Origin of the sequence: Paractinoplanes aksuensis, from assembly GCF_024137025.1 — a bacterium.
Taxonomy (GTDB): domain Bacteria; phylum Actinomycetota; class Actinomycetes; order Mycobacteriales; family Micromonosporaceae; genus Actinoplanes; species Actinoplanes aksuensis.
Window position 1 is genome coordinate 56,498 of sequence record NZ_JAMYJR010000010.1, and the last position, 230,686, is coordinate 287,183.

Below are 230,686 nucleotides of genomic sequence, written 5' to 3' on the forward strand. Positions count from 1 at the left end.
GCCGAACGCCTCGACTTGGCTCGGGAGTACGAACAATCGTCCAGCAGATCGCCGGGCCGAAACTCCAAGGCTCGGCGAGACTGGCGCCGCCGCCGAGAAGCGGTCGAGACCGAGCTGCTGGCACGCGGATTCATGTAGTCCACGGCCGGCGTTGAAGTCGCCTGTCGGCCGCAGCGATGCTTCATGGCGACAACCTGCGCGATCGACGGCCGGCTGACCGTGATCAGCGTTGACCGAATCTTGGGACCACCAAAATGCGAGCGGAGCCACAACGGATTCGATCCGATATCAGCGCCCCTTTCGTTGGAAGTTCTTTCGAGAATTGTCTTGATCGTTTATTGGGGTTCGGTGGGGCGGGTGCGGGATAATGGTTCATGGCTCAGCTGAGTCTGTTTTCCAGGTCGGAGATCGCCGCGATGCGGGATCGGACCCGGTCGCGTCGTTATTCGCCGGGGAACGAGGAGTTCCGGCGTGATCAAGCGCGTCGGCGGAAATGGGGACTTGTGCGGCGGCATGCGATGAAGTTGTGTCGGGCGCACGGTTGTTCGTTGGAGTGCAGCGCTCTCGGATTGCACGATGACACCGGAAGCAGGCCGCCGTTCGTCTGGGACGGCGAGGTGAGCCGCACGCGGCCTGCCCGTCCGGCCCCGAGTGAGCATGCGCCGCGCGACGCGGACCGGCCGGTCGTCGCAGCTGGTTCGGCGGTTCACCGCGGGCAGACTGGTAGGGTCGCGCCCGCTGCCGACGAACCGGGCCCCGGCCAGGCGACTACCGCGAAGCTTGCCGGAAGCACTTCATTCCCCGTTCACGTCGCGGTAGACGGGTCGGCCGAGCGGCTACGCCGGAGCCGTCGGCGGGCCGGGCCGAGGTAGCGGTCCCGGACGAAGCGCCGACTGTGTCCGATGCGGCAGGCCACGTGGCGGCGGCCGCGGCAGCGGAAGCGGAGACCCGGTCAGGGCCTGACGTCGACCGGCCCGCGCCGGCCAACTCGCCGGAAGCAGCCGCATCTGCCGATGCCATCACACTGGCATCATCGCAGGCTGGGCGTCGGTGTTCCCGCAGCCGCCGCACCCGAAATTCGGGCCGCTGCGGTAGCCCTTGGTCGGTGCCGGGCCGGCAAAATCGATACCCGCGAAATCGGGCCGGCCGCGAGACCGTAGGTGCAGGCGCAGCTTGACCGCGGTCATAAATTCCTCCACCACCACCCCAAGAAATGGTTCCGCTCGCGGGCAGGGCAGCCGTTCTGACAACGCAATCGGACGATTTCTCAGCGTGGGATCGGCCAGTGATGATCGAGGGCGTTGTCGCCGATACAAGACAGCTCAGGACGGTCCGGGAGGACAGGCAGGGGCGACTATGCAATCCAGCGCGGCCGACCCGAAGTCTCTTGGCGTGTGCGGCGCGGTCGTGGAAGACCGGGCCTCCGCTCGTCAACAGACCGATGCGTCGACGACCGCGGAGTGTTCGTGATCGCTTGAGGTCGAGGGGAAATGGTCGAGGGGTCTGCGCCGTAGGGAAGAGGAATTAAGGTCCATCGGCGTACCTGGTCCACCAGCACCCGGCCGCGCACAAGGTCGAACCTGACGAGGAGGGAGAGGTCGCCAACCTCCGTTGGCGGTCGTGGTCGGCCTCGGGGTGGGAAGGCCGGGCTGGATCGTCCGGCCAGTCCGGCTGCTCGAGTGATCGTGGGGAGGCATGATGCCGGGGTGAGCCTCGTGCGGGCGTCCGGTCGAAGGCCCCGTGGGAGCCTCATATCGGCCTTCAGGAGCGTTATGCCGTAAATATCCGGAAGCAGGTAGCCCAATCCCCAGCGTGACCGGCGTCCGTCTTGCTGAAATTGAGGCATGTGGCCGGATCATGAAGCGGATTCAAGCGAGCTCCCCGGTGCCGACGTCCGGTCGGCTCTGGAGAGCTGGCGCTCCGGCCTGGTCGATCTGACCGGCACCAACCCCCTGCTGAACTTCGCTCGCGCCTCCTCGGGCTCGATCGAGATCACCGGGCCCTCGCCCAAGGCGATCGTCAAAGTGCTGCAGGAGGGCGGCGGTTACGCCTTCCACGACGAGGGCGAAGCCACGACCCACGTCCTGCGCACCGAGCTGCCCGAGGAGCAGCTGGGCGCCCTGCTGCACCACTTCTGGCGGCGCAGCCGGCTCGAGTTGCTCGACCGGGGGGTGTCACCGCTCTATCTCGGGGTGGGGATGCTGCATTGGTCGGACGACGACGGGACCCCGTACGAAAGCCCGATCCTGCTCGTCCCGGTGCAGATCGAGGCGGCCGGTCCGCGGCTGGTCGCCCGCCCGGAGGATCCGATCGTCAACCCGGCGCTGGTCGTGCGCATGGGTGAGCTCGACATCGACATCCCCGAGATCAATTCGCTGGCCGAGCTCGACGTGACCGTGCTCTGGGCCAAGGTCGACGTGGCCATCGGCGAGCGGCGCGGGTGGTACGCCGACGAGACCGTCACCCTGAGCTGTCTCAGCGTGCATCGCGAGGCCATGTACTACGACCTGTACGAGAACGAGCCGCACATCGTCGAGCACCCGGTGGTGCGGGCGCTGGCCACCCGGGACGCCGAGCGCGCGTTCGCCTTCGAGCCGACGCCGGTCGAGCGGATCGACGTGGTCGCGCCGCCCGAGGACGTGCCGCTGATCCTGGACGCCGACGCCTCGCAGCGGGTGGCGGTCGCGGCCGCGGTGGCCGGGCGCAGTTTCGTGCTCGACGGGCCGCCCGGCACCGGCAAGTCGCAGACCATCGCCAACATGGTGGGCGGGCTGATGCACGCGGGCAAGCGGGTGCTCGTGGTGTCCGAGAAGGCGGCCGCGCTCGACACGGTGCAGCAGCGGCTCACCGAGGCCGGGCTCGGCAACTATCTGCTCGCCCTGCACAGTGATCTGGTCGGGCGGCGCGAGGTGGCCAACGCGCTGGCCTCGGCCCTGGACACCGATCCGGTGCCGCTGGCGACCATGGATCCGATCGACCGGCGGGCGGTCCGGGAGAGGCGGGAAACCCTCACCGCGTACGCCGAAGCTCTCAATCGCGTGCGGCAGCCGCTCGGCCGTAGTTTGTTCGAGGTGCTCGGCCTCAGTGCCCGGCTGCTCGACGTCCCGGCCGCTCCGGTCGCCACCATCGCGCCGCAGGAGCTCACCGGGGAGGCGCTGTACCGGCTGCGGGACGCGGTGGCCCGGCTCGGGCGGGTGCGCAGTGAGACGTACGTGTGGAAACACGCCACCGACCGCGAGCCGCTCGACGCCCGCCTGCGCCAGGCCATGACCGCGCTGGGCAAGCTGGCCGAGACGGTCATCGCCAACTCGACCCTGGCCGACGCGTTCGACCTGCACGAGCCGTCGGGCGCGCCGCTGCTGGCCGCGTTGTCGGCGCACGCGGGCAAGCGCCCGCCGAAGGTCGAGGAGGACTGGATGACTGTCGACAGCATCCAGCCCGTGCAGAAGGCGGCCACCGACCTCACCCACCACCTGGCCGCGCTGCGCTACGGCGGCATCCCGTGGGCCGAGCTGCCGTCGGCCGACGACCTCGCGGCCGTGCCCGACCTGTCGCACCTGGTGCCCGAGGCGATCGATCTCGCCCCGCTCAACGCCGCCCAGGCCGACCACCTGGCCAACAAGTTCGCCGAGGAGGCCGACCGGCTCGAGGGGCGCCAGGAGAGCCTGGACCGGGTCACGGCCCGGCTCGGCCTGCCCAACGTGGTCACGTTCGCCGACTCGGCCCGGGTCATCACCGTGGCCGACCTGATCAACCGGGAGCACAAGCCCGAGCCGGCCTGGTTCGAGACCGGCGGGATGCCGGCGGCCCACGCCGCGGTCCGGGCGCTGCGGCTGGCGATCGAGCGCGTACGCGAGACCGAGTCCCAGGCCCGCCGCCATTTCGACGAGGCCGTGCTCGAGGAGCCGATCACCGAGGTGGCCGACCGGCTCAGTCGCAACCGGGGACCGCGCAAGCTGCTGCGGCCATACCGGCGGGACAAGCAGAAGGCCGTCGAGTCGGCGCTGCCCGACGTCAAGCCGGCCGCGGCGGTGGCCAACGTCGAGGACGCGGCGGCCTGGAAGCTGGCCGTCGAGGAGCTCAAAGAGGTCGAGGCCGAGCACGCCGAGCAGCTGGGCCGGCACTGGAACGGGCTCGACACCGACTTCCACGCCATCCAGGAGGCCATGCACACCGCGGACGAGGTGATCCGCGAGGTGCCGGCCGACGCGCTGCCCGCGGTGACCGTGCACGTCTGCGCGCCCCGGCCCAACAGCGCCCTGCTGCGCATCGTCAGCGAGGCCCGGGACGAGTTCACCCGTTTCCGCACCACGCTGCGCGCCGCCCCGGCCCGCGCGCCCCGCCCGGAACTGGGGGAGGGGGCCATCGCCGACGCGGTGACCTGGCTGCGCGCGCACATCGCCCCGCTGCACGCGGCGGCCGAGATGATCCGGTCGTACAGCGCGCCCACCGGCCGCGACCTCACGCTGGCCGAGACCAAGGAGATCGCCGAGCAGCGGCGGGCCGCGACCGAGGCCGAGGAGGCGATCTGGGCCGAGGCCGCCGCGCATGCGGGCGTGCTGGGCTCGGTCTACCGGGGGGCCAAGACCGACGACGAGGCGATGAACGAGGTCGTCGCGTGGACGGTGCACGCCCGGCGGCTGGTCAGCGGCGAGGACGCGTCGATGACGGCCGAGCAGGCCCACGCGCTGATGACCGCCCAGCCCACCGAGGGGCTGGGGGCGGCCGTGGCGGGCTGGGAGTCGGCGCGGGCCCAGGTGCTGGACGCGTTCGGCCCGGCCCGGCACGACGAGCTGACCGAGCGGCTGGGCGACTACGACAACGCCCGCGACCTGCTGGTCGAGCTGCTGCACGACCCGGAGGGCCAGCACGAGTGGTTCCGGCACGAGGACGCGCGGCGGGTGCTGGTCGAGCACGGCCTCGACGACGCCCTCGAGTTCTGTGCCGATGAACAGATCCCGATCGAGCAGGTGTGGCCGGTGCTCGAGCGGGCGCTGCTGCGCGGCTGGGCCGACGCGGTCATCCGCGATGATCCCGGCCTGCAGCCGACCGCGGCCGAGGATCGTACGCACCTGGTTGATGTCTATCGGTTGCTGGACCGCGAGTTGAGCGGGGCGGCGTTGGCCGACATCGTCTATGCGGTCGAGGCGCGGCGTCCGTCGGCCTCGGCCAGCGGCGAGCCCGGCGTGATCCGGCGCGAGGGCAACAAGCAGTCCGGTCACCTGCCCGTGCAGGAGCTGCTGGCCCAGGCCCGGCACGCGGCCCAGGGACTGAAGCCGTGCCTGCTGATGTCGCCGCTGGCGGTCAGCCGCTACCTGCCGCCCGAGATGGAGTTCGACACCGTCATCTTCGACGAGGCGTCCCAGGTGACCACGGCCGACGCGATCAACTGCATCTACCGCGGCGAGGCGCTGGTGGTGGTGGGCGACGACCGGCAGCTGCCGCCGACCTCGTTCTACGACCGGGTCGAGGACGACGTCACCGACCTGCCGTCGATTCTCGACCTGGCCCGCGAGACGTTCCCGATCCTGCACCTGGGCTGGCACCACCGCAGCCGGCACGAGGCGCTGTTCGCCTTCGCCGACCTCGCCTACTACCACGGCCGGCTGGTCGGGCTGACCCGCAGCTATCCCCAGGAGCCCGACCACGGCGTCGAGATGTTCCAGGTCGACGGCGTGTACCGGCGGCAGACGACCTCGGACAACCCGATCGAGGCCGACGCGGTGGCCGAGCGCGTGCTGCACCACTACGCGACCCGGCCCGGCCTGACACTGGGCGTGGTCACACTGTCGGTGGCCCAGGCCGACGCGGTCGACGAGGCGGTGCGCCGGGCCATGGCCGAGCGCCCCGACCTCGAGCACTTCCTCGAGGACGGCGACCGGCTCACCGGTTTCTTCGTCAAGAGCCTGGAGGCCGTGCAGGGCGATGTGCGCGACGTGATCATCCTGTCCATCGGGTACGGCTACGACGAGAACGACAAGATCAGTACGAACTTCGGGGCGCTCAACCGGCCGCAGGGCTGGCGCCGCCTCAACGTCGCCATCACCCGGGCCCGTCAGCGCGTCGAGGTGGTCGCCTCGATCCGTTCCGGTGACGTCCCCGACATGGGCAACGAGAGCGTCCGGCACCTCAAGGCCTATTTGGAGTACGCCGAGAGGGCCGCGGCCACCCTGGGCCGGGAGATCAGCGACCGCGACGACGTCACCCCCTTCGAGGACGCCGTGCTCACGGCCTTGTCGTCGTGGGGGTATTCCGTACGCCGGAGGGTCGGCGCCGCCGGGCACTGGATCGACCTCGCCGTGCTGCACCCCGACCAGGACGACGACGTGTTCGCCATCGGCATCGAGTTCGACGGCCCCGACTACCAGGCCATCCCGTCCACCCGCGACCGCGACCGGCTGCGCGACGAGGAGCTGCGCGACCTGGGCTGGCACATGCACCGGATCTGGTCGGTGGCCTGGTACCAGAACCCGGCCGAGGAGCAGAACCGGCTGCGGGCGGCGATCGACCGCGCGCTGGCCGACCCGGTCGGGGTCGACCAGCTGGGTGTGCCCGAGTGGCCGCCCTACCGGGCCATCTCGGGTGAACTACTGCCCCCGGAGTCCAGCAACACTATTGGGTGAAACGCCGATATTCGCGCATGGTGATCTCTTCGTCGGGTAGCCGTGGCCGTCCATGGAGACTCTTCGTTGGCCGGACATGGGATCGCGCCATTCGTCCGGCGGCAGTGTGGTGGTGACAGCGGACGCCGACAACGCTGTCACGATTGTCACCGTGCGCGGCATCTGGGGAACCGCGCTGCGCAGTGATGCATTTATTGCGGTACGCAAGGTGCTCGGCGAGCATCCGGCCGCGCTCATCCTCGACCTGTGCGAGTGCAACGACCGCCACGCGGCCGGCGCGTCGACGTGGCTGACCGTCTGCCGGGTGGCCGCCGCGATGATGCCCCCGGTCCGGGTCGCGGCCTGCCTGCAACCGCGCAGCGCGCTCAACGGCCGGCTCGTCCGGATGGGTGGGTCGTACTTCCTGCCCTTGTTCAGCGACCTGGCCGGCGCGGCCGCCGCTGTGCGCGCGGGCGGACCGGTCACCGACCGGTTGCGACTCTCGTTGCCACCCCACCCCGACACCCCGGCGCTGGCCCGCAACCTGGTCACCGACGCCTGCAGCGCGTGGGGGCTGCCCGAAGTGCTCTACCCGGCCCGGCTCGTCATGAGCGAACTGGCCGGGAACGCCGTCGAGCACGCGCGGACGCCGATCGCCGTGATCGTGGTGCGCCGCGGCGTCGGCCTGCACCTGATGGTGTGTGACGGCGACCCTCGGCTGCCCCGGGTGATCGACCAGACCAAAGAGCCGCCGGGCAGTCTGTGGGACCTCCGCGGCCAGGGGCTGCGGATAGTCCGGACTGCCGCGGCGGCCTGGGGTGCGCTACCGACCCGCGACGGGAAGATGGTCTGGGCGACCATCCACCCTTAGACGTTGGCCTTTTCGGCGGCCGCCGGGTGCTTCTCGGTCGGCACCGGGGTCAGCGCCGCGGCCTCCTCGGCCGCGCGGACCCGCTGGTACGGGTCGCCGTAGTCTTTCATGGCCCGGCGGGCGAAGGCCTGCTGCTCGGTCGCGACCCGCTCGGAACGGCCGCGGCCCAGGAAGCTGACCGCCCAGTGCACCACCGTGGTGAACCTGTTCTTGAAGCCGACCAGGTAGAAGACGTGCACGACCAGCCACATGACCCAGGCGAAGAAGCCCGACAGGCGGAGCTTGCCCACGCTGGCCACCGCGGAGAACCGCGAGATCGTGGCCATGCTGCCCTTGTCGAAGTACTTGAACGGACCCGGCGCGGGCTTGTTGCGGAGCCGCTTCTCGATCACCTTGGCCGCGTAGTTGCCGCCCTGGATGGCGACCTGGGCGACACCCGGCAGCGGGTGCCCGTCGGGGCCGGCCAGGTTCATCATGTCGCCCAGCGCGAAGATCTCGGGGTGACCCGGGATCGTCAGGTCCGGGTTGACCAGGATGCGGCCCGCGCGGTCGGTCTCGGCCCCGGCCGCCTCGGCCACCTGCCGGGCCAGCGGGGGCGCCTGGACGCCGGCCGCCCACACCTTCGTCATCGACGGGATGCGCTCGTGCCCGCGCTCGGACTCGACCTCGATGCCGGTCAGGTCGACGTCGACCACCTTGGTGTTGAGCTCGACCTCGACCCCCATCAGGTGCAGCTGGCGCAGCGCCCGGGTCGAGAGGTGGTCGCCGAAGGTGTTGAGCACCGCGCCGACCGCGTCGACCAGGATGATGCGGGCCTTGCGCGGGTCGATGTGCTTGTACTGCCCGGGCAGGTTGCGGTGGGCCAGCTCGGCGATCTGACCGGCCATCTCGACCCCGGTCGGGCCGGCCCCGACCACCACGAAGGTGAGCCAGCGCTCCTGCGCCTCGGGATCGGTCTGCAGGTCGGCGATCTCGAACGCGCCGAAGATCTTGGCCCGCAGCTCGAGCGCGTCGTCGATGCTCTTCATGCCGGGCGCGAAGTCGTTGAAGTGGTCGTTGCCGAAGTAGGACTGCGAAGCCCCGGCGGCGACGATCAGCGAGTCGTATTCGACCGTGTAGTCGATGCCCGGCCCCGACACGTAGACGATCTTCTTGTCGGTGTCGACTCGCTGGGCCCAGCCGAGCTTGACGTCGACGTTGTCCTGCCGCTTCAGCACCTCACGGATCGGCGGGGCGATCTCGCCCTCGGAGAGCACGCCGGTGGCCACCTGGTAGAGCAGAGGCTGGAACAAGTGGTAGGCCGTGCCGTTGATGAGTGTGATGTCGACCGGTGCGTTGCGCAGCGCCCTGATCGCGAACAGGCCCCCGAAACCGGCCCCGATCACTGCCACCCGATGCCGCTGCATTACCACTCCCTCGGTGCTCGGTGTCTCACTCAGTAGAGCACCCTGACCAGGCCGATTATGCCGTGAGTATCAACACTGTGGAGGTCGCACAGGGCCTCCGGCAGGCTACTTTCCCCACCCGGCCAGGGGAAAACGCGGATACGACCATCATGCCGTAGATCACCGGGTTACCGTGAGAGATCGCTTCATGAGCATCACCACTGCCCAGACGCCCAGGGCGAGCGCGGCGAGCAGATAGATGTTGCCGGGAACGTGGTCGAGGGGGTCCCAGCCGTACTCGCGGCCGTAACCCCAGGGCACCCACACGAACATGCGGGACGCGAACACCGCGGTCCACAGAACGGCTGCCCACCGGCTGTACGTCCACAGCACCAGCCCGATGGGCACCGCCCACACCCAGTGGTGGGACCACGACATCGGCGAGGCCACCAGCGAGGCCAACGCGGCGAACCCGACGCCCAGCACCCGGTCGCCGCGGCGCCACCACACGGCGCCGAGGAAAACGAGCCCCAGGGCGATCGGCCCGGCGACAGCGACCCACAGCAGGGTCGGGGGCACGCCGTCCAGCAGCCGGGTGAGAGCGCCGGACACCGACTGGTTATGAGCCAGTTCCGGCGGACCGACCCGGCCCGCCGTGATCAGGTCCTCGGTCCAGTAGGTCAGGGCCGAGCCCGGGGTGACGGCGAAACCGACGGCGATCGTGCCGGCGAAGGCCAGCAGGGCCCGCCCCGCCGCCGCCCGGCGACCGATCAGCACCAGCAGCACGACGAAGACCAGCGGGGTCAGCTTGATCCCGGCGGCGATCCCGACGAGCACACCGGACCAGCGGCGCTCCGGATGGACCAGGTCGACGAGCAAGGCCGCCATCAGCAACAGGTTGATCTGGCCGAAGGTGAGGTTCTGCCACACCGGCTCCAGCGCGAGCGCGCCGACGGCCAGCAGCGCGACCTGCCACCCGGCCAGGCCCCGGCCGGCCAGCTTGATGACTCCGGCGAGGGCGCCGACCGACGCCCCGGTCCACAACGCGGTGACGAGCCAGCCCGGCAACGCCGCCAGCGGCGCCATCATCACGGCAGCGAACGGCGGATAGGTGAACCGCAGATTGGTCGCCGGATCCCGGGCGTCGTAGAGGGGCAGGCCGTCGAGCACCATCCGCCCGCCATACTGATAAACGGAAAGGTCGACGAACTTCCCGTGCACGTGGAACACCGGCGGCAACGCCGCCCAGGCCACCACCCCGGCCGCGACAGCCGCCACGAAGACCACAACCAGAACCGGACCGAAACCCTCGAGAACGCGCTGCCGCCTCACTTCGGCACAGGCCGGCTATAGATCGCCACCATTGCACTCTAGCCTGGGTGCCGGCCGCTGATAGAAGCGCCGAGCGCGGCCGACGAGAGCGTGACTGACCAGCGAAGGCGCACCCCCGCTCAAATCTCCAGCCGCAGTCCAGCCCATCGGTCGAGCCACCCCTTGGCCTCCACCCGGCGCTGTACCTTCGCGCGGCCCGCCGCGTTGCGGAAAGATGGAGAGGGGCGCACCACCAATCCCACGAGGTCAGCCAGCCCATGGGCGGACACCAGGCGAACAGAGCCGCCCCGCAAAGTCACCGCGACGCACGTCGCCGTTTCGGGCCAGCGCGATATCGCGTCCTGAGCGGACGTGTAGGGCTCGTCGCCGTTGCGCAGGTGCATTCGTGCCTGGTTACGAATCTCCCACGGCACCCCGGGCAGGACCGTCGCGGCTCGGGCTTCGGCGCGTGCATCCTCGCCCGGATCCAACTTCTCCGGGTCGAAGTAGGCGACATCCACATCCCGCTCCGGTGAGACCGGAAGGTTGCTGATCGCGTCCCAGACGCGGTTGCGGACGAAGCCGGCACCGATCCACCAGTCCGGTAATCCGAGGTCGGCCGCAGCTCGAAGGACTCTCATCGCTCCGGGGTCCGACTCGATGACGCCCACAACGTCCTGTGCGCTCATGACCACCTGAGGAACCCTAGACCCTGCGAACGTACGCACCGCTCTGCCCGGTAATGCTGCCGGGGAAGCCGGACACCTTCTCTGTTGAGGGCCGCACGGGAGCAGGGAGGAGCCGTGGTGCCGGCACCGGAAGAACACTTCAACAGACTGTGGCTGGAGCACGCGCCGGCAGTGCTGCGATACGCCCGGCGGAGGGTCGACGACGAGCAGGCGGACGAGGTGGTCGCCGAGACCTTCGTCGTTGCCTGGCGGCGGCTCGCCGAGATCCCGGCGGCCGAACTGCCGTGGTTGTTCGGCGTGGCCAGGCGGGTGAGCGCCAACGTCCGCCGGTCGCGCTCGGCTGCTCCCGAGGCGCCCTCGCGGTCCGCCTGCATCGGGCCCGGCGTCGTCTGAGAGCCGCTATGACCAAGTCGGGTCCCGAACCATCCGTTGTCGACCACCGGCCCGTAGTAATCGCTCCCGGAGGTGCCCCATGACGCGAACCGAGCTCCCGGTCGAACTCCTTGACGCCGACCCGATCCAAACGGTAGCCCCGAACGAAGTGGCTCGCTTGACCGCCCTGCGTATCGATGTCGACGCACGTCGACACGCCACGGCGTTCTCTCAAAAGGCCCGGCCGCGCCGCCGCCTGCTGGCTTTCGGTGGTCTGGCTGTGGGTGTGGTGGCCACTTCGCTCGTCGCGGCGGTCCCCGTACCAGCACTGTGGCCGTGGGACAACGGCAGTGCGCCGTTCATCGATGCCGCGATCGCCGCCGACGGGTCGCTCCAGTGCGGCAACGGCGGCTCCGCCCAACCCATTCGTCCGGATCGGTCGGACTTGCGGTTGTGGCCCACGAAGCTGCCCGAGGGATGGAAGGTCGTCAAGATCGCGGCAACCTCGAACAGTTCGATCAGCGGGTGCTTCACCCGTCGCTGGTGGTCACGGCGATGGCCGGCAACGGCATGGTGACCCGTCGGCTTACCGTCACCGGCCCGGCCCGGCCCGGGGCATCGTGACCCACGGCGACGCAGTGCGCGCCGACGACGTCGTGAACGGACGCCCGGCCACAAGGTTCGCCGGTGCCTGGACGGACACCTACTCGTGGTTGTGGTCCGACAAGGCCGGACGGCAGTGGTACGCAGAGGTGACCGGCTATCCCCTCGCAGAGGCGAAGGCTGCGGTGGCTGGGATCGGTACGAAGCGCGACGAAGTCACGTGGCGGGCGAGCGCAGCACCCGACATGAAGGTGCTGCATAGGCGAACTGGAGTGCCTTACCCGCGGCAGAGCCGAGGCGAGAGCTGGATGCTCATGTTGACCGACGGTCAGCGGAGCCGGTCCATCTCCTTCGGCAACAATAATCGGGCACTGGTTTCCGCGGCCCACGTCAAAGATCGGGTCAGTCAGTTCGCCGGTCATACCGAGGTGGTCGGCAACAACGGAGGCGAACAGACGTTTCTCAGCTACGAGCCGTTGCCGGGTGTCTGGGCCGACCCGACCGAGGTGTACGGCGACCTCGCTGATGTGCGAACCGTCATGGCCGGTCTACGGGTCCTGCCGGTCGATGATGAGCGGCTGGACAAGTACGCCGGGAACGATTGACCCGCCGTTGCATGAAGTCGCACTCCGAATCCTGAACTCGCTGCCAGGAGCAGATCAGATGCGAGCATCTGAGGGGTGATGCGCGCTTTCCCAAGCTTCGGTCCGGGCAAGGCGTCCGGATCCGAATCGGGGGCGTGTCTGCAGGACACTTATCGTCCACGTCATGCGCTGCTGCCCGGTGTCATTCCATGGGGCTCGCGGCGTTGAGGAAGCCAACGCGGTTGAGGCCGGGGACCAGATGTCACAGGTCCGACGGCGGCTCGACGAAACTAGAAAACTCCAGTTCTCACTAGTTGGGAGGGGCGCAAGCACAGCGAACGTCTTGACGACTCAGCCGACGCCAGCACATAAATGATCGACTACAAGTGTGATACTTCGGCGAGAGGCGTCCGGACTTGCCGAGAGGTGGATGCCCGATCAATGCGATACCGACACCGGGGCGGTAGTGGCGCCATCCTCGAACCACGCACAACTGAACTGACTCGCCAAAGGCAGTTCGACACAATCGTGCGAGACGCCGGGATCGTTCATCCATCTCCCGGCCGGCGGTGGAATTCCCGAATGCGGCAGGCTGCCGGTCCTGCCTGTTTCGGTGGGCGAGGCGCTGCGACATTTCGTGGCGCGCGGCTTGTCACCGGCGCGTTTCGGGCGACGGTACGACCGTCGTCGCTGGATCCGCGATGGCTTCGATGGTGACCTGCGGCCCGGCGGCCGGGTCGTCCCGTCAGCCGCCGACCGGACGGCAGGTGCGGCTCGGCCAGCCGATGGTGGCGGATCACCCGGTGTCGGCCGGACGGCGGGCGTGGCTCGGTCAGCTGACGGTGGCGGATCAGCTGGCGCCGGACGGACAGTGGGTGCGCGCGTGGCCGTCGGCGTCGACCTGTCAGCAGTCGGCATCATCCGCCGGGCTGCTGCCACTGGAATTGCCGGCTTTTCCGACCCGTCGGCGTCGCGCGCCGTGCCCGTCGTGTGTGCCGCCCCCGCTCGAGCTGGGTCGGTGCGGTCGGTCGGCCCGGCCGCATGAACACGACCGGCAGACAGCTCATGATCAACCGGTGGGGCCGGGCTCGCTGGATCCGCGGTGGCGGGCGGCTGGTCTGATCCGGCCGCGGCCTCACCGCCGGACGCCGGAGGTGCCGAGCAGGTCTGCTCGTCGTCCCAGATCAGCGGCGGCAGTTGCACTACCGGATCGTGCAGACCGACCGCCCCGCACCGCCACGAACACCCCTGCGACCGGCACAACTTCGCCGCATGCCGCCTTTTCAAACCCCAACTGCGCCGACGCGCGTGATCACGCCGGAACTCCTCCATGTCCGGCGAATAGCGACGCGACTTCGTTCGATCCCGCCAAGCAGCAACCTCCAGCCGGGAGAACAAACTCAGTTGCGCCATGAACCATTATCCCGCACCTGAAACACGACACGCCAAACGAGAAACGCGCCAATCCCAGGAAATGCGAAGTGGGTGATCCGGCAACGAAAATCAGTGAAGTTCCACCCCGGGACCGGACACCGGAGTTTCATGCCGCGAGGGCGGTAGGTGGACGGTAGCAGACACGTGCTTCGCGTGGTGTCTGGTGGTTCACGGTGGAATGTAGCCTTTTGTTGTTGTAGTAGTTGATGTAGGCGAATACCTCACGGCGTGCCTCGGCGCGGGACGCGAAGACCCGGGTGCCAATCTCGGCCTTGAGGCTGCCAGGGTGGTCTTGCCTGAGCCGGGCAGCCCGTTGACGAGGATCAGATCTAGCACGCAGCGATGATGCCAGCCCGCCAAGACGACCGTTGGTCGGCGCACTGATCTGCCGCCGACCGTGCGGGCGGTGGAGGGTTTAACGGGGTCACGTAGCGTGGCGTCGGCTAGAGCTGGCTCGACGTACGCTACCGCCGAGGGTGGGGTGGGGCGCACCGCGAGGGGTTCCAGTTGTTGCCCGGCGCTGCCAATATGAGGCATGCGCAACGGCTTGCGCTGTGACCGCCACGTCGGAGGAGTTAGACTTGGACCGCTCGCTGGACAGGCTTCGTCACCAGCTTGAGCTGCTCCTGGCAAAAGAAGATGACCTTCTTCGCCTACACGCCCGAAAGTTGCATCAGCCCGAACCCCCGATGATTCAGCTGAACCCAGAACTGCTGCGGCGAGAAGTAGTACTACCGAGCCGCGGCCGCCGCACGCCTCTCCAAACTGGTAGCAGTCCTGACTGGATTCATGCCGAGATTCTTCGCGTACGTAAGCGGCGGGACGACGCGGAGCGACGTTTTCTCACCGCAGCACGAAGGGCGGATGGGCGATCGACCGTGAGCGCTCCACTGACCACGGCTTCGCAGCCCACTATTTCGAGGGAGCGGGCCGGTGTTCCTGCCTGGGTGGTGGGTGTTATCGTTGTGCTCTTTGTACTGGTCAATGCTGGCAGCAGTGACAGCGGTTCCAGCCTACTTCCTATTCTTGGACTAATCGTAGCCGTCATCGGCCTCGTGCCCACCGCCATGTCCGCGTATTTTGACTTCCGAGCACATCAACGTCGAAATCAAGAAAGAAGCGGGACCGACCCTGAGAAGTCATAGGGTAATTTTTCGACCCGGCCACAACAGGTCAGGCGTCGAGCAGCCTGCTGCACGACACAATTGGCGATTCCCGGCTGCTTACCAACTCGAATCGGTCGAGACCTTGCGAGTTGCTGCACACCAGTCAGCATGCAATTTCTGTTACCCGTGGCGACGCACGTGTCTCACCGCTGAGCAGCAGCGACCGAGTGCACTGATCTGCCGCTGAGTCCACGCAGGACCAAAGTCAGCTGGCCGGCGCCCCCTCGGCGACGAGCGCCTGCTCTTGCCGGGCTGCGCCGAGCCCTGAATCGCGCGACGGTAGCGGCACCTCCCTCGCTGCGACCGTCCGGTACCACTGGGTAGACGTCCACTAGGTCATCCCTGGACCGACGATGGCCTCCGAACAGGCTGAGCAACCCCAGGTCTCACTACTTGGGAGATTCGCAACTCGGTGAACGTTGTGGCGGTCCAGCCGACGTCGGCACATCAATGATTGACTACAAGCCTGATATTTCGGCGGGAGGCGTACGGATGTGCTGAGTTGAGTGAACGTTGGGCAGTCGTTCGCTGTGGCTCTCTAATCGACCTGCCCGAGCGAACCCGTACGCGCGTACCGCTTGGCGTGGACTGCCCCTGGTAGCTGACGCATCAGAAGGGCGCGGTAGATGTACTCCGTGATCTACCACGTTAGCTATATCATGTTGCGGCCGATGCAGTAGATCGAAGTGTCCGGCTCAGTTGTTCGGCAGCAGAAGCGAAATTTACGGAGGATCCGTTGACGGACTTGATGCCGTTCTCATACGAAGAGTTCAGGGAGTGGTTCGACGACTACACCGAGCGCTTCCTCGAGCCGGCGCGAGACTCCGCATACAAGGCCTTGAACTCCCACCTTAGATCTGCCAGTGGCAGCAGCGGATCAGTGCCGGCGATTTGCCGGTCGGTGCCGGTGGTCTCGCGTAGCCAGCGCACCCGGTCGTCGGGCCCGAGCGCGAGGACCAGTTGGGCGAGGCCGATCGGTGCGGCCGCATGGGGTTGGCGCAGGAAGGCGAGGATGCGGTCGTAGAAGGCGAGTTGGCCGCCGGTGTCGCGTTTACGGAGGACCAGTGCCGGCGCGAGGCGCAGGGATGGCTGAGATGTCTCTTTGTCGGCCGGTGCCCACAGCGCGGGTTTCCCCTCGAGGGGACCGTTCCAACAGTTTCTGCGCCATCGGTCGAGCCAGGCGGCCACCTGATCGGAGAAGGGGTCGAGGTCTTCGAGTGCGGAGTCGAAGTACTGGGCCGATGCGCGTTCGCTTCGGAACGGACCGATGTTGGACAAGAAGTCCAGGTCTTCGCGAGTGAGGTGCGTCTGGGTAGGCAGCTCGACACGTATCGCGTCGGTCTCAGGGTCTAGGTCGATGGTGACGTCGACGGTCAGCAGATGGCGGTAGATGGTGGGGTTGTCGGTGATGGGGGCGGTGAGAAGGCCCAGGCCGAGGACAAGTTCGTGGGTGTCGGCCAGTTGGGTGGCCTGTCTGCGTAGTTCTTCGAGCTTGTTGTAGCACTCACGTGTGCTGTCGGCCTGTTGCTCTGCGTCAGCCCACGTTCGCCAAGTGTGCGCCCATCGCCTGAATGCGGCCTTGACTCCAGCGGGAATGGCGCCAGCTTCGCCGATGTCGTCGAGCATCGGTTCGGGTTCTTTCGGATCGTCCCAGCTGCGTTCGGTCCAGTCGTCGAGTTCGGGTGGCATCGGTGGTGGTCCGGTGACGGGCAAATGTTCTACCGCCAGCAGGGTGCCGTCGTCTGACGGCGGCTGAATGAAGGCCTGGTAGGAGTAGAGCCAGGCGTGTGGGTTGGGGGTGAGGGCGTCTCGGGTCTGCTGCTGAGGTGACCTGCTCACCAACGTTCTTAGGTAGGTGATGAGGCCGGTGGTCAGCTTGATGACCTCGGGATCTGTCGGCGAACTCAGCTCCGGCACCGTATGTCCTCCACACTCGACAGCACTACAGGATGCGTTCGACGTAGCACTAAGCGCAATGTCTTGTGCGTGAGTGAATCGAGACCCGCGGAGACTCCTGTGTAGCGCCGCTTCTGGGCGGTTCGGGATCTGCGGAGCACTCTCGTGGCTGCGATCCGCGCGCGTCCGGATCGCCGTCGCCATGTCCGGGACACGACTGCAACCGGCTCGGCTTTCCCTTAGACGAACAGCGCCTTGCTATTTGCGCGCCTCGCTGAGCCCTGACCTAAGCGTCGGTAGCTGCACCCCTCACTACGACGGTCGAGCCTTGTCAGACAGACGCCCACGTCATCCCTGCAACAACTCCGGCCCCGACCAGCCTGTACAACCCCAGGTCTCACTAGTTGGGAGTTTCGCAAAGTCAGTGAACGTCTGGGCGGCCCAGCCGAAACCGACACATCGGCTATCGGCTTGATGTTTCGGCCAGAGCCGTCGGGATCTGCCGCGTTGAGTAACCCGGCATTCATTCGCCCCTGCGGAAATATACTCAGGCCGTGCCGTTATTAAGATAATGTCAAGAAGCGTCGAGGCAGGTGTTTGGATCAGAAGTAAACCTGCGGTCCGACCAATGATGATGGGCTGTGTTTTGGGCGCTCCCAACCTGATCAGCGGGTGCAGCAGCAGTCAGCAGATTCACGGCGATGCTGGAAATCACGGAGGCTCCTGAGATAGCGATGAAGACCAGCAGGGGCGTGGTCGGGCCGCACATTGCGGCAATTGAAGAAAAGATTGCCTGGACGAATGCCGCAGAGACGCACACCAGGCCCAACTTGATCTTCTGGCTGCGCCGCATCCGACGGGACTCGAACCCGCCAGAACGCCCACAACGCAACCCATCATCATGGTTCTATTGTACTGCGTGGATACGACAAGATCGGGGCCGCTCATAGCGCTCGGATCCGCCGCGATCCGGTGTGAGGTCGCATCCGCCGATTGCTCATCATAAGGAGCGGTCGTCGCGGACTTTGGCGTAGCCGTCCAGTCACGGGCGGCGTGGCTCGCTAATTCGTTCGCATGGTCGTCGCAGCGCCGTCAATCGTGCCACGGTCGCGGGATATTGAGGTCCTCGACCTGAATCCAAGGCGACTTGTACTGCTCAGATACGGATGTGATGAGGAGTCGAACCCTGCTGTAGGCGATATCATCAATTTGCCTTAATGGCAGTTGCCGGGTTTCGCCAATGGAAAGCTTGCCTAAGTGCGCTTCGCGCACGGGGTGAGTGTCACCGGGTTTGCGACCATAGATCTCTACTTCTGCCGGCGACAAGACTTCTACCAGCAGGTCTTGCACCGGACCATGCTCGACGAGCGTCAACCGTACGAAATACTCGAAGATCGGATCGTCGCCGGAGAGGATCTCGATCTTGTAGCGCGGTCTAGTTTCTGCATGTCGTCTCTGGCTTTCCACGTCCGCCACTCTCATGGCCGCATCGGCCGATCGGTCAGCTGCGTGCTGTGACCCTTCCGCCGCGTCGGCGGAGCGGCGGGCGGAGCTGCCGTTCCACCACGCGACGGCCAAGGCGACGAGGCTGATGACGATGGCAATCGCGGCCAGGATTTCGGACATGGGCGGAAGCGTAAGACATAGCCGAGCGCCATCCTCATCTAGCCGCGGATAAGGCGTGTACTACCTCCACCTCGGGGCCACCGGCCTCGATGTCCGCACTGCGACAACCGTGAGCAGTGTCGGCTACTTTGGCGTCCAGGCTTGGAAAACTCGACGGACTTCCTGCGGCCAGTCTCGAGTCCCGTTGGACCAGCCGGCTCCCGGCTCGCCTGACTCCTTATTGACTACGAGAGCCGCGAGCGAGCAGTCCTCGCCTCTGGTGCGGCAATCCTCGGAGACGTCGTCCAAAACATGTCGTAGGTGGTTTCGGAGGCTGACGCCTTCCATGCCCAACGCCATACCAAGTTCACCGTAGGTAAGAAGGGTCCGCCGAGTCGCGGCGATGATCAAGGCGGCACGGGCTTGGTGAACCCATTGGGCCCGGTTCTCTGATGGCATTCAGCGAAAATCTCCCATCGCATGACGGGAACGCATCGGCGTTGTGGACAACGTAAGCGACCGATCGTCCGAGGTGCTCACTCTCAGGCCGTCGATCGTGCGAGCCGACAACGACGTGCCACGCTCGGTAGCCACCCACGCTGACCTCCGGATCTACCGCTGAGTTTGCGCAGGAACGAAGTCGGCCGGCTGGCGCTCCTTTCGATGACCAGCGCCTGCTGCTGCTGGTCTGCGCCGACCCAAGCTCGCGCGGCGGCAGCTGTGCATCTCTCAGTGCGACTGTCCAGCCTCGCTGGATGGACGCCCACGACGTCAACCCTGGACCGACGGCGGCCGTGACTAGCCTGGACAAACTGGTGCTGTTCTGCCGCCGGCGCCGGCGCCGGCGCTCGATCTACTGCGCCAGGGTCGGGCTGAGCTAGGTTCCGGAGTCCTCCAGGAAGCTTTGCCGGGCGTCTACCCGGACCGACCTGAGATCGAGTAGTTGGCCGTCGGCGGCTAGTAGGTGGTCGCGGGCCTCGGCCGGTAGGGACACGGGGGAGCCGGCGGCCAGGGGTAGTAGGTGCAGGGTCAGCTTGGCGCCCGGGTGCCAGCCGGCGTCGCGCAGGTTGACCGTCCAGGGGGAGCCGTCCCAGAAGCGGTCGGTTGCCGTTCGGCCGTCGACCCGTAGTTCGGCCACGTCGCCTGCCCAGTCGATGTGCAGGAAGGCGTCGTGGGCGGTCGGGGGGATGTCGATGCGGTACACGGCCGCTAATTCGTCGAATGCCTCTGGCGAGGGGGCTGACTGACGGCCGTCGAATTTGCCGTAGGCCACGGGGACCGTTGCGCCGGGTGGGCGGATCTGCTCGAACTGGGCCGGCGCGGTAAGGCCCTCAGCTGCGTCGAGCAGCGGCAACGAGACGAAACGGCCCGTCTCGTAGACCTGGACCGATGGTGCTCTCGTGGCCAGTGCTTCGATTCGGCCGTCGGGACCCCACCGTAATTCGTCGTCGGAGAGCAGGAGACGCTGCCGGGAATCGACCCAGACGGAATCGGCGGCGGCGGCCGGTAGCACCAGCAGGTCGAGGCCGGACAGGTGGACGGGTTCGAATCCGGGGGTGAGGGCCGAGATCACGCCGTCTACCGAGTAGGTGACGTCGATTCCGTCCGCGGCGGTCAGTACGAGCGTCGGGATGTCGCCGGGCAGCACGGTCAGTGCGGTTGCCGTGATCCAGTCGAGCGTGACGCCGCCCAGCGAAAGGCGTAGCGGCCAGCAGGCGAGTGTGCCCGGAGCCACGTCCACCGGTGGCAATTTCAGCGACACCGACGACAACTCGATGTGGAATTGCGCCTGGCGATAGGTGGGCAGCGGGAAGTGCGGCTGGTGCCAGGCGATGAACAGGAAACCGCTGTCGCCGTCGCTGCGCAGGGCGTAGCGGAGCGTGGCTGTGTCGTCGACGCCGTCGGGGCGTACGGCGGGAAGGGTTGACGGCATTTCGGCCAGCCGGTCGCCGAACGCGGCCAGAAAGGCGTGCTGCCGCCGTAGTGGCGCGTGGCTTTCGCCGAGCAGGCCGGCCTCGCCGATGGGGGCGTGGAAGTCGTAGCCGAGGCGCTGCATGTCGTTCGGGTAACCCGTCGCATGCGATTCCTGCGCACCGACAGGATTCGTTCCGCCGGCGTACATGTAATAGCCCTGCCAGGCCGATCCGTTGCCGATTTTGCAGTGGGCGATCGTGGCCACGTCCAGTCCCCGGGGCCACGGCCGCCGGTGATACGCCGTGCCCATGCCGCCGCTCAATTCACACGTGGCCGGCGGAAAGAACGGTGACGGCGTACGCGATTGGGGCGCACTGATCCGGGCCTCGTGCAGCCGCCGCACGTCGGCGCCGATACCCGGGTCGTCCCACACGTGCGAGAAGAAATAGTGGTCGCGGAACGTCGGATCCCAGGGCGCGTCGGCGTCGACCCAGAACCCGTCGCCGTAACCGCCGTAAAGCGGCAGCACCTCCTCCGGCGGCAGGTCGGCACCGCCCCACGCGGTCGCCGTCCACAACGGTGCCGACATTCCGGCCGCCCGGGCCAGCCGTTTGAGCGTCAGCAGGTGGCCGGGCTGGTCGTAGAGCTCGTTCTCGAGCTGGATGCCCAGGAGGCCGGGGCGGCCGATCGCGTCGGCGAGCTGCCCGAACCATTCCTCCACCAATTCGAGATAGGCCGGGTCGTCGGTGCGGTGGGCGACGGGGGCCCGCTGCACCCAGTCCGGGAAGCCGCCGTTGCGGCTCTCGCCGTGACACCACGGGCCGATGCGCAGCACCATTTCGAGCCCGGCCGCCCGCACTTCGTCGAGGAACGCGCCGACGTCGAGGTTGCCGTCGAAGCGAGGCTCGCCGCGTACGGGCACGTGGTGCAGCCAGAACACGTAGCTGGCGACCACGGTGACGCCGCCGGCCCGCATCTGGCGCAGCCGTTCGGCCCAGCGGTGCCGCGGCACCCGGCTGTAGTGCAGCTCGCCCGACACCGGGATGACGGCCCGGCCGCCGAGCGTGAGGTGCCGGCTGGACAGGGCGAGCCCCGGCCGCACGTCCTCGTCGTTGCTCATCCGGGGCCGGCGCGGTGGCTCGGACCACGGATGGTGCGCGACAAAAAGCACGAGGCCTCCCCGAACTGTAACCGGTCACAGCTGACTGAGCCCGCACGATACCGCGCTGTAACGGGCCAGAAGCAAGACCTTGACAATCATGAAGACGCGCAGCACTGTAACCGGTCACAGGCCTAATCGAGTGACGTGCGACACCAGGGAGCAACGATGAAGAGGACTTTCGCCGGGGTGCTCGCCGCGGCGCTGATACTGACGACCGCCGCCTGCAGCGGCGACGATTCCCCTCAAGAAGACCCCGACGAAAAGGTCGCGCTCACCTACTGGAGCTGGGCCCCGAACATGGACAAGGTCGTCGAGGGCTGGAACGCGTCCCACCCGAACATCCAGGTCACCGTGAACAAGCAGGACGGCGGCGACCCGGCCGTGGCCAAGCTGCTGACCGCGATCAAGGCCGGCAGCGGCGCCCCCGACGTCATGCAGGCCGAGTACCAGAAGATCCCGACGCTGGTCGCCGCGGACGCCGTGGCCGACATCGCGAAGGAGGCCGGCGACCTCAAGAGCAAGTTCCCCGAGTCGGCCTGGAACGCGGTCACGTTGGGCGGCGAGGCCCTCTACGGCGTACCGCAGGATTCGGGTCCGATGATGTTCTTCTACCGCTCCGACGTGTTCGACAAGGCCGGTGTCCAGGCCCCGAAGACCTGGGACGAGTACGCCGAGGCCGCCCGGAAGATCCACAAGGCGAACCCGAAGCAGTACCTGGGCACGTTCTCGTCCAACGACCCGGGCTGGTTCGCCGGGCTGTCGCAGCAGGCCGGCGCGTCGTGGTGGGGCGTGCAGGGCGAGTCGTGGACGGTGGCCGTCAACGACGCCAACACGAAGAAAGTCGCCGACTACTGGGGCGGCCTGGTGCAGGAAGGCGTGATCGACAACAAGCCGATGTACACGCCCGAGTGGAACGCCGCCCTCAACGACGGCACCCAGGTCGGCTGGCTCGGGGCGGTCTGGGGTCCGGGCGTACTCGAAGGAAACGCGGCCTCGACCAAGGGCAAGTGGAAGACCGCGCTGCTGCCCAACTGGGATGCCGCGGCCCCGGCCAACGGCAACTGGGGCGGCTCGGCCACCAGCGTCACCTCGCAGTCCAAGCACAAGGCGCAGGCCACCGAGTTCGTGAAGTGGCTCAACACCGACCCGGCGGCGATCAAGGCGCTGGCCGGCACGGCCAACGTCTATCCCGCCGCCAACGACGCCACCAGCATCGCGCTGACCGCGCCGCCCGCGTTCTTCAGCAATCAGACCGACTTCTACGCCATCGCGGCCGAGGCCGGCAAGATCACCAAACCCTTCACGTACGGGCCCAATGTCAACGTCGCCTACAGCGCTTACAACGATGCCTTCGGCAAGGCGGCCGAGGCCAAGCAGGCGGCCGGTTTCGGGGCCGCGCTCGACACCATTCAGCAGGCCACGGTGGGTGACCTGAAGAACGCCGGATTCAGCGTCGCCGGATGAGGACCAAGAGCGCGCCGTATCTCTTCCTGACCCCGGCGCTGGTGCTGTTCGCGCTGTTCCTGGCCGCGCCGATCGGCTACGCGGGCTACCTGAGCCTGCGCCGGGTCAAGGTCAGCGGCCTGGGTCTGGGCGCCGGCTCGCGCAGTGAGGTGTGGGCCGGGCTGAGCAACTACGGCCGCTCGCTGACCGACCCCGAATTCGTGCCGAGCGTCCTGCGCGTGGGGGCGTACGGGTTGATCGTGGTGCCCTGCATGCTCGGTCTGGCCCTGGTGCTGGCCCTGCTGCTCGACGCCGGGCGGACCCGGGTCGGCACCTTCACCCGGACCGCGATCTTCCTGCCGTACGCCGTGCCGGCCGTGATCGCCTCGCTGCTGTGGGGCTTCCTCTACCTGCCGCGGGTGAGCCCGATCGTGGACGCGCTGTCGAGTGTGGGGATCACCGCGCCCGACGCGCTGAGCTCGGGCTGGGTGCTGTACGCGGTGGCCAACATCGCGATCTGGGGCGGCACCGGCTTCAACATGATCGTGCTCTACACGGCGCTGCGGGCCATCCCGACCGACCTGTTCGAGGCGGCCCGCATCGATGGCGCCTCGGACATCCAGATCGCGTGGCGCATCAAGATCCCGGTCATCGGCCCGTCCCTGGTCATGACGTTCCTGTTCTCGTTGATCGCCACGCTGCAGGTCTTCGCCGAGCCGATGACGTTGCGGCCGCTCAGCAACACGATCTCGACCACATGGACACCGCTCATGAAGGTCTACCGCGATGCTTTCGTACGCAATGACATCTACTCCGCGGCGGCCACCTCGGTGATCATCGCGGTCGCCACGTTCGTCATCTCCTACGGATTCCTCAAGTTCGTCGGCTCGCGGGCCTTCAGTCAGGAGAACTGATCATGGCCGTCTTGACCGTGCCTCCGCCGGTGCGGGAGGAAACGCCGCCGCCTCGCTTCAAGAGGACCAGCCCCACCGCCACCGTGCTCCTGCTGCTCGGAGCCGCGTACTGCCTGCTGCCGGTGTTGTGGGTGCTGGTGGCCTCGACCAAGAGCGCGAGCGAGCTGTTCAACACGTTCACGTTCCTGCCGAGCACCCACCTGTTCGACAACATCGCGTTCCTCAGCGGCTACCGCGACGGCCTGTACTGGCGCTGGATGGTCAACTCGGCCATCTTCGCCGGTGGCGGCGCGGCCGTGTCGACCCTGGTCAGCGCCATGGCCGGGTTCGCCCTGGCCAAGTACGAGTTCCGCGGCAAGTCGGTGGCGTTCAACCTGGTGCTGGCCGGGGTGCTGGTGCCCGCGGTCATCCTGGCCGTGCCGCAGTATCTGCTGCTGGCCAAGGTCGGGCTGACCAACACGTACTGGGCGGTGCTGCTGCCGAGCTTCATCAGCCCGTACGGGATCTATCTGTGCCGGATCTTCGCGGCCGCCACCGTGCCCGACGAGGTGCTCGAGGCGGCCCGGATGGACGGCGCGTCCGACGGGCGGGCGTTCTGGCGGGTGGCGCTGCCGATGATGCGCTCGGGACTGGTGACCGTGTTGCTGTTCCAGTTCGTGGCCATCTGGAACAACTACATGCTGCCGTTCATCATGCTCGGCGACGACAAGCTGTTCCCGGTCACGGTCGGGCTGAGCGGGCTGCTCAACCAGGGCGCGACCCAGCCCGCCATGTACACCTCGGTCGTCACGGGCTCGCTGCTGTCGGTCGTACCCCTGGTGGTGTTGTTCCTGACCCTGCAGCGGTACTGGCGGGTGGACCTCGGTGCGGGGGCGGTCAAGGCATGACTCCTTTCAGCGGGGGCGGCGTCGCACCCCGAGGGCTCGCCCACCGGGGCCGGGCATGACGACTATGCTTCCCAACGTGCCGACCCCGCCCTCACCAGGGCGTAAGCGGCCCACCATCCGCGACGTCGCGCGCGAGGCCGGGGTCTCTTACGCCACCGTCTCCCGCGTCCTCAACGGCCGCGAATGGGTCAGCCCCGAGGCGGTCCGGGCCGTGCGGGACGCCATTTCCCGTACGGGATACACAGCCAACCCGCACGCGCGGTCTCTCGCCACCGGCAGGTCGGGGTCGATCGCGTTTCTGCTCACCGAGCCGCAGCACCTGCTGTTCGAGGACCCCAACTTCTCGGTGCTGCTGCGCGGCGTGGCCCAGGCGCTCTCCGACCGGGAGCTGACGCTGATCCTCATGATCGCGTCGACCCCGGAGGAGCGGGCGCGCACGATCTCGTACCTGTCGGGCGGGCACGTCGACGGCGTGCTGCTGTTCTCGCCCCACTCGGGCGACCCGTTGCTGGGCCAGCTCGTGCAGGCCGAGGTGCCGATCGTGGCCTGCGGGCGGGTGCTCGGCTACGAGCAGTTGATCAGCTCGGTGATGGCCGACGACCGCAACGGCGGCCGCTCGGCGGTCGAACACCTGATCGCGGCCGGCTGCACGCGGATCGCCACGATCACCGGCCCTCAGGACACCGGCGGCGGCGTCGACCGGCTCCAGGGCTACCACGACGCGCTGATCGCCCACGGCGACACGATCGAGCCCGGGCGCGTCGCCCACGGTGACTGGAGCCGGGCGTCCGGGGCGGCCGCCATGCGTACTTTGTTGGAACACGACCCGGAGCTGGACGCCGTCTTTGCCGCGTCGGACGCGATGGCCGAAGGTGCCCTGCGTGTGCTGCGCGAGGCCGCGCGGGCCGTGCCGGGCGACGTCCGGGTGGTCGGCTTCGACGACTCCGGCCTGGCCGCCACCACCGAACCACCGCTGACCACCGTGCGGCACCCGCTCGATCGGGTCGCCGAGGAAATGGTCCGGCTGCTCACCGATGTGATCGCCGGGCGTACCCCGCTCTCCATCACCGTGCCGACCTCCCTGGTCGTCCGCGAATCCTCCCCTGCATAAGGCTCCACACCGGCGTCTCCACCGTCGCCGGGCCATCCCCCTTTCTTGGAGGGAGCCATATGAAACTGTCCCTGCGTGCCGCCGCGGTCGTCGCCGTCCTGACGATCTCGGCCGCGCTCACCCCCGCCCCCGCCTCGGCGGCCAACACGCTGACCATGCGCGGCGCCGACGTCTCGTCGTTGCAGCGCACGCTCGACCTCGGCGGCAAGTACTACAACGCGTCCGGCAACGCCGCCGACCCGTACGACATCCTCAAGTCGGCCGGTGTCAATTACGCCCGCCTACGCATCTGGAACAGCCCGGCCAGCGGCTACAACAACAAAGCCAAGGTCCTCCAGCAGGCCCGCGCGATCAAAGCCAAGGGCCTCAAGCTGCTGATCGACTTCCACTACTCCGACACGTGGGCCGACCCCGGCAAGCAGTACCCGCCGGCCGCCTGGGCCTCCCATTCGCTCACCCAGCTGCAAAGCGATGTCTACAACTACACGTACGACGTCTGCACCGCGCTGAAAGGGCAGGGCACCACGCCCGACAGCGTCCAGATCGGCAACGAGATCAACGTAGGCATGCTCTGGCCCCGCGGCCAGGTCACCAACAACAACTTCGCGCCGCTGGCCTCCCTGCTCAAGCAGGGCTACAACGCGACGAAGGCCTGCAACAACGCGACCCAGGTGTGGGTCCACGTGGCCGACGCCGACAGCATGGCCAACATGCGCTGGTTCTACGACGGTATCAAGGGTCAAGGCGTGCCCTGGGACGTGACGGCGCTGTCCTACTACTGCATGTGGCACGGCACCCTGGCCAACCTCTACAACGTCATCACCGACGCCCGCACCCGCTACGGCAAACCGGTGGTGATCGCCGAGACGGCCTACCAGTTCACCACGGCCGACGCCGACAACGAACCCAACTCCATCCCCGGTACGGTCCTGTGCGACAACATCCCGGCCACGTGGGCCGGCCAGGCCCAGCAGTTCACCTGGACCCAGAACACAGCCCGCAACGCCGGCGCCGTCGGCGTCTTCTACTGGGAACCCACCTGGTACGCCATCAAGGGCAACGGCTGGGACCCCGCCAACATCAACGGTACCGGCGACGGCTGGGACAACATGGCCACCTTCGACTGGAACGGCCGCATCAACCCGAACATCCGCTGGACCCCCTGACCCGACCGTGAGGGCCGAGCCGGTCTCGGCCCTCACCAACCCTTCGTCCCCTCGCCCCTTCGTCGCCTCGCCCCTTCGTCGCTTCGTCGCTTCGCCGGTTCGCCGGTTCGTCGGTTCGTCGGTTCGTCGGTTCGCGTCAGGAGGAAGCTTGTGGATCCACGTGAGATCGCCGCCGAGGGACCGCTGACCGGTGGCTTCGTCAGCGACGCGGTGCGGGTCGGTTCGACGGTACGGAAATCACCACCGCGCGACCCGGTCTTCGTCCGCCGCCTGTTGAACCACTTCGAGCAGCACGGGTGGACGGGCGCGCCGGCGAATCCACGACGTCGCCCATGTGTGCTGGCAGTACGTAGGCCTGGGCCCCGGTGTCGAGAACGCCGCCGAGGCCGCGAGCCTGATCCACGTGATCGCCGACGCCTACGAACTGGCGAACCGATCCGCCCTCATCGACACCATCCTGTGGTGGCAGGACCGCTGCTGGCGCGGCATCGAATCCGCAGCCGACACCGGCGACCCCGCCATGGTCCGACTCCGCGATTCAGGAACAGTCGAATCCGTACGCGCAGCCCACGACTGGACCCGAGATCACCACGACCTGCTCACCCGAGGTACACGCTAGGCTGCGGCCGTGGACGAGCCCAGCCCGACATTGCTCGTCGCGCTCATGCGGAGCATCGCCATCCTGGCCATGGAAGCCGAAGAACAAACGGCGTACGTGCGAAACCTGGGCACCCACCCTTCCCTCGACGAACTGGCACTGGAGTTCGACGACGGCTTCCCATTGGCACCGACCTTCGTGGAACACGGATGGCTCAACCACTTCGCCGTGCTCGCATTGCAAGAGCTCAACCACCAATTGGCCACGATGAGCGAGGAGCGTAAGGCCGGCCTCTGGCATGCCGACGCTTTGACCACCGCATCGGAATGGGCTCGAGTCCGAGCGCTGGCCCGAGCAGCGATCCTCGCCGTCTGAACCACGCACTGCCGACTCCCCTCACGCTGACGACGGTGCCCGCTCGACATCAGCCTCGGGCAGTCGCCCAAATGTCGTGGCGAGAACGCCGATGCGGATCGCCATCGGATGGCGGAATGAAGACGAGCCGCCAGTCGTAGCCGACCCGAATCTTCAGCCGACGGTCAGGTGACGCATCAAACACTGATGCCGGCGGCAGAGCAGGACGAGGTTGTCGAGGCTGGTCAGGGCCGCCGTCGGTCCAGGGTTGGCGTTGTGGGCGTCCGTCCAGCGAGGCTGCACAGTCGTAGTGAGAGATGTGCGGCTACCGTCGCGCGAGCTCGGGGCTCGGCGCAGCCCAGCGACAGCAGGCGCTGGTCATCGAAAGGAGCGTCAGCCGGCCGGCTTCGCTTCTGCGCCAACCCAGTGGCATGTCCGGATGGTCACCCCTCTCCCACAGGGTTGTGCAAGTGATGTTGTTGAGGCGCGAGCCATTTGCGCATGATCCATGTTGGCGCCGTGCCGGTTGCCGTTACCGCGCCGGTACGAGGATCGAGTGAGCGCCAGCGGTGCTCATGACCGCAGATCATCCGGTAGCCCAGGTGCTGGTAGAACGCGACGGTGGATAGAGCGTCGACGTCCGTGTCGAGGCTCATGGCGGCGGCGCTGCGGGCTGCGGCTGCGGCTTCAGCCGCACGAACGAGGGATCGGCCGATGCCCTGACCGCGAGCGTGTTCTGCCACCGCCAGGCCATAGAGCCAGGGGTGCGGTGGATCGCATCCGTCAGCCCATCGAATGCTGGTCGTGCCGAGCAGAACTCCAGAAGCTACGGCGACCAACATGCTGTCCTCGCCTCGTCCGGCGGCTTGCAGTCGCACCAGGGCTCTGTCCTTCGAGCCTGCGAGCTCCGCGATGTCGTCGAGGTCCGCCGGTTGCGCGGTTCGGATCTGCGGGTTGTCTTTCACATACCAACCATGGCCGGCGGATCGCGGGTCGGCCATCCGATATTCGGAAGATCCGGACGCCTCTGGCTGAACATCATGCTTGTAGTCGATAGCGGATGTGTCGGCAGCGGTTGCGCCACCAAAACCAGACCTGTTCCGGTCGGTGAAACGTTGTCATCGACATGCTGGCGGAGACCGGCCCGGCGCTCGGTCGCTCCAGGTATGCGCGAGCGCTGGGGGCCCGAATGCGGATCATCTTCGACTACAGCAACGACCTCCGCCAGATCGTCTGACGGATGCACTCCCCTGAGTGATTGAGAAAGCTCGTGAGGCTGGTACGTGGGCGGTGAACTCCCAATTAGTGAGACCTGGGGTTGTCCAGGATGGTCGGGAACCGCGCTGTTCACGGCGATGATGCCCGCGTTGCTACCCGCCTTCACCGCGCTCGAACAATGTGAGAAGGAAACCGGCCGGCTGCGTGGCTGACCCACGATTCCGGTGTTCGGGTCACGCCAGCCGGTCGAGGACCAACTCGTGTATCACATCGAGCAGGTCGAACTCGCGTTCGGAGTGGGCGGTGACGGTGACGGTGGCCCGCAACCGGGGGCAGACGATGGCGTACTGCCCGTAGCGGCCGTCCATCCGATACGTACCGGACCGGTCGATCCAGACACCCAGCCCGTATCCGTAGGTCAGCCGCTCGCTTTCGGTGATGGCGCTGGTGTCGACGCGTTCGGTGACCATTCGTCGCACGTACGTCGCTGGAAGGATCTGGCGGCCGTCCCATTGGCCTTCCTGCAGCAGCAGTTGCGCGAAGCGGGCGAGCTCATGAGTACGCAGGAAAAGGTCACTTCCGGCGAAGGGAAACCCACGGGGACACGTGTGCCACGCCGGGTTGTGCAGGTCCAGCGGCGCGAACAGGCGGGGAATGAGGTAGGAACGCAGGTCCGCGCCGGTGGCCCGGGCGATGACACGCCCGATCGCGTACGGACCGGAGTCGGTGTAGGCGAAACGTGGTGCGGACGCAGCCGCCGGCGGAGCGGCGACGATCTCATGAAGCAGGTCCGCCGCGTCTATCCGCTCGTCGGCGAACCACTGATGACTGGTACCGCTGGTCATTGTCACCAGCTGGCGCAGCGTGATCTCCTCGACTCCGTCGGCGGCCGCCATCCGCAGTTCGGGAAGATGGTCCAGGAGCCGATCGTCGAGGGTAAGACGTCCCTCGGCCTCGGCCAGGCCGAGCGCCACCGAGGTGAATGTCTTCGCGACGGAGTACACGTTCACCCGGTCGTCGGAGCGGACCCGCCGCTCGATCGGCGCGCGACCCTCCCGGTGCAGGTGGATCCCGTAGACGCCGAGGCCCCGCTCGCTGTTCGCACGGATGAAGTCGTCGAGGAGATCGTCGCCCATCGGCGAACTCTACCGAGTGCAGGCACATCGCGTTGCTTGGCCGAATTCAATGCCATCGTCTCGTCGACCGTGCCACCTCTCCGTTCGCTCCACATGCCGCCGGGAGTGTGGCCAGGCCGGACGGTGGCCGTCCTCGTCGGCGGGGCGCAAGTGGAGACCGGTCTTTGTCAGTCCGCGTAGTGCCGTACGGCCAGGGTGCGGGCGACGGTCGCGCTGAGCAGGCGTACGCCGAGAGTGGAGCCGGGATCGGCGCCGGTGACATCGCGGACGCGGCGCAGCCGGTAGGAGACCCACGCCAGGGGGTCATTGCTCTTGTCCGGCTGGTTAGCCGGGCTGCCGGACGACGCGCGGACGACACCGCCCCGGACCCGATCGATCGCGAGCCGTGCGTCATCGAACGGCAACGCGTACCGCTCGGTCAAGACGGCCAGCACGTCGCGCCGTTCCGCCCCTCGTTCGTCCACAGCGCGCAGGTACGAGACCAGATCGAGGACCGAAGTTCCCCGGGCAAGCCGCACAGTCAAGTCATCCGTCCACTCCACCGACGAAGGATGATCGCGCCGTCCACCGTTGGCAAGCGGGCCAGGGCCATGCTCGGATGTCCGCTCATCGAAACAGGCGCGACCCACCGATGATCTGCCAAGACGTTCCCGTCTTCCGCACCGACACGCTCGAAGTCGTCGTGTCCGACATGTGCGCCCTGTCTGCGGCATAAGTTCGTTGAACTGCTTCTGGAGGTTGTCCCTATAGTGGGTCCTCGTGATCGTGGCTGAACTCATGGAATGGCTGTCCAGGCAGGACCCGAGATCGCCAGTGCGCATCATGGGGATCAGTAGGTCCGGCGACTCGGTGATGGAGTCGGACGTGAGCCTGGGTACCGGGCAGGGTCCGTCTGACGACGTCGACGAAGTGGTCATCTCGTGGGTCCATACGCCCCAGGCTGAAGATCTCTACGAGAAGCGGTGACATCCGTTGTTGATCGGCGGCTTGGTCGGCGGCACTGTGGGTGGTGTGCGGGACGAGACGGTTGATGGCGGGGAACTCGAGCAGTTGCTGCAGGGTGATCAGCACGCGCGTCGGCGGTGGCTTGATCGGCGGCCGCAGGATGCCAACTGGTGGTTGTATCTGCTTCTGCTGATCGAGGCGGAAGAGGCGCAGCATCCGGAGTGGGCTGAGCTCACGGTCTGGGTGCTGGCCGAGGCCGGGCGACGTTCTGTTCTGGATCGGGCCGAGATCGCGGAGCGGACGGCGTACTACGTGGCCCGGCTGCGCGAAGCCGGAACACCGCCGATGGGCCTGCCCTCGGCCGACGCGGTGGTCCGGGCGTGCCTCGATGCCATTCCCGTGGCCCTCGACGAGGTCGCGCTGCTGAGCGATCGGCGGGATCTGCGCCGGCTGGAACGCCGGCAGATGCTCGATTCGCGGCGTGCGCGGCTTCTGCTCAACGCGGCCGAACGACACCGGGCACACCTGGTGGACTCGGAACTGGCCGATCGGCTCGGGGTGTGGCTGGCCGTCAAACCGCGCCTGGTGTGAACGCGCCACGTAGCCGCGTTGCTGCCGATCGTTACCGTGGTTAGGCATGCCGGGTGAGAAGAGTGTCCGAGTTCCGCCGCGGTGGGTGGAGCGTGTGGCGTGGGCCGTGCATCGGGGGATCCTTCGGGTCAGTGGTGGGCGTCTGGGGTTGCGGCGGCCGCGGGGCGGCAAGTGGGGCGCGCTGCGGCTGACGACCGTGGGGCGGCGCAGCGGGCAACCGCGCCAGGTGATTCTGGCGTACTTCGAAGACGGGGCCGACCTCGTCCTGATGTCCATGAACGGGTGGCACGAGGGGCATCCGGCCTGGTGGCTCAATCTGCGGGACGCGCCCGAGGCGACCGTTGAACTCGGTCGGGAAAGGCGGGCCGTGCGGGCGCGGGTGGCCGAGGGGGAGGAGCGGGCGCGGCTCTGGGAGCGGTGGCGCACGTTCGACAAAGACCTTGACGCGTACGCGGCGTTGCGGTCGACCGAAGCGGTGGTCGTGGTGCTGGAGGCCCGGTCCTAGCGGGTGCCGGCGGGAGCCCACGCCGGCACCCGGCTCCTGCAATCTCCACCGGCAATCGACAAATGTCAATGCTTACGGCCGGCGGGCCGAGTGGCAGTGGGGGCAGGGCCCCTCCGAGGAGGCGGCCGCCGGTTCGGGGGTCTCGAGGCCGGGCTGCCAGGCGTGCCGGCCGTCGCCGCGGCGTTTCATGTCGTACATGGCCAGGTCGGCGCGGTGCAGCAGTTCGTCGGCGTCGACGGTGCCGGCCTTGCTGACGGCGATACCGATGCTGGCCGAGGCGCTCAGCGGGCGATGGCCGCGCCGATCCGCTGGGCCACGGCGCCGGCCGCGGACTCGTCGCCGGCCGTGCGCAGCAGCACCGCGAACTCGTCGCCGCCGAGCCGGCCGACCAGGTCGTCCTGGCGTACCGAATGGCGCATCGCCTCGGCCACGGCGACCAGCAGGCCGTCGCCCGCCCGGTGGCCCAGGGTGTCGTTGATCTGTTTGAAGCCGTTGAGGTCGATGAGCAGCACGGCCACGGTGTCCCCGGTGCGGCTCGCGCGCTGCAGGGCATGGGCCAGCTCGTCGTGCAGCCGGGACCGGTTGGCCAGGCCGGTCAGACCGTCGGTCTCGGCCGCCTCGGCCGTCTCCGACTGCACCAGCAGTTGCCTCAGCACCACCAGGCTGGTGAGCCCGATGCTGCCCAGCACCAGCCCGTCCCACGGATAAAAACCCTTTTCCCGTACGGCGGCCAGGGCCAGCAGGGCATAGCCGACCCGCGCATCAGCACCCGGGCCAGGCCGAACAGCACCATCAGGTCGACCAGCGGGTAGCAGGCGGCCGCGAGGATCAGCCGCCACGACCGGTGGTGGCCCTCGAGCGCGGGCCCGATCACGAAGTACCAGAGCAGCATCGAGGCGCCGACGGCCACGATGCCCGCGTCGAGCAGGGTCTTCCAGCGTTCGCGCTTGGTGGCCCGGTTCACCGGCACGAGCATGAGCGCGGCGAACAGGACGATCGTGACGATCAGGTGCAGGGCGTCACCGAGCTGCGGGAAGGCCTTGGTGCCGGTGAGCATGAAGATCAGCGTGATGGCCGTCGTCATCGCCAGGGCGGCGGTGAGGGCCCATGAGAAGCGGCGGGCCGGCGCGGCCAGACCGGGGTGGCGGCTCGCCCGTACGCCATAAGTGACCATGACCAGGTCGAACCAGAGCATGGCCGGGCCCGCGACCTGTTCGGCCGAGGCGAAACCCAACAGGGCCGCGGCGGCCACGCCGGTCAGGGTCACGGCGTAGATCGCGTACTGCGCCACCAGCACTCTGGGTTTCCTCTCGGCCCGGCCTCCACTCTGCTGTTCGGCGTTTCGCCGCAGATATGAAGGCCGGGCCGGGAGGCGGCGGTCAGATCCCGCTGCTGATGTCGATCATCTCGTGGCGCGGGACGACCTTGATCCGCTTGCGGCCGTGCGGGTGGCCCAGGCCGACCTCGTGCTCGTCGAGACGCTTCCAGCCCGACCAGGTGGTGAACGCGAGACCACGGCGGCCCAGGTGACCGAGCACGTCGGCCGGGTCGCGGTGGATGGCGGCCGGCAGCGAGTCGACGTCGGCCAGCAGGCTGGTGATCGTCTCGTTGGCGTCCTTCTTCGTGTGCCCGATCAGGCCGACCGGGCCGCGCTTGATCCAGCCGGTCGCGTACAGGCCGGGGACCTGGTCGCCGTCGAGGTCGAGCACGCGGCCGGCGTCGTGCGGGACGGTGCCGGTGGCGTGGTCGAACGGCAGGTCGGCGATCGGGCGGCTCAGGTAGCCGATGGCCCGGTAGACGGCCTGCACGTCCCAGTCGGTGAACTCGCCGGTGCCGCGGACCGAGCCGTCGCCGGTGAGCTCCTGCGTCTCGGTGCGCAGTCCCTGCGTACTCGTGGAACCGAGAACTTCGACCGGCGCCTGCAGGAAGTGCAGGTGCAGGCGGCGCGGCCGGTCGCGGGGGTCGCGGGCGCACCAGTTCTGCAGGGTGTCGACGCACATCTTGAGCGAGCGCTTGGCCCGGATGGCGGCCAGGCTGCCCTCGTCGAACTCCATGCCCTCGGGGTGCACGATCACCTCGACGTTGGGTGACTCGTCGAGCTCGCGCAACTCCATCGGGGTGAACTTGACCTGGCCCGGGCCGCGCCGCGAGAACAGGTGGACGTCGGTGACCGGGCTGGCCAGCAGGCCGCGGTGCACATTGTCGGGGATCTCGGTCTCGAGCAACTCGTCCGCGGTCTTGGCCAGGATGCGGGCGACGTCGACGGCGACGTTGCCGGCCCCGATCACGGCCACCTTGGTCGCGGTCAAAGGCCATTCCCGGGGTACGTCGGGATGGCCGTCGTACCAGGAGACGAAGTCGGCCGCCCCGTAGCTGCCGGGCAGGTCGATCCCGGGGATGTCGAGGTCCCGGTCCTTGTCGGCGCCGGTGGCGAGCACGATGGCGTCGTAGAACGGGGCCAGTTCCTCGGGCTTGATATCGACGCCGTAGTCGACGTTCCCGATGAACCGGATCCGCGGGCTCTCCAGCACGTGGTGGAGCGCGGTGATGATTTCTTTGATCCGCGGGTGGTCCGGCGCGACGCCGTACCGGATCAGGCCGTACGGCGTGGGCAGCCGGTCGAAGATGTCGACGGTGGCGTCCGGGGCCGCCTTGGTCAGGATGTCGGACGCGTAGATGCCGGCCGGTCCGGCCCCGATGACCGCGACGCGAAGGGCGGTCACTTCTTCGTCGCCCAGAAGATCGTGGAGATCTCCTCGATCTTGGCGAGCAGGCGGCCGGCGACCTCGGGGTCGGCCGAGCCCTTGGACCCGCCGGCGCCGGCCAGCTTGGTCGCCTCGTTGAAGAGCGTGTGCAACTCGGGGTACTGCTCGAAGTGCGGGGCCTTGAAGTAGTCGGTCCACAGCACCCACAGGTGGTGCTTGACCAGCTCGGCCCGCTGCTCCTTGATGATCAGGGCACGCGTACGGAACTCCGGGTCTTCGTTGGCCTGGTATTTCTCGCAGATGGCCTTGACCGACTCAGCCTCGATCCGGGCCTGCGCGGGGTCGTAGACGCCGCAGGGCAGGTCGCAGTGGGCACTCACCGTGATACGCGGTGTGAAGAGCCGGGGCAGTCGCATCGGGGTCCTCTCTCGTGACTGGCCCCCAAGGCTAAAACCTCAACCTCACTTCAGGTCAACGCAAGATCACGAGACTCCTGTCACAGTGGCCCCGCGGGTCCGACCGGCCGGGGCCGGCCGGACCCCCATGGATCAGCTGGTGGCGACGCCGAAGGAGTAGGTCTGCTCCTCCGTCGGGGCGTCCTCGGCCGTGCGGCCGGTGACGGTTAGCGTGTACCGAATGGCGTCGGCCGGGGTGAAGGTGACCGCCGCGGCGCCGGAGGGGTCGGCCGGGGCGGTGCCCTGGGCGACCTGGTCGCCGCTGCTCTCCTCGGCGATGCGGTATTCGAACGCCACGATGCCCGGCCTGCCCCCGCTGAACAGAAACGTTCCGGGCACGCCGGGGCCACCCTGCCAGTCGCCGGCCGGGTAGTCGGGCGACTGCACCAGCGGCCGGGTGCCGACCAGGAACCGGTACTCGAGCACCGGCGAGAGCAGGCCGTCGGTGAACTGCCGCTGGACGGACACGACGTTCTCGCCGGTGCGCTCGGGCGTGTACGGCGCCTCGGTGACGAGCGCCTCCTTGTCCCGGGCGAGCTCGTGGACCGGGCCGTCGTTGACGCGCCACAGGTACTTCACGGTCGCGTCGTGCAGGCCGGCCCGCAGGCCGGAGAAGCCGACCCGGCCGGGCACACCCACCCCGCCCCGCGGCGTCGAGTCGTCCCACGTGCCGCTGTACTCCGCACCCTGGTCGTAGGCCGAGATGTTGATGCGGCGGACGTCCGACTCGCCGCCGTCCGCCGCGAGGGCGACGACGCTCAGGGTCGCGTGATCCGCGTACTCCGGGGTCCACTCGACCGTCGCCGAGCCGTCGGCCCCGGCGTCGACCGTCACCGGCGACTCCGGGTAGTAGCCCCAGTAGTACTGGTAGCTCGCCACGTTCGGCGTCGCCGGTTCGAAGGTGAGCACGGACTTTCGCCCGACGACCCCGTCGGCCCCGTACGGCCCGGCGTGGGTGACGAGCGGCGCGTCGGTGATCTTGATCGTGATGGTGGTGGGCGGGGACAGCGTCCCGTCGGCCCGGACGGCGCGCGCGGTGAACGGGCTGTCCCCGGCGTGGGTCGGGGTGACCTTGACCCGGCTGTTCTGACCCTCGCTGACCGTCTGCTCGGCCCCGCCGTCGTAGCTGTAGACGAAGCCGGTCACCCCGGCCAGCTCGCTGTTCATGTTCACGGTGACCGGGCGGCCCACGCCGTCGGTGTTCGGGCAGCAGGAGCCGGCGTCCGACCAGACCGCCGGATGGGTGTCGATCACCCGGAACTGGTCGAACCAGGCGGCCGACTCGGTGCCGTCGGCCGTGACCGAGACCGCGGTCATGAAGTGGTACCCCGGGTTCCCGGCCGTCCACTCCAGCGTGGCCGTGCCGTCGGCGGCCGCCTCCACCCGCTTGCGATCGCCGTCACCGAAGTCGTACAGGTAGGCGACGACCCCGGTGGTACGCGGCTTGAAGGTGAAGGTGCCCCGGTCGCCCACCACGGGCTCGGCCGGGAACAGGAACTCGGCCGAGGCGACCGCGGGTGCGTCGTCGACGTAGATCTGCTTCGTGTCCGTCCCGATCATCTTCGTGCCCACGTAGCTGCGGCTGGTGATTTCCCGGTAGCCACTGCTCGCGAAGACGACCGGGCCCGACCCGTGGCGATCGGTCGCGGGGACCCTGGTCTCCGGCCCGCCGTCGATGCTGTAGCCGAAGGAGGTGACCCGGCCGACCTGCGAGAAAAGCTTGATGGTGCTCGGCCGGCCGACCCCGGCCACGTCGACCTCGATGCTCGGCGCGGTGTCGCGGACGTAGAAGTCGTACGTCTGCCACGGCCCGCGGTTGCCGGCCCGGTCGACCGCCCTGACCTGCAACTGGTCGGAGCCCCAGCGGCTCGGCGTCACGGTGATCCGGGCCCGCCCGCCCGGGCGGTTGGCGTCGACCGAGCCGAAGGACGGGCTCTGTTGCTCGGTGTACTCGAAGCCGACCGTGTCGGTGTCGCCCCGCGCGTCCAGGATGAACGTGCCGGCCACACCAGGGCCGCCCGTGCCGGGGTACTCGGGCTTGTTGTACTTACGCGGGATGATCGCCGGGGCCGTGGCCGGCGCGGTGTTGTCGACCGTCAGATAACAGGTGGGGCCCCACTCGCCCTCGTCGTGGTTGTCGCGCGCCTGAGCGCTCCAGGCCAGCACCGTGCCGTCCGCGTGGGTCCGCAGATCGGTGCTGACGACCGGATCGGCGCCGTCCCGCTGAGCGAACCGGGTGCGCTCCTCGGGCCGGTCGACCGGCCACAGCTCGAACGCCGTGGTCGGGAGGTAGACCGGGTCTTTGTCGGCGGCGGACGCCGTGAAGTACGTGAGACCACCGGCCGTGGGGTGCCGGTCCGGGGTGCCGCAGGGCCGGTCGGGGCGTGTCAGCCGCAGATTGCTGACCGTCGGCGCGTAATTGGTCGACATGCTCAGGTTCAGCGGCTCGAACGACCGCGCGGCCTCGGGGTCGGTCTCGGTGCCGGCCGCGAGGCGCAGGCCGAAGGTGATGGTCTTCTCGTTGCGGGCCAGCGCGGCGGTGACGGCCGCGCCCGCCTCGGCGCCGAGAATCGCGCGCGGACAGATCGTGCCCAGCCCGAGATTGCGCCGGGCGACGAGTTCGAGATCCTGGGGCGGCTTGCTCCAGGTCGACTTCGCGGTGACCGGGCCGGTGCGCCACACCTCGACCGGCGCGGCCGTGCCGCAGTCGGCGACCCGGGTCTCCCTCGTCCACAGGTCGGCCGCGTGGACGACCTGGCCGCGGAACGGGGTGATGTCGAAGGTGTAGTAGGCGCGACGCGTGTGGGTCACACCATCGCTGTCGACGGTGGAGCCGACCGGGGCGTCACCCGTGGGCTCGACCGACCGGGTGGTGGGGGCGGCCGAGTCGGTGAACGTCCAGGTGGTCGGGGCGGGGGCGGAGTAGTTCATCGCTCGGGCGGGCTCGGCCAGGGCGACCGCCGAGGCCGCGGCGAGGGTAAGGGTGACGGCGCAGCGCAGAGCGCGGCTCAAGGAATTGTGCACAGTGGTTCTCCCGTTTCTCGCCGGCGGTCCGCCAGGCGAGCGACGGGATGTTAACACCATCGATATCTGATCGGCGTCCCGATTCCGTTGCGGGACAACGGCATCAGGCGCCGCGGCGGCTGGCGATCGCCTCCAGGAAGATCTCGCCGATCTTGGCGGGGTCGGTGGCGACGAAGACGCCGCCGGAGCCGGCTGCCTTGACGATGGCGTTCAGCTCGTTGCGGTCGATCGCGGTGCCCATGCCGATGATGATCATGCGGACGGGCTTGGCCGGGTCGCGGAGCTCGGTCATCCTGGCCACCAGCTCCTCGATCTTCAGGCCGCCCGGGTTGTCGTTCGCGCCGTCGGTGTAGATGACCACCGAATTGGAGACCCCGGGCTTCCAGCCCTTCTTCACCGCGGCGTACGCGGCCAGGGCGGTATCGAAGAGGCCGGTGTCCCCGTCGTCCTTGGGCGTGATCCGGCTGATCCCGGCCCGCAGCTCGGGCAGGCTGGTCGCCACCGAACTGATCGGCACGTTCTCTTTCCACGGGCGGGTGCCGACCATGTTCGTCGAGAACGTCCAGTTGCCGACCGACCAGCGGCCGTCGAGCAGGGCCAGACCCTGCTGAGCCGTGCGCTGGGTGACCTCGGCCCGGGTCAGGCCGCCCGCCGTGGGGACCTTGGCCTTCATCGAGCCCGACACGTCGAACACGGCGAGCATGCGGCCGGGCTGGGTGATCGCCGTCCAGCTGCCGAGCAGCGGGGTGAGGGCGGCCGCCGCGGGGGCGGGCGGCGGTGCGATCCTGGCCGGCGCGGCCTGCGGGGCCGGGAAGCCGGGGCCGGTCGTGCCGTCAGGCCCACGCAGTCCGGCCTGGGCCAGGCCGGCCGTGATGCCGCCGAGCGCGCCCCGCAGCTTGGTCGCGGCGGCGGCCTTCTCCGGGTCGACGCCGGGCATGATCGCGAACGGGTAGTCGAGCGCGGCCGTGGCCGGGCTCGGATACAGCGCGGCCAGGCGATTGCCGGGGGTCCGGGCGTTGTGGGCGATCACGTCAGCCTCGGACAGCAAGGCCAGGCCGACCGAGTCGCCGACCTTCAGCAGCAGGTCTTTGCGCAGGGTGGAACTGTGGGCGGCGAGCGCGCGCATGACGCCGACCCGCAGCGCGGCCGAGTCCGTCGCGCCGGCCATGGTGAGCAGGCCGGCCAGCCCGGTCGCGTCGCGCGACGGTTCGACCAGGCCGGGTTTGAAGGAGTCCAGCTTCTTGACGAGGTCGGCCATTTTCGGCGTACGGGCGGGTCCGCTCAGGGCCGCGGCCGAGGCCTCCGGCACGGCCAGCACGGCCGGGCTCAGGGCGATCGAACCGAGCACGGCCGGCCGGAAACCGGGTGCCTCCGACGAGATCCGGACCAGCCAGGTGCCCGAGTCGGGGATCCAGGCGTCGATGCCGGACGCGTCGGACCGGGCGCCGGTGCCGACGCCGGCCAGATTTACGCCGTGTTCGCCACCCACTGCGGCGGCGACGCCGGCCGGGTCGGCGGCGTTCACGGTCACCCGGGCGCAGGTGCCCTCGGCGCGGCTCCAGGCTTCGGCCGCGGAGCGTACGGCGGGGGCGATCTCGGGGGCAGCGGCGACGTCGAGCTGCACTGTGGCGGCGCAGCCGCTGTCGGACCACTGCTGGTAACCGGCCCAGGCGCCGCCGGCGACCACGACGACGGCTACGGCGGCGGCGGTGACGATGAGTCCGGTGCGCTGCAGCGGACGGTGACGGCCAGGCATCGAGCCATAATGGACGCGTCACCGACATTTGTCACTAGGACTGCAAGTTACTCTTCGGTATCAGTGGCGCCGGGTCGCGAGGCGGGCGGCGCCGCCGGCCACGAGCAGCGTGAGGCCGATCAGCGCGACCACTGCGGTGTTGCTGCCCGTGATCGGGAGACTGCCGCCACCGCCCTCGCCGCCACCATCGTCGCCGGCGCCCGCGGCGGTCGCGGTGATGACGATGGGGGCCTGCTGGCGCTTCACGTCCACGCTGTGCAGCTCGGTGCGGATCTCGCCCCGCAACGTGCCCGGCTTGTCGACGCGGAAAGTGAAGTCGAAGGTCTCCGTCCGGCCGGGCAGGTACGGATTGCCCCGCCAGAAGTCGGTGAAGCAGTAGTAGTTGCCGTCGTTGGGCAGCACGCCCGGCGGCCAGGGCGCGTCCGGACCCGGGTAGCCGCTGACGAACGGCTCGCACCGGTCGGGGTGCTTGACCACAGTGGTGCCGGCGGGCGGCCGCACCGTGACGGTCAGATAGCCGCCGGCCGGGTGGCCCCAGCTCTCGAGGCGCGCCGGGCCCTCGTTGCGCACGCTGAGGCGGGCGGTGACCGTCCGGCCGACCGTTCCGGTGGCCGTCGTGCCCTTCACCGTGAACGGGGAACGGTTGTCGCCGGTGACCGACAGGGACCAGTCGTCGGCGTTGTCGAGGGTGTCGGGTTCGGTCTGCGGAACAGCGCGGGCGGCGGCCACGGGGGCCAGTTCGAGTTCGGGGCCGCTGCCGCCGGCCGGGAGCGGACGGCCCAGGTCTTGGTAGTCCTGCGCGGTGTACCAGGTGAACGACGAGATCCACTCGCTGGGCGCCCAGACGGCGTCGGTGGCGGTGACCTGCCACGGCGTGGCCAGCCGGTAGGTCTGGCCGGGGGCCAGCTCGGCGTCGAACAGGCAGGCCGCGCCGGCCTGGGGCTGCAGGATCGTGGGCGCGGCAGTGATCGGGACGCAGTTGCTGTGGCCGGCCGACCGGATGCCGATGGCCGTGCGCAGCTGCAGGACCACGCCGGTGACCGGGCGGTCGCCGGTGTTGCGGACCGCGGCCGACAACCCGGTCGTCCCGCCGGTCGCCACCGAAAGGTCGTCCTGGGCGTCGACCGCGGTCAGCGCGGCCTGCTCGGCGACGGTCACGGTGGCGGTCGTGGTCGCCAGCGTCCGCGTACCGAGGACGCCCCGGACGGTGACCTTCGCGCTCGCGCCCAGCTCGGCGCCGGGCGCGGCCGTCACGACCAGCTGCGCCTCGTAGACGGCCGGACAGTCCAGCGTCGTGGCTGTGGTGGTGCACCGGGCCGACGGCCACGGGGTGAGGGTGGCGATGCCGCTCAGCGCCGAGAAGTCGAAGACCAACCGGTAGTCGCGCGGTGGATTGGTGGTTGGCGGGTTGAAGTGCACCCGCATGGACTTGGCGGTGCCCGGCGCCAGGCTGGTGTGAGCCAGCGACAGCTCGTAGTCCCAGGCGGGAGCGGCCTGGGCGGCCGCGGCGGGCGCGAGCGCGGCGAGCAAGGTGATCAGGGCGGCGCCGACAAGCCTGCGCATCGGGTGGCTTCTTTCGTCCTGGCGGTCACGGGGTGGACCGCAGCGTACTGCCTCCGGGTCAGCGGCGGGTGGCAATGACGCGGGCCGCCGCCCCGGCGATGACCAGGGCCAGGCCGATAAGGGCGATTGCTGTCGAGTTGGTGCCGGTGATCGGGAGGCCGCCGCCCTCGCCGCCGCCGGGGGTGGCGGTGGCGGCGTTGATGACGATGGGCGCGATGTCGTCGGACGGGTCGGGATCGCCGGCCGGGGGCGGGCCGCCACGGGTGATCTTGATCGAGCCGCGGAGGGTGCCGGGCTGGTCGACGCGCAGGACGAAGTCGAACAGGACTGTTCGGCCAGGGGCGTAGGGGACGCCCTCGGCCGCCGGGGTGTAGCAGTAGTACTTGCCGTCGTCGGGGTGGCCGTCGCCGGGGAAGGGCGGGATGGGGTCGGGAATGATGGTGGGGAAGGGCCCGCAGAAGGGGGAATCGTTGACCACTGTGGTGCCCGTGGGCGGTACGACCGTGACGATCAGATAGGAGCCCTGCGGGGAACCCCAGCCTTCGATGCGGGCCGGGCCGTTGTTGCGCACGCCCACGCGTACGGTGACGGTCTTTCCGACCGCGGCACGGCCGGTGGCGCCCAGCGCGGTGAAGTTGGCCTGGTTGACGCCGGTGACGGTCAGGCTCCAGTTGTCGGAGTTGTCGCTGCGGTCGGTCTCGGTCTGCGAATCGTCCAGGGTGGACACCGCAGCGGCCGGCTTCAGCTCGGGGCCGGTACCGGACGGCAGCGTACGACCGAGGTCGAGTCAGTCCTGGGCGGTGTGCCAGACGAAGGAGCTGGCCCACTGGCTGGGCGCCCACACGGCCGGGCTCGCGGTGATCTGCCACGGGGTGGCCAGGCGGTAGGTGGCGCCGGGGGCCAGTTCAGTGTCGAAGAAGCAGGCGGCACCGAGTTCGGTGGGAACGCAGGTGCTGTGCCGGGCGCTGGTGATGCCGCGGACCGTGCGGAGTTCGAGCACAACACCGTTGATCGCGGCGTCGCCGGAGTTGCGGACGGCCGCTGACAAGGCGGTGCTCGCGCCGGTAGCCAACGAGACGTCGCCTTGAGTGTCGACGGCCGTGAGCGCGACCGGCTCGGCGATGGTGACGCGGCCGGTGCTGGTGGCCCGGGCGGTGCCGTCGAGCACCACTCGTACGGGGAGAGGGACGTCGGCCCCGATCTCGGCGCCGGCCTTGGCGGTGACCGAGAACGTGAGCGCGCCGAGGTCGGCGGTGGGACAAGTGATCGTAGTGGCCGCGGCGACGCACCGTGGATTGAAGCGCACGGTGACCGTGGCGATCGCGTTGACCGCGGCAAGGTTGCAAGACCTTGGTCGCGCCGCTGAAGCGCAACCACTGCGCGCACGGGCCGATGCCATTCGGGCCCAGGCACGTGGGGAGGCCTGAACCTTGGTCCTGGCGGTAGTTGCCGCCCAGCGCAACCGGTTTTCGGATCGGGTGCACGGGTGTCCTGCACCGAGCCGACCGGTCCCGCGGCCGAGGTCGGCCAGTTCGGGCGTCGCCAAGTTTGGCTGGAATTCAGACCGCAGGTGCCAGCGATCTCACGCATTGGTGAGTTTGCCGTCTGGCTGTTAGCGGTGGCGGGTGACGAAGCGGGTGCTGGCGCCGACGAGGAGCAGGGCGAGGCCGATCAGGGCCAGCGTGGCCGTGTTGGTGCCGGTGATCGGTAGGCCGCCGCCCTCGCCGCCGTCGTCCTTGCCGTCGCCGTCGTCGGGGGTAGCTGCGGCGGTGCCGTTGATGACGATTGGTTGTTCCTGGGGGATGGGGGTGGCGCCGCTGGGGGCCAGGACTGTGCGGATTTTGCCTCGTAGGGTGCCGGGCTTGGTTACGCGCAGGGTGAAGTCGAAGTTGACGGTCTCACCCGGGAGGTAGGGGAGGCCTTCGAACATGCCTGTCCAGCAGTAGTAGTTGCCGTCGTTGAAGTCGGCTCCGTCGGGCCAGGGGACGCCGGGGGTGGGGTAGTCGACGTTGAAGGGCTGGCACAGCTTGGAGTGGGAGACGACCTTGGTGCCGGCGGGGGGCGTGATCGTGACCGTCAGGTAGGCGGCGCTGTCGTTGCCCCAACCCTCGAGGCGGGCCGGGCCGTTGTTGCGGACGCTCGTGCGTACCTTGACCGTCTGGCCCACCTTGGCGTTGGCGGTGTCGCCCTTGACGGTGAAAGTGGAGTTGTTGCGGCCGGTCACGGCGAGTTGCCACTCGTCGGCGTTGTTGTCGGGATTGGGGTCGATCTCGGTCTGCGGCGCCGGGTCGGTCACGGGGACGGGGGCCGGGCTCAGCGTGAGCTCAGCGCCGCTGCCGCCGCCGGGTAGGGCGAAGCCCTGGTCGACCCAGTCCTGGGCGGTGTACCAGGTCAGCGAGGACAGCCAGTTGCTCGGTGCCCACACGGCGTCGGAGGCGGTGACCGGCCACGGTGTCGCCAGACGGTATTCCTCGCCGGGGGCCAGAGCGCCCTCGAACAGGCAGGCGGCGCCGGCGGTCGGCCGGATCGGGCCCCGGCCGGGGACGGCGGTGCAGTTGGCGAAGTCGGGGGTGCGCATGCCGACGGCCGTCTGCAGCCTGAGTACGACGCCGGTGATCGGGCGGTCGCCGGCGTTGCGCAGGCCGGCGGCCAGGTTCGCCGTGGCGCCGGTGGCGACCGAGACGTCGTCCTGGGCCTGGACGGGGGTCAGCGAGACCTGTTCGGCCACGGTGACGGTGCCGGTCGCGGTGGCCACCGTCTTGCCGTCGGCGACGATGCGGGCCGGCAGGGTCACTGCGGTGCCGACCGGGGCGCCGGCCGCCGCGGTCACCCGCAAGCCGCCGCCCGAGAAGCCGCGGCTGGTGTGCGTGCAGGTCAGGGCCGTGGCCGTGGTGGTGCAGTTGGTGGCGGAGAAGAGGGGCTGCAGAGTGATCACACCCTGCGCGGCGGTGGTGTCGAAGATCAGGTCGAACTGGACGAGGGCCGCGTTCGCCGTGTCGACGCTCAGCTGCAGGACGGTCTGGTTACCGGGCACGACGCTGTCGCGGCCGACCGTCAGCTTCCACGGGGTGGCCGCGGCCTGGGCCGGCGCCGGCGCGATGAACGCGGCCAGCAGGGCGATCAGGGCGGCACTGGTGAGTCTGCGCATCGGTGGGCCTCTACCGTCGACGGGTGGCTAGGCGGGTGGCGGCGCCGGCGACGAGCAGCGCGAGGCCGAGAAGAGCGACCACGGTGGTGTTGGTGCCGGTGATCGGCAGACTACCGCCACCGCCCTCGCCGCCGTCGTCACCGGAGGCGGGCGCGCCGGTCGCCTGCACGACGAGCGGGCCCCGCTGCAGCACCGGGCCGTCGGGCACGCCGATGCCGCCGAGCCGGCTGAGGAACTCGCCCTTCAGCGTGCCCGGCTTCTTGATGCGCAGCGTGACGTCGAAGGTGTACGTCTTTCCGGGCTCGTAGCTCGGGAACAGATCGTTCGGGGACCAGCAGTAGAGCTTGCCGTCACCGATCTCGGCGTCCACCGGGTACGGCGGCGAGGGCGTCGGGTGGCCGATGCTGAACGGCCGGCACAGCTTCGTGTGCTTGACGATCTCGGTGCCGGGCGGCGGGGTCAGCACGGCGATCAGGTAGGAGCCCCACTCCTGCTCGTATCCCTCGAGCCGGGCCGGGCCGTTGTTGCGGATGCTGGCGGTGAGGGTCACTGTCTCGCCGACCTTGCCCGCCGCCTCGTCGCCCGTGACGGTGAACGTCGAGGCGTTGCGGCCGGTGACGAAGATCTGGAAGTCGGCGAAACCGGTGTTGCCGGTCTGCGGGACGGCCCGGGCCTCGGCCGCGGGCGCCAGCTCGAGCGCGGGGCCGCTGCCACCGCTCGGCAGCGTGCCGCCCTGGTCGACGTAGTCCTGCGCGGTCGTCCAGGTCATCGTCGCGTACCAGGCGCTCGGGGCCCAGACCTCGTCGGTCGCGGTGATCCCCAGCGGCGTCGCCAGCCGGTAGGCCTGGCCGGGGGCCAGCTCCTGGTCGAACAGGCAGACGACGCCCGACGTCACGTCGTAGACGAACTTCGACACGATCCGCTCGCAGTTGGCGTGCTCGGCCGGGGCCAGGCCGATGCCCGTCCGCAGCCGCAGGACCACGCCGGTCAGCGGCCGGGTGCCGGTGTTGCGCACACCGGCCGCGAGCCCGCCGGTCGCGCCCGTCGCGATGTCGATCCTGCCCTGCGCGTCGATCGCTTCCAGCGACACCTGTTCGGCGATGGTGATCGTGCCGGTGGCCTCGGCCACTGTCGCGCCGTCGAGGACGACCCGGCCCGGCACCAGCACCACGGTGCCGACCGGGGCGTCGGGGGCGGCGATGGCGAGCAGCGAGCTGGACCCCAGCCCGGTGGTCGGGCAGGTCAGCGCGGTTTCGGTGGCGACACAACCGGTGGCGAAGGCGAGCTTGAGCGTGACCAGGCCCTGGGCCGCGGTGAGATCGAAGACGACCTGGGAGCCGCCGGGGCGAGGGGAGGGCGCGCTGATGGACAGCGACAGTCCGCGCTCGGGGCCGCCGGGTGCGACGCTGATCTGGCCCATCGTCAATTTCCAAGGCGCGGCGGCCTGAGCCGCGGGTGGCGCCATGAGGGCGGCCAGAAGGGCGATCAGGGCGACACTGGCCAGCCTGCGCATCGAGCTTCTCTCGTCCGGAGCAGCGGAAAGAGCAGCAGGATACCGTCGAAACAGAATGCATTCTGTCCGTTGGTGTGCACCATCAGTACGGACGGTCGCCGGGCCGGTCCCAGCCGTCGCACGAGTCCTCCTCGTCGAGGGAACGCAGGACATCGAGCAGGTCAGGCCCCTCGTGGCCGGTGTCGACCGAGCGCCCGATCAGCCCCAGCTGGGCGGCACAGTCGCGGCCGAAGCCCTTCACCATGCGGTCGGCGCGCGTCTGATGCCCGCAACGGGGGCATTTGCGCATCGGCACGGGACGCTTCATGAACCCAGTATCCAGACCTGCGAGTGGGGCGGCACTGGGTTAGGGTCGTGATCGTGGGAGTCAAGACGTGGATCGAGGGGTGGCCGGTCTACCGGCAGCTCACCGGCTCCGATCCGCTCGGCCGGGGCGCCGCCGCGCAGTCTCCCAAGAGCAAGGCGCTCACCGCCCGCACCGAGACCGCCGACCGGGTCGCCAAGTCGGTCTGCCCCTACTGCGCGGTCGGCTGCGGGCAGCGCATCTTCGTCAAGGACGAGAAGATCGTCCAGATCGAGGGCGACCCCGACAGCCCGGTCTCCCGCGGGCGCCTGTGCCCCAAGGGCTCGGCCAGCCTGAGCCTGGTCACCAGCGATCGCCGGCAGCAGAAAGTGCTCTACCGCAGGCCGTACGGGAAAGATTGGGAAGAACTCGATCTCGACACGGCGATGGAGATGATCGCCGACCGGGTGCTGGCCGCACGCGACGCCACCTGGCAGGACGCTGACGCGGACGGCAAGCCCCTGAACCGTACGCTGGGAATCTCCAGCCTCGGCGGGGCCACGCTCGACAACGAAGAGAACTACCTGATCAAGAAGCTCTTCACCGCGATCGGCGCCATCCAGATCGAGAACCAGGCCCGTATTTGACACTCCGCCACGGTTCCCGGTCTGGGAACCTCCTTCGGCCGGGGCGGGGCCACCGGATTCCTCCAGGATCTGGCTAACGCGGACTGCATCATCATCCAGGGCTCGAACATGGCCGAGGCGCACCCGGTGGGTTTCCAGTGGGTGGTCGAGGCCAAGAACCGCGGGGCCAAGGTCATTCACGTCGACCCCCGGTTCACGCGTACGAGCGCACTGGCTCACACGTATCTGCCGGTGCGGGCCGGTGCTGACATCGCGTTCCTGGGTGGCGTGGTCAACTACATCCTGAGCAACGAGAAGGACTTCCGGGAGTACGTGCTCGCGTATACCAACGCGTCCACGCTCGTCAGCGAGGAGTTCCAGGACACTGAAGACCTGGACGGCCTGTTCTCCGGCTACGACCCCGAGACCAACACGTACGACCAGAAGAGCTGGCAGTACGCCGGTCAGCAGGACGAGGGCCAGGAGGAAGAGGAGTCGCACGTCGACCGTGAGACGGCGTCGGGCCTCGAGCAGGAGTCGCACGGCCCGCCGGTCCCGGCCGACGTGCCCCGCGACCCGACGCTGCAAGATCCGCGGTGTGTGTATCAGGTGCTCAAGCGGCACTACGCGCGCTACACACCGGAGGTCGTGGAGCGGCTGTGCGGCGTACCGCAAGAGAAATTCCTCGAGGTGTGCGAGGCCTGGACCGCGAACTCGGGGCGCGAGCGGACGACCGCCCTGGTCTACAGCGTGGGCTGGACGCAGCACAGCGTGGGCGTGCAGTACATCCGCACCGGCGCGATCATCCAGCTGCTGCTGGGGAACATGGGCCGCCCCGGCGGTGGCGTGATGGCGCTGCGCGGGCACGCCAGCATCCAGGGCTCGACCGACATCCCGACGCTGTTCAACCTGCTGCCGGGCTACCTGCCGATGCCGCACTTCCAGCAGCACGAGACGTTCGACCAGTGGGTCGACGCCATCCGGCACCCGGAGCAGAAGGGCTTCTGGTCCAACGCCAAGTCGTACGCGGTCAGCCTGCTCAAGTCGTACTGGGGGGACGCGGCGACCGAGCAGAACGACTACGGGTACGGCTGGATGCCCCGGCTGACCGGCGACCACGGTACGTACCAGCAGGTCCTGGACATGATCGACGGCAAGATCAAGGGGTACTTCCTGCTCGGGCAGAACCCCGCCGTCGGCTCCGCCCACGGCAAGGCGCAGCGGCTGGGCATGGCCAACCTCGACTGGCTCGTGGTCCGCGATCTCTACATGATCGAGAGCGCCACGTTCTGGAAGAACGGGCCCGAGATCGCGACCGGCGAGATCGTGCCCGAGGAGTGCAAGACCGAGGTCTTCTTCATGCCGGCCGCCTCGCACGCCGAGAAGTCGGGCACCTTCACCCAGACCCAGCGCATGTTGCAGTGGCGCGAACAGGCCGTCGAGCCGCCGGGCGACGCGCGTAGCGAACTGTGGTTCTTCTACCACCTGGGCCGGATCATCCGCGAGCGGCTGGCCGGGTCGTCGTTGCCGCGTGACGAGGGTGTGCGCAGGCTGACCTGGGATTACGCGCTGCACGGCCCGCATCAGGAACCGAGCGGCGAGGACGTGCTGAAAGAGATCAACGGGTACGACCTGAGCACCGGGAAGCTGCTGTCGTCGTTCACGCAGATGAAGCCGGACGGGTCGACCTCGGGCGGCTGCTGGATCTACACCGGCGTCTACCAGGACGGGGTCAACCAGGCCGCCCGGCGCAAGCCCGGTAAGGAGCAGAACTACGTCGCGCCCGAGTGGGGCTGGGCCTGGCCGGCCAACCGGCGCACGCTCTACAACCGGGCCTCGGCCGACCCCGAGGGCAACCCGTGGTCGGAACGCAAGAAGTACGTGTGGTGGGACGCCGAGCAGGGCGAATGGGTCGGCGACGACGTGCCCGACTTCGAGAAGACCAAGCCGCCCTCGTACCGGCCGCCGGAGGGGGCGTCGGGGGTCGAGGCCATCGCCGGTGACGACGCGTTCATCATGCAGGGCGACGGCAAGGGCTGGCTGTACGCGCCGAGCGGGCTGATCGACGGGCCGATGCCGACCCACTACGAGCCGGCCGAGTCGAGCGTGCGCAACCCGCTCTACGGCCAGCAGGCGAATCCGACGCGCAAGGTGTATCAGCGCTCCGACAACCTGACCAATCCGAGCCCGCCCGAAAAACATGCCGAGATCTATCCGTACGTGTTCAGCACCAGCCGCCTCACCGAGCACCACACGGCCGGGGGCATGAGCCGGCAGTTGGCGTACCTGTCGGAACTGCAACCCGAGATGTTCGTCGAGGTGTCGCCGGAGCTGGCGGCCGAGCGCGGGCTGGAACACCTGGGGTGGGCGCACATCGTGACGGCGCGCGCAGCGATCGAGGCCCGGGTGATGGTGACCGACCGGCTGGCCCCGCTGCGGATCGACGGGCGAATCGTGCACCAGCTCTGGATGCCGTACCACTGGGGCAGCGAGGGCCTGGTCACGGGCGACTCGGCCAACGACCTGATCGGGATCACGCTCGACCCCAACGTGCTCATCCAGGAGAGCAAGGTCGGCACGTGCGACATCCAGCCCGGGCGGCGGCCGACGGGGCCTTCGCTGCTGGCGTACGTGCAGGGCTACCGTGATCGGGCGGGGCTCACGCCCGGGCACCGGACGCCGATCGAGACGCCGAAGGACGCTGATGGGGAGCAATAGCCTGTACGGGCCGCTCGACCCGGCGCCCGACGCCGGGTACACGGACGCGCCGCCGCGGATGGGGTTCTTCACCGACACGTCGGTGTGCATCGGGTGCAAGGCGTGCGAGGTGGCCTGCAAGACGTGGAACGCGGTGCCGGACGACGGGTTCGACCTGCTCGGGCAGTCGTACGACAACACGGGTGGGCTGACGGCCAACTCGTGGCGGCATGTGGCGTTCATCGAGCAGCCGCGGTCGTCCTCGGGCGCGGCCACTGATACGCCGGGGGCGTTCGCGGGGCTGCCGGTCGGGCCGTCGTCGGTGCCGGCGACCAATGTGGTGGGCGCTCGGACGTCGGTGGACACCGGCACCGCGCCAGGGATTCCGCCGGCCGTCGACGCGCTGGCCGCGGCGGCTACCGCGGGGTCGGAGTTCCTTGGGGCCGCTCCGAGCGGTGGATGTGGTTCTGGATCTTCCGGCGGGTGCGCGTGCTCTTCCGGGGCCGGGGCTTCCGCTTCTTCCGGGGCCGGCGCTTCTGCGGCGGGCATATCGGGGGCCGGCGTTCCGGCGGGCGGCGTTTCTCAGGGCAGTCAGTTCCTGGGGATGCCCATGTCGGATTTGCCGGGGCGAACCACCGCGGCGCCGCGGAGCGATTTCCGCTGGCTGATGATGTCGAATGTGTGCAAGCACTGCACGCATGCTGGGTGCCTGGATGTGTGCCCGACGGGGGCGCTGTTCCGCACCGAGTTCGGCACGGTCGTGGTGCAGGACGACATCTGCAACGGCTGCGGCTACTGCATTTCGGGCTGCCCGTACGGCGTGATCGACCGGCGCGAGGACGACGGGCGGGCCTGGAAGTGCACGCTCTGCTACGACCGGATCGGGGACGGGCTGATGCCGGCCTGCGCCACGGCCTGCCCGACCGAGTCGATTCAGTACGGTGAGCTGGACGAACTGCGCGAGCGGGCGGCGCTGCGGCTCGAGTCACTGCAGTCGCAGGGGGTAGCCGAGGCCCGGCTCTACGGCCACGACCCTTCCGACGGTGTTGGCGGGGACGGGGCGTTCTTCCTATTGCTGGATGAGCCCGAGGTGTACGGCCTCCCGCCGGACCCGCACGTGCCGACGCGCGACGTGGTGTCGATGTGGAAGAAGGCCGGGCTGGCCGCCCTGACCATGGCCGCCACGGCGGTTGTCGCGTTCGCCGGGAGGCGCGGATGAGTCCGGCCCACCCCACCCGTGGCGACTCCTCGGACGGCCGCTCCCGGGCTGAACGCTCCTCGGACGGACACGGCGGCTCGGATGGACACGGCGGCTCGGATGGACACGGCGGCTCGGACGCCCGCTCGTCGGATGGCCGCTCCCAGGATGGGCGGTCCTCGGACGGGCGGTCGGTGGATCGGCGGTCGCGTGGAAAGCGGGGCGGTGGTGGGGACCGGCCCATGGTGCCCAAGGCCGACTTCCAGTCGTACTACGGGCGGCCGATTGTGCGGCCGCCGGTGTGGACGCATGACATCGCGATCTATCTGTTCACCGGTGGGCTGGCTGCGGGGTCGGCGCTGGTCGCGGCGGGTGGGCAGGCCACCGGCGACCCGGTGCTGCGGGTCGCGGGCCGGGCCACGGCCCTGGGGGCGCTGGGTGCGAGCACGTTCTTCCTGATCAAGGACCTGGGGCGGCCCGACCGGTTCCACCACATGCTGCGGGTGGCCAAGCCGACCTCGCCGATGTCCATGGGCACGTGGTTGCTGAGCGTGTTCGGGGGCGCGGCGGGGGTGGCGGCTGCGGCTGAGTTGGCGCCGTTCTTGCCTGAGCGCGGTGTCCTCGGGTTGGCGCGGAAGGTGTTGCCGCCGGTGGGGGCGGCCGCTGGGTATGGGGCGGCTGCGCTGGCTCCGGGGCTGGCCACGTACACCGCGGTGCTTTTCGCCGACACGGCCGTGCCGAGCTGGAATGCGGCGTACCCGGACCTGCCCTTCATGTTTGCCGGAAGTGCCCTGGCCAGTGGCGCGGGCGTGGGGCTGATCGCGGCGCCGGGACGGCCGATGCGGCGGATGGCGGTGGCCGGGGCGGCGATCGAACTCGCGGCCGGGCATCGGGTCGAGCACGGGCACGGGCTGCTCAGCGAGCCCTACCGCAACGGGCGGCCGGGCAAGATGCTGCGCGCGGCCCGCATCCTGACCGCGGTGGGTGCCGTCGGGGCGGTGGTCGGGCGGCGCAGCCGGGTCGTGTCGGCGCTGGCCGGGGCCTCGCTGCTGGCCGGCTCGGTGCTGACCCGCTTCGGCGTGTTCGAGGGCGGCGTCGACTCGGCGAAGGATCCGCGCTACACGGTCGTGCCGCAGCGCGAAGGCCTCAACAAAGCCGGCGGCCAGAAGGTCAGCCGCGCTACGGGACCAGCTCCCGACGCGCCGACCTCAGCGTGAGGTGCTGACCGCCGAGCTGTTGCTTCAGAGGCCGCGCGCTGTTGCTGTGGCTTCGGTGTCGAACAGGTCTAGGCCCAGCACCTCGCGGGCGTGCTGCGCGTCCTCGGCGCGCTGGGCGCGCTCCATCTCGCCGTACAGTGCGATCTTGATGTCGAGCATCGCCACGTCCTGCTGGAGCTCTTCGATGCGGGCCAGCACGCGCTCGCGGTGCTCGACGAACAACCGCAGACGGTCGCCGACGGTGTGGTCGCCGGCCCGCACCATTTCGGCATAGCGGCGCATGTCGCGCACGGGCATGCCGGTGCCGCGCAGGCGGATCAGCAGCCGCAGCCAGTCCAGGTCGCGGTCGCAGTAGCGGCGGCGGCCCGCGGTGTCGCGCTCGACCGGCTCGACCAGGCCCTCCTGCTCGTACCAGCGCAGGGTGTGCACGGAGAGCCCGACCGTTTCCGCCGCCGCGCCGACGCTGATCCCGTTCACCATGGGGTCAGCCTCGCAGTTCGAGTGCACTCGAAGTCAAGGGCGGACCTCCAGCGTCATGCCGTCGGCCCGGGCCGGCAGCAGCTCGCCGACGATCGGGAAACCGGGCACCTCGCCCGCCACCAGCAGCCCGCCCGAGGTCTGGGCGTCGGCCAGCAGCAGCAGTTCGTCCTCGCTGACGCCGCTGTCGAGGTGCGGCCGCACCCAGTCCAGGTTGCGGCGGGTGCCACCACTGACGTACCCGTCGCGCAGGGCTTCCCGGGCGCCTTCCAGGTACGGGACCGCGCGCGCGTCGATCCGGGCCGTGACCCCGCTGGCCCGGGCCAGCTTGTGCAGGTGCCCGAGCAGCCCGAACCCGGTGACGTCGGTGGCGCAGACGGCGCCCGCCTTCAACGCCTCGACCGAGGCGGCCAGGTTGAGCGTGGTCATGGCGTCGACGGCGTTCGCGAACACCTCGCCGGTGGCCTTGTGCCGGCTGTTGAGCACGCCCACCCCGAGCGGCTTGGTCAGGGTCAGCGGCACCCCGGCCACCCCCGCGTCGTTGCGCATGAGCCGGTGCGGGTCGGCGATGCCGGTGACGGCCATGCCGTACTTGGGTTCGGGGTCGTCGACGCTGTGCCCGCCGGCCAGGTGGCAGCCGGCGTCCCGGGCGATGGCCAGCCCGCCGGCCAGCACCTCGCCCGCCAGTTCCATCGGCAGCAGATCACGCGGCCAGGCCAGCAGGTTCACGGCGACGACGGGGGTGCCACCCATGGCGTACACGTCGGACAGCGCATTGGCGGCGGCGATGCGCCCCCAGTCGTACGCGTCGTCGACCACGGGGGTGAAGAAGTCGGCCGTGGCCACCACGGCCGTGCCGTTGGCCAGGCTGACCACGGCCGCGTCGTCCCCGTCGTCGAGCCCGACGAGCAACTCGCCCGGCCCCTTGGGCAGACCCGTGCCGACCAGACCGGCCACCACGGATTCGAGCTCCCCGGGCGGGATCTTGCAGGCGCAGCCTCCGCCGTGGGCGTACTGGGTCAGACGCGGTGCATCAACGGCAGTCACAACGCCCACTCTGGCACGTCGGTGATCGATCCGCCCATCGCGGCGTCTAGAGTTCGTCCCGGAGGCGTTCAGGTGGCTGGTGCCCCTCCCGGTCTTCAAAACCGGTGTGGCCCGGCATCCGGGCCAGGCGGGTTCGATTCCCGTCCGCCTCCGCCAAGCGCTGTTACGAATTCGTGACGGAATAGCGGGCAGGAGAACACTTCGAGCCCGGACGGCGCGGAGGGGATCAATTCCCAGTCCCTTTTCGCCGACGCCATTCCCGTTCGACCGATTCCGCGGCTTCCAGCGGAAACGAGTACAAGATCAGCGCGAGGGCCTGTGCGAATGTGGTCGCGGGCTCAGGGCGGGCCTTGTCGATCAGGGAGTACGTCATGATGGAACTGGCCGATCTGCGGGTCTTCTCGGATATCGAATACAACTTCCCCGACCGGTACCGCGGCCTTCTGCTGGTGGGTGGCGACGAGGAGACCGCCGAGGTCGTCTACTGCACACCGCCGGTGTCCGAGCAGGAAGCCGAGCGACTGCTCGACGTCCGGTACCAGGCGCTGGTCGCGGACTCGTCGACGCCGGACACCAGCCGGGCCGAAGGGTTGATGGAGCTCGACCGGCTGCGGGGTCTGTGTGCCGAGCGGAACAGGCTGCTCGACGAACTGGCCGAGAACGAGGCGTATCCCGAACTGGTCGGGGCCGAGGATGTTCTGCTCGGCGAGGCGTTCGGCGATGCCCAACTGAGCCTGCTGACGATGCAGATCGAGCAGAGCAAGCAGCGGCTGTTCGCCGTCGTCGAGGCTTGAGCGCCGGGCTTCGCCGGCGCCGAATTCGGACGCTCGATGCGGCGCGTGCATCAACCGGACCGGCCGCACCAGAAATACAGGGCTGTAGTTCTTTCGGTCGCCTTGCCCGTGACCAGCCGGAACGGCACGGTTGAGGGTGATGGGTAGCCCGGCGGTTCGGAAGCCATGAGTCACTGAAGGTCATTACTCACCCGGCCGGCCGGGCACCCTCATTCAGGCGCGGCGCCAGCGGGCCCGGTCTTCGCCGGCTTTGCGGATGCACCGGTATGCCTTGCCGGTCTTCGATACGCCGCGAGCGCCCTCGGGTGAGCAGAATGCGCCGGGCGTCACGGTCTTTTTCGGTGGGGCCTGCGTCTTTGTCGGTCGTGGCTTCGGCTTGGTGGTGGTGGGCCGTGGCTTGGGCTTCTTCGTCGTCGGCTGCACGGTCGGCTTGACGGTGGTCCGGGTCGGGGCCGGCCTCGAACTCGGTTTGCGGCTCGGCGTGGCCGGCACTTCGGCCGTTGTGGGCGCGGCCGTTGTCGGCACGGTTTCCACCGGCGCCTGCTCGGTGGTGGGCAGTGCGGCCAGGTTGCGGGGCGCCGCTGTCGTGGGTTTCGGGTCGGGGTTGCCGGTGAAGATCTGACCGACGAAGACGCCGCCGCAGACCAGAACCGAAAGGGCAATCGCGCTCAGGGCGATGACGGCGACGGTGTTGTTCTTCTTGATCGGCGGCTGAGGATAGGGCTCGGTGGGCCGCTGCCAAGGTCTCGGGTCATTCGTCACGCGACCACCCTGCTGTCCGATTCGGATCGCGTCGATCAGCCGTTAGGGCTAAAGGTGATGATGATCGGATGGGTCGCTTTCGGTCACTTTTCTCTGCTTTTATCGCCGCAGTCATTCTGTCTTCGAGCAGCGCGTCGACGTTGCCGCGGGCGGCGTTGGTGAATGGGCCGGCGAGTTCGCCGACCGGTTATCGGGTCCACTGCGGATCGACTGCGGCCGACAACAGCGGCAGGAAAGCGGTCAGGGCGGCCGACGGGGTGCGGCCCGCGAGGGTGGCCGCGAAGATGCGTCGAGTGGGTTCGTCGTCGTGGTGCAGGCGGAGCAGGGAGACGTCGGCCGGTTTGGTGCGCATGGCCAGGGCCGGGATGAGGGCGACGCCGAGGCCGGCGGCGACGCAGCCGAGCTTGGCCGTCCACTCGGCGGCGACGATGTCGATGCGGGGGCGGAAGCCGGTGGGCAGGCTGGCTCGCAGCAGGGTTTCCTCGGCGTCGGCCGAGCCGGCTATGAATGAGTCGTCCTTCAGGTCGGCCAGGCGGACGGTGCGGCGGCGGGCCAACGGGTGAGTTCGGGGGACGGCGACCAGCAGGCGTTCGTCGAGCAGGTGGTGCAGGGTGAAGCGGGCGGGGTCGATCGGGCCCGCGGGGGACTCGCTGACCACCGCAACGTCGGCGTCGCCGGTGGTCAGGCGGTTCAGCAGTCGGGGAGTCAGGCCTTCGACCAAGTTCAAGGTCACTTCGGGGTACGCCGTGCGGAAGCTGGCCAGAGCCCGCGGGACCAGGGCGGCCACGGCGGTGGGGAAGGCGCCCACCCGCAAGCGGCCGGTGGCGAGTGAGTGCAGGTCGTCGACGGCGCGGCGGGCGGTCGACAAGCGCGTGAGGATGGCCTCCGCGTGGGGGAGCAGGGCGCGGCCCTCTTCGGTCAGGGCCACGCCGCGGGGCAGGCGGTCGAAGACGGGGGTGCCCAGGTCGGATTCGAGGGCGGCGATCTGACGGGAGACCGCGGACTGGGTGAACTGCAGGCGCTGGGCGGCGGCGGTGATCGAGCCGAGACGGGCGACGGTGCGGAAGACCTCCAGCAGGGCGGTGTCCATGACTAGTGAGCATGGCAGGCATGCGCGACATTCGCTGGTGGCATGGGAAGGGCGGGCCTAGCGTCGTCGGTATGGTGAAGGTGACGCTCGACAACCCGGCTTCGGTGGCCGCGCCGTTCGGGGACCGGTTCGCGCATGTGGCCCGCATCGACCTGCCCGGCGGGGGTGCGCTGCTGCAGTTGGCGGGGCAGGTGGCGGTGGACGACACCGGTGAAGTGGTGGCGCCGGGCGACGCGGCGGCCCAGGCCGAGCGGATCTTCGAGATCGTGAGCGGGTTGCTGGCAGCTCATGGTGCCTCGCTGGCCGACGTGACGTTCATCCGGACGTTCATGACTGATCTGGGTGATTTGCCGGGCTACGGCGCGGTGCGGCGGCGTCTGTTCCCGGTGCCGGGGAAGAAGCCGCCGGCCAGCACGACGGTGGAGGTGAGCCGGCTCTTTCTACCGGGGGCGGTGCTCGAGGTCGAGGTCACCGCGGTCGCGAGCTGACCGTCCGAGGTCGAGCTACCGCGGGCCGAGCCGTCACGGGGGTGGGCTCGGTGCCGCTCAGCGCAGTCGGCGGCGGTCGTCGGGGAGGCGCTCGGTGACTGCGCGGCGGTCGAGGAGCTCCAGCAGGGGGACGGCTACGCGGCGGCTGGTGGTCAGGGACTGGCGGGCCTCGCTCAGGGTGAAGGGCTGGGGGAGGGTGGCCAGGGTTCGGGCGGCCTCGTCGACGGCGTCGGCGTGCAGGATCACCTGGGGGGCCAGTTGGATCACCAGGCCGGTGCGGGCGGCGGCGGCCAGTTGGCGGGGGCCCAGGCCCAGGGCGGTCAGGGTGTTGGCCTCGGGGGCGGTGAACGGGCCCAGGCCGTCGAAGGCCTTCTTGATCTGGGTTACCAATTCGTCCGGGGCGCCTGCGACCACTGCCGCCACCCGGCCGTTCCGCATGGTCAGAGGGGGGTGGATCAGCGCTGAGACCAGAGCGCGGTCGGGCAGGCCGAGGCGGTGGCGCAGGGCGTCGAGAGGCATGCCGGGTTCGAGCGGGTGCTCTTTCAGATAGGTCGTGACCTCGATGGGCAGACGTTCTCGCAGGGACGACCAGTAGGGCGGGTCCACATACCAATCGCCGGCCACGGGAGTGATGAGGGCTGCCTCCGCCGCGGGAAGGGAATTGGTGGAGGCTGCCTGCGCCGCGGGAGGGGAATCGACGGGGGGTGCCTGCGCCGCGGGAAGGGAATCGACGGGGGTCGGCGGCGGCAGGGGGACACCCATCTCGGACAGCGCGGAGGCGCGGATGAGGTGGCGGCGGGACAGTTCGCTCGTAAGGTCGGGGTGGCCGTCCATCGTGGCCAGCACCTGGGCCCGCGCGGCGGCCGCGCCTCGGCGTTGCAGGCCGGGTGGGAGGACGTCGAGGACTGTCACGCCGCCGGCCACGTGGTGCCGGCCGGGGTCACGGAGCAGGGCGCGGTCGCCGATGCGCAACGGCAGGGGGTGGGCCAGGCGCAGGCGGGCGGTGTCGGGGCCCAGGGGGCGCACGCGGACGGGGACAGCGGCCGCGCCGACGTGCAGTGTCATGGTGGCCGGCAGGTCGGCGGCGGGGTCGCCATGGACGCGGACGTCGATCAGGTCGGTCGGGCGGAAGCGGCCGGGGGTCAGCAGGGCGTCGCCGCGGCTCACGTCGTCGCGCGGGGTGCCGCGCAGGTTCACGGCGACTCGGGCCACGGCCGGGACGGTGTCGGCGGGGTGGCCCAGCGTTTGCAGGCCGCGTACTCGGACCAGCGTGTCGCCCAGGGCCAACTCGTCGCCGACGTGCAGCGTGCCGGCGCCGAGGGTTCCGGTGACCACTGTGCCGGCGCCCTTGACGGTGAAGGCGCGGTCGATCCAGAGGCGTACGGGTTCGGTCAGCGACGCCGCGGGCAGGGCGGCCACCAGCGAGTCGAGGGCGGCGCGCAGGTCGTCGAGGCCGGCGCCGGTCACGCCGCTCACGGAGACGGCGGGGACGGGGCCGAGCGGAGTCCGGGCGATCTCGGCCAAGGCCTGGGCTGTCGCGGGAGCGGGGTCGGCGAGGTCGCTGCGGGTCACGACGAGCAGACCATGGCGTACGTCGAGAGCGGCCAGCGCGGCCAGGTGCTCGGCCGACTGGGGTTTCCAGCCCTCGTCGGCGGCCACCACGATCAGCGCGGCCGGGACGGGGCCGATGCCGGCCAGCATGTTGGGGACGAAGCGCTCGTGACCGGGGACGTCGACGAACGCGACCGTCTCGCCCGAGGGCAGCTCGGTCCAGGCGAAGCCGAGGTCGATGGTCATGCCGCGGCGGCGTTCCTCGGCCCAGCGGTCCGGTTCCATCCCGGTGAGCGCCCGGACCAGCGTCGACTTGCCGTGATCGACGTGTCCAGCGGTGGCCAGCACGTGCACGGTCAGCCCTCCCCGGCCGGCTCAGCCGGGCGACGACCGCGCGGGGCGGGGTGCCGTGCGGCGGGGGGCGACCCGGCCGAGTCCGCCGACCCCCGGCCGGGCGGGGTGGCGGCGTGCGGGTCGGCTGGGTCTGGTGTGGGCCGGGCGGCGACCGCGATGACCATGTCGACCAGCAGGTGGTCGGAGGACGGGGGTACGCAGCGCAGGTCGAGCAGCAGGCGATCGCGTTCCACCCGGCCGACCACCGGTGTGGAGGCGGTGCGCAGCCGGGTCGCGTAGGCGGGCGGCAGGGACAGCGACCACGACGGCAGCGTCAGCTCCGGGGCGCCGCCGCCGCCGACCACCGCGTCGGAGGCGATCACCTCGGCGTCGACGCCGGCCTTGGCCAGCAGGGTCTGGGCGTGCTGGGTGCGGGCGAGCAGCGCCTCCGGGGAGAGCCGCAGCGCCTCCCAGGTGGGCGTGGCCGGGCCGGTCAGGGTGGCCTGGAGGGCGGCCAGCGTCAGTTTGTCGACGCGTAGGGCGCGGGCCAGCGGGTGGCGCCGCAGGCGTTCGATCAGGTCGGCCGCGCCCAGCAGCAGGCCCGCCTGAGGGCCGCCCAGCAGCTTGTCGCCGCTGGCGATGACCAGGGCGGCGCCGTCGGCGAGGGTCGTGGCCGCGTCGGGCTCGTCGGGCAGCAACGGGTCGGGGGCGAGCAGGCCGGAGCCTGTGTCGGCGACCACCGGCACGGGGAGGGTCGCGAGCGCGGACACTGTCGCGGCGCTGGTGAAACCGCGTACGACGAAGTTGGAGGGGTGGACCTTGAGGATGAAACCGGTCTGCGGCGTGATGGCTCGTTCGTAGTCGGCCACCGTCGTGCGGTTGGTGGTGCCGACCTCGCGCAGGCGGGCGCCCGTGGACTCGAGGAGGTCGGGCAGGCGGAAGCCGTCGCCGATCTCCACCATCTCGCCGCGGCTGACGATGATCTCGCCGCCCGCGGCCAGGGCCGTCGCGGCCAGCACGAGGGCGGCGGCGCCGTTGTTGACGACGTGGACGTCGCCCGCGGTGGGAACGGCTCGCTGCAGGGCGGCCAGCGCGGTGCGGCCGCGCTTGGCTCGGCGGCCGGTGGTCAGGTCGAGTTCGACGTCGGTCGGGCCGGAGGCGGCCACCACGGCCTCGCGGGCGGCGGGGGAGAGCGCGGCCCGTCCCAGGTTGGTGTGCAGCACGACTCCGGTCGCGTTCAGCACCGGGCGCAGACCGCCGGGCAGGGTGGCCAGGACGGCGTCGATCACGGCTTCCGGCTCGAGCTCCCCATCCCGTACGCGCTGAAGCGTGGCCACGACGGCGGCCTTCACAGCGGCCCGGCCCTCCGTGGCGGTCGCCGCGGTCAGGCGGGGATCGGCCAGGATCGTGTCGGTCCGCGGCACCCGCCGCCGAGGGTCCACCATGGCCGCACCCGTCCTCTCCCGTTCGGCGTCACCGGTCATGCGCGATGATCCGGCGTCACCGGCCGGCCTCACGATGGCCCGCGTCACCGGCCTGCCCCGAAAGCTACCCGTCAGGCGGACTGATTCGGCGAGCCGGGCGGTCGTTGCGCGGCACTTCGATCATGGAGTGTGATGCGGGCGGAGGTTCCATGGGGTTGGAGATCGACTTCCACGACAACGACGCGCTGATGTGGGGCCGGCGGCTGTCGCTGGTCGTGGGCGTGGTGGGTGTGCTGCTGGTGCTGGCGGCGGTCCTGGTGTCGTGGGCGGCCCCGGTCGGGATCTTCGGGGGCGTGGCAGTCTTCGTCGCGGTGAGCGGGCGGATCGGGACCGCTCTGGAGCTCAAGTACGGGCGCTTGCCGCTGGCCCAGCCCGTCGCCGTGGCTCACCACGGGAACGCCCGGCGGCGGTCGATGCGGCGCAGCAGCGGCGTGCCGTGGGCGACCGTCGCGCTCGGCGGCGTGACCCTGCTGGCGGCGTTCGGGGGTGGGGACGCGGGCGGGCTGGAGTACCTCTTCGTGGCCGCCGGTCTCGCCTTCGTGCTGTTCGGGCTGCTGGTAGGGCCGTTCGCGGGTTTCACGGTCACGCCCGAGCACCTGCACGTCGACACGGCCTTCCGGCGTACGAGCGTGCCGCGCCACCTGATCGGCGAGTTCGAGAGCGACGAGCTCGACGTCCGCCTGCGGCTGCGCAACCGTGACTTCCTGGACATCCGCGTCGACTCGCCGATCATGGAATACACCTCGAACGGCTACTGGATGAACGCGCGCTGCCGCTTCCGGACGGTGGCCAAGCTGGTCCGCATGCTGCACGAGGTACGCGAGGAACCCGGTTCGGACCAGGCCGTGACCCATCACCGGCGGCCGGTGGTGATGGCCCTGACCGGGCTGGCCGCGGCCGGCATCCTGGTGACGGCCGTGATCGGGCTGATGGGCGACTGGGGTGCGGCCGGATAAGGGCTGGCCCCGATCGATGCGCGGCGCCGAGAATGGGGCGTGCACGTCATCGGGCTGCTGGGGCCGGTCGAGCTGCGGGTCGACGGGCAGCCGGTCGCGCTCGGCGGGGCGCCGCAACGGGTGGTGCTGGCCCGGTTGGCCCTGGCCGAGGGACGCGTGGTCCCGGTCGGTGAGCTGGTCGAGGCGCTGTGGGGTGACGACCCGCCGGGTAACGCGGTCGGCAACCTGCACAGTTACGTGTCGCGGCTGCGGCGGCACATCGACGTCGTCCGCGAGCCCGGCGGATACCGGCTCGAGCGGCCCGAATCAGATCTCGGCGAGGCGGAACGCCTGGTCGCGGCCGGTCAGTTGGACGAGGCGCTCGGTCTGTGGCGCGGGGACGCGCTGGCCGATGTGGCCGACCGGCTGGCCTTCGCGCCCGACGTGGCCCGCCTGGCCGAGTGGCGGCGGCATCTGCGCGAGGAGTGGTTCGAGCAGCGGCTCGCCTCGGGCGACGCGGCGGGGGCGTTGCCCGAGATCGAGGCGTACGCGACCGCGGAACCGATGCGGGAGCGGGCCTGCCTGTTGCACATGCGGGCGCTGCACCAGACCGGGCGCACGGCCGAGGCGCTGGCGGCCGGGCGGGCGTACCGGGAAAGGGTGGTCGACGGGCACGGCGTCGACCCGTCGCCGGCGCTGGACGACCTGCAGCGACGCATTCTGGCCGAGGACCCGGTACTACGGCCGGGCCGGCCTCGAGCGCCGCGGCGGCGGGCCGATCGGTTCTTCGGGCGGCGCGACGAACTGGCTGCCCTGCGCGCGGCTCTCGCCGACGGGCGGGTGACGACGCTGGTCGGGCCGGGCGGCGTGGGCAAGACGCGGCTGATGACCGAGGCCCTGACCGGCGACGAGCTGGTCGTCGAGCTGGCCGAGCGGTCGGTCCCGGGCGATGTCGCGGTGGCGGTGGCCGGGGCGCTGGGGCTGCGGGCGGCGCCGCGCGGCGGGACGGTGGCCATCGCGGACCGGTTGGGCGCGGCGCCGGCCCTGCTCGTGCTGGACAACTGCGAGCATCTGCTGGACGCCGTGCGCGAGCTGGTCAACGAGATCCTGGTGCGGTGTCCGCGGGTGCGGGTGCTGGCCACCTCGCGGCAGCGGCTCGGGGTGGCGGGGGAGCGGGTGCTGCGGCTGGGGCCGCTGCCCGAGGCCGATCGGGTGGCGCTGTTCTGCGACCGGGCGGCGCTGTTGCGGGCCGATTTTCCGCAGGACGAGCGCAGCCGGGAGCTGGCGGCCGAGGTGTGCGGGCTGGTCGACGGGCTGCCGCTGGCGGTCGAGCTGGCGGCCCGGCGCGAGGCGGTGTTCGGGCTGGCCCACCTGCGGGACACGCTGGGGGCGGGTTTGCAGGTGCTCGACCCGGCCCGGGGCGGGGACCGGGCGACCGCGGTGAGCGCGACCGTCGAGTGGTCGTACCGGCTGCTCGACCCGTCTGCGCAGGCGCTGCTCGACCGGCTCGCGGTGTGCCGGGGCGGCTTCGACATCAGCATTCTGCCCTATTTGTCCCAGGAAGCCGCCGTGCTGGCCGAGCTCGTCGACGCCTCCCTGGTGGTGTGCGACGTCAATCAAGATCCGCCGCGCTACCGCCTGTTGGAGACCGTGCGGCACGTCGCGCTGACCCACGGGAACGAGGACCGGGACGCGCACGCCCGCTGGATGCTCGACTTCATCACCGACCTGCGACGGCGCCAGCGCGTCCGCAACCCGGACACGACCCCGGCCCTGCGCCGCGAGCGCGGCAACCTGCAGGCGGCGCTGGCCTGGTGGGAGCACCGGGACGAGGGCGCGCGACTGGCCGCGTGGACCGCGGTCGCCGGGTCCGACGCGCCCGACCCGGGGCTCACCGCGCAACTCGCCCGGTTCCGGCCCGGTCGGGTCGAGACCGAGAGCGATGCGTTGCGGGCGCTCGCGGCGGGCACCAGCGAATGGCTCGAAGGGCGGCTGAGCGAGGCGGATCGGCTGCTCAGCGCCGCGATCGGCCGGCTGCCGGAGCGGCACGCGCTGACCGGGGCGGCGCTGCTGCTGCGCATCTCGAACTCGATGTTCGTCGGGCGGGCCGACCTGGTGCGGGCCGACGCGCAGCGGCTGCGCGAGAACGCGTGGGCGCCGGCCTGGACGCGGACGACCGGGATGTGTTGCGCGGCCCTCATGGACGCCTACGGCGGGGACGCGGCGGCGGGATTGCGCCGCTTGGAGGCGTACGGGAAGGAACTGGTCTCGGACCGGCTCGACGGGTTCGTGCCGTTCACCCGGGGCGAGCTGCTGGCCGGCACGGACCCGGAGGCCGCGCTGAGCTGCTACGACGAGTCGCTGCGGCGGACTGAGCAGGCGGGACTGGGCTACACGGCGAACATCGCGCGGGTGGCCCGCGCGGCGGTGCTGATCCGGCTCGGCCGGCCCGCCGAGGCGGTCGAGGCCTGCCGCCGGACGATCGGGCAGGTGCGCGCGGCGGGCATGACGGCCCAGCTCTGGACCATGCTGCGGCTGACCGCCGAGCTACTGGGATCGCTGGGGTGCGACGAACCGGCGGCCGTGCTGGTGGCAGCGGCCGACGACGACCCGTACGCGCCGGCGGTGATGGGCCCGGACGTCGAGCGCCTGGCCCGGCTGCGAGCGCCGGTCACCGGGCCGCCGCCGGAGGACATCGCGGAGTACGCGCTGTTCTGGCTGGAGCAGCAAGGCGCGAGCAAGGACGTGGCAAGCGGCGGCGCGCATCGTTCGGGGCATGACTGACACCCAGATCGATGAGGCCCGCGTCGAAGCGTTCGCCGGGCAACTGCTGACCGACTTCGCCGGGGCCGGCACGACCGCCCTGACCGTGCTCGGCGACCGGCTCGGGCTCTACCGCGCGCTCACCGGCGCCGGACCGACCACGGCGGCCAAACTCGCCGCCACCACCGGGCTGCAGCCGCGCCTGGTGACCGAATGGCTGACCGCCCAGACCGTTTCCGGCCACCTGATCGGCGACGGGGAGACGTTCGAGCTCCCGCTCGAGCACGCGCTCGCGCTGTCCGTCGTCGATTCCCCGGCGTACGTGATCGGGGGCGCCGACATCATCGCCGGGTACTTCCTGACGCTGGACAAGCTCGAGCGGGCCTTCCGCGGCGACGGCGGCGTGGCCTACGGCGAGATGCCGGGTTGCCTGCACGAGGGGATCGAGCGGTTCTTCCGTACGGCCTACGTGAACCACCTCGCCCAGAGCTGGTTCCCGGCCGTGCCCGGACTGGTCGACAAGCTCACGGCCGGCGCCCGCGTGGCCGACATCGGGTGCGGGCACGGGGTGGCCACGCTGCTCGTCGGGCAGACCTGGCCCGCGTCGACGGTGACCGGTTTCGACAACCACGCGCCCTCGATCACGGCCGCGCGGGCCAACGCCGTCGCGGCCGGCAGCCCGGGCAACGTGTCGTTCGAGGTCGGCGACTCCGGGGCGCTGACCGGGGAGTACGACGTGGTCGTGTACTTCGACTCGCTGCACGACCTCGGGGACCCGCGGGCGTCGTTGCGGGCCGCGTACGACGCGCTGGCCGAGGGCGGGCTGCTGGTGGCGGTCGAGCCCTGGTCGGCCGACGACTTCACCACCGTGATCGGGAACCCGCTGGTGCGGGCGAACTACAACGCGTCGACGGCGCTGTGCACGCCGGGGTCGCTGTCGCAGCCGGGGGCGTACGGGCTGGGCACGCAGGGCGGTCCGGCGCGGCGACTCGCCCTGCTGGCCGAGGCGGGCCTCGCGGACCCGGTCGTGGCCGCCGATACCGGCTTCAACCTGGTGCTGGCCGCCCGACGCTGACAAGTCGGGACGTATGGGACGTGTCCTTGGGGGTACGTCCCCTACGTGGCCCTCTTTGTTGATCGGGACGACGCGGGACGGCAATTGGCCGAGGCGGTCGCGGCCCAGGTGCCCAAGCATCCGGGGCCGGCGCCGCTGGTGCTCGCCCTGCCGCGGGGCGGTGTGCCGGTCGCCGTGCGGGTGGCGGCCCGGATCGGGGCCGAGCTCGACATCGTGCTGGTCCGCAAGATCGGGGCGCCGGGGCACGAGGAGTACGGGGTGGGGGCGATGGCCGAGGACGGGCCGCCCGTATTCGATGAGCCGAGCCTGTTGAGGCTTGGTTTGACGACAGAGGGACTGGCCGAGGCGGTAGACCGCCAACGTGTCGAGCTGGGTCGCCGCGTACGAAAATATCGGGGCACCCAGCCGCCGCCGGATCCGGCAGGCCGGGAAGTCGTGGTTGTGGATGACGGCTTGGCGACGGGGGTGACGGCTCGGGCCGCGCTGCAGTGGTTGCGGGGGCATCATCCGGTGCGGCTGGTCCTGGCGACGCCCGTGTGTGCGCCGGGGGCGGGATTGTCGGTGGGGGCGGATACCGTGATCTGTCTGAGCGAACCGCCGGGGTTCCGCTCGGTCGGGCAGTGGTACGAGAACTTCGAGCAGCTCACCGACGCCGATGTCGAGCGGTGGCTTCGCTCACATGTGAGCGATGATATGTACGAGCGTACATAGCGTCTGTACGCTCGTACGCATGACGACTCTGGCTGCCGCGCCCACGCGGCAGGCTCGCCTGGCGCGCGCCGCGGTCGCCGCGCTGTTCCTCACCAACGGCGCGGTGTTCTTCAACGTCGTGCCCCGCTACCCCCAGATCAAGGCCGACCTGGGCGTCTCCAACGCGCTGTTCGGCACGGCCATCGCGGCCATGCCGGTCGGCGCGCTGCTGGCCGGCCTGCTCGCGGGCGCGGTGATCCGGCGGCTCGGCTCGGCCCGCACGGCGTCGTTCGGCATCGTCCTGCTGACGCTGGCCACGCTGCTGATCCCGATCGCGCCCCACTGGACGGTGTTCGCGGGCGCGCTCTTTGTCGTCGGCGCGCTCGACTCGATCATCGACGTCGCACAGAACGCCCACGGCCTGCGGGTCCAGCGCCTCTACGGGCGCTCGATCCTCAACTCGCTGCACGGCGTGTGGAGCATCGGGGCCGTGCTCGGCGGTCTGATGGGCGCGGCCGCGGCCGGTCTGTCGACGCCGCTCTGGCTGCACCTGACGATCTCGGCCGTGCTGTTCAGCGCGGTGGCCCTGGTCGCCTTCCGCTTCCTGCTGCCGGGGGCCGAGGACGCCGAGCGCACCGACGTCGTTGTGGAAAAGCGCCCGTTCACCGGCGTCGCGGTGAAGATGCTGGCCGCGCTCGGTCTGCTCGCGGCCGCGGGTGCCCTGGTCGAGGATGCTGGCGCCTCGTGGGGCGCGCTTTTCCTGAGCGAAGACCTCAACGCGGGCGCGGCCACCGCCGGCCTGGCCGTGGTGGCGATGCAGGTGGCGATGACCGTCGGCCGTCTCACCGGCGACCGGGTGGTCGACCGCTTCGGGCAGCGCACGGTCGTCCGCGCCGGTGGCCTGCTGGCCGCGGTCGGCATGGGCGCGGCGCTGGCCTTCCCGTCGGTGCCGTCCGCGCTGGCCGGGTTCGCGCTGGCCGGGCTGGGCGTGGCGACGCTGGTGCCGGCGGCCATGCACACGGCCGACGAGCTCCCCGGGTTGTCACCGGGCACGGGCCTGACCATCGTGAGCTGGCTGCTGCGGGGCGGCTTCCTGCTGTCGCCGCCACTGGTGGGCCTGATCGCCGACCAGTCCAGCCTGCGGGTGGGCCTGCTCAGCGTGGTGCTGGCCGGCGTGGTCACGCTGGTCCTGGGCCGGGTGCTGGTCAACCGGGCCTAGGCTCGCCGGCATGGCACTCAAGCTCAACCCCGACACGGTGATCGCGGTCGAACCGCTGTGGACGCTGTCGGTCAACTGGAACCAGAACCTGATCGGCAAGACCATGCTCGTGGCCAACCGCCCCGTCGAATCGGTGACCGCGCTCAGCCCCGATGAATGGACCGATCTGCGTACGCAGATCGCGCGTCTCACCGCGGCCGTGTCCAGCCTGTTCGCGCCCGACCAGTTCAACCACGCGTTCCTCATGAACGCCAACGCCCAGGTCCACCTGCACGTGGTGCCACGGTATCGCTCACCCCGGAACTGGCAGGGGCACACGTTCGTCGACCCGCACTTCGGCGAGCTCTACGGCAAGGAGCAACAGATCCTCGACGGCCCGGACCTGGCCCTCTTGACCCGCCAGATCCGGGAGCGCCTGACTCGAGGAGGACTTCACCCCGTTGAGAAGAGGTCTTCGAGTAGCGCCGCGGCGCAGAAGGCGGTCTCCGAGGGCTCCGAAAGCCCTCTCCAGCTCTGCCCGCCCCAGAAGCGCGTCGTCGCTCACGCTGCTTCCAGATCGCGGGCGGAAAGGTAGACGCCGTGCTTACGGAAAGCGGCCGGAGCGGTGACCAGCGCCTCCATACGCTTGGAAGGAAGCGAGGAGGTGAACCAGGGGGTGGCGAGGTGCCGCGACCTCGTCCACTCGGGCGGAGCCAAATCCATCTGGGCGGCTAGATGCTCAGCCAGAGCCGCCAGCAGGACATCCCATTTGTCAGTGCCGATGGGTGCGGGCTCGTCGCGGATCAGCTCGACCTGCCGCTCGGCGGGTTCCCACCGGTACTCCTCGAGGAATTCCCAGACGTACTTCCACTGGGTCTCCTCGTCCCTCTCGCGCACCAGAAACAGAGCGAGGGCAGCCATGGTCATGGGTTGATAAGACATGGCCGCCTGCCCTTCTTCATCTGCCACACGGTATTACCGATCCTACGTGCGACGGGTCAGGCGCCACCACACCGAGGGGTCGGACGTCGTGGCGTCGGCGCGCAGGTCCACCCGTACGCCCGAAGCTTGAACTGTGCCGACCGGCTGGCCCGCGGTCACCGAAGCGCCCGGAGCGGTCGTACTGACCTTGAGCGGGACGGTCAGGCCGGGCCAGCCGACCACCTTGAGCGGCGTGGCCGGGCGGACCGGGGTGGTGTCGCCCCAAGCCGTACGGATCTCACCCACCGGATCGGCCGGAAGCAGCGTGTACTGCTTGACCGTCTGACGGACCGCGCGCAGCAGGGTCTTGATCTCTTTGTTGACGTTGGCCAGCTGCTCCGGTGTGTTGAGTCCGGGCTGGTTGAACACGGCCCCGACGATGGTCAGCTTGCGCCCGCCGACGGTGAGACGCGCGGCGAACAGCAGACAGCCGCCGGCCTCATCGGTCGACCCGGTCTTGATTCCGAACACGCCCTGCACGCCGAGCAGGTCGTTGTAGTTCCGGATCTTGCCGGCGACCGGGATGGTGGCGCTGGGCAGCGCGACGATCTCGGCGAAGACCTCCGACTTGAGCGCGGCCCGGGCCAGCTTGACCTGATCGGGGGCGGTGCTGATGGTCGTGGGCAGGTAGCCGCTGGGGTCGGTGTACTTGGTGTCGGCCATGCCCAGGTCGTCGGCGGCGGCGTTCATCTTGTCGACGAAGGCGCTCTCCGAGCCGGCGTCCCAGATCGCCAGCTGGTGGGCGATGTTGTTGGCCGAGGGCAGCATGAGGGCCTCGATGGCGTCGCGCTCGGTCAGCTTCTCCCCGACCCGCACGGGTACGAGGGACTGGTTGCTGGCGATCCGGGCCTGGTAGTCGGCGACGTCGGCGGCGGTCACGGTGAGGGACGGGCCCTCTTCGTCCCCGCTGAGGGGGTGGTCGCGCAGGATTACGTACGCGGTCATGACCTTGGCGACGCTGCCGATGGGGGCGGCTTCGTCGGGGCCTGAGCCGCCCAGCCGGCCGAGGCCCTCGATCATGAGCTCGGCTGAGCCCTGGTCGGGCCATGGCAGGTCAGGCGCCTTGCCGGGGACCTTCATGGTGGCGGCGACCGTGGTGGCCAGGGTGGCCGCCGGCAAGGATCGGGTGAGCTGCGCGGTGGCGCCGGCGCCCAGCAGGGCTACCAGCAGCACTGCGGTGATCAGTACGGCCAGGAGGCGCTTCCGGCGGCGGGGAGTGGTGGTGCCGCCGCCGTACTGGGTGGGCCCGCGGCCGTACTGGGCCGGCTGCGGGGCGGGCTGGGATGCGCCGCCGTAGACGTTGCCCGGGGCGGGTCTCGGTGGTGTGAGCGGGTTCTGCTCGGGCCGGGGTGCCGGGATCGCGGCTGAGTTCGGGCGTTCGCGGGGTGGGCTCGCGAGCGGCGTCATCGGCGCAGTGCGGTCGGGGTCGTTCGGAGACTTCACCGGGCGGACCCCGGGCGTGATGGGCACCGCCAACGAACTGGCGGCACGTGGCTCGTCCCGGGAGGGTTTCTGCTCAGGCGGCGGCGCTGGGACGGCTCGCATCGCCGTCGTACGGTCCGGGTCCGTGGCGGCAGGGATCGTCGTCGTGCGGTCGGGGTCTTGGCCGGCCGGGCGAGCCGTTGGGCGGGCGGGGTCTACGTCGGCGGGGGCCGGGGTCGTGCGGTCGTGGTCTTCGGCGGCGGGGGCAGCCGTTGTGTCACCCCCGACAGACCCGGCTCCTCCTCGGCGGTCCGCAGCGTGTCCGGGAGTTGTCGCGGCCGGAAACACGGTCGTGCGGTCCGGGTCTGACGCGGTCGAGCGGTCGGGTTGCGGGCCCTCCGCTCGTTTGTCGGGCGGTACTACTCCGAGCGGCGCTGTGAGATCAGGGTCGTGGTGGGCGGGGCTGGCAGCGCCCGGCTCCGACGCTCCCCGGCCGGCCGGCGTCCTCTGCTGAGCCGATTGCGCGCCCGGGACCGCTGACGATGCCGTCGCCTGTGGATAGTTCGACGAGTGACCGACGCCGCCTGTGGACAACCGATTCGGATCGTCTTGATCGGCGTAAAATCGGCCACCACCTCCCCCTCCCACAGTGGGTGGGCTGACGTCTGTGGGCCGGCCGGCGTTCTTGGGCGAGCCGTCTGCCGGTCGGCCCTCTGCGGGCCGGTCAACGTTTGCGGGCGGGCCGGCGTTCGCGGGTTGATCGTCTGTGGGTCGGTCAACGTTTGAGGGGCGGCCGTCTTCGGGCCGGTCGACGTTCGCGGGCGGGCCGGCGTTCGCGGGTCGATCGTCTGCGGGTCGGCCGGCGTTCGTGGGCGACTTGACGTCAATGGGGTGGCCGACGGCTGGGGGCGAATCACCGTTCGCGGGCCGGCTGACATCTGCGGGCGAGCTGACGTCTTCAGGCCGGCCTCGGTTCGTGGCTGAGCCGAAGTCTGCCGGCCGCTTGGCGTTCGCGGTTGACCCGAGGTCTGTGGGTCGGCTGGGGCGCGGGAGCGAGCTGAGGTCCGCGGGCCGACCGCTGTTTGCGGGCGAGCCCAGATCAGTAGGCCGGCCGGGGTACGCGGACGAGCCAAGGTCCGTGGGTCGACTGCTCTTTGCCGGCGTGCCAGAGCCTGTGGGTTGGCCGATGGCTGCGGCCGGGCTGCCAGCTGTAGAGGGCCTGACAAGCGCAGGGGAGCTGGCATCCGCGGATGGCCCGGCAGCTGCCGGCGGGCGTGCAGCCGTGAACGGCTCGGTGGGTGCGGGCGAGTTGGCGTCCCCGGATGGCCCGCCGGCTGACGGCGGGCGCGCAGCCGTGAACGGCCCGGCGGGTGCAGGCGAGCCGGCGTCCGAGGAGGGCCCGCCAGCCGCGGGCGGGCTGATGACCGTTGGTGGCTCGCCAGCCGCGGGCGGGCTGACGACCGTGGGTGGCTCGGCATCACTTGAGGGCAGCGGGCCCGCCGCCGGCTTTTCGGGGTCGGCGGATGCCGCGCCCGTCGCGGGGATGGCCTCGGTGGGTTCATCCTCCGTCGATGGGATCGGCTGGGTCTGGTCCGTCGGCTTGGCCGGCTGCGTCACTACGTGTTGCCCCTCTCCGCCCGTCGGCCGGGCGCCCGGGCCAGTATCGCCGGGCCGCGCCACCCCGGCGCGGCCGCCGCCGCTGAACCCGGGGCGGGCCGGTGTCGTGTGGGTGATTGCGCCGCCGCACGATCACCGCTAGAACACCCCCGGGAGGTTCCGGATGACCACCGCAACCCGGCCGCAGCTGCGGCTCACCGGTCAGGCCCGGGCGGCGTACGTGCTGCTCTGGGCCTTTCTGCTGCTCAACCTCGTCATTGTCGAGCTCATGCTCACCCGCCCGAACACCCCGGCTCACAACACATTGACCACCATAGGCCGGGTTCTCGGCCTGCATCTCGGGTTCGCGCTGGCCCTGCAGCTGCTGCTGATCGCCCGTCTGCCGTTCCTCGACCGGCGCATCGGCCTGGACCGGCTCACCGGCTGGCACCGCTGGACCGGGTTCGCCATTTTCTGGCTGGTGCTGCTGCATCCGACATTCGTGCTGCTCGGCTACTCCCAGCCGGGCAAGATCCCGATCCTGAGCGAGATCCCCACGCTGGCCAAGCAGTTGCCGGTGGCGCTCGGCATGATCGCGGCGATTCTGATCGGCGTCATCGCGGCGACCTCGGTGCGGGCCGTGCGCAAACGTGTTCCGTACGAGGCCTGGCACACGATCCACCTGCTGGTCTATGCGGTGATCGTGCTCGGCGTCGTCCACCAGGTCTACGAGGGCAGCGCCTTCAAGACCAACAACTACACCCAGGCGTACTGGTGGGGGTTGTGGGCCTTCGCGATCGGGGCGCTGCTGACCGGCCGTGTCTTCCTGCCGTTGATCCGCAACCTCCGGCACCGGATGCGGGTGGCGGCGGTGGTGGCCGAGGCGCCCGACGTGGTGTCCGTGCATGTGACCGGGCGTGATCTGCACAAGCTGCACGCGCGGGCCGGGCAATTCTTCCTGTGGCGGTTCCCGGGTCACAACCGGTGGTGGCAGGTCAACCCGTGGTCACTCTCGGCTGCGCCCGATGGTCACTCGCTGCGATTGACAGCCAAAGCCATCGGTACGACCAGTGCCGGCCTGCGCGATCTGCCGGTCGGCACGCGGGTGTTCGCCGAGGGCCCGTACGGCGCTTTCACCGCGACCGGACGCACCCGCACCGACACCCTGCTGATCGCCGGAGGCATCGGCGTGACCCCGATCCGCGCGCTCCTCGAGGACGAGTCGCTCGACGGTGACATCGTGGTTCTCTACCGCGTACGCACTCCGGCCGACGCGGTGCTGCTGGGCGAGCTGCGCAATCTGGCCCGCTTGCGCGGCGCGCGCCTGCACCTGCTGACCGGCCGCACCGTCGAGGGCAACCAGCCGTTCAGCCCCGAGAACCTGCGCGGCCTCGTCCCCGACATCACCGAGCGCGACGTATACGTCTGTGGCCCGGCCGCCATGACCAATGCGGTGCTGCACAGCCTGCGAGCGCTGCGAGTGCCCGCCCGGCAACGCCACGCCGAGGTGTTCCGACTGGCCGCCTGACCGGCAGAAGCGGAGGATCAGGGGCATGACCACTGATACGGCCCACATCGCGGAGCGCATCGACCGCCCGGCCAACGACGTCTACGCGTACGTGTCCAACCCCGCCAACCTGACGGCCTGGGCGCCCGGTCTGGGCGAGTCGGTGGAGCAGGAGGACGGCGACTGGTACGTGCATTCGGCGGCCCTGGGCGGCCGGGTCCGCGTCGAGTTCGCCCCCAAGAACGGCTTCGGCGTCCTCGACCACCTGGTCACCCTCGAGTCGGGCCGGCAGTTCCTGAACCCGGTCCGCGTCGTCCCCTACGGCGACGGCTCCGAGATCGTCTTTTCCGTACGCCGCCCGCCCGGCACGCCCGACGCCGACTTCGCCCGCGACAGCGACAACGTCGCCGCCGACCTGGCCCGTCTGAAGCAGATCCTGGAGAAGTGAGGAACCTCCACCCCGGCACGGGTGTCCATCGGTTGTGACAAGCCGACATCTCCGCGCCGGATGGGCCGCCCTGCTCGCGGTCCTGGTGGCCGCCTGCTCGACCTCACCCACGCCGAGCGGGCCGCCATCCACGCCGACGGGGCCCTCCGCGCCGTCCGCGGCAACCGGGCCGTCCGCGCCGACCGGGTCGCCGTCCGGCGACGCGCGGCCGGACTCGGTCGACTGCGCCCACGACATCGGCGGCCGCCCGCCGGACGACAACTTCCGCCTCGTACTCGACTCGGTGGCCCTACCCACTCGGGTGCTGGAAGCACACGATTCCGGCGAGCCCGGCCGCTTGTTCGCCAAGACCGGCCTGCTCGTACGGGCCGACCGAGCCATCGAAATGACCGTGACCACGCCCGGCGTGACCCTCGGCTGGGGCAGCCCCGGCCCGGAAGGCACAACGATCAGGGTGCCACCCTGCCCGAGCCCGCAGGGCTGGCTGGCCTTCGCCGGCGGCTACGAAGTCACCGCACCCACCTGCGTAGCGCTGACCGTACGGGCCGGCGGCCGCGAGCAACAAGCCGAGGTGAGCGTCGGCGCCGAGTGCTGACCCGCGGCCCCGGCGATCGGTCTCGTCCCGCGCCGCGGAAAGCCTCCGGGCCGCGGGAAGCCTCCGGGCCGCGGGGAGCTCTGCGCCGTGGGAAGGCTCCGGGCGGCCGCGCTCAGTCGTGTTTCGGCAGGAAGTCGATCAGCGCCGCGGCGAACTGCTCCGGGCCCGTGTGGGAGGCGAAATGTGACTGACCACGAAGGATGGTGCGGGCGGCCGACGGCAGCGCGGCGGCCAGAGCCTCCATCGTGTCGGGCATCGGCGGCCAGGTGTCGCTGCCCTGCAACAGCAGCGTCGGCACGGCGATCCCGGCCCAGCGCGCGAGATCAGTCGTATCAGCAGTCATGGCCTCCAGGTCATGCAGGCAGCCGATCGCCTCGGACTCCGGCGGCGCGGCAACGGCCGGCAGGATCGCCGCCGGTACGCGGGCCACCTCTGCCGCCAGCAGCCGTGCCGCCCCGACCAGATCCCCACCGTCGAGCAGCGCGCGGTACCGGCTGAGCACCCCGATCAGAGCCGGCCCGGCCGAGAAGAGCGGTGGCTCGAACGCCACCAGCGACCGGATCCCCGCTGACGCCAGCCCGGCATGTAGGGCAACAGTGGCCCCGTACGACGTGCCAACCACATGCGCCGTGCCACCCGCCGCCTCGATCACAGTCCGCAGATCGCCCACATCATCGGCGAAGGTCTTGGGCCGTGCGCATTCACCACTGGGCGCATAACCCCGCCGCGCGTACGTCCACAGCTCGAACCGCTCCCGCAGGAACGGCACCACCGGTTCCCACGAGTCGAGCCCACCCGCCGACCCGTGCACCAACACCACAGGCGGCCCATCACCGGTCCGATTCGCCGCCAGCCGGGTCCCGTCTTCGGTTGTCAGAAGCACCCGATCAAGGTAGCGCCCGGTCACTCCACCATCGTGCGGTGCCTGAGCGCTCGTCTGAATGTTGCCCAGAGTGCTCTGCTTGCAACTGAAGGTAACTATGGCCGAGTGAAGACGATTCGTGTTTCAGTGCATCGCAGTTGGGTCATGGCAGTCGTTGGTGGGACGGCTGTCGTCGGCTTCTTTGCCATGATCGTGGTTTCGCCCTGGCTGCTGGATTCGACTGTAGGCCGGTCCGAGGACTGGCACAGGCTCTCAGAGGTGGGGCAAGCTTACGGCGGCGTATCCGCGATCCTGGCGGGACTTGCCTTCTGTGGCATCGCCGGTTCGCTGCTGCTTCAATGGCGTCAGGTCCGTCTGACTCAAGTCATGCTGCTGCGCGAACGTCACTTCGAGCTGGCGAGAATCGCCGTGGACGATCCCTCAATGGCCTTTCCGAGAATCACCGGCAAGTCCGACGTGGAGGCGCGCAGGTTAATGGTGCTCAACCTGTGGGTTGCGCATTGGTCGATGCTCTGGAACACAGGGCAACTCAGTCCGCAGGGGCTGGCCGCCCAATTCGATCTTCTCTTTAGTGAGCCCGCAGCCGTCGAATGGTGGTCTCTGGTTGGAGCGAGGTGGTCCGGCGATCCCAGTCTCAACCGGCGGGGAAGAGAATTCCAGACTATGGCGAACGAGGCTCATCAACGCGCCGTTGCCGCACAATCCGCCGCTGATGGGCAAGCTGGGGGAGCGCCTTAAGAACTGGGCGTACCCGACTGGGGGCTTGTGTCGTGAGAAGGCTCGGTGCGGCACGGTTCCGGCGGGCCAAGGTCGACAGCAATGTCGACGCCGCGGACCCCGCCAGGGCAAGCACCAGTTCCCATGTCGCCCCCAACATTACTTCCTTCGGGACGACGACGATGCGCTCGTAGTCGGCCACCCCGGCATCGGTCGGCAGTTGGGATCGGAGCACGTCGGTGTGGTGTGTCCCGACGATCGCGAAATTGCCGTCCGCCAGCCTGAAGATTGCGGGGCACGTGACGTTCGTGGAGCACCTCGGCGGGGGCCCGACGCGGCGGTCGATGCGGGAGGATGGCCGGGCGCCGTCGCCCAGCGGAGTAGATGATACGGCTGCAATTCCTGGAGAGTTCGACATCTGACTCACGCAACCATCCCCCTTGGCGGCACGTGGCCACGGAGGTATCCGAGATTTGAAGATAACTGGTCCTGCTCTCGGGATGGGCTCGGTCATGAGTCGCTGAGTGCCGATGTCGCTCTAGATCACATACGGGTTGGCGCCGTTCCGGTGGACAGCCGTCTGTGCGCGGGGAAGGCTGGGTGGAGCGTTAACGATGGTCAGGAAGAGGGAATCAGGATGCAGTACCGGCAGCTAGGCCGTACGGGTCTGCGGGTTTCGACGTTCACGCTGGGCACGATGGGCTTCGGCGGCACGGGGTGGGCGTCGCCGGTTGGCAAGATTGATGTGGCGGGGGCCCGGGAGCAGATCGCGATCGCGCGGGATGCGGGGGTCAACCTCATCGACACCGCCGACGTGTACTCGGATGGTCTCAGTGAGGAGATCCTGGGCGAGGCGCTCGGGGACAGCCGCGACGATGTGTTGATCGCGACCAAGGTGCGGATGCCGATGGGGGACGGGCCCAACGACGCCGGGCTCTCGCGGCACCACATCATTCGCGGGGCCGAGGCCAGCCTGCGGCGGCTCGGGACCGACTACATCGACCTCTACCAGGTGCACGAGTGGGACGGGCAGACGCCGCTCGAAGAGACGCTGACCGCGCTGGACGACCTGGTGCGCAGCGGCAAGGTTCGCTATGTCGGGTGCTCCAACTACTCGGCCTGGCACATGGTCAAGGCGCTCGGCATCTCGGACGCGCGGCAGCTCGAGCGGTTCGCGAGCACCCAGGTGTTCTACTCGCTGGCCAACCGGGACATCGAGGCGGAGATCGTGCCGGCCGCGCTCGACCAGGGCGTCGGCATCCTCGTGTGGAGCCCGCTGGCCGGTGGGCTGGTGTCCGGCAAGTACCGGCGTGGGGTCACGGCGCCCGAGGGCAGCCGGCACCTGTCCGAGTGGAGCGAGCCGCCGATCTACGACGAGGACAAGCTGTACGACTCGATCGAGGTCGCAGTCAAGATCGGTGAGTCGCACAACGTGTCGGCGGCGCAGGTGTCGCTGGCCTACATCGCTCAGAAGCCGGGCATCACGTCGCTGATCGTCGGGGCCCGCACCACCGAGCAGCTCAGCGACAACCTGGCCGCGGCCAACCTCGAGCTGACGGCGGACGAGGTCAAGGCGCTGGACGACGCCAGCAGCGACAACCTGCGCTACCCGTACTGGCACCAGCGCAACACCAGCACCGATCGCCTCAGCGCGGCCGACCTGTCCCACATCTCGAACTACCTCTGACCTCCGGCTACCACATGTGGTGATCGCCCGCTGGTGAGGAGGGGCTCGGTTTTTCGACGGCCGCGGGGTTTGCGGACGGCGGAAAATCGCGCCCCTCCTCACCAGCTCAAAGGGCGATCACCCGCGGAGCGAAGCGGAGCCGTCAAGCACAGCGGTGATCTCGACCGAAGGGAGGCCCAGCGCGGTCCCGACCTCGGCGTTGGTCAGGGCGCCGTCGTGGGTGCTCAGGCCCAGGGCCAGCGCGGGGTCGGCCTTCAGGGCGTCGCGCCAGCCCAGGTCGGCCAGCTTGAGCGCGTACGGCAGGGTGGCGTTGGTCAGGGCGTACGTCGAAGTGTTGGGCACCGCGCCGGGCATGTTGGCCACGCAGTAGAACACCGACTCGTGCACCTTGTAGACCGGGTTCTCGTGGGTGGTCGGCCGCGAGTCGGAGAAGCAGCCGCCCTGGTCGATGGCGATGTCGACCAGCACTGAGCCGGGCTTCATCCGCTTCACCAGGTCGTTCGAGACGAGCTTGGGCGCCTTGGCCCCGGGCACCAGCACGGCGCCGATCACCATGTCGGCCTCGATGCAGGACTGCTCCAGCGCGTACGACGAAGAGACCAGCGTCTTGACCCGGCCGCCGAACTGGGCGTCGATCTGGCGCAGGCGCGAGATGTTCAGGTCGAGCACGGTGACGTCGGCCCCCATGCCCAGCGCGATCGTCGCCGCGTTGACGCCGGAGACGCCGCCGCCGATGACCGTCACCTTGGCCGGGCTGACGCCCGGGACCCCGCCCGGCAGGACGCCGCGGCCGCCCGAGTTGCGCATCAGGCTGTACGCACCCACCTGCGGGGCGAGCCGGCCCGCGACCTCGCTCATCGGGGCCAGCAGCGGCAGCGAGCCGTCGGCCAGCTGCACCGTTTCGTAGGCGATGGCCGTCGTGCCGCTGGCCAGCAGGGCCTTGGTGCCGTCGGCGTCGGCCGCGAGGTGCAGGTAGGTGAACAGGACCTGGCCCGCGCGCAGCCGGCCGTACTCGGCGGCGATCGGTTCCTTGACCTTGAGCAAGAGGTCGGCGCGCTGCCAGACCGTGTCGGCGTCGGGCGCGATCTCGGCCCCGGCGGCCACGAAGTCCTGGTCGGTGATGGCCGAACCGGCGCCCGCGCCCGCTTCGACGAGCACACTGTGCCCGCGGCGGACGAACTCGGCCACTCCCGCGGGGGTGATCGCCACCCGGTACTCGTGGTTCTTGATCTCAGCCGGCACACCGATGTGCATCTCAGGTCCTCTCGTCGTCCGGCACAGCGTGAAACGATGTGCTGTTTGATCGCAACAAGAGCGAATAACATTCTGCTTGTACGGAGTGAGTCGAAGAAACTGCGAATGGCGGGGCGCAAATGACCGACGTACCGAAGGATCTTCGAGGTCTGGATCACATCGACCGCGAGTTGCTGGCGCTGCTCGAGACCGACGGCCGCATGCCCAACAACGCGCTGGCCGAGCGGGTCGGCATCGCGCCTTCGACCTGCTTGACCCGGATCCGGCGGCTGCGCGAGCTGGGGGCGATCCGCGGGTTCCACGCCGACGTCGACCCGGCCTGGATCGGGCGGCCCATCCAGGCCATGATCGCCGTCAGGATCCGCAGCGAGTCGCGGGACGCCATCGGCAAGTTCGCCGAGTCGCTGGCCGGCCTGCCCGCCGTACGGGATGTGTATTTCGTTTCCGGCTCTTATGACTTTCTGCTGCACGTGGCCACGGCGGACGTGGAGGATCTGCGTGAGGTGATCACCGAGCGGCTCAGCGGCACGCGCCTGATCGCCGGCACCGAGACCTACCTCATTTTCGAACACCGCAGAGGCAACCCCTGATCACCGGCCTGCACCCGCCGGACCGCTCAGGCCGCTGAGGTCGTCGCCGACCGTTAACCCCCGACAGGAGCAAGGCCGAGGCACACCGACGAAGGGCGCGGAAATGCCGGTAACACTGGTTCACGCGGACGCTGCCGAGCAGCAGCGTCTGGCGGCGCTGCGCGGCTACGGTGTGCTGGACACCGAGCCCGAGAGCGACTTCGACGACATCGCGGTGCTCGCCGCGCAGCTGTGCCGCACGCCGATCGCGCTGGTCAGCCTGGTCGACGCCGACCGTCAGTGGTTCAAGGCCCACATCGGCCTGGACATGTGCGAGACCTCCCGCGAGGATTCGTTCTGCGCCCACGCCATGTACAGCGTCGACGTCATGCAGGTGCCCGACGCCCGCCTCGACCCCCGGTTCCAGAACAATCCGCTGGTCACCGGCGCGCCCCACATCGTCTTCTACGCCGGGGCGCCGCTGGTCACCTCGACCGGCGAGGTGCTGGGCAGCCTGTGCGTCATCGACCACGAGCCGCGCCTGCTGACCCCGGCCGAGAGTCAGGGCCTGCGCACGCTGGCCCGGCACGTGGTGGCCCAGCTCGAGCTGCGGCAGTACGCCCGGGGCATCGACGCCGCCAACGAGCGGCTGCGCGAGGCCGACAAGCTCAAGGACGAGTTCATCTCACGGGTCACGCACGAGCTGCGCACCCCGCTGACCTCGATCAACGGTTACCTCGAGATGCTGGCCGAGGACGGGGTGGCGCCGGCCGCCGAGGTCGAGTTCCTGAGCCGGATCCGGCGCAACTCGGACCGGCTGATGGCGCTGGTCGACGACATGCTGCTGGCCGCGCAGGCCGGCCCGGACCAGCTGCGCCTGACCAAGCGCCGGCTCGATCTGGCCGAACTGTCGCGCGCGGCGGTCGTACGCAATCAGGTTCTGGCCGAAGGCCGCGGGCTCGAGATCCGAGCCGAGGCGTCCGAGCCGGTGCTGGTCGAGGCCGACGAGGCGCGGATGGTCCAGGTCATCGAACGGCTCGTGCTCAACGCGGTGAAGTTCACGCCGCGCGGCAGCATCACGGTCGGCGCGGCCGTTCGCGGCGATCGGGTCGAGCTCACGGTGCGCGACACCGGCATCGGGATGAGCGCGGCCGACCGGGAACGGGTGCTCGCCCCCTTCCGGCGCTCGGCCGACGCCGAACGGGCCGAGGTGCAGGGGGCCGGTCTGGGTCTGAGCATCGTCAAGGCGATCGTCGAAGGACACGGCGGTTCCGTACGCATCGAGAGCGAACCCGCTCGAGGCGCGGCCGTCGTGGTCACGCTGCCGCGGGTCGCGGGAAATATATAAGCGCTGTTACATTGCTCCGATGGATCTGCTCGACAGCAACCATTGGAGCGACCTGCACGCGCTGCTGGCCGACCTCGACCGTGACATCGCCGCTCTCTACACCGAGGCCGGCATCGAGGGCATGCGCACCCGCTTCGTGGGGCCGCTCATCGCCCTGCACCGGTTCGGGCCGATGACGATCCGCCAGCTCGCGGCCCGGCGCGGGGTGTCGCACTCGGCGATGAGCCAGACCGCGGCGGCCATGGCCCGGGCCGGGTTCGTCGAGAGCGCGGCCGGGGCCGACGGGCGGACGCGGCCCATCGCTCTCACCGCCCGGTCGCGCGAGATCATGCCGTTCCTCGTCGACGAGTGGCGGTCGACCGAGGCGGCGGTGCGGCAGCTCGACGAGGAGCTGCCCTATTCGATGACCCAGGTGGTGGCCGACCTGCGGGCGCTGCTGGCCGCCCGGTCGTTCAAACAGCGCCTCACCTCGCCGTGAAGGCGGCGCTCACGGATCTGCGGCCGCTGCGCGAGAACCCGACGTTCCGGCGGCTCTGGCTGGGCACGACCGCCTCCGGGTTCGGCGGCCAATTCGGCGCCTTCGCCGTCATTTTCTACGTCTGGGACCGCACGGGCAGCGCCGCCGCGGTCGGTCTGGTCGGGCTCGCCATCGGGTTGCCGCTGATCGTCATGGCCCTGATCGGCAGCGCCTTCGCCGACCACGTCGACCGCCGGCTGCTGGCTCTGCGCTGCACCGTGGCCCAGATCGGGCTGTCGGCCGCCATGACCGTCGTCGCGTTCACCGACCTCGGCGGGGTGCCCGCGATGCTCGGGCTGGTGACGCTGCAGTCGGCGCTGGGCGGCCTGGTCGGCCCGGCCCGTCAGACGTTCGTGCCCGCGCTGCTCAGCGGCGACCGGCTCGCCGCCGGGCTGGCTCTCAACCACCTCTCGTTCCAGATCGCCATGCTGCTCGGGCCGGCCGCCGCGGGCGCGCTGACGGCGGTGTCCGGGGTGGGTTGGTGCCTCGCTTTCGACACGCTCACCTTCACGGCGGCGCTGGTCGGGCTGGCCGGGCTGCCGTCCGGTGTTCCCCCGGCCGAGGGCACGCCCGGCTGGCGGTCGGTGCGGGCCGGTCTGGCGTACGCGGGAAGAACTCCCGCCGTACGCGGTGCGCTGCTGGCCGACCTGGCCGCCACCCTGCTGGCCATGCCGGTGGCGCTGTTCCCGGTCGTCAACGCCGAGAAGTTCGGTGGCCGCCCCGAGGTGCTGGGCCTGTTCACGACGGCCCTCGCGGTCGGCGGGGTGCTGGCCATGATCCTGTCCGGACTGGCCACCCGGCAGCCGCGCCCCGGCCGGCTCATGCTGATCTGCGGCGCGGTTTGGGCCGTCGCCCTCGGCTCGGCCGGGCTGACCGGCAGCCTGGTGCTCTTCCTGGCCCTGCTCGCGGTGGCCGGCGCGGCCGACACCTGGGCGGTCGTGTCGCGCGGCACGGTGATCCAGACGGTGACCCCGCCCGGCTACCGCGGCCGCATCTCGTCGCTCGAACACATCGCCGGCGCGGCCGGTCCGCAGCTCGGCAACCTGCGCGCGGGCCTGGTCGCGGCGGGCACCACGGGCGGGGTCGCGCTCGTCCTGGGCGGACTCACCGCCGTCGTCGCCACCGCGGCGATTGCCGCCACCACGCCCCAGCTGCGGAGGTTCGGCGACACTCCGGCCCGGGAATGAGCCGTCGCCGCGCCCCAGTTGCGGAGGTTTGGCGACACTCCGTACCGGGATTGACCGGAGCGATCATGTTGCGGCAAGCGCTGGGCAGGTACCTTGTGTCGGGCGCGACCACCGGTGGCGCTGGTCGGGCGTGCTTGTGTCGGGTGCGCCGGGGAGGTGCCATCGATGACGACGGAGCGGAACCGCGCGAGCGGCCGGCCGACCTTGGAAGAGGTCGCCGTGCGCGCCGGTGTCGGCCGGGGCACCGTGTCCCGCGTGGTGAACGGGTCGCAACAGGTCAGCCCGCGGGCCAAGCAGGCCGTCGAGGACGCGATCCAAGAGTTGGGCTACGTGCCCAACCGGGCCGCGCGCACGCTGGTCACCCAGCGCACCGACTCGATCGCCCTGGTCATCTTCGAGTCGGGCGAGCGGTTCTTCGCCGAGCCGTTCTTCGGGCGCATCGTGCAGTCGATCTCGTCGGTGCTGGTGGCCCGCAACCTCCAGATGGTCCTGATGATCGCGCAGGCCCCCGAGGAACGCCGCCGGCTCGAGGGCTACCTGACCCGCCAGCACGTCGACGGCGCCCTGCTGCTCTCGCTGCACGGCGACGACCCGCTGCCGTCGGTCCTCGAGGAGAGGGGCGTCGCCACCGTCCGGGTCGGCCGTCCCATGTACGCCGAACGAGGCACCTACGTCGATGCCGACAACCGGGCCGGCGCGCGCGAGGCCGTGTCCTACCTGTGGTCCCAGGGCCGCCGCCGGATCGCGGCCATCACCGGCCCGCTCGACATGGCGGCCGGCATCGCCCGGCTCGAGGGCTACCGCGACGTGGTCGGCGACGGGCCGGTGGCCTTCGGCGACTTCAGCGAGGAGAGCGGGGCCGACGCCATGCACCGCCTGCTCGACCAGTACCCGGATCTGGACGCGGTGTTCGCCGCCTCCGACATGATGGCGGCGGGCGCGCTGCAGGTGCTGCGCCGGTACGGGCGGCGTACGCCGGAGGACGTGGCCGTGATCGGCTTCGACGACTCGGTGATCGCCCGGCATACCGACCCGCCCCTGACCAGCGTCGACCAGCCCATCGCCGAGATGGGCCGCGAAATGGTGCGCCTGCTCCTGGCCAAGATCGACGGCAGCGAGCCCGGCGACGCCGAGATCGTCCTCCCGACCCGCCTGGTCATCCGCGGCTCGGCTTGAGTTCCGGTTCGGTCTGAGTTCCGGTTCGGTCTGGGTCCCGGTTTGGCCTGAGTTCCGGTTCGGTCTGGGTCCCGGTTTGGCCTGAGTTCCGGTTCGGTCTGGGTCCCGGCCCGGCCTGAGTTCCGGTTCGGTCTGGGTCCCGGCCCGGCCTGAGTCCCAGTTCGGCCTGAGCCCCGGTTTGGCCTGAGTCCCGCCTCGGGCTGAGTCCCGGCCCGGCCTTACTTCCGGTTTGGAGTAATTTCTGGCTTTGCTGGATTTCCCACTCGGCGTGACGGTCGGCTCGGCCCCGACCTCTGACCCTGATCCGGTCTCACGGGCTTGATCTTGACTCCTGCGTTGATCAGGTAGCTTTCCGGTGTGAAATTGCTGGTGGGTCGGACGGTGACGGTCGCGACGCTGTTGATGGTCGCGTCGTGCGGCCAGCCGGAACGGGAGGCGGCCGACCCGGTCGCGAGTGCGGCCACCTGCTCGGACCCGGCCAACGATGAGGACGGGCACTGCGCGTTCGAACTGAAAGACAGCCACCGGCGTACGAGCGTGCCGCGCATCGGGGAGGACGAGGCGCTCGACGAGGCGGCCGTGGCCGTTCACCTGAAGGTGCACGACGCCGGGGCGGGTGAGTTGTCGGCCACCGAGCCGGACGTGGAGAAGGTGCGCCGGGCGCTGGTGGCGGGTGGGTATGACAACGCTGTCGTCCGGCTCGGACGCGAGAGTGATCCGACCCGACCGGGGTCGCTGCTCTACGCCGTGAGGGTCGGCGCGGCCTGCGTGCTCGGCGACGTGTCACCGGCGCCGGACGAGCGCTTCCACGAGTGGTACGCGGGCCTGCTGCCGGACGGCCGCTGCCTCGACGCCTGATTGCCGCTCCTTCCGAGGCTGTCCCTGGGGCTTTGACTTCGGCGCCTTTCCGCGACTTCTCGCGGCGGCGCCTGGCGTTGGCGCGATGGCCAAAGACCCCGTCGGCCCGATCTGAGCGGGCGAGTCAGAAGCGACGCCTTTGCGTTGGTCAGGTGCTGTCGGCGTTGTTCCGCGGGTGGGACGGAAGCGGCGTCTTTGCGGTGGTCCGTGCTGTCGGCGTTGTTCCGCGGGTGGGACGGAAGCGGCGTCTCTGCGGTGGTCCGTGCTGTCGGCGCGGTTCCGCGGGTGGGACGGAAGCGGCGCCTTCGCGGTGGTCCGTGCTGTCGGCCCGGTTGCGGCGGGAGCGACGGAAGCGGCACTTTTTGCGGTAGCCAGGTGTGCTTTGTCCTGGTTCGCACGGGTGGGAGGGAAGTAGTAATTTTCCGTAGTTTTAGCTGCTTTCGGCGCGGCTCACGGGCGGGGGGACCGGAAGCGGTAATTTTAGCGTTTTTCGGGTGCTTTCGGCCCTTTTCCGCGTGGATGGGGGTAAGCAGTGCCGTTTGCGGCGGGTGGGTGCGGAATCTTGACTCATGTCGGCCGGCGGGAAGCAGTGGTCTTCGTGAAGGTCAGGTGCCGGCGGCGCGGTTGACGTCGGCCAGGCGGGAGCGGAAGAGGGAGGCCTGGGCCGGGGAGACGGAGCCCTCGCCGACGCGGGTGTTGATCTTTTGGCGGAGGTTGGCGACCTGGCTGCCGACGTTGGCGCCGTTGCCGTTGGCGATGGGTTTCAGCAGGTTGAGCAGGTCTTCGGCGACGTCGGAGCGGATGTCGGCGTCCTCGACGGCGCTGCGGAAGCGGCCCACGGCGTCGTCGAAGGTCAGCGTGGGAGTGACCCTCTTGGGGGCGGGGGAGTAGCTCGTGGTGGTGGGCGGACTGCTGGCGGGGGTCGGCGCCGGCGTGGGGGTTTCCGAGGCGATCGCGGGTGGGGGCGGCAGGTCGGGGGCGGCCTCGTTGGTCGCCCGCGGCCAGTTGATCGCGAGCACCGCGCCGGCCACCGCCGCCAGCAGAACCACGACGGTCATGCCCAACACCCAGCGCCGAGCGGGGGCCGGGGTCAGGGCGAGCGTCGCGGCGGGGGCCCGGCCGGGGGCGTACGCGCGTTGCTGAGGCGCCGTGGGCCGGGTGCCACGCGGCGGGCGGCCTGCCGGGTTGCCGCCGCCCCGACTTTCTGGGTGCGTGCGCAGCCCGTCCACCGGGTTACCGCCACGGCGATTGTCTGGGTGCGGGCCCGGGTTCTCGCTGCCACGACTGCCCGGGTGCGTGCCCGGCCGGCCACCGGTGGGCCGCTCGCCGCGGGGGCCACTCGTCGGCCGGGAGCGTGCGGGCCCGGCCGCTCGAGAGCCAGTGCGTCCGGTGGGGCCGGCGCCTGCGACGAGGGTGGCCGGGTCGGGTTCATCGGCGCCGCGGGTGGCTGCGGACTCGCGGCTGCTCGCGGCCGACGGCGCGGGGGCTTCCGATCGTACGGTGGGGGAATTGTCGGGTTTGAGCCAGAGGGCGGTCAGGTCGAAGCGGGCCTCGTCGGCGCCGGGACGCTCGTCCGGATCGTCGGCCAGGCAGCGGTCGACCAGCGACCGGAACCCGGCCGGCAGCTCGGGCGGCAGCGCGGTGGGCCCGCTGGCCCGGGCCTCGGCCAGCTCCTCCCAGGTGTCCACCGGGTACGGCGGATCGCCGGTCACCATCTCGAACAGCAGCACGCCGAGCCCGTAGACATCGGTCGCCGGTTCGGCCGGCATGCCGTCGAGCCGCTCCGGCGCCACGTAGGCCGGCGTGCCGAACGTCGAACCGGACTCGTCGTCGTCCGGCTCGCCGGCCGTGGCGCTGATGCCGAAGTCGAGAATCTTCACGCCGGTCGGGGTGAGCATGACGTTGCCCGGCTTGATGTCGCGGTGCACGACCCCGTTGGCATGCGCCGCGGCCAGCGCGTCGGCCACCGCGGCACCGATCCGGGCCGCCTCGGGCAGCTCGATCGGCTCGCGTTCGAGCCGGGCCGCCACACTCTCGCCGGCCAGCAACTCCATCACCACGAACGGCGCCACCGTGCCGTCGGCCCGCACCGCCTCACGGTAGTCGTGGACCGCCGCGATGTTCGGGTGCTGAAGCTTGGCCGCCATCCGCGCCTCGCGCCAGACGACCTGCGAGCCCTTGGGCAATTTGACCGCGACCGGACGGGCCAGCAGCTCGTCGTCGGCCCGCCAGATCTGGGCCATCCCGCCCGTCTCCAGGAGCGTGACCAGCCGGTATCTTGCCGCCAGCAGGTTTCCCGCGATCGGCCACTCGTCGCTCACCAGGGAACAATCGCGGAGGATCGGGACGGGTGTCAACACCTGTTACCAGCCGGGATCCTCCACGTCGATCGCGATGTAGTCGATGTCCCCGGCGAAGTAGTCACAGCCCACATCCACCTGGTCACACTCCGACTTCCCGCCGATCGCGAGGGGCCACGAATTGGCGATCGGGCCGGTCCATCCGGCCCGCTCGGCCACGACCCGTCCGTCGATGGCCAGGCTGACACCGTCGCTGCTGCGTTCACACCGTACGGTGTGCCAGCGCCCGTCGTTGATGGGCCGGGGCGCCGTGACGAGCAGCGAGGTCCGCGAGCCCCGGAACCAGCACTGCACCCGTCCGTTGGGGATCTGGAGCTTGAAACTGCCACCCCGTACGGTGGCCTGGCCCTTCTGGACGATGTTGCCGAAGTGGTCGCGGGTGCGCAGCCGCATCTCGATGCTGTAGTCGCGGCTGCCCGGGTTGAGCCGCGGGTCGTCCGGGACGATCACCAGGTGTCCCGGGCGGGTGGGCGGCGTGTCCGGCTCGAGGCGCTCGAATCCGTACGCAATTCGTCCCTCGGACCGGATGCCGACCGCCACCTCGCTGCCGATGCGCCCGTGGAAACCGTGCCCGCTCACGTCACGCATGGTGCGCGCCCCGGGCGACTCGTTCATGGTCCAGTACGCCAGTTCGTGGTCGGCCGACGCGGCCGCTGCACCGCCCGAGCCGGCGAGTAGACCGGCCGCCGTGACAGAGACAATCCACAACTGCTTCATACGCATGGTTCATCCCCGTAAGCGCCTTATAGCCGTATTTGACGGTTTGATCCTAGACAGAGGCGCTTGTCGTCGCGCAAGGGATAGGCGGGGGATTCGCCCGCCCGCCGGACAACATTGGGAACCGGGATCGTGGATGTCATGATGTGACCCGGTACGCAAGGGGAGGGAATGCCGAACTTCGAAGCAACAACGCAGGCGGGCACCGACCAGGTACGGGTGACCCTGGCCGGCGAGTGCGACCTGGCCGTCCGCGACGAACTGCACGCGGTGCTCGAAGCCGCCGTCCGCTCGTCCCCGCTGGTCGTGGTCGACCTGGGCCCGCTCCAATTCCTCGACTCCAGCGGCGTGCACGGCCTGGTCGCCGCCCATCTGCAGGCCCAGTCCCGCGGCGGCCGGATAACGTTGGTCAACCCGAGCGGCGCCGTCGCCGACGTCCTCGACATCACCGGCGTCGGCGCGCTGCTGGGCCCGGTCAACGGATGAGCGACGCCGAAATCACCTATACGGAGCCGGGCGACCTGGCCAAGGTCCGCGAATTCATTCGCACCGGCGCCGCCCGCCTGGGCCTGCCCGACCACCGGGCCGAACTGCTGACCCTGGCCGTCAGCGAACTAGCCACCAACACCTTGCAACACACCGCCGGCGGCGGCGTGGTCCGCCTGCACGCCGACAACGGCCGCATAATCTGCGACGTCATCGACGGCGGCCCGGTCCGAGTGCTGGGCCGCACCATGCCGGCAGCGGACGCCCTACGAGGCCGAGGCCTGGCCATCGTCGAACGCATCTGCGACGAGGTCGGCGTCGACTCAGCCGAGGACGGCACCCGAGTCCGCCTGTTCCTCGACCTGGAATCCCCGAACTAGACCGCAGCTGGATCTCGCCGGCAGTCGCGCTCCCTTGTGGCCGGGGGTTGACCGCCAGGCGTAGTCGTCTCGTGCCCGTGCCTGGGGGTGGTGGCGTTGTGGTTCCGGGTTGTGCGGCCTGTCGCGGCGCTGGGGTTGTTCGCCAGGCGTGGTGGTGTCGTGGTTCGGGTTGTGCGGCCCCGCTGCGGTGGTCGGGTGGCTGGGGATGGCTGCCATGCCGTGGTGTCGGGTTGTGCGGCCTGTTTCGGCGGTCGGGTGGCTGAGGTGGCTCGCCAGACGCGGCGTCGTGGTGTCGGGCCGAGCGGCCTGATGCAACCCTGGGTGGCTGGGGTTGGTCGCCAGGCGCGGTGGGGTGTTGGTGCCGGGTTGTGCGGCCTGTTCGGCGGTTGGGTGGCTGAGGTGGCTCGCCAGGCGCGGGGACGTCGTGGTCTCGGGTTGTGCGGCCTGTCGCGGCGCTGGGCGGCTGGGGTTGGTCGCCAGGCGCGGGGACGTCGTGGTCTCGGGTTGTGCGGCCTGTTGCGGTGGTCGGGGTTGGTCGCCAGGCACGGAAGCGTCGTGGTGAAGGTGGGTGCCGCCGGTCTTGGAACGGGTGGACGCGCTTCAATCGGATGTCGCGCGGGCTCGAATATATCTCGCGCAGAATCGTTCTTGCCGGCGCTATAGACCACTTCCCACTTCGACCGAAGCTATCGTGCTGCGTTCGAGCACCCCTGCTGGATCTACGTAATTACTCCTGGCCAGTCTATCCCATTTCGTGCGAGCCGCGCGAACGCAGTTGGTTTCTTTATCCGGCCGATCCGCGCGTCCAGCAATTGTTTTTGCCACCTCCACCGCCATGCCCCGGGTCATGTCGCTTTCCGCATCGGGCCCATCGTTGCCGCTGACCCAGCGGCCCGCGTTGCACTGCGACCTTCAGCGCAACTTTCGCTGTGATCGTCGCCCGTCGCCCGTCGCCCGTCGCCCGTCGCCCGTCGCCCGTCATCGCGACCCCTCTCACCATCGCCGCCACTGCAACCGCAACCTCTATCAGCACTACCACCGCTACCACCGCTATCGCAGCTGCCGCCGCCACCGCTACCGCTATCGCAGCTGCCGCAGCTGCCGCAGCTGCCGCTGCCGCTGCCGCTGCTGCCGCTGCTGCCGCTGCCGCTGCCGCTGCCGCTGCTGCCGCTGCTGCCGCTGCCGCTGCTGCCGCTGCCGCTGCTGCCGCTGCCGCTGCTGCCGCTGCTGCCGCTGCCGCTGCCGCCGCTGCCGCCGCCGCCAGCCGCCGCCGCGACCGTCGCTATCGCAGCTGCCGCCACCGCCATCGCTACCGTCGCTATCGCAGCTGCCGACGCTATCGCCGCCACCGGTGCCGCTACTTTCGCCGTCGCCGCTACCTTCGTCGCTGCCGTCACTTTCGCCGTCGCCGTCGCCGTCGCCGCCGCGGCCGGTCGCTCCTCTGTCGGCGCCGCGGCTGACTGCTCCCTTCAGCGCCGCTGTCGTCAGCACGGCTGCAGCGTTCGCCGCCGCTACCGCTGGCGCTGTGGTCAGTGCTTTCGCGGGAATTCGTAAACATTGTCAAGGTGGCAAGTTAAGCCAGGCGGGGGTAAACAATTGGAGACTTCGTCTCGTGCTTATTTAGAATCGAAACCTGGCATGATCGACTCGCCGACTGGGGGAGCTTTTTCGTGGTTGGCGCGGGACAATATAGATATGCGGCAGATGCAGTTGTTCAGTCAGGCGGAGATTGCGAAAATGCGCGACAGGACCCGGCGTCGGAACTATTCGCCTTCCGGTGAAGAATTTCGTCGTGAGCACGAGCGGCACCGCTCGTGGGGTCTGCAGCAGCGACATGCCGCCAAGCTGAGCCGCTTACGTCGCGCAGCCGCGTCGGATCCGGACGGCAAGCCTTGGCCGTGGACCCCCGCCGACATCGAAGCGAAGCTCCGACGCGCTCCGGCACCACATCGGCCCGAACCCGCCAAGCCTGCTCAGCCGGTCGTGTCTGCTCAGCCGGTCGTGTCTGCTCAGCCGGTCGTGTCTGCTCAGCCGGTCGAAGCCATCGACGCCGAGGTGGGCGCGCGGTCTCGTGCAAGCGACGCAAGGGGCGGGTCGAGCTCCGTGACTTCAGGGGCGCAGGCCTCACATCAACCTTCGCAGTCCGAACACCGCCGACCCGCACAAGACCAGCCCTCGGACTTGGTGCGCCCGCCGATCATCGCGGCCCGCAAATCCCGCCGCCCCGTGCAGATCGTCGCATCCCTAGGGGTGGCCGAACCACTCGCGTCTGCTGGTCGGCGTCATCCACCGCAGCTGCACCGTGGCCTACCTCAACACCACTCGACCCAGTTGGGGTTTTGGGAAAGGGCGGCACGCAGCATCGTCACGTCTCGACCCTCCAGCGGGCAACCGAGGCATTCACGTCCGGAGTCAGCGGCACCAACCCCAACCATGTCGCTGCTCGCCTGGCATGCAAGCCCGCCCATCCGCGTGCGGTGGGGGCGGCAGTCACCCCGGGCCCGTCGTCGCTGGCTTGGTGAGCGGCCTCGACCGTCTGTGTGCGGTGGGGGCGGCACCCACCTGGGCCACGTCGTGCTGGCCTGGCATGCAGGCCTGCCCATTCGCGAGCGGTGGGGGCGGCAGTCACCCGGGGCACGTCGTTGCTGGTCTGGTGAGTGGCCTCGGCCGTTTACGCGTGGTGAGGGGCGGCAGTCACGTCGGGCACGTTGTTGCTGGTCTGGTGAGTGGCCTCGGCCGTTTACGCGTGGTGAGGGGCGGCAGTCACGTCGTTGCTGGTCTGGTGAGCGACCTCGGCCGTTTACGCAAGGTGAGGGGCGGCAGTCAGCTCGGCCACGTCGTTGCTGGCCTGGTGAGCGAGCTCAGCCATCCACACGCGGTGAGGGGCGGCAGTCAGGCTCACCTGTCCGCGTGCCGGCCTGGTCGTCGGTCGGCCTCACCGGCGGGGTCAGGTGACCTCGACCAGCAGTGTGCAGGTGTCGTCGTCGGGGCTGGGGCGGTTGAGGCGGGTGTAGAGGGCACCCACCGTGTCCGGCTGCCGGGAGGCCTCAGCCAGGGCGTCCAGCACCTCGGGCAGCAGCGTCGGACCCCCTCGCCGTTCGACCAGGCCGTCTGTGTAGAGCAGCAGCAGGTCGTGTGGGGCCAGGCATGGGCGGTGGACCTCGTAGTAGCTTTCGTTGTCGGCGCCCAGCAGGCGCCCCTCCGGCCGGGCCAGGGGGGCCGCCTCGCCGTTGCGGGCCAGCAAAGGGGCCGCGTGGCCGGCGCGGGCCCATGACAGTTCGCGTGTCGCGGGGTCGTAGACGCTCAGGACGGCCGTTCCTGTCAGGCCCAGTTGGCCGCACAGGCGGTTGAGGTGGGTCATCAGCTGGGCGGGATCGTGCAGGCCGATCGACAGCCACGCGATCAGGGCGAACCGCAAATGGGCCATGCCGTTGGCCGCGCCCAGACCATGGCCGGCCACGTCGCCGACGGCCAGCACCACCTGGCCTGTCGGCAGGCGGTCGGCGTGGTACCAGTCGCCGCCCACGCGGACCGTGTTCTCGGCCGGGCGGTAGTTGACCAGCACCTGCAGGCCGGGCAGGGGGAGGGGGTCGCGTGGGACCGGCTGGATCAGATTCTGCAGCTGGGCGGCCAGGCGGTGCTCGGCCAGGGCGGTCATCTCGCGACTGTGCAATTGGTCGCGCAGGCGGTCGATGGCCGTACGCGTGTTCTCGCGGGCGGTCACGTCCTGGACCACGGCGTTGATCTTCACGGGGTGGCCGTCGGCGTCGTTGACCGTGTCCGACAGGATCCGTAGGTGTTTGATCTCGGGGCCGATGCGGAAGCGGGCCGTGATGTCCGAGGCGGCGCCGCTGTCCAGGGTCTGCCAGGCCGTCTCGGCCAGGCGGCGGTCTTCGTCGAGCATCGCCGCCGCTTGTTCGCCGCGGGCCAGGGGGCCTAGTTCGCGGTCGCGTTCAAAGATCTTGTACATGCCGGGGGACCAGCCGACGTCGCCCGTCACCAAGTCGTATTCGGACCAGCCCAGGCTGGCCAGTTGTTCGGTGCGTCGCAGGCGGTGACGATCTTCGTCCAGTCGCTGCCACCAGACGAGCAGGCCGCCGAGCACCCGATGGACGGTCACGTCGAAGAGTGAATGTGCGACGACCCCGGCCTGTTTTTCGTCGTACCGGAACTCTCGCATTTCGGCCGGCTCGCCGGTGCGCTCGACCTCGAGGTAGAGCTGCCAGAGCGGGCCGCCGACGATGCCGGGATACAGCTCGCTGAGAAGGTGGTCGATGCGGCTGGTGCCCCGGCGGTGGATGTCGTGCCCATGTCCGCTGGTCGCGGCCACGCGGAAGTCACACACGAGGCCGTCGGCGCTGGTCACGGGCAGGAGCCAGGAGCAACCGGCGGGAATGACGGACAGCATTTCGCGTACGACGTGGGCCACCTCGTCGTCGGCCATGCGCACAGCCTAGTGGGGCCGAAGGTACGGGTCGCGATACCGCCCGCTCGGCTCTCGCCTCTGGCCTGCTCAGCTTGGTAGCATCCCGCGGATCACGCCAGCCCCGTGCGAGTGGGCGCGACCCGGGCTCGCAACAACGGAGGTCTATCCAGTGTCCGACAACCGTATGAAGGATCGTGTCAAAGTGCTGCTCAATGGGACCTCACCGGACAGCCAGACGTCGGAACATGCCCTCGTCGCCCCGAAGCAGGGTCAGCCCCAGGCCGGCGGCACCCCGGCCGCTCAGCCCGCCGCGGCCCCGTCGTCCGGTGGCGCGCCGGCCCAGCCCGGCAACCAGGCCCTGCAGGTGCTGACCCTGGCCCAGCGCACGGCCGAGGAGCACGTCGCCCGGGCCCACCACCAGGCCGACAAGATCCGTACGGACGCGCTGGCCGCCGCCGAGCAGGTCGCCCGCGACGCTCAGGTGCACGCGCACAACGTGCGCCGCGAGGCCGAGAAGATTCTGTCCGACGCCCGCGCGGCGGCCGAGCAGATCGCCCGCGACTCGCACGCCCGCACCGAGGAGGCGCGGCGCAACGCTGAGAAGATCGTCAGCGACGCCCGCACCCAGGCCGGCACGGTCAACGAGGACGCCCAGGCCAACGCCGACCACCTCAACCTGCAGGCCCGCCAGCGCTACGACGACGTCGTGGGCAGCCTGGGGGCCAAGCGGGAGGCCCTCCAGCAGCAGATCGAGGCCCTGGAGCAGTTCGACCGGGAGTACCGGTCCCGCCTGACCGGGTTCATGCAGGGCCAGCTGCGCGCCCTCTGGGTCGACCAGCCCCAGGTGATCGGCGAGGTCGACCCCGACGGCGCCGCCCCGCGGCACGGCGCCGGCGAGCCCGACGAGGCCGTCCCGGCGCAGCGCCACAGCAAGGAGGACGAGGCGAAGGCCAAGGCGGCCGAGGGCCCCGACAAGAAGTGAATCAGGTCAGTCACGTTCTGGACTGACTGGCGTCCGAGTTTTACCGTCGGTGATGCGCGGCTCGCCCGGGGCCGCGCTCCGACGGGAGTCGTCGATGGGCGAGTTCGTGGGACGCCACGCCGAGCTGCGCGGGCTGCTCGGCGACGCGCGCCGTCCCGGCCTCGTCATTCACGGCATGGCCGGCATCGGGAAGAGCCGCCTGCTGGCCGAATTGTTGCCGCTGCTGGAACGGGAAAGACCGGGCAGCCGTACGGTCCGGGTGCCGGGGTCGGCCACCGCGGCCGACGTGGTGATCGCGCTCGGTGAACCCCGGCCCAGCGCCGAACCGGTCATTCTGGTCATCGACGATTTCGCCACCGTGCCCCGGCCGGGCGCCGGTGGCCGGTCCGAGCCGGTGGACGCCGGGCTGGCCGGATTCCTCACGGCCTGGGTCCGCGAGCCGGGGCCGCGACGCCTGCTGATCACCAGCCGCTACCCGTTCGCGCTGCCGGGCCCGGCCCACCGGGCGCTGACCGAGCTGCACCTGGGCCCGCTCACGGCGGCCGACGCCCGGCTGCTGATGAAGTCGCTGCCCGGCCTGGCCGTGATCGACGCGGCCGAGCAGACCCGGGCCTGGGCGTTCTGCGGTGGTCATCCCCGCGCCCTGCACGACCTCGACGCGCTGCTGGGCCATGGCGCCGGTTTCGCCGAGGTGGCCGACCGGCTCGAGCGGGTGCTCGCCGCGAACGGCATCGGCGACCCGGCCCGGTGGGCGGCCGGGCTCGACGGCGGGCCGGACGAGGCCGCGGCCGGTCGTACGCTGGCCGAGGCGGTCACCACGATCGTCGACGACGTGCTGGTGAGCGAGCTGCTGACGGTCCGCGACGACGCCGTGGACGAGCGGCTGGGGGAGCGGGCCGGAGCGGTCGGCTGGGACCGGCTGGGGCTGCTGGACGGCGAGGACGACCCGGCCGCCGTCGAACGTCACCTGCGTCAGGCCCTGGCCGTCGACGCCGAGGCCGGCAACCGGGCCGGCATGGCCTCGGGCCTGCACCGGCTGGGCCTGGTCTGCACGCTGACCGGGCGGCTGTCGGCGGCGGTGGCGCTGCACTGCCGGGCCCTGGCCACCGAGCTCGCCCTGAACGCGGCCGAGGCGCCGCTGGAGCTGGCCGATCTGAGCCGGCTGCGGGCGGCGCTGGGCGACGAGGCGTTCCGGCGGGCGGCGGCCGAGGTGATGCCGGGCGAGTCGCTCAACGGCCTGTCCCGCATGCTCGACAACTTCGTGACAGCCACCGAGAGCCGGCTGAACTAGCTTTCCATCACCTTCTGCAGGGCGGTGAGCAGCTGGTTCTTGCTGAACGGCTTCTCGACCAGGGTCACGCCGGGGGCAAGGGTGCCCTGCGAGGCGAGCACCGGCCGCGCGTAGCCGGACATGAACAGCACCTTGGTCCCGGGGTGCAGCTCGGCGAAGCGTTCGGCCAGTTCGCGGCCCAGCATGTGTGGCATCACCACATCGGTCAGCAGTACGTCGATGGGCCCGGCATGGGCGTCGGCCAGCGCGAGCGCGGCCGGGCCGTCCGCGGCGACCAGCACGTCGTGCCCGGCCCCGCTCAAAATGCGGGTCAGCACGCCGCGCAGCGCCGGCTCGTCCTCGACGGCCAGGATCGTGCCGCGCCGGGCGTTGCTGGGGGCGACCTCGGTCTCGTACTCGATGGGAGCGGGCGCGGCGTCGGTGCTCGGCAGCAGGATCGTGAACGTGGTGCCCATGCCCTGCTCGGAATAGATGTGCAGGTCACCGCCGGCCGCGGTGACGATGCCGTACACGGTGGCCAGGCCCAGCCCGGTGCCCTGCCCGGCCGGTTTGGTCGTGTAGAACGGCTCGAAGGCCCGCTCGATCACCTCGGGCGGCATGCCGGTGCCGGTGTCGCTCACCCGCAGCCGCACGTACCGGCCGGTCCGCAGGTGGGGGCGGCCCGCGGCGTAGTCGCTGTCGACGTCGACGACCTGGCTCTCGATGCTGAGCTGGCCGCCCCGGGGCATCGCGTCGCGGGCGTTGACGGCCAGGTTGACCAGCACCTGGTCGAGCTGACCGGGGTCGGCGGTGACCGACGGCAGACCTTCGGCCAGGCGGACGGAGAGGGCGATGTGCTCGCCGATCGAACGCCGCAGCATCTGCTCGATGTCGGTGATCACGTCGTTGAGGTCGAGCGGCCGGGGGCGGACGACCTCGCGCCGGGCGAAGGCGAGCAGCTGGTGGGTGAGGTCGGCGCCGCGCTGGGCGGCTTTGGTGATCTGGGCCGCGTCGCCCGCGATCTCCTGGAGCCCGGCGTCGGCCGCCGACTCCTCGATGAACGTCGCGTAGTTGGCGATCACGGCGATCAGGTTGTTGAAGTCGTGGGCCACGCCGCCGGCCAGCTGGCCCAGGCCTTCGAGACGCTGGGTGCGCTGCAGCTGCGCCTCCATCCGGGCCCGCTCGGCCTCGGCCTGCAGCTGCCGCACCCTGTCCTGGGCCCGGACGCGCTCGGTGATGTCCCGGATCACCGCGCACCGCAGCCGCCCTTCCTCGGTCGGCAGCGGGCTCATCGACACCTCGACCGGCACCGTCGTCCCGTCGATCCGGCGCGCGCCGGCCGGTCCGGCGTCCGGGTCGTCCGGGTCCCCCAGGGGTACGTCGATCAGGTCGTCGATGGGACGGCCGAGCAACCCGTTGCGGGTCTCGCCGAAGAGCTGCTCGGCCTGCACGTTGGCCAGCACGACCCGGCCGTCGTCGCCGATGCCGACGAAGGCGTCCGGCGCGGCCTCGAGCAGGGCCTGCAGGCTCGATTCGAGCCGTTCCCGGTGACCGACGGCGCGGGCGATCACGGTCAGTCCGAGCTGCTCGTCGCCGTCGGACAGCGGTGACATCGAGAGCGTCACGAGCACCCAGTGGCCGTCGCGGTGCTTGCGCTGGGTGCGGAACCGTTCGAGCCGGGCGCCCGCGGCCAGCAGGGTCAGCATCTCGCGCTGGTCGTCGCGGCGGTCGGGCGGCACGAGCAGGTCGGCGCTGCGCCCGACGATCTCGCCGGGGGCCCAGCCGAGCAGCTTCTCGGCGGCCGGGTTCCAGCTCCGCACGGTGAAGTCGGGGCCGACCGTCCAGATCGCGTCATGGGCCGAGCGCATCATCGCGCCGACCAGCGCGGTCGCCTCGGTCGATACGTACGTTCCGCCCATAACCGGACCACCTTATCGATTCCGACCGGTGCGGCGGGGTGCTTTGCCTACGCTCGGGCCATGAACGTGCTGGGGGAGCAGGTGGCCGTGCTGCCCGAGGTGGATCCGCAGCGGCCCAGCGTGGCCCGCATCCACAACTTCCTGATGGGCGGCAAGCACCACTTCGCGGCCGACCGGCAGGCGGCAGCCGCGGCCCGGGGCGCGATGCCCGAGCTGCCGGCCATCCTGCGGCTCAACCGCCAGTTCCTGCGCGAGGTGGTGCGGATGGCGACCGAGGCCGGCGTCGACCAGTTCCTGGATCTGGGCTGCGGCATCCCCGCTCCGGGCAACGCGTACGACGTCGCGCGCCAGTTCGACCCGCGGAGCCGGGTGCTCGGGGTCGATGTCGAGCCCGTGGCCTTCGTACACGGGAAGCAGCAGCTCGCCGGGGACCCGGGGGCCGACGTCGTCTACGGCGATCTGCTCGACGCGGACGAGGTGCTGGCCTCTCCCTCCGTACGGGAAATTCTGGATCTCGATCGGCCGGTGTGCCTGCTGCTGGTGTCGGTCGCGCACTTCATCCCCGACACCGGGCGCCTGCGGGCGGCGCTGGAGCGGTATCGGGCGGCGGTCGTGCCCGGCAGCCTGCTCGCGCTCAGTCACGCCTGTCGCAAGCGTCCCTCGCCGCGCGTCGAGCAGGTCCGCCGCATCTACAACAACACCACCGCCCCGATGGTGGCCCGGGACGAGGCCGAGACGACCGCCCTGTTCGGCGACTGGCCGCTGCGGGAGCCGGGTGTGCAGTCGTTCCGCCAGTGGTGCTCGGCGCCGGGCCGGGAGTGCGAGAGCGAGACCGCCGAGAACGCCTTCCTCGTCGGAGTGGCCGAGAAGCCATAACGTGAAACCGGCACATCCCGGTCTATCTCGGGCTCATGCTTGCAGAGTGGCCCCGAACATCGGAGCGAAGATGCCCTCAGTACTGATCGCCGAGGACGACGAAGACATCGCCCTGATCCTGAGCCGGCTGCTCAAGCGGGCCGGGTACACGGTGACGCACGCCCCCGACGGCCAGCGGGCGTTCGAGATGGCGGTCGCCGACCGGCCCGACGTCGTGCTGACCGACCTGGGCATGCCGCGGATGGACGGGCTCGAGCTGACCCGGTCGATCCGCGCCCACCCCGAGCTGCGGGACACGCCGATCGTCATGCTCAGCGGCCACCTGCACCCGGGCGACAGCGGGCCCATCGCGGCCGGCGTGTGCGTGGTGCTGCTCAAGCCCTGCCCCAACGACCGGCTGCGCGAGGTCGTCACCGAGCTGACCGAGCTCGGCGCGCACGGGCACTCCGGCGCCGACTCGGGCTGCCCCGCGATATGGCCGGTATCCGTCTGAAACAGATTGTTGTCGTGAGACATATGAAAGCGGGCCTAGGGTATAAATAGCCCGAGCCCGCGATGCGCGGGAGGCTGGTTGCGGGCGGGCCGCGTGGGGGATCGGGCAACCCATGGTCGTCGTCGACGAGGCCGTCCTGGCCGATCCGGACCGCCTCGGCGCCGTCCGCACGGCCAAGCACACGCTCCCGGCCCTGCCGCTCGCCCCCGACGCCCTGGCCCGCCTGGCCGGGCGCCTGCTGGCCGCGGCCGAGGCCCAGCTGACCCTGGTCGACCGGGAGGGTGTGCTGCTGGCCGGCGGGCACGGGCCGCCCGACGCTGACGTCGCCCGCTGGGCCGTGTCGGCCGACCGGCGGGTGCAGCGTGACCAGGCCCCGTCGTTCCTGGCCGTGCCGGTGCGCGACGACGCCGGGCGTCCGGTCGGCGCGCTCGCCGTGCTCGACCCCGGGGCCCGGGCCTGGACCGACGAGCACGCCCGCATCCTGACCGAGCTGACCGCGCTGGCCCGGCCCTCGGGCTGCGACTCCTATCTGGCCGCGCTGATCGACAACCTGCCGGTGGGGGTGATCGCGTGCGACACCGACGGGGACATCGTCGTGGTCAACCGGTCGGTGCGCGAGCTGATCGGCCTGCCCGTGGACGCCGCGGCCCGGCTCTACCCGACCCGGGCCACCGGCGCCCTGTTCGACGCGGACGGCCGGGTCGTGCCGTGGCGGGAGTCGCCGATCCAGCGGGCCGCGCGCGGCGAGCGGGTCGACACCGACCTCATCGTGCGGGTCGCCGGGCGGCGCGAGCGGATCATCGCGGCCACCGCCCAGCCCGTCCTCGACGACGAGGGGCGGCGGCTGGGCGCGGTCGCCATCGCCCGCGAGGTCACCGCGCTGCGCCGGGCCGAACGCTTCCGCGAGTGCCACCGGGCGGTCGAGGAGGCGCTGCGCTCGGCCGACTGCGCGACCGGGGCCGCGCCCGGCGTCCTGGCCGCACTCGGCGCCACCCTGGGCTGGCCCGCGGCCGAGCTGTGGCTGGCCGACGAGGACACCGGCGAACTCGCCCTCGGCGGCCGGTGGTGGGCCCCCGGCAGCGGCCTCGACCAGGTGCTCACGTTCGCGCCGGTCAAGGGGACCGGCATCACCGGGCGGGTGTGGTCGACCGGCCGCCCGCTGTGGGTGCCGGACATCGCCGACTCGGCCTCGCTGCGCAGCGAGGCCGAACGCCGCCGGGCTGCGGCCTGCCTGCGGGCGGGCATCCGGACCGTGCTGTCGGTGCCCGTGCGCGACGCCGACACCGTGCTGGGCGTGCTGACCTGTTACGGCAGCGCGCCCGAGCCGCACGAGGACCTGCTGGCCCTGCTGCTCGACGGCGTGGCCGCCCGGATCGGCGTCTATGTCGCGCTGCGCCGGGCCGAGGCGCTGGCCCGCCAGCTGGCCCGGGCCAAGGACGACTTCATCGCGCTGGTCAGCCACGAGATGCGCACGCCGCTGACCTCGATCGTGGCCAGCGCGGCGATGCTCGGCGACGAGCGGTCCGCGCTCGACGAGGAGGGCCGGGCCATGGTCGACGCCGTGCACCGCAACGCGACCAGCCTGCGGGCCGTGGTCGACACCCTGCTCGACCTGGCCGGCCTGGACTCGGGGCACGTGGCACTGCGCAAGGAGCGGGTCGACCTGTCCGCCGTCGTGGCCGCGGCGCTGGCCGCCGCCCGCCCGGCCGCGGCGGCCAACGGGGTCCGCCTGGTCCACGAGCGGGACGAGCCGTTGCCGCTGGACGGCGACGCCCGCCGGCTGCGGCAGGTAATGGACGACCTGCTGGCCAACGCGATCAAGTACAGCCCACGGGGCGGCGACGTCGAGGTCGTGCTGGTCGAACGGGCGGGCTCGGCCGAGCTGACCGTGACCGACCACGGCATCGGCACCCCGGCCGAGGAACGGGACCGGGTCTTCGACCGCTTCTTCCGGGCCAGCAACGTGCGGCACCAGGGCATCGCCGGCCAGGGGCTGGGTCTGAGCCTGGCCCGGACCATCGTCGAGCTGCACGGGGGCACCATCCGCCTCAGCGGTCACCCGCCCCAGGGCACGACGGTGTTCATCCGGTTGCCGATCGTTGCCGGTGGGGAAAACGCTTAGTCGCCGTCACCGCCCGTCCGATCAGGCAGTCAGACGACATTTTGACGCCATCCGCGGGGGACAAGAATGACCGAACGGCCGACCGTGCTGCTCGTGGACGACGAGAGCGCCATCCTCGAGACCCTTTCGCTGCAGCTGCGCCGGGACCACAAGGTGCTGGTGGCGGACAGCGGGGCCGAGGCGCTGCGCCTGCTCGCCTCGTCCGGCCCGGTGGCCGCCGTGATCAGTGACCTGCGCATGCCCGAGATGGACGGCGTCGAGCTGCTGCGCCGGGTCCAGGTCGAGTACCCGGACACGACCCGCGTGCTGCACACCGCGCAGAGCGACCTCAACTCGGCCATCGCGGCCATCAACGACGGCGGCGTCTACCGCTACCTGGCCAAGCCGGTCGGCACCGACGAGCTGCGGGCCACCGTGCACGACGCGGTCGAGCGGCACGGCCGGTCGACCGCCGACCGGGAGCTGCTCGACAAGACGCTCAAGGCCAGCCTCCAGGCCCTGTTCGGGGTGCTGCAGCTGGCCAGCCCGCTCGCCTTCGCCCGGGCCGGCCGCATCCGCACCCTGGTCTCCGAGCTCTGCCACCAGATGCAGCTCGACGCGCTGTGGGAGATCGAGGTGGCCGCCATGGCGTCCCAGCTCGGCGCGGTCACCCTGCCGCCGTCGGTGCTGGCCAAGCTGGACAAGGGCCTGCCCTGCACCGACGACGAGCAGGGCATGGTCGACGCCATGCCGGGCGTCGCGGTGCAGCTGCTCAAGAACATCCCGAACCTGTCCGACGTGATCGAGATCGTCCGCGGGCTGAGCCTCAACCCGCCGCCGCACCCGAGCCCGCTGGTCGAGGCGGCCGTCGACGTCATCCGGACGGCCATCGACTTCGAGACGCTGGAGAGCCGCGGCCTCGAGGTCGAGAGCGCGATCACCGTGCTCGAGTGCCGCGACCACAGCGCCCTGAACGTGCTGGCCGCGCTGCGCAAGGTCAAGGGCTGCGTCCAGGTCAAGGAGAAGGTCCGCGGTCTGCGCGTGGTCGACCTCGAGGTCGGCATGCGGGTGGCCGAGGACATCGTGGCCACCAACGGCCTGGTGCTGATCGGCCGGGGCATGGTCGTCACCGAACTGCTGCTCGACCGGCTCAACAACTTCGCCCGGATGATCGAGATCATCGAGCCCGTGCTCGCCGTGCCCGGCGCGCGCCGGTTCTAGGCCTCGCCGGCCAGCTTCTCGAGGATCGGCAGCACCAGCGCCTGCTCGCAGGCGATCCGGCCCAGCGTCAGATCGGGGTCGGGCACGAAGCCCGCCCGGGCGGCCTGCTCGACCTCGGCGAAGACCGCGGCCAGACTCGCCGCCCCGATGTTCGAGGCCGACCCCTTCAGCGCGTGCGCGTGCTCGCGCAACGTGTCGGTGTCGCCGCCGCGCAGCAGCTCGCTCAGCCGGTCGACCCCGGCCGGGGTCTTCTGCAGGTACGACCGGATCAGCCGGCCGAGCAGCGCCTGCTCGGCCGGGCCCGGCTCGTCGCCGGCGATGTCGGCCAGACGGTCGCGGACCTCGTCCTCCCGGCTGCGCTCCATGCGTTCCATCCTGCTGTCCCCGGCCCGGCGCCGGGGGAGAAACCCGTGAGCCCGTGAAGGAGGTCGCAGTGCGGAGTCCTACGATGCCGTTCCGCGCTGCCGATTCCGTCGAGGTGACCAACGATCAGCGCGCACCCCTGCGGTACGTCCTCGCTGCCTTCGTGGTCACGCTGCTGGGCGGGTTGTGGTTCCTGACCCGGCCCGGGCCCGAGGCTCTGGCGTACGTCTTCAACCCGCTGGCCGGTCTGGCCGCGATCGGGTCGATCGTCGCCCTGCTGCGCCGCTCCCGGCTCGAACCGGCCGGCCGCCGCTTCTGGCGGCAGCTGCTGGCCGGCAGCATCGGGATCGCCGCCGGCTTCGCCTGGCTGGCGGTCACGGCCTTCCAGGTCTCGCCCGCACTGCCGTACATGTCGTACGCCACCGCCGTACCGGCCGGTCTCGGGCTTTTGATCTCGATGTGGGCTGTCATCCGGGTGCCCCTGGGCGTCTCCGGCGCCACCGCCCGTCGCAAGCAGCTCGTCGACCGGTCCATCGCCTTCGTCGGCGGCGGCAGCGTGCTATGGAGCTTCGCCCTGGTCCCGATGGCCACCTCGGACGCGGGCTGGACCGTGCAGGCGCTCGTGCTGACCGGCCTCGTGCTGCTCATCGGCCTGGGTGCGGTCGTCAAGGTCTCGTACATCGCCGGGGGCCCGGTCGACCGGCGGGCGCTGCGGCTGATCGCGGCGGCCGCGCTGGTCTCGGGCGGCATCGCGCTGCTCTCCCAGTACGGCGACGACGGGGCGCTGCTGGCCCAGTCGGTCGTCATGCCCGCCGCCTTCCTGCTCGTCACCGGCGCCGTGCACCAGCAGGGCAGCGCCGCCGGGTCGCGGTCCCGCCGGGTCAACTCGTGGCTCCCGTACGTCTCGATGCTCGCCATCGACGCCTCGCTGCTCGGCGTGCTGCGCGGCAACCTCGCGTGGCCGGACCGCGTGGTCCTGGTGGCCGTCGTCGTGCTCACCGCCCTGATCGCGGTGCGCCAGCTGGCCGCGACCCGCGAGAACCACCGCCTGCTGGACGAGAAGCGGGCCACCGAGGCGCGCCTGCGCCACGACGGCAGCCACGACGGGCTCACCGGCCTGGCCAACCGCAGCCTGTTCCGCGAGCGGGTCGTCGCGGCCATGGCCGCCGGCGAGGCGACCGTGCTGCTGGTCGACCTGGACGACTTCAAGGCGGTCAACGACTCGCTCGGCCACGACGTCGGCGACGAGCTGCTGACCTCGGTGGCGGCGACGCTGCGGGAGGTGGCCGGCCCGCACGGGCTGGCCGCCCGGCTCGGCGGCGACGAGTTCGCGCTGCTGCTGACCCGGCCCAACCCGCTCGGCGAGACCGTGGCCGACCGGTTGTTCGACGCCCTGTGCGAGCCGATCGGCCACCACCGCCTGCTCACCCACGCCAGCATCGGCATCGCCACCGCGACGCCGGGCGTCGGGATCGACGAGCTGCTGCGGCAGGCCGACATGGCCATGTACGCGGCCAAGCAGCGTGGCAAGGGCAACCGGGTGCGCTTCCACGACGGCATGGAAGAGCCTGTCATGGCCCACGCCCGGATCGGCGGCGACCTGCGCCGCGGGCTCGAGGCCGGCGAGTTCCGCCTGCACTACCAGCCCATCGTCGCGCTCGGCGCGGGCGAGGTGATCGGGGTGGAGGCGCTGGTCCGCTGGGACCACCCGACCCGCGGCCTGCTGCCGCCGGGCGAGTTCATCCCGGCCGCCGAGGCCACCGGGCTGATCGTGCCGCTGGGCCGGTTCGTGCTGCGCGAGGCGTGCCGGCAGGCCGCGGCCTGGCTGACCGAGTTCGGCCCGGACGCCCTGCAGAAGGTCGCGCCCAACGTGTCGATCCGCCAGCTGCACGACCCGGACTTCGTCGAGGACGTGCGGATGGCGCTGGCCGAGAGCGGCCTGCCGGCCGACCGGCTCGTGCTCGAGCTGACCGAGTCGGCCGTGCTGCGCGGCCAGCAGGTCTCGCGCACGTTGCACGAGCTGCACGCGATGGGCGTACGCCTGGCCCTGGACGACTTCGGCACCGGGGAGTCCTCGCTGAGCCTGCTGCGGTCGTTCCCGGCCTCGATCATCAAGCTCGACAAGTCGTTCGTGGACGGTATCGAGCTCGACGAGCCCGGATCGCCCGCGGCCGAGGCCCGTCAGGCCGTGGCCCTCGCGGTGGCCCAGCTGGCCGGCGCGCTCGGGCTCGACACGGTGGCCGAGGGGATCGAGTCGCAGGAGCAGGCCGACCGTCTGCGCAGCCTCGGCTACACGCTCGGGCAGGGCTACCACATGGCCCGGCCGATGCCGCCGGAGCGCATGACCGAGATGCTGTCGCGCCGCACCGTGGCCGTCGGCGCCGGGGCTTAGGGTTTGGCGATGGACACAGCGGACGACGGCACGCGGACGGCCCGGAGCCTGGGCGAGCGGCTGGAAGCGATGCACTTCGCCGAGCTGGGCCAGGACCAGGCGACGACCCGCATCATCGACACGATCGCCGAGTGGGCCGAGGGTCAGGGCTGGCGGGTCTACCGGCGGGCGCCCAGCGTCTTCCCGTTGCCCCCGCCGCTGCGCGGCCACTCGGTGCTCGACGTGGCCTGCGCCCGGCCCGGCGGCCCGCCGCTGGCCATCGAGGTCGACCGGCTCGACCGCCCCCGCACGGTCGACAAGCTGCTGGCCGAGGCGGCGGCGGGCCGCGTCGCGATCTGGGTGCGCTGGGGCGCGGGGCCGTTCACCCCGCCGCCGCTGCCGGTGCACATGGTGACCCGGGCCGCGGCCCGTACGGCCGGCGCGTGGCACACCGTCACCGACCGGCCGCCACCGGAGCACTCGGTCGCGCCGATCGAGAACGCCGTGGCTGAGGAACTGCCGTGGAACGGGAACGAGGAGGGTTCGAAGTGAGCGAGTCGCCGCAACGCCGGGCCTGGCGAGTGACCGAGCCGATCCACGCCATGATCTATTTCGCGCCGGAGGCGCCCGAGCGCTACGCCGGGCTGGGCGTCGGCCCCCAGGACGGCTACTTCGCGTCCCGGGCGGCCGCGTTCGGGCCGTGCGGTCCGGGTCTGGTCACCGCCACCTTCTACAACTTCAACCCGGCCCTGGTGGCCCGGGCCCTGCCCGCGGTCTGGGCGAGCACCACGCCGGCCGCGATGGCCGAGGCGCGGCTGTCCGCGGTGGACGCCGCGCTGACCCGCGGGCTGGGCGCCGAGACGCTCGCTTCGGCCGAGGTGGCCGAGGCGGCCGGACTGGCCCGGGCCGCGGCCGAGGCGGCGACGGCCTGGCCGCAGGGCCGCCCGCTGTTCGCCGCGCACGCCGAGCTGCCCTGGCCGGATGAGCCCCACCTGGTGCTGTGGCACGCGCAGACGCTTCTGCGCGAGTTCCGCGGCGACGGGCATGTGGCGGCGCTGGTGGCGGCCGGGGTCGGCGGGATCGAGGCGCTGGTGCTGCACGCCGCGTCGGGCGAGACCGACGAGCGGTTCCTGCGGGTCAGCCGCGGGTGGCGGCGTGAGGCGTGGGCCGCGGCGGCCGACGGGCTGCGCGACCGGGGCCTGCTCGACACCGGCGGCCTGACCGACGCCGGCCGGGAACTGCGGGCCGGGCTCGAGGCGACCACCGACCGCCGGGCCGAACCGGCGTACGACGCGATCGGCGCCGACGCCTGCGTCCGCCTGGCCGACCTGACCCGGCCGCTGAGCCGGGCCCTGGTCAAGGCGGGCATGTTGAATCCGAGGCTTCCGGAAAGGGAGAGCCGGCGATGAAAGCGATCAGTCATCCGCCCTCGTGGTGGGCCCAGTTCCTGAACGCGACCGAGCGGTTCGACGGCGCGTCGGTCACCGAGGGGCTCAGCGACGAGATCATGCCCAAGATCACCTCGCGGCTGCTGCGGCGCGAGGCCGAGATCGCGGCCGAGTGGCGGGTGCGCCACCTGAACCGCCCGGCCGGCGGCGAACTGCTCGAACGGTCGGACAAGGCGGTCGACCGTCTGGAGGCGACGGTGGCCCGGCTCAGCGAGCGCGCGGCCGACGAGGAGGGCTTGGCCGAGGCGTACGCGTTGCTGGATGTCCTCCGGGGCCGCTACCCCGAGGGGGCAGCCGGGATCGAGCCGTTCGCCGGCACGATGCCGCTGCTGCGCGTGTTCGTCGAGGGCATGCGCCTCGAACGGTTCGACATGGGACTGGCGATGCGGCTGATCGGCGCCGGTCAGACACCGGCCGCGGCCGTGCGGTCAGGCCTGGCCGTCGGCAAGTACGGGTGGTGGCCGGACTGGCTGCTCGGCGTGGTGACGGAACGGGCCCTGGCCGGCACCCTCGACGCGGCCACGATCACCGCGCTCGACCAGTGCGCGTACGCCGACCTGAGCCCCTGGCAGGCCCGGATCGCCCGCCGCCTGCTGGGCCGCGAGGAGGAACTGGTCGAGGCGACCGCGCAACGGCTCGAGAGCCTGGGTGCGGTCGCCGCCGCGGGCAAACTTCGCGGCGGCGACCTCACGGCAGTCGCGCTGGCAGCGCGGATGGTCCCGATCTAGGGGCGGCGGTCAGGCGCCGCCCTCGGTCAGGGTGACGGTGGTGGGCTGGAACGAGGTGCCGTTGACGTCGACCCCGGCCGCCTTGGCCGCGGTGATGGCCTGGTTGATGTAGTCGTTGGTGAAGGCCAGGCCCTCGGGCGCCTTGGTCAGCACGGTGTCGCCGGTCTGGTTCTTGGTGGTCATCGAGATGTCCACGGTCTGCTTCCAGGCCGCCTCGTCGATCACGCCGATGCCGCCGGGCGCGGGCCAGATCAGCTTGTTGGTCTCGTTGGTCTGCCACAGCTGGTGGCTCTTGCCGAGTTTGGAACCCTTGGCCACGACCAGATCGCGGCACTTCTCGGCATTGTCGCGGCAGAACGCCCAGCCCTGGATCGTGCCGGTCAGGAACTTGATGGTCTGCTGCTGGTAGGCCGGGTCGTCGAGCTTCTCGGTGTTGGCCCACACCGCGTCCTGAAGCATCGAGGAGCCCTCGTTCTTCCAGTCGATGATCGAGAAGTCGTCGGCCGTGTACAGCTTGCCGGTGGCCGGGTTCTTGGCCTCGAGCAGCTGGGCGTACTCGTTGTAGCTCATGGCCTGGGCAGCGTCGATCTCTTTCTTCAGCAGCGCCTGCATGTCGAACTGCTGCTGCACCAGCGTGACGTCCTTACCGGGGTCGAGCCCGGCCTTGGTCATGCCCGCGAACAACTCGTACTCGTTGCCGAAGCCCCAGTTGCCGACCTTCTTGCCCTTCAGGTCGGCGGCCTTGGTGATGCCGCTGTCCTTCCAGGCCACCTGGTACGTGCCCGAGCGCCCGAAGATCTGGCCGACATCGGTGATGCCGGCGCCCTGCTCGCGCGAGGCCAGGGCCTTGGGCACCCAGGCCACGGCGTAGTCGGCCTTGCCCTGAGCCAGCACGGTCTGCGGCACGATGTCGACACCGCCCTCGAGCAGTTCGACGTCGAGGCCCTGCTCCTTGTAGAAGCCCTGGTCGACGGCGGCGATGTAGCCGGCGAACTGGGCCTGGAAGAACCACTGCAGCTGAAGCTTGACGGGGGCGAGGGCACCGCCGCTGCCACCGGGGGCGGGGGTGGTCGGCTCGGGATCGGCGGTGCCGCAGCCGGCCAGGATCATCACGGACGTGGCGGCTACGGCGGTCAATATTCGGATTCGTCGCATGGATGCCTCCGTTTCATGGGGGTTGTTGTCCACAGGGCACCGTGGTGGTTGTCCACAGGGCGCCGGCAAGATCGTGCGAATTTTGGAAGGATTGCTGTGTTGGATGGGGGCCCCCTTTGGGAGGGCGGGCCCTGCGTTGTGGTGGGTCGGGTCAGGCGATGAGGCGGGTGCGCCACGGCATGGCCAGGCGCTCCAGCAGCAGCGTGGTGAGATAGAAAACGAGTCCGAGCAGGCAGGCGCCGATCACGAAGGCCCAGGCACGGGGGTAGGCGGTGAACGCGGCAGCCGACGTGATGCGGGAGCCGAGTCCGGTCTGGAGGCCGCCGAAGTACTCGGCCACCACCGCGGCGATCACCGCCAGCGACGACGCCTGCCGCAAGCCGGTGAAGACGTAGGGGAGCGCGCCGGGCAACCGCACCTTCACCGAGAAGGTCCAGCCACTGGCCGCGTATGTGCGCATGAGCTCTTGATGGATGGGATTGACCTCGCGCAGGCCCCGCAGCGTGTTCACGAAGACCGGGAAGAACACGATGATGGCCGTGACCAGCCGGCGTGGGATGCTGCTGGTCGACTCGAACATGTTGTTGAGGATCGGCGCGAGCGCGATGATCGGCAGCGCGTTGAGGACGGCCGCGAACGGGATCGAGACCTCGGTGAGCGGCTTGAAGCGGCTCGCCGCCATCGCCACCAGGATGCCCAGCGCCGCGCCGGCGATCAGGCCGATCAGCGCGTTCGTGCCGCTGGCCAGCGCGGCCTCCCACACGTTCTGCCGTTGGGCGACCAGCTCTTTCCAGATCGCCGACGGCGCGGGCAGGATGAACGGCGCGATCCGTCCGAGTGAGACAGTGAGTTCCCACGCCACGATCGCCAGAACGCCGACGATCACGGGTGGGAGGACCGCGCGGGTCCACTTCATCGCGCGTCCGTTCCCGCCGCGGCGCCCTCGGAGGCGCGCGGCGGCGGGGCGGCAGCCGGTGTGCCGCGCAGGGCCTGGCGGACCTCGGTGATTTTTTCGAAGAAGGCGGGTGACTGCCGGCCCGCGTCGTCGCGGCTCGGGAGGTCGACCGTGATCGAAGCGGTGATGCGCCCGGGCCGGGCCGACATCACGACCACCCGGTTCGAGAGGAACACCGCCTCGGAGATGGAGTGGGTGACGAAGACCGTGCTCGTGCCGGTCTGGGTACAGATTCCGAGCAGCTCCGACTGCAGCCGCTCGCGAGTCATCTCGTCGAGTGCGCCGAACGGCTCGTCCATAAGCAGCAGGGGCGGTTGCACGGCCAGGGCCCGGGCGATCGCCACCCGCTGCTGCATGCCGCCGGAGAGCTGGGCCGGATAGTGCCCGGCGAAGTCCTCGAGCCCGACCAGTGTGAGCATCTCTTCGGCCCGCGCCTTGCGCTCGCGCTTGGACAGGCCGCGAAGCTCGAGAGGCAGTTCCACGTTGCGCAGCACGGTCCGCCACTCGAAAAGGCCCGCCTGCTGGAACGCGATGCCGTAGGCCTGCTCCTTGCGAGCCTGGCCGGCGCTCTGACCGGCGACGGTCACCGTGCCGGTGGACGGCTGGATGAGGTCGGCGATCAGTCGCAGCAGGGTGCTCTTGCCGCAGCCGGACGGGCCGATCAGCGACACGAGTTCGCCGTCGGCGACGGTGAGGTCCACCTCGGACAAGGCGGTCACTTCATCCGTACGGCCGCGGTTGAAGGTCTTGGTGACCTTGTCGACCACCACAGCGCTCATAGCGTGACCACCTCCACGTGGCGGCGGTGCCGCATCAGCGGCAGTTCCAGCAGGCTGACGAGTCCGGCGACGACCAGGCCGAGCACGGCCGCCCCGAGCATCGCGGTGTAGACCTTCGCGGGGTCCGAGGTGGCCTCGCGGGAGTACTCGATGATCAGGCGGCCGATGCCGCCGCGGGTGCCGGTGGAGATCTCGCCGACCACCGCGCCGACCACGGCGGCCGCCCCGGCCAGGCGCAGCGCCGGGAACAGGTAGGGCAGAGCGGACGGGAAGCGCAGCTTGACCAGTGTGCGCCACCACCCGGCGGCGTAGCTGCGCATCAGCTCGACCCCGCTGGCCGACGGCGACTGCAGACCGCGCAGCATGCCCACCGCGACCGGGAAGAACGCCAGGTAGGCGGCGATCACCGAGACCACGGCCCAGGGCGGCATGATCGTGCCGCCCCACCCGGCCACCAGCGGCGCCAGCGCGACCAGCGGCACCGTCTGGGAGAGAATGACGTACGGCAGCAGGCCGCGCTCGACGATGCGGAACCGTTCCATCGCCACCGCGAGCAGCAGCCCGATCAGCGCGCCGATGACGAAGCCGGCGGCCGTGATGCCCAGCGTGAACAGGCAGGCCGAGGCCACGACGATCCAGACCGGCCGGCCGCCCGTGAGCTCGGGGCGGCCCAGCCGTTCCAGCACCGTCCACAGGTGCGGCATCGACAGGTCGTCGGCCCGCGGCAAGATGCGGACCCCGAACAGCACCGTGCCGTCCGGGTTGCCGACGGCCTTGTACCCCTCCCAGAGCGCCGCGGCGACCGCGAGTCCCAGGAGGACGTACAGGGCTCTCTTCACGACAGCGCCGGGATGACGTGATTCCCGTACGCCTCGAGGGTTTCCTCTTTGGCGTCGTGCTGCAGGTAGACCGCGAACTGGTCGACCCCGAGCGCCCGCAACTCCTCGAGCCGCTTGAGGTGGTTCTCGACCGGCCCGAGGATGCAGAACCGGTCGACCACTTCATCCGGCACGAACGACGTGTGCGTGTTGCCCGCGCGCCCGTGCTCGGCGTAGTCGTAGCCCTGCCGGCCCTTGATGTAGTCGGTGAGCACCTGCGGGACCGTGCCGTCGCTGCCGTAGCGGGCCACGATGTCGGCCACGTGGTTGCCCACCATGCCGCCGAACCACCGGGTCTGTTCCCGCTGGTGGGCCAGGTCGTCGCCCACGTAGGCGGGCGCGGCCACGCAGAACTTGACGGCCATCGGGTCGCGGCCCGCCTGTTCGGCCGCCCGCCGGACGGCCCCGATCATCCAGGCCGCGATGTCGGGATCGGCCAGCTGCAGGATGTAGCCGTCACCGACCTCGCCGGTCAGAGCCAGAGCTTTCGGCCCGTACGCCGCCACCCAGACCTCCAGACGGCTGTCCGGAGCCCACGCGAGCTGCTGTTCGGTCCCCCGGAGCTCGACCTTCTCGCCGTTGGCCAGCCCGCGGATGACCCCGATCGACTCGCGCAGCTGGGCCAGCGACTGCGGCTGGGCGCCCAGCACCCGCAGCGCCGAGTCGCCCCGGCCGATGCCGCAGATGGTGCGGTTGCCGTACATCTCGTTGAGGGTGGCGAAGAGTGAGGCGAGCACCGTCCAGTCGCGGGTGCCCGGGTTGGTGACCATCGGGCCGACGATCACCCGCTCGGTCTCGTCCAGGATCTTCGAGTAGATGACGAACGGCTCCTGCCAGAGCACGTGCGAGTCGAAGGTCCAGACGTGGCTGAACCCCTTTTGTTCCGCCAGCTTGGCCAGCTCGACCACTTGTAAGGCCGGCGGGTTGTTCTGCAGTACTACTCCGATGTCCATACGCGCCCCTCACATCAAATAGTCGGAGAGGCTGCGGGGGACGTACTTGCCGCGACCGGCGCGGCCCGTGTACTCGCCGCCGCGGCTGATGACCTCGCCGCGGGACAGGACCGTGTCGACCTTGCCGTCGATCTCCCAGCCCTCCCAGGCCGAGTGGTCCATGTTCATGTGGTGGGTCTCGACGCTGATCCGGGTGCGCCCGTTCGGGTCGTAGAGCACGATGTCGGCGTCCGAGCCGGGCGCGATGATGCCCTTGCGCGGGTACATGCCGAACATGCGGGCGGGCGTGGTCGCGATCGTCTCGACCCAGCGCGCCAGCGACAGCTTGCCGTCGACGACGCCCTGATAGAGCAGATCGACCCGGTGCTCGACGCTGCCGATGCCGTTCGGGATCTTCGAGAAGTCGCCCAGCCCGAGCTCTTTCTGGTCCTTCATGCAGAACGGGCAGTGGTCGGTCGACACCACCGACAGGTCGTTGGTGCGCAGGCCCTGCCACAGGTCGGCCCGGTGGGTCTCGTGCTTGCTGCGCAGCGGGGTCGAGCAGACCCACTTAGCGCCCTCGAAGCCGGGCGCGCCGAGCTGGTCCTCCAGCGTCAGGTACAGGTATTGCGGGCAGGTCTCGGCGAAGACGTTGCGACCCAGGTCGCGGGCCGCCTTCACCTGTTCCAGGGCCTTGGACGCGCTCAGGTGCACGATGTAGAGCGGGCAGTCGGCGGCCACACTGGCCAGCCAGATGGCCCGGCTGGTGGCCTCGGCCTCGAGCTCCTGCGGGCGGGTCAGGCCGTGGTTGATCGGGTCGGTCTCGCCGCGTTCGAGGGCCTGCTTGACCAGGACGTCGATGGCCGGCCCGTTCTCGGCGTGCATCATGATCATGGCGCCGTTGTCGCGGGCCTTCTGCATGGCCCGCAGGATCTGGCCGTCGTCGGAGTAGAAGACGCCCGGGTAGGCCATGAACAGCTTGAAGCTCGTGATGCCTTCCGTGCCGACGAGCTGGTCCATGGCCTTGAGGGCGTCGTCGTCCACGCCGCCCAGGATCATGTGGAAGCCGTAGTCGATGTGGCAGTTGCCGTCGGCCTTGGCGTGCCACGCGGCCAGCCCGTCCGGCACGACCTCGCCGTACCGCTGAACCGCGAAATCGATGATCGTGGTCGTGCCGCCGATCGCCGCCGCCTTGGTGCCGGTGTCGAACGTGTCGCTGGCCGCCGTGCCGCCGAAGGGCAGCTGCATGTGGGTGTGGGCGTCGACGCCGCCCGGGATCACGTACTTGCCGGTGGCGTCGATGACCTCCGGCCCGTCCGGCGCCTGTCCGGGTGCGAAGATCGCGGCGATCGTCTCGCCGTCGACGAGCACGTCGGCCGCATACGGTCCGGTCGGGCCGATGACCGTCCCGCCCTTGATCAGGATGCTCACAGCTCCACCGTCCGGGTGTAGCTCTCGGGGCGGCGGTCGCGGTAGAACTGCCAGCGCTCGCGGACCGTCTTGATCAGGCCCAGGTCGAGGTCGCGGACGATCAGTTCGGGGTTGTGGGTGTCGCCGACCTCGCCCACGAACTTGCCCTCGGGGTCGACGAAGTAGCTCTGGCCGTAGAAGTCGTTGTCGCCCAGCGACTCGGTGCCGACCCGGTTGATCGCGCCGATGTAGTACTCGTTGGCCACCGCGCTGGCCGGCTGCTCGAGCTGCCACAGGTAGCTCGACAGGCCGCGGCTGGTGGCCGACGGGTTGAAGACGATCTGCGCCCCGCCCAGACCGAGCTCGCGCCAGCCCTCGGGGAAGTGCCGGTCGTAGCAGATGTAGACGCCGACCTTGCCCACCGCCGTGTCGAAGACGGGGTAGCCCAGGTTGCCGGGGCGGAAGTAGAACTTCTCCCAGAAGCCCTTCACCTGGGGGATGTGGTGCTTACGATATTTGCCCAGGTAGGAACCATCGGCGTCGACCACGGCGGCGGTGTTGTAGAGGACGCCCTCCTGCTCCTTCTCGTACATGGGCAGGACCATGACCATGCCTAGTTCGGCCGCCAGGGCCTGGAAGCGCTCGGTGGTCGGGCCGGGGATGGACTCGGCGTACTCGTAGTACTCGGCCTCCTGGACCTGACAGAAGTACGGGCCGTAGAAGAGTTCCTGGAAGCAGATCACCTTCGCCCCCTGGGCGGCGGCGTCGCGGGCGTAGTCCTCGTGCGCCTTGATCATCGATTCTTTATCGCCCGTCCACGTCGTCTGGACGAGGGCGGCGCGAACGATGTCGCTCATGAGTGCCCCTCTCATTGATGCCTGGGCGCGGTGGAAGCGCCTGTGATCGTGTGTCTACTCCCCGTCATACCAGCTGCGCTAGGCCTTGAATGTCGGCTTCGGATGCCGTAGGACACTAATGACACACATCGAGGCGAACAATTGCCTGGTTGTAACGGACTGTTTCGGAGAGGTAATTTGCTCGCGCTGATCACCGGGGCGGTCGACGACCGCAGCGCCCGGGGCATCGCCGCGGCCGTGAGCCGCCTGGTGACCGCCGGGCAGCTGCCGGCCGGCACCCGGCTGCCGACCGTCCGCGACGTCGCGCGCGAGCTCGGGGTCAGCCCGACCACGATCAGCGAGGCGTGGCGCAGCCTGACCCGGGCCGGCGCCATCGAGACCCGGGGCCGGTCGGGCACGTACGTGGCCGCGCCGATGCTGCCCCGGCAGCGGCTGCGCTACTCCCAACTGGGCGGGGCCGCGGCCGCGTCACTCGACCTGTCCACCGGCATCCCCGACCACGACCTGCTGCCCGACCTGACCGACGCGCTCAAGCGGATGGGTGACGGGCGCCTGACCTCCAGCTATCTTGACGAACCGGTGCTGCCGGCCCTGGAAGCCGTGCTGCGCGAGCGCTGGCCGTTCCCGCCCGAGCGGCTGACCGTGGTCGACGGTGCCCTCGACGCCCTCGACCGGCTGATCGGCGAGGTGGTGCGGTTCGGCGACCACGTGGTGGTCGAGAACCCGGCCTTCCCGCCGCTGCTCGACCTGCTGCAGACGGTCGGGGCCACGGTGGTCGGCGTGCCGATGGACGCGTCCGGGATGCTCGCGGCGGGCCTGCGGCGGGTGCTGTCGGACTATCCCGCGGTTGCCGTGTTCCTGCAGCCCCGGGCCCACAACCCGACCGGCGTGAGCATGTCGTCCTCGCGGGCGGCGTCGCTGGCCGAGGTGCTGGGCGACTTCCCCGGCGTGCTGGTGATCGAGGACGACCACGCGGGCGACATCGCCACCGCCGGCCCGGTCAGCCTCGGCCGGCTGCTGCCGGAGCGCACGGTCCACATCGCCAGCTTCTCGAAGTCGCACGGGCCCGACCTGCGTCTGGCCGCGGTCGGTGGGCCGGCCAGTGTCATCGGCCCGGTGGCCGACCGGCGGCTGCTCGGGCCGGGCTGGTCGAGCCGGCTGCTGCAGGGGGTGCTGCTCGACCTGCTGACCGATCCGGTGGCCACGGCTCAGATCCGCAAGGCCCGCGACGCGTACGCAGCCCGGCGGGCGGCCCTGCTCGGTGCGCTGCACGAGCGGGGTGTGACCGCGACCGCGGCCGACGGCATCAACCTGTGGATGGCCGTCGACGACCAGCAGATCGCCCTGGTCACGCTGGCCGCCCACGGCATCGCCGTCTCACCCGGCGCCCCCTTCTGCGTGACGCCGCTGGAGAGCGACCATGTTCGGGTGACAGCCGGGCTGGTCGCCGAGGGCGTCGACGCGCTGGCCGACGCGCTGGCCGCGGCGGCCCTGTCGGACAGCCGCGGCAGTGGCCCACGAGCCCGTCCGCACCCGCGAGGCTGGCGATGACCTTTCGAGAGGACTGACCATGAGCGATGACCTGCTGGCCCGCCACCGCGCCGTCATGCCGGGCTGGATGCCGATCTATTACGGCGACGACGCGTTGGAGATCGTCAGTGGCTCGGGCCGCCGCGTCACGGCCTCCGACGGCCGTACCTATCTGGACTTTTTCGGTGGCGTGCTGACCAACATGATCGGGTACGACATCGCCGAGATCAACGAGGCCGTGCAGCGTCAGCTGGCCACGGGTGTCGTGCACACCTCGACGCTGTACCTGATCCGGCAGCAGGTCGAGCTGGCCGAGAAGATCGCCCGGGTCTCCGGCATCCCCGACGCGCGCGTGTTCTTCACCAACTCGGGCAGCGAGGCCAACGAGGCCGCGCTGCTGATGGCCGCGAACGTACGCCGCTCCAACCAGATCCTGGCCGTCAAGAACAGCTACCACGGCCGGACTTTCGCCACCATGGCCGTCACCGGGCACCGCTCCTGGTCGTCGAGCTCGCTGAGCCCGTTGCAGGTGCAGTGGCTGGCCTCCGGCGACCGGTTGCGCGGGCGGATGGCCGGGCTGGCCGACGGCGACGTCCTCGAGGCGGCGGTCGACGATCTGCGCGAGGTGCTGGCCACGGTCACCGCCGGGGACGTGGCCGCGCTGATCGCCGAACCGATCCAGGGGGTCGGCGGGTTCGTGGCCGGGCCCGACGGGGTGCTGGGGGCGTACCAGAAGGTTCTGACCGAGACCGGCATCCTGCTGATCGCCGACGAGGTGCAGACGGGCTGGGGCCGCACCGGCGAGCACTTCTGGGGTTACCAGGCCCACGGCGTCACGCCCGATCTGCTGACGTTCGCCAAGGGCATCGGCAACGGCTTCGCGCTGGGTGGTGTGGTCGGCCGGGCCGAGGTGATGAACGCGGTGCCGGCGATCAGCTTCTCCACGTTCGGCGGCAACCCGCTCTCGATGGCGGCCGGTACCGCGGTGCTCGACTACGTGCTCGACCACGATCTGCAGGCCAACGCGGCCCGGATCGGCGCGATCCTCCTCGACGGACTGCGCGCGCTCGACCTGCCGAGTTTGGGCGAAGTGCGGGGAAAGGGGCTGATGATCGGCGTGGAAATCGTCCGGCCGGGCACGAACGAGCCCGACGCGGCGGCCACGGTGCGTGTCTTCGACGAGTGCCGGGCCGGCGGTCTGCTGGTCGGCAAGGGCGGTCTCTACGGCAACGTGCTGCGGATGGGACCGCCGTTGACGCTGACCGAGGCCGAGGCTCACGAGGGACTGTCCATCCTCACCGGCGCTCTGTCGCGCGTGGACGCGGAGGCGCGCATAAGCTGACATCTGGTTACATCAACGAACGCCTCAGTCACTATCGGTGGCTGGGGCGTTTTGCGTCAACTGTAGAAACTTTTGAATTTCTCGATCAAAGTTCCCTTCCCTTCAAACGAAACACGTGCGTAACCTCATCGAACGATGTCGTTCGAAGGAGAAGCAATGCCGCAATCCCTGAACCGTCGCCAGCTTCTCGGCGCCGCGGCTGCCGCCGGGGCCGCTGCCACCATTGCTGTTCCCGGCGCCGCGCACGCGGGCGGCTCGCACCACTCGTCCCGCCGCGTGCCCAAGGACCAGATCAGCGTGCAGCTCTACACGCTGCGCAACCAGCTCACCATCAACCTCGAGGAGAGCCTGGCCGAGCTGCGCGAGATCGGCTACACCCGGGTCGAGCACGCCGGCTTCGTCGGCCGCACCGCCGCACAGTTCCGGGCCGCCCTCAACGCCGCCGGCCTGCGCGCCACCTCGGGGCACGTCGGCATCCCGCAGCCGTTCAACGCCTCCACGTGGGAAGCCGCCCTGGAGGACGCGAACATCGTCGGCAACAAGTTCATCGTCCACCCGTTCTTCGGGCAGGGCGCCAACGGCCCGGTGCGCGACGCGGCCGTCTACCGCGCGTTCGCGGCCGACCTCAACAAGGCCGGCAAGCTGGCCCGGCGGGCCGGCATCTCGTTCGGCTACCACAACCACCACGCCGAGTTCTTCCGGCAGAACGGCACCAAGCTCACCGGCATGGACATCCTGTTCAACGAGACCGACAACAGGTACGTCCACTTCGAGGTCGACCTGTTCTGGGCCTTCCGCGGTGCGCACGACCCGGTCGACCTGATCAAGGAGAACCGCGGCCGCATCAAGCAGGTCCACGTCAAGGACCTCGACATCAACGCCAGCTTCGCCGACGCCGGCGACGGGCTGATCGACTTCGGCCGCATCTTCGAGCACTCGAAGGAAGCCGGCCTGGTCGAGTACATCGTGGAGCGTGACGACGCCGGTTCGCCGCCGCGCACGCCCGCCGACGCACTAGTCACCGCCCAGCGCGCTTACACCTACCTGGAGGGGCTCCGTTTCTGATGCTTCGTCGTCTGGCAGTTCTCAGTGTCGCGGGGGCGGCCTTGCTGGTCACCCCCTCAGTGGCCGTGGCCGGTGGCGGATCCGCCAACCAGCCGCTGCCGCCGTCCTCCGACTTCCAGAAGGTCACCCTCAACGACTTCCCGGGTGAGCCCATCGCCCTCGCCGTGCTGCCCGACCGGCGGGTGCTGCACACCGCTCGCGGCGGCGAGGTCCGCATCCACGAGCCCGCCACCGGCCGTAACGTGCTGGCCGCGAACATCCCGGTCTACCTGCACGACGAAGAGGGTGTGCAGGGCATCGCGATCGACCCGGACTTCAAGCGCAACAACTGGGTCTACGTCTACTACTCTCCGGTGCTGAACACCCCCAAGGACGACCCGCTGACCCCGCAGGTCAACGAGGGTGACGCGCCCGCCGAGGGCACCCCGGCCGACTTCGCGCCGTTCAAGGGCCACCTCCAGCTGTCGCGCTTCAAGCTGCAGGGCAGCACGCTCAACCTGCGCACCGAGCAGAAGATCATGCAGGTGCCGGTCGACCGCGGCTGGTGCTGCCACGTCGGCGGCAAGATCGATTTCGACAGCAAGGGCAACCTGTTGCTGTCCACCGGCGACGACAGCAACCCGTTCTTCTCGAGCGGCTACGTGCCGATCGACGAGCGGGCCAACCGCAACCCGGTGTTCGACGCTCAGCGCACCTCGGCCAACACCAACGACCTGCGCGGCAAGGTCCTGCGGATCAAGGTCAGCGCGAACGGCCGCTACACGATCCCCAAGGGCAACCTGTTCAAGCAGGGGACGCCCAAGACCAAGCCCGAGATCTACGCGATGGGCCTGCGCAACCCGTTCCGGTTCACCATCGACCCCAAGACCGACGTCATCTACCTCGGTGACTACTCGCCGGACGCGCAGCAGCCGAACCCGGCCCGCGGCCCGGCCGGGCACGGGCGCTGGCTGGCCATCGACAAGCCGGCCAACTACGGCTGGCCGTACTGCGCCGACGCCGACAAGCCTTATGTGGACTACGACTTCGCCACCGGCACCTCGGGCGCGGCGTTCAACTGCGCGGCGCCGGTCAATCAGTCGCCCCACAACACCGGCCTGACCAAGCTGCCGCCGGTCGAGAAGGCCGAGATCGCCTACACCTACACCGCCAGCGCGGAGTTCCCCGAGCTCGGCACCGGTGGCATCGGCCCGATGGGCGGCCCGGCCTACGACTACGACAAGAGGTCGAAGTCGGCGACCAAGTGGCCGGCCGCGTTCGACGGCAAGCCTCTGTTCGCCGAGTGGACCCGCGACTGGGTCAAGGCGCTCACGCTCGACCGGCGCAACCAGGTCACCAAGGTCGAGTCGGTGCTGCCCGACCTCGTCTTCGACAACCCGATGGACCTCGAGTTCGGCCCCGACGGCGCGCTCTACGTCCTCGAGTACGGCGACGGCTACTTCGCCGAGAACCCGGACGCCCAGCTGTCCCGGTTCGACTACGTGCGCGGCAACCGCACGCCGATCGCCAAGATGACGGCCACGCCGACCTCGGGCCAGGCGCCGCTGACGGTGCAGTTCTCGAGCGCCGGCACGACCGACCCGGACGGCGACGCCCTGCGGTACGAGTGGTACCTGGACAACGACAACCGGGTCGACTCGCGTTCGCCCAACCCGACGTTCACCTACACCAAGAACGGCAACTACCGCCCGACGCTGAAGGTGACCGACCGCACCGGCCGGTCCTCCTCGGCCGAGGTGCGGCTGCCGGTCGGCACGGCGGCCCCGGTCGTCACGTTCGTCACCCCGCAGGAAGGCCAGCCGTTCGCGTTCGGCGACACGGTGAACTTCGAGGTGACGGTGACCGACGACGCGCCGGTCGACTGCTCGCGGGTCACGGTGACCTACGTCCTCGGGCACGACCAGCACGGCCACCCGCTGTCCACCGCCTCCGGCTGCACCGGTTCGATCGTCACGTTCCTCGACGCCGGTCACGCCGGCGCCGACAACTTGACCGGTGTGTTCGTGGCTTCCTACACCGACACGGGCGACCCGGCCCAGACCGGCACGGCGACCGTCGTGCTGCAACCCAGCAACTGACGTAACACGTTCAGGGGCCGGCAGGCGTTCTGCCGGCCCCTGAACTTACGTTCTGCCGAACCTTCGGTGACCGAATCGTCACACCGTGGCGAAACATTGATGTGTTATCAACAGCACTCTTTCAGGAAACTCTCATCGGAGCGACGCTGACGGGGTGACAGAGACAACCGTCATTCTCGCCCTGGTGGTGGTCACGGCCCTCGGCTTCGACTTCACCAACGGGTTCCACGACACGGCGAACGCGATGGCCACGTCCATCGCCACCGGCGCCCTCCGGCCCAAAGTGGCCGTGGCCCTCTCCGGCATCCTGAACCTGATCGGCGCGTTCCTCTCCGTCGAGGTCGCGCTGACCGTCAGCAATGCCGTCGTCCGCATCCAGAACTCCGACGGCACGCCCAAAGAGGCGCTGACCTCGGACGGCGGCACCGCACTACTGCTGATCGTGCTGGCCGGCCTGGTCGGCAGCATCGTCTGGAACCTGTTCACCTGGCTGCTGGGCCTGCCCTCCAGCTCGTCGCACGCGCTGTTCGGCGGCCTCATCGGCGCCACCATCGCGGGCCTGGGCTGGGCCGGCGTCAACTGGAACGGCGACGGATCCAAGCTCGACGGCGTGGTCGGCAAGGTGATCCTCCCGGCGCTCATGTCCCCGGTCATCGCCGGCCTGGTGGCCGCGGTCGGCACGTGGATCATCTACAAGATCACCGTCGGCGTGGCCGCCCGGTTCACCGAGAACGGGTTCCGCTGGGGTCAGATCGGCAGTGCCTCGCTGGTGTCGCTGGCCCACGGCACCAACGACGCCCAGAAGACGATGGGCGTGATCACCCTCGCACTGATCGCCTCGGGGGAGTGGACCGACACCGGGAACATCCCGTTCTGGGTCAAGGCGTCGTGTGCGCTCGCCATCGCCCTGGGCACCTACCTCGGCGGCTGGCGGATCATCCGGACGCTCGGCAAGGGTCTGGTCGAGATCGCCTCCCCGCAGGGCATGGCGGCCGAGTCGTCGTCGGCCGCGGTCATCCTGGCCTCCAGCCACCTCGGCTTCGCGCTGTCGACGACGCACGTGGCGACCGGCTCGATCCTCGGCTCGGGCGTGGGCAAGCCGGGCGCGCAGGTGCGCTGGCGGGTGGCCGGGCGCATGGTCGCGGCCTGGTTGATCACGCTGCCGTCGGCGGCCGTGGTCGGTGCGCTCATGTGGTACATCGGCGACCTGATCGGCGGACTCGGCGGAGCCCTGGTGATCTTCCTGATCCTGCTCGCCGCGGCCGGCTACATGTACTGGCACTCGCGCAAGACGCCGGTCGACCACAACAACGTCAACGACGAGTGGGACGAGCCGGCCGAGCGCCGCGAGCCCGCGGGAACGGCGGCCTGACATGAGCAACCTGGGATTTGCCCTCGAGGGCGCGTGGAAGGTGCTGCTGGCCGGCTTGATCCTCGGGGCCGGGCTGCCCGCCCTGTTCGCGGTCGGCATCCGCTCGATGGCGTTCGGCGCCGGGGGTGACGCCGAGGTCGACCACGCCCCGCCGCACCCGATCGGCCGGCTGGTGGCCTACGTTCTGTTCACGGTCGTTGTGTTCGTGGCCCTGCTGGGTATTACCTTCATCGTGGCGAGCGGCTTCGGCAAGACGATCAGCTTCGACCACATCTACCCGACGATCGTGGACAAGTAGGGAGGGGCTCGTGACCGACAACCGTTCGAACTTCCTCGTCCGTGCCGTCGACTGGCTGCGGGCCGGTTATCCCACCGGGGTGCCGCGGCAGGACTATGTGGCCCTGCTCGGTGTGCTGCGCCGCAAGCTCACCGAGGAAGAGGTGCGCAAGATCGCCAACGATCTGGCCGAGCAGTCGCTGGGCAGCCCCGACCCGATCAATGCGCAGGACATCGAGGCGATGATCAACGACGCCGTGCTGCAACAGGCCAACCCCGAGGACGTGGTCCGGGTGTCGGCCCGGCTGGCCGCGGGCGGGTGGCCGCTGGCCGACCCGCCGAGCGACTGAGAGTGTGGGCGACAGCATAAGAACGTAGCCGTCAATTGAACATTCGGTAAACGGATCATGAGATGCCGGGTAACGAGCGCGAAATATCAAGTTCACGTCGTCTGAACTCTTCTTGTCCGATCAATCAGCGGCGACTCTGACGGTGTGACTGAAACATCGGTGATCCTGGCTCTCGTGGTGGTGACGGCCCTCGGGTTCGACTTCACCAACGGGTTCCACGACACGGCGAACGCGATGGCCACCTCCATCGCCACCCGCGCCCTGCGGCCCAAGACGGCCGTCGCGCTCTCCGGCATCCTCAACCTCATCGGTGCCTTCCTCTCGGTCGAGGTCGCCCTGACCGTCAGCAACGCCGTCGTGCGGATCCAGAACGCCGACGGCACGCCCAAGGAGTCGCTGACCAGCGACGGCGGGACGGCCCTGTTGCTGATCGTGCTGGCCGGCCTGATCGGCGGGATCGTCTGGAACCTGTTCACCTGGCTGCTGGGGCTGCCCTCCAGTTCGTCGCACGCGCTGTTCGGCGGACTGGTGGGCGCTACCATCGCCGGTCTGGGCTGGGCCGGCGTCAACTGGAACGGCAACGGCACGAAGCTCGACGGCGTGGTCGGCAAGGTGATCCTGCCCGCCCTCATCTCACCCGTCATCGCGGGCGTGGTGGCGGCCGTCGGCACCTGGATCATCTACAAGATCACCGTCGGCGTGGCCGCCCGCTTCACCGAGAACGGGTTCCGCTGGGGTCAGATCGGCAGCGCCTCGCTGGTGTCGCTGGCCCACGGCACCAACGACGCCCAGAAGACGATGGGCGTGATCACGCTGGCGCTGATCGCGGCCGGCGACTGGACCGATACCGAGAACATCCCGTTCTGGGTCAAGGCGGCCTGCGCGGTGGCCATCGCGCTGGGCACGTACCTGGGCGGCTGGCGGATCATCCGGACGCTCGGCAAGGGTCTGGTCGAGATCGCGCCCCCGCAGGGCATGGCGGCGGAATCGTCCTCGGCGGCGGTCATCCTGGCCTCGAGCCACCTCGGCTTCGCGCTCAGCACCACCCACGTGGCAACCGGTTCCATCCTCGGCTCCGGCGTGGGCAAGCCGGGCGCCCAGGTGCGCTGGCGGGTGGCCGGCCGGATGGTCGCCACCTGGCTGATCACACTGCCCGCGGCGGCCGTCGTCGGCGCCCTGATGTGGTACCTGGGCAACTTCGTGGGCGGCGTGGCCGGAGCGATCGTCATCTTCACCGTGCTGATCGCCGCCGCGGTCGGCATGTGGCTGCGGTCCCGGCTGGCCCCGGTCGACCACAACAACGTCAACGACGAGTGGGAGCCCGTCACGGCCCCCACCCCGGCCGAGAAGGTGACCCTGTGAGCAACTTCGGATTCGCCCTCGAGGGCGCCTGGAAGGTGCTGGCCGCCGGCTTGATCCTGGGGGCGGGGCTGCTGGCGCTGTTCGCGCTGGGCATCCGCTCGCTGGCCTGGGGCGCTGGAGGCGACGCCGAGGTCAATGGCGCTCCGCCCCGGCCGATCGGCAAGGTCCTGGCGTACGCGTTGTTCGCGATCGTCATCCTCGGCGTCCTGCTGGGCCTGACCTACATCGTCGCGAGCGGCTTCGGCAAGACGATCAGCTTCGACCACTTCTGGCCGGCCATCGTCGACAAGTAGCCGCCCTGTGGACAACTGCCGGAGGGGTCGAGGGCGTCTGTGGACAACCCGGCCCCTTCGCCTTTGAAAACTTGTACCTTCAGCCCCGGGTGGGTGGGGGTGTGCGGTGGCCGGAACCCCTACCAAGATCGTGCTGCGGATAGAAGACCGCGGTCAGATTTTCCGAGACCTTCCATAGGCGGGCTCCCACGGCGGGGTCGGTGGCCCGTGGGGCGAGGTGCACCGGGCCGGGGGCGCCGCGCATCTGGGCCAAGCCGGTCGGGCCGATGAACTGGCCGCCCTCGACGTCGGGGGCGGTGGCGGCGTGCACGATCGGGCGGGCGCCCTGGTCGGCGCTCACGGCCAGCAGCGGGTTGCCCAGTCTGGTCAGCAGGGTGCGGTAGAGGCCGGGCTGCACCCGTGCCTGCAGTCCGGTCGCGGCGTAGCCGGGGTGAGCCAGCACGCTGCGGACCGATGAGCCGGCCGCGGTCAGGCGGCGGTGCAGTTCGAGGCCGAAGACGGCATTGGCCAATTTTGAGTTGTCGTAGGCGGCGGTCGCGCGGTAGCGGTGTTCGCCTCGCGGGTCGTCGAAGTCGAGGTGGCCGTTCTTGTGCAGCACCGAGCTGACCGTGACCACGCGGGGATCGGCGCCGGCGGTCAGGCGGTCGAGCAGCAGGCCGGTCAGCGCGAAGTGGGCGAGATGGTTCACCGCCAGTTGCAGCTCGTAGCCCTGCTTGCTGAGCGTGTGCGGCACTGCCATCACGCCGGCGTTGTTGATCAGGACGTCGACCCCGTCCAGACCGGCCGCGAACGTGCGCACGGAGTCGAGGTCGGACAGATCGACCGTACGCACCTCGCTGCTGCCGCCGCTGAGGACGGCCTGCGCGGCCCGGCCCAGAAGAGCTCCGCGAGACGGCGCTGCAGCTGCTCGCGGCCCGCGGCTACGACGAGACGACGGTCGACGACATGGCCGCCGCGGCCGGCATGTCCCGGCGGACGTTTCACCGCTACTACGCGTCCAAGGAAGACGTGGTCATCCAGCTGCTGGCCGACCTGGGTGACGAGATGCGGGCCGAGCTCGAGTCGCGTCCGCCGGACGAGGCGCCCGCCGATTCGTTGCGGGCGGCCGTGACCGTCGCCATCAACTTCTGCGCCGGTCACCACGACGCGGCCAAGACCCTGGCCGTGGTGCGGCTGATCTATCGCACGCCGGTGCTGCACGCCCGTTCGCTGGAACGGCAGTCGCGCTGGCAGGCCGAGCTGGCCGAGGTGCTGGCGGCCCGGCTCGGGCAACCGCCCGACGCGCTGTATCCACAAATGGCCACGCGGATGGCGTTCGCCGCCCTGGACGCCGCACTGCAACGCTGGGCCGGCACCGACGGGGCGGCCGATCCGCTCGAGCTCACCGGGCGGGCGTTCGAACTGCTCGCGCCGGCGCTGTCAGGGGCGCAGCAGCTCGGCGATCCGGGCCGCTAGCACGGCCTCGTCGGTCACGGCGATGGCGCGTACAAAAGGGGATGTGGCCAACGCGACCAGGCGTTCGTCGCGGCAGGAAGCGGGATCGGCCGCCGCGGCCGCGATGGCGTCCGCGGTGCGGCCGGTGCCGGCCAGGACCAGCACGGGACGGCCCTCGGCCAGGCTGTGCCGGGCGTCGTCGACGGTGATCTCGCCCCCGTTGACCAGGACGGTGAGGCTGGGCGCGCCGGCGGCCAGGGCGGTCGCCGCGGCCGCGATGTAGGGCGCCTCGTCACCCCACTCATGGCCGGGGTCGACCAGCACGAAATGGGTGTGATGGTCCTCGAGGGGGACCGCGTCGGCGATCGGCGAGCCGGGATGGCCGGGGAAGACGGCCGTGTCGAGCGCGGTCACCCCGACCAGCGGTGAGTCGCCACCCAGGGCCCGGCCCAGCAGGCGCATCACGCCGCTGTCGGTGCCACCGTCGACCGCGATCGCGTGGTGCCGGCGGACGGCCGGCGCGACCACCCTGGTGAAGACGGCGGACAGGCTCGCGGCGACCTCGTCGGTCAGGCCGCCGGCCCCACCGATCACGACGAGCACCGGGCTCGGGGCGGGCAACCCGAAGGACGCGACCGCGGCCGGAACGGCCCCGAGACCCGAGACGTACGCCGCGACGGCCGTGCCCCCACCGGGCAGCCGCACCAGGGTGGACATGAACGTGAACCCTACTGGACTCCGGCCGCGCCCCGGGGGACGCGGCCGCCGTCGGGATCAGCCGGCCAGCGTCCGGGACAGCACGCCGATGTCGGGCTGGTCGGTGAACAGGCCGTCGATGCCCGTACGCAGGAAGGTGATCTGCTCGTCGATGGCCCGGCCGTAGGCGTTGGGGTCGGCGCCGACCCGGTAGTCGGCCGGCAGGAACTGGTTCTCGGCCCGGAACGTGTACGGGATGACCTTGAGCCCGGCCGCGTGGGCGTCGCGCACCAGCGTGGTCGGCGAACCCAGGGTGGCGTCGGCGTTGCGGGGGATGACCTGGCCCTTCTCGGGCCCGATCCCATCCACGTACGCCGAGAGCTCTTTCAGCCCGGCCGGAGTCAGATACTGGGCGTACGTCTTGGGGTCGTCGAACGGGCCCCCGGCCGCCCCGGTCAGGAAGACCAGGTTGACCTGCACCCGGTACTGCTGGTGCAGCACCTTCAGGTTGGCCGCCTCGAACGACTGGATCCACACCTTGGCCCCGCGCTTGTCGAGCCGGTACTTGCGCAGGGTCTGCACGAGCGGGGTCTCGAGGTCGAGGCCGAGCCGGCGGAAGTACGTGGGGTGCTTGGTCTCCGGGATGACGCCGATGTCGCGCCCCAGTTCCTTCGACAGCCGAGCCCGCAGCTCGAGCACCTCGGCGAACGTAGGCACCTTGAACAGGCCGTCATAGAGCGTATTTTCCTGGCGTACGGCCGGGAGGCGCTCGATCGCGCGGAGCGTCCGCAGTTCGGCCAGGGTGAAGTCCTCGGTGAACCAACCGGTGACGCTGACCCCGTCGAGCAGCACCGTCTTCTTGCGGGCGGCGAACTCGGAGTGCTGCGCGACGTCGGTGGTGCCGCCGATCTCGGGCTCGTGCCGGCACACCAGCACGTGGTCCTTGGTGGCGACCAGGTCGGGCTCGATGTAGTCGGCGCCCATGCGGGCCGCGAGCTCGTACGAGGCGAGCGTGTGCTCCGGCCGGTAGCCGGATGCGCCGCGGTGCCCGAAGACCTCGGGCTCCTTGTGCTTGGACCCGTGCGCGAGCGCCGGGGCGGCAACCGTTCCGGCGAGCGCGGGGGCGGCCGCGGCGACGGCCCCCATGCGCAGCACCTGACGTCGGTCGGCCACGAGATCCTCCACGGGATTCACCGCGGCGTCCGTCGCCGGGGTCCCGGCACGAGTCGAAAGGACAAAACCGACTCGGAGGCATCCTCGGCGTAGCGATCACGGAAACGGATCGGGAAGGGTGCGCGGGTTCACGCGCAGTTAACTCGGCTTGCTTACAGTGACCCGCGAATCCCTGACCAGGAGTGACGCCATGCAGCCGAACGTCGTCCCGCGAAGCGACCTGACCCAGCTGCTCGGACAGAACCTGCTCGAGGGGCAGGCCCTGGCCATCAGCCGTGAGTACGGCCTGATGGCTACCCAGGGCGCCCGCACCTACGAGTCCCGCGAACACGGCGTGTCGGTCGCCGTCGACGAGCACGACCGGGTCACCCGGGTCGTGCTGCACTTCGACGACCAGCGCGGCTTCCGCCCGTTCCGCGGCGCCATCCCCGGCCGCGGCGGCACCATCGGCCGGCGCAGCAGCCTGTGGGCGGCGCTGGGCTGGCCCACCCAGAGCACCGACCCGGCCCGTACGCACCATGGTGGCGCGGCCGACGAATGGGCCTTCCCCTGGTTCGTCATGCACGCCCACTACGCCCCCGACGGCGAGCACCTGCTGCAGCTCGTGCTGGCCCGGTAGCCGTACTTAAGTACGGGCCGGAGCCCCGACTTCGGGCGGATGGCCCCGGCCCGCGTCTGCCCGACGATCGACGCATGTCCAAGCTCGTGCCGGCCGGGCTCATCGCCCTGGCCCTGGTCCCGTCGATCGCCGGCGCCGCCCGGCTGGGCGCCCTCGCCTCGGGCGCGCCCGCCCCCACCCGCTTCACCGAGATGCCGGCCCCGGTGGTCGTGCACATCATCGGCGCGCTGATCTACAGCCTGCTCGGCGCCTTCCAGTTCGAGGCCGGCTTCCGGCGTACGCATCGCACCTGGCACCGCCGGGTCGGCCGAGTGCTGGTCGGAGCCGGCCTGGCGGTGGCCCTCAGCGGCGCTTGGATGACGCTGTTCTCGGAGCTGCCGGCCAACGACCACACCGTGGTCAACATCGCCCGCCTGCTGGTCTCGGCGGCCATGACATACGGCCTGGTGGCCGCCGTCCGAGCCGTCCGCCGCCGCGACATCCGGCGCCACCGGGCCTGGATGATCCGCTCCTACGCGCTGGCCCTGGGCGCGGGCACGCAGGCCTTCACGCTGGCCCCGTACACACTCTTCGCCGGCGAGCCCGGCCCCGCCCCGAGAGCCGCCCTGATGATCCTGGCCTGGACCCTCAACGCGGCGGTCGCCGAGTGGATCATCCGCCGCTCCCGCCGACCGGTCCGCCCGAACGTGCCGACCGCTGAGCAAGCCGTGCGGGATGGTGGCGGACGAATGGATCGCGTAGACGTGAATCACCTCGGAGAAAAGTGATTCAGGATCGGGGGTGGACGAATGACCAGCCACCACATCGGTGCGCTGATCGAAAGAGCGCGAATTGCGGCGGGCCTCAGCCAGCGGGCTCTGGCCGATGCCGCAGGCATGTCCCAGCCGACGCTCACGCTGCGCCTGATCGAGGCGTTCACCCCTCCGCCGCCCCGGCCCGCGCCCGAGCTGGCGGCGCTCACCGCCCGTGAACGGGAGGTGCTGGTCTGCCTGGCCCGGGGCGCGACCAACGAGGACATCGGCCGGATGTTGTTCATCGGCGAGGCGACCGTCAAGACGTACGTCTCGCGGGTGCTGCTCAAGCTGGGCGTCACCACCCGCACCCAGGCCGTGGTGCCGGCCTACGACAGCGGACTGGTGACGCCCGGGCGGTGAGTCCTACAGACGCAGCTCGGGCCAGTCGAGCAGGCCTTCGCCGAGGTCGCGAACGCCTGCCAGCAGGCCCAGGCGGGCAGTGCGCAGGGCCGGGTCGTCGGCCATCACGAAGACCTCGTCGAAGAAGCGGGCCAGGGGTTCGACCAGCGGTTCGACGGCGGCCGTGAAGGCGACCAGGTCGGCGCCGTAGGTGGCCTTCACGCCGGACACGGCCTCGTGCAGGGCCAGCTCGGCCGGTTCGGTGAGGGCCGCGGGGTCGTACCCGGCGGTGGTGCCCGCGGGCAGGATGCGGCGGGCCCGTTGGATGGCGGCGGCCACGGCGATGAAGTCGGGGTTGCCGGCCAGCGTGTCGAGCTGGGTCAGCAGCGTGTCGACGACCGACGGGCGGGCGTAGTGGGGGAGGGCGGCCCGCACCCGGTCGACCGGGCGGCCCTCCTCGGTCAGGGCCTGCTCGAGGCGGCGGGCCAGGAACTCGCCGGTGCTCTCGAGGACCGAGGCCGCGACGGGGACCGGCTGTTGCGCGGCCGCCGTGTGCAGGGCGTCGAGCAGGGACAGGCCGGACAGGGCGGGGTGGGCCCGGTGCACGGCCAGCAGGCCCAGCACGGCCCGGCGTACGGCGAAGGGGTCGCTGCTGCCCGTGGGCAGACCCACCGTGGCGGCCAGGCCCGCGACCAGGTCGAGCCGGTCGGCCAGCGACAGCAGCGCGCCGGGGATCGAGGCCGGCAGGTCGTCGCCCGTGTTGCGGGGCAGCTCGGCCTCGTAGACGGCCTGGGCCACGTCGCGCGGCTCGCCCGCGTGCAGGGCGTAGTCGCGGGCCATCACGCCGGCCAGGCTGGTCATCTCGGTCACGAGCTGGGAGCCGAGGTCGAACTTGACCAGGCGGGCGGCCCGGCCCAGCGTGGCCGAGGCCAGCCCGAGCTGCTCGGCCAGCGTGGTGGCCAGGGCGGCGATGCGGGCCGAGCGGTCGGCCATCGAGCCCAGCTTGTCGGTGAACGTGAGGCGGGTCAGGCGTTCGCGCATGTCGGCCGGCGACGTGTTGCGGTCGGCGCGGTAGAAGAACGCCGCGTCCTCGTAGCGGGCCCGCAGCACCGCCTCGTTGCCGGTGCGCACCAGCTCGACGTCGACCGGGCCGTTGGCGACGGTGACGAACATCGGCAGCAGTGCGCCCTCGGCCGAGCGGACCGGCAGGTAGCGCTGGTGCTTGCGCATGACCGTGGTCAGCACGGCGTCGGGCAGCGACAGGTAGCTCTCGTCGAAGGTGCCCAGCAGCGGGGTCGGGGCCTCGACCAGGTACGTGATCTGCTCGATCAGGGCGGCCTCGCCGGCCACGTCGATGCGGCCCTCGGGGTACACCTCGTCCTGGGCGCCGGTGACGATCAGGTCGTGCCGGTCCTCGGGGTCGGCCACGATGCCGCTCAGGGCCAGCGTCTCCATGAACGTCTCGGCCGAGGCGATCTGGGTGGTCGGCTCGGCCGCCGTCCGCAGCAGCCGGGTCTGGCGACCCGCGGCCAGGGTGCCCACCGCGACCGGCACCACGTCGTCGCCCCAGAGCGCGGTCAGCCAGCGGATCGGGCGGCTGAACGAGAGCTGCGGGTCGTTCCAGCGCATGTTCTTGGCCCCGCGCAGGCCGCTGACGACCTTGGCCAGGACGGGCGCGAGCACTTCGGCCGCCGCGCCACCGCTCTCGTGTTTCTCGACCATATGGTGCTGCGCGCCGTTGAAATCGCCGACGGCCAGAGCCTCGAACGCGACACCCTGGCCGCGCGCGAACCCCTCGACCGCCTTGTCGGGCGCGCCGACCTTGGGGCCACGAACCTGGCGTACGTGGTCCGGCTCCTGCGCCGCCACCGAGGGAACCAGGGCGATCAGCCGCCTCGGCGTCGCGAACACGCGCACCTCGTCATGCTCGAGCCGGGTGCCGGCCAGTCCCTCGGTCAGCGCGCGCTGCACGTAGTCGCGGGCGCTGCGGGCCTCGGCCGGTGGCAGCTCCTCGGTGCCGATCTCGAAGACGAGCGTACGAGGGTTGGTCTTCGCAGCCGGGGCCGCCACCGCGGCCGCCGGAGGCAGGGCCGCGACCAGGCCGAGCGGATGCCCCTGCTCGTCGCGGCGGGCCACCCACAGCCGGGCCACGTCACCGGCGAGGCGGCGCATGCGGGCGAACTCGGCCGCGCGGTCGGCGGTGGAGACGGCGCCGCGCGAGTCGAGCACGTTGAAGGCCTGCGAACACTTCAGCACGTACGTGTGCGCGGGCACCGGCAGCCCGGCGTCGATCAGCCGCTGGGCCTCGGCCGCGTAGATCTCGAGCAGCTGCCGGTTGGCGGCGACGTCGGCATCGTCCAGGTAGTACCGCGACATCTCGTACTCGCTCTGGCCGAACACCTCGCCGTACGAGATGCCCTCGGCGTACTCGATGTCTTTGAAGTGGGTCTTGTCCTGCAAAGCCATGATGATGCGCTCGATGCCGTACGTGATCTCGACCGACACCGGATCCAGGTTGAGCCCACCGGCCTGCTGGAAGTACGTGAACTGGGTGATCTCGAGCCCGTCGAGCCAGACCTCCCAGCCCAGCCCCCATGCGCCGAGCGCCGGCGAGGCCCAGTTGTCCTCGACGAACCGGACGTCGTGGGCCTTGACGTCGATGCCGATCGCCTCGAGGCTGCCGAGGTAGAGCTCCTGCGGGTTGCCCGGGTCGGGCTTGAGGATCACCTGGAGCTGGGTGTGGGTCTGCAGCCGGTTCGGGTTCTCGCCGTAACGGCTGTCGTCGGGCCGCACCGACGGCTCGACGTAGACGACGCGCCACGGCTCGGGACCGAGCACCCGCAGGAAGGTCGCCGGGTTCAGCGTCCCCGCACCGACCTCGGTGTTCATCGGCTGGACGGTCAGGCATCCCTGAGCCGTCCAGTACGCGGTCAACCGGGCCAGGGCCTCCTGCATGGTGAGCATGGGTTGGAAGTCTAGGGCGGGCCGCTCGCGGGTAGGTACGCAATATGCTCGCCGGAGATCTTTACGCCTTTCAGGACCTGCTTTCGGATGACGAGGCCGCCGTCGTGGAGCGGGTGCGCGCCTTCCTCGACGAGGAGGTCGTGCCCATCGCCAACGACCACTGGCAGCGTGCCACCTTCCCCGAACACCTGATCAAGAAGTACGCGGACCTGGGGATCGCCGGCCGCGAGGGCTCGTCGTCGCTGCTCAACGGGTGGCTGGCGCTCGAGATGGCCCGGGCCGACGCGTCCATGGCCACCTTCTACGGCGTGCATGCGGGGCTGGCCATGGGCAGCATCACCATGTGCGGCTCGGCTGAGCAACGCGAGCGCTGGCTGCCCGCGATGGCCGCGTTCGACCAGGTCGGCGCGTTCGCTCTGACCGAGCCGACCGGCGGCTCCGACGTCGCGGCCGGTCTGCGCACGACCGCCCGCCGCGAGGGCGACGAGTGGGTACTCGACGGCGAGAAGCGCTGGATCGGCAACGCCACCTTCGCCGACCTCATCGTCGTGTGGGCTCGCGACGAGGCCGACAACCAGGTCAAAGGCTTTGTCGTACGGGGTGACGCGCCGGGCTTCGAGGCGGCCAAGATCGAGAACAAGATCGCCCTGCGCACGGTGCAGAACGCCGATATCCGGCTGACCGGGGTGCGGGTGCCCGAGGCCGACCGGCTGCAGAACGCGAACAGCTTCAAGGACACCGCGAAGGTGTTGCGTCAGACGCGGAGCGGGGTCGCCTGGGAAGCCGTCGGGGTGATGCTGGCCGCGTACGAAATCGCCCTGAACTATTCGAAGGAGCGGGAGCAGTTCGGCCGGCCGATCGCCAAGTTCCAGCTCGTGCAGGATCTGCTGGTCCGCATGCTGGGCAACGTGACCGGCGCCCTCGGCATGTGCGTGCGGCTGGCCCAGTTGCAGGACGCGGGCCAGTACCGCGACGAGCACTCGGCCCTGGCCAAGGCGTACTGCACCACCCGCATGCGCGAGGTCGTGGGCTGGGCCCGCGAACTGCTGGCCGGCAACGGGATCGTGCTCGACTACAACATCGGGCGGTTCGTGGCCGACGCCGAGGCGCTCTATTCGTACGAGGGCACCCGCGAGATCAACACGTTGATCGTGGGCCGGGCCGTGACCGGTCAGAGCGCGTTCGTCTGAGCGGGAGTACGCAGCAGCCGCTCGACCGCGTCGGTCAGCGTGGTCACGGCCGGGCCGCCCGGACCGGTGACCACGACGAGGTGGTGGCGGGTGGCCCGCATGGTGGCCAGGGCCTCGTAGACCAGCGTCGAGCCGTCCAGGACGAGCACGTCGCGCATCACCTCACCCGCCGTCCGGTCGTCGGGCTGGTCCATGGTGTCGCGGACGTGGACCACCCCGGCCGGCGTGCCGTCGCGCATGACGACCACCCGCAGGTGGCCGGTGTCGCGGGCCACGGCCCGGACGGCGGGCACGGTGTCGGTCACCCCGACCGAGCTCAGCCCGTGGTCGGGGCCGGTCAGGTCGGCCAGGGTGAGCTGGTGCAGGTCGAGGGCGTCGGTGAGCTGCGCGGAGTACGACGCGTCGAGCGCGCCCACGTTGGCCGAGTGCTCGACCAGGTGCCGCAGGTCGGCCGCGTTCGGCGCCCTTGTCGCCGGCCGCGGCCCGGGCGTTGAGCCGGGACCGGTCGACCGCCATGTACGCGAATTCCTGCGCCACGAAGTAGCCGGTCGCCGCGGTGATGGCCAGAACCACCAGCAGCCCCAGCAACAGGCTCAGAACCCACATGATCGAAGTCTGTCACCGGTGGCCGGCAGCAACCTGGCAGTTCGGCCGACGCCGTGGAAAAGTGCTGACCATGTGGGGGTGGGTGCGCCGGCGTGACCCGCGGCTGCTGGTCATCCGGCGCGCGGTCCGGGTCACGCTGGTCGCCTGCCTCGGCTTCTACCTGTGCCGCTACGTGATCGGCAGCGCGGACGCGGCGCCGTACGCGTTGTTCGGCACCATCGCGCTCGGGGCGCTGTCGCAGATCCCGGGCTCACCCCGCCGGCGGGCCCGCACCCTGCTCACGGTGCTGCCGGTGGCGTGGGCCCTGGTCGCGCTGGGCACGCTGCTCTCGGTCAGCAACTGGGCGGCCGCGGCCGGCATGTTCGTGCTCGGCTTCGCGGTCAGCTTCGTCGGGGTCGGCGGGCCCCGCCTCGTCGGGCTCGCCGCCGGGATGCAGCTGCTCTACATCCTGCCCTGCTTCCCACCGTACGACCCCGGGGCGCTGCCGGAGCGACTGGCCGGGCTCACGCTCGCCGTGCTGCTGCTGGCCGCGGCCGAACTGTTCGTCTGGCCCGACCCGGCCCCGACCCCGTACCGGCACCGCCTGGCCGACGCTGTCACCGCGCTCGCCGCCTGCCTGGAGGCGCTGGCCGACGACTGGTCGGGCGACAAGACCGGCCGCGACCGGCTGGCCGCCCTGGTGCCCGAGGCGACCGAGGCGGCCGACGCGCTGCGGCCCTCGCGGCTGGCCCCCATCGACCGCCCCGCCTCGGCCGGCCGTCACGACCGGGCGCTGTCGTCGGCCGCCGGCACCGCCCGGTTGCTGCTCGGCCGCGTGGTCGACCTGTACTTCTCGGCCGACCGCGAGGCGATCACCCGCTCGGCCGCGATCAAGCTGCTCAGCGCCACCGCCGGTTGCGTCGAGGCCACCGGAGCCTGGCTGCGCGGCGCCGGCCCGCTGCCCGACACCAACCTGGTCGAGGCGGCGATCACCGACTTCCGCGTGGCCCGCATGAACACGGATCCCACCGGGTTGCCGCCGGAACGGCTGCGGCTCGGGGCGCTCGCGCTGTCGCTCGGCGAGTGGACCAAGTCGCTGGTCGTGGCCGTGCGGATCGCCGCCGGGGAACCGGTCCGGCACCCCGACCCCACGCCCGAGGCGGCCCGGCCCGGGCAGTTCTGGTACGCGTACCGACGCACCCCGGCCCTCTACTGGCACCGCCTGCGAGAAAATCTGACGCCGCGCTCGGTCGCCTTCCAAGGCGCCCTGCGCCTGGCTCTGGCCCTGGCCGTGGCCCGCCTGATCGCCGGCGAACTCGACCTGTCGCACGGGTTCTGGGTGCTGCTGACCATCCTCACGGTGCTGCGCGCCTCGGCCGCCGAGACCCGCTCGACGCTGCGCCCGGCCCTGATCGGCACGGTCGCCGGCTCGGTCGTGGCCGCCCTGCTGCTGCTGGCCGGTCCCGACCCGCTCGTGTTCGCCGTCGCCCTGCCGTTCGTGATGATCGCCGGATTCGCGGCCGGCCCGCTGCTCGGCCTGGGCTGGTCGCAGGCCCTGTTCACGCTGGTCATCACGCTCGTCTTCGCCCAGGTGACCCCCGTCGACTGGCGCCTGGCCGAACAACGCGTCACCGACGTGCTGATCGGCGCAGCCATCGGTGTCCTGATCGGCCTGTTCGCCTGGCCCCGTGGCGGCGCGGGCGAACTGCACCGGGCCACCGGCACCTTCCTGGCCGCCGCGGCCCAGGTCGTCCGCGAAACGGTGGCCGTCATGGCCGACGGCACCCCACCCGGCAACGCGCTGCCGCGCGCCCGGCTCGCCGGCCAGCTGGCGGAAGCGTCGTTCGCGCTCTACCAAAGCGAACGCCACCCGGCCGCCACCCTCGACTGGCAGGCCACCCTGATCGCCGGCCACCACGCCGTCCGCGGGGCCGAGGTGCTGGTGCGCTCCTGCCCCGCCGGCGGCCTGCTGCCGTGCGTCAACCAGCTGACCGCCCTGGCCGACGAGGTGGCGACCGGCTACGACCGCTCAGCCGAACGCCTGCTCCGCAACGAGACCCCGGACCACCCACCGGACCGCCCACCGCCCCCGCAGTGGCCCGACGACCTGGGCCAGGACCTCTACGTGGTCGCCGACCTCCGAGCCTGGCTCGACGGCTTACGCGAAGACCTGACCAACATCCGAGGCCGCCCCGAACCCACCGACGACCTGAGAACCCAGGTAGCCCGCATAGCCGACGGCGCCACCTGACGACGCTTCCACCCCGCCCGCCGGCGCCGCGCGGCCCGAGCAGCGGATCGCCGTGGCGAGGACCGACCGACAACGATCGCGATCCGCTCGGAGATCGGCGTTGTGGATTTCCGGATAAATCGGGCGGGTGGCTGCGGGCTCGGACAGGGTGGGACGGGTGAGTGAGAGCAGCCGGGCCGAGCTGACGCGTGGGGTCGAGCAGCGGCTGGAGGCCACCCTGCACGCCTTTCCCGGGCTGCGCCTCGACCCGATCCCGGCCGCCCTGCTCAAGTCGCCGCCGCCGGCGAGCCGGATTCTGCGCGGTGGGCGGCTGCCTGATCTGGGGGAGCACACCCCCGAGGTGTACGCCTCCACGCGCGAGCTCTGGCAGCAGTCCGGCTGTCACGTCGACGAGAAGGGGCCCGCCGACGGCCGGGTTCTGATCGTGCACGATCCGGCCGGCTACGTGATCACGCTGACCCAGCACCCGGGCGACGACCCCGTGCTCACCGTGGCCTCGCCGCCGCAGCAGGCCCGGCTGGTCGACCCGCCGCTGCTGGCCGGGCTGCTCAGCGGGCTCGCTCTCGGCTGCATCGGACCGTGCGCGGCCGTCGGCCCGATGACCCTCTTTCCCTCGATGGCCGGGCTGGCCGCGCCGTTCTGGGCCTGGGTCCCGCTCTATCTGCTGATCGGGGTCGGCTCGGTGTGGCGGCCCGAGACTCGCCGTTTCGGCTCCGGGCTGCTGGTCAGTGGCGGGCTGGTCGGCGTACTGGTGGCGTGGGTCTTCTCATGAGGGCGGCGTGAACAGGTTGACCAATGTGCCGTCCGGGTCGCGGATCAGCAGCGACCGGTTGCCCCAGGGCATCGTGGTCGGCGGCTGCACCACCTCTACTGAGCGCAGGCGGGCGAACTCGGCGTCCACGTCGTCGACGCGGAACTCGACGATCGCCGTCCGGTTTGCTGCGGGCTCGGCCGATCCCTCGCCGAACAGTTTCACGGTCGCCACGCCGCCGATCGCCAATGTGGCCCCGGGCAGAACGATCTCGGCGAAGTCCGGCGTGTGCCGCCGGGCGGCGTGACCGGTCACCTGCTCGTAAAACTTGGTCACGCGGTCGACGTCGGCGGTGATGAGTCGTACTGAAGCGAAGTTCATGGTCACGACGCTAGGACCGATACCGGGCAGGTCCCGCCCGGTATGACGTCAGAATCCCGCGCGGGCCCGCCGGTAACCGCCGCCGCTGCGTTTGGTGGCTCGTTTGGCCTCGTACATCGCGGCGTCGGCCCCCCGCATCAGGGCTTCGTAGTCGGTGGCGTCGTCGGGGTAGAGGGCGATCCCCACGCTGCCGCCGATCGAGACCTCGTCGCCGTCGATGGTGAAGGGGCGGCGCAGCCGTTCGCAGATGCGCCCGGCCACCACGCTGGCCACGTCCTCGTCGGCGTCGTGGGTGAGCAGGATGGCGAACTCGTCGCCGCCGAGGCGGGAGACCACGTCGCTGTCGCGGACCGCGCCCAGCAGCCGCTTGGCCACCTGCTGCAGCAGCACGTCGCCGGCCAGATGGCCCTTGGTGTCGTTGACCTGCTTGAAGCCGTTGAGGTCGAGCAGCATCAGGGCCACCCGGTCGCGGGTCGCCCCGGCGTCGCGGACGGCGCGGTCGGCCCGGTCGATCAGGTGGGTGCGGTTGGGCAGGCCGGTCAGCGAGTCGTGGAAGGCCTGACGGCTGAGCTCGGCCACGTGGACCTGCGCGGCCTGGCGCATGCGGGCGCTGTCGATGATCAGGCCGCCCTCGACCGAGAGCTGCTCGGCCAGGGTGCGGTCGCGCGAGGTCCACTCGCGGGACGCGCCGGAGTCACCGCACATGATCATGCCGACCGGGCCCTGCGCCGACATCAGCGGCATGGCCGCGAACGACTGGAGCTTCATGAGCAGGGCCAGGTCACACGGGCGGACGGGGGAGGTGGCCGAGTCGTTGGCCAGCGCGACCTTCCCGTCGCGGACCGCCTGCCACACCGGTGACTCGGCGGCCGACTTGCCGATCAGCTCGGCGATCGTGGTGTCGCCCTCGGGCAGGCCGACGCTGTGCACCGACAGCACCGTGCTTTCCGGGTCGACCAGGATGACTGCGGCGTGCTCGGTGCGGAACCCTTCGGCGGCCGAGGCGGCCAGCAGGCTTCCCGCGTCCTCGACGCCGGCGGCGGCCATGCCCTGCTCGAACAGACGGCGGATGGTGCTGGTGGTGTGCGAGACGAACTGGCGCTGCTTCTCGGCCGCGAGGCCCTGCAGGGTGGCCGCGAAGTGCAGGGCCAGCGGGGCCAGCACGTCGGGGCGCAGCGCGTCGAGGCCGGTCCCGGTGAGCAGCAGGACGCCCACGGTCTGCCCGCCGATGCGCAGCCGCACGGCCATCTGCTCGCCGCTGACCAGGGGCTTGGCCCCGGCCGCCATCCGGAAGATCTTGCCCGCGGTCAGCTGGTCGCGGCGACCGGGCTCGCCGACGCGGGCGCTCACGGTGAGCAGGCCGGTCTCGGAGTCGAGCTCGAAGACGGTCGCCGCGGTCAGTCCGGCCGCGTCGCGCAGGTGGGGCACGCACAGGTCCAGCACGTGCTGGACCGAGGGCGTGTCCTTGGTCATGAACGAGACGAGGTCGCCGAGCAGGGCGTCCTGGGGGTCGCCCCCGAGGACGGCGCCCGCCGTTCCCACACCGCTGCTCAGACTCATGCCAGAAAGGTCGGCACCGCGGCCACGGGCTTGACCGACCGGCGGTCGCAGTTCGGGTGCAGTCGGGCAGAGATTGATGTCGATTCGCCGGACTCCGGCTCGCACCCCGTGGACCTCACAAGTCGGCCCGCACAACGCGCTGCCCGAATATCCCCGCCCGTAACTCACCCGCGACAAGTGGCAGAACCTCAACGGCGTGTGGGTCAGGCCGTGCCCGCGGGGCAGAGCCTCGGCGAGCGCGTGCTGGTCCCGTACCCCATCGGAAGCGCTGCAGGACGGCCCGACAGTCAGCGATTTCTTCCAGCAGTACTCCGGCGCCGATCAACGCTTCGCAGGCGCGGCGCTTCTACGAGAAGGTCGACTCGGAGGCGACGGTCTGGCGGCGGGCCTCGGCGACGTCGGCCATCAGGTCGTCCCAGTCGGGGTCGGAGCGTAGTGGAGCGATGCCGGACGGGGCGCCGACGCGGGCGTTGGCGTACTCCCACCAGGCGGCGACCCGGACCGGCCACAACCCGACCCGCATGGCGCCGGCCAGGAAGCAGCGGTGGGCGAGCAGCGTGGCGGCCAGAGTTTCCGGTTCGAGGTCGAGTGCCGGGTCGTCGATGGCCTTGCCGAGGGCGCGCACGTCGCGGTGCATCTCGGAGTATGAGATCAGGTTGGGCATGGCCGGCAACTGACGGTGAGCGCCCGGCTCGACCAGGTCGTCGGCGTAGGCCGGGTTGAACACCATGTCGTCGACGGTCACGATGAGCGGCAGCACCGCTCGGCCGTCGCGGATGTCGAGTTGCACCGCGGCCGCGCGAGTGGGTACGAACACCGATTCAGCAGCCAGGATCTCGTCCGGATCGAGGCTCGCGGTGTCGCCCAGCGCGGGCATGTGGATCTCGAGCAGACCCCGTCGAACTTTGACCTCGACACCTGGAACCTCGGCCAGCGCCTCGGTGACCTCCCATACCTGCACGGCTCTGTTATACGCGATGCATTCAAGATGAGCCCGTTGTTAACGAACGATTGCGGTGGGAGCGCTCCCATGTCATGCTGTCGAAACAGCCGGGGAGCGATGCCCCTCGATGTTTCTCCGGCCTATCCCCGGGCGCTACGGGCGCCGCCGCATGTCTCGAGGAGCCACCACATGAGACCTGTCCTCATCCGCGGTCTGACCGCGGCCGCCGCCGTATCGCTCGTGTCCGGTCTCGGCGTGTTCGCCGCGACCAGCGCGAGCGCCGCGGCCGGCTGCCGGGTCGACTACACCGCCAACAGTTGGAGCACCGGCTTCACCGGGAACGTCAGCGTGACCAACCTCGGTGACCCGATCTCCGGGGGCTGGCGCCTGACCTGGACCTTCCCGGGCAACCAGCAGATCACCCAGGGCTGGAGCGCCACGATCACCCAGTCCGGCGCGAACGTGACGGCGACCAACCCGTCCTGGGCGGGCTCGCTGCCCACCAACGGCAACGCCACGTTCGGCTTCAACGCCAACTACTCGGGCACGAACACCTCGCCCGCGACGTTCTCGCTGAACGGCACGGCGTGCACCGGCTCGACCGGCGGCCCCACGACGCCGCCGCCGAGCACCCCGCCGCCGACGACCCCGCCCCCGACCACGCCGCCGCCGACCACGCCGCCGCCCGCCGGCAGCAAGGTCGACAACCCGTACGCCGGGGCCCGGGGCTACGTCAACCCGGAGTGGAAGGCCAAGGCCGACGCCGAGCCCGGCGGCAACCGGATCTCGAGCAACCCGACCGCCGTCTGGCTGGACCGGATCGCCGCGATCGAGGGCACCGACGACAGCAGCTCCAACGGGTCGATGGGTGTCCGTGACCACCTGGACGCGGCCCTGGCCCAGAACGCCGGCTACATCCAGTTCGTGATCTACAACCTGCCCGGCCGCGACTGCGCCGCGCTGGCCTCCAACGGTGAGCTCGGCCCGAACGAGCTGCCGCGCTACAAGGCCGAGTACATCGACCCGATCGCGGCCATCCAGGCCGACGCCAAGTACCGCAGCCTGCGGATCATCAACATCATCGAGATCGACTCGCTGCCGAACCTGATCACCAACACCTCGGGCCAGGCCGGCGGCACCGCGACCTGCGACACGATGAAGGCCAACGGCGGGTACGTGCAGGGTGTGGGCTACGCCCTGAACAAGCTGGGCGCCCTGCCCAACGGCTACAACTACGTCGACGCCGCGCACCACGGCTGGATCGGCTGGGACTCGAACTTCAACCCCACCGCTGACATCATGCTGCAGGCCGCCCAGGCCTCGGGCAGCGTCAACAACGTCCACGGCTTCATCACCAACACGGCCAACTACTCCGCGCTGCGGGAGCCGTTCGTGCAGCCGACCACCCAGGTCGGTGGCCAGAGCGTCCGGCAGTCGAAGTGGGTGGACTGGAACCAGTACACCGATGAGCTGACCTTCGCCCAGGCCTTCCGCCAGCGGCTCGTCTCGATCGGCTTCAACTCGGGCATCGGCATGCTGATCGACACCAGCCGCAACGGCTGGGGTGGCTCGGCCCGCCCGACCGCGGCCAGCAGCTCGACCGTGATCGACACCTTCGTCAACGAGTCGCGCATCGACCGCCGGATCCACGCCGGCAACTGGTGCAACCAGTCCGGCGCCGGCCTGGGCGAGCGCCCGACCGCGGCCCCGGCCAGCGGCATCGACGCCTACGTCTGGGTCAAGCCCCCGGGTGAGTCGGACGGCTCCTCGACGCTCATCCCGAACGACGAGGGCAAGGGCTTCGACCGGATGTGCGACCCGACCTACACCGGTAACGCCCGCAACGGCAACAGCCTCAGTGGCGCCCTGCCCAACGCGCCGATCTCCGGCGCCTGGTTCTCGGCCCAGTTCCGTGAGCTGATGGCCAACGCCTACCCGGCGCTGTAGCGACGGGTGAAAGGACCGCCGGACCCCGCTCTAACCCACGAGGAGCGGGGTCCGGTGTACTACAAAGAACAGGTGGAAATCACCAAAGTCGCCTGGACTACTGCCGGTCGTCGCCTCACCGCGGCGGCCGGCAGTGTCGTGGGGGAGCGCTATGACGACAACTACGACGTCGTGCACCTCGAGCCGGGCGGTCCGCTGGCGGTGGTGGCCGACGGCATGGGCTCGGGGCCGGGCAGCACGGTCGCCGGGGCCACGGCGGTCGAGGTCTTCGTGCGCGAGGTGCTGGTCGGGGATCCACCGGCCGCGCTGCGCGCCGCCGTGGCCCAGGTCCAGGATTCCGTACGCCGGGCCGGCCGCAACCTGGACGAGCTGACCGGCTGCACCCTGACCGCCTTCGTGGCGGCCGGCGACGACCCGGCCGCGTGGGTCGTGCAGCTCGGCGACTCCCGCGTCTACCGCCTGCGCGACGGCCTGCTCGACCTGCTGACGGTCGACCACACGATCAACTGGCTGGGCGTGCTGCACGGCTGGTTCGCGGCCGACTCCGACGAGGCCCGGGCCGCCCGCTACCGCCTGACCCGCTACGTCGGCCACCCCGACGCCCCCGAGCCCGACCTGCTGAACGTCACCCTGCGTGCCGGTGACGTCTACCTGCTCTGCACCGACGGCGTGTCCGACCAGCTGACGTACGAGCGCCTGACCCGCATCCTGGCCACCGACGACCCCGCCGCGGCCACCCACACCCTGCTCGACGACACGCTGACCGCCGGCGGCGCTGACAACGCCACCGCCGTGGTCATCCGCGTCGAACGTTCCGTCGACTAGCGACGGCGGCGTTCGGGCATGTTGTAGAAGCCGGTCGGCATGGGCGGGCCTTCGGCCTGCAGTGTCTGGCGGCGGTTGCGCGTCCGCAGGCGTAGCAGCATGCCGACGCCGAGGAAGACCATCAGCGCGCCCACGATCAGACCGATGCCGAGCACGTTCGAGCTGCTCGAGGCGGTGTTGAGGGCGGCCGCGTCGGTCGACGGCGGGTCCGCCTCGGGCTCGTCGGCCACGGCCTCGGAGTCCTGCTCGTCGGGAGCGTCCTCGGTCTCGACCGGGGTCGGCGACGGGGACGGGCTCTTGGTCGGCTTGGCCGCGACCGGGCTGACCACCTGGGCCTGCGAGCCGGTCGAGCTGAGCAGCCGGCCGGTGCCGTCGAAGGCCTGGGCCGCGAAGGTCACCTCGCCGTTGTCGGGGCCGGTGAAGCCGACGCTCCACTGCGCGGTGACCGTGCGGTCGCGGCACAGCTGGCCGGGGTCGAGTTGCTCGTCGACCACGGTGGCCCGCTCGTCGCGCACCTCAGCCCGTACGGGAAAGGCCTGGTTGTTCTCGACCCGGGTGACCCGCACCTGGTCGAGGCTGATGCCCTCGGTCTCGATGGTCAGCGCCCAGCGCACCTTGAGACAGCGCCGGCCCCGGTCGGTCGACGCGACCGCGGTGTAGGTCTTGGCGTCCTTGCCAATGGTGAACGTGGCCGGCGCCTGACCGGTCCGCACCTCGAATCCGGGCACATCGGCCGAAGCCGGAGAACCCCAGGCGGCCAGGGCCACCAAAAAGACCAGGACAAAGACAGCGCTGATCCGGACACTGCTCATCCGAGGGATAGCCCGGGTCAGGTGTCGCATGCCGATCATCTCCTTCTCACCCGGCAGTCGATACGCCTGCACAGCAGATGGTTCGCAGATGCGGGCCGAAAGGTTCACCGGGTGCGATGAGTCACTGGACGGTGACCGGTTAATTTCCGGTCGGCCAATAGTTTCCCGGGCGTGTTCGCACAGCTCAGCGGCCTTGTTGAGTCACTTCCGGAAATTTTCCCGACAAAAGTCGAGCCGGGCGTTCATCCGATCCCGCTCGCCGCACGTAGTTGGGGGATGGGCAGAGACCGGCCGACCGCCGACCGCTGCCCGGCAACAACGTGAAGCAGGGGGCACTCCCCACGGGTGCCTGCGTCCCACCGCCCACGGGACGTGACCACTGCGGAGAACGAGGAGTCAATGGCCAGGACGAAGAACAACGAGCGATCCGCCAATCGTGTGGCCGTCGATGTCGGAGCGACCGGTAAAGGCGCGCCCTCCAAGGGCGCGATAATTGTTCTCGCGATCAGCGTGATCGCAGCCCTCTGGGCGGTCGCGATGATGACCAAGCCCGGCCGGGTCGGGTACGTGTACTTCTTCACCTACACCGAGTACTACATCGGCGTGGTGACGCTCGTGTCGCTCTCCATCACGATCATGATCGGGCTGGTCTCCACCGACCGGCTGGTCCTCTCGATCCGGCAACGCGTGCTGCTGCAGTCCGCGCACCGCACCACCGGCGTCATCGCGGTGACCTCGCTGTTCCTGCACGTGTGGATGAAGATCGTCGAGAAGCACGCCTCGGTCATCGACGCGTTCATCCCGTTCCTCCACCCCGGTTACAACAAGGTCTGGGTCGGCCTGGGCACGATCTCGGGCTGGGTCATGGTGCTGGTCATGTGGACCGGCATCGCCCGCTCCCGGTTCATCGGCCGCGGCAGCCCCTGGATGTGGCGCGGCATCCACGCCGTGTCGTACCTGATCTGGCCGACCGCCCTGATGCACGGTCTCAGCGCCGGCCGCCCCGCCGCGACCTGGGTCGTCGTCAGCTACATCGTCTGCGTGCTCGCGGTCCTGGTCGGCCTGGCCGTCCGCCTGTCGGTCTCGCTCAACCGCCGCAAGGACTTCGCGTCGCCCGCCTCGACCGGCGCCCTCAAGCCGGTCGGCTCGATGGTGCCCACCAGTTCGGCCGCGATGAAGCGCCCGGGCCGCCGCGACAAGCCGGCCCCGGTCGAGCCTCAGACGCTGGGCCCGGTCGCCGTCGTCGACAGCTTCCGCCCGGCCGCCAACGCGGTCACCGCCCCGCCCGTGGCCCCGCCGCCGATGGACGACGACCTGGTCGCCCCCCGGCCGCGCCGCGCCCGCGCCGAGGAGATGTACGACGAGCCCACCGGCATGATGCCGCAGTACGACGAGGAGCGTCCGCGCCGCGGCGGCCGCCGGGTCGAGGACGAGATCGAGTACGACGAGCCGCGCGGCCGCCGCTACCCGGGCGAGGACACGAGCACCCGGATGCGCCGCCCCGGCCCGGACGAGACCGGCACGCGGATGCGCCTGGACGACACCGGCACGCGCATGCGCCGCCTCGGCCCCGACGAGACCGGCACGCGCATGCGCCGCCCCGGCCCCGACGAGACCGGCACCCGCATGCGCCGCCCCGAACTCGAGGACACCGGCACCCGGATGCGCCGGGACGAGATCGAGAACACCGGCACCCGGATGCGCTTCGACGACTACGACGAGCCGGCCCCGCGCCGCCGCCGCTACGCCGAGGAGGAGGAGCCCGCGCCGCGCTCGCGCCGACGGGGTGACATGCCGCTCTCCGAGGCGCCGGCCCGCGGCGACTACGACGAGGTGCCCCGCCAGCGCGCCGCCCGGTACGAGGACGACTACGAGGAGGCCCCGCGCGGCCGCCGCGGCGACGACTCGGGACGGCACAGCCGGGCCGGTTTCGTCGACGGCGACGGCTACGTCGAGGCCGACGAGACCCCGACCCTGGTCGACATGGCGCCGCGCCGCCGCGGCGGCCGGGACGAGCCGTCACGGGTCGACGCCGGGCGGGGTGGCCGCCGCGGCGGACGGGGACGGGACGACGAGCCCGCTGACGACGGTTACTGGTCGCAGTTGCGAGGGGAAGCGAATTGAGCGCGTCGCAGGTTCCTCCGGTCACCTCGATCGGCACGCCGCGGATCACCGCGGGCTTCGACGAGTACGGCCGGCTCGACCTGATCGCCCATCAGGAGGTCCACGGCGGTTTCGCCGCCCTGTCCTCCGGTGAGCTGATCGGCCTGGCCGACCGCATCGAGCTGCGCGGACGCGGCGGCGCGGGCTTCCCGTTCGCCCGCAAGGTGCGCGCCGTGCTCGACTCGTGCCGCCGCCAGGAGCTGCCCCCGGTCATCGTGGTCAACGCGACCGAGGGCGAGCCCCCGTCCTGGAAGGACAAGGCCGTGCTGACCCGCGGCCCGCACCTGATCCTGGACGGGGCCGCGCTGGCCGCGGCCGCGCTCGACGCCGAGGAGATCGTCATCGGCATCGCCGACGACGGCATCGGCGAGAGCTCGATCACCGCCGCCCTGTCCGAGCGGCGCATGCCGTGCCCGACGCGCATCGTGACCGTGCCCCACCGGTTCATCTCGGGTGAGGGCGGCGCGCTGGTCCGCGGCATCAACGGCGAGGCGCACATCCCGCCCGGCCGCAAGGTGCGCTCCAGCGACAACGGCGTGATGGGCCTGCCCACCCTGCTGTCCAACGCCGAGACGTTCTCGCAGCTGGCCATCGCGGCCCGGCTCGGCCCGTGGGAGTACAACGCGGTCGGCATCCCCGAGGAGCCGGGCACGGTCATGCTGACCGTGGGCGGCTCGGCCAGCAACCCGGCCGTGGTCGAGGCGCCGACCGGCACCCCGCTCATGGACGTGCTGAACATGTGCGGGGCCGACATCGGCCCCGGTCTGCTGGTCGGCGGTTACCACGGCAAGTGGATCACCGCCGAGGCCGCGCAGACCGTCACCATCTCGCGCAAGGGCTTCGCCTCGGTCGGCGGCACGCTCGGCGCCGGCATGCTGATCCCGATCGGCTCCAAGACCTGCCCGCTGGGCGAGGTCTCCCAGGTCGTGCAGTACCTGGCCGGCGAGTCGGCCGGTCAGTGCGGCCCGTGCCGGCTCGGCCTGCCCGACCTGGCCCGCGCGGTCACGCTGGTCTCGCTGGGCGGCAACGCGGTCGAGAACGTGCGCCAGGCGGCCGGTGTGGTCAAGGGCCGCGGCGCGTGCAGCCACCCCGACGGCACGGCCCGGTTCGCGCTGTCGGCGCTCGAGGTCTTCGCCAAGGACGTCGAGGCGCACACCAACGGCGAGGGCTGCGGCAAGAGCACCAAGGGCCTGTTGCCGCTGCCGTACACGGCGGAGCAGGGCGCCCGGCGGCTCGCGGTGGACTGGTCGCGCTGCGACGGCCACGGGCTGTGCTCGGCGGTCGCGCCCGAGATCATCCGGCTCGACGCCAACGGCTTCCCGGCGTTCCCGCAGACGCCGCTGCCGCCCTGGCTCGAGAACGGCGCCCGCAAGGCCGTCAACGTCTGCCCGGCCCTGGCCCTGCGCCTCACCGAAGAGGCCACCAAGTGAAGCGGCGGGCGCTGCTGCCCGTGGCGATGGCGGGCGCGCTGCTCGCCTCCGCCTGTGGCAGTTCGCCGGAGGAGGCGGCCTTCGTCCAGCCGCCTCCCTCGGCCGCGGCAGCGCCCGTTTCGTCGGCTTCCTCCGGCACGGGAAAAGAGGCGGCTGACGCGGAGGCCCCGCCGCCGCCCGTCACGGTTCCGGCGACACTCAAGTTCAGCGGCAAAACCCTGGACGGCCGGCCGTTCGACGCGACCAAGCTCGCCGGCAAGCCGACCATCCTGTGGTTCTGGGCGCCGTGGTGCGCCACCTGCGCGAGCGAGGCCCAGAGCGTCCGCGACCTGCAGGACGAGTTCGGCGGCAGCCTGAACTTCCTCGGCATCGCCGGCATGGGCAACAACAAGGACATGCACCAGTTCGTCAAGGACCTGGAAGTCAGCAACGTGACCCACCTCGACGACCAGGCCGGCAAGATCTGGAAGAAATTCAAGATCACCGAGCAGAGCCTGTACGTGGTCCTCGACCGCGACGGCAAGGTCGTGAGCACCGGTTACCTCGACGACCTGCAGCTCACCCAGCAAGTGAAGGCCCTGGTCGCCTGACGTGGGCGGCGAGCTGCTGCTGGCCCTGACCGCGGGCATGCTCGGCGCGGTCAACCCGTGCGGCTTCGCCCTGCTCCCGGCCTACCTGTCGGTCCTCGTCGCGACCGAACCGGGCCGTCCCGCGGCCGCGGTCGCCCGGGCTCTGCGGGCCGGCGTGCTGCTGGCCCTCGGGTACGCGGTGGTGTTCGGCGCGTTCGGCCTGGTGCTCACACCCATCGCCGGAGCGCTGCAACCCCGCCTACCTTGGCTCACGGTGGTGCTCGGGCTGGCCCTGGCCGCCCTCGGCGTCTGGCTGCTCGCCGGTCGCAGCCTGCCTTCCCTCACCGTACGGGCCCCGGCGCTCACCGGGTCGGCCGCCTCCACGGTGCTCTTCGGCATGGCGTACGCGGTGGCCTCTCTGGGTTGTGCCGTGGGCCCGTTCCTGGCGCTGGTGGTGTCCAGCCTGCGCGCCGGGTCGGTCGGCTCGGGGGTCGCGCTCTTCCTCGCGTACGCCGGAGGAATGGCCCTGGTCGTCAGCGCCACCGCCGTAGCCGTGGCCCTGCTGCGCACCTCGGCCCTCGGCCGCACCCGCCGCCTGCTGTCAGTGGTCCCGCGTTTGGGCGGCGCCGTGCTGGTGATCAGCGGCCTCTACGTGGCGTACTACGGCTGGTACGAGCTGCGCCTGGCCGGCAACCTGCGCCTGGCCGGCACCGACCCGATCATCAACGCGGCCGCGGATGTGCAGCGCTGGCTGAGCTCCTCGATTTCTGCCGCCGGCGCCTGGCCGTTCGTGGCCGTCGTCGCCGTGGCGCTGCTTCTCGTGCTGGCGACGAAGAAACGGCCCGCACGAGGCGGGCCGTTCTCCAGCGAAAGAGTTGAGGTCTCGGGCGGCCGTTAGGCGGCCGGCGGGTACGGGGAAGTGGCGAAGGCCGGCTTCTCCGAGGGCATCAGGATCCAGAGGATCGGGTAGACGAGGATCTGGCTGCCCGGGATGGCCAGCAGGACCACGACGAAGAGCAGGCGGGCCAGCCACGGGTCGATCCCGAAGCGGCGGGCCAGTCCTGCTACGACACCGGCGATGAGCCGGCCCTCGCGCGGCCGGGTGAGGCCCTGGCGGGACATGCTGTCGTGCACGGTGTTCATGACTGTGTCTCTCATTCCTTCTGGCTCGTTCGGCCTGATGCATCAATCTTCGGCTTTTTGCCCACCCGGCAACATCGGGATCTGCCCTGGCTCGACCCTGATGTGCCAACCCCGAGAACCCGCTCCGCGGCCATCCGCCTCTGACCGCCGCCGCCCGAGTTGGCACATTCGGCAACTTGCTAGAGAAATCTTTCTAAAGCATTCTCTAGGAATGCCGCCCGACGACCCGACACCGCACGACCTGAAGATCACCGACCCCCGCACGCTGCGGGCCTACGCACATCCGCTGCGCGTGCGGCTGATCGGGCTGCTGCGGTCCGAGGGGCCCATGACGGCCACCCAGGCCGCGGCCGCGCTCGACGACAACGTGCCCAACTGCTCGTTCCACCTGCGCCAGCTGGCCAAGTACGGGTTCGCCGAGCGGGTGCCCGGGGCCGACGCCCGCGAACGGCCGTGGCGGGCCACCGCGCGCATGACGTCGTGGGACGACGAGAGCGACGACCCGGACATGCGGGCCGCCACCGATCAGCTCAACAGCGTGCTTCTCGGCGTCTTCACCCAGCGCGCGCAGGACTATCTGGCGTCACGAGGCGACGAGCCGACCGAATGGCGGGCCGCCGCCGGTTTCGGCGACGCGCTGGTCCACGTCACCGCGGCCGAGCTGCGCGAGCTCGTCGAGCAGATGGAGGCCCTGACCGAGCGCTTCGCCGACCGGGCCACCGACCCCGCGACCCGTCCCGAGGGCTCCCGGCCGATCCAGTTGATCCAGCTGGCCATCCCGCGCGGTCCGGTGGGCTCGCGGTGACGGCCGCCGTCGACGCCCGCAGCGGTCCGGTCCGGCTGCTGCGTGAGGCCGCGTTCCGGCGCTACTGGTCGGCCCAGACCGTGTCGCTGTTCGGCGACCAGATCACGCTCATCGCGCTGCCGCTGCTGGCCGTGGTCGCCCTGGGCGCCGGGCCGGCCCAGATGGGCTATCTGACCGCCGCGGCCCTGCTGCCCAACCTGTTCCTGTCGCTGCCGGCCGGCGCCTGGGCCGACCGGCAGCCCGAGAAGCGCCGGATCATGGTCCTGGCCGACGTCAGCCGGGCCGGGCTGCTGCTGGTCGTCCCCGTGCTGTGGTGGACCGGCACGCTGAGCATGCCCGTGCTCTACCTGATCGCGTTCCTGGTCGGCTCGTTCTCGCTGCTGTTCGAGGTCGCGCACGCCAGCCTGTTCGCCTCGCTGGTCCGCCGGGCCGACTACGTCGACGCCAACACGCTGCTCAACGGCAGCCGCGCCGCCTCGTTCGTGGCCGGGCCGAGCGTCGGCGGCCTGCTCGTCCAGTGGCTGTCGGCGGTGTTCGCCCTGGTCGCCGACGCCCTCACCTACCTGGTGTCGGCCCTGTTCCTGACCCGGGTCCGGGTCGCGGAAGCTCCGGCCGAGCCGGGCGAAGAGCTGAATGGCATGACCGCGGGCGTACGGTACGTGGCCCGTTCGGCCGTGCTGCGGGCCGTGTTGCTCGGTGCCACGACGCTCAACCTCTTCAACTACATCTTCGCGGCGCTGTTCGTGCTCTACCTGACCACGAGCCTGCACATCGCCCCGGGCACGCTCGGCCTGATCATCGGCCTGGGCTCGATCGGCGGCCTGCTCGGCGCGGCGCTGGCCGGCCCGGTCAGCCGCCGCTTGGGCATCGGGCCCACCGTGATCCTGGGCTTCCTGCTGTTCCCGGCCCCGCTGATCCTGGTCCCGTGGGTCTCCGGGCCGCACTGGCTGATCTTCGGCGTCCTGGTCGGGGCCGAGTTCTTCTCCGCGCTGGGCGTCATGGTCCTCGACATCACGGTCGGCTCGGTGCAGACCGCCGCCACACCCCACTCGATGCTGGCCGTGGTGTCCGGCTTCAAGCGGACCGTCAACTACGGCATCCGCCCCATCGGCGCCCTGCTCGGCGGCACCCTGGGCGCCACCATCGGCGTACGCCCCTCGCTGTGGATCGCCACCGTCGGCGCCCTGCTCGGCACACTTTGGGTGTGGTTCTCGCCCCTACGAACTATGCACGACCTGCCCGAGCACTAATCCCGCGGCTGCAGCGTGGCCATGGCCCGGTCGATCGCCTCGGTCAGCTGGTCGTCGGCGGGGGAGGCGAGCCAGGAATGCCGGGCCGCGACGAGGCACACGAAGGCCGCGGCGGTCAGCGGGAGCGCTCGGAGGAGCTGCTCGGTGTCAGTCGTCGGTGATGTCGGCGACGATCACCGTGACGTTGTCGGGAGCGCCGTTCTCGAGGGTGCGGTGGACCAGTTCGGCCGCGGCGGTCTTGCGGTCGGCGTTGGTCAGCAGGGTCTCGGCGATCACGCTGTCTTCCACGTAGTCGGAGAGGCCGTCGCTGCACAGCAGGAAGCGGTCGCCCGCCTGGACCGGGATCATGCGGCCGGCCGGGCGGAACGGGCCGCCCTGGACGGCCTGGGTGACCAGCGCGCGTTGCGGGTGGCGGCGGGCGTCGGCCGCGCTCAGCACGCCCTGGTCGACCAGCGCCTGCACGTACGTGTCGTCGCGGGTCAGCTGGGTCAGCTCGCCGTCGCGGACGCGGTAGCAGCGCGAATCGCCCACGTTGAGGGCGGCCACCCGGTCGCCGGCCAGCATGATGGCCGTGACCGTCGTGCCCATGCCGTCGCGGGCGTCGTCGTCGGCCACCGCGGCCTCGATCCGGCCGTTGGCGGTGTCGAGCGCGGCGATCAGGTCTTGCAGGGGCTCGCCGGTGTCGGGCATGGCGTCGACGACGCTCAGCGACTGCACGAGGATGTCGCTGGCCAGCTCGCCGGCGGGCAGCCCGCCCATGCCGTCCGCCACCACCAGCAGCCTGTTGCCGACGAAGACCGCGTCCTCGTTGTTGGAGCGCACGAGGCCCTGATCGGTGGCGGCGACCGCCCGGACAACAAGCGTCATGTGACAAGACTGCCAAAGCCCCGATCAGATGTCTCTAGTACCTCCTACGTAGTGCGCGCGGGAGTTTGTGTTAAGAGTGCGCGGAACGCCAGGAACTGGGCAAAAGCCGGGCCGCACCACACCGGAGGACTACCTCGTGCGGGGCGGCGGGACAAGGCCCGGGCGCGTCGGCGACAATCGTGGTCGTGACGACTGCCATCCATCAGCGCATCGCGACCGAACTCGGCGTCCGGGAGGGCCAGGTCACCGCGACCGTCGATCTGCTCGACGGCGGGGCCACGGTGCCGTTCATCGCCCGCTACCGCAAGGAGGTGACCGGCGCTCTCGACGACACCCAATTGCGTACGCTCGAGGAACGCCTGGGCTACCTGCGGGAGCTCGAGGACAGACGCGCCGCCGTGCTGGAGTCGATCCGTTCGCAGGGCAAGCTCGACGACGCGCTCGAACAGGCGATCCTGGCCGCCGACTCCAAGGCCCGCCTCGAGGACATCTACCTCCCTTACAAGCCCAAGCGGCGTACGCGGGCCCAGATCGCGCGCGAGGCCGGCCTCGAGCCCCTGGCCGACCAGCTGCTCGCCGACCCGAATCTCGACCCCAAGGCCACCGCGGCCGGTTTCACCAGCGACGAGGTGGCCGACGTGCAGGCCGCCCTCGACGGGGCGCGGGCGATCCTCATCGAGCGCTTCGCCGAGGACGCCGACCTGATCGGTGAGCTGCGCGAGCGCATGTGGACGCGGGGCCGGTTGGTGGCCAAGGTGCGTGAGGGCAAAGAGACGGACGGCGCCAAGTTCGCCGACTACTTCGACTTCGCCGAGCCGTACGCGAAGCTGCCCTCGCACCGGATCCTGGCCATGTTCCGGGGCGAGAAGGAGGACGTGCTCGACCTGACCATGGAGCCCGAGCCCGAGGACGAGTCCACGTTCGAGCCGCGGATCGCCGCCCGCAACAACATCACCGACCTGGGCCGGGCGGGTGACCGCTGGCTGCTCGACACCGTGCGCTGGGCGTGGCGGACGCGCGTGCTCATCCACCTCGGCGCCGACCTGCGGGTCCGGCTGTGGCAGGCGGCCGAGGACGAAGCCGTGCGGGTGTTCGCGGCCAACCTGCGCGACCTGCTGCTGGCGGCCCCGGCGGGAACCCGGGCCACCATGGGTCTCGACCCCGGATTCCGTACGGGGGTGAAGGTGGCCGTGGTCGACGCGACCGGCAAGGTCGTGGCGACCGACGTGATCTACCCGCACGTGCCCCAGAACAAGTGGGACGAGTCGATCCACCGGCTGGCCGCGCTGGCCAGCAAGCATAACGTCGACCTGATCGCGATCGGCAACGGCACCGCCTCGCGCGAGACCGACAAGCTGGCCGGCGACCTGATCAAGCGGCACCCCGAGGCCAACCTGACCAAGGTCATGGTCTCCGAGGCCGGCGCGTCGGTCTACTCGGCCTCGGCGTACGCCGCTCAGGAACTGCCGGGCATGGACGTGTCGCTGCGGGGGGCGGTCTCGATCGCGCGCCGTCTGCAAGACCCACTGGCCGAGCTGGTGAAGATCGACCCGCGCTCGATCGGCGTCGGTCAGTACCAGCACGACCTGTCCGAGTCCAAGCTGTCCAAGTCGCTCGACGCTGTCGTCGAGGACTGTGTGAACGCGGTCGGCGTGGACGTCAACACCGCCTCGGCGCCGCTGCTGTCGCGCGTCTCCGGGATCGGCGCCGGTCTGGCCGAGAACATCGTGCTGCACCGCGACTCGAACGGCCCGTTCAAGAACCGCGGCGAGATCAAGAAGGTGGCCCGGCTCGGCCCCAAGGCGTTCGAGCAGTGCGCCGGCTTCCTGCGCATCCCGGACGGCGACGACCCGCTCGACTCGTCGGCCGTGCACCCGGAGTCGTACCCGGTGGTCCGCACGATCCTGGCCTCGGCCGGCACGGACATCAAGACGCTGATCGGCAACAGCCCGCTGCTCAAGGCGCTGCGCCCCGAGCAGTTCGTCTCCGACGCGGTCGGCGTGCTGACCGTGACCGACATCCTGCGCGAGCTCGACAAGCCGGGCCGCGACCCGCGTCCCGGCTTCACCACGGCCACGTTCGCCGAGGGCGTCGAGAAGATCGGCCACCTCAAGCCGGGCATGGTGCTCGAGGGCGTGGTGACCAACGTGGCCGCGTTCGGCGCGTTCGTCGACATCGGCGTCCACCAGGACGGGCTCGTACACGTGTCGGCCCTGTCGAACACGTTCGTCAAGGATCCGCGCGAGGTCGTGAAGTCGGGCGACGTGGTCAAGGTGCGGGTGGTCGAGGTCGACGAGGCGCGCAAGCGGATCTCGCTGACCATGCGGCTGACCGACGAGCCGGCCCGCGCCAAGCCCGCTTCCCAGGACGGCCGGGGCCAGGGCCGTCCCCGCCAGGGCGGCCAGCCGCGCCAGGGCGGCGGTCAGCGGCAGCAGGGCGGCGGTCAGCGGCAGCAGCGCCAGCAGCAGCCGCAGAGCTTCAACGGCGGGGCCATGGCCGACGCGCTGCGCCGGGCCGGGTTGTCGAAGGACTGAGGGTTCAGCGGGGGCCGGGCGTGCCCGGTCCCCGCACCTCGATGCGGTCGAAGGCCACCTCGGCCGACCCGGTGTCGGGTGTGTCGCGGTCGAGGAAGACGCCCAGCAGCACCCGGTTGCCGGTGATCTTGGCCGGGCCCAGCGGCGCGTCGCCCAGCACCACGCCGTCGCGGCTCACGGTCACCACGTCGCCCGCCACGCGCAGGCCGATCCGCACCGGCGGGCCACCGACCTGGATCGGGTCGTCGAGCGGCAGCGTGCGGGTCACGCTGACGTCGGCGCTCTGGTGCATGCCGACGAAGATGTTGTCCTGGCAGACCCGGACGAGCTGACCGCCGTGCGGCAGCTTGAAGTGGTACCAGACCGCGGCGCACCCGCCCTCGGTGAGCAGCCGCAGGCTGACGTCGATGTCGATGTCGTCGGGCAGCGTGTCCTGCGGGCCGCGACACTTGTAGAGCGGCTTCCCGTCGATCTTCACGTGCAGCTCGCCGCCGGTGAACACGCACGACGACTTGCCGTCGGGCTCGGTCTTGGCCAGCCACAACCGGTCTTCGCCGAGGTCGTCGGTGATGAGCGCCGGGCCCGCGGGCAGCGGTGCGACGGTCGGTGACGCGGAGGCCGGGGGAGTCTCACCGGGGCCGGCCACGTGCTGCGCGGGCGGGCCGAAGACGATCATCATGGTGCCGGCGATCACGGCCAGCACCAGCAGGGCGATCGCGGCCGGCAGGAACCAGCGGCGGCGCGGGGTCCCGGGGTCGGGCTCGACCAGCCCCGGCACCGCCGACACCTGGACCGTCGGCTCCTCGACGGCGGGCGCGGTCAGCAGACCCGTCACCGACTGGGCCTGACTGGCCGCGACCCGCAGGTCGGGCTGGCCGGCCAGAGCGGCGGCGGTGGCGGCGGGCCGGGACGGGCCGGCGACCAGCATGTCGAGCAGTTCGCGGGCCGAGGGCCGGTCGACCGGGTCCTTGCTCAGGGCGTACGACACCAGCTCGCGCAACGGATCGGCCAGGCCGGACAGATCGGGTTCCTGTGTAAGGATGCGCCCGGCCGTGGCCAGCGGCGAGTCGCCGCCGAACGGGGTGCGGCCGGTGCCCGCGTACATGACCACGCCGCCCCACGCGAAGATGTCAGCCGCGGCGGTCAGCGGCACCTCGGCGTCCCCGAAACGCTCCGGCGCCATGTAGGCCACCGTGCCCATCATGAACTCGGGCGCGGTGTTGCCGGTGGCGCCGCCGTCGACCGCCCGCGCGATGCCGAAGTCGATCACTTTGGGCGTGCCCGGCGCCAGCAGCACGTTGCGCGGCTTGAGATCGCGGTGGATGACCCCGGCGCCGTGGATGGCGGTGAGCGCGGTCGCCACCCCGATCGCGACACTGTGGAGGTTGGCTGCGGTGAGCGGCCCCCGGTCGTCGACCACCTCGGCCAGCGTCGGCCCGTCGACGTACTCGACCACGAGGTAAGGATGCTCGGCGTCCGGGTCGGCGTCGAGCACCTCGGCCGTGCAGAACGGCGGCACCTGGCGGGCCCGGGCCACCTCGCTGCGGAACCGGCGGCGGAACTCGTCGTCGGGCGACAGGTCGGCCCGCACCACCTTGACGGCGACCTGGGTCCCCGCGGCCGTCCTGGCCAGGAAGACGGTGCCCATGCCGCCCTCGCCGAGCCGGCCGAGCAGCTCGTACGAGCCCAGCCGGACCGGATCGTGCGGACGCAGTGGCTCCGGACGCATGACCGCCCCCAGTCCCGGAGAAATCAGAAGCCGTCACTGTATCGGGTGATGTCTCGGCCTCTGCCTGCACTGTCGGGTCTTATGCTCGGACGATGTTGATCGCCACCGAGCGGCTGGTGCTGCGGCGCTTCCGCCCGGCCGACGCCGAGCCGTTGGCCGCCTACCGCTCCGAGCCGGCGGTGGCCCGCTACCAGTCCTGGGACGCGCCGTTCCCGCTGCTGCGGGCCGAGACGGCGGTGGCCAACTTCATCGCCTCCGATCCCGACAAAGCGGGCTGGTTCCAGTACGCGATCGAACGCACGGAAGACCGCCGGCTCATCGGCGATGTGGCCGTCCACCTCCATGACAACTTGAAACAAGCCGAGATCGGCTTCACCCTGGCCCAGGAACATCAGAAACAGGGGTACGCGTTCGAGGCGGTCACGGCCGTGCTCGACCGCTTGTTCCGGGTGCAGGGCCTGCACAAGGTCACCGGCGAGTGCGACGCCCGCAACACGGCGTCGGCCGGCCTGCTGGAACGCCTGGGCTTCACCCGCGAGGGCCGGCTGCGCCAGCAGACCTACATCAAGGGCGAGTGGACCGACGACCTGCTGTACGGCCTGCTCTCCGGCGAGTGGCTGCTGCGCTAGACGACCGGTCCGCGCACAGTTTCGATGACGGCCCAGGGCGGCGGAGGGGCCGGTCGCGTGCGGTCGGCCAGTTCGGCCGGGGGTTCGTCCCCCTGACGCACGGCATCGACATAGCTCGCGGCCTCACCGAGGCTTCACGACGGGTACTGCTTCCGAAGCCGGCGGATGGCGCTCGTCCGGCCCGGGCCGAGGGCTGTGAGCCGCACCGCTGCGGCCAGTGGATCGGGCGGAACGACGCCTCGGATCCGCTGCCGGTACTGCTCCTCCCAGCGCCCGGGGCGAAAGGCGTGGGCCGGGATGCGGTGCACGCTGCCGTCCTCGCCGTCGACCAGGTACGGGCCGCCGCCGACCAGGCTCTGCCGGAAGTCTCCGGTACCCAGGTAGGCGGCGGACTGCCAGTGGACGATCCAGCCGAACTCGTGCTCCTCGACGAGGCTGACGCCGAGCTCGGGCAGGTGGGACTGCCGGCGTCGCTCCTCGGCCAGCACCTCCTCGACCCGCGCCACGGCGAACTGCCGGGTGACCACGGCGCACCTCCTTCCTCGCTCGTGGAATGTCATACCGGTGTGGTTGAGTCGGCGCCAGAGAGTTTCGAGGAGGAGCGCTGACCATGGCCCATCGCAGCCGGTTGTCCACCATCCTGATCGACGTGCCGAAAGACGAGGTGGACGGTGCTGCCGCGTTCTGGGCGGGCGCTCTGGGGGTCGAGGCGCGTCAGGTGCCCGACGAGCCGCAGTTCACGTCGCTGCCCGGGGTGCTGCCCGGGCTGACGCTGGCCCTCCAGGCGATCGACGGCCAGGCCCGCTACCACCTCGACTTCGAGACCGACGACGTCGAGGCCGAGACGGCGCGGCTGATCGGGCTCGGCGCGGAACAGATCGACCAGTGGCTCGACTGCCACATCCTGCGCATCCCCGGCGGCCAGCTGGCCTGCGTGATTCCGCGGCACAGCGACGACGCCACCTTCGACCGCTTGGCCACCACCTGGTCCTAGGGTGTATCTGGCGGATCACGCGGGGCTGCGGCGTGATCCGCCAGATACACCCTAGCGTCGCAGCACGTGGTGGACGATTCCCTCGAAGTCGGGCCGCGGATCGTCCGGCCAGAACCCGGCGGCGGCCGCACAGCGGGCGCTGGCCTCGTTCTCGGGCTCGATGCCGGCGCTGAAAAGCACGACATCGGCCAGCGCGGGGTGGGCGACAACGGCCCGCAACGCCGCCGTGCCGTAACCCTGCCGCCACCGGGCCGGATCAACGACGTACGCGAAACCGAACTCGGGCCCCGGGGAGTAGACATCGCCGCCGACCAGCGCCACCACCTCGCGACCGGCATCGAGCGCGACCCACGTGTGGACCCGCAGCACCCGCCGCCCCCGGAAGATCTCGCCGATACCCTGGCCCTGCGTCCTAAGCCCGTGCGCCGGCCAGTCGGGCCCACCCAGCCACCGTTGCACCTCGGCATGGCCGAACCACACCTGCACGACAGGCAGGAGTTCCTCGGTGAACGGCACCAGTGTGACGCTCGGCAGTGGCCTCATCGTCTCTCGCTCTCGCTGCGGCCCAGCGGCCGCCGGTCGTGGTCAGGCCAGCCGCGCCAGCTGATCCGACGTGAGCGACACGGTTGCTGCCGCGTGGTTCTGTTCCAGGTGCGCGAGCTTCGAGGTGCCGGGGATGGGCAGCATGACCGGGGAATGGGCCAGCAGCCAGGCGAGCGCGACCTGGGCCGGGGTTGCGCCCAGCTCGGCCGCTATGGTTTCGACAGCGCCGCCGTCGTGGGCGAGCGGTCGCCAGGGCAGGAAGAGGATGCCGAGGCGCTCGCAGGCGTGCAGTACGGGCTCGTGGGTGCGGTCGGCGAGGTTGTAGCGGTTCTGGACGCTGGTGATGGCGGTGATGGCGCGGGCTTCGGCCAGCTCGTCGACGGTGACCTCGGACAGGCCGAGCTCGGCCGCCTTGCCCTCGGCGGCCAGCTCGACGAGGGTGCCGACCTGATCGGCCAGGGGCACGTCGGGGTCGACCCGGTGCAGCTGCAGCAGTTCGATCCGTTCCACGCGCAGACGCCGCAGGCAGCCGTCGACCTGGCGGCGCAGCGAGTCGGGCCGGCCGTCGAGCCGCCAGTCGTCACCTTTCCCCGAGACACCGACCTTCGTCGTGACGAGAACATCGTCGGGGTACGGGTGCAGGGCCTCGGCGATGAGCTCCTCGTTGCCGCCGCCGCCGTACAGGTACGCCGTGTCGATCAGCGGGACGCCCAGTTCGACGGCCCGGCGCAGGACGGCCACCGATGAATCGCGCTGCCCGGGCGAGGTGTCGAGCTGCATCGCCCCGAAACCGATCCGCCCACCACTCAAGTGCGGCATCGTACGGACGATACCGGCCGTGGTGCGGAATCATCGGCCGGATGGAAGCTCGGTTCGTTGGTATCCCGGAGCTGACGGAGGCCCCGTCGGTCGCTGTCGTGATCGATGTCATGCGTGCCTTCACCGTGGCGGCTTGGGCCTTCACGCTGGGGGCGAACAAGATCGTGCTCGCCGCCTCAGTGGAGGACGCGCTGGCCCTCAAGGCCGGCCATCCGGACTGGATCACGCTCAAGGACGGTCCGCCGGCGCCCGGGTTCGACCTGGTCAACTCGCCGGCCCGGCTGCGCTCGATGGATCTGGCCGGGCGGACGATCGTGCAGAAGACGACCAACGGGACGGTCGGTGTCCACGCCGCTCGGGGCGCGTCGTTGCTGCTGTGCGCCAGTTTCGTGGTGGCCGGGGCGACGGCCGAACTCCTGCGGGGGTGTGACGTCACCTTCGTCGTCACCGGCTCCGGCGGGCGGGCCGAAGAGGATCTGGCCTGTGCTCAGTACATTGCCCGTAAAGCGGTCGACCCGTCGACCGACCCCGAAGTATTCCTCGATCGTGCTGCCGGGTCTGCTGCTGCGGCTGATCTGGCTGCCGCTGCGGGCCGAGGCCGGCCCGGGGTTCATGCTGACGACGTGCCGTTGTGTCTGGAGGCCGACCGATTCCCGTTCGCCATGGTGGTGGCCCAGGAGGACGGGTTCATGGTTCTGCGCCAGTCGGTCTGACGGCCGTCGGGGCGCTGCGGAGGAATCGGGTGCTGAGCAGGGCGGCGACGAGCATGGCGACGGCCAGGATGCGGGCGGTGGTCTCGGCGGTGGTGGCGGCCAGCAGGTAGCCGCCGACCAGGGCGCCGAGAGGGACAGCGCCGTCGGTGAGGACGGCGGCGGCGCTGACTATGCGGCCCAGCATGTTGTCGGGGACTGCTCGGGCTCGGGTGACTGTCAGCGTTACGGCCACGATGGTGCCGACTGCGCCTACCCCGCCCCACGCGATGGCCAGCACCACCGGGTGGGTGCTCAGGGCGATCATCGCCAGCAACGCCGTCCACGACCACACACAGGTCAGGAACAGGCCCCGGGGTGGGAAGCGGCGTTCCAGGCTGGGGATCACCAGGGAGGCCAGCAGGCCGCCGACGCCGGCTGCGGCCAGGACCAGGCCGACCGTCCAGGCCGGACGGTTGTCGCGGGTGGCCACAACCAGCACCAGCAGGATCACGCACTGGAACAGCACGTTCGTGAAGCCGGTGACCAGGCTGGTGACCCGCAGGTAGGGGATGCGCCACAGCCACACCAGGCCTTCGGTGAGCCGAGGGCCGGAAGGGGACGACGAGGAGCGGGGGGAGAACACGGCCCCGACCTCGGCGATGCTGAAGAGGACGAAGGCCGAACCCTCGATCACGGCCGCCACCACCAGCACGATCGCCGTCCCGCGCAGGTCCACCGCGGCCGCCAGCAGCACGGCGGCGGTGGCGAGCAGGCCGGCCACCTGGGCGGCCAGCATCAGCGTGCGGCGGTTGACCGTGTCGGCGAGCAGGCCGGCGGGTACGTGCCAGGAAGCGCCGGTTGCGCAGAATCAAGCCGACAGCCACATGGTGAGCTGCACGATGTCCCCCAGCACCCTCTGGTGCAGCGCGGCCACCACCTCGGGCCGCTGGAACAGTGCCGACACCGTTTGTTCGTCGGAGAGCTGGCGCAGGGTGAGGGCCAGGCCGGCCCAGGTCTCGGGGCTCGGTGGCGTCTCGGCCGTGTAGAGGGCCAGCGCCCGTTCGAAGTCACCCTCGGTGTACGCGAGGTCGGCCGCCGGCACGTCGGGGCCGGGGTCCACGCCGGCCGCCTGGTTCATCTTGACGTAGCCGACCGGCAGCCGGCTGCGCAACGGCACCTCGCCCGGCACGACCTGGGACGGGGGCAGTTCGCCCGCGTCCAAGCCGCGCGACCACCGCGAGTGCAGGTCGTCGACGTTCACGGTCATGTTGCGGACCCGCCATGCCACCAGGTGGCCGGCCGACGACTCGCGGGCCAGCGTCTCGAGGCGGGCGGGCACGGTCTCGGCCGACCAGTGCCGGATCGCCGCTCCCATGGCCGCCACGAACGCCGTCCCGGCCTCGGTGAGCAGCGGCGACGCGGCCGCGACGAGCAGCGCCTGCTGCACCTGGGTGCGCCAGCGGGCGAACTCGACCTCGGCCATCAGCGCCTTCGGCCCGGGCTCGCGCCGGTAGACGCGCCAGAAGTCGGTGACCCCGATGTGCGCGTAGATGCCCTGGAGCAGGCCGGTCAGCGGCCGCGGGTCGTCGCGCCACGGGGCGTACAGGTCTTGGGCGGTCGAGGGTTTCTGCAGTTCGGCCTGGTCGCTGAGCGCGGTCAGCTTGGCGTGCTGGCATTCGTGGATCAGCGTCAGCGCGAACTGCTGGGGTCCGCCCGCGGCGCTCATGTTGACCCCGCCGTACGCATGCAGTGAGGTGTTGCTGACCCCGTTGGGCACCGGTTCCGCGGTGAGCGGCACCACCGTGCGCAGCACCGCGTCGATGCCGGTCGAGTAGCCCTCGTGCTGGCGCCGCAGGATCTCGAGCGCGCCCATGAAGTTCCGGGACCACCGGGCCGCCTGCGCCGCGGTCAGGCGCGGCGGTGGGGCCGTCAACTGCGCTTTTGTGTACGGGTCGGAGAAGTCCCGGAACGGGTCGAGATCATCCAGGTGGACCGTCCGCAGGGCCGAGTACGTGGCGCCCAGCTTGCGCAGCGGCAACCACCGCTCGTCACCCTCGCCGCCCGGGTCGCGTACGACGAACCGGGTGTCGCCCATCGTGAACTCGAACCGGCCGGTCAGCGTGGCGTGCCCGTGCGTCCCCGGCGGCGCCAGCCGGGCCAGTCCCAGGCCGGGCAGCATGACCGCGCCATCGCGTACGACGACCTCGACGTGGCCCGCCTGCCGGGCGGTGACGAACGCGGCCGCCCGCAGCCAGCCCAGGTAGCCGAGGTCGGCCCAGAGCGGCACGTCGTCGCGACCGTCCGGGTGGGCGATGCGCCGGATGCAGTGGACGAGCCAGACGCCGACGGTGGGGTAGTCGAGCATCTCGCCGGTGATGTGCGGCGCCGCCTCGGCCAGGCCGGCGCCCTCGATGCCGGCGGCGTCGTTGAGCAGCATGCGCAGCAGCACCTGGCGCTTCTGGCGTTGACCGGCGGCGAGCCGGGCCAGGTTCTCGGGCGTCCCGAAGCCGGTGCCGAGATCGCGCACCAGCATGCCGGCCCTAGTCTCCACCGGTCGGCCTCCTGGTTCGGATCTTCGCGAGCTCGCCGGCCACCCTCGCCTGGATGTGGCTGATCAGGTAGGCCAGGTCGGGGCAGTAGACCGACGGGTTGCGGAAGCCGTGCCCGGGCCGGAAGCGGTGGGTGTAGTTGCCGCCGCCGCAGATCTCGTGGATCCCGCACTCGCGGCAGGTGTCGCTCAGCGCGTCCCGGCCGAGTTGCCGGGCGATGATCTGGGGCTGGACGAGCGCCTGGTCGAGCGGGTTGCCACCGGCCGCGGCGCGGACCCGGGTCGCGCCCGCGAACGCGGTCTTGAGCGTGTCGACCTGCTCGATCGTGCCGTCGGTCTCGATCACGGCGACTCGGATCGGTTGCAGCCCGACCGATTCCGACGTGCCTGTGCCGCCCAGGGCCAGCGCCAGGATGTCGTCGAACAGGCGGACGCCGGCCTCGCGCACGGGCGCGTCGAACCAGCGGTCGAATATCTCGGACAACCATCTCCCGTACGCCGCGGGCGCGCCGGCCGGGGGCGTGGCCCAGTTCGCATGGGGCAACAGGAAGTCCACGGTCGGTGGCTCGAACTCGAGCAGCGCCTCGTACGTCGTCACCGGATCGTTGGCCAGGTCGATGGTGCACAGCAGCCCCGCGTACAGGTGCCGGTGTTCCCGCAGCAGCTGCAGGCCCTGGACGACTCCGGCGTGGCTGCCCCGGCCGTCGCGGAACGTCCGGTGGCGGTCGTGTCCGGCCTCGTCGCCGTCCAGGCTGACGGCGACCCGGATGCCCCATCGGTCGCAGACCTCGATCACCTGCGGATCCAGCAACAGGCCGTTGGTCTGCATCCCCAGCCGCAGCCGCCGGCCCGGGCCCAGAACGGTGGTCGCCTCGGCGGCCAGCCGGTCGAGGTGGGCGGCCCCGGCCAGCAGCGGCTCGCCGCCGTGGAAGACCAGGCTCACCGCCGACCCGGCGTGCTCGTCGATCCGGCGGCAGGCCTCGGTGAAGACGGCCTCGGTCATGACCTTGGGCTGGTCGCGCCAGCTCTGGTCGGCCGACTCGTACACGTAGCAGTAGCCGCAGGCCAGGTTGCAGCGGCTGTGCACCTTGACGACGAACTGGTTGAAGCGTTTGGGCCGCCACCCCTGGGCCGTCAGCGCGGTCACGTCGAGGTCGTCGGGCCAGCGGCCGGTCATCAGCGGGACCCAGTTACAGGTCGGCGTCCACGAACGAGTTGAAGCCGCCCGCGCCGCCGTGGTCGTCGGGGGCGTAGACCCGCTCGACGGCTGCGCGCAGGGCGGGGCTGAGCTCGGCCAGCAGGTCGTCGTCGACCTGGTCGAGCTGCGGGGTCTCGAGTGCCTGACTTTCCATGTCGCGCCTCCGTCAGGTTGTCAGCCCGCCGGGGGAGACCCCCGGCGGGCGCTCTTCAAACCTATTGACGAACGTCGAACGGTTGTAGCCGCCTGTCAAATTAGTGACAGATCACTGGCGCACGGTGATGCGCGCCGTGTTGTTGGCCCACCGGGTCTCGGTGCCGGCGACCATCTCGCCCTCACCGAAGATCCGGCCGTCCGGGCCCGGTCGCGACCTGATCTTCAACGGGATGGTGTGGGACACCCGGCCGGAGCGCCGTGCCGCTCGGCGCCGTCACCAGCACACTGGGCCCGCCACCGTCGGACGGGCCGTAGTTGACGACCTCGAACGTGAGGTCGGCGGTCTGCCCGGCCGAGCCCCGCACCGGGGCCGCGGTAACGGCGACGTCGTGGTGGTTGCGCTTGCGCCACCACGAGAAGTCGTCCGACTCCCGCTCCGCCGCGCACCAGGACGGACTCAGTGCGACGCATTGATCACCTCCAGTGAGGAAATGGAATGCGCCGCACTCTACAAACGACCGTCAATCCTGATCAGGGGGCGTCAGGCGCAGCCAGACCGCGCCCAGCGGCGGCACCCGCAGTGACACCGAGTGATCGAAGCCGTGCCACGGCAGGTCGTCCGTGTGGACTTCGCCCAGGTTGCCGACGCCCGAGCCGCCGTACAGCTCGCTGTCGGTGTTGATCACCTCGGCCCACGCGCCGGCCCGGGGCAGGCCGATGCGGTAGCCCTCGTGCGGAACCGCCGCGAAGTTGACGACGCAGGCCACCGGGTCGCCGTTGGGCGGGAACCGGACGAACGAGAACGTGTTGTGCTGCGAGTCCTCGCTGGTGATCCAGCGGAAGCCGCTGGCCGACGTGTCCTGCGTCCACAGTGCGGGCGACTCCTTGTAGACCCGGTTCAGGTCTTTCACCAGAGTCTGCACACCGCCGAACTGCGGGTCGTCCGGCAGCGTCCAGTCGAGCCCGCGCTCCTCGCTCCACTCGCGCAGGTCGGCCATCTCGCTGCCCATGAACAGCAGCTGCTTGCCGGTGAAGGCCCACATGAAGCCGAGCAGGGCCCGGGTGTTGGCCAGCTTCTGCCACAGGTCGCCGGGCATCTTGCCGGCCAGTGAGCCCTTGCCGTGCACGACCTCGTCGTGGCTGATCGGCAGGATGTAGTTCTCGCTCCACGCGTACACGGTCGCGAAGGTCATCTGGTGGTGGTGCCACTGGCGGTAGATCGGCTCCTTCTCGATGTACGAGAGGGTGTCGTTCATCCAGCCCATGTTCCACTTGAAGCCGAAGCCGAGGCCGCCCAGGTGGGTCGGGCGGGTGACGCCGGGCCACGCTGTCGACTCCTCGGCGATGGTGATCGCGCCCGGGTAGTTCTTGTAGACGGTCGCGTTCATCTCTTGCAGGAAGCTGATCGCGTCCAGGTTCTCGCGGCCGCCGTACTGGTTGGGGGTCCACTCGCCGTCCTTGCGCGAGTAGTCCAGGTAGAGCATCGAGGCCACGGCGTCGACCCGCAGGCCGTCGGCGTGGAATTCCTCGCACCAGTAGAGCGCGTTGGCGACCAGGAAGTTGCGGACCTCTTTGCGACCGAAGTCGAAGACGTACGTGCCCCAGTCCGGGTGCTCGCCGCGGCGCCAGTCGCCGTGCTCGTACAGCGGCGTGCCGTCGAAGCGGGCCAGCGCCCACTCGTCCTTCGGGAAGTGCGCGGGCACCCAGTCCAGGATCACGCCGATGCCGGCCTGGTGCAGCTTGTCGACCAGGTGGCGGAACTCGTCGGGGGTGCCGAAGCGCGACGTCGGAGCGTAGTAGCCGGTGACCTGGTAGCCCCACGAGCCGCCGAACGGGTGCTCCATCACCGGCATCAGCTCGACGTGGGTGAAGCCCGTTTCCAGTACGTACTCGACGAGCTGGTCGGCCAGCTCCGTGTACGTGAGGCCGGGCCGCCACGAGCCCAGGTGCACCTCGTACGCGCTCATCGGCTCTTGATGCCACTGCTTGGTGGCGCGCTCGGCCATCCACGTCTCGTCGGACCACTCGTACGCCGAGTCGTAGACGACCGAGGCGGTGGCCGGCGGCACCTCGGTGTGCTGCGCGAGCGGGTCGGCGTGCTCCCGCCACACCCCGTCGCGTCCGAGAATCTTGAACTTGTACTTGCTGCCGACCTGGGCGTCGGGCAGGTAGATCTCCCACACGCCGCTGGAGCCGAGCGAGCGCATCGGCCAGCCGTCGTACGGGCCCCAGCCGGTGAAGTCGCCGATCACCTGCACGCCGCGCGCGCCCGGGGCCCACACCGCGAACCCGACACCGCTCTCGCGGGGCTGCGCGCCGAGCACCTTCCACAGCTTCTCGTGCCGGCCCTCGCCGATCAGGTGCAGGTCGAGCTCACCCAGCGTCGGCAGATGCCGGTACGGGTCGTCGACGACCTCGCCGTCGACGTCGACCCGGTAGTCGAGCACCAGGCCCGGCACCTCGGCCGCGAACACGCCGTCGGGGTGGACCCGGATCATCTCGACCCGCTCGCCCTCGAAGACGAGCGTGACCGCCTTGGCCCCCTTGCGCAGGGTCCGGATCACGGTGTTGCCGCCGCCGGGATGGGCGCCGAGGACGCCGTGCGGATCGTGGGTGTCGCCGGCCACCACGCTGTTGAGGGCGCGCTGGTCGGCGGCGAGCGGGTTGGCGGAGTGGCCGATCACGAGGGGAATCTCCTTCTGGCGTGGGCGTCAGCCGACGAGGCGCGAGATGGAGCGCAACGGGATGCGCAGCCATCCGGGCCGGTGCCGGGCTTCGTACGCGGCCTCGTAGACCGCCTTGTCGAGTTCGTAGGCCGCCAGCAGCGGACCCTGCTCGCGCGGGTCGGCGCCGGCGGCGTGGGCGTAGCCGTCGCAGAACGCGGCCCGGTTGCGGTCGACCCACTCGCGGGCCCGCGCGGCCAGGTGCTCGTCGTCGTCCTGGTCGACCAGCAGCTGGTAGGCCGCGTACTCGTAGGAGCGCAGCACCCCGGCCACGTCGCGCAGCGGCGAGTCGGGCAGGCGGCGCTGGTCGAGCGGCTGGCCCGGCTCACCCTCGAAGTCGATGAGCAGCCAGCCCTCGGGCACCCGCAGCACCTGGCCCAGGTGCAGGTCGCCGTGGACGCGCTGCACCTCGACGGGCTCGGTGTCGAGCGCGCGGAACTGGGCCTCGATGGACGGCACGTACTGCTGGATCTCGGCCACGGCCTGGGCCGCGCTGCGTAGGCGGGCCAGCATGGCGTCGACCGGGAAGACCGACGGGCCGGAGCCGAGCGCCGCGGCCAGGTCGGCGTGGACCGACGCCACCGCTTCGCCCAGCCGGTACGACTCGCCCTGGAAGTCGCCGCCGACCTCGTCGGCGCGCATCTCGGCGTCGGCGAACAGGTCGCGGGCCGAGGCCGTGGCCATGGCCCAGCCCTCGGCCGAGTTGCCGGCGTACGCCGTGACCATGCCCAGCGGGCAGGGTTCGCCGCCCTCGGTGGTCTGGAAGGACCCCAGCAGGCGCGCCACATGCGGGTTGTCGCGCCGGCCGAGCACACGGTTGAGCTCGACGTCGGGGTTGATGCCGGCCGACACGCGGCGGAACACCTTGAGGATCGCGTCCTGCTCGAAGATGACACTGGTGTTGCTCTGCTCGGCGTCGAAGACCCGCGGCCAGGCGTCGACCGGGAAGGTCGCGCCCGGCTCGGCCTCGAACGTCACGTCGCCCCGGGTGCCACCCGCCGCCACCAGGGCCAGCAGCTTACGGGCGGCCTTGGTGTCGTAGAGCGCGTCGTAGCCGGTGCGGTCGCCGTCGGTGCCGATCGTCGCCACTTCGCTGTACTCGATGATCGGGCCCGACTCCCAGGCCACGACCACCTGGTACCGCTCGGAACTGCCGTCGGTGTACTCGACGTCGATCAGCACCAGGTCGAGGTCGTCGTCGAGCGCCGTGGTCGACGCCTCCTTGACCGAGGACAGGGTGCGGGATCGGCCGGCGTACCACCGTTGGAGCGGCAGCCATTCGGCGAAAGGCAACGTCATTGCTTCTCCTCGGACCCGCACAGCTGGAACCAGTAGAAGCCGTGCCCGGGGAGCGTGAGCAGGTAGGGCAGCTGGCCGATACGCGGGAAGTTCACGTGACCGGTCAGCTCGACCGGGGTGTACCCGTTCCAGTGCTGCAGGTTCAGCTCGATCGGTTGCGGGAAGCGCGACAGGTTGTTCACGCAGAGCACGACGTCGTCGCCGTCCTCGCGCAGGTAGGCCAGCACCGACGGGTTGGATCCGCCCAGTTCGCGGAAGGTCCCGACGGCGAACGCTTCGTGGCGGCGTCGCACCGCCAGCATCGTACGCGTCCAGTTCAGCAACGACGTGGAACTGTCGCGCTGGGCCTCGACGTTCACCGCCTGGTAGCCGTACACCGGGTCCTGGTTGGCCGGCAGATACAACCGGCCGGGGTGGGCCGTCGAGAAGCCGGCGTTGCGGTCCGGGGTCCACTGCATCGGCGTGCGAACGCCGTCGCGGTCACCGAGCCAGATGTTGTCGCCCATGCCGATCTCGTCGCCGTAGTACAGCACCGGCGAGCCCGGCAGCGACAGCAGCAGCGCGGTGAACAGCTCCATCTGGTTGCGGTCGTTCTCGAGCAGCGGGGCCAGCCGCCGGCGGATGCCCACGTTGGCCTTCATCCGCGGGTCCTTGGCGTACTCGCCGTACATGTAGTCGCGCTCTTCGTCGGTCACCATCTCGAGCGTCAGCTCGTCGTGGTTGCGCAGGAAGATGCCCCACTGGCAGTTGTCCGGGATGGCCGGTGTCTGGGCCAGGATCTCGCTGATGGGGAAGCGCGACTCGCGCCGGACCGCCATGAAGATGCGCGGCATCAGCGGGAAGTGGAACGCCATGTGGCACTCGTCGCCGCCGGCCTTCGAGTCGCCGAAGTACTCGACCACGTCGGCCGGCCACTGGTTGGCCTCGGCCAGCAGCACCCGCCCCGGGAACTCGTCGTCGATCACCTTGCGGCAGTGCTTGAGGAAGGCGTGCGTCTCGGGCAGGTTCTCGCCGTTGGTGCCCTCACGCTCGAACAGATACGGCACCGCGTCGAGCCGGAAACCGTCGATGCCCAGGTCGAGCCAGAAGCGCAGCACGTCGAGCATCGCGTTCTGCACGGCCGGGTTGTCGTAGTTGAGGTCGGGCTGGTGCGAGAAGAACCGGTGCCAGAAGAACTGCCGACGCACCGGGTCGAACGTCCAGTTCGACTCCTCGGTGTCGACGAAGATGACCCGTGCGTCCTGGTACTTCTCGGAGGTGTCGCTCCAGACGTAGTAGTCGCCGTACGGGCCGTCGGGGTCGCGCCGCGACTCCTGGAACCACAGGTGCTGGTCCGAGGTGTGGTTCATGACCAGGTCGGTGATGACCCGGATGCCGCGCTTGTGGGCCGCGTCGAGCAGCGCCACGAAGTCATCGACCGTGCCGAACTCGGGCAGCACCTTGTAGAAGTCGCTGATGTCGTAGCCGCCGTCGCGCAGCGGCGACTCGTAGAACGGCGGCAGCCACAGGCAGTCGACCCCGAGCCACTGCAGATAGTCGAGCCGCTCGATCAGGCCCTTCAGGTCGCCCGAGCCGTCGTTGCTGGAGTCGTAGAACGCCCGGACCAAAACCTCGTAGAACACGGCGCGCTGGAACCACGTCCGGTCCGCCGGCAGGCTGCGGGCATGCTCGAAGTCCTCGGCTGTCGGGTGCTCGACCACACCCTGCTCGACGTGGCTGCCCTCGGTCGGATCCGGCTCGAGGCCGAGTTCGTTCTGGTCCATCAGGTTCCCCACCTACCCACCCGCAGGTACTTGTTAACTAGCCGGCTGGATCACGAAGACGTGTGCCGGCTCGACGTACGGATCGATCCGCACGGCGTTGTGCTGCCCCCACTCGTACGTGGCCCCGGTGATCTGGTCGACCACCGTGAACCGGTCGTGCCAGTCCAGGCCGAGTTCCGGCATGTTCAGCACGGTGTTGCCCCACTGCACGCTCGTCGAGTCGAAGGTGACGACCACGAGAACCGTGTTCCCGGTGTCGGGGTCACGCTTCGAGAAGCACATCAGCGCGTCGTTGTCGATGTCGTGGAATCTCAGGTTTCGCAGCCAGTGCAAGGCCGGATTCTCGTCGCGGACCTGGTTGAGCCGGGTGATGTACGGCGCCAGCGACCGGCCGGTGCGCTCGGCGTGGGCCCAGTCCCGCGGCTTGAGCTCGAACTTCTCGTTGTCGATGTACTCCTCGGCGCCCGGCCGCGGGACGTGCTCGAAGAGCTCGTAACCCGAATACATGCCCCATGACGGCGTGAGCATGCTTGCCAGCACGGCCCGAATCTTGAACATCGGCGGCCCGCCGTTCTGCAGCGACTCGTGCAGGATGTCGGGCGTGTTGGGCCAGAAGTTGGGGCGCATCCAGTCGATCGTGGTCAGCAGCTGCTCCATGTACTGCCGCATCTCCCAGGCCGTGGTGCGCCAGGTGAAGTACGTGTACGACTGGGTGAAGCCGACCTTGCCCAGCCCGTTCATGACGGCGGGCCGGGTGAACGCCTCGGCCAGGAACAGCACCTCGGGGTTGGTCTCCTTGACCTTGGCGATCAGCCACTGCCAGAAGTTCATCGCCTTGGTGTGCGGGTTGTCGACGCGGAAGATCTTGATCCCGTTGCCGACCCAGTGCATGACGACGCGGTAGACCTCTTCGCGCAGCGCCTTGTAGTCGTTGTCCCAGTTGATCGGGTAGATGTCCTGGTACTTCTTGGGCGGGTTCTCGGCGTACGCGATGGTGCCGTCGGCCCGCCGGGTGAAGAACTCGGGGTTCGACTTGACCCACGGGTGGTCGGGCGCGGCCTGCAGCGCCAGGTCCATGGCGACCTCGAGGCCGTGCTCCTCGGCGGTGGCGATGAACGCGCGGAAGTCGTCCAGCGTGCCCAGCTGCGGGTGGATCGCGTCGTGGCCGCCCTCGTCGGAGCCGATCGCCCACGGGGAGCCCACGTCTTCCGGCCGGGCCACCAGCGTGTTGTTCCGGCCCTTGCGGTTGATCTTGCCGATCGGGTGGATCGGGGGCAGGTAGAGCACGTTGAAGCCCATGCCGGCGACGGCGGGGATCCGGCCGGCCGCGGTGGCGAACGTGCCGTGCTTGATCGGGGTCGACTCGGGGCCGATCTCGGCGCCCTCGGAGCGGGGGAAGAACTCGTACCAGGCCGAGTAGAGCGCGCGCTTGCGGTCGACCCAGATCGCGTACGACCGGGTGGTCGTCACCAGCTGGCGCACCGGGTGGTGCCAGAGCAGCTCTTCCAGGTCGAGCGCGGGGGAGACCCGGGCGAACAGCGAGCGCTGGTCGTCGCGCAGGGCGGCCGCGGCGTCGCGCACCCGCTCCTCGTCGCCGGACGGAACGATCTTGGTGGCCAGGTCGAGGACCTCGGCCCCCTCGGCCAGGTCGTTGGCCAGGTCTTCCAGGCCCTGCCCGGCGCCGATCTTCTTGACCACCGCGTTGCGCCAGGTGCGGTACGGGTCGTCGAACGCCTCCACCGTGAACGTCCACCGGCCGACCCGGTCGGGCCGGATCACCCCGTGCCACTGGTCGAGGCCGGGCTCACCCGGGCGCATGCGGGTGAACGGCTCGGATTCGCCGTCGGGACCGCGCCATACCACGTTGACGCCGAGGGCGTCGTGACCTTCTCGATAGGACACCGCGGAGACCGGCACCAATTCGCCGACGACCGCCTTTGCGGGATAGCGGCCACACGACACCGAGGGCGTCACGTCTTCGATGGGAAAGCGACCGGTCATGATCTCCACCGTAATCAGAGGGCGCGGACGGGTTCGGCGAAACCAGACCACCGTGAGGGCATACTTCTCCGCTGTGGAGGCGCCGCAAACGGTGGCGTGCCGATGCGCTCAACCTACCGGAGTCCGCTCCGGCCGACTCATCCAGGCGAGGCGTTGCACCCGGCGATGAATTCCGCCAATTCGGCTCGTTCATCTTTACCGAGTTTGATCATCAGAACGTTACCGGCCCGCAAAATAATGTTTCCCGGCCCGCGCCTCAGGAGCGCCTCGGTTGCCGTGCGGTCCCACCTTGGTACCCCTTCTCAGATACCCCTCCTCCGACGCCGAGTCATCCGGTGTGACGCGGGCCGACCGGTGCCGCGATGAGAGCGGAGGAGTACCCACGTGGCCGGACCGTCTGTCGAGCTGTCGCCCGTCATCGCGGCGAGCACGCACTGGCTGTCGCGTGCTTACCCCTCGGGGAGCGCCGACACGATCGCCCACACCCTGTCGGAGCTGCAGGCCCGGCAGGCGGTCACGGTTGCCGCCTGGTTGCGCTACCCGACCGAGGTCGACGCGGCGCTGGTCGCCATCGCCGGCCCCGGCGGCTCGGCCGTGCTCGACTGGCGGGTCGGCAGCGAGCCCGAGGACGAGGAGGCCGAGGAGGAGGGCTGGCGCACCTGGGTCGACGAGACCGTGGTCAGCTGGGCCGCCTGCCTGCTGGCCGACCCGGAGCTGGCCCGGCGCGGCGTCGACGCCGTGATCGCGGCCGTGCCGCTGGCCCGGGACCGGCCGCTGCCCTACGCGCGCAGCGGCAAGGCGCCGGCCGAGTTCCGCCGCCTGCTCGAGCCCGACCGCCGCGACCTGGACGCGGCCGCGCTGCTGCGCCACCCCGACCTGCTCGAGCCGGTCGCCTCCATGCACCGCGACTCCCTGCTCTACCTGCTGGATGCTGAGCAGCAGCTCGCGGCCTGATCCGTCCGTCCGAAAGGCCGGCGCCCCACCCGGGGTGCCGGCCTTTTTCGGTGCTTGGCGTGAATCGGGGAAGAAACTTTCCCGGGAATGCAGCATTCTTGCCACGCCGGGCGTTACCGGTGCACGAACCAGGACGAGCGGGGAGTTTCGCGGGATGCGGGATGCGGACGGCTTCGACGAGTTCTACCGGGACACGTCAGCCAGGATGTTGCGCTACGGCTACGCGCTGACCGGGGACCTCGGCGACGCGCAGGACGTGGTGCAAGAGGCGTACACGCGGGCCTGGCGCCGCTGGCGCACGGTGTCCGCCCACCCGGCGCCCGAGGCGTGGCTGCGGCTGACCGTGGGCCGCCTGGCCACCGACCGGTGGCGCCGGCTCAGCGGGTGGCGGGCCGCCGTCCGCCGGGCCGGCCCGCCCGAACCGGCCGGCGCCCCCAGCGAGGACGCGGTGTGGCTGACCACAGCGTTGCGGCGGCTGCCCGCACCCGTGCGCCGGACGGTCGCGCTGCACTACCTCTTCGATCTGCCGGTGGCCGACATCGCGGCCGAGACCGGCGTTGCCGTGGGCACGGTGACCTCACGACTGCACCGTGGCCGCACCGAGCTGGCCGCGATCCTCGCCCCGTCCCGCACCCCGGAGGTCAGCGATGTCGAACATTGAGCAGGCCTTCGCCGCCCTCTCGTCGGACTCCGAGCGCGGCCTGCTGCTCTCGGGCCCCGAACTGCGCCGCCAGGCCGCCCGCCGCCGGTCGCGCACGGTCGCGGTGACCAGCGGCACGGCCGCCGTGCTGGTCGTGGGCGCGGTCGGCGCGGGCTGGGCGATCGCCGACAACAACCGCAGCACGGGGCTGAACACGGCCGGCGGCTCGGCCCCCGTCGTCACGATGTCGTCGGCGCCGCCGGTGCCGTCCAGCGCCCCGGCGACCACGCGGCCGACCACCGCCCCGGCCACCACCGCCCCGCCGTCGAGCGCGCCGGTCACCAGCGAGGCGCCGGCCCTGCCGAAGTCGGTGCCGGCCCGAGCCTTGATCAACAAGGCCGACGCCAACGGGGACGTGACGCGGCAGGAGGACAAGATCGGCCCGCCCGAGTTCTGCGCCAAGGCCAAGTTCCCGAGTCAGGACCAGCTCGGCGTGAGCGGGTCGGTGATGGCCGCCTTCCGCGCGCCCGGCACCCCGGCCGAGAACATCCCGGACGACACCGTGTACAACACTGTCGGCGTCTATCGCGGCGACGGCGCCCAGGACTATCTGGCCGACCTGCGGAAGGCGACCGAACTGTGCGCGACCGGCAAGGTGGGCGACCTCGACGTGCAGTTCGATCTGCTCGGGTCGCTGGGTGTGGGCGACGAGTCGGTGCTGATCCACCGGGCCTACGAGCTGACCGACGGCGAGGGCAACCCGATGAACAACGGGTCGCAGATGAGCACGTACATCGGGGCGGTGCGGGTCGGCGACGCGGTCACGCTGATCGACGCTCGGGGCTACGAGAACCTGGCGTCCAACCGGGCGGCCATCGAGTCGCTGACCAAGGCGGCCACCAAGCGGCTCGAGGCATGGCGGGACTGATCGATGCCGGATGAAGTGGGCGAGGCGTTCGCGGCGCTGGCGGCGGACAGCGAGCGCGGGCTGCTGCTGACCGGCCGTGAACTGCGCTACCAGGCCGAGCGGCGGCGGTCCCACCGGACCGGGCTGGCCACGACGGCTACGGCCGTGCTGGTAGCGGCCGCGCTCGGCACCGGGTGGGCGGTGACCAGCGCCGGGGGACAGCCGTCGGCGCCGCCCACGACGGGCACGGGGCTCGGCGGACTCGCGGCCGCCCCGACCGTCAGCACGGTGCCGTCGTACGCCCCGTCATCGGCCGCACCCTCGGCGACTGCGCCTTCCAGCGCCCCGCCGCCGCCCACGCCACCCTCGACCCGGCCGCCCACCACCGCCCCGGTGATCACCGAGGAGCCGATGCCGGCAGAGATCCCGTACCAGGTGACGCTGCGGCAGGAGGACGCCAACGCCACCGTCACGTATTTCAAGCCGCTCGGCGTGCCCGAATTCTGCCCGGCCGCGAAGTTCCCGAGCCAGCGCGAGCTCGGGGTCAGCGCGTCGATCATCTCGCGCTACCGTAAACCGGACAATCCGCCCCCGAAGGGCACCCCCGACGACGCGGTCTACAACACCGTCGGCGTTTACAGCGGCGACGGGGCCAAGGACTACATGGCCGAGCTGAGGCAGGGCGCGCAGGTCTGTTCCGACAGCCGGATACGCGGCCTCGACACGACTTTTTCGCTGCTCAGGCCGCTCGACGTCGGCGACGAATCGGTGCTGATCCAGCGGCAGTACGAGGAGGTCGACGCCGAGGGTAAGCCCCTCGAGAACGGCCTCTACCGGAGCACCTTCATCGCGGCGGTCCGGATCAACGACGCGGTGACCCTGATCGACTGCCGCGGCTACGAGAACGCCGCGTCGGAACCGGCCACGGCCCGGACGCTCGGCCTCGCCCTCGCCAAGCGGTTGAAGGCCTGGCGAGGGTGATCCGGCCGCTCAGGCCAGGCGGGCCGGGAAGCCGCCGGTGGCGATCGGGCCCCACCGGTCGATGGTGATGCGGATCAGGGATTTGCCCTGGTCGCGCATCGCCTGCCGGTACTCGTCCCAGTTCGGGTGCTCGCCCGAGATGACCCGGAAGTACTCGACCAGCGGCTCGACCGCCTCGGGCAGGTCGATCACCTCGGCCGTGCCGTCGACCTGGACCCACGGGCCGCCGAAGTCGTCGGAGAGCACGCACACCGACACCTGCGGGTTGCGCCGCAGGTTGTAGACCTTGGCCCGCTCGGGGTACGTCGAGATGACGATGCGGCCCTCGGTGTCGACCCCGCATGTGTTGGGGGAGGACTGGGGGCGGCCGTCGCGCCGGGTCGTCATCAGGATGGCGTGGTGGCGCGGGCGCAGGAACTCGAGCAGCTCGTCGCGGCCGGCCCGGGTGTTGGTGGCAACAGTGCGGGCCATGGTCAGCTCGCCACCGTCGCGCCGGCCTCGTGCGGCGTCACGCCGCCCGGGGCGGGCCGGTTGCCGTCGATCTCGGCGACACGGGCCGCGCCGATGATGCCCGCGTTGTTGAGCAGCGTGGCCGGCACCATCGGGGTGCGGATGTCGATCAGCGGCAGGAAGCGGTCGGACTTCTTGCTGACCCCGCCGCCGATGATGAACAGCCGCGGTGAGAGCAGCATCTCGACGTGGGAAAGATAGCGGCGGACCCGGCCCGCCCACTTCTCCCAGCTCATGTCGTCCTGCTCGCGGGCGCGGTCGCTGGCCCGGGTCTCGGCGTCGTGGCCGTCGAGCTCGAGGTGGCCGAACTCGGTGTTGGGGATCAGCGTGCCGTCGAGGAACAGCGCGCTGCCGATGCCCGTGCCGAACGTCAGCATCATGATCAGGCCGGCCTGGTCGCGCCCGGCGCCGAACGCGACCTCGGCCACGCCCGCGGCGTCGGCGTCGTTGAGCACGGAGACCGGCTGGCCCAGCCGCTCGGTGAACAGCTGCGCCGCCGGGGCGTCGAGCCAGGACTTGTCGACGTTGGCCGCGCTGCGGGTGACGCCGTCGACGACCACGCCCGGGAAGGTGATGCCGACCCGGTCGAACTGCCCCTCGAACTGGGCCGCCACCTCGGCGACGGCCTCGACGACGCTGGTGACGTCGGACGGCTGCGGGGTGGGCACCCGGTACCGCTCGGCGAGCAGCTCGCCGCGGGCGGTGTCGACCGGCGCTCCCTTGACCCCGGAGCCGCCGATGTCGATGCCGAGAATGGCCATTGTGTTTCCCGTCTTGAGGTGCCTGGTTGTGCCCCCGCTGTTTACCACGGAGCTCCGACATTAAATCCCGTGGTCGATTTCCACCCTCCCCGGGGGTTGCGGGGTGACTCTCGTACTTTCGGCTAGGCAAGCCTCACCTTCTCGGTTAGCGTGGAGTGACAGAACGGTCGCCGCGTGCGGGCACGGCTCTCTGCCCGCCCTCTGGAGGACCTCCCATGACCGTGTCCCACGCCGACCTCAGCGCCACGGACCTGCTGGTCGAGCTGGCCGCCCACCCCGAGTTGCGCGACCGCGCGATCGAGGCGTGGCTGCCGCTGGCTCGCCACCTCGCCCACCGCTACTCCGGCCGCGGTGAGCCCACCGACGACCTCATCCAGACCGCGACCGTCGGCCTGATCAAGGCGGTCGACAAGTTCGACCCGTCCCGCGGGGTGGATTTCGCGGGATATGCGATCCCGACCATCATCGGCGAGATCAAGCGTCACTTCCGCGACCGCACCTGGTCGGTGCGGGTGCCGCGCCGCCTGCAGGAGTTGCGGCTGGCCATCACCGAGGCCAACGCGACACTGACGCACAGCCTGGGCCGCTCCCCGACAGTCGCCGACGTGGCCACCCACCTGGGCGTCACCGAGGAAGACGTGCTGGAAGGCCTCGAGGGCGCCCGCGCCTACAACGCGACGTCGCTCTCCACGCCGATCACGGCCGACGGCAGCACCTCGCTGGGCGACACCCTGGGCGGCGAGGACTTCGAGTTCGAGCTGGCCGAGACCCGGGTCGCGTTGGGCCCCGCGTTGGCCACGCTGGACGAGCGCGAGCAGAAGATCCTGACGCTGCGCTTCTATGGCAACCTGACCCAGTCGCAGATCGCCGACCAGATCGGCATCAGCCAGATGCACGTCTCGCGCCTGCTGGCCAAGGCCCTGACCAAGCTCCGCACCCAGCTGCACGGCGGCTTCTGACCCGATCAAGATCAACTGCAAGGCCAACTTCATGTCGTGGCGGGGTGGTGGGTGCAGACCGTCACTCCCGTCGAGGGCCCGGCCGGGGCGAGCAGGGCGCTGGCGCGCCCTGAGCGCTCACCCCACCCGGGCGACCTGCGTAAGTGGTTGCGCTCGAAAAACAAGTCAACCCCTCAGGCCGGCCGGTCCGAGGGGTTGATCTTTGCAGTTGGGCGTGACCACTCACGCACGTCGCCGTGGTGTGGTGAGCGCTTTGGACGCGCCGGCGGCCAGCTCACCGCGCCGCGGCCCTCGACGGGAGTTGCGGTCTGAACCACCCACCCCGCTACGACAGGCTGTTGACGTTGATGTTGGGCTTACTGGGCGCCTGAGGCTTGCCAGTTGAGCGAGACGAGCAGCGACTTCGCCTGGTCGGCGACCTCGGCGTCGGTCACGACCGAGTACGTCCCGGCCTGGATGGAGGAGCGGGAGGCGAAGTCGCGGCGGCCGCCGGTGGCGGCGTGGGCGATGGCACCGAAGACCGCGCCCCAGGCGGCGCCGATGAGCAGGCAGACCAGGATGACGGCGAACCAGCTCGAGTCGCTGAACAGGCCGAACAGCAGGCCCACGAACAGGCCGAACCAGGCGCCGCTGGCCGCGCCGGCCAGGGCCGACTTGGCGACCGTGAGGCGGCCCAGCACGTTCTCGACGAGACGCAGGTCGGTGCCGATGATGGCGGTGCGCTCGACCGGGAACTTGTTGTCGCTGAGCGTGTCGACGGCCTTCTGGGCCTGGGCGTAGTCGGGGTAGGTGCCGACCACGACGGTCGGCGAACCGCCCGCGGCGAGCGTCTGGGCGGGCAGGCTGGGCACTCCGGCCGGGCCGGGCGGGATGCCGGCGGCGCTGGTCGGGTTATCGGGGGTGGGCGCGGTCATTTCGTACCTCCCTTGACGCGGCGGCCGGCGGATGCCGGGGCGCCGGAGTTCTTCTTCACGGATGCGGGAGCCGGCTTCGACCCGGAACGGGGAGCGGGCTTCGGCTCGGGGCGGGGAGCGGGCTTCGCCTTAGTGCGAGGCGCGGCTTTCGTCTTTGTGCGAGGCGCGGGCGCAGTCACCGGAAAAGCCGCAGCCAATCGGGCCCACAGCAGGAACGCGCCGGCGGCGACGGCCGTGATCGCGGCCGAGCCGGCCAGGAACGCGAAGCGCCCCGAGACCAGGTCGGGCATGGCCCGCTCGGACAGCGCGACCGAGGCCAGCCCGAACGCCCCGGCCGCGGCCGTGACCGCGCCGACGGCCAGCAGCGGCAGCTTGACGACGCGGCTGGCCGGGCGGGTCTCCATGGGCTTGAGCAGCCGGATCACGAACACCGCGAACGCGCCCCAGGCCAGCGTGACCAGCAGCGCGGCCACCGTGTCGCTGGGGCGGTGCCACTCGGCCCAGACCGTGGCCACGGCGATGATCGTGACGTAGGCGAAGCCGACCAGGGCGACCATTCCCCGCAGGGCCTGCGGCAGCACCAGGACGACGGCGAACGCGACCGACGCCGCGGCCGTCGTGTGGCCGCTGGGGAACGAGTTCGACATGGCCGAGCCGTCCAGGTCGGGCCGGGGGAGCTGGGTCTTGAGCAGCTGGGTGGTCAGGTTGGCCCCGATCACCAGCAGGGCCGCGCCGACGGCCAGGTCGAGCCGGCGGCGGACCACGCCGAAGACCGCCGCGAACAGGCAGACCAGCACAAGGCTGGCCAGCGAGGTGTTGTTGAGCGTGCGCTCGAGCACCTCGGTCACCTGCGCGTGGTGCACGTCGGCGCCGCGCATGACAATCGTGTCGATCTGCTGGCCGAGGGTCGTGCGCACGGCGAGCTGATAGAGAGCCACCACGGCCAGGGTCGCCAGGACGGCGACGCCCATCGGCGTGAGCAGGTGACGCGAGGCGCGGGGAGGCGCGGCCGTCGCCGGCTGGGGGGACGCCAGGACCGTCATGGGCGGTGTCCTTCGGATGGGCTGGGCAGGGCGCTACGGCCTTTGCCCAACCAAGTTCATTTCTAAGCGCGTCGAATCATAAGTCTCAGCGGGTTCACCGCGACACATCAGCACCGTGTGCGCCGCGTCGCAACTTTTCTGCACCCTCGCGCGCTCTTGTCGCGCAACGCCCCGCCGCCACCTTCTAACGGACGCCGCCCGTTGAGAAGGAGACGTTTACATATGAGGCAGTACGCTCGCCGGTTCGCCGGCCCGCTGCTCGTGGTCGCTGTCGGCGCCGGTCTGGTGGCCGCCCCCGGCGCGGCCAGCGCGGCCGCGGTCTCGGCCACGATCGACGTGCGCAGTTCCCTCAAGGTGCGCTCCGGCCCGTCGCTGGCCGACCGCGTGCTCGGATCACTCCGCGACGACCAGCGGGTCTCCGTGGTCTGCTCGGTCACCGGTCAGAGCGTCCGGGGCTCCGTGCGCACCACGACCCAGTGGGACAAGCTCAGCACGGGTGGTTACATCACCCACGCGTACGTCTGGAACAGCGGCACCATCAAGCGCTGCGCCGCCTCGTCGCCGCAGGCCGCGGCCGTGAAGGTGAAACCGGGCAAGGCGATCAGCGCGAACAAGGTCGGCACGGTGCGCAGCGCCGACGGCAAGGTCAACATCCGGTCGGGCCCGTCGACCACCGCCGCCGTCCGCCGCGTGGTCGGCAACGGCACCAAGGTGACCGGTGTCTGCGCCGTGCCCGGTTCGACGGTCAGCGGCACGGTCCGCACGACCTCGCAGTGGAACAAGCTCTCCGACGGCAACTACATCTCCCACGCGTACGTCGTGACGGCCGCCCTCAAGTCGTGTCCGGGCGCTCCGGCCGCGAAGCCGGCGCCGGCCGTGACCCAGACCCCGGAGCAGTTCATCAAGGCGGCCGTGCCGGGCGCGCAGCTCGGCTGGCGCGAGTACGGCGTGCCGGCCTCGGTGACGATCGCGCAGGCGATCCTCGAGTCGGGCTGGGGCCGCAGCGGCCTGTCGGCGGTCGACCGCAACTACTTCGGCATCAAGTGCCAGAGCGGCCGCTACGGCACGCTGGCCAACGGCTGCCACGAGTACACGACGCAGGAGTGCACCAAGGAGGGCACCTGCTTCACCACGAAGGCGACCTTCCGGACGTACGCCTCGATGGGCCACTCGTTCCGTGACCACGGCAACTTCCTGAAGGTCAACCCGCGCTACGCCCCGGCCTTCAACTACACCAAGAACGCCAACGCCTTCATCTGGAACGTGTGGAAGGCCGGCTACGCGACCGACCCCAACTACTACACCAAGATCACCACGCTGATGGCGCAGCAGAAGCTGTACCAGTACGACACCTGGAAATAAGTAACAGGCACCCCCGTCGGCCGAACCCGGTCGGCGGGGGTGCTTTGCACCATATGCTGGTTTTGGTGAAGCGACGTGAGCCCTCGGCCACCGCGGCGGAGGCCCGTCGCGGGCGCTTCACCGGTCTGCTTCTGGCCGGGTCCATCCTGCTGGCCGGCCTCACCGTCGTGGTCTCCGTGTATGCCGTGATGCGCTCGGCCCAGCACGAGAACGCGGCCCGGGTGATGGACCAGCGCACCGCGATGGCCCGCGCGGCCGTGCAGACCGAGACCGGGCGGTACCGGTCGCTGATCGAGACGGCCGCCGCCGGCCTGGCCACCGACGCCAACCTGACCTGGGCCGACTTCGACACGGCGACCGCGCCGTTCGCCTCGGCCAACCTGGTCGGCGCGGCCTCCCTGGCGTACGTCGTCCCGGCCGCGACCGACCGGATCCCGGCCATCCAGGCCCAGTGGCGCTCGCGCGGCGCCACCGGCCTCGAGCTGCGCGCCACCGTCACTGCCGACGAGCACTTCTTCTCGATCTTCACCCGGCCGTTGACCGCGCAGGGCCGCCCGATGAACGGCCTCGACATAGCGGCCGCTCCTGAGGCCGCGGCGGCCCTGGTCGACGCCCGCCGGATCGGCCAGCCCAGCGTCTCCGACGCGTACGTGCTGCTGCGCGACCGCAACCTGCCGGCGGCCGAGCAGCAGCGCTCGTTCGTGTTCGCCGCCCCGATCTGGACCCGGGCCAACGTGCCCGAGTTCCGCGGCTGGCTCGTCCTCGGGCTGCGCGGCGGGGACTTCCTGAGCGGCATGCTCGAGACCGTCAGTCAGAACCAGCTCGACGGCGTGCTGCTGGCCACGAACCGTGACGGCGGGCGGCCGGTCGTCGCCGAGTACACCGTGCCGGGCCGGACCGACCTGGAGCGCACCGTCGACCTCGTGGTCGCCGACCGCGGCTGGCGGCTGATCACCCGGGCCGACGCCTCGCACCTGCCCGGCGCGTCGAGCCGGCTGCCGCTGACTGTGCTGCTGACCGGCATCGCGCTGTCGGTGCTGCTGGCCGGTCTGGTCTACGTGCTGGCGACCGGGCGGGCCCGGGCCTGGGCCCGGGTGCAGCGGGCGACGGCCGACCTGCGGACGGCCGAGGCCGGCAGCCGCCGCCAGGCCGGGCTGCTCAGCGCGATCATGGACAGCATCAGCGACGCCGTCGGCGTGGTCGACGAGCGCGGTGCGTTCCTGCTGCACAACCCGGCCGCCCGGGAACTGCTCGGGGTGGCCGAGGACGAGAACGACCCGGCCGAGTGGCAGAAGCACTACGGCCTCTACCGGCCGGACGGGCGCACGCCGTTCCCGGTCGAGGAGACGCCGCTGATCCGGGCCCTGCACGGCGAGTCCTGCGACGGCGTCGAGATGCTCATCCGCAACGACCGGCGGCCCGAGGGCGTGCTGGTCAGCGTGGACGGCCGGCCGCTCGACCCGGGGGCCGACCGGCACGGCGCGGTGGCCGTCTTCCACGACATCACCGAGCTGCGCCGCTACGAGAACGACCTGGCCGTGTTCGCCGGGGTGGTCGCGCACGACCTGAAGGCGCCGCTGACCGTGATCCGCGGGCACAGCGAGGCGGCGCTCGAGGATCTGCCACCGGGCACCGGGGTCGAGCGCAGCCTGGAGCGGATCATCCTGGCCGTCGACCGGATGGCCGGGCTGATCGACACGCTGCTGGCCTACAGCACGGCCCGCGACGCGCCGCTGCGGTGCCGCCCGGTCGACCTGAACGCCCTGGTCGGCGAGGTGGTGCACGACCGTACGGCCCATCTGCGCCCCCAGGACCACCCGCAGATCACGGTCGGCGACCTGCCGGTGGTGTCGGCCGACCCGGCGATGCTGCGGCACGTGCTGGACAACCTGGTCGGCAATGCCCTCAAGTACGTCCGGCCCGGCACCGACCCGCAGGTCGAGGTGACCGCCGCCGGCGCCCGGATCGAGGTCGCGGACCGGGGGATCGGCATCCCCGACGAGGCCAAGAACGAGGTGTTCGACAAGTTCCACCGGGCCCACGCCGAGGCCGGGTACGCCGGCACCGGCCTGGGCCTGGCCATCTGCAAACGCATCGTGGAGCGCCACGGCGGCGAGATCGGGGTGTCCGACAACCCCGGCGGCGGCACGCGCTTCCACTTCACCCTGCCGTCGAAGGAGAACGAGATGTCCGCGAAAGACGACGACGCTGTCGCCCGGGCCGCCCTGGAACGGGCGCTGGCCGAGCGGGCCGCGATGGAGAACTCCCGCCTGCCCGGCCTGAGCGCGCTGCCCGCGGCCGAGCCGTCGGCCCACGACCCGGCCGCGGCCCGCCTGCGCGCGCCCGTGCCCGACCACCACCCGCGGGTCGAGCGGGAGTAGTCGCTCCGCTTTTCCGGGGGCAGGATGAGAGTCATGACGATTCCCGCCCTGCCGCTCCCCAAGGCGGCCGACGGCACCCCCGTCGAGATGCCCCTGCTCGGCTTCGGCACGTGGCAGTTGCACGGCGACTCCGCGTACCAGGCCGTCCGGGACGCGCTCGAGGCCGGCTACCGCCACCTCGACACGGCCACCATGTACGGCAACGAGGCCGAGGTGGGCCGCGCCCTGCGCGACAGCGGCGTGCAGCGCGACCAGGTCTTCATCACCACCAAGCTGCCGGCCGAGCGGGCCGGCCAGGAGCGCCGGACGATCGAGGCGTCCCTGCGCGACCTCGGCGTCGACGCGATCGACCTGTGGCTGATCCACTGGCCGCCCCACCGCGGCCGCTCGGTGCCGGTCTGGCAGGCCTTCGTCGAGGCCCGCGAGGCCGGCCTGACCCGGGCCATCGGCGTCAGCAACTACGACAGCGCCGAGATCGACGAGCTGACGGCCGAGACCGGCGTGACCCCCGCGGTCAACCAGATCCGCTTCGGCCCGTCCCTGTACGACCCGGCCGTCCTGACCGCCCACCGCGAGCGCGGCGTGGTCCTGGAGGGTTACTCCCCGTTCAAGACGACCAACCTGCACGACCCGGCCCTGACCCGCATCGCCGCCACCCACGGCGTCGACCCGGCCCGCGTCGTGCTGCGCTGGCACATCCAGCACGAGATCGTCGTCATCCCCAAGTCGAAGACCCCGGAACGCATCGCCCGCAACGCCGACCTCACCAACTTCGTCCTCACCGAAGAAGAGATGCAAGCGATCGACGCTCTGGGCAGCCGATGATCTCGGCTGACGCCGCATGCGGTCGGTGAGTGCCACCGAGGCGTCCGGACACTTCTCCGACCTGCTCGGAGCCGTCGAGCGGGGCGAAACTGTGACCGTCACCCGAGACGGCCGACCGGTGGCGGAAATGCGACCGCTTCGCCCGGGCACAGGTGCGGACCTTCGATCGGCGCTCTCTGGCATCCCGGCGCCTGATGAGAAATTTGCCGAGGACATCGCGGTTGCCGTCCGGCTCCTGAGGCCGGGGCGGCATGAGCAGGGGAGCGAGGCAGTCTGAGGGAGAGCGACGTGTCGGTCGGATTCCCAGGGTGGGGGCGGTGTTAATCACGAGGCGTTTTTGGTTGGATCCGCCTATTCTTGTCGCGCGATGTCGACAACACTTGCCCTGCCTGAACTCCGTAAACGGCTAGCTGAGCTCCTCCCGCGGGACGAGCGGCGCCTCGGGCGCCGTCTCGAGGGGACCCGGCGTATCAAGGACGAGGCCGCCCGGGCCGCCGCGCTCGCCGAGATCTCCGGCGAGGTGGACAAGGCGGCCGCGCGCCTGGCCACGCTGATGGCCAACGTGCCGCCGATCAGTTATCCCGAGTCGCTGCCGGTCAGCCAGCGGAAAGACGACATCCTGGCCGCCATCCGCGACCACCAGGTGGTCGTCGTGGCCGGTGAGACCGGGTCGGGCAAGACGACGCAGATCCCGAAGATCTGTATCGAGCTCGGGCGCGGCGTCCGCGGCCAGATCGGGCACACCCAGCCGCGGCGGATCGCGGCCCGCACCGTGGCCGAGCGGATCGCCGAAGAGGTCGGGCGGCCGCTGGGCCAGACCGTCGGCTACAAGGTGCGCTTCACCGACCAGGTCTCCGACGAGACCATGGTCAAGGTGATGACCGACGGCATCCTGCTGGCCGAGATCCAGAACGACCGCAACCTCTTCCGGTACGACACGCTGATCATCGACGAGGCCCACGAGCGCAGCCTCAACATCGACTTCATCCTGGGCTATCTGCGCGAGCTGCTGCCCCGGCGGCCCGACCTGAAGCTGATCATCACGTCGGCCACCATCGAGACGCAGCGGTTCGCCGAGCACTTCGCGGACAAGGACGGCAAGCCGGCCCCGGTGATCGAGGTGTCCGGGCGCACGTTCCCGGTCGAGACCCGCTACCGCCCGCTCGTCACGACGACCGAGGACGACACCGAGGAACCCCAGGACCAGGTCGACGGCATTGCCGACGCCGTCGACGAGCTGGGCCGCGAGGGTGACGGCGACATCCTGGTCTTCCTCAGCGGCGAGCGCGAGATCCGCGACACCGCCGACGCGCTGGCCAAGCGCAACCTGCGGGCCACCGACATCGTGCCGCTGTACGGCCGGCTGTCGGCGGCCGAGCAGCACAAGGTGTTCGAGCGGCACTCGCAGCGCCGGGTCGTGCTGGCCACCAACGTCGCCGAGACCTCGCTGACCGTGCCCGGCATCCGGTACGTCATCGACCCCGGCACCGCGCGTATCAGCCGCTACTCGCACCGGCTCAAGGTGCAGCGCCTGCCCATCGAGCCGGTGTCGCAGGCCAGCGCCAACCAGCGCAAGGGCCGCTGCGGCCGGGTGGCCGACGGCATCTGCATCCGGCTCTACTCCGAGGAGGACTTCGAGGCCCGGCCCGAGTTCACCGAGCCCGAGATCCTGCGGACCAACCTGGCCAGCGTCATCCTGCAGATGACCAACCTGGGGCTGGGCGACCTGGCCAAGTTCCCGTTCATCGACCCGCCCGACCGCCGCAACATCACCGACGGCGTGAAGCTGCTGGAAGAGCTGGGCGCGCTCGACGCCCGCAAGCTGACCCCGCTCGGCCGCCAGCTGGCCCAGCTGCCGGTCGACCCGCGGCTGGCCCGCATGGTGATCGAGGCCGACCGGCAGGAGTGCCTGGCCGAGGTCATGGTCATCGCGGCCGCGCTGTCCATTCAAGACCCGCGCGAGCGGCCCACCGAGAAGCAGCAGCAGGCCGACGAGAAGCACGCCCGGTTCACCGACAAGGAATCGGACTTCTTCAGCTACCTCAACCTGTGGCGCTATCTGCGCGAGAAACAGCAGGAGCTGTCCGGCAACCAGTTCCGCCGGCTCTGCCGCAGCGAGTTTCTCAACTACCTTCGCGTACGCGAATGGCAGGACATCTATGCGCAGCTGCGCCAGGTGGCCCGGACCCTCAACCTCACGCTGACCGAGGATCGCGAGGAGGTAGCCGAGGGGCAGCACGTGCACACCGCCCTGCTGTCCGGCCTGCTCTCGCACATCGGCCTCAAAGAAGGCGACAAGCGCGAATACCTGGGCGCCCGCGGGGCGAAGTTCGCCATCTTCCCGGGCTCGGCGTTGTTCAAGAAGCAGCCGCGTTGGGTCATGTCGGCCGAGCTGGTCGAGACGAGCCGGTTGTGGGGCCGGGTCAACGCCCGCATCGAGCCCGAGTGGGCCGAAAAACTGGCGCCTCACCTGGTCAAATACTCGTACTCCGAGCCGCATTGGGAAAAGAAGCAGGGCGCCGTCATGGCGTACGAAAAAGTGACCTTGTACGGGTTGCCGATCGTGCCGCGGCGCAAGGTCGGTTACTCCAAGGTCGACCCGGTGGCGTCGCGCGAGTTGTTCATCCGGCACGCGCTGGTCGAGGGCGACTGGGAGACCCACCACAAGTTCTACGGCGAGAACAACAAGCTGCTGGCCCGGATCGAAGAGATAGAGAACCGGGCCCGCCGCCGCGACATCGCGGTCGACGACGAGACCGTGTACGCCCTGTACGACGCCCGCATCCCGGCCGATGTGGTCAGCGCCCGGCATTTCGACGCGTGGTGGAAGAAGGCCCGGCGCGACGAGCCCGAGCTGCTGACGTTCACCCGCGAGATGCTCGTGAACGCCGGCCGGGACGGGGTCGACCCCAACGCGTACCCGGACGCCTGGCTGGCCAACGGGGTGCGGCTGCCCCTGACGTACGAGTTCGAGCCGAACACCCAGGCCGACGGGGTCACCGTCGAGGTGCCGATCGCGCTGCTCAACAAGCTCGACCCGGACGACTTCGGCTGGTCGGTGCCCGGGTTCCGCCGCGACGTGGTGATCGCGCTGATCCGGGCCCTGCCCAAGGCGTTGCGGACCAACTTCGTACCGGTGCCGGACTGGGCCGACGCCGTGCTGGGCACGGTGCCGGCGCGGCGCGGGCCGCTGCCCGACGCGATCGGCAACGAGTTGCGGCGGCTGACCGGCACGATCGTGCCGCGCGACGCCTGGCGCCCGGACGAGGTGCCCGACCATCTGCGGGTCAACTTCCGCGTGGTCGACGACGGCAAGGTGGTGGGGGAGGGCCGCGACCTCGAGGTGCTGCGGCGCTCGCTGGCCCCCAAGGTGCAGCAGACCATCTCGAAGGCGGCCGGCGACATCGAGCGCCGGGGCATCACGGCCAACGACTTCGGCATGTTGCCGCGCCGGGTCGCCCAAGTCCGCGGCGGGTACGAGGTCAACGTCTTCCCGGCCCTGGTCGACGAGGGCGAGAGCGTGGCCGTCAAGGTCTTCGAGACGGAGGCCGAGCAGCGTACGGCCATGATCGCCGGAACGCGCAGGCTGCTGCTGCTGACGTTGCCGCCGGCCGCGCGCTACCTGCAGGGCCGGCTCGACAACCAGGCCAAGCTCGAGCTGACCCGCGGCAACCCGTACCGCTCGATCGCCGAACTGCTCGACGACTGTGCCGGGGCGGCCGTCGACCGGCTGGTGGCCGACGCGGGCGGGCCGGTGTGGTCGTCGATCGAGTTCGCCTCGCTGCGCGACACCGTACGCCAGGATCTGGTCGACGCCGTGGCAAACGTGGTCACCCAGGTGCGGCAGGTGCTGTCGACGGCGTACGACATCGAGCAGCGTCTCAAATCGCAGCGCAACCCCACGCTGCTGCCCGCCCTGGCCGACATCCGCCAGCAGCTCAAGGGTCTCGTGCACGCCGGTTTCGTCACCGAGACCGGCTGGCGTCAGCTGCACCACCTGCCGCGCTACCTGCGCGGCATGGTCTACCGGCTCGACCGCCTCGGCGGCAACCTGGCCCGCGACCGCCAGCTGACGGCCCAGATCCACGAGATCGAGTCGGAGTACCGCGAGCTGAAGGGGCTCGGCGCGCCCGAGGAGGGGTTGCGCGAGATCCGCTGGATGATCGAGGAATTGCGGATCAATTTCTTCGCCCAATCGCTGGGTACGGCCTATCCGATATCGGACAAACGGATCTTCAAGGCGATGGACCAGCTCCCGGTGTAGCGCGCTCGTTGACGCTTGGGTGCCGTTCGGTTACCCCCCTGTCGTGGGGGTTCCGGAGGCCCTAGATTTCTGGCCATGACGAACGAATTCCTGGCCTTCGCCCCGATTTCCGCGCTCGTTCCGGCCTCTCCGGCGACCGGCCTGCTCGACGAAATGATGGCGCGGGTCGGGGTCGACGGCATCGTCGCCGCCCTCGCCGACCCGGGCCTGCTGGCCCTGGTCGACCAGCACGCCGCCGCCGTGCGCGACGCCCTCGAGTCGGCCGGCCGCGACGGCGACGCCGACGGTCTGGCCGGGTACGCCCGGGCGATCGTGGCCGGCGCCCGCCGGATGAGCCGGGGCCTGCCCGAGCCGGGTCTGGCCCCGACCACCCCGGCCGACTGGAAGGCCGCCGACTGGCACCTGCTGCGTCTGGTCGCCATCTGCATGATCGCCGAGGAGAACGAGATTCTCTGACCCTCGTGACGGCCTGCGGGCGGGCCTCCACTTTCAGGCTCGCCCGAAACGCCCATAGGGGTGCCTTGCGGCGAAATCGGTCTATACGCCATCTTGTACGTATGAAGCTCGCCCTCGCGCTCGCCGCGATCGCCACTCTCGTCGTCCCGGCGGCGCCCGCGGCCGCCGCTCCGACACCCACGTCGACCACGCCGCCCGTCACGGCGGCCCCGCTGCTGGTCGCCCGCTGGACCTTCGACGCCGGCGCCGTCGACGGCCGCGTCGCCGACACCTCGGGCCGCGGCCCGGCCCTGACCACCCGCAGCGCCGACGCGGGCGTGCTGCGCTTCGACACCGCCACCCCGAGCGGCCGCTACGTCTCGTTCCCGACGGCGTGCGCCACCAACGCCACCAAGTGCCCGCGCGCGCTCATGGAGACCGCGAGTGTCCCCAACCTGAACCCCGGCACCCGCAACTTCCGCTGGTCGGCCCGCATGCTGACGATCAAGACCCAGGTCACCGGCTCGGCCAACATCATGCAGAAGGGCGTGGCCAACACGACCAGCCAGTGGAAGATGCAGGTCGGCAAGACCAACGGCAAGGCCCAGTGCATCGTGGTCGGCGCCGGCTCGCCCACCGTCTACATCGCCCGCTCGGCCACCTCGGTCGCCGACGGCGCCTGGCACAAGATCGTGTGCCAGCGCCGGGGCACCGCGCTCCAGGTGTACGTCGACGACAAGCTCGGCGGTTCGGCCACGGTCCCGGCCAACCTGTCGATCAGCAACACGCTGCCGCTGCGCATCGGCGGCCCGAACTTCAACACCAAGACCGACATGTTCCACGGCCGCCTCGACGACATCTATGCCGAGCTGGGCTGACCCGGTTACCCAGAGGTGCCCTGAGCTCGGAAAAGTGCGTTCTTCCGGGCCCGGGGCGACCCTCGTAGGTTGATCCTCATGGCTGTTTCCCTGATCAACCCACGCGGACTGCCCACCGTCGACGTCTACCGCCAGGTGTCGATAGCCACGGGCACCAAGCTCGTCCACGTAGCCGGCCAGGTGGCCTGGAACGGAGGCGACTTCGCCACCCAGGTCGAGCAGAGCTACCTGAACGTGGCGACGGCCCTCGAAGCGGCCGGCGCCACCTTCGCTGACGTGGTGAAATTGACCGTCCACGTCGTCGACTGGACCCCCGACCGCATGCCCGACCTGCTGGACGGCATCACCCGAGCCTCAACCAAACTGGGCGTGAAGATCGAGGCCCCCGCCTCCCTGTTCGGCATCGCAGCCCTGGACGTCCCCGAACACCTGGTCGAGATCGAAGCAACAGCCGTCCTCGACTAGCGCCGGGGTCGCAGCCGTGCGCTACGGCAGTGCGTTGAGGCCGTGCGCTGCATTTGTGAGTCGCGGTTGTGGGCTGCGGCTGTGAGTCGCGGTTGTGCGCTTCGGCTCGTGCATCGCGGTCTGATCAGCTCTCGAACTTGCGGCGGGACGCCTCGATCTCCGCCAGATAGGTCTGGGTCCAGCCACACATGCCGTCGACCACCTTGCGCAGCGCCTGCCCGGCCTCGGTGAGCGCGTAGTCGACGCTCGGCGGCACGGTGGGGTGCACGGTCCGCTCAACCAGCCCGTTCCGTTCGAGCGTGCGCAGATTCTGAGTGAGCACCTTGTGGCTGATCCCGCCAACCTCACGCCGCAACTCGTTGAACCGCATAGTCCGCAACCCAAGAAACTCAATGATCAGCAGCGACCACTTGGTAGCCACATCCGAGAAGATCTCCCGAGCCAACGAGTCGGCCCGAGCCAGGTCAGCCTCAGGCGGCAGCTCACCGATCTCCTGCCTGGTCCCCATGCCCCGACCCTACTTCCCACACATCGCAGCCGGTCCGCGGGCGGGCGCCCCGCCCCGGAAAGAGACGATCCGTTTCGTCTCGGCAGCGCCCGGCGGGACAATCCGTTTCGTCTTGGCGGTGCGCGCTGGCTTTGCGCTGGTGGGGCGGGTTGGCGAGACGATTCGTTTCGTCTTTGGAGTGCGTTGGCGGGATTGCGCTGGTGCGTGTGTCGGCGAGCCGAACCGTTTCGTCTCGCCGACACACCGGTTTGTCGCGTCGTGCGCGTTTGCCGAGACGATCCGTTTCGTCTCGGCAAACGGCCGGCGCCCTCGGCCGGAGCAGGCGCCTCGTTGGGCCGGTCTAGCTGCGCCGGAAGGCGTAGGAGCGGCCGCCGCTCGCGCCAGCCGCGCGGCCGGCGCGGGTCTGCTCGGAGCGTTGGCGGGCGGCCTGCCGCTCATCGCCGGCGCCGTGGTGAGCCGCGCCGGATTTCTTGCGGCCGGTGGTCTCCGTGGCGCGGGGCAGTGTCGGCGCGAGCTCGCTCACGGCGAGGTCGTCCGGGTCGATCCGGACGGTGAAGCGTTGGCCAGGCATACGGACCTCCTCTGAGCCCTGCTCAGGACAGGGCGAGGCGTGGTGGAGCCGGGGAAGAGAAGACGTGACGCTCCGGGTGTCGGGCACGGAGGCGGCTCCACGGCGGACAACCCCGCCGGAGCACCCGGAACCGAGCACGGTGGACGGCCTCGACGGGCCGAAGCATCAGATGCGCATGCAAGGAACAGTAGGAGCCCGCTCGAGGGCTCGCAACCGAATTAAATCTGGGCTTCGCCGGCGTCGAGGACGGCGGTGGCTCTCGGGTAGTCGCGTAGCTGGGCGCGTACTGATTCGAGGCCGACCCGTAGGGCTACCGGGGGGACGCCGCGGGCTTGGAGGACGCCGTTCGTCCAGGACACGAAGTCGGTGAAGATCGCGGTTTCGCTCACGTACAGGGCGGCGGCCAGGAAGTCGGCGATGTGGGCCATGTCCTCGGCCGTGGAGTCGAGTTGGCGCTGGTTGTATTCGCGCATCGCCGGGTAGGCCTCGGTCAGGCGGCTCATCGCCGTGCTGATCAGCTCGCCGCGGTTGCGGACCACGTAGGTGTATTCCTCGTCGCCCAGGAAGGCCGAGAGCTGCGGGTCGGGGCTGTACGGCGGCCAGTTGCGGGCCAGTCGGTGCACCGCCTCTTCCGCGCCGGCGGCCCAAGCATCGGCGCCCAGGAGCTGGGCGTAGCGGCCGCCCGGTCCGAAGCCGCGACCGCCGGCGATGACCGGCACCCCGGCCGCCTTGCACGCGGTGATGGCCGCGTGGGCGCGGGGCAGGCGGGTCGCGATCATGCAGCTCAGCGCGACCACATCCGGGCCGGTCTGGTGCAGGTGGGTGATCAGGTGCGGGCCGGGCACGTTGGCCCCGAGGAAGTCGACCCGCCAGCCGTCCAGGCGCAGCATCTCGGCCAGGATGCGGGTCGGCAGCGCGTGCCATTCCCCGTCGACGCAGGCGATGGTGACCCGGCCCCGCGACGGCCGGACGGTGGTGCGGGCGGCCACCGCGGCCAGCGCGCGCTCGCTGATCGCCGTCGCCGCGTGCTCGCGGGCTACGGACCACTCGTTGGCAGCCCACAGTTCGCCCACCCGGGCCTGCGTGCCGGCGATCAGGTCGATCATGATGCGTTGCGGCGCCACGCCGTCGTCGAGCAGGTCACCGACGATCTCGACCGCGCCGTACTCGTCGCCGTCGCCGACCAGCCGCAGGAACTCGTCGGCCAGGCCCGGCTCGTCGAGCGACCGCCGCGAGACGACACTCACGAGCGTTGACGCATGCGGCGGTCGCCGCGGCGGGCGTCGATGGCGAAGGGGGACTGGGTGCGGTCGCCGTTGCGCAGGCTGAGCTGGGTGCGGGCGGGAGCGCGGACGGCCAGCATGGCGATGTCGTCGCGGGTGCCGCCGTGCACCCAGTCGCTGACCAGCTGGCGTACGCGTTCGACAGTGGCCACGCCGGGCAACCCGCGGCACTCGGCCAGCGCGTCGTGCAGCCGGGCCTCGCCGAACTGCTCGTCGCCGCTCGGGCCGCCGCGGGCCTCGGTCAGGCCGTCGCTGTAGAGCAGGCACAGCTCGCCGGGTGCGAGCTCGACCGAGGCCGGGCGCACGACGGTGCGGGGCACCGCGCCGATCAACGTGCCGCTGGTCGGCACCTCTTCGACCGTGCCGTCGGTGCGCAGCACCAGCGGCGACGGGTGGCCGCCGGTGGCCAGCTCGAGTCGCACCCGCCCGTGCTCGCCGCGGCTGACCGCACCCACCACCATGGTGACGAACCGGTGCTGACGGCCCGATTCGAGCAGGGCCTTGTTCAGTACGTGAAGCATCTCTTCGGGCGCCGCGCCGACCAGCCGCAACGCGCGCAGCGTCTGGCGCACCTTGCCGGTGAGCACCGCCGCCTCGGGCCCCTTGCCGCACACGTCACCGAGCGCGATCACCGTGTCGGGGCTGGTGTCGGTCGGCCCGAACACGTCGTAGAAATCGCCGCCGATCCGCAGCGCCTCGCGGGCCGCCTGGTAGGAGCCGACCAGCTCGATGCCGTCGGGCTCGGGCAGCTCCGGCGGTAGCAGGTCGGCCTGCAGCACCGCCGTGGTGTCGACCTGCTCGCGGTAGAGCCCGGCGGCCGAGATAGCGGCGCCGGCCCGGGCCGCGAAGATGCGGGCGAGAATCTCGTCCTCGGGGCTGAACTCGGCGTTCTCGCCGCGGCGGGCCAGGATCAGCGCCCCGGCCGGCTCGGCGTTGCCGGGCAGGGGAGTGACCAGCAGCGCCCCGATCGGCCCGAAGCCGGTCGGCAGCAGCCACTCGGGCGCCTGGGACGCGTCGAGCCACTTGCTCGGGATGGGCGGGAAGCCGCCGAGCGCCTCGACCAGCCCCGGCACCTCGGCCAACACCTGCTCGCGGAGCACGCCTTCCTCGTGGCCCTCACCGGCGACCAGCCGCACCCACGCGGCCTGGCGGCGGTTGACCGGCAGCACCACCACGGCCGCGTCGGCCAGGTGGGCGACGGCCAGCTCGGCCGTGATGCGGGTGCAGCGGCCCTGGTGCAGCGAGGAGGAGAGCCGGCGCCCGGCCTCGGCCAGAAACGCCGTGCGGGCCCGCTCGGCCCGCAGCGCGTCGGCCCGGTTGACCTCGTCGGTGCGGTCGCGCAGGTACCACCCGTAGTGGTCGGCGCCGAGCGAGCGGCGCTGCCCCTGCAGGTGGCGGCCGTGGTAGAGGTGCGTGAAGGTGTCCTCGGCGCCGGCCAGACCCGGCAGCGGCCCGTCGGCCGCCTTGGTGCCCGCGGCCAGACCCGGAACCAGCGTCTGCGCGGCGGCGTTGACCATGATGATGGTTTCGTCGGCGACGCCGCAGACGACCACCGCCTCGCTGGCAGCGTCGAGCGCGGCGTGGAGCAGAGTGGTCAGCTGTTCGCCGGTCGACACCGGCGATGGCGCTGTCATGGTTCCTCCCGTCTCTCCCCGCCCGACACGTTCACAAGGCCCAGACTACGTGCTCACGGACTTGGCGGCTGGTTCGAGGTGGGTGATCAAGGGGCGCCAGGGCCAAGATCGACCACGATCGGGGCATGGTCGCTGGGACCTTTTCCCTTGCGCGCCTCGCGGTCCACCACCGCATCTGTGACCCGGTCGGCCACCGACGGGGTCGCATAGACGAGGTCGATCCGCATTCCTTTGTTCTGGTGGAACATTCCGGCGCGGTAATCCCAATAGGTGAAGGGGTGGTCACCCTTCATGGGCCGGGCCACCACGTCGCGTAACCCCACGGCGCGGATCTCGGCCAGGGCCTCGCGCTCGGGCGGCGTCACATGGGTCGAGCCGACGAACACGCTCGGATCCCACACGTCGTCGTCGGTCGGGGCGACGTTGTAGTCACCGGCCACGACCAGCGGTCCCTTGGCCACGTCGTCGGCCAGCACCGTCTGCAGGGCGGCCAGCCACGACAGCTTGTAGGTGTAATGCGGGTCCTCCGGCGTACGCCCGTTGGGCACATAGACCGAATAAAAGCGGATGCCGTCGCAGAGGGCGCTGATCGCCCTCGCTTCCGGCTCCGGATACCCGGGTTCACCCTCAAATCCCTGGCGTACGTCGTCGAGCCCGACCCGCGAGAGCAGGGCCACCCCGTTCCAGCGCCCTTGCCCGTACGCCGCTGTCTCGTACCCCAACGCGCGGACCTCGGCCGCGGGGAAGCCGTCGGCCGCGACCTTGGTCTCTTGGAGGCACACCACGTCGGGTTCGGTGGCGGCGAGCCATTCCAGCAGGCGCGGCAGCCGTGCCTTGACCGAGTTGACGTTCCACGTAGCGAAGCGCATCTGCCCAGCCTGCTACATCATCGCCCGGAACGCCCGGGCGGCACGACGACTCAGAGCCGGCGGGTGAAGCGGGTGGCGGCGAGAAGCGCGACGGTCAGGCCGCCCGTGAGGACAAGCAGCACCGCGACCATCCACACCACAGCCCCCTCGGAGCCCACCAGCGTCGCCATGCCGTCTCCCTTCCGCCCGTCAAACATAAGCCGAATGTGATCCGCATTACCAGCGAACCCCGGCCAGCGAATAATGCATGACTCCCGCCCCCGATGCCAGTTCGCAGGTGCGCGATGTTCAGCATGCGAGCACCTGACCTGCCCGTCCCCTCCGAACACCCGAAAAGTGATCTTTGCCGGGTGCGCGGCGCCATCCCGAGCCCCCACCCGCCCTCAGGGGATAAGGAAGAGAGGTTATGGCTTGTCAAGGGGAGGAGGCCGGTTGTCCACAGGTCAGTCGCGGGTGTCAACGCCTGCGGCCAGTGCTGACGTGTTCTGCACGTGCCAGTGACGGGCGAACTCGGCCGGTGGCACGGCCGGGCCCCACAGCCAGCCCTGACCCCGGGTCACGCCCACCTCGGCCAGTGCGTCGCGTTGCGCTCGCGTCTCCACGCCCTCGGCGATCACGCTCAGGCCCAGAGCCCGGCACAGCGAGACAATCGCCCGCACGATCTCGTCGTCCTCGTCGCCCGCGCCCAGGCCGGTCACGAAGGAGCGGTCGATCTTGATGCCGGTGACCGGGAAGCGGCGCAGGTAGCCCAGGGCCGAGAACCCCGTGCCGAAGTCGTCGATGAGCACCTGGCAGCCCAGTTCGCGCAGCTCGAACAGCACCCGGCCGGCCACCCCGGTCGAGTCGACCAGCACCGTCTCGGTCATCTCGACCGCCACGCTGTGCGCGGGTACCCCGTACGTCTGCATCTCGGCCGCCAGCACGAGCGGCAGGTTCGGGTCGAGCAGCTGGCGGCCGGAGACGTTGACGGACACGTAGAAGGCGTCGCCGACCGTGCCGTCGGCCCGCCATTCGCCCAGCTGGCGCAGCGACTCCTGGCGCACCCAGTCGCCGATCGCCCCGATCAGCCCGGCGTCCTCGGCGATCGGCACGAACGTGGCCGGGCTGATCGGGCCGCGTTCGGGGTGGGTCCAGCGGACCAGGGCCTCGGCGCCGGCCGGGATGCCGGGCAGCAGGTCGACGATGGGCTGGTAGGCCACGCTGAGCTGGTTCTCGCCGAGCGCCTTGCGCAGCTCCACCTCGAGCTCGATGCGCTCGCGGACCTGGCTGTGCATGGCCGCGTCGAAGACCGTGCAGGTGCCGGGGCCCTCGGCCTTGGCCCGGTACATGGCCGTGTCGGCGTCGCGCATGAGGTCCACGGCCGAGGCCGACGAGGTCGACGCCATCCCCATCGAGCAGGTGATCGTGAGCTCGGTGCCGCGCACTTCGAACGTACGGGAGAAACAGTTCCCGACGGCGGCCGTGAGCGCGTCGGCCGCCTCCTTGGTGCCCACCGTGGCCAGCATGAACTCGTCGCCGCCGAGCGCCGAGACGGGTACCTCGGCCGGCACGGCCGCGCGCAACCGACGGCCGACCTCGACGATCAGCAGGTCGCCCGTGTCGTGCCCCCATCCGTCGTTGACCAGCTTGAACCCGTCCAGGTCGAGCAGCAGCACCCAGACCTGCCGGTCGCCGTCCGCGGGCAGCCGGGCCAGCATCCGGGTCAACTCGTCGGCCATCCGGTAGCGGTTGGGCAGGCCGGTCAGCGAGTCGTGGCTGGCCTGGTGCTCGGCCCGCAGCTGGGCGACGGCCTGGGAGCGGACGGCGCCGACCGCTCGCACCAGCAGCAGCGCCACGATGACCAGGCCGCCGGCCGCGATCGTGACCCGCTCACCGGTCGAGCCGAGCACCGCCAGCAGCACGAACGGGCTGGCCAGGGCGGGGGCGATGACGGCGATGCGCCGGGTCGACCAGGCCTGGACGGGGGGCCGGGCGGCCCGCCCGAAGTGGGTCACCGAGGGGTGCAGCGCGGTCAGCCCGACGAGCACGAAGCCGAGCAGGAACGGCGCGTCGAACAGCGGGGTGGAGTAGGTGGTGCCGTCGGCCCCGACGATCGCGTACGCCGTGTCGCCGATGAACATCGAGGTCATGGCGCACATCAGCAGCACCAGGCTGACCGGCCAGGTGGTGGCGGTGAAGCTGAGGTTGATGAGCAGCATCAGCACGACCACGTCGAACAAGGGATACAGCCCGGCCACGAACGACACCGCTTCGGGCCGGCTCGAGATCTCGGCCGCGGGCGCGGCCAGCAGCAGCCCGACGACCAGGGCGCCGGCCACGCAGACGATCAGGCCGTCGAGCACGGCGTGCCGGTCGAGGCTCTGCCGCTGCCGCAGCATGCTGACGAGGAAGGCGCTGAGCAGCACGTAACCGCCGATGGAGGCGGCGTCGGCCAGCAACGGCCACAGCCCGGGCAGGTCGTCGACCGCGGGGCGCAGGAACACGCCGGCCAGGCAGGCCAGCACGGCCCCGCCCAGCAGCAGCCAGGTGCCGGCCGGCTCGGCCCGGTACCGGCGGGGCCCGGCGAAGCAGGCCCACACCGAGCCGCCCGCCACCACGACCATGCAGGCAGCGTTGACCAGCGGCGACACGTTCACGGTGTAGAGGACGGTCGCCAGCACACCCAGCGCCGCGAACAGCCGCCAGTTCCTGGTCATCTCTGTTCGTTTCGGACGTTTCCGTCCAGGGCTGAGCGAGGTGGTTACGGGGCGAGCGCCGGGCTCGGGTCGGGGCGGGCCACCGGCGTACGCGGGGCGGGCACGCTGCTGCCGTGGGCGAACAGCGTGGGGCCGGCCGCCTGGCGCAGCACGGCCCGGGCCACCGAGCCCAGCAGGCCCGCGTCGTGCTCGCCGCGCGGCCCGAGCACGGTCACCCGGGCCCGGCCCGAGGCCCGGACGAGCGTGGCCGCGGGCGCCCCGGCCAGCAGCCGCACCCGGTAGTCGACCAGCTCGGGCACGGCCTCGACCGATCGGGCCAGGATCTCGCGGCCCGCCGCCTCGGCCGCCGGGCCGGGCCGCTCGACCACGTGCGCGACGACCACGCCGACGTTGCGGCGGGCACCCTCCTCGGCCGCCTGGCGCAGGCCCAGCAGCGAGCACCGGGAGCCGTCGACCGCGGCCAGGATGGGCCCGGCCTGGGGGCGCGGACCGCGCGAGACCAGCACCGGGCACCAGGCCCGGGCCACCGTCTGCACCAGCACCGAGCCCGAGGGCAGCCAGGGCAGGGTGGCCAGACCGTCGTCACCGAGCACGAGCAGCTCAGCCGTGCGGCTCAGGCGCACCAACAACCGATCGGCCGGCCCGTCGACGAGTTGACCCTGCACCCGGACGCCGGGTGTGGAACGCTGGGCAGTGGCGACGGCCGCGTCGACCACCTGAGATGCGGTCCGCCGGGCCCGGTCGTAGTGTTGATCGAGGCGGGGGAGCGACCAGGTGAAAGCGTGCACTATCCGGAGTTCGCGGCCGCGCGACACGGCCTCCCGGGCGGCCAGCCGCACAGCGGCCAGGCCCGCGGAAGTGCCGGTCACCCCCACCACCACAGGCGACGGACTCGGATTCGGCATCGGGCTGCACCTCCGCGTTCGACTACAACCATTATCTATACAAGAGCGCCACTCTTCGTGATCAATCCCTCAGCAGGGATCCGCCTGATGACCCATTCAGGTTGAGGGTTTACGGTGAACTACAAAATTTGTGGGACATCTGCCGGTGAAGTGAGGGAAATACATGACGGATGTCAAGCTCGACCACCCTGGTGGCCAGCTGTCGATGCCGGTACGTGAGGCGGTCGAGGGCCCGGGCGGCATCGACGTCAGCGCCCTCCTCAAGGAGACCGGCTTCGTCACTCTCGACCAGGGTTTCGTCAACACTGCCTCGACCACGTCGACGATCACCTATATCGATGGTGACGCCGGCATTCTCCGCTACCGCGGATATCCGATCGAGCAGCTGGCCGAGCGGTCGTCGTTCCTCGAGGTTTCCTACCTCTTGATGCACGACGCGCTGCCCACTCCGCAGCAGCTCAAGGATTTCGCCGACAAGATTCGCGTGCACACTCTCCTGCAGGAAGAGATGCGCACGTTCTTCTCCGGCTTCCCGCGGGACGCGCACCCGATGGCCGTGCTCTCCTCGGCCACGACCGCGCTGTCGACCTTCTACCAGGACGCGCTCGACCCGCTCGACCCGGAACAGGTCGAGATCTCGGGCATCCGTCTGATGGCGAAGCTTCCGACCATCGCGGCGTACGCCTACAAGAAGTCCATCGGCCACCCGCTGCCGTACCCGGACAACACCCTCGACTACGTCGAGAACTTCCTGCGGATGACCTTCGGCCTGCCCACGGTCAACTACGACGTCGACCCGAAGATCGCCAAGATCCTCGACATGCTGTTCATCCTGCACGCCGACCACGAGCAGAACTGCTCGACGTCGACCGTGCGGCTGGTCGGCTCGGCCCAGGCCAACCTGTTCGCGTCGGTCTCGGCCGGCATCAACGCGCTGTCCGGCCCGCTGCACGGCGGGGCCAACGCGGCCGTGCTCGAGATGCTCGAGCAGATCCGCAAGGACGGCGGCGACGTCAACTCCTTCGTCACGCGAGTGAAGAACAAGGAGAAGGGCGTCAAGCTGATGGGCTTCGGCCACCGGGTCTACAAGAATTACGACCCGCGGGCCGCCATCGTCAAGAAGGCCGCGCAAGAGATGTTCTCGACGCTCGACCGGCCCGACCCGCTGCTCGAGCTCGCGTTCCAGCTCGAAGAGATCGCGCTCAGCGACGACTACTTCGTCTCGCGCAAGCTCTACCCGAACGTGGACTTCTACACGGGCCTCATCTACAAGGCGATGGGCTTCCCGACCAAGATGTTCACGGTGCTGTTCGCGCTGGGCCGCCTGCCGGGCTGGATCGCGCAGTGGACCGAGATGATGAACGACCCGGCCAACAAGATCGGCCGGCCGCGGCAGCTCTACACCGGCGCCGCCGAGCGTGAGTTCGTGGCGATCGACAAGCGCTGAGTCTATCGAGCGACATCAGGACGCCCCGCCGGAATTCCGGCGGGGCGTTTTCGTACCATCAGGGCCATGGAGACGTTGGAGTTTCAAGCCGAAGCCCGGCAACTGTTGCAGCTGATGGTCCACTCGATCTATTCGAACAAGGACATCTTCCTGCGCGAGCTGATCTCGAACGCCTCGGACGCTCTCGACAAGCTGCGACTGGCCACCCTGCAGGACGGTCTCGAGGCCGACGCCTCCGATCTGCACATCGAGCTCGAGGCCGACCCCGAGGCCCGCACGCTGACGGTACGCGACAACGGCATCGGCATGACCCGGGAAGAGGTCGTCGAGCTGATCGGCACGATCGCCAAGTCGGGCACGGCCGAGCTGCTGACCAAGCTCAAGGAGGCCAAGGAGAGCCCCGAGCTGATCGGCCAGTTCGGTGTCGGCTTCTATTCGACCTTCATGGTGGCCGAGAAGGTCGAGCTGCTCACCCGCAAGGCCGGCACCGAGGGCCACGGCACCCGCTGGGAGTCCACCGGCGAGGGCACCTTCACGATCGACGACGCGCCCGACGCGCCGGTCGGCACGACCGTCACCGTCCACCTGCGGCCCAAGGACGAGGAGGACGCGCTCTACGACTACACGGACACCCCGAAGATCCGCGAGATCGTCAAGAAGTACTCGGACTTCATCTCGTTCCCGATCCGGATGGGCGAGGACACGCTCAACTCGATGAAGGCCCTGTGGGCGCGGCCGCGTTCCGAGGTGTCCGACGAGGAGTACCACGAGTTCTACCGGCACATCAGCCACGACTGGTCCGAGCCGCTCGAGATCATCAACATGCGGGCCGAGGGCACTTTCGAGTACGAGGCCCTGCTGTTCCTGCCGTCCCGCGCTCCGCACGACCTGTTCCAGCGCGACGCCCGCCGCGGGCTGCAGCTCTATGTCAAGCGCGTCTTCATCATGGACGACAGCCGTGAGCTGATCCCCGATTACCTGCGCTTCGTCAAGGGTGTGGTCGACGCGGCCGACCTGTCGCTGAACATCTCGCGCGAGATCCTGCAGCAGGACAGGCACATCCAGATGATCCGGCGGCGGCTGGTCAAGAAGGTGCTGTCCACCGTCAAAGACCTGATGAACAACAACCCCGAGAAGTACGCGACGTTCTGGCGCGAGTTCGGCCGGGCGGTCAAGGAGGGCCTGCTCAACGACTCCGACAACCAGAAGGCCATCCTCGACATCGCGACGTTCGCCTCGACCGCGGGCAGCGAGCCGACCACGCTCGCGGCCTACATCGAGCGGATGAAGGAGGGCCAGGACGAGATCTACTACCTGACCGGCGACAGCCGGGCCCAGGTCGAGAACTCGCCGCACATGGAGGCGTTCCAGGCCCAGGGTTACGAGGTGCTGATCCTGACCGACCCGGTCGACGAGATCTGGGTCGAGGCCGTCCCCGACTACGACGGCAAGAAGTTCCAGTCCGTCGCCCGGGGCTCGGTCGACCTGCCCAAGGACAAGGAGGAGCCGGAGCCCGAGGGGGACTTCGCGCCGCTGCTCACCTATCTCAAGGAGCAGCTGACCGAGCAGGTCAAGGACGTCCGCCTCTCGCATCGGCTCACCACCTCGGCCGCCTGCCTGGTCAGCGACACCGACGACATCACGCCGGCGCTCGAGAAGATGTACCGGGCGATGGGTCAGGAGGGCCCGCGGGTCAAGCGCATCCTCGAACTGAACCCGAACCACCCGCTGGTCGGCGGTCTGCGCACGGCTCACGAGGAAAGGGCCGACGACTCGGCGCTGCCCGAGACGGCCGAGCTGCTGTACGGCACGGCCCTGCTGGCCGAGGGCGGCGACCTCGAGGACCCGGCCCGCTTCGCCAAGCTCCTCGCGGACCGCCTGGCTCGCACGGTTTAGAGAGAACTCAGCCAGTCCCGGGCGCCGGGGTGTGCCACGCGCACCCCGGCGACCCGGATCGCCTCGGTGAGAGCGGCGTCCATCGTGGCCGCTTCGTGCAGCGCGTGGGCCAGCGCGCCGTGGAACGCATCGCCGGCCCCCGAGGTCTCGACCGCTTCGACCGGCGGCACGGCGATCAACCGCGTGACGCCGCCGGACACCCAGGTCACCGGCTCAGGTCCGTGGGTGACGACCACGTGCGGGGCGTCGACGGCGCCGGCCGGGTGCCGGAATGCGGCTGAGCAGGCCACGACCTCGGCGTGCGGAAGGATGTCGGCGAAGACGGGCCGCCACGTCCCGGCGTCCACCACCAAGCGGCGGGCGGCCTTCGCGGCGGCGACGGCGAGCACGGGGTGGTGCCCGTCGACCAGCGTCAGATCGGCCTCCGGCAGCCCGTCCGGCGGCACGGCCAGCCGTAGGTTCCCGGCGTTGCGGCTGATGATCGTGCGGTCGCGCCCGGCGACCACGATGCTCGACACCGGCGGCGGCCCGGCCGAATCATGGGCCGCGTCGATCACCCGTACGCCGTGGGCTTCGAGGTCGGAGCGGATGAGCGCCCCCAGCGGATGCGAGCCGATCGCGGTGACCAGCGTGACCGGCGCGCCCAGCGCAGCCGCCGTCACCGCGGCGTTGGCGGCCGGGCCCCCGGCCGCGACCTCGAACCCGGTGGCCTGAGCCTTCTCATCCGCGCCGGGGATCCGATCGACCCGGTAGACGAGATCGACGGTGGCCAGCCCGACACAAAGAATCATTCCGCGACCCGGGAGGCGGGGTCGACGGTGGCCAGCCCGACGCAGAGGATCATTCCGCGACCGAGCGTACCGCCTCGCGCAGGGCCGTCGCACCGGCCACGGCCAGGGCCGCCGCGCCCCGCACGGTCGCCGCCACCAGCTGGTTCTCGGGTGGCACACGCTCCTCGATCGCCTGCCACTGGGCCGGAGTGAGCGGGAACGGGTTGCCGCCGCCGGGCATGCGCAGCACGAGCGCGTCGCGGAACCGCTCGTCGGCCTTGAGCGTGTCGCGGGGGATGGGCCGGCCGGTGAACATGCGGGCGAACTCGACAGTGATCACGCCGTCGTGGGCGGCCTCGGTGATCGTGCCGACGGCCACCGCGCCGCCACCGCGGCCGCTGTGCCAGAGGGCCACGCCGTCGCCGGCCGTGATCAACTCGCGGTAGCGGCGGACCGTCCAGTCGCCGCTGCCGCATTCACCGCGGGCCGGATTGTGCTGCAGGAGCCAGTACGCCATCTACCCAGTGTGCGGGTCAGTTGGACAATTCGCGCAAAAAGACGCCGATGTTGCGGAAGACCTCGGCGAAGCCGTCGCCGATGCCCTGCGCGATCTCGGACGCCGGTCCCGGGTTGGTGCCGATGTAGAAGATGACGAGGATGAGCACGATCCAGCCGAGGGCCTTCTTCATGGGACCGGCTCCCTTCCCGGTGCGGGCGTCTGCCTACATGATCGTGGCATGTCGGCGCACGTGTTCGGCGTAACTTCACCCGCGCGGCGCGAACAGGGCCTGCGCATTTGTCCAGCAAACAGCCCGCAGCCAATCGTCGCCGAGCTCCAGCCGCTCCAGTGACTCCAGTTGGTGCTCGTACGGATACGGAATGTTGGGGAAGTCGCTGCCGAGCAGCACCTTGCCGCCCAGCCCGAGCTCGCGCAGCCGCGGGCGCAGAGCGTGGGGAAAGGGCGCCATCACTTCGAAGAAGTCGGTGAACGCCATCGTGGTGTCGAGCCGGACGTCGGCATAGCGCTCGGCCAGCTCGAGGAATCGGCCAGGGCCGGCCGATCAGCGGCCCGGCCTGGTCGAAGTGGTGCCAGACCCGGCGCTGCATGCGCGGCGGCAGGAAGTGGGTGTGCACGTCGGCGAGGCCCGGCAGCCCGAGGCGTTCGATCACTCCACCAGTTTAGGCTTTGACAGTCACTAGTAAATGACAGCTACTATCAAAAAATGCTGACTTTCACTTCGCGCTGGTACGCGCTCGCCGCGCTGGCGCTGAGCACCCTCGCGGTCGGCCTCGACACCACCGTGCTGAGCGTCGCCTTGCCCACCCTCGCCCGCGATCTCGACGCCACCACCGGTGACCTGCAGTGGTTCACCACGGCCTACCTGCTGGTGCTGGCGGCGGCGCTGCTCCCGGCCGGTCTGCTCGGCGACCGGCTCGGCCGCAAACGCATGCTGATCGGCGCGCTGGTGCTGTTCGGCGTGGCCTCCGTGGCCTGCGCCTACGCCCAGACGTCGGGCCAGCTCATCGCGGCCCGGGCGGTGCTCGGCCTCGGCGCCGCTGTGATCATGCCGCTCTCCGGGGCGGTGCTGACCGTGCTGTTCCCGGGGGCCGAGCGCACCCGGGCCATGTCGATCTGGGTCACGGCGAGCGCGCTCGGCATCCCGCTCGGGCCGCTGCTGGGCGGCTGGTTGCTCGACAACTTCTGGTGGGGCTCGGTCTTCCTGATCAACGTGCCGGTGGTGGTGGCCGGGGTGGTCGCGCTGGTGCTGTGGCTGCCCGAGTCGCACGGCACGCGTTCGCGGCTCGACCTGCCCGGCATCGTGCTCTCCACGGCCGGGCTGGTCGGGATCACCTACGGGATCATCGAGGCCGGCGAGCGCGGCTGGTCCGACGCCCGGTCGCTGATCACCGTCGCGGCCGGGGTGGCTCTGCTCGCCGGCTTCTTGCTATGGCAACGCCGCGCCCCGCACCCGCTGATCGACCTGGCGCTGTTCCGCAACCGGGCCTTCACCGGCGGCGCCGCGCTGGCCACGGTGGCCAGCTTCGCGATGCTCGGTCTGCTCTTCTCGCTGCCGCAACTGTTCTCGGCGGTCGGCGGGCACGACGCGTTCGGCTCCGGGCTGCGGCTGTTGCCCGTCATCGGCGGGCTGATCGTGGGGGCTCGGCTGGCCGAGAAGCTGGCCCGGCGGTTCGGGGCCCGGTTCGTGATCGCGGGCGGGCTCGGGTTGATCGCCGGGGCCTCGCTGCTGGGCGCGCAGACCACGGCGAGCACGGGCTACGGATACATCGCGGTCTGGATCACCATCACCGGGGCCGGGCTCGGGCTGACCATGCCGCCGGCGTTGGACGCGGCGCTCGGGGCGTTGCCACCGACCGGCAGCGGAGTCGGGAACGCCGTGCTGCAGGCGATGCGCCAGGTCGGCGGGGCGATCGGGGTGGCCGTGCTGGGAACGGTGCTCAACACGGCGTACCGGTCCCAGGTGCCGCCCGCCGCCTCCGAGAGCGTCACGTCGGGCGTGGCGCTCGCGCACCGGACCGGCGATGCCGGGCTCCTGGCCTCGGTGCAAGAGGCTTTCGCGTACGGAATGGACCGGTCTTTGCTGGTGGCCGGTGCGCTCGCGCTGGCCGGCGTGGTGATCGCGCTGACCGTCATGCCGAAGCGCGCCGCCGAGCCGCAGCCGGAGGTGCTGGCAGAATCGCTGCTATGACCTTGCGCGAGCGGAAGAAGGCCAAGACCCGGGCGGCCATCCGCGACGCCGCGCTGCGCTTGTTCACCGAGCAGGGCTATGCGGCGACCACCGTGGAACAGATCGCGGAGGCGGCCGAGGTCTCGCCGAGCACGTTCTTCCGCTACTTTCCGACCAAGGAAGACGTCGTCCTCATCGACGACTACGACCCCCTGATCGTGGCGGCCATCCGCGACCAGCCCGCCTCGACCCCGGTGATCGAGGCGGTGCTGCAGGGCATGCGGGACGTCTTCGAGCAGCTCACCGAGGAGGAGTGGGTCAGCGAGCGGCGGCGCCAGGCGCTCTTCCGGGTCGTGCCCGAATTGCGGGCCCGCCAGCAGCAGCAGACGCTCGACGCCGTCGACATGCTCTCCGCCGTGATCGCCGAGCGCCTGGGCGTCCCGGCCGACGACGCGGGGGCCCGGGCCCTGACGGGCGCGTTGGTCGGCGTCATGCTGGCGTTCCTCTACCCACGGCACGAAGTCGGCTTCCAGCCGGACGACTTCGACCGCGTCAAGCAAGCCTTGATCAGCGTCCGCGAACACCTGGAGCCGCTCCGGTCCTGAGTTCGGGGTCGCCTTTGCCACCTGATCGGGAGCACAACTTCGGCGGGGAAGCGTAGTTAACGAGCAATGTGCCTTACATCCGAAAAGCTGTCCGCCGTAGCCTGACCGTCGCCGTGGGCGCCGTCGTGATCGCCACGGGGGGCGCCGCGATCGCCGAGGTGGTCACCCCGGAGCCGGTGAGCTCGCCGTCGTTCAACGGCCCGGTGTACGCGGTGGCCTATCGCGGCTCGACCGTCTTCGTCGGCGGCAACTTCACCAACGCCATCGTCGGGGGCAAGAGCTTCGCCCGTACGCGGCTCGCCGCGCTCGACGCCCGCACCGGCGCCCTGCTCGACTGGCAGCCCAGCGCCGACGCCAATGTGCGCGCGCTGGCCGTGGCCGGCGACGTGGTCTACGCGGCCGGGGACTTCGACAACGTCAACGGCACCAGCCGCGACGCGATCGCCGGGCTCGGCGCGGCCGACGGCCGGCTGACCCCGATGCGGCACACCGTGCTCGGCCAGCCCAACACGATCGCCACCGGCAACGGCCGCCTCTACGTCGGGGGCCGGATCACCGCCGTCGACGGCGCGCCGCGGGGCAACCTGGCCGCGTTCTCGCTGGCCGACGGCACGCTCGACCCGTGGGCGCCGACCACCGACGACGTGGTCAACGCGATGGCGGTCACCGGCCGGCGGGTGTACCTGGGCGGGCGCTTCCACAAGACGAACAAGGTCAGCTCGACCCTGCGGCTGTCGGCCGTGGACGCGGCCAGCGGCGCGCTCGACACCACGTTCACCGCCAAACCGGTCTCGCAGGTCTTCGGGCTCGCGGCCGACTCGTCGGGCGTCTATGCGGCGCTCGGCGGTCAGGGTGGGCGCGCGGTGGCGTACGCCCCGGACGGGACCACCCGGTGGACGCGCGTGTTCGACGGCGACGCGCAGGCGGTGGCCACCCTGGACGGCACGACCTACGTCGGCGGGCACTTCGACAAGGCGTGCACGACCGGCAACAACGGCGTCAAGGGCGTCTGCACCGACGGTTCGGTGCCGCGCGGCAAACTGGCCGCCGTCGACGCCCAGGGCAACCTGCTGCCGTGGGCGCCGCAGGCCAACGGCGTCGTCGGAGTCCGCCAGATCGCGACCAGCCCGGCCCTCGGCTCGATCAGCGCGGTCGGCGACTTCACCACGGTCGGCGCGGTGTCGCGCAAGCGGTACGCGGCGTTCGCCGGGGGCGCCCGGCGGTCCGAGTCGGCCCCGGCCACCGGGCCCGTGGCCTCGTACAACTTCGACTCGACGATCGCCGACGGCACCTTCGACGACGGTTCGGGCCACGGCCATGTGCTGCGCGCGGTGACCCGCAACGGCGGCCAGGTCGCGATGGAGCCGCACGGCTCGGGCCAGGCGCTCACCTTCCCGCCGCGCTGCACCGGGCCGGAGTGCCCGCGCCTGGTGCTGCAGGCCGCGGCCACTGACGATCTCAACCCGCAGGCCCAGCCGTTCCGCTACGGCGCGAGCGTGCGGCTGGCCGCCCCGCCGGCCGGCGCCACCGGCCAGGACGGGCAGAACATCCTGCAGAAGGGCTACGCCGCCGCCGGTGGTCAGTACAAGCTCCAGGTCGACGGGGTCTCGGGCAAGCCGAGCTGTGTGCTGACCGACCGGACGGGTGACGGCTCGTACCTCGCCCGGAGTCGGTCGTCGATCGCCGACGACAATTGGCACACCGTCGAATGCCGCCGCACCGGGCCGACCCTGGCCGTCGTCGTCGACGAGAAGGTGCAGGCGTCGGTGGCCGTCCCGGCCGCGCTGTCGATCGATTCCGAGCAGCCGTTCAGCCTGGGTGGCAAGGGTGTGGGCGTCAACAACGACCAGTTCCACGGCGCGCTCGACGACGTCTGGATCCACATCGGATGACGCGACGATCACTCTCCGTAATGTATACAGTGGAGAGTTGAATATCCCACAAAGGTCAATGTGTCCCTGATCGGAGTGATGACCGCGGCGTACGGGTACTGGTAATCTTGCCCGCCGTTGTCTACTCAGCGTGAGGAGCTGACGAATGGCCAGCTGGATCTTGGTCCCCTGCCTGGTGAAGCTGCGCTCCGAGTTCAACGCGATCGCGCCCGCCCGGGACAAGTCGAGTGACGGCTCGGTCGGCGACGCGGCCCATCAGGACAGCCAGTCGGATCACAACCCCGACGAGACCGGCAACGTCCCGATCCGCGACGCCGACAAGGTCAACGAGGTGCACGCCATCGACGTCGACGTCGATCTGCGGGTCCCGGGGCTGTCGATGGAGAACGTGGTGCAGTTCTTGTTGACCCGGTGCCGCTCGGGCGCGGAGAAGCGGTTGCGCTACATCATCTACAACCGGCGCATCTGGTCGGCCAGCAACGGCTGGCGCCAGCAGAACTACACCGGCTCGAACGCGCACGACCACCACGCGCACTTCTCTTCGTCGTACACAACTTCCCACGAAGCCTCGACGGCTTCCTGGCATCTGGAGGACGTTCCCGTGGCACTCACCGCAGATGACAAGAAGTGGATTTCCGCGGAGATCGCCAAGCAGGTCAAGGCCCAGGTCGACGACATCTGGGCGTTCAACGTGGGCAACGCGACCGGCAGCGCGCCTCAGCGTGCCGACGGCGCGCTGGTGACGGCCAACATCCGGGCCGGCGCGATCGCCAACGACTACATGCCCAAGCTGCGGCACGCCGTCGACCAGCTCTCGCAACAGATCGCCGACCTGACCGAACAGGTCACGGCGAGCCGCTCGTCCTGACCGTCCCGGCCTCTTCGTTCTCGCCGCCGCCACCGGGGCCTTCGTTCCCGCCGCCCTCGTCGTCGCCGCCACCCGGGCCTTCGTTCCCGTCGCCCGGGTCGGCCGAGCCGCCCGGGTCCTCGGGCTCGGTGCCCGGGTCCTCGGGCGCCGACCCGCCCGGAGCGGGCGCGCTGCCCGTCTCCGAGGGCGTCGCCGAGGGTGTGGTCGGCGTTGGTGTGGGCCGGGTAGTGGCGGTGCGGGTCGGCGTCGCGGTGTCCGGGCGGTTCTGCGGCTTTGTCTCTTCGGCGCCGTCCGGTGCGTTTCCGGTGCCGGCCGAGCCCCGAACCGAACTCGAGGGCGTGAGCGGGCCGGGCGTCTTGTCGTCCTGATCGGCCGCTATCGCCCAGGCGACGGCGGCGATCGCCCCGACCAGCACGATCGCCCCGGCCGAGACCAGTACGGCCAGCTTGCGACGAGGCCCCGGCGGGCCCACCGGCCCGACCGGCTCGGCCAGTGTCGTCGGCGTGGGCACCGCCGCGTAGCGGGGCGCGGCCAGGATCGCGGTCGTGTCGCCGCCCGAGACGGCACGGTCGGCCGCCTCGGCCATCGCCGCCGCGGTCGGGAAGCGGTCGGCCGGGTCCTTGGCCATCGCCCGCACCACCACCGCCCGTACGGCCGGGGGAACATCCTCGGGCAGGTCGGGCGGGGTCTCGGTGAGGTGCTGCATCGCGATGGCGATCGGGTTGTCGCCGGTGAACGGCGGGTGCCCGGCCAGACAGTGGTAGGCCACCACGCCGAGCGCGTAGATGTCGGCGGGCGGACCGGTCGTCGCCTTCGAGACCTGCTCGGGCGCGATGTACATCGCCGTGCCGACGACCTCGCGGGCGCCGGTCAAGGTGGACGAGCCGGCCGAGCGGGCCACTCCGAAGTCGACCAGGACGACCGTGCCGTCGTCCTTGATGATCAGGTTGCTCGGCTTCACGTCGCGGTGCACGATGCCGGCCTCGTGCGCGGCCTCCAGCGCGCGGGCGGCCTGCGCGACCACCGACATCGTCTCGGCCGCGGTCAGCCGGCCGCGCTCGGCGATCCGCTCGGTCAGCGGCTGGCCGTCGATCCGGGCCATCACGATGTACGCGTCGGTGCCGTCCGCGGTCTCGCCGAAGTCGTACACGTCGGCCACGCCCGGGTGGTGCAGCGCCGCCATCGAGCGCGCCTCGTGCCGGAATCTCTCCTGGAAGCCCGGATCACCGGCCCGGTCGGCGTGCAGCGTCTTGACCGCGACGTCCCGGCCGAGCACCGTGTCGGTGGCCCGCCAGACCTCGCCCATGCCGCCGGCCGCGATCCGGTCGTCCAGCCGGTACCGATCACCGATCATCTCACCTGGGGATGGCATGCCACCTCCTCTGCCCCTGAGGGTCTGCTTCAGAAGCGGAGCCGGGCTGCGGCGTGGCCCAGCCGCCGCCTGGCCGCACGCTGGAACCGCCCGAATACAACACCAGTATTCGGACGATTCCACCGCACACCCGGACGACACCTGGACCGCACCGCAACTCGACCCCACTCCTCAAGCGGACCCTAGCCGATCAAAACATACGCGGCGGTCCAACGATCACGGTCAACGTCCGGGAACGGGGGCGGAGCCGAGATCGCCCGTGCGGTGGATCGGCTGCCACTCGAGACGGCGGCCGGTGAGCGCGGCCAGCGCCGAGTGCAGCAGCACGACGTACATCACCTGGCGGTAGACGATCTGCTGCAGGGGCAGGCTCCAGAGCGGGCGCAACGGCTCCCGGTCGAGGCGGAAGGCCAGCACCGCGGTCAGCGTCTGCACGACCAGCATCGTCAGCCAGCCGATCACGGTGATCTCGCGGTCGAGGAAGAACAATCCGTACACCGCCATCAGGTCGACCAGCGGGGCCAGCAGCGGCAGCAGCACGCTGAAGAGCGCGATGAACAGCAGCCCGCGGCGGCCGAACCGGCCCGAGGCGCCCCGGTCGAGCACGGCGCCGCGGTGCTTCCACATCGACTGCATCGTGCCGTAGCTCCACCGGTAGCGCTGCCGCCACAACTGCCTGATCGTGGCCGGAGCCTCGGTGTACGCCCGGGCGGTTTCTTCGTAGACCACCCGCCACCCGGCCCGGTGGATCGTGATCGTGAGGTCGGTGTCCTCGGCCAGCGTGTCCGTGCTGAGGCCCTCGGCCCCGGTCAGCGCGGTCCGGCGGAACGCCCCGAGCGCGCCCGGGATGGTGGGGATGCAGCCGAACGTGTCGTACAGCCGCCGGTCCAGGTTGAACCCGATCACATACTCGATGTGCTGCCAGCGGCCGATCAGCCCGCGCCGGTTGCCGACCTTGACGTTACCCGCCACCGCGCCCACCCGCGCCTCGGCGAACGGTTGCACGAGCCGGTGGATCGCGTCCGGCTCGACCACGGTGTCGGCGTCGACCATGACGACCAGGTCGGTGCGGGACAGGGCCACCCCGGCGTTGAGCGCGCCGGCCTTGCCCCCGTTCGGGATCTGCACGACCCGCACATTGCCCAACCCCAGCTTGCGTACGGCGTCGGCCGTGCCGTCGGTCGAGCCGTCGTCCACCACGAGCACCTCGACCCCCGGGTGGTCCGACCCGGCCAGCGAGCGCACGGCGGCCACGATCGTCTTCTCCTCGTTGTAGGCCGGTACGACAATCGTCACCGGCGAGTCGACCGGCCGGCCCCACGACCAGTCCGGCCCGCGCCGGTGCCGTGAGTGCCGCCACGCGAACGCGAACAGGATCAGCGTGCGGATCACGATCAGCCCGCCCGCGGCGATCAGCAGCACCCACAGCGCGGCCAGCACGGCGTCGGCCACCCGCACGGTCCAGACCAGAGTCCGCCCGCGCCAGACCGCGTCGCCGGTGGCCGGCGGGTTGACCTGACCGCCGATGGCCGCGCTGACCGTGCTGAACCGGTAGCCGCGCTGCTGCAGCCGGGGGATCAGGCGGTCGAGGGCGGCCACGGTCTGCGAACGGTCGCCGCCCGCGTCGTGCAGCAGCACGATGTGCCCGTCGTCGCCCCTCGGGGTCACGTTGCGCACGATGGCGTCGGTGCCCGGCCGCTTCCAGTCCTCGCTGTCCAACGTGTCGAGCACGGTCAGATAGCCCTGGCCGCCGACCGCCCGCACGGTCTGCCAGTCCTTGTCGGTCAGCGCGTCGGCGAACGACGAGTACGGTGGGCGCATCAGCCGGGTCGCGCGGCCGGTGGCCTGGGCGATGGCCAACTGCGTCTGCGAGTTCTCCAGCTCGCGCCGCCACTCGGGCAGCCCGGCCAGGTCGGGGTGGGTGAACGTGTGCCCGCCCAGCTCATGGCCCTCGCGGGCGATCCGCCCGGCCAGCTCCGGGTGCCGGGCCACCTGCGACCCGACGACGAAGAACGTGGCCGGGGCGTGGTGCCGGGCCAGCACGTCCAGGATCTTGGGCGTCCAGTGCGGATCGGGGCCGTCATCGAACGTCAACGCGATCGTCTTGGCCGGCATCCCGTAGGTCCGGACCTCGCCCCCGCCGGTCAGATCGATCACCGGCCCGCCCTCGCGCACCTTCGCGGGCACGTTCTTGTCGCCGGCCGCGGCCGGAGTGGTGCCGTCCGGGCTGAACCCGGCGTCGGTGTAGACCTCGACCACGACAACCGTTGCCAGCAGCAGCAACAGGGTGAGCCCGAGCGCACCCGCGAACACCCGGCGCCGGCGGATCCGGCGCTTACGCTGCAGCGGAGGCAGCAACGAGGTCGCTTCGGCCGGGTCCTCCGGCGGCTGTGAGGCCCGGTAGACCGTCACCGCGGGCAGCTCGCGCCACTCGGACACGGCGCGGGGGCCGGCGGCCGGGCCGGCTCGAGCAGCTGAGTCACCCAGATCGTGAGCAGGGCCAGAACCAGAAGCACCCCGACGGCGTACGCCGTGCGGCGCACCCACCGCCGCCGCCCACCCGTGGGATCGACGAAGACCGGCGCCGGCCCCGCCGCCCCGACCGCGAACATCTGGGTCTTGGCGTGCTCGGGCAGCGGCGCCTTGCCGACCGACCGGCCGACCCGGGCCCGGCCCACGTCCGGTTCCTCCGCCACACCATCGACGGTAGAAGATGCATCGGGGACGCGCATTTCCTGCCGCCGCCCGGGCGGCGGTCGGCTCAGCGGACAACTTCCCCTGCCGGGTGGCGGCTCAGCCGGCGACCAGGCCCTGCTCGATCAGGCTCCGCCCGGCGGCAACGACGGCTTCCGCGCCCGGACGCGGCTCCCAGCCCAGCACACGCCGGGCCTTCTCACTGGACACCTGCCGGGCGTACCCCCAATCGGCCCGCAGGGCCGGCGGCGCTTCGGCCAACTCGCGAGTGGGCACCTTGCCGGCGAGGTCACCCAGGTGTTCGCGCAGGATGGCGCCGATCCGTGCCATCGGCAGAGCCGGACCGTCGGCGACCAGGAACCGTTCACCGGCAGCACCGTCGGCGGTCATGGCCAGCACGTGGGCGCGGGCAACATCGCGCACGTCGACGATCGGAATCCACAGGTTGGGGAAGGCCGGCATGGCACCGGTGAGCATCAACTGCACGATGTGGTTGGCCCCGGACGCCGCGCCACCCCGGGCCGGCCCCATCACGGCCACGGGCAGGATCGTGGTCAGCGGCAGAGATTCTTTCTCGGCGAAGTCCCAGGCCGCCCGCTCGGCGAGGGTCTTGCTGCGGCCGTACGCGTCGGTGCCCGGCCCGTCGAGCACGGTCCAGTCGGCCTCGGTGAAGACGTGATCGTCATGCGGGTGCCCCCAGCCGACGGCATGGAAGGCGGAGGTGAGCACGACCCGCTTCACGTGTGCGTCGCGGGCGGCTCGCAGTACACGCAGTGTCCCCTCCCGGGCTGGCACGATCAGGTCGTCCTCGTTGTCGACGTGCCCCGGCGCAACGGGCGACGCCACGTGCAATACGTAGTCGACGCCTCGCACGGCCTCGGCCCAGCCGTCATCATTGAGCAGGTCGGCCTGATGGAAGCTAACCCCTTTCAGATCAGGAGCCCGATCGAGGGACCGCACGGTGGTGCGCACGTCGTGGCCCTGCTCAACGAGCAGATCAATACAGTGCCCAGCAATGAACCCGGACCCGCCGGTGACAAGAACAGCAGTCATGACCACCATCGTGGCCCGGTCAGCGGTCACTAGGCAGTGGTCTGCCAAACCCATGCTCAGACCGGCGCGAAGGGTGTGTCGGTGCAGACGGTGGATATGGCCGAGGTGCCGTTGGCTCTGCGCACCGCAGGCCCCGTCTGTCTCCGCGCGGCGGACAACGGGTCTGGCTGGTTGCGCTGAAACGGTTTGGGGGCGGGGATGGGCCACGCAGGGATCAAGCTTGACCGCCCGTAGTGGGCCATCCCCCACCCGAACCGTCCCACCGCAACCAATCGGGGGTTTCGGGCTGGAGCGGATCTCGCGGTGGTCAGGACGGGGGGAGTTGGGTGGGCCGGCGGGGGAGCCAGAGGGCGGCTACGGCGCCGGCGGCGACGATGAGGGCGCCGACGATTACTGCAGGGCGCAGGCCGTCCACGAAGGACTGGTGGGTGGTGTAGCCGCCGTAGGAGCTGAAGATCGAGGCCAGGGCGGCCACGCCGGCGGCGACGCCGGCTTCGCGGATGGTGTTGTTGACGCCGGAGGCTACTCCGCGATCTTTGTCGGTGACGCTGGCCAGGGCGACTGTGCTGATGGGGGCGAAGGTCAGGCCCATGCCGATGCCGGCCAGGGTGAAGGCCACGACCAGGCTTCCGTAGGTCACGTCGGGGGCGGTGGCCAGGCCGATCCACAGGATTCCGGCGGCCAGGAAGAGCTGGCCGGTGAAGATCAGGGTGCGCTGGCCGATGCGGTCGCCGAACAGGCCGGCCAGGGGAGCCACGATCATGGGGGCGGCCGTCCACGGGAGGGTGCGCAGGCCGGCGTCCAGGGGGCTCAGGCCCTGCACTACCTGGAAGAACTGGGCCAGCAGGAAGACCGCGCCGAACGCGCCGGCCGAGAACGTCAGGGTGACGGTGTTGACCAGGCTGAAAGCGCGGGAGCGGAACAGGCGCAGGGGCAGCATGGGGGCGGGGTTGCGGGACTGCCAGGCCAGGAACGCGGCCAGCAGTACGCCGCCGCCGATCAGCATGGTGAGGATGCGGGCCGAGGTCCAGCCGTATTCGGGGCCGTCGACCACGCCCCAGATGACCAGCAGCATGCCGGCGGCCGAGAGGACCAGGCCGAGCGGGTCGAGGCGGCGGGCGCCGCCTCGGGACTCGTCGAGGACGGTGAGGGCCAGGACTACCGCGATGACGCCGATGGGGACGTTGAGCCAGAAGATCCAGTGCCAGTCGAGGCCTTCTACGACTGCGCCGCCGACTACAGGGCCTACGGCTACGCCCAAGCCGCTGATGCCGCCCCAGATGCCGACCGCGGCCGTTCGCAGGCGGTCGGGGACTGCCTCGGCGAGCAGGGTGAGGGCCAGGGGAGCTACTGCGGCGCCGCCCAGGCCCTGGACAGCGCGGGCCGCGGTGAGCTGCCATGACTCGGTGGCCAGGGCGGCGGCGGCCGAGGCCAGCGTGAAGACGATGAGGCCGGCCACGAACATGCGGCGGCGGCCGATGCGGTCGCCCAGGGCGGCCGCGGTGAGCAGGAAGGCGGCGAACGGCAGCGTGTAGGCGTTCACGAACCACTGCAGGTCGGTGAGCGAGGCGCCCAGGTCGGTGCGGATCACCGGCAGCGCCGTGCTCACCACCAGGTTGTCGAGCGTGACCATGAAGGTCGGGATGCCGACGGCGGCCAGGACCCAGCCCAGCGGGCGGGTGCGGTGCCGGGGTGCCGCGGCGGGCGCCTCTTGTACGGCGGTCATCAGGTCTCCCCAAGTTGTTATCCGCTGATAACTTCGTTCGTCACGTTAGTTATCGACTGATAACCTGTCAACCGTGACCCGAACCCGCCTCACCGCCGAGGAACGCCAGGCGCAACTGATCGCTGCGGCCGTCACCGCCTTCAGCCAGAGCGGCTACGCCGGCACCACGACCGATCAGGTGGCCCGGCTCGCGGGCGTTTCCCAGCCGTACGTCATCCGCCTCTTCCGGACGAAGCAGGAGCTCTTCCTGGCCGCCGTGCAGCACGCCGGCGACCGGATAGAGGCCAAGTGGCGCGAGGCGGCCGAGCGCGACCCCTCGCTGGGTGGCCTGGGTGACGCGTACGGCGAACTGCTCGCCCAGCCCGAACTGGTCACCATGCTGCTGCACGGTTTCGCGGCGGCGGGCGACCCGGCCATCGGCGATCCGGTGCGCGCCTGCTTCGGGCGGCTCTACGAGGTCGTACGCGAACTGACCGGCGCCACGGCGACCGAGGCTCGCGACTTCTTCGCGGTCGGCATGCTGCTCACCTGCCTGGGCGCGATGCGCGTGCTCGGCCCCGACGCGGTGCCGCCGCAGCCGTGGTCGGCCGACCTGCTCGGCACCTTCGAGGGGCTCGACAAGAAGATGAGCTGACGCCGGCTCGGCGCGACAGAGGGCTCAACGAAAAGCTGAAGCGGAGGCTCGGCGAGGAGCTGACCGGGGGCTCGGCGAGAAGCTGAAGCGAGGGCTCGGCGAGGAGCTGCGTGAGGGCTCGGCCGAAAGCCGAGCTAGACGTTGTGGCGGGCCAGCAGGGGCTCCCGCCAGCCCAGCATCGCTTCGGTCATGCGTACGGCGTCGACTGTGGCCCGGACGTCGTGGACGCGGACGATGCGGGCGCCGCGCAGCACGCAGAAGACCACGGCGGCCAGCGTGCCGGCGAGGCGGTCGGGCTGCTCGGCGTCCAGGGTCTCGCCGATGAAGTCCTTGTTGCTGACGGCGGCCAGCAGCGGGTAGTCGACCGCGGCGATCTCGTCGAGGCGGCGGGTCAGCTCCAACGTGTGGCGGGTGTTCTTGTTCAGGTCGGGGCCCGGATCGATGATGATCTGGTCGGGCCGGACGCCGCGGTCGAGCGCCACCGCGACCCGCTCGCGCAGGAACTTCGCCACCTCGTTGACCACATCGCCGTACTGCGGGCGGGGCCACAGGGTGCGCGGCGCGGCCAGGCTGTGCGTGATGACGAGCTGGGCGTCGGTGCCCGCGACCACGTCGGCCATCGCCGGGTCGCGCAGGCCGGAGGTGTCGTTGACGACGCCGGCCCCGGCCTTGATCACCTCGGCCGCGACCTCGGGACGGAACGTGTCGACCGAGACGACAGTGCGGGCGCGGGCGGCCTCGACGACGGGCAGCACCCGTTCGAGTTCCTCGGCCGCGCTCACCTCGGGGCCGGGCGCGAACGGCACCCCGCCGACGTCGATCCAATCGGCGCCGGCATCGGCCGCCGCGGTGACCGCCTCGATCGCCTTCCCGAGCGCGTAGGTGCGGCCCCGGTCGTGAAAGGAATCGGGGGTGCGGTTGACGATCGCCATCACCGCGACGCGCCGGGAGAAATCGAACGAGCGGCCGCCGATGACCCGCACGCGGTTCTGTTCAGTCACGGTTGTGCAGGTTAGCAGGGTTGCGGGCCCGGATTTCGAGCGGTGCGAAATAAAATGGGCCGACTCGGTTACCCCGTCCCGAACGGACTATGCGGGTCCTTTTCCACTTTAATTGCACTGGGGAAAGTATGAATGTTTCCAGCGTCCATCGGGTAGCTCATTGTCCGAAGACACACTGACGAATCCCCTTTGGAGGAATACCCATGAGCGACGTGCCATCGGGCGTTCGCCGGCCGGACGACACCTATCCCCTCGACGTGCCGCCCACGCCGGGCTACCCGGCCGACACCTACGCCACCGAGGCCTACGCCACCACGGTTCCGGTCACGGACACCACGTACGGCGGCAGTGACGACAACAGCAGCGGCGCCAAGGAGAAGGCCAAGGAGGTCGCGGCTCAGACCGGCCAGGCGTCCAAGGAGGCCGCGGCCGACGTCAAGGACACGGCCAAGGAGCAGGCGGCCCGCGTCGGCCACGAGGCCAAGGCGCAGGCGAGCAACCTCGCCTCCGAGGTCCGGGGCCGGGTCAACGATCAGGCTCGCACTCAGAACGACAAGCTGGTGAGCCAGATCCGCGACACCGCCGACCAGCTCGACGAGATGCGCGGCGACCGGGGCGACACCCCGGCCGCGGCTGTCGTCTCGCGGGTGGCCGAGGGTGGCCGTCAGTTCGCCGACTACCTCGACCGCAACGGGCCCGACGGCGTGCTGCGCGAGGTGCAGGACTTCGCCCGCCGTCGCCCGGGCGCCTTCCTGGCCACGGCGCTGGCCGCGGGCTTCGTCGTCGGCCGCCTGGGCAAGGTCGTGGCCAAGGCCGACCCGGACGCCGGCGACACGGTCAAGCCGAGCACGGACTCGTTCGTCTCGCGTCCCACCCCGTACTCGGCGACCGAGACGACCGTGCCGGTAACGCCGCCCCCGGTGACGCCGGACTACAACACCGGCCCCGGCTACGCCAGCACCACCGAGTACTCCTCGACCGGCACCGGCACGCCGTCCGTGCGTGAGGAGTACGTGGTCGAGAGCCCGGAGCGCCTGCGATGACCGCACCGCACCCGCAGCACCGGATCGACGACGAAGAGGTCGCTGAGACCTCGGTCGGCGAGATGATCGGCAACATCAGCAACGACCTGTCGCAGCTGTTCCGGCAGGAGGTCGAGCTGGCCAAGGCCGAGCTCAAGCAGGAGGCGGCCAAGGCGGGCAAGGCCGGCGGCATGCTCGGCGGCGCCGCGTTCGCCGCCTACCTGGCCATCGTGCTGCTCAGCTTCGCCCTGGTGTTCGCCCTCGACGCCGTCATGCCCGCGGGCTGGGCCGCGCTGATCGTCGCCGTCCTCTGGGCCGCGATCGGTGGCGCTCTCTACGTAGTCGGAAAGAACAAGCTCAAGACCGTCGACCCCGTGCCGCGCCGCACCGTCGACACGCTCAAGGAGGACGCCCAATGGCTGAAGAACCCGACCGGCTGAGGCAGCAGATCGAGAACACCCGGGCGTCGCTCACCCGCGACGTCGACCTGCTGGCCAACAAGACAAGCCCGACCAAGGTCGCGCAGCGGCGCTGGACGTCGGTGAAGGAGAAAGTGATGGGCACCAGCTCCTCCGCGAGCTCGACGGTGAGCGACAAGGCGTCCTCGGCCGCGGACACCATCAGTGACAAGGCGTCGCAGGTGAGCGACGTGGCCGGCGAGAAGGCACACCAGGCGGCCGACGCCGTGCGCAACGCCCCGCAGGCCGTGGCGGCCCAGACCCAGGGCAACCCCCTGGCGGCCGGCATCATCGCCTTCGGCGTGGGCCTGCTGGCCTCGACCCTGATCCCGGTCACCGACGCCGAGAAGCGGGCCGGTCAGCAGATCAAGGACCACAGCGGCGAGCTGACCGAGAAGGTCAAGGACGTCGCGGCCGAGATGAAGGACGACCTCGCGGGCACCGCCCAGGAGGCCGTGGGCCAGGTCAAGCAGACCGCCCAGGAGGCCGTGCAGACGACCAAGGAGACCGCGCGCTCCGACGCGCAGGACGTGAAGGAGCAGGCCCGTTCGGCCGCTTCCTGACCACCGCACCGAAGATCCGAGCCGGTCCCGCCACGGGACCGGCTCGGAGGTGTTTGTGGGGGTTCGGGCGGGGAAGCTCAACGGGTATGAAACTCGGATACAAGCTGGCCGCGGAGGCCTTCGGACCCAAGGAGCTGATCCGCCAGGCGGTCCGCGCCGAGCAGGCCGGATTCGACTTCGTCGAGATCAGCGACCACTACCACCCTTGGCTCGACGTGCAGGGGCACTCGCCGTTCGCGTGGAACGTGCTGAGCGCGATCGCCATGAAGACCGACCGGCTCGGGCTGGCCACCGGCGTCACCTGCCCGACCGTGCGCTACCACCCGGCGATCATCGCGCAGGCCGCGGCGACGCTGGCCATCATCTCGGACGACCGGTTCACGCTCGGCATCGGCGCCGGCGAGCGGCTCAACGAGCACGTCGTCGGGCAGGGCTTCCCGAGCGTACGGGGGCGGCACGAGCGGCTTGTGGAGGCGCTCGACATCATCAACCTGCTGTGGCAGGGCGGCTATCAGTCGTACGAGGGAAAGCATTTGCAGTTGGAGGACGCGCAGGTGTTCGACCTGCCGTCGAAGCTGCCGGTGATCGCCGTCGCCGCCGGTGGGAAGCAGGCGGCGGAACTGGCCGCGACCCACGGCACGGGTCTTTTTGCCACCGAACCGCGGGCTGACCTGGTCGAGACGTTCACCGCCGCCGGCGGCTCAGGCCCCAAGTACGCCGAGGCGTCGGTCGCCTGGGCGCCGACCGCTGAGGAAGCGGTCAAGGCCGCCCACGAGACGACACGGTGGGCGCTGACCGGTTGGAAAGTGATGGCCGAGCTGCCCAACCCGGTCAATTTCGAGGCGGCGTCGGCGACCGTCCGGCCCGAGGACATCGCCGGGCAGTTCGCGGTCGGGCCGGACCCGGAACCGTACGTCGAAATGGTCGGCGAATACCGCGACGCGGGATTCGACCACATCGTGTTGATGAACGCCGGGCCCGACCCCGACGGGTTCCTCGACTTCTTCGAGAAAGAGCTCAAAGGCCGGCTCTGACGGCGTGTTTGCGAGCGCCGCGGCCGGGCATCTTCACGGCCCGACCTGGATCGTGGAGGAGCACGAGGTGACCGATGCGGCTGCGGCGTTCTGACCTCGACCGGCCCGGATACACCCGGCGGCGGGCGGGCAAGGGCTTCACCTATCGCGACACCGACGGTTCGGCCCTCGCCGACGCCGACGAGGTCGAGCGGGTCAAGCAGCTCGTGCTGCCGCCGGCCTGGCAGGACGTGTGGATCTCGCCCGACCCGCGCGGGCACATCCAGGCCACCGGGATCGACGCTGCCGGGCGCAAGCAGTACCGCTACCACGACGAGTGGCGCACGGCCCGCGACGAGGCCAAGTTCGACCACGCGCTCGAGGTGGCCGAGCGCCTGCCCGAGATCCGCGAGAAGCTCTGCCACGACCTCACCACGGAACGCGGGCTGACCCGGGGGCGGGTGCTGGCGGCGATCGTGCGGCTGCTCGACATGGGCATGTTCCGGGTCGGTGGTGACCAGTCGGCGGTCCGCGAGGACGACCCGTCGTTCGGGCTCTCGACCCTACGACCCGAACACGTACGGACGAGGGGCGGGTGCGTGCTGCTCGAGTTCACCGGCAAGTCGGGCATCGAGCACTCGAGCACGGTCGGCGACGGCGAGGTGTGCCAGGTGCTCAAGGACCTCAAGCGCCGGCGGCGGGGCGAGGAGCGGCTGTTCGCTTACTACGACCCGTCGGCCCGGCGGTGGCCCGAGATCCACGCCGACGAGATCAACGAGTACCTGCGGGAGATCAGCGGCGAGCAGATGACGGCCAAAGATTTCCGTACGTGGCACGGGACGGTCAAGGCGGCCGAGGTGCTCGCCTCACAAGGGCCACAGCCCACGCAGTCGAAGCGGAACAAAGCCATTTCGTACGCCATGAAGGAGGTAGCGGAGCTGCTGGGCAACACGCCGGCGGTGGCGCGCGCCTCCTACGTCGATCCGCGGGTCGTCGAGGCGTACCAGAAGGGCGAGGTCGTCTCGTCCCGCGGAGAGCCGGCCGTGCGGGCCCTGATCGAGGATTGATCAGCGCTGCGGGCGGTGCCGGTTGATGGCAGCATCGTCGGTATGACCGTCATCGCCACGCTCACCGTCGAACGGCCGTCCGGCCACTGGATCGACCGGGCACGGGCGTACCAGGTGGTCGTCGACGGGGCCGTCAAGGGTGTCGTCCGGTGCGGCCGGGAGTTGTCGCTGGCGCTGCCGCCCGGGCCGCACACCGTACGCGTCCGCCTCGACTGGACCGGCAGCGACGACCTGCCCGTCCACTTGGGACCGGGGGCGACGGTGCGGCTGCGTGTCGAGCCGCGCGGCACCCGGCACGCGGTGGGCCGGCGCTACCTGCGGCTGACCCGCGTAAGCTGACCCGTCCGGGTTTTCAGGCGATTCACAGCGCCGGTCGTCATTGGCGGCGTGCCCGGCCGGGTAGTGGGTTCGGCATGACCGACCGGGTGATGGTGTTCGCTCCTGCGCCGATCTTGACCGTGACCATCGAGCAACATGGCGACGAGCCCGACCTGCACGTCCATCCGGGCGGGCAGGGCGTTTGGCAGGCTCGCATGATCTCCGGCCTCGGCGTGCCGGTGACGCTGTGCGCAGCGCTGGGCGGCGAACCGGGTTCGCTGCTGAACGCGGTTCTCGCCGACGAGGAATTCGAGGTCCGGGCCGTGCCCCGGCAGTCGGCCAGCGGCTGGTACGTGCACGACCGCCGCGACGGGCACCGCGAGTCGGTGGCCGAACATCCGGGACCACCGCTGATCCGGCACGAGCTGGACGAGCTGCACAACGTCGCGCTGACCGAGGGCCTGCGCTCGTCGGTGGCCCTGCTGAGCGGGCCGCACAAGCCGACGGCCGTGGCGCCCGACGTGTATCAGCGGCTGGCCGCGGACCTGACGGCCAACGGGGTGCGGGTGGTGGCCGACCTGTCCGGGGACTATCTGACCGCCGTACTCGAAGGTGGGGTGTCGTTCGTCAAGGTCAGCCACGAGGAGTTGCTGAACGACGGGCTGGCCGACGACGACAGCGTGGATTCGTTGCTGGCGGCCGGGCGCAAACTGCTCGGGCAAGGGGTCGAGGCGGTGCTGATCAGCCGGGCCGGGGATCCGGCGCTCGCGCTGTACGGGGACACCGAGTGTGAGGTGCACCCGCCGCCGCTGACCGTGAACGAGCACCGCGGCGCGGGGGACTCGATGACCGCGGGGGTGACGTCGGTGCTGGCCCGGGGTGGTCCTCTTCCCTCTTTGATGGAGGAAGCGCTGCGGACCGGTTCTGCTGCGGGGGCGCTCAACGTTACCCGGCACGGGCTGGGGACGGGGCGGGCCGAGGCGGTGCACGAACTGATGAGCCGCGTGCGGATCGAGCCGCGATGAGGGTGCTGATCACCAACGACGACGGGGTGTCGGCGCCGGGGATCCACGCGCTGGCCGCGGCCGTGGCCGGGACGCACGACGTGGTCGTGGCGGCGCCGCAGGACGAGGCGAGCGGGATGAGCGCGGCCCTGACCGCGGTCGTGTCGGACGGGCAGATCGTCATATCGTCGTACGAGATGCCCGGGGTCGCGGCTTACGGGGTGGCGGCTTCCCCGGCGTACATCGTGGTGCTGGCGTCCTTGGGGGTGTTCGGGCTGCCGCCGGACGTGGTGCTGTCGGGGATCAACCGGGGCGCCAACGCGGGGCGGGCCGTGCTGCACTCGGGCACGGTGGGGGCGGCGCTGACCGCGGCCAACTACGGGATGCGGGCGATGGCGGTGTCGCTCGACGTGCTCAACCCGGACGCGGCGGTGTCGGCCGCCTCCGGGGGCAACGCGATTGTCGTACCGTCGGACGATGTGCTGCATTGGCCGGCTGCCGCGGCGGCGGCCGCCGGTCTGATGGATGCGGTGGCGTCGGTGCCGGCCGGCACGGTGCTCAACGTCAACGTGCCCGACCGGCCGCAGTCGGAGTTGCGCGAGGCGACGCTGGCGTCCTTCGGCCAGGCGGGTATCGCGGTGGCCGAGGCGGGGGAGGGCTACGTGCGGACGACCATCGAGCGCAGCGGCGAGAAGCTGATTCCGGGGACCGACCTGGCGCTGCTGGCCGAGGGGTACGCGACGGTCACCGCCCTGCGCCCGCCGGTCGAAGTGGCGGGCGTGCGGATCCCCGCCCAGCGGTCACCGCGATCGCCGGGCGGCGGCTGATCGGGAGCAGGGCCGCGATCGTGATGGCCAGGAGCAGGCGGGACTCGCTGAACAGGACCGGCACGGGCAGGATCATCACGATCAGTACGGTGGCGCGCCAGATGGTGACCCGCGCCACGGGCAGGAAGACGGCGAGGACCAGCCAGATCTGGTGGTGGGTCCACGAGACGGGGCTCAGGACGATGCTTGCCGCGCCGATGACGACGACGGCGGAGAGCCAGTCGCCCCGGCGGGCCGGACGGACAGCGCGGACCAGGGCGGCGACGGCGATCGCGCCGCCGACGACCAGCACCAGCGTCCCGCGGGTGTCGTCGGCGAGGCCGAGGCGCAGCAGGGCGCCGTTGAGCGACTGGTTGCCGACGCCGTCGATGTAGCCGAGCCGGTTGACCTGGAAAATCTTGTCCGTCCAGTACGTCCAGGAGTCGCCGGGCAGGGTGGCGGCCGTGATCACGGCGCAGCCCGCGAAGGTGGCGCCGGCGACGGCCGCGGCCACCCGGCGACCGGCGAACCAGAGCAGCGGAATGAAGATCAGCGGCGTCAACTTGATCGCGGCAGCCAGGCCGACGAGGGCGCCGTGCCACGGCGTACGGCGCAGAGCCAGAAAGTCGGCCGCGACCAGGGCAGCCAGAAAGAGACTGACCTGCCCGTACTTGATGTCGGACGAGACAGGCGCCGACAGCACGAGGGCCAGCGCCACGAGAGCCGGCACGGCACGATGCCGGGTTACGAGCTCGGCAAGGCGGCCCAACACGTCTCCTTGCCGGGTGTTGCGCGCGGCGAGGTCGGTGGTCGTGCTTCCTTGCCCGGCGCCCCGCGCGGTGCGGCCGGTGGTCGTGTCGCCTTGCCGGGTGGCCGGCACGCCGACAGCGGCCGTCTTGCCCCGGTGGCGGTTGGTCGGCGTGGCCTGGTGTCGGGTGAACAGCGCGGCGAGGCCGGCGACCGTGGCCAGGGTGGCCAGCGTCCAAGCGACCTGGACCACGCCGATGGGGAGCCAGGTCAGCGGGGTGAACAGCAGTGCGGCGAACGGGGGATAGGTGAACGGCGCGGCGCCGCGGGTGAAGTCGTAGAGGCTCGCGCCGCCGGTCAGGCCGTCGACTGCGCCCAGATAGACCGAGAGGTCGGTGAGCCGGGTCTCGCCCGGCTTCGCGAAGGCGGCGGCGGCCGTGGCCAGCGCGGCAATGACGGTGACAGCCCAGATCCATCGCTTACCCATACTCGAAACACTACATAGGGTCTGAGCTGGTTGGAAGCATTGGTAGTGAGTTCGTTATGCGGTCGTGCGCGCGTCCGTGGCCCGCATGGCCAGGACCGCCGCCAGCAGCGCCACCGCACCCAGCCCGACCGGATGCTCGACAAACCCGAAGCCGAACGCCGTCGAATTATCGAGAAGCTTTCCCAGTACGGCGTCCGCGTCCCCGCCCGCGGCCGGCAGCACCGGCGCCACGGCCAATGCGCCGAGCGCCGCCACCATCCCGGCCGCCGCCCGACGCCCACCAGGCCCGAGTTTCTCCAAGCGTGCACCCGCGCGGCGCATCGCAACGGCCACTGCACCGCTCGGCCCGCGGCCCAACGGCGAGCTGCCGATCGGCTCTTGCGCCGGCGGCGTAACGTCGCTCGCTTCGTGGACCCAAAGCACGCTGCCGCTCAATCTGTGTATCAGCGCCGAAGCGTCAGTCGGTTGGTGACTCAGCGGTGTGCTGCTGGTCGGTTCGAGGGTAAGTGGCTTGGTGTTGTTCGGTCGGGGCAGTGTTGCGGCGATGAGGAAGGCGGTGCACAGCAACATCGGGCCGGCCGACACGGCGGCGTTGGCGAGCAGGATCTCCGACGCGTGGAAGGCCGGCCCGGACGCCTGGAGCCCGCCGAGGACCGCCGTTCCGTCGCTGAAGTGCGGGCCGAACGCGACGATGTCACCGGGCAGCAGCGCTAGTGGGAACCACGCCGGCGCCGTCCAGGCGGGCACACCGAGCACGGTCGCCGCATGGGCCGACCCGGCGATCGTCGCCAGGTCGAGCGCAACCACGCCTCCGGCCACGGCAATCCAGCGGCGTCCCGTCGCCGCGGCCCAGCGCAGCGCCAGCGCGACCCCGATACCCCAGGTCGCCACGGCCGGGGCGATGTCAGCCGCCCCCATGAACGGCATCATCGGCACCGGATTACCGGCGAACAGGAACGCGAACAACGCCACCGCGACCCCGGCGATCGAGGCGCTGGGGGAGCGCGGGGCCGAACCACGGACTCGTCGCCCGATCAGCGCCAGCCCGGCCACCCCGAGCAGCAGCAGAACCGGCGCCAGCGCGGCCGACCCGCGGGCGAGGTTGGTCGCCACCGCGGCCAGCAGCGTGACCCCCGCCGCCAACGCGCTCAGCCGTCCGACGACAACTGCGCGCTCCCGCCACGACGGCTCGTCGACCGCCGGCGACACTGCCAGCGACCCCGCGAAGGCCAGCTTGCGCCGAGCCCCGCTGATCGCGGCCAGCTCGGCCAGCCACTCGTCCCGCATGACCGGCGCAAGATCCTCGGGCCACCGCCGGGCCGCAGCCCGGACGGCCGCCCGCGCCGCCCGATCGACCGCTCCCATCACGCCTCCTGGGCGTGGCCGAGCGGGCCGGTGGCCCGGGACATCTGCCGGCGCATGAGGGCGACCTCGCGCCGGGCGGCCCCAGCGCCATCAGCGGTCAGCATGTAGTAGCGGCGGCTCGGGCGCCCCTCAGCGGCCGGGTCGATCTGTTCCCAGCGCGACTCGACCCACCCGGCCCGTTCGAGCCGGGCCAGGATCGGATAGAGCGTGCCACTGGGCAGCCCGGTGTCCTGCATCAGCTCGAGCCCGTATCGCTGCGCCCCCGGCTCGGCGAGCATCCCCGCGAGCACTTTCAGCACCGACGCCGTGATCCGAGGCTCACCCATGTACGCACTCTACATAGGGTCCGCATCTGCCGGCCCCATCCGTTCGGCTTGTGACGGGACCGTCCGCCGATTCGATGTCCGGGCAAGCCCGGCAATACGGAATTCTGATTAGGTGACCGGTGGGCAGTAGCGACATGATCACGACACCGGTGTCCGTGTGACTGATGATCGGAGTAAGACTGAGCCATGCTTGTCTCGTTTCCGTCGTTGCTGGCTCGGACGCAAGGGTTCGGGCTGGGGCGTCCGCATCGGTTCACTGTTGCTCCGGACGGTAAGCGTCTGTTGTTCCTGCGCAGCCTCGGGGGCGAGAGCCCGGTCCGGTTGTTGTGGCAGCTCGATCTGACCACCGGGGACGAGAAGCTGATCGGTGATCCGGGTGGGCCGGGGGACGGCGGGCCCATGTCGGCGGCCGAGCGCGCGCGCCGGGAAAGGGCCCGCGACCGGTCGGCCGGAATCTCCGACTACTCGGCCGACGGCGATGCGCGCGTCATCGCGTACACGGCGGGGGAAAAGCTTTTTGTCGCCGACGCGGGCACGGGTGAGGCGCGTGAGCTGCCCGCCCGGACGCCGCTGACCGATGCGACCGTCAGTCCGGACGGCGCCGCCGTGGCGTACGTGCACGACGGTGCGCTTCGCGTGATCAACGCCGACGGTACGAACGATCGGGCGCTGGCCTCGCCCGAGGGCGACGACATCACGTACGGGCTGGCCGAGCACGTCGCGGCCGAGTCGATGGAGCGGACGCGCGGGTTCTGGTGGTCGCCGGACTCCCGGCAGCTCGCGGTGGCCCGGGTCGACAACACGCCGCTCGAGGTCTGGTATCTGAGCGACCCGGCCGATCCGACCGCGCCGCCGACCGCGCAGCGTTATCCGCGGGCGGGCACCGACAATGCGATCGTCGAGCTGTTCGTGATCGGGCTCGACGGTGAGCGACGGGCCGTCGAGTTCGGCTGGGACGAGTACGAGTATCTGGTCGATGTCGTCTGGGACGAGCACGGACTGCTCGTCGTGCTGCAGAACCGGCCGCAGACGATCCTCCGGGTGGTCTCGGCCGACAGCGGGGAAGTGCTGTCCGAGACGTACGATCCCTTGTGGACGACCATCGTGCCCGGCTTCCCTCGGCGTACGGCCGGGGGTGCTCTCGTCTCGACCGAGGACCGCGGCGAGACCCGTCACCTGACCGTGGGCGGCGAGGTCGTCACGCCGGACGGCTTGCAGGTGGCCGCGCTGAGCGGCGTCGACGGCGACACCGTGTTGTTCACCGGCACGTCCGAGCCCACCGAGCAGCACCTGTGGTCGTGGTCGGCCGACGAGGGCCTGCGCCGGCTCACCACCGAGCCGGGCGTGCACTTCGGGGCGCGGGCGGGTGGCGCCACCGTCATCACCTCGGCCACGCTCACCGGGTCGACGGCGAACTGCTCCGGTCGTACGGTGAAAAGCCTGGCCACGAATTCGCCGGTCGTCCCGAAGGTGTCGTTGCTGCGGGCCGGACGGCAAGAGTTGCGCACTGCCGTGCTGTTCCCCGCGGTGTGGCAGCGCGGCGAACGGCTGCCGGTGCTGCTCGACCCGTACGGCGGACCGGCCGCACAGCGGGTGATGGCCGACCGCCGCCAGTTCTACGTGTCGCAGTGGTTCGCCGACCAGGGGTTCGCGGTGATCGTGGCCGACGGCCGGGGCACGCCCGGACGCGGCCCGCGCTGGGAAAGGGAGGCCCGCGGCGAACGCATCGGCAAGGTGCTCGACGACCAGATCGAGGCGCTCGAGACCGTGGCCGCGCTGTATCCCGAGCTCGACCTGGGCCGGGTCGGCGTGCGCGGCTGGTCGGACGGCGGCTACCTGGCGGCGGCCGCGGTGCTGCGCCGGCCCGACGTCTTCCACGCCGCCGTGGCCGGGGCGCCGGTGACCGACGAGCGGCTGTACGACACGCACTGGCAGGAGAGGTTCCTCGGCGATCCGCGGGTGGACCCCACGCCGTACGAGAAAGAGTCTTTGATCGCCGACGCGCCGAAGCTGGAGCGTCCGCTGATGCTGATCCACGGCCTGTCGGACGACAACGTGTATCCGGTGCACACGATGCGGCTGTCGGCGGCCCTGCTCGCCGCGGGCAAGCCGCACACCTTGCTGACGCTGGCCGGCACCAGCCACATGCCGCCCGACGTCGACCTGCTCACGCCGCAACTGCGATTCCTGCAGGAAGCACTCGCCCCGCGCTGAGTTCGAGCACCCGATCCACCCGGTCGAGCCCTTCGGGCCGATGGGTCAACAGCAGCACAGTACGGCCGTCGGTGGCCTCGAGCAGGTCGGCCATCACGGCCGTGGCGACGTCCTCGTCGAGCCCTTCGGTGGGCTCGTCGAGGACCAGCAGCTCGGGCTCGGCGAGCAGGGCCCGGGCGACGGCGAAGCGGCGGGCCTGACCGCCCGACATCGTGGTACCGCCGCTGCCCAGCCATGTGTCGAGACCGTGCGGCAAGGCGTCGAGCCAGGCCGTCAGACGTACGCGGCCCAGCACCGTGCCGATCTCGGCGTCGGTCGCCCCGGGGCGGGCCAGGCGCAGGTTCTCGCGGACGGTCGACGCGAAGACGTGCCCGGTGTCGTCGCCGACCAGCACGACCCGTCCCCGCACGGACTCCTCGGCCCGGTCGGCGTGCGAGACGACACCGCTGCGGACATCCAGCAGCCGGGCCACCACGGCGGCGAGCGTCGACTTGCCGGAGCCGGACCGGCCGACGACGGCGGTGCGGCTGCCGGCCGGGAGTTCGAGGGTGAGATCGCGCAGGACGGGCTCGCGGTCCGGGTCCCAGCCGGCGGTCACGTGGTCGAGGCGCACGTCGCCCAGCTTGCCGCCCTGCGACCCGCGGAACTCCACGGCCGGCGGCTCGGCGGTCAGGGCGGCCAGGCGGGTGGCGGCGCCGGCGGCGCGCTGCCGGGCCACGGCGGCGTCGGGCAGCGTCAGCACGACCTCGCCCAGGGCGACGGTGGCCAGCAGCACGACGGCCGACCACTCCGGGGTCAACCCGCCCAGCGAGAACGCGACCCCGACGACGGCGAGGCCCCAGCCGAGGTGCGCGAGCGCGGTCGACCAGCCGGCCGCGTGGGCGGCCCGCGCTTCGAGCCGGGCCAGGTCGCGGCTGCGCGTGTGGGGGACGTCGGTGAGGCCGGACGCGGTGGCGAGGTCCTCCAGGCCGTCGACGGTCTCGACCATCGCGTCGCGCAGCTGGGATCGGGCCACGCCGGTGGCTGCCTCGTCCCGCGCGGCCTGGCGGGCGGCGAGCGCGGGGGCCAGGACGCCGGCGATCAGCACACCGGCCGCGAGGGGCAGCGCGGCGGCCGGGCTCAGCAGGACGGCGGCGGCGCCGGTCACGGCCAGGGTCAAGACCGCTACCAGTACGGGCATCCGGCCCCGCAGCAGGCCGTCCACCCGGGCATCGACGTCGTCGGCGACCCGGCTCAGCAGGTCGCCCCGGCGGCGTAGCCGGGGGCCGGGGACGCGCGGGATCAGCTCGGCGAACACCCGGGCCCGCCAGGCGCCGAGCCGGGCGAACGCGACGTCGTGCGCGACCAGGCGCTCGACGTAGCGCAGCAGCGGGCGGGCGACGGCGCTGCCCCGCACCAGCACAACGGCGGTCGACAGGGTGAGCACCGGCGGCAGGAACGAAGCCCGCACCAGCAGCCAGGCGGCCGCCCCGGTCAGCACGATGCCGGCCAGCGACGAGCCCCCACCGAGCGCGACCGCCACCCCGGTCCGCCGCCACCACGGCGCGGGCCGCGCCCCCGGCCTGCCGTCGCTGAACTTTTCGCCGGCCGGCTCACCGCGTTCGGATCGGGCGGCCGCGGTGTCGCGGTGGGCATCGGGCTTGGTTGAGTGCGACGGGGTGGCTACGGCATTGCGATGGGCGTCGGGCTCATTTGAGAGCGACGGCGTGGCTGAGACGTCGCGCTGGGCATCGGGCTCGGTTGCGGGCGGTGCAGTGATTGACACGACGCGGTCGGCGGCGGCGAGCAGGGCGGGGCGGTGGGCGACCACGAGAACCGCGCAACCGGCCCGGGCGGCCTCGCGCAGTTCGTCGATGACCAGGGCCTCGGTGGTGGCGTCGAGGTGAGCGGTGGGCTCGTCGAGCAGCAGGGTCGTCGGCGTCCTGTCCACCCCGTTCTGCGGTCTGTGGACAACCGTGGGCCCTGTGGACAACGAAAACTCGGTCGCTCGCGAAAAAGTAGGGTGTCCCCATCCCCGGGTGGGTGGGCTGGGTAGGGGGCGTAGGGGGACGGCTGCCCGCGACGTGGTGGCCTGGTGAAGCAGGGCGGCCAAAGCCAGGCGGTGGCGTTGGCCCGCCGAGACTCCGGCGCCGCGCTCGCCGAGCGGTGTGGTGGGGGAAAGGGCAGAGTCCAGGCCCACGGTGGCCAGGGCGGCGGTCACGTCGGCGGCGGTGGTGTCGGGCGGGAAGAGGTCGGCCACCGCTCGCGCGTGCGGCAGCGCGGGCCGTTGTGGCAGGTAGAGCGGGTTGGTCACCTGTGCGGAGCCGGCGTTGGGTTCGTGCAGGCCGGCCAGCACGCGGAGGATCGTGGTCTTGCCGGCGCCCGACGGGCCGGCCAGCGCGATGATCTCGCCGGGCCGCACGACCAGCTCGTCCAGCGCGGCAGCATCGCGGGTCGCGCCGGGATAGCGGGCGCGAAGGCCGTGCGTGACCAGTGGTTCAGCCGCCGCGGCGGGATCGCGGTCGTAAGGATTGCGCGCGACGACCGATCCAGCGGGGGCGGATCCCAGCGCCGGCTCCGGGACGGAGCTGCGCGCCGGAGTGCCGGTTGCCTGCCGGGTGGGCGCGGTCAGTACTTCGTCGACGTCGGTGATGACGGCGGTGGCGTCGGTGGAGGCGTGGTAGCGGGCGGCCATCTCGCGCAGCGGCCGGTAGGCCTCCGGCGCCAGCAGGATCACCAGCAGCGCGGGGGCCAAGGCCAGATTGCCCGCCGCCACGCGCAGCCCGGCCTCCACGGCGATCAGGCCCACCGACAGCGTGGCCACCAGGTCGAGCGCCGTCGACGACAGGAAGGCCACCCGCAACACCCGCAGGGTGGCCGAGCGGTGCTGGTCGGTCAGGTTTTCGATGACCTCGGTCTGGCGGTCGGCCCGGCCGAACACGCGGAGCGTCGGCAGGCCGCGGACCACGTCCAGGAAGTGGCCGGCCAGCCGCGCGTCGGCCTGCCAGCGTTGCCGGGCCCGGGCCTGGGTGGCCCAGCCGATCAGGGCACCCAGCACGGGAATCAGCGGCAGCGTGACCAGCGCGATCACCGCCGACGTGAGGTCGACCAGGGCCATGGCCACGATGACCAGCGGCGGCAGGGCCACGCCCAGCACCAGCGCCGGCAGGTAGCCGCTGAACCACGGTTTGAGCGCGTCCAGCCCGGTGGTCAGCACGGCCGTGAGGCGGCCCGCGCCGAACGACGCGACCCAGGCCGGGCCGCGGGCGGGCAGGGCGGTCAGCATCGAGCGGCGCAGTTCGTCGGTGACGCGGGCCGCGGTGCGGCGGGCCACGACCTGCTCGGCCCAGGCGAGGACGGCCCGGGCCCCGTACGCGCCGGACAGCATGACCACCGCCCAGCCGGGGCCCTGGGTCACCAGCAGTGTCAACGCCACCGCGACCAGCAGGGTGGCGCCGGCCTGGCCCAGACCGAGCAGGGCCAGGCCGGCGATACCGCCCCGGCTGGTGCGGGCGTGCCGCACCAGCCGGGGGTCCAGCGGCCCGCGAGGCGGCGCGGATCGCTGGGACGCCACGGCTTCCGGACCCGGAGAGGAGGGAAACGCGGAAGCCGCGGCAGCTGAGGAGGGTCGGACGGATGGCGCCTCGGCCGGAGAAGAGTGGGTCATGAGGGGACCCGTTCGCTGGCTACGCGGCGGCGGAAGACCCAGTACGAGTAGGCCTGGTACGCGATCACGCCGGGCAGGATGAGGAGGCCGGCCCACGTGATCAGCTCGAGGGCCTGCGGGGTGGCGGCCGCGGTGTCGCGGGTCAGCGAGAACGCGGGGTCGAGCGTGCTGCGCAGCACGACCGGGCCGTGGATGGTGAAGACGGTCACCACGGCGCCGGCCACGGCCACGGCGGTCGCGCTGAAGGCCAGAGCCTCCCGGCCGGTACGAGCCAGCAGGCCGACGGC

200 protein-coding genes, 1 tRNA gene and 3 pseudogenes (1 of these 204 only partly in view) are annotated in these 230,686 nt (G+C 70.6%); 108 read left to right on the plus strand and 96 right to left on the minus strand.

The annotated features are described in order from the left end of the window. Positions 1-1,019 precede the first annotated feature (1,019 nt). A complete protein-coding gene (locus tag M1L60_RS10750) occupies positions 1,020-1,187 on the minus strand; it encodes a hypothetical protein (RefSeq protein ID WP_253237205.1) in 168 nt (55 codons plus the stop codon). A 657-nt stretch (positions 1,188-1,844) separates the two neighbouring features. On the opposite strand from M1L60_RS10750, the gene M1L60_RS10755 reads away from it, so the two are divergent. Together M1L60_RS10755 and M1L60_RS10760 are read left to right on the plus strand one after the other, a co-directional pair. After that, the gene (locus M1L60_RS10755; protein WP_253237206.1) at positions 1,845-6,623 is read left to right on the plus strand and encodes a PDDEXK-like endonuclease domain-containing protein; all 4,779 of its coding nucleotides are present in this window, start codon (positions 1,845-1,847) and stop codon (positions 6,621-6,623) included. Between the two features lie 52 nt (positions 6,624-6,675). Beyond that, a complete protein-coding gene (locus tag M1L60_RS10760; protein ID WP_253237207.1) occupies positions 6,676-7,473 on the plus strand; it encodes an ATP-binding protein in 798 nt (265 codons plus the stop codon). Here M1L60_RS10760 and M1L60_RS10765 read toward each other — a convergent pair. The 3 genes from M1L60_RS10765 to M1L60_RS10775 all read right to left on the minus strand — a co-directional run bounded on the left by M1L60_RS10765 (position 7,470) and on the right by M1L60_RS10775 (position 10,858). Further along, positions 7,470-8,879 (minus strand): NAD(P)/FAD-dependent oxidoreductase, encoded by a 1,410-nt coding sequence (locus M1L60_RS10765; RefSeq protein ID WP_253237208.1) that lies wholly within the window; start codon positions 8,877-8,879, stop codon positions 7,470-7,472. The two genes, M1L60_RS10760 and M1L60_RS10765, sit on opposite strands and share 4 nt — an antisense overlap. Before the next feature lie 159 nt (positions 8,880-9,038). After that, on the minus strand, positions 9,039-10,190 hold the full coding sequence (locus tag M1L60_RS10770) for a glycosyltransferase 87 family protein (RefSeq protein ID WP_253237209.1): 1,152 nt from the start codon (positions 10,188-10,190) through the stop codon (positions 9,039-9,041). A 119-nt stretch (positions 10,191-10,309) separates the two neighbouring features. Further along, positions 10,310-10,858, minus strand: a complete 549-nt coding sequence (locus M1L60_RS10775; RefSeq protein ID WP_253237210.1) for a nucleotidyltransferase family protein — start codon at positions 10,856-10,858, stop codon at positions 10,310-10,312. 114 nt (positions 10,859-10,972) lie between these two features. Between M1L60_RS10775 and M1L60_RS10780 the strand changes: the two genes are divergently transcribed. The 3 genes from M1L60_RS10780 (at position 10,973) to M1L60_RS10790 (ending at position 12,438) form a co-directional block, all read left to right on the plus strand. Beyond that, on the plus strand, positions 10,973-11,251 hold the full coding sequence (locus M1L60_RS10780; RefSeq protein WP_253237211.1) for an RNA polymerase sigma factor: 279 nt from the start codon (positions 10,973-10,975) through the stop codon (positions 11,249-11,251). Between the two features lie 79 nt (positions 11,252-11,330). Continuing rightward, the gene (locus M1L60_RS10785) at positions 11,331-11,807 is read left to right on the plus strand and encodes a hypothetical protein (RefSeq protein ID WP_253237212.1); all 477 of its coding nucleotides are present in this window, start codon (positions 11,331-11,333) and stop codon (positions 11,805-11,807) included. 61 nt (positions 11,808-11,868) lie between these two features. Then, entirely contained in the window at positions 11,869-12,438 is a 570-nt protein-coding gene (locus M1L60_RS10790) for a hypothetical protein (protein WP_253237213.1), read from the plus strand. 1,519 nt (positions 12,439-13,957) lie between these two features. Here the strand turns inward: M1L60_RS10790 and M1L60_RS48245 are convergent. From M1L60_RS48245 to M1L60_RS10810, 5 genes are all read right to left on the minus strand, one after another. Continuing rightward, the gene (locus M1L60_RS48245) at positions 13,958-14,236 is read right to left on the minus strand and encodes an IS3 family transposase (protein WP_369077219.1); all 279 of its coding nucleotides are present in this window, start codon (positions 14,234-14,236) and stop codon (positions 13,958-13,960) included. Positions 14,237-15,806: 1,570 nt separating this feature from the next. Continuing rightward, on the minus strand, positions 15,807-16,934 hold the full coding sequence (locus M1L60_RS10795; protein WP_253237214.1) for a hypothetical protein: 1,128 nt from the start codon (positions 16,932-16,934) through the stop codon (positions 15,807-15,809). Positions 16,935-17,487: 553 nt separating this feature from the next. Continuing rightward, positions 17,488-17,766 (minus strand): hypothetical protein, encoded by a 279-nt coding sequence (locus tag M1L60_RS10800; protein ID WP_253237215.1) that lies wholly within the window; start codon positions 17,764-17,766, stop codon positions 17,488-17,490. A 239-nt stretch (positions 17,767-18,005) separates the two neighbouring features. Further along, positions 18,006-18,539, minus strand: a complete 534-nt coding sequence (locus tag M1L60_RS10805; protein WP_253237216.1) for a hypothetical protein — start codon at positions 18,537-18,539, stop codon at positions 18,006-18,008. A gap of 856 nt (positions 18,540-19,395) precedes the next feature. Further along, positions 19,396-21,603, minus strand: coding sequence for a beta-galactosidase (locus M1L60_RS10810; protein ID WP_253237217.1), 2,208 nt, complete (start codon positions 21,601-21,603; stop codon positions 19,396-19,398). A gap of 156 nt (positions 21,604-21,759) precedes the next feature. Here M1L60_RS10810 and M1L60_RS10815 point away from each other — a divergent pair, with 156 nt between their 5' ends. The 7 genes from M1L60_RS10815 to M1L60_RS10845 all read left to right on the plus strand — a co-directional run bounded on the left by M1L60_RS10815 (position 21,760) and on the right by M1L60_RS10845 (position 28,088). Next, on the plus strand, positions 21,760-23,058 hold the full coding sequence (locus M1L60_RS10815) for an ABC transporter substrate-binding protein (RefSeq protein WP_253237218.1): 1,299 nt from the start codon (positions 21,760-21,762) through the stop codon (positions 23,056-23,058). Continuing rightward, positions 23,055-23,951 (plus strand): carbohydrate ABC transporter permease, encoded by an 897-nt coding sequence (locus tag M1L60_RS10820; RefSeq protein WP_253237219.1) that lies wholly within the window; start codon positions 23,055-23,057, stop codon positions 23,949-23,951. Before M1L60_RS10815 ends, M1L60_RS10820 begins: the two co-directional genes overlap by 4 nt. A 2-nt stretch (positions 23,952-23,953) precedes the next feature. Beyond that, the gene (locus tag M1L60_RS10825) at positions 23,954-24,838 is read left to right on the plus strand and encodes a carbohydrate ABC transporter permease (RefSeq protein WP_253237220.1); all 885 of its coding nucleotides are present in this window, start codon (positions 23,954-23,956) and stop codon (positions 24,836-24,838) included. Between the two features lie 55 nt (positions 24,839-24,893). Then, on the plus strand, positions 24,894-25,949 hold the full coding sequence (locus M1L60_RS10830; protein ID WP_253237221.1) for a LacI family DNA-binding transcriptional regulator: 1,056 nt from the start codon (positions 24,894-24,896) through the stop codon (positions 25,947-25,949). Between the two features lie 59 nt (positions 25,950-26,008). Further along, positions 26,009-27,115, plus strand: a complete 1,107-nt coding sequence (locus M1L60_RS10835; RefSeq protein WP_253237222.1) for a glycoside hydrolase family 53 protein — start codon at positions 26,009-26,011, stop codon at positions 27,113-27,115. 403 nt (positions 27,116-27,518) lie between these two features. Continuing rightward, positions 27,519-27,734 (plus strand): hypothetical protein, encoded by a 216-nt coding sequence (locus M1L60_RS10840; protein WP_253237223.1) that lies wholly within the window; start codon positions 27,519-27,521, stop codon positions 27,732-27,734. A 9-nt stretch (positions 27,735-27,743) separates the two neighbouring features. Beyond that, the gene (locus M1L60_RS10845; protein ID WP_253237224.1) at positions 27,744-28,088 is read left to right on the plus strand and encodes a hypothetical protein; all 345 of its coding nucleotides are present in this window, start codon (positions 27,744-27,746) and stop codon (positions 28,086-28,088) included. A 422-nt stretch (positions 28,089-28,510) separates the two neighbouring features. On the opposite strand, the gene M1L60_RS10850 is transcribed toward M1L60_RS10845, so the two are convergent. The 3 genes from M1L60_RS10850 to M1L60_RS10860 form a co-directional block, all read right to left on the minus strand. Beyond that, positions 28,511-29,032, minus strand: a complete 522-nt coding sequence (locus M1L60_RS10850) for a GNAT family N-acetyltransferase (RefSeq protein WP_253237225.1) — start codon at positions 29,030-29,032, stop codon at positions 28,511-28,513. A 486-nt stretch (positions 29,033-29,518) separates the two neighbouring features. Then, positions 29,519-30,421 (minus strand): serine hydrolase domain-containing protein, encoded by a 903-nt coding sequence (locus tag M1L60_RS10855; RefSeq protein ID WP_253237226.1) that lies wholly within the window; start codon positions 30,419-30,421, stop codon positions 29,519-29,521. A gap of 167 nt (positions 30,422-30,588) precedes the next feature. Then, a complete protein-coding gene (locus M1L60_RS10860; RefSeq protein WP_253237227.1) occupies positions 30,589-30,945 on the minus strand; it encodes a hypothetical protein in 357 nt (118 codons plus the stop codon). Between the two features lie 235 nt (positions 30,946-31,180). Between M1L60_RS10860 and M1L60_RS10865 the strand changes: the two genes are divergently transcribed. The 3 genes from M1L60_RS10865 (at position 31,181) to M1L60_RS10875 (ending at position 32,462) form a co-directional block, all read left to right on the plus strand. Further along, positions 31,181-31,387 carry a hypothetical protein gene (locus M1L60_RS10865; protein ID WP_253237228.1) on the plus strand — a complete coding sequence of 69 codons (207 nt, stop codon included), beginning with the start codon at positions 31,181-31,183 and terminating at the stop codon, positions 31,385-31,387. Positions 31,388-31,432: 45 nt separating this feature from the next. After that, positions 31,433-31,957 carry a hypothetical protein gene (locus M1L60_RS10870; protein WP_253237229.1) on the plus strand — a complete coding sequence of 175 codons (525 nt, stop codon included), beginning with the start codon at positions 31,433-31,435 and terminating at the stop codon, positions 31,955-31,957. 94 nt (positions 31,958-32,051) lie between these two features. After that, the gene (locus tag M1L60_RS10875) at positions 32,052-32,462 is read left to right on the plus strand and encodes a nitroreductase/quinone reductase family protein (RefSeq protein ID WP_253237230.1); all 411 of its coding nucleotides are present in this window, start codon (positions 32,052-32,054) and stop codon (positions 32,460-32,462) included. A gap of 281 nt (positions 32,463-32,743) precedes the next feature. Here M1L60_RS10875 and M1L60_RS10880 read toward each other — a convergent pair whose 3' ends face one another. The 12 genes from M1L60_RS10880 to M1L60_RS10935 form a co-directional block, all read right to left on the minus strand. Continuing rightward, complete coding sequence (locus M1L60_RS10880) at positions 32,744-33,151, minus strand: diguanylate cyclase domain-containing protein (protein WP_253237231.1); 408 nt, start codon at positions 33,149-33,151, stop codon at positions 32,744-32,746. Next, positions 33,112-33,759 (minus strand): hypothetical protein, encoded by a 648-nt coding sequence (locus M1L60_RS10885; RefSeq protein WP_253237232.1) that lies wholly within the window; start codon positions 33,757-33,759, stop codon positions 33,112-33,114. Before M1L60_RS10885 ends, M1L60_RS10880 begins: the two co-directional genes overlap by 40 nt. An 82-nt stretch (positions 33,760-33,841) precedes the next feature. Further along, on the minus strand, positions 33,842-35,185 hold the full coding sequence (locus tag M1L60_RS10890) for an FAD-dependent oxidoreductase (RefSeq protein ID WP_253237233.1): 1,344 nt from the start codon (positions 35,183-35,185) through the stop codon (positions 33,842-33,844). Next, positions 35,182-35,583 (minus strand): superoxide dismutase, Ni, encoded by a 402-nt coding sequence (gene sodN, locus M1L60_RS10895; RefSeq protein ID WP_253237234.1) that lies wholly within the window; start codon positions 35,581-35,583, stop codon positions 35,182-35,184. Before sodN ends, M1L60_RS10890 begins: the two co-directional genes overlap by 4 nt. A gap of 132 nt (positions 35,584-35,715) precedes the next feature. Next, positions 35,716-38,634 (minus strand): hypothetical protein, encoded by a 2,919-nt coding sequence (locus M1L60_RS10900; RefSeq protein ID WP_253237235.1) that lies wholly within the window; start codon positions 38,632-38,634, stop codon positions 35,716-35,718. 115 nt (positions 38,635-38,749) lie between these two features. Next, positions 38,750-40,402, minus strand: coding sequence for a VWA domain-containing protein (locus M1L60_RS10905; protein WP_253237236.1), 1,653 nt, complete (start codon positions 40,400-40,402; stop codon positions 38,750-38,752). Between the two features lie 60 nt (positions 40,403-40,462). Next, positions 40,463-41,965: an LPXTG cell wall anchor domain-containing protein gene (locus M1L60_RS10910; RefSeq protein WP_253237237.1), complete on the minus strand. Its 1,503-nt coding sequence runs from the start codon at positions 41,963-41,965 to the stop codon at positions 40,463-40,465. Between the two features lie 58 nt (positions 41,966-42,023). Then, entirely contained in the window at positions 42,024-42,692 is a 669-nt protein-coding gene (locus tag M1L60_RS10915; protein WP_253237238.1) for a hypothetical protein, read from the minus strand. Between the two features lie 60 nt (positions 42,693-42,752). Next, positions 42,753-43,271 (minus strand): hypothetical protein, encoded by a 519-nt coding sequence (locus M1L60_RS10920; RefSeq protein WP_253237239.1) that lies wholly within the window; start codon positions 43,269-43,271, stop codon positions 42,753-42,755. A gap of 306 nt (positions 43,272-43,577) precedes the next feature. Next, on the minus strand, positions 43,578-45,113 hold the full coding sequence (locus M1L60_RS10925; RefSeq protein WP_253237240.1) for a hypothetical protein: 1,536 nt from the start codon (positions 45,111-45,113) through the stop codon (positions 43,578-43,580). Positions 45,114-45,123: 10 nt separating this feature from the next. Further along, positions 45,124-46,626: an LPXTG cell wall anchor domain-containing protein gene (locus tag M1L60_RS10930; protein ID WP_253237241.1), complete on the minus strand. Its 1,503-nt coding sequence runs from the start codon at positions 46,624-46,626 to the stop codon at positions 45,124-45,126. Positions 46,627-46,708: 82 nt separating this feature from the next. Then, a complete protein-coding gene (locus M1L60_RS10935; protein WP_253237242.1) occupies positions 46,709-46,933 on the minus strand; it encodes a hypothetical protein in 225 nt (74 codons plus the stop codon). 53 nt (positions 46,934-46,986) lie between these two features. Between M1L60_RS10935 and fdh the strand changes: the two are divergent. The 3 genes and pseudogenes from fdh to nrfD all read left to right on the plus strand — a co-directional run. Continuing rightward, positions 46,987-50,247: pseudogene (gene fdh, locus M1L60_RS10940) on the plus strand (formate dehydrogenase); the annotation flags it as partial. Next, positions 50,240-51,451 carry a 4Fe-4S dicluster domain-containing protein gene (locus tag M1L60_RS10945; protein WP_438862093.1) on the plus strand — a complete coding sequence of 404 codons (1,212 nt, stop codon included), beginning with the start codon at positions 50,240-50,242 and terminating at the stop codon, positions 51,449-51,451. The pseudogene fdh and the gene M1L60_RS10945, both read left to right, overlap by 8 nt. A 221-nt stretch (positions 51,452-51,672) precedes the next feature. After that, on the plus strand, positions 51,673-52,647 hold the full coding sequence (gene nrfD, locus M1L60_RS10950) for an NrfD/PsrC family molybdoenzyme membrane anchor subunit (protein WP_253237244.1): 975 nt from the start codon (positions 51,673-51,675) through the stop codon (positions 52,645-52,647). Positions 52,648-52,671: 24 nt separating this feature from the next. Here nrfD and M1L60_RS10955 read toward each other — a convergent pair whose 3' ends face one another. Together M1L60_RS10955 and selD are read right to left on the minus strand one after the other, a co-directional pair. Further along, on the minus strand, positions 52,672-53,127 hold the full coding sequence (locus M1L60_RS10955; RefSeq protein ID WP_253237245.1) for a MerR family transcriptional regulator: 456 nt from the start codon (positions 53,125-53,127) through the stop codon (positions 52,672-52,674). Between the two features lie 33 nt (positions 53,128-53,160). Continuing rightward, positions 53,161-54,171, minus strand: a complete 1,011-nt coding sequence (gene selD / locus M1L60_RS10960; RefSeq protein WP_438862094.1) for a selenide, water dikinase SelD — start codon at positions 54,169-54,171, stop codon at positions 53,161-53,163. Between the two features lie 60 nt (positions 54,172-54,231). On the opposite strand from selD, the gene M1L60_RS10965 reads away from it, so the two are divergent. The 3 genes from M1L60_RS10965 to M1L60_RS10975 all read left to right on the plus strand — a co-directional run bounded on the left by M1L60_RS10965 (position 54,232) and on the right by M1L60_RS10975 (position 55,587). Next, positions 54,232-54,327 (plus strand) — tRNA-Sec (locus tag M1L60_RS10965). Between the two features lie 215 nt (positions 54,328-54,542). Beyond that, on the plus strand, positions 54,543-54,965 hold the full coding sequence (locus tag M1L60_RS10970; RefSeq protein WP_253237247.1) for a hypothetical protein: 423 nt from the start codon (positions 54,543-54,545) through the stop codon (positions 54,963-54,965). A 271-nt stretch (positions 54,966-55,236) separates the two neighbouring features. Continuing rightward, complete coding sequence (locus tag M1L60_RS10975; protein ID WP_253237248.1) at positions 55,237-55,587, plus strand: hypothetical protein; 351 nt, start codon at positions 55,237-55,239, stop codon at positions 55,585-55,587. 327 nt (positions 55,588-55,914) lie between these two features. On the opposite strand, the gene M1L60_RS10980 is transcribed toward M1L60_RS10975, so the two are convergent. After that, a complete protein-coding gene (locus M1L60_RS10980; RefSeq protein ID WP_253237249.1) occupies positions 55,915-56,817 on the minus strand; it encodes a LysR family transcriptional regulator in 903 nt (300 codons plus the stop codon). Between the two features lie 71 nt (positions 56,818-56,888). Between M1L60_RS10980 and M1L60_RS10985 the strand changes: the two genes are divergently transcribed. Next, the gene (locus tag M1L60_RS10985) at positions 56,889-57,305 is read left to right on the plus strand and encodes a RidA family protein (RefSeq protein WP_253237250.1); all 417 of its coding nucleotides are present in this window, start codon (positions 56,889-56,891) and stop codon (positions 57,303-57,305) included. Between the two features lie 57 nt (positions 57,306-57,362). Here the strand turns inward: M1L60_RS10985 and selB are convergent, their stop codons facing one another. Beyond that, on the minus strand, positions 57,363-59,210 hold the full coding sequence (gene selB, locus M1L60_RS10990) for a selenocysteine-specific translation elongation factor (protein ID WP_253237251.1): 1,848 nt from the start codon (positions 59,208-59,210) through the stop codon (positions 57,363-57,365). Positions 59,211-59,212: 2 nt separating this feature from the next. Then, positions 59,213-60,634 (minus strand): L-seryl-tRNA(Sec) selenium transferase, encoded by a 1,422-nt coding sequence (selA, locus tag M1L60_RS10995; protein WP_253237252.1) that lies wholly within the window; start codon positions 60,632-60,634, stop codon positions 59,213-59,215. Positions 60,635-60,822: 188 nt separating this feature from the next. On the opposite strand from selA, the gene M1L60_RS11000 reads away from it, so the two are divergent. The 6 genes from M1L60_RS11000 (at position 60,823) to M1L60_RS11025 (ending at position 67,929) form a co-directional block, all read left to right on the plus strand. After that, positions 60,823-61,629 carry a hypothetical protein gene (locus M1L60_RS11000; RefSeq protein WP_253237253.1) on the plus strand — a complete coding sequence of 269 codons (807 nt, stop codon included), beginning with the start codon at positions 60,823-60,825 and terminating at the stop codon, positions 61,627-61,629. 39 nt (positions 61,630-61,668) lie between these two features. Continuing rightward, positions 61,669-64,392: an AfsR/SARP family transcriptional regulator gene (locus M1L60_RS11005; RefSeq protein WP_253237254.1), complete on the plus strand. Its 2,724-nt coding sequence runs from the start codon at positions 61,669-61,671 to the stop codon at positions 64,390-64,392. Then, positions 64,385-65,446 carry a class I SAM-dependent methyltransferase gene (locus tag M1L60_RS11010; protein WP_253237255.1) on the plus strand — a complete coding sequence of 354 codons (1,062 nt, stop codon included), beginning with the start codon at positions 64,385-64,387 and terminating at the stop codon, positions 65,444-65,446. The genes M1L60_RS11005 and M1L60_RS11010 overlap by 8 nt, the downstream gene beginning before the upstream one ends. Positions 65,447-65,530: 84 nt before the next feature. Then, on the plus strand, positions 65,531-66,157 hold the full coding sequence (locus M1L60_RS11015) for a phosphoribosyltransferase (RefSeq protein WP_253237256.1): 627 nt from the start codon (positions 65,531-65,533) through the stop codon (positions 66,155-66,157). Between the two features lie 19 nt (positions 66,158-66,176). Next, positions 66,177-67,355: an MFS transporter gene (locus M1L60_RS11020; protein WP_253237257.1), complete on the plus strand. Its 1,179-nt coding sequence runs from the start codon at positions 66,177-66,179 to the stop codon at positions 67,353-67,355. A 10-nt stretch (positions 67,356-67,365) separates the two neighbouring features. Continuing rightward, a complete protein-coding gene (locus tag M1L60_RS11025) occupies positions 67,366-67,929 on the plus strand; it encodes an HIT family protein (protein WP_253237258.1) in 564 nt (187 codons plus the stop codon). Here M1L60_RS11025 and M1L60_RS11030 read toward each other — a convergent pair. Both M1L60_RS11030 and M1L60_RS11035 read right to left on the minus strand, forming a co-directional pair. Further along, the gene (locus M1L60_RS11030; protein WP_253237259.1) at positions 67,896-68,303 is read right to left on the minus strand and encodes a hypothetical protein; all 408 of its coding nucleotides are present in this window, start codon (positions 68,301-68,303) and stop codon (positions 67,896-67,898) included. The genes M1L60_RS11025 and M1L60_RS11030 overlap by 34 nt on opposite strands. A gap of 15 nt (positions 68,304-68,318) precedes the next feature. Continuing rightward, positions 68,319-69,758: a D-alanyl-D-alanine carboxypeptidase family protein gene (locus tag M1L60_RS11035; protein ID WP_253237260.1), complete on the minus strand. Its 1,440-nt coding sequence runs from the start codon at positions 69,756-69,758 to the stop codon at positions 68,319-68,321. 1,759 nt (positions 69,759-71,517) lie between these two features. Between M1L60_RS11035 and M1L60_RS11040 the strand changes: the two genes are divergently transcribed. From M1L60_RS11040 to M1L60_RS11050, 3 genes are read left to right on the plus strand one after another with little or no spacing between them, the layout of a single operon-like run. Further along, on the plus strand, positions 71,518-72,861 hold the full coding sequence (locus M1L60_RS11040) for a ferredoxin reductase family protein (protein ID WP_253237261.1): 1,344 nt from the start codon (positions 71,518-71,520) through the stop codon (positions 72,859-72,861). Between the two features lie 25 nt (positions 72,862-72,886). Then, entirely contained in the window at positions 72,887-73,288 is a 402-nt protein-coding gene (locus M1L60_RS11045; protein WP_253237262.1) for an SRPBCC family protein, read from the plus strand. A 34-nt stretch (positions 73,289-73,322) separates the two neighbouring features. Further along, complete coding sequence (locus M1L60_RS11050; protein ID WP_253237407.1) at positions 73,323-73,883, plus strand: hypothetical protein; 561 nt, start codon at positions 73,323-73,325, stop codon at positions 73,881-73,883. A 112-nt stretch (positions 73,884-73,995) separates the two neighbouring features. Here M1L60_RS11050 and M1L60_RS11055 read toward each other — a convergent pair whose 3' ends face one another. Continuing rightward, the gene (locus M1L60_RS11055) at positions 73,996-74,766 is read right to left on the minus strand and encodes an alpha/beta fold hydrolase (protein WP_253237263.1); all 771 of its coding nucleotides are present in this window, start codon (positions 74,764-74,766) and stop codon (positions 73,996-73,998) included. Positions 74,767-74,871: 105 nt separating this feature from the next. Here M1L60_RS11055 and M1L60_RS11060 point away from each other — a divergent pair, with 105 nt between their 5' ends. Both M1L60_RS11060 and M1L60_RS11065 read left to right on the plus strand, forming a co-directional pair. After that, entirely contained in the window at positions 74,872-75,504 is a 633-nt protein-coding gene (locus tag M1L60_RS11060; RefSeq protein WP_253237264.1) for a DUF6082 family protein, read from the plus strand. Between the two features lie 616 nt (positions 75,505-76,120). Continuing rightward, entirely contained in the window at positions 76,121-77,170 is a 1,050-nt protein-coding gene (locus M1L60_RS11065) for an aldo/keto reductase (RefSeq protein ID WP_253237265.1), read from the plus strand. A 117-nt stretch (positions 77,171-77,287) separates the two neighbouring features. Here M1L60_RS11065 and ald read toward each other — a convergent pair whose 3' ends face one another. After that, a complete protein-coding gene (gene ald / locus M1L60_RS11070; protein WP_253237266.1) occupies positions 77,288-78,424 on the minus strand; it encodes an alanine dehydrogenase in 1,137 nt (378 codons plus the stop codon). Between the two features lie 119 nt (positions 78,425-78,543). Here ald and M1L60_RS11075 point away from each other — a divergent pair, with 119 nt between their 5' ends. From M1L60_RS11075 to M1L60_RS11100, 6 genes are all read left to right on the plus strand, one after another. Beyond that, complete coding sequence (locus M1L60_RS11075) at positions 78,544-79,014, plus strand: Lrp/AsnC family transcriptional regulator (RefSeq protein WP_253237267.1); 471 nt, start codon at positions 78,544-78,546, stop codon at positions 79,012-79,014. A gap of 103 nt (positions 79,015-79,117) precedes the next feature. Further along, a complete protein-coding gene (locus M1L60_RS11080; protein ID WP_253237268.1) occupies positions 79,118-80,341 on the plus strand; it encodes a GAF domain-containing sensor histidine kinase in 1,224 nt (407 codons plus the stop codon). Positions 80,342-80,360: 19 nt separating this feature from the next. Then, positions 80,361-80,819: a MarR family winged helix-turn-helix transcriptional regulator gene (locus M1L60_RS11085; RefSeq protein WP_253237269.1), complete on the plus strand. Its 459-nt coding sequence runs from the start codon at positions 80,361-80,363 to the stop codon at positions 80,817-80,819. After that, complete coding sequence (locus tag M1L60_RS11090; protein WP_253237270.1) at positions 80,816-82,045, plus strand: MFS transporter; 1,230 nt, start codon at positions 80,816-80,818, stop codon at positions 82,043-82,045. The genes M1L60_RS11085 and M1L60_RS11090 overlap by 4 nt, the downstream gene beginning before the upstream one ends. A gap of 165 nt (positions 82,046-82,210) precedes the next feature. Continuing rightward, entirely contained in the window at positions 82,211-83,221 is a 1,011-nt protein-coding gene (locus M1L60_RS11095; RefSeq protein WP_253237271.1) for a LacI family DNA-binding transcriptional regulator, read from the plus strand. 357 nt (positions 83,222-83,578) lie between these two features. Further along, positions 83,579-84,079, plus strand: coding sequence for a DUF6993 domain-containing protein (locus M1L60_RS11100; protein ID WP_253237272.1), 501 nt, complete (start codon positions 83,579-83,581; stop codon positions 84,077-84,079). Positions 84,080-84,684: 605 nt separating this feature from the next. Here the strand turns inward: M1L60_RS11100 and M1L60_RS47545 are convergent. Both M1L60_RS47545 and M1L60_RS11110 read right to left on the minus strand, forming a co-directional pair. Beyond that, positions 84,685-86,400: a serine/threonine-protein kinase gene (locus M1L60_RS47545; RefSeq protein WP_308208449.1), complete on the minus strand. Its 1,716-nt coding sequence runs from the start codon at positions 86,398-86,400 to the stop codon at positions 84,685-84,687. Positions 86,401-86,442: 42 nt separating this feature from the next. Next, the gene (locus M1L60_RS11110; protein ID WP_253237273.1) at positions 86,443-87,162 is read right to left on the minus strand and encodes a laminin G domain-containing protein; all 720 of its coding nucleotides are present in this window, start codon (positions 87,160-87,162) and stop codon (positions 86,443-86,445) included. 165 nt (positions 87,163-87,327) lie between these two features. Here M1L60_RS11110 and M1L60_RS11115 point away from each other — a divergent pair, with 165 nt between their 5' ends. Together M1L60_RS11115 and M1L60_RS11120 are read left to right on the plus strand one after the other, a co-directional pair. After that, on the plus strand, positions 87,328-87,642 hold the full coding sequence (locus M1L60_RS11115) for an STAS domain-containing protein (RefSeq protein WP_253237274.1): 315 nt from the start codon (positions 87,328-87,330) through the stop codon (positions 87,640-87,642). Further along, positions 87,639-88,022, plus strand: a complete 384-nt coding sequence (locus M1L60_RS11120; protein WP_253237275.1) for an ATP-binding protein — start codon at positions 87,639-87,641, stop codon at positions 88,020-88,022. The genes M1L60_RS11115 and M1L60_RS11120 overlap by 4 nt, the downstream gene beginning before the upstream one ends. A gap of 1,080 nt (positions 88,023-89,102) precedes the next feature. Here the strand turns inward: M1L60_RS11120 and M1L60_RS11125 are convergent. Together M1L60_RS11125 and M1L60_RS11130 are read right to left on the minus strand one after the other, a co-directional pair. After that, positions 89,103-89,513: a hypothetical protein gene (locus tag M1L60_RS11125; protein ID WP_253237276.1), complete on the minus strand. Its 411-nt coding sequence runs from the start codon at positions 89,511-89,513 to the stop codon at positions 89,103-89,105. Positions 89,514-90,969: 1,456 nt separating this feature from the next. Then, entirely contained in the window at positions 90,970-92,466 is a 1,497-nt protein-coding gene (locus M1L60_RS11130; RefSeq protein WP_253237277.1) for a PP2C family protein-serine/threonine phosphatase, read from the minus strand. 184 nt (positions 92,467-92,650) lie between these two features. Between M1L60_RS11130 and M1L60_RS11135 the strand changes: the two genes are divergently transcribed. Further along, positions 92,651-93,430, plus strand: a complete 780-nt coding sequence (locus tag M1L60_RS11135; protein WP_253237278.1) for a hypothetical protein — start codon at positions 92,651-92,653, stop codon at positions 93,428-93,430. A gap of 94 nt (positions 93,431-93,524) precedes the next feature. Next, on the plus strand, positions 93,525-94,721 hold the full coding sequence (locus M1L60_RS11140; RefSeq protein WP_253237279.1) for a hypothetical protein: 1,197 nt from the start codon (positions 93,525-93,527) through the stop codon (positions 94,719-94,721). Here M1L60_RS11140 and M1L60_RS11145 read toward each other — a convergent pair. Further along, complete coding sequence (locus tag M1L60_RS11145; protein ID WP_253237280.1) at positions 94,718-96,619, minus strand: hybrid sensor histidine kinase/response regulator; 1,902 nt, start codon at positions 96,617-96,619, stop codon at positions 94,718-94,720. The two genes, M1L60_RS11140 and M1L60_RS11145, sit on opposite strands and share 4 nt — an antisense overlap. Positions 96,620-96,679: 60 nt before the next feature. On the opposite strand from M1L60_RS11145, the gene M1L60_RS11150 reads away from it, so the two are divergent. The 4 genes from M1L60_RS11150 (at position 96,680) to M1L60_RS11165 (ending at position 101,310) form a co-directional block, all read left to right on the plus strand. Continuing rightward, the gene (locus M1L60_RS11150) at positions 96,680-97,495 is read left to right on the plus strand and encodes an SAM-dependent methyltransferase (RefSeq protein WP_253237281.1); all 816 of its coding nucleotides are present in this window, start codon (positions 96,680-96,682) and stop codon (positions 97,493-97,495) included. A 70-nt stretch (positions 97,496-97,565) separates the two neighbouring features. Next, complete coding sequence (locus M1L60_RS11155) at positions 97,566-97,988, plus strand: response regulator (RefSeq protein WP_253237282.1); 423 nt, start codon at positions 97,566-97,568, stop codon at positions 97,986-97,988. A 112-nt stretch (positions 97,989-98,100) separates the two neighbouring features. Then, positions 98,101-100,110 carry a sensor histidine kinase gene (locus M1L60_RS11160; protein ID WP_253237283.1) on the plus strand — a complete coding sequence of 670 codons (2,010 nt, stop codon included), beginning with the start codon at positions 98,101-98,103 and terminating at the stop codon, positions 100,108-100,110. 66 nt (positions 100,111-100,176) lie between these two features. Further along, entirely contained in the window at positions 100,177-101,310 is a 1,134-nt protein-coding gene (locus M1L60_RS11165; RefSeq protein ID WP_253237284.1) for a response regulator, read from the plus strand. Here the strand turns inward: M1L60_RS11165 and M1L60_RS11170 are convergent. After that, entirely contained in the window at positions 101,307-101,675 is a 369-nt protein-coding gene (locus tag M1L60_RS11170) for an Hpt domain-containing protein (RefSeq protein WP_253237285.1), read from the minus strand. The two genes, M1L60_RS11165 and M1L60_RS11170, sit on opposite strands and share 4 nt — an antisense overlap. A gap of 68 nt (positions 101,676-101,743) precedes the next feature. On the opposite strand from M1L60_RS11170, the gene M1L60_RS11175 reads away from it, so the two are divergent. The 4 genes from M1L60_RS11175 to M1L60_RS11190 are packed head-to-tail and all read left to right on the plus strand — an operon-like array spanning position 101,744 to position 106,220. After that, positions 101,744-104,065 carry a putative bifunctional diguanylate cyclase/phosphodiesterase gene (locus tag M1L60_RS11175; protein ID WP_253237286.1) on the plus strand — a complete coding sequence of 774 codons (2,322 nt, stop codon included), beginning with the start codon at positions 101,744-101,746 and terminating at the stop codon, positions 104,063-104,065. Positions 104,066-104,074: 9 nt separating this feature from the next. Then, a complete protein-coding gene (locus tag M1L60_RS11180) occupies positions 104,075-104,596 on the plus strand; it encodes a hypothetical protein (protein ID WP_253237287.1) in 522 nt (173 codons plus the stop codon). Next, positions 104,593-105,453 (plus strand): SCO6745 family protein, encoded by an 861-nt coding sequence (locus tag M1L60_RS11185; RefSeq protein WP_253237288.1) that lies wholly within the window; start codon positions 104,593-104,595, stop codon positions 105,451-105,453. The genes M1L60_RS11180 and M1L60_RS11185 overlap by 4 nt, the downstream gene beginning before the upstream one ends. After that, positions 105,450-106,220, plus strand: coding sequence for a hypothetical protein (locus M1L60_RS11190; RefSeq protein WP_253237289.1), 771 nt, complete (start codon positions 105,450-105,452; stop codon positions 106,218-106,220). The genes M1L60_RS11185 and M1L60_RS11190 overlap by 4 nt, the downstream gene beginning before the upstream one ends. Before the next feature lie 9 nt (positions 106,221-106,229). Here the strand turns inward: M1L60_RS11190 and M1L60_RS11195 are convergent, their stop codons facing one another. From M1L60_RS11195 to M1L60_RS11225, 7 genes are all read right to left on the minus strand, one after another. Further along, positions 106,230-107,375 carry an ABC transporter substrate-binding protein gene (locus M1L60_RS11195; protein WP_253237290.1) on the minus strand — a complete coding sequence of 382 codons (1,146 nt, stop codon included), beginning with the start codon at positions 107,373-107,375 and terminating at the stop codon, positions 106,230-106,232. A gap of 151 nt (positions 107,376-107,526) precedes the next feature. Then, positions 107,527-108,291 (minus strand): ABC transporter permease, encoded by a 765-nt coding sequence (locus M1L60_RS11200; RefSeq protein ID WP_253237291.1) that lies wholly within the window; start codon positions 108,289-108,291, stop codon positions 107,527-107,529. Further along, the gene (locus M1L60_RS11205) at positions 108,288-109,109 is read right to left on the minus strand and encodes an ABC transporter ATP-binding protein (protein ID WP_253237292.1); all 822 of its coding nucleotides are present in this window, start codon (positions 109,107-109,109) and stop codon (positions 108,288-108,290) included. Before M1L60_RS11205 ends, M1L60_RS11200 begins: the two co-directional genes overlap by 4 nt. Beyond that, positions 109,106-109,948: an ABC transporter permease gene (locus tag M1L60_RS11210; protein ID WP_253237293.1), complete on the minus strand. Its 843-nt coding sequence runs from the start codon at positions 109,946-109,948 to the stop codon at positions 109,106-109,108. The genes M1L60_RS11205 and M1L60_RS11210 overlap by 4 nt, the downstream gene beginning before the upstream one ends. Continuing rightward, positions 109,945-110,940, minus strand: a complete 996-nt coding sequence (locus M1L60_RS11215; protein WP_253237294.1) for a TIGR03842 family LLM class F420-dependent oxidoreductase — start codon at positions 110,938-110,940, stop codon at positions 109,945-109,947. The genes M1L60_RS11210 and M1L60_RS11215 overlap by 4 nt, the downstream gene beginning before the upstream one ends. A gap of 9 nt (positions 110,941-110,949) precedes the next feature. After that, positions 110,950-112,350: a dihydropyrimidinase gene (gene hydA / locus M1L60_RS11220; RefSeq protein WP_253237295.1), complete on the minus strand. Its 1,401-nt coding sequence runs from the start codon at positions 112,348-112,350 to the stop codon at positions 110,950-110,952. Next, positions 112,347-113,186, minus strand: coding sequence for a nitrilase-related carbon-nitrogen hydrolase (locus M1L60_RS11225; protein ID WP_253237296.1), 840 nt, complete (start codon positions 113,184-113,186; stop codon positions 112,347-112,349). The genes hydA and M1L60_RS11225 overlap by 4 nt, the downstream gene beginning before the upstream one ends. A 177-nt stretch (positions 113,187-113,363) precedes the next feature. Between M1L60_RS11225 and M1L60_RS11230 the strand changes: the two genes are divergently transcribed. The 9 genes from M1L60_RS11230 to M1L60_RS11270 all read left to right on the plus strand — a co-directional run bounded on the left by M1L60_RS11230 (position 113,364) and on the right by M1L60_RS11270 (position 122,854). Next, positions 113,364-114,737 carry an aminotransferase class I/II-fold pyridoxal phosphate-dependent enzyme gene (locus M1L60_RS11230; protein ID WP_253237297.1) on the plus strand — a complete coding sequence of 458 codons (1,374 nt, stop codon included), beginning with the start codon at positions 113,364-113,366 and terminating at the stop codon, positions 114,735-114,737. 19 nt (positions 114,738-114,756) lie between these two features. Next, the gene (locus M1L60_RS11235) at positions 114,757-116,058 is read left to right on the plus strand and encodes an aspartate aminotransferase family protein (RefSeq protein WP_253237298.1); all 1,302 of its coding nucleotides are present in this window, start codon (positions 114,757-114,759) and stop codon (positions 116,056-116,058) included. A 156-nt stretch (positions 116,059-116,214) separates the two neighbouring features. Beyond that, a complete protein-coding gene (locus M1L60_RS11240) occupies positions 116,215-117,123 on the plus strand; it encodes a sugar phosphate isomerase/epimerase family protein (protein WP_253237299.1) in 909 nt (302 codons plus the stop codon). Further along, on the plus strand, positions 117,123-119,201 hold the full coding sequence (locus M1L60_RS11245) for a PQQ-dependent sugar dehydrogenase (protein WP_253237300.1): 2,079 nt from the start codon (positions 117,123-117,125) through the stop codon (positions 119,199-119,201). The genes M1L60_RS11240 and M1L60_RS11245 overlap by 1 nt, the downstream gene beginning before the upstream one ends. Before the next feature lie 154 nt (positions 119,202-119,355). Further along, positions 119,356-120,573: an inorganic phosphate transporter gene (locus M1L60_RS11250; RefSeq protein ID WP_253237301.1), complete on the plus strand. Its 1,218-nt coding sequence runs from the start codon at positions 119,356-119,358 to the stop codon at positions 120,571-120,573. 1 nt (position 120,574) lies between these two features. Further along, entirely contained in the window at positions 120,575-120,871 is a 297-nt protein-coding gene (locus M1L60_RS11255; RefSeq protein ID WP_253237302.1) for a hypothetical protein, read from the plus strand. Positions 120,872-120,881: 10 nt separating this feature from the next. Next, a complete protein-coding gene (locus tag M1L60_RS11260) occupies positions 120,882-121,199 on the plus strand; it encodes a DUF3349 domain-containing protein (RefSeq protein ID WP_253237303.1) in 318 nt (105 codons plus the stop codon). A gap of 144 nt (positions 121,200-121,343) precedes the next feature. After that, a complete protein-coding gene (locus M1L60_RS11265) occupies positions 121,344-122,561 on the plus strand; it encodes an inorganic phosphate transporter (RefSeq protein WP_253237304.1) in 1,218 nt (405 codons plus the stop codon). Beyond that, positions 122,558-122,854: a hypothetical protein gene (locus tag M1L60_RS11270; protein WP_253237305.1), complete on the plus strand. Its 297-nt coding sequence runs from the start codon at positions 122,558-122,560 to the stop codon at positions 122,852-122,854. The genes M1L60_RS11265 and M1L60_RS11270 overlap by 4 nt, the downstream gene beginning before the upstream one ends. 79 nt (positions 122,855-122,933) lie before the next feature. Here the strand turns inward: M1L60_RS11270 and M1L60_RS11275 are convergent, their stop codons facing one another. After that, a complete protein-coding gene (locus tag M1L60_RS11275) occupies positions 122,934-123,686 on the minus strand; it encodes an SDR family NAD(P)-dependent oxidoreductase (RefSeq protein WP_253237306.1) in 753 nt (250 codons plus the stop codon). A gap of 65 nt (positions 123,687-123,751) precedes the next feature. Here M1L60_RS11275 and M1L60_RS11280 point away from each other — a divergent pair, with 65 nt between their 5' ends. Beyond that, positions 123,752-124,309, plus strand: a complete 558-nt coding sequence (locus M1L60_RS11280; protein ID WP_256516338.1) for an acyl-CoA-like ligand-binding transcription factor — start codon at positions 123,752-123,754, stop codon at positions 124,307-124,309. Here M1L60_RS11280 and M1L60_RS11285 read toward each other — a convergent pair. Next, on the minus strand, positions 124,274-125,005 hold the full coding sequence (locus M1L60_RS11285; protein ID WP_253237308.1) for a TRP family putative cation channel: 732 nt from the start codon (positions 125,003-125,005) through the stop codon (positions 124,274-124,276). The two genes, M1L60_RS11280 and M1L60_RS11285, sit on opposite strands and share 36 nt — an antisense overlap. Before the next feature lie 57 nt (positions 125,006-125,062). Next, positions 125,063-126,157 (minus strand): glycerophosphodiester phosphodiesterase, encoded by a 1,095-nt coding sequence (locus M1L60_RS11290; protein ID WP_253237404.1) that lies wholly within the window; start codon positions 126,155-126,157, stop codon positions 125,063-125,065. Between the two features lie 190 nt (positions 126,158-126,347). Between M1L60_RS11290 and M1L60_RS11295 the strand changes: the two genes are divergently transcribed. The 3 genes from M1L60_RS11295 (at position 126,348) to M1L60_RS11305 (ending at position 127,930) form a co-directional block, all read left to right on the plus strand. Next, positions 126,348-126,776 (plus strand): DUF6392 family protein, encoded by a 429-nt coding sequence (locus M1L60_RS11295; RefSeq protein ID WP_253237309.1) that lies wholly within the window; start codon positions 126,348-126,350, stop codon positions 126,774-126,776. 74 nt (positions 126,777-126,850) lie between these two features. Continuing rightward, positions 126,851-127,543, plus strand: coding sequence for a DUF2306 domain-containing protein (locus M1L60_RS11300; RefSeq protein ID WP_253237310.1), 693 nt, complete (start codon positions 126,851-126,853; stop codon positions 127,541-127,543). A 21-nt stretch (positions 127,544-127,564) separates the two neighbouring features. Next, entirely contained in the window at positions 127,565-127,930 is a 366-nt protein-coding gene (locus M1L60_RS11305; protein ID WP_253237311.1) for a LuxR C-terminal-related transcriptional regulator, read from the plus strand. Between the two features lie 3 nt (positions 127,931-127,933). On the opposite strand, the gene M1L60_RS11310 is transcribed toward M1L60_RS11305, so the two are convergent. Beyond that, positions 127,934-130,873 carry a glycine--tRNA ligase gene (locus tag M1L60_RS11310; RefSeq protein ID WP_253237312.1) on the minus strand — a complete coding sequence of 980 codons (2,940 nt, stop codon included), beginning with the start codon at positions 130,871-130,873 and terminating at the stop codon, positions 127,934-127,936. 44 nt (positions 130,874-130,917) lie between these two features. Here M1L60_RS11310 and M1L60_RS11315 point away from each other — a divergent pair, with 44 nt between their 5' ends. Continuing rightward, positions 130,918-132,063 carry an acyl-CoA dehydrogenase family protein gene (locus M1L60_RS11315; protein WP_253237313.1) on the plus strand — a complete coding sequence of 382 codons (1,146 nt, stop codon included), beginning with the start codon at positions 130,918-130,920 and terminating at the stop codon, positions 132,061-132,063. Here M1L60_RS11315 and M1L60_RS11320 read toward each other — a convergent pair. Beyond that, complete coding sequence (locus M1L60_RS11320; protein WP_253237408.1) at positions 132,045-132,479, minus strand: CBS domain-containing protein; 435 nt, start codon at positions 132,477-132,479, stop codon at positions 132,045-132,047. The two genes, M1L60_RS11315 and M1L60_RS11320, sit on opposite strands and share 19 nt — an antisense overlap. 37 nt (positions 132,480-132,516) lie before the next feature. Beyond that, positions 132,517-132,660: pseudogene (locus M1L60_RS11325) on the minus strand (hemolysin family protein); the annotation flags it as partial. Positions 132,661-132,739: 79 nt separating this feature from the next. Here M1L60_RS11325 and M1L60_RS11330 point away from each other — a divergent pair. Both M1L60_RS11330 and M1L60_RS11335 read left to right on the plus strand, forming a co-directional pair. Continuing rightward, the gene (locus M1L60_RS11330; protein ID WP_253237314.1) at positions 132,740-134,899 is read left to right on the plus strand and encodes an FUSC family protein; all 2,160 of its coding nucleotides are present in this window, start codon (positions 132,740-132,742) and stop codon (positions 134,897-134,899) included. Positions 134,900-135,056: 157 nt separating this feature from the next. Then, entirely contained in the window at positions 135,057-135,671 is a 615-nt protein-coding gene (locus M1L60_RS11335) for a hypothetical protein (RefSeq protein ID WP_253237315.1), read from the plus strand. On the opposite strand, the gene M1L60_RS11340 is transcribed toward M1L60_RS11335, so the two are convergent. The 3 genes from M1L60_RS11340 to M1L60_RS11350 all read right to left on the minus strand — a co-directional run bounded on the left by M1L60_RS11340 (position 135,666) and on the right by M1L60_RS11350 (position 138,552). Beyond that, complete coding sequence (locus M1L60_RS11340; protein WP_253237316.1) at positions 135,666-136,031, minus strand: VOC family protein; 366 nt, start codon at positions 136,029-136,031, stop codon at positions 135,666-135,668. The two genes, M1L60_RS11335 and M1L60_RS11340, sit on opposite strands and share 6 nt — an antisense overlap. Positions 136,032-136,079: 48 nt before the next feature. After that, positions 136,080-137,591: a sensor domain-containing diguanylate cyclase gene (locus M1L60_RS11345; RefSeq protein WP_253237317.1), complete on the minus strand. Its 1,512-nt coding sequence runs from the start codon at positions 137,589-137,591 to the stop codon at positions 136,080-136,082. Between the two features lie 346 nt (positions 137,592-137,937). Then, positions 137,938-138,552: a hypothetical protein gene (locus M1L60_RS11350; protein ID WP_253237318.1), complete on the minus strand. Its 615-nt coding sequence runs from the start codon at positions 138,550-138,552 to the stop codon at positions 137,938-137,940. 171 nt (positions 138,553-138,723) lie between these two features. Between M1L60_RS11350 and M1L60_RS11355 the strand changes: the two genes are divergently transcribed. Beyond that, positions 138,724-140,481 carry a glycoside hydrolase family 6 protein gene (locus tag M1L60_RS11355; RefSeq protein ID WP_253237319.1) on the plus strand — a complete coding sequence of 586 codons (1,758 nt, stop codon included), beginning with the start codon at positions 138,724-138,726 and terminating at the stop codon, positions 140,479-140,481. 72 nt (positions 140,482-140,553) lie between these two features. Further along, positions 140,554-141,306, plus strand: coding sequence for a PP2C family protein-serine/threonine phosphatase (locus M1L60_RS11360; RefSeq protein WP_253237320.1), 753 nt, complete (start codon positions 140,554-140,556; stop codon positions 141,304-141,306). Here the strand turns inward: M1L60_RS11360 and M1L60_RS11365 are convergent. Beyond that, on the minus strand, positions 141,303-142,118 hold the full coding sequence (locus M1L60_RS11365) for a hypothetical protein (RefSeq protein WP_253237321.1): 816 nt from the start codon (positions 142,116-142,118) through the stop codon (positions 141,303-141,305). The two genes, M1L60_RS11360 and M1L60_RS11365, sit on opposite strands and share 4 nt — an antisense overlap. A gap of 399 nt (positions 142,119-142,517) precedes the next feature. On the opposite strand from M1L60_RS11365, the gene M1L60_RS11370 reads away from it, so the two are divergent. The 4 genes from M1L60_RS11370 to M1L60_RS11385 are packed head-to-tail and all read left to right on the plus strand — an operon-like array spanning position 142,518 to position 147,178. Further along, positions 142,518-144,242, plus strand: coding sequence for a ferric reductase-like transmembrane domain-containing protein (locus M1L60_RS11370; protein WP_253237322.1), 1,725 nt, complete (start codon positions 142,518-142,520; stop codon positions 144,240-144,242). Continuing rightward, positions 144,239-145,711, plus strand: coding sequence for an NADH-quinone oxidoreductase subunit NuoF family protein (locus tag M1L60_RS11375; protein ID WP_253237323.1), 1,473 nt, complete (start codon positions 144,239-144,241; stop codon positions 145,709-145,711). Before M1L60_RS11370 ends, M1L60_RS11375 begins: the two co-directional genes overlap by 4 nt. Next, entirely contained in the window at positions 145,708-146,301 is a 594-nt protein-coding gene (locus tag M1L60_RS11380) for a TlpA family protein disulfide reductase (protein WP_253237324.1), read from the plus strand. Before M1L60_RS11375 ends, M1L60_RS11380 begins: the two co-directional genes overlap by 4 nt. Before the next feature lies 1 nt (position 146,302). Next, entirely contained in the window at positions 146,303-147,178 is an 876-nt protein-coding gene (locus M1L60_RS11385; protein WP_253237325.1) for a cytochrome c biogenesis CcdA family protein, read from the plus strand. On the opposite strand, the gene M1L60_RS11390 is transcribed toward M1L60_RS11385, so the two are convergent. Continuing rightward, positions 147,175-147,438 carry a PspC domain-containing protein gene (locus M1L60_RS11390; RefSeq protein WP_438862095.1) on the minus strand — a complete coding sequence of 88 codons (264 nt, stop codon included), beginning with the start codon at positions 147,436-147,438 and terminating at the stop codon, positions 147,175-147,177. The genes M1L60_RS11385 and M1L60_RS11390 overlap by 4 nt on opposite strands. Before the next feature lie 196 nt (positions 147,439-147,634). Here M1L60_RS11390 and M1L60_RS11395 point away from each other — a divergent pair, with 196 nt between their 5' ends. Beyond that, complete coding sequence (locus M1L60_RS11395; protein ID WP_253237326.1) at positions 147,635-148,228, plus strand: winged helix-turn-helix domain-containing protein; 594 nt, start codon at positions 147,635-147,637, stop codon at positions 148,226-148,228. Beyond that, complete coding sequence (locus tag M1L60_RS11400) at positions 148,225-149,478, plus strand: MFS transporter (RefSeq protein WP_308208451.1); 1,254 nt, start codon at positions 148,225-148,227, stop codon at positions 149,476-149,478. The genes M1L60_RS11395 and M1L60_RS11400 overlap by 4 nt, the downstream gene beginning before the upstream one ends. Before the next feature lie 147 nt (positions 149,479-149,625). On the opposite strand, the gene M1L60_RS11405 is transcribed toward M1L60_RS11400, so the two are convergent. Beyond that, positions 149,626-150,345, minus strand: coding sequence for a PP2C family protein-serine/threonine phosphatase (locus M1L60_RS11405; protein WP_253237327.1), 720 nt, complete (start codon positions 150,343-150,345; stop codon positions 149,626-149,628). Positions 150,346-150,524: 179 nt separating this feature from the next. Between M1L60_RS11405 and M1L60_RS11410 the strand changes: the two genes are divergently transcribed. After that, complete coding sequence (locus M1L60_RS11410) at positions 150,525-152,879, plus strand: Tex family protein (RefSeq protein WP_438862096.1); 2,355 nt, start codon at positions 150,525-150,527, stop codon at positions 152,877-152,879. Between the two features lie 4 nt (positions 152,880-152,883). Here the strand turns inward: M1L60_RS11410 and M1L60_RS11415 are convergent, their stop codons facing one another. Beyond that, positions 152,884-154,608 (minus strand): serine/threonine protein kinase, encoded by a 1,725-nt coding sequence (locus tag M1L60_RS11415; protein ID WP_253237329.1) that lies wholly within the window; start codon positions 154,606-154,608, stop codon positions 152,884-152,886. Positions 154,609-154,700: 92 nt separating this feature from the next. On the opposite strand from M1L60_RS11415, the gene M1L60_RS11420 reads away from it, so the two are divergent. Continuing rightward, positions 154,701-155,237 carry a GNAT family N-acetyltransferase gene (locus M1L60_RS11420; protein ID WP_253237330.1) on the plus strand — a complete coding sequence of 179 codons (537 nt, stop codon included), beginning with the start codon at positions 154,701-154,703 and terminating at the stop codon, positions 155,235-155,237. A gap of 134 nt (positions 155,238-155,371) precedes the next feature. Here M1L60_RS11420 and M1L60_RS11425 read toward each other — a convergent pair whose 3' ends face one another. Beyond that, complete coding sequence (locus M1L60_RS11425; RefSeq protein ID WP_253237331.1) at positions 155,372-155,764, minus strand: YrhB domain-containing protein; 393 nt, start codon at positions 155,762-155,764, stop codon at positions 155,372-155,374. An 83-nt stretch (positions 155,765-155,847) separates the two neighbouring features. Here M1L60_RS11425 and M1L60_RS11430 point away from each other — a divergent pair, with 83 nt between their 5' ends. Further along, complete coding sequence (locus tag M1L60_RS11430) at positions 155,848-156,231, plus strand: VOC family protein (RefSeq protein ID WP_253237332.1); 384 nt, start codon at positions 155,848-155,850, stop codon at positions 156,229-156,231. A gap of 51 nt (positions 156,232-156,282) precedes the next feature. Here the strand turns inward: M1L60_RS11430 and M1L60_RS11435 are convergent, their stop codons facing one another. Further along, the gene (locus M1L60_RS11435) at positions 156,283-156,774 is read right to left on the minus strand and encodes a GNAT family N-acetyltransferase (RefSeq protein WP_253237333.1); all 492 of its coding nucleotides are present in this window, start codon (positions 156,772-156,774) and stop codon (positions 156,283-156,285) included. 42 nt (positions 156,775-156,816) lie between these two features. Further along, positions 156,817-157,593: an aldo/keto reductase gene (locus M1L60_RS11440; RefSeq protein ID WP_253237334.1), complete on the minus strand. Its 777-nt coding sequence runs from the start codon at positions 157,591-157,593 to the stop codon at positions 156,817-156,819. A gap of 41 nt (positions 157,594-157,634) precedes the next feature. On the opposite strand from M1L60_RS11440, the gene M1L60_RS11445 reads away from it, so the two are divergent. Then, positions 157,635-158,306 carry a 2-phosphosulfolactate phosphatase gene (locus M1L60_RS11445; RefSeq protein ID WP_253237335.1) on the plus strand — a complete coding sequence of 224 codons (672 nt, stop codon included), beginning with the start codon at positions 157,635-157,637 and terminating at the stop codon, positions 158,304-158,306. Here M1L60_RS11445 and M1L60_RS11450 read toward each other — a convergent pair. The 8 genes from M1L60_RS11450 to M1L60_RS11485 form a co-directional block, all read right to left on the minus strand. Then, complete coding sequence (locus M1L60_RS11450; protein WP_253237336.1) at positions 158,281-159,081, minus strand: MFS transporter; 801 nt, start codon at positions 159,079-159,081, stop codon at positions 158,281-158,283. The genes M1L60_RS11445 and M1L60_RS11450 overlap by 26 nt on opposite strands. 72 nt (positions 159,082-159,153) lie before the next feature. After that, positions 159,154-160,836 (minus strand): HEXXH motif domain-containing protein, encoded by a 1,683-nt coding sequence (locus M1L60_RS47755; protein ID WP_253237337.1) that lies wholly within the window; start codon positions 160,834-160,836, stop codon positions 159,154-159,156. Then, the gene (locus tag M1L60_RS11460) at positions 160,826-162,010 is read right to left on the minus strand and encodes an FxsB family cyclophane-forming radical SAM/SPASM peptide maturase (RefSeq protein WP_253237338.1); all 1,185 of its coding nucleotides are present in this window, start codon (positions 162,008-162,010) and stop codon (positions 160,826-160,828) included. The genes M1L60_RS47755 and M1L60_RS11460 overlap by 11 nt, the downstream gene beginning before the upstream one ends. A gap of 13 nt (positions 162,011-162,023) precedes the next feature. Further along, complete coding sequence (locus tag M1L60_RS11465) at positions 162,024-162,185, minus strand: hypothetical protein (protein WP_253237339.1); 162 nt, start codon at positions 162,183-162,185, stop codon at positions 162,024-162,026. A 523-nt stretch (positions 162,186-162,708) separates the two neighbouring features. Then, positions 162,709-164,871 carry a 1,4-alpha-glucan branching protein GlgB gene (glgB, locus tag M1L60_RS11470; protein WP_253237340.1) on the minus strand — a complete coding sequence of 721 codons (2,163 nt, stop codon included), beginning with the start codon at positions 164,869-164,871 and terminating at the stop codon, positions 162,709-162,711. A 27-nt stretch (positions 164,872-164,898) separates the two neighbouring features. Then, positions 164,899-166,209: a maltokinase N-terminal cap-like domain-containing protein gene (locus M1L60_RS11475; protein ID WP_253237341.1), complete on the minus strand. Its 1,311-nt coding sequence runs from the start codon at positions 166,207-166,209 to the stop codon at positions 164,899-164,901. Next, entirely contained in the window at positions 166,206-167,984 is a 1,779-nt protein-coding gene (gene treS, locus M1L60_RS11480) for a maltose alpha-D-glucosyltransferase (protein ID WP_253237342.1), read from the minus strand. The genes M1L60_RS11475 and treS overlap by 4 nt, the downstream gene beginning before the upstream one ends. A gap of 21 nt (positions 167,985-168,005) precedes the next feature. Next, on the minus strand, positions 168,006-169,973 hold the full coding sequence (locus M1L60_RS11485) for an alpha-1,4-glucan--maltose-1-phosphate maltosyltransferase (protein ID WP_253237343.1): 1,968 nt from the start codon (positions 169,971-169,973) through the stop codon (positions 168,006-168,008). Positions 169,974-170,357: 384 nt separating this feature from the next. On the opposite strand from M1L60_RS11485, the gene M1L60_RS11490 reads away from it, so the two are divergent. From M1L60_RS11490 to M1L60_RS11505, 4 genes are all read left to right on the plus strand, one after another. Further along, complete coding sequence (locus tag M1L60_RS11490) at positions 170,358-170,927, plus strand: hypothetical protein (RefSeq protein WP_253237344.1); 570 nt, start codon at positions 170,358-170,360, stop codon at positions 170,925-170,927. Between the two features lie 154 nt (positions 170,928-171,081). Further along, positions 171,082-171,588 (plus strand): SigE family RNA polymerase sigma factor, encoded by a 507-nt coding sequence (locus M1L60_RS11495; RefSeq protein ID WP_253237345.1) that lies wholly within the window; start codon positions 171,082-171,084, stop codon positions 171,586-171,588. Then, the gene (locus M1L60_RS11500) at positions 171,575-172,495 is read left to right on the plus strand and encodes a hypothetical protein (protein WP_253237346.1); all 921 of its coding nucleotides are present in this window, start codon (positions 171,575-171,577) and stop codon (positions 172,493-172,495) included. The genes M1L60_RS11495 and M1L60_RS11500 overlap by 14 nt, the downstream gene beginning before the upstream one ends. 3 nt (positions 172,496-172,498) lie before the next feature. Next, positions 172,499-173,455, plus strand: coding sequence for a hypothetical protein (locus M1L60_RS11505; protein WP_253237347.1), 957 nt, complete (start codon positions 172,499-172,501; stop codon positions 173,453-173,455). A gap of 9 nt (positions 173,456-173,464) precedes the next feature. Here M1L60_RS11505 and M1L60_RS11510 read toward each other — a convergent pair whose 3' ends face one another. Beyond that, positions 173,465-173,926: a PPOX class F420-dependent oxidoreductase gene (locus tag M1L60_RS11510; RefSeq protein ID WP_253237348.1), complete on the minus strand. Its 462-nt coding sequence runs from the start codon at positions 173,924-173,926 to the stop codon at positions 173,465-173,467. A gap of 2 nt (positions 173,927-173,928) precedes the next feature. Continuing rightward, positions 173,929-174,726, minus strand: coding sequence for a polyphosphate--glucose phosphotransferase (ppgK, locus tag M1L60_RS11515; RefSeq protein WP_253237349.1), 798 nt, complete (start codon positions 174,724-174,726; stop codon positions 173,929-173,931). Between the two features lie 215 nt (positions 174,727-174,941). Between ppgK and M1L60_RS11520 the strand changes: the two genes are divergently transcribed. Further along, positions 174,942-175,685 (plus strand): RNA polymerase sigma factor SigF, encoded by a 744-nt coding sequence (locus M1L60_RS11520; protein WP_253237350.1) that lies wholly within the window; start codon positions 174,942-174,944, stop codon positions 175,683-175,685. Positions 175,686-176,041: 356 nt separating this feature from the next. Here M1L60_RS11520 and M1L60_RS11525 read toward each other — a convergent pair whose 3' ends face one another. Then, on the minus strand, positions 176,042-176,599 hold the full coding sequence (locus tag M1L60_RS11525) for a YflT domain-containing protein (protein ID WP_253237351.1): 558 nt from the start codon (positions 176,597-176,599) through the stop codon (positions 176,042-176,044). Further along, complete coding sequence (locus M1L60_RS11530; protein WP_253237352.1) at positions 176,596-177,642, minus strand: phosphatase PAP2 family protein; 1,047 nt, start codon at positions 177,640-177,642, stop codon at positions 176,596-176,598. The genes M1L60_RS11525 and M1L60_RS11530 overlap by 4 nt, the downstream gene beginning before the upstream one ends. Positions 177,643-177,864: 222 nt before the next feature. Between M1L60_RS11530 and gsmA the strand changes: the two genes are divergently transcribed. From gsmA to M1L60_RS11565, 8 genes are all read left to right on the plus strand, one after another. Beyond that, positions 177,865-179,004: a sporangiospore maturation cell wall hydrolase GsmA gene (gsmA, locus tag M1L60_RS11535; RefSeq protein WP_253237353.1), complete on the plus strand. Its 1,140-nt coding sequence runs from the start codon at positions 177,865-177,867 to the stop codon at positions 179,002-179,004. A 65-nt stretch (positions 179,005-179,069) separates the two neighbouring features. Beyond that, positions 179,070-181,385, plus strand: a complete 2,316-nt coding sequence (locus M1L60_RS11540; RefSeq protein ID WP_253237354.1) for an ATP-binding protein — start codon at positions 179,070-179,072, stop codon at positions 181,383-181,385. A 33-nt stretch (positions 181,386-181,418) separates the two neighbouring features. Beyond that, positions 181,419-182,210 (plus strand): aldo/keto reductase, encoded by a 792-nt coding sequence (locus tag M1L60_RS11545; RefSeq protein WP_253237355.1) that lies wholly within the window; start codon positions 181,419-181,421, stop codon positions 182,208-182,210. Positions 182,211-182,226: 16 nt separating this feature from the next. Then, entirely contained in the window at positions 182,227-182,487 is a 261-nt protein-coding gene (locus M1L60_RS48250; protein WP_369077218.1) for a type II toxin-antitoxin system Phd/YefM family antitoxin, read from the plus strand. A 90-nt stretch (positions 182,488-182,577) separates the two neighbouring features. Then, entirely contained in the window at positions 182,578-186,474 is a 3,897-nt protein-coding gene (hrpA, locus tag M1L60_RS11550; RefSeq protein ID WP_253237356.1) for an ATP-dependent RNA helicase HrpA, read from the plus strand. Between the two features lie 75 nt (positions 186,475-186,549). After that, positions 186,550-186,930 (plus strand): DUF6401 family natural product biosynthesis protein, encoded by a 381-nt coding sequence (locus M1L60_RS11555; protein ID WP_253237357.1) that lies wholly within the window; start codon positions 186,550-186,552, stop codon positions 186,928-186,930. A 101-nt stretch (positions 186,931-187,031) separates the two neighbouring features. Next, entirely contained in the window at positions 187,032-187,787 is a 756-nt protein-coding gene (locus M1L60_RS11560; RefSeq protein WP_253237358.1) for a LamG-like jellyroll fold domain-containing protein, read from the plus strand. A 78-nt stretch (positions 187,788-187,865) separates the two neighbouring features. Further along, a complete protein-coding gene (locus M1L60_RS11565; RefSeq protein WP_253237359.1) occupies positions 187,866-188,252 on the plus strand; it encodes a RidA family protein in 387 nt (128 codons plus the stop codon). Positions 188,253-188,376: 124 nt separating this feature from the next. Here M1L60_RS11565 and M1L60_RS11570 read toward each other — a convergent pair whose 3' ends face one another. The 7 genes from M1L60_RS11570 to M1L60_RS11600 all read right to left on the minus strand — a co-directional run bounded on the left by M1L60_RS11570 (position 188,377) and on the right by M1L60_RS11600 (position 196,718). After that, positions 188,377-188,760: a winged helix-turn-helix transcriptional regulator gene (locus tag M1L60_RS11570; RefSeq protein WP_253237360.1), complete on the minus strand. Its 384-nt coding sequence runs from the start codon at positions 188,758-188,760 to the stop codon at positions 188,377-188,379. 340 nt (positions 188,761-189,100) lie between these two features. Then, positions 189,101-189,331 carry a hypothetical protein gene (locus M1L60_RS11575; RefSeq protein ID WP_253237361.1) on the minus strand — a complete coding sequence of 77 codons (231 nt, stop codon included), beginning with the start codon at positions 189,329-189,331 and terminating at the stop codon, positions 189,101-189,103. Between the two features lie 218 nt (positions 189,332-189,549). Next, positions 189,550-190,578 (minus strand): cobalamin B12-binding domain-containing protein, encoded by a 1,029-nt coding sequence (locus M1L60_RS11580; RefSeq protein WP_253237362.1) that lies wholly within the window; start codon positions 190,576-190,578, stop codon positions 189,550-189,552. Beyond that, on the minus strand, positions 190,575-192,248 hold the full coding sequence (locus tag M1L60_RS11585; protein ID WP_253237363.1) for a PP2C family protein-serine/threonine phosphatase: 1,674 nt from the start codon (positions 192,246-192,248) through the stop codon (positions 190,575-190,577). Before M1L60_RS11585 ends, M1L60_RS11580 begins: the two co-directional genes overlap by 4 nt. A gap of 86 nt (positions 192,249-192,334) precedes the next feature. Next, positions 192,335-193,117, minus strand: coding sequence for an exodeoxyribonuclease III (locus M1L60_RS11590; RefSeq protein ID WP_253237364.1), 783 nt, complete (start codon positions 193,115-193,117; stop codon positions 192,335-192,337). 443 nt (positions 193,118-193,560) lie between these two features. Next, positions 193,561-195,813: a putative bifunctional diguanylate cyclase/phosphodiesterase gene (locus tag M1L60_RS11595; protein ID WP_253237365.1), complete on the minus strand. Its 2,253-nt coding sequence runs from the start codon at positions 195,811-195,813 to the stop codon at positions 193,561-193,563. 44 nt (positions 195,814-195,857) lie between these two features. Continuing rightward, on the minus strand, positions 195,858-196,718 hold the full coding sequence (locus tag M1L60_RS11600) for a universal stress protein (RefSeq protein ID WP_256516306.1): 861 nt from the start codon (positions 196,716-196,718) through the stop codon (positions 195,858-195,860). Positions 196,719-196,881: 163 nt separating this feature from the next. Between M1L60_RS11600 and M1L60_RS11605 the strand changes: the two genes are divergently transcribed. Both M1L60_RS11605 and htpG read left to right on the plus strand, forming a co-directional pair. Further along, positions 196,882-198,165, plus strand: a complete 1,284-nt coding sequence (locus tag M1L60_RS11605) for a citrate synthase (RefSeq protein WP_253237367.1) — start codon at positions 196,882-196,884, stop codon at positions 198,163-198,165. Positions 198,166-198,231: 66 nt separating this feature from the next. Beyond that, the gene (htpG, locus tag M1L60_RS11610) at positions 198,232-200,061 is read left to right on the plus strand and encodes a molecular chaperone HtpG (RefSeq protein ID WP_253237368.1); all 1,830 of its coding nucleotides are present in this window, start codon (positions 198,232-198,234) and stop codon (positions 200,059-200,061) included. On the opposite strand, the gene M1L60_RS11615 is transcribed toward htpG, so the two are convergent. From M1L60_RS11615 to M1L60_RS11630, 4 genes and pseudogenes are all read right to left on the minus strand, one after another. Beyond that, complete coding sequence (locus tag M1L60_RS11615; RefSeq protein WP_253237369.1) at positions 200,058-200,852, minus strand: PfkB family carbohydrate kinase; 795 nt, start codon at positions 200,850-200,852, stop codon at positions 200,058-200,060. The genes htpG and M1L60_RS11615 overlap by 4 nt on opposite strands. A gap of 49 nt (positions 200,853-200,901) precedes the next feature. Continuing rightward, on the minus strand, positions 200,902-201,348 hold the full coding sequence (locus M1L60_RS11620; protein ID WP_253237370.1) for an EVE domain-containing protein: 447 nt from the start codon (positions 201,346-201,348) through the stop codon (positions 200,902-200,904). A 16-nt stretch (positions 201,349-201,364) separates the two neighbouring features. After that, entirely contained in the window at positions 201,365-201,520 is a 156-nt protein-coding gene (locus M1L60_RS11625; RefSeq protein ID WP_253237371.1) for a hypothetical protein, read from the minus strand. Between the two features lie 75 nt (positions 201,521-201,595). Next, positions 201,596-201,874 (minus strand): annotated as a pseudogene (locus tag M1L60_RS11630) (amidohydrolase family protein); the annotation flags it as partial. A 180-nt stretch (positions 201,875-202,054) separates the two neighbouring features. On the opposite strand from M1L60_RS11630, the gene M1L60_RS11635 reads away from it, so the two are divergent. From M1L60_RS11635 to M1L60_RS11650, 4 genes are all read left to right on the plus strand, one after another. Further along, the gene (locus M1L60_RS11635) at positions 202,055-203,539 is read left to right on the plus strand and encodes an MFS transporter (protein WP_253237372.1); all 1,485 of its coding nucleotides are present in this window, start codon (positions 202,055-202,057) and stop codon (positions 203,537-203,539) included. Then, the gene (locus M1L60_RS11640; RefSeq protein WP_253237373.1) at positions 203,536-204,123 is read left to right on the plus strand and encodes a TetR family transcriptional regulator; all 588 of its coding nucleotides are present in this window, start codon (positions 203,536-203,538) and stop codon (positions 204,121-204,123) included. Before M1L60_RS11635 ends, M1L60_RS11640 begins: the two co-directional genes overlap by 4 nt. Positions 204,124-204,236: 113 nt before the next feature. Next, a complete protein-coding gene (locus M1L60_RS11645) occupies positions 204,237-206,015 on the plus strand; it encodes a LamG domain-containing protein (protein ID WP_253237374.1) in 1,779 nt (592 codons plus the stop codon). 145 nt (positions 206,016-206,160) lie between these two features. Further along, positions 206,161-206,883, plus strand: a complete 723-nt coding sequence (locus M1L60_RS11650) for a hypothetical protein (RefSeq protein ID WP_253237375.1) — start codon at positions 206,161-206,163, stop codon at positions 206,881-206,883. Here M1L60_RS11650 and M1L60_RS11655 read toward each other — a convergent pair. The 5 genes from M1L60_RS11655 to M1L60_RS11675 form a co-directional block, all read right to left on the minus strand. Beyond that, on the minus strand, positions 206,861-208,255 hold the full coding sequence (locus M1L60_RS11655) for a serine/threonine-protein kinase (RefSeq protein WP_253237376.1): 1,395 nt from the start codon (positions 208,253-208,255) through the stop codon (positions 206,861-206,863). The two genes, M1L60_RS11650 and M1L60_RS11655, sit on opposite strands and share 23 nt — an antisense overlap. A gap of 222 nt (positions 208,256-208,477) precedes the next feature. After that, a complete protein-coding gene (locus M1L60_RS11660) occupies positions 208,478-210,667 on the minus strand; it encodes a bifunctional polysaccharide deacetylase/glycosyltransferase family 2 protein (RefSeq protein WP_253237377.1) in 2,190 nt (729 codons plus the stop codon). Further along, on the minus strand, positions 210,664-210,951 hold the full coding sequence (locus M1L60_RS11665) for a hypothetical protein (protein WP_253237378.1): 288 nt from the start codon (positions 210,949-210,951) through the stop codon (positions 210,664-210,666). Before M1L60_RS11665 ends, M1L60_RS11660 begins: the two co-directional genes overlap by 4 nt. A gap of 97 nt (positions 210,952-211,048) precedes the next feature. Further along, positions 211,049-212,002, minus strand: a complete 954-nt coding sequence (locus M1L60_RS11670) for an NAD-dependent epimerase/dehydratase family protein (protein WP_253237379.1) — start codon at positions 212,000-212,002, stop codon at positions 211,049-211,051. Positions 212,003-212,309: 307 nt separating this feature from the next. Next, positions 212,310-213,728: a DHA2 family efflux MFS transporter permease subunit gene (locus tag M1L60_RS11675; RefSeq protein WP_253237380.1), complete on the minus strand. Its 1,419-nt coding sequence runs from the start codon at positions 213,726-213,728 to the stop codon at positions 212,310-212,312. Positions 213,729-213,801: 73 nt separating this feature from the next. Here M1L60_RS11675 and M1L60_RS11680 point away from each other — a divergent pair, with 73 nt between their 5' ends. Continuing rightward, a complete protein-coding gene (locus M1L60_RS11680) occupies positions 213,802-214,362 on the plus strand; it encodes a TetR/AcrR family transcriptional regulator (protein ID WP_253237381.1) in 561 nt (186 codons plus the stop codon). Between the two features lie 134 nt (positions 214,363-214,496). Here the strand turns inward: M1L60_RS11680 and folP are convergent, their stop codons facing one another. Beyond that, positions 214,497-215,363 (minus strand): dihydropteroate synthase, encoded by an 867-nt coding sequence (folP, locus tag M1L60_RS11685; RefSeq protein ID WP_253237382.1) that lies wholly within the window; start codon positions 215,361-215,363, stop codon positions 214,497-214,499. A gap of 203 nt (positions 215,364-215,566) precedes the next feature. Here folP and M1L60_RS11690 point away from each other — a divergent pair, with 203 nt between their 5' ends. The 8 genes from M1L60_RS11690 to surE all read left to right on the plus strand — a co-directional run bounded on the left by M1L60_RS11690 (position 215,567) and on the right by surE (position 221,635). Beyond that, a complete protein-coding gene (locus M1L60_RS11690) occupies positions 215,567-216,406 on the plus strand; it encodes a hypothetical protein (protein ID WP_253237383.1) in 840 nt (279 codons plus the stop codon). Beyond that, positions 216,403-216,825 (plus strand): phage holin family protein, encoded by a 423-nt coding sequence (locus M1L60_RS11695; protein ID WP_253237384.1) that lies wholly within the window; start codon positions 216,403-216,405, stop codon positions 216,823-216,825. Before M1L60_RS11690 ends, M1L60_RS11695 begins: the two co-directional genes overlap by 4 nt. After that, positions 216,801-217,406 carry a DUF3618 domain-containing protein gene (locus M1L60_RS11700; RefSeq protein WP_253237385.1) on the plus strand — a complete coding sequence of 202 codons (606 nt, stop codon included), beginning with the start codon at positions 216,801-216,803 and terminating at the stop codon, positions 217,404-217,406. The genes M1L60_RS11695 and M1L60_RS11700 overlap by 25 nt, the downstream gene beginning before the upstream one ends. A gap of 86 nt (positions 217,407-217,492) precedes the next feature. Beyond that, complete coding sequence (locus tag M1L60_RS11705) at positions 217,493-218,440, plus strand: TIGR03557 family F420-dependent LLM class oxidoreductase (RefSeq protein WP_253237386.1); 948 nt, start codon at positions 217,493-217,495, stop codon at positions 218,438-218,440. 74 nt (positions 218,441-218,514) lie between these two features. After that, a complete protein-coding gene (locus M1L60_RS11710) occupies positions 218,515-219,486 on the plus strand; it encodes a DNA topoisomerase IB (RefSeq protein ID WP_253237387.1) in 972 nt (323 codons plus the stop codon). Between the two features lie 42 nt (positions 219,487-219,528). Then, positions 219,529-219,825: a hypothetical protein gene (locus M1L60_RS11715; RefSeq protein WP_253237388.1), complete on the plus strand. Its 297-nt coding sequence runs from the start codon at positions 219,529-219,531 to the stop codon at positions 219,823-219,825. A 74-nt stretch (positions 219,826-219,899) separates the two neighbouring features. Then, entirely contained in the window at positions 219,900-220,829 is a 930-nt protein-coding gene (locus tag M1L60_RS11720; protein ID WP_253237389.1) for a 1-phosphofructokinase family hexose kinase, read from the plus strand. Continuing rightward, complete coding sequence (gene surE, locus M1L60_RS11725) at positions 220,826-221,635, plus strand: 5'/3'-nucleotidase SurE (RefSeq protein WP_253237390.1); 810 nt, start codon at positions 220,826-220,828, stop codon at positions 221,633-221,635. Before M1L60_RS11720 ends, surE begins: the two co-directional genes overlap by 4 nt. Here the strand turns inward: surE and M1L60_RS11730 are convergent. The 3 genes from M1L60_RS11730 to M1L60_RS11740 are packed head-to-tail and all read right to left on the minus strand — an operon-like array spanning position 221,553 to position 224,539. After that, positions 221,553-222,848, minus strand: a complete 1,296-nt coding sequence (locus M1L60_RS11730) for a glycosyltransferase 87 family protein (protein WP_253237391.1) — start codon at positions 222,846-222,848, stop codon at positions 221,553-221,555. The genes surE and M1L60_RS11730 overlap by 83 nt on opposite strands. Before the next feature lie 54 nt (positions 222,849-222,902). Continuing rightward, positions 222,903-224,213, minus strand: coding sequence for a hypothetical protein (locus tag M1L60_RS11735; protein ID WP_253237392.1), 1,311 nt, complete (start codon positions 224,211-224,213; stop codon positions 222,903-222,905). After that, on the minus strand, positions 224,213-224,539 hold the full coding sequence (locus tag M1L60_RS11740; protein WP_253237393.1) for a PadR family transcriptional regulator: 327 nt from the start codon (positions 224,537-224,539) through the stop codon (positions 224,213-224,215). The genes M1L60_RS11735 and M1L60_RS11740 overlap by 1 nt, the downstream gene beginning before the upstream one ends. A 186-nt stretch (positions 224,540-224,725) precedes the next feature. On the opposite strand from M1L60_RS11740, the gene M1L60_RS11745 reads away from it, so the two are divergent. Then, positions 224,726-226,753: a S9 family peptidase gene (locus tag M1L60_RS11745; protein WP_253237394.1), complete on the plus strand. Its 2,028-nt coding sequence runs from the start codon at positions 224,726-224,728 to the stop codon at positions 226,751-226,753. Here the strand turns inward: M1L60_RS11745 and cydC are convergent. After that, on the minus strand, positions 226,707-230,255 hold the full coding sequence (cydC, locus tag M1L60_RS11750) for a thiol reductant ABC exporter subunit CydC (RefSeq protein WP_253237395.1): 3,549 nt from the start codon (positions 230,253-230,255) through the stop codon (positions 226,707-226,709). The two genes, M1L60_RS11745 and cydC, sit on opposite strands and share 47 nt — an antisense overlap. Before the next feature lie 140 nt (positions 230,256-230,395). Beyond that, positions 230,396-230,686: the end of a cytochrome d ubiquinol oxidase subunit II gene (gene cydB, locus M1L60_RS11755; RefSeq protein ID WP_253237396.1), read on the minus strand. The gene runs 690 nt beyond the window's last position; the window shows 291 of its 981 coding nt (coding positions 691-981); its start codon lies beyond the right edge, outside the window; the stop codon is at positions 230,396-230,398.

Bases quoted from the DNA above. Each gene is read 5' to 3' on its own strand.
- M1L60_RS10750 (WP_253237205.1), bottom strand. From the start codon at position 1,187: ATGACCGCGGTCAAGCTGCGCCTGCACCTACGGTCTCGCGGCCGGCCC.
- M1L60_RS10755 (WP_253237206.1), top strand. From the start codon at position 1,845: ATGTGGCCGGATCATGAAGCGGATTCAAGCGAGCTCCCCGGTGCCGAC.
- M1L60_RS10760 (WP_253237207.1), top strand. From the start codon at position 6,676: ATGGAGACTCTTCGTTGGCCGGACATGGGATCGCGCCATTCGTCCGGC.
- M1L60_RS10765 (WP_253237208.1), bottom strand. From the start codon at position 8,879: ATGCAGCGGCATCGGGTGGCAGTGATCGGGGCCGGTTTCGGGGGCCTG.
- M1L60_RS10775 (WP_253237210.1), bottom strand. From the start codon at position 10,858: ATGAGCGCACAGGACGTTGTGGGCGTCATCGAGTCGGACCCCGGAGCG.
- M1L60_RS10785 (WP_253237212.1), top strand. From the start codon at position 11,331: ATGACGCGAACCGAGCTCCCGGTCGAACTCCTTGACGCCGACCCGATC.
- M1L60_RS10800 (WP_253237215.1), bottom strand. From the start codon at position 17,766: ATGCGGCGCAGCCAGAAGATCAAGTTGGGCCTGGTGTGCGTCTCTGCG.
- M1L60_RS10805 (WP_253237216.1), bottom strand. From the start codon at position 18,539: ATGTCCGAAATCCTGGCCGCGATTGCCATCGTCATCAGCCTCGTCGCC.
- M1L60_RS10815 (WP_253237218.1), top strand. From the start codon at position 21,760: ATGAAGAGGACTTTCGCCGGGGTGCTCGCCGCGGCGCTGATACTGACG.
- M1L60_RS10820 (WP_253237219.1), top strand. From the start codon at position 23,055: ATGAGGACCAAGAGCGCGCCGTATCTCTTCCTGACCCCGGCGCTGGTG.
- M1L60_RS10825 (WP_253237220.1), top strand. From the start codon at position 23,954: ATGGCCGTCTTGACCGTGCCTCCGCCGGTGCGGGAGGAAACGCCGCCG.
- M1L60_RS10830 (WP_253237221.1), top strand. From the start codon at position 24,894: ATGACGACTATGCTTCCCAACGTGCCGACCCCGCCCTCACCAGGGCGT.
- M1L60_RS10835 (WP_253237222.1), top strand. From the start codon at position 26,009: ATGAAACTGTCCCTGCGTGCCGCCGCGGTCGTCGCCGTCCTGACGATC.
- M1L60_RS10855 (WP_253237226.1), bottom strand. From the start codon at position 30,421: ATGGGCGACGATCTCCTCGACGACTTCATCCGTGCGAACAGCGAGCGG.
- sodN (WP_253237234.1), bottom strand. From the start codon at position 35,583: ATGCGACTGCCCCGGCTCTTCACACCGCGTATCACGGTGAGTGCCCAC.
- M1L60_RS10905 (WP_253237236.1), bottom strand. From the start codon at position 40,402: ATGCCTGGCCGTCACCGTCCGCTGCAGCGCACCGGACTCATCGTCACC.
- M1L60_RS10910 (WP_253237237.1), bottom strand. From the start codon at position 41,965: ATGCGCAGGCTTGTCGGCGCCGCCCTGATCACCTTGCTCGCCGCGCTC.
- M1L60_RS10925 (WP_253237240.1), bottom strand. From the start codon at position 45,113: ATGCGCAGACTCACCAGTGCCGCCCTGATCGCCCTGCTGGCCGCGTTC.
- M1L60_RS10930 (WP_253237241.1), bottom strand. From the start codon at position 46,626: ATGCGCAGGCTGGCCAGTGTCGCCCTGATCGCCCTTCTGGCCGCCCTC.
- M1L60_RS10935 (WP_253237242.1), bottom strand. From the start codon at position 46,933: ATGAAGCGTCCCGTGCCGATGCGCAAATGCCCCCGTTGCGGGCATCAG.
- M1L60_RS10945 (WP_438862093.1), top strand. From the start codon at position 50,240: ATGGGGAGCAATAGCCTGTACGGGCCGCTCGACCCGGCGCCCGACGCC.
- nrfD (WP_253237244.1), top strand. From the start codon at position 51,673: ATGGTGCCCAAGGCCGACTTCCAGTCGTACTACGGGCGGCCGATTGTG.
- M1L60_RS10955 (WP_253237245.1), bottom strand. From the start codon at position 53,127: ATGGTGAACGGGATCAGCGTCGGCGCGGCGGCGGAAACGGTCGGGCTC.
- M1L60_RS10970 (WP_253237247.1), top strand. From the start codon at position 54,543: ATGATGGAACTGGCCGATCTGCGGGTCTTCTCGGATATCGAATACAAC.
- M1L60_RS10980 (WP_253237249.1), bottom strand. From the start codon at position 56,817: ATGGACACCGCCCTGCTGGAGGTCTTCCGCACCGTCGCCCGTCTCGGC.
- M1L60_RS10985 (WP_253237250.1), top strand. From the start codon at position 56,889: ATGGTGAAGGTGACGCTCGACAACCCGGCTTCGGTGGCCGCGCCGTTC.
- selA (WP_253237252.1), bottom strand. From the start codon at position 60,634: ATGGTGGACCCTCGGCGGCGGGTGCCGCGGACCGACACGATCCTGGCC.
- M1L60_RS11000 (WP_253237253.1), top strand. From the start codon at position 60,823: ATGGGGTTGGAGATCGACTTCCACGACAACGACGCGCTGATGTGGGGC.
- M1L60_RS11010 (WP_253237255.1), top strand. From the start codon at position 64,385: ATGACTGACACCCAGATCGATGAGGCCCGCGTCGAAGCGTTCGCCGGG.
- M1L60_RS11020 (WP_253237257.1), top strand. From the start codon at position 66,177: ATGACGACTCTGGCTGCCGCGCCCACGCGGCAGGCTCGCCTGGCGCGC.
- M1L60_RS11025 (WP_253237258.1), top strand. From the start codon at position 67,366: ATGGCACTCAAGCTCAACCCCGACACGGTGATCGCGGTCGAACCGCTG.
- M1L60_RS11040 (WP_253237261.1), top strand. From the start codon at position 71,518: ATGACCACCGCAACCCGGCCGCAGCTGCGGCTCACCGGTCAGGCCCGG.
- M1L60_RS11045 (WP_253237262.1), top strand. From the start codon at position 72,887: ATGACCACTGATACGGCCCACATCGCGGAGCGCATCGACCGCCCGGCC.
- M1L60_RS11065 (WP_253237265.1), top strand. From the start codon at position 76,121: ATGCAGTACCGGCAGCTAGGCCGTACGGGTCTGCGGGTTTCGACGTTC.
- ald (WP_253237266.1), bottom strand. From the start codon at position 78,424: ATGCACATCGGTGTGCCGGCTGAGATCAAGAACCACGAGTACCGGGTG.
- M1L60_RS11075 (WP_253237267.1), top strand. From the start codon at position 78,544: ATGACCGACGTACCGAAGGATCTTCGAGGTCTGGATCACATCGACCGC.
- M1L60_RS11080 (WP_253237268.1), top strand. From the start codon at position 79,118: ATGCCGGTAACACTGGTTCACGCGGACGCTGCCGAGCAGCAGCGTCTG.
- M1L60_RS11085 (WP_253237269.1), top strand. From the start codon at position 80,361: ATGGATCTGCTCGACAGCAACCATTGGAGCGACCTGCACGCGCTGCTG.
- M1L60_RS11095 (WP_253237271.1), top strand. From the start codon at position 82,211: ATGACGACGGAGCGGAACCGCGCGAGCGGCCGGCCGACCTTGGAAGAG.
- M1L60_RS11110 (WP_253237273.1), bottom strand. From the start codon at position 87,162: ATGCGTATGAAGCAGTTGTGGATTGTCTCTGTCACGGCGGCCGGTCTA.
- M1L60_RS11115 (WP_253237274.1), top strand. From the start codon at position 87,328: ATGCCGAACTTCGAAGCAACAACGCAGGCGGGCACCGACCAGGTACGG.
- M1L60_RS11120 (WP_253237275.1), top strand. From the start codon at position 87,639: ATGAGCGACGCCGAAATCACCTATACGGAGCCGGGCGACCTGGCCAAG.
- M1L60_RS11130 (WP_253237277.1), bottom strand. From the start codon at position 92,466: ATGGCCGACGACGAGGTGGCCCACGTCGTACGCGAAATGCTGTCCGTC.
- M1L60_RS11140 (WP_253237279.1), top strand. From the start codon at position 93,525: ATGGGCGAGTTCGTGGGACGCCACGCCGAGCTGCGCGGGCTGCTCGGC.
- M1L60_RS11145 (WP_253237280.1), bottom strand. From the start codon at position 96,619: ATGGGCGGAACGTACGTATCGACCGAGGCGACCGCGCTGGTCGGCGCG.
- M1L60_RS11150 (WP_253237281.1), top strand. From the start codon at position 96,680: ATGAACGTGCTGGGGGAGCAGGTGGCCGTGCTGCCCGAGGTGGATCCG.
- M1L60_RS11155 (WP_253237282.1), top strand. From the start codon at position 97,566: ATGCCCTCAGTACTGATCGCCGAGGACGACGAAGACATCGCCCTGATC.
- M1L60_RS11160 (WP_253237283.1), top strand. From the start codon at position 98,101: ATGGTCGTCGTCGACGAGGCCGTCCTGGCCGATCCGGACCGCCTCGGC.
- M1L60_RS11165 (WP_253237284.1), top strand. From the start codon at position 100,177: ATGACCGAACGGCCGACCGTGCTGCTCGTGGACGACGAGAGCGCCATC.
- M1L60_RS11170 (WP_253237285.1), bottom strand. From the start codon at position 101,675: ATGGAGCGCAGCCGGGAGGACGAGGTCCGCGACCGTCTGGCCGACATC.
- M1L60_RS11180 (WP_253237287.1), top strand. From the start codon at position 104,075: ATGGACACAGCGGACGACGGCACGCGGACGGCCCGGAGCCTGGGCGAG.
- M1L60_RS11190 (WP_253237289.1), top strand. From the start codon at position 105,450: ATGAAAGCGATCAGTCATCCGCCCTCGTGGTGGGCCCAGTTCCTGAAC.
- M1L60_RS11195 (WP_253237290.1), bottom strand. From the start codon at position 107,375: ATGCGACGAATCCGAATATTGACCGCCGTAGCCGCCACGTCCGTGATG.
- M1L60_RS11200 (WP_253237291.1), bottom strand. From the start codon at position 108,291: ATGAAGTGGACCCGCGCGGTCCTCCCACCCGTGATCGTCGGCGTTCTG.
- M1L60_RS11205 (WP_253237292.1), bottom strand. From the start codon at position 109,109: ATGAGCGCTGTGGTGGTCGACAAGGTCACCAAGACCTTCAACCGCGGC.
- M1L60_RS11215 (WP_253237294.1), bottom strand. From the start codon at position 110,940: ATGGACATCGGAGTAGTACTGCAGAACAACCCGCCGGCCTTACAAGTG.
- M1L60_RS11225 (WP_253237296.1), bottom strand. From the start codon at position 113,186: ATGAGCGACATCGTTCGCGCCGCCCTCGTCCAGACGACGTGGACGGGC.
- M1L60_RS11235 (WP_253237298.1), top strand. From the start codon at position 114,757: ATGAGCGATGACCTGCTGGCCCGCCACCGCGCCGTCATGCCGGGCTGG.
- M1L60_RS11240 (WP_253237299.1), top strand. From the start codon at position 116,215: ATGCCGCAATCCCTGAACCGTCGCCAGCTTCTCGGCGCCGCGGCTGCC.
- M1L60_RS11245 (WP_253237300.1), top strand. From the start codon at position 117,123: ATGCTTCGTCGTCTGGCAGTTCTCAGTGTCGCGGGGGCGGCCTTGCTG.
- M1L60_RS11255 (WP_253237302.1), top strand. From the start codon at position 120,575: ATGAGCAACCTGGGATTTGCCCTCGAGGGCGCGTGGAAGGTGCTGCTG.
- M1L60_RS11285 (WP_253237308.1), bottom strand. From the start codon at position 125,005: ATGTCCACCCTGGTGCGGCTGCCCGGTGGGGGCACGGCCGTCGCGGCG.
- M1L60_RS11295 (WP_253237309.1), top strand. From the start codon at position 126,348: ATGCAGCCGAACGTCGTCCCGCGAAGCGACCTGACCCAGCTGCTCGGA.
- M1L60_RS11300 (WP_253237310.1), top strand. From the start codon at position 126,851: ATGTCCAAGCTCGTGCCGGCCGGGCTCATCGCCCTGGCCCTGGTCCCG.
- M1L60_RS11305 (WP_253237311.1), top strand. From the start codon at position 127,565: ATGACCAGCCACCACATCGGTGCGCTGATCGAAAGAGCGCGAATTGCG.
- M1L60_RS11310 (WP_253237312.1), bottom strand. From the start codon at position 130,873: ATGCTCACCATGCAGGAGGCCCTGGCCCGGTTGACCGCGTACTGGACG.
- M1L60_RS11315 (WP_253237313.1), top strand. From the start codon at position 130,918: ATGCTCGCCGGAGATCTTTACGCCTTTCAGGACCTGCTTTCGGATGAC.
- M1L60_RS11330 (WP_253237314.1), top strand. From the start codon at position 132,740: ATGTGGGGGTGGGTGCGCCGGCGTGACCCGCGGCTGCTGGTCATCCGG.
- M1L60_RS11340 (WP_253237316.1), bottom strand. From the start codon at position 136,031: ATGAACTTCGCTTCAGTACGACTCATCACCGCCGACGTCGACCGCGTG.
- M1L60_RS11345 (WP_253237317.1), bottom strand. From the start codon at position 137,591: ATGAGTCTGAGCAGCGGTGTGGGAACGGCGGGCGCCGTCCTCGGGGGC.
- M1L60_RS11355 (WP_253237319.1), top strand. From the start codon at position 138,724: ATGAGACCTGTCCTCATCCGCGGTCTGACCGCGGCCGCCGCCGTATCG.
- M1L60_RS11365 (WP_253237321.1), bottom strand. From the start codon at position 142,118: ATGAGCAGTGTCCGGATCAGCGCTGTCTTTGTCCTGGTCTTTTTGGTG.
- M1L60_RS11370 (WP_253237322.1), top strand. From the start codon at position 142,518: ATGGCCAGGACGAAGAACAACGAGCGATCCGCCAATCGTGTGGCCGTC.
- M1L60_RS11390 (WP_438862095.1), bottom strand. From the start codon at position 147,438: ATGAGAGACACAGTCATGAACACCGTGCACGACAGCATGTCCCGCCAG.
- M1L60_RS11395 (WP_253237326.1), top strand. From the start codon at position 147,635: ATGCCGCCCGACGACCCGACACCGCACGACCTGAAGATCACCGACCCC.
- M1L60_RS11405 (WP_253237327.1), bottom strand. From the start codon at position 150,345: ATGACGCTTGTTGTCCGGGCGGTCGCCGCCACCGATCAGGGCCTCGTG.
- M1L60_RS11415 (WP_253237329.1), bottom strand. From the start codon at position 154,608: ATGCGTCCGGAGCCACTGCGTCCGCACGATCCGGTCCGGCTGGGCTCG.
- M1L60_RS11420 (WP_253237330.1), top strand. From the start codon at position 154,701: ATGTTGATCGCCACCGAGCGGCTGGTGCTGCGGCGCTTCCGCCCGGCC.
- M1L60_RS11430 (WP_253237332.1), top strand. From the start codon at position 155,848: ATGGCCCATCGCAGCCGGTTGTCCACCATCCTGATCGACGTGCCGAAA.
- M1L60_RS11435 (WP_253237333.1), bottom strand. From the start codon at position 156,774: ATGAGGCCACTGCCGAGCGTCACACTGGTGCCGTTCACCGAGGAACTC.
- M1L60_RS11440 (WP_253237334.1), bottom strand. From the start codon at position 157,593: ATGCCGCACTTGAGTGGTGGGCGGATCGGTTTCGGGGCGATGCAGCTC.
- M1L60_RS11445 (WP_253237335.1), top strand. From the start codon at position 157,635: ATGGAAGCTCGGTTCGTTGGTATCCCGGAGCTGACGGAGGCCCCGTCG.
- M1L60_RS11450 (WP_253237336.1), bottom strand. From the start codon at position 159,081: ATGCTGGCCGCCCAGGTGGCCGGCCTGCTCGCCACCGCCGCCGTGCTG.
- M1L60_RS11460 (WP_253237338.1), bottom strand. From the start codon at position 162,010: ATGACCGGCCGCTGGCCCGACGACCTCGACGTGACCGCGCTGACGGCC.
- M1L60_RS11465 (WP_253237339.1), bottom strand. From the start codon at position 162,185: ATGGAAAGTCAGGCACTCGAGACCCCGCAGCTCGACCAGGTCGACGAC.
- M1L60_RS11475 (WP_253237341.1), bottom strand. From the start codon at position 166,209: ATGACGTTGCCTTTCGCCGAATGGCTGCCGCTCCAACGGTGGTACGCC.
- M1L60_RS11485 (WP_253237343.1), bottom strand. From the start codon at position 169,973: ATGACCGGTCGCTTTCCCATCGAAGACGTGACGCCCTCGGTGTCGTGT.
- M1L60_RS11495 (WP_253237345.1), top strand. From the start codon at position 171,082: ATGCGGGATGCGGACGGCTTCGACGAGTTCTACCGGGACACGTCAGCC.
- M1L60_RS11500 (WP_253237346.1), top strand. From the start codon at position 171,575: ATGTCGAACATTGAGCAGGCCTTCGCCGCCCTCTCGTCGGACTCCGAG.
- M1L60_RS11505 (WP_253237347.1), top strand. From the start codon at position 172,499: ATGCCGGATGAAGTGGGCGAGGCGTTCGCGGCGCTGGCGGCGGACAGC.
- M1L60_RS11510 (WP_253237348.1), bottom strand. From the start codon at position 173,926: ATGGCCCGCACTGTTGCCACCAACACCCGGGCCGGCCGCGACGAGCTG.
- ppgK (WP_253237349.1), bottom strand. From the start codon at position 174,726: ATGGCCATTCTCGGCATCGACATCGGCGGCTCCGGGGTCAAGGGAGCG.
- M1L60_RS11520 (WP_253237350.1), top strand. From the start codon at position 174,942: ATGACCGTGTCCCACGCCGACCTCAGCGCCACGGACCTGCTGGTCGAG.
- M1L60_RS11525 (WP_253237351.1), bottom strand. From the start codon at position 176,599: ATGACCGCGCCCACCCCCGATAACCCGACCAGCGCCGCCGGCATCCCG.
- M1L60_RS11530 (WP_253237352.1), bottom strand. From the start codon at position 177,642: ATGACGGTCCTGGCGTCCCCCCAGCCGGCGACGGCCGCGCCTCCCCGC.
- gsmA (WP_253237353.1), top strand. From the start codon at position 177,865: ATGAGGCAGTACGCTCGCCGGTTCGCCGGCCCGCTGCTCGTGGTCGCT.
- M1L60_RS11545 (WP_253237355.1), top strand. From the start codon at position 181,419: ATGACGATTCCCGCCCTGCCGCTCCCCAAGGCGGCCGACGGCACCCCC.
- M1L60_RS48250 (WP_369077218.1), top strand. From the start codon at position 182,227: ATGCGGTCGGTGAGTGCCACCGAGGCGTCCGGACACTTCTCCGACCTG.
- hrpA (WP_253237356.1), top strand. From the start codon at position 182,578: ATGTCGACAACACTTGCCCTGCCTGAACTCCGTAAACGGCTAGCTGAG.
- M1L60_RS11555 (WP_253237357.1), top strand. From the start codon at position 186,550: ATGACGAACGAATTCCTGGCCTTCGCCCCGATTTCCGCGCTCGTTCCG.
- M1L60_RS11560 (WP_253237358.1), top strand. From the start codon at position 187,032: ATGAAGCTCGCCCTCGCGCTCGCCGCGATCGCCACTCTCGTCGTCCCG.
- M1L60_RS11565 (WP_253237359.1), top strand. From the start codon at position 187,866: ATGGCTGTTTCCCTGATCAACCCACGCGGACTGCCCACCGTCGACGTC.
- M1L60_RS11570 (WP_253237360.1), bottom strand. From the start codon at position 188,760: ATGGGGACCAGGCAGGAGATCGGTGAGCTGCCGCCTGAGGCTGACCTG.
- M1L60_RS11575 (WP_253237361.1), bottom strand. From the start codon at position 189,331: ATGCCTGGCCAACGCTTCACCGTCCGGATCGACCCGGACGACCTCGCC.
- M1L60_RS11585 (WP_253237363.1), bottom strand. From the start codon at position 192,248: ATGACAGCGCCATCGCCGGTGTCGACCGGCGAACAGCTGACCACTCTG.
- M1L60_RS11590 (WP_253237364.1), bottom strand. From the start codon at position 193,117: ATGCGCTTCGCTACGTGGAACGTCAACTCGGTCAAGGCACGGCTGCCG.
- M1L60_RS11595 (WP_253237365.1), bottom strand. From the start codon at position 195,813: ATGACCAGGAACTGGCGGCTGTTCGCGGCGCTGGGTGTGCTGGCGACC.
- M1L60_RS11600 (WP_256516306.1), bottom strand. From the start codon at position 196,718: ATGCCGAATCCGAGTCCGTCGCCTGTGGTGGTGGGGGTGACCGGCACT.
- M1L60_RS11605 (WP_253237367.1), top strand. From the start codon at position 196,882: ATGACGGATGTCAAGCTCGACCACCCTGGTGGCCAGCTGTCGATGCCG.
- htpG (WP_253237368.1), top strand. From the start codon at position 198,232: ATGGAGACGTTGGAGTTTCAAGCCGAAGCCCGGCAACTGTTGCAGCTG.
- M1L60_RS11615 (WP_253237369.1), bottom strand. From the start codon at position 200,852: ATGATTCTTTGTGTCGGGCTGGCCACCGTCGATCTCGTCTACCGGGTC.
- M1L60_RS11620 (WP_253237370.1), bottom strand. From the start codon at position 201,348: ATGGCGTACTGGCTCCTGCAGCACAATCCGGCCCGCGGTGAATGCGGC.
- M1L60_RS11625 (WP_253237371.1), bottom strand. From the start codon at position 201,520: ATGAAGAAGGCCCTCGGCTGGATCGTGCTCATCCTCGTCATCTTCTAC.
- M1L60_RS11635 (WP_253237372.1), top strand. From the start codon at position 202,055: ATGCTGACTTTCACTTCGCGCTGGTACGCGCTCGCCGCGCTGGCGCTG.
- M1L60_RS11640 (WP_253237373.1), top strand. From the start codon at position 203,536: ATGACCTTGCGCGAGCGGAAGAAGGCCAAGACCCGGGCGGCCATCCGC.
- M1L60_RS11650 (WP_253237375.1), top strand. From the start codon at position 206,161: ATGGCCAGCTGGATCTTGGTCCCCTGCCTGGTGAAGCTGCGCTCCGAG.
- M1L60_RS11655 (WP_253237376.1), bottom strand. From the start codon at position 208,255: ATGCCATCCCCAGGTGAGATGATCGGTGATCGGTACCGGCTGGACGAC.
- M1L60_RS11670 (WP_253237379.1), bottom strand. From the start codon at position 212,002: ATGACTGCTGTTCTTGTCACCGGCGGGTCCGGGTTCATTGCTGGGCAC.
- M1L60_RS11675 (WP_253237380.1), bottom strand. From the start codon at position 213,728: ATGACCGCCGTACAAGAGGCGCCCGCCGCGGCACCCCGGCACCGCACC.
- M1L60_RS11690 (WP_253237383.1), top strand. From the start codon at position 215,567: ATGAGCGACGTGCCATCGGGCGTTCGCCGGCCGGACGACACCTATCCC.
- M1L60_RS11695 (WP_253237384.1), top strand. From the start codon at position 216,403: ATGACCGCACCGCACCCGCAGCACCGGATCGACGACGAAGAGGTCGCT.
- M1L60_RS11700 (WP_253237385.1), top strand. From the start codon at position 216,801: ATGGCTGAAGAACCCGACCGGCTGAGGCAGCAGATCGAGAACACCCGG.
- M1L60_RS11705 (WP_253237386.1), top strand. From the start codon at position 217,493: ATGAAACTCGGATACAAGCTGGCCGCGGAGGCCTTCGGACCCAAGGAG.
- M1L60_RS11710 (WP_253237387.1), top strand. From the start codon at position 218,515: ATGCGGCTGCGGCGTTCTGACCTCGACCGGCCCGGATACACCCGGCGG.
- M1L60_RS11715 (WP_253237388.1), top strand. From the start codon at position 219,529: ATGACCGTCATCGCCACGCTCACCGTCGAACGGCCGTCCGGCCACTGG.
- M1L60_RS11720 (WP_253237389.1), top strand. From the start codon at position 219,900: ATGACCGACCGGGTGATGGTGTTCGCTCCTGCGCCGATCTTGACCGTG.
- surE (WP_253237390.1), top strand. From the start codon at position 220,826: ATGAGGGTGCTGATCACCAACGACGACGGGGTGTCGGCGCCGGGGATC.
- M1L60_RS11730 (WP_253237391.1), bottom strand. From the start codon at position 222,848: ATGGGTAAGCGATGGATCTGGGCTGTCACCGTCATTGCCGCGCTGGCC.
- M1L60_RS11735 (WP_253237392.1), bottom strand. From the start codon at position 224,213: ATGGGAGCGGTCGATCGGGCGGCGCGGGCGGCCGTCCGGGCTGCGGCC.
- M1L60_RS11740 (WP_253237393.1), bottom strand. From the start codon at position 224,539: ATGGGTGAGCCTCGGATCACGGCGTCGGTGCTGAAAGTGCTCGCGGGG.
- M1L60_RS11745 (WP_253237394.1), top strand. From the start codon at position 224,726: ATGCTTGTCTCGTTTCCGTCGTTGCTGGCTCGGACGCAAGGGTTCGGG.